Genomic DNA, 230686 nt, shown 5'->3' on the forward strand with positions numbered 1-230686 from the left:
TCTGAAAGTACGCCGCAATATCCTCGGGAAAGTCATAACGTTCTTCAGGAACGGGCGAACCCGCATCGATCAAGGCTTTCGCGCAAGCCAGCCAATCGCCGCCAGGCGTTGTTTCCGCGATCGAGGCGAAACTGAGAGTGCCGTAGACATTGTCGTTATAGCCGTGGCGCTCGTCATAGCTCGCGCCATGCGCGAGCAAGAATGCGGCCAATGCAGCATTGCCTCGAAACACGGCCTGATTGAGAGCGCTGCCGTCGATGTCACCACCGCGCGTCGTAATCGGCCACCCTGCCTCCACCATTACCCTCACGGCGTCATCGCAGCCGGCGGCAGCCAGGTCAGGGAGCATACGCAGGGCCCGGGATGAAAGTTTGCCGATCACATCGGGTTCGGCAGCCAATATGGCCTGCACCACCGCACGGTCAGCACGCGCACAGGCGTTGAGGAATGCGTCGCCCGGGCGATGATCCGCGACTGCCCCAGCTCGCAATAGACGCTCGGTTACCTCGGTGAGCCCCAAGCAATGGGCAAGGCGATAAGCACTGACGCCATGGTGCGTACTTGCCGAAGGGTTGGCGCCGGCGTCGAGCAGGATTCCGATGATGTCGGGCGAGCGTCGACGATGGATTGCATGCAGCAAAGGAAACCCATGGGCGCCGTCTTCATTGGGATCGCCACCGTGAGCAAGCAGCAGGCGCAGCGTCTCCGGTCGCTCCATATCCAACGCGCGAAACAGCGCGTTGCAGCCGGTGACATGAGCTCCAGCATCCAACAACAGCTTGGTCAACGTGCTATCAGCGGCTTCAGTGGCGTGGTACAGAGACTCGTTATCGTTGGGGTTGGCACCAGCTGCCAGCAATGCGCGTGTGATCACGACATCGTGGTTGCGACCGGCAGCGCCATATAAAGCGCTGAGTGGATCGCCGGGGAGCTGCGGGTCGATCCAGACCGCGTTGGGATCCGCTCCCGCATCGAGCAGCAGCTCGACACAAGTGCGGATGCCTGGTGCATATCCCGGTAGCGCAATCAGTCCGGAAAAAGTTGCACAAACCAATGGCGTCATTGCGTTGTCCGCATGGGCCGTTCTGGCCCAATCCGGATCGGCGGCGATGGCTGCCTTCACCGTGGCGACGTCGCCGACGGCGCAAGCGAGCACCGCATTGCCGGCCAGTACATCCGGATGATCGTGTAGCAGGCGTTCGGCGAGTCGTGGCTTGGCCACCTGATAGCCGTAGCCAAAGGTCCAGAGCTGCCATTGATGTCGTCGTGTCGCCGCATCGGCTGTCGCCGCGGCAAGCGCCACATACTCCTTCAACTGCATCCACGAGGCAAAGCCGTACTCGCGGGCGATGCACGATTGCGCGTCGTGCAGACGCAGGTCCATCTGGGCAATGGCTTCGTGATTGAAGTTGGCGGCAACAGGCAACGCGACACGGATGCGTTCGAGCGCGTCACGGTCCTTGAGACGAAAACCGTCAAGCAGGACCTTGGCCTGTTTCTTCAAATGGTCAAGATGCGGACGAGCGGGCAATACTTTCATGACAACCTCCATGCATGGTATGCCGAAGGTCCGCAAGCCCGGCTGCACAAAGGTTGGGTGATGGCAAGCAATGACAGGTGGGTTGAACCCTTTCCGCGGACCCGGTGGCGGCCATGCAACGCCGTGGCGGAGCGTAGCACAGGCCCCTGAGCCGGACAAAAGGACTTCAAAGCCCGCTGCCATGGGAGGGGCGATGTGCCTGTCCTTCCATTTTTCCATCGATTTCGTACACGGACGATCAATCGCGTACAAGCCGGAGGCACCGCGGCCACACTAACGTCAGTCGTTGTGCGTACGGCACTTTCTCTGAATCGCTTCACTACGTGAGAGACCCACGTGATCATCGCGAACGTTGACGACTATCGCAAACAATGCGAAGCGAGACTGCCCCCATTTCTGTACGACTACATCAGCGGAGGCTCCTATCAGGAGAACACGCTGCGCGCGAATATGGCCGAGCTGCAAGCTACGCTGTTGCGCCAACGCGTCATGGTAGACGGGTCGCATCTGAACCTGTCGATCGACTTGTGGGATCAAACCATGTCGATGCCCATCGTTCTCGGACATGTCGGCATGGCCGGTATGTATTCGAGCCGCGGCGAAGTCAAGGCCGCCAATGCGGCGAAGGCGGCCGGCGTTCCCTTTACGTTGTCGACCATGGGCGTGTGCGATGTGAACGAGGTCGCGCAAAAGACAGGCGTACCGCCCTGGTTTCAGCTCTATATGCTCAAAGATCGCGGCTTCGTCAAAAGCGTGATCGAACGATCCGTTTCTGCCGGCTCCAAGGTACTGGTATTCACTGTCGATCTTGCGACCCCTGGGCGACGTTACAGTGAAGTACACGACGGCATGGAGAAAGATCCGACGCTGCTGGGAATGTTGGGATTCGTCGCGCAAGGCGCAACGCATCCTCGCTGGGCTCTCGATATCGTCACGAAAGGTCGGCCGCTGAAGTTCGGCACGGTGGCCGAAGCCATGCCCAAGGGCGTACCGTACGGGAAATTCGTACACGACAATTTTGATGCGTCGGCGACCTGGAAAGACATCGAGTGGATACGCTCGATCTTTCCGGGAAAGATTATCTTGAAAGGTATTCTCGATCCCGAGGATGCCAGGCGCGCGATACAGACGAATATCGACGGGATCGTGGTATCAAACCACGGTGGCCGGCAGCTCGATAGCGTGACATCGACGATTCGTGCCTTGCCGAAAGTTGTTCATGCTGTTCAAGGCAGGATTCCGGTGTTCATGGACGGCGGCATCCGTTCGGGCCTGGATGTATTGAAGGCGCTGGCACTTGGCGCCAAGGCGTGCTTTTTGGGACGAGCGTGGGCCTACGCGCTGGGAGCCGCTGGCGAACCCGGAGTGCGCGATATGTTGGATATCCTCAAAGAGGAGCTCAGGGTCGGCATGATTCTGACCGGCTGTAGCGACGTCAACCGAGCTTCACCGGACTTGTTGCTCGAGGATTGACACGCGCCACGAACGTCAACCCTCGATGCGTCAGCGGCTCAGCCACCGACATCAGACTCGATCAAAGAAATCGACTCGCCCGGAATCAAGGTGGTAATAGGCGCCAATCACCTTGAGGCGCTTTTCTTGCTGCGGTCGTAACATGATCGGATCGCTCTCCTTGCGCAACACCTCGACGACACGACGCACATTCTGTTTTACGGCGTTCTCGAGCGGATCGCCCGGCTGCAAGCGGGCTTCAAGTACCGCCGGAATAATCGGTTCGATCATATTGTCGATAGCGCCTGGGAATCGCGCGTTCTTCTCGACAACCGACATGGCGGCCTTGACCGCGCCGCAGGCTTCGTGACCGAGAACGACAACGAGCGGCACGCCAAGCTCGGCCACCGCATATTCGATCGAGCCCATGGCAACCGTATCGACGGTATTGCCTGCATTGCGAATAATAAACAGCTCACCCAGGCCACGCCCGAAGAGTAGCTCCGGGGGTACCCGGCTGTCGGAACACGTAACGTAGGCACAGAAAGGCGCCTGTCCCGCGGCTAACGACAACCTCCGTGCGGCGCTCAGATCCGGTACGCGCAGTTCGTCGCGCAAGAAGGCATTGTTTCCTTCAATGAGCAAGGCCAGCGCCTCGTCCGGCGTCAAGGTCGATTTTCCGTCTTTGGTCGGTGCAGGTTTGACGACAGACGCTGGAGCTACTTTGGCAAGGCTCGATGAGGCGAACAGAGCACCGGCGCCCAGTGCGGCTCCGTTGATAAAGTTGCGGCGAGTGAATTTCAAGGCGAGGCTTCCCGTATTCAGATAAAGCGCGCAATGGCCTGCATTCACGCGCAAATATTATGCATGGCCTCGATGCCCCCGCCCTGTCACGAGCGTGCCATCCGCATGGCCTCCTCGCCCCTGGACAAGGCTATCGGTATGGACTAGCCCCGTACCGCAAGGAACACGACGGGGAGCGCGCGGAGCAGCTAGGATGCCTAGCCATAAGCACCCGCCCGAGTCTTTCCGAGCCAGGCCGGATTCCTGATCGGGAAAATCCGCAACATGACATGGCGCCATGGCGAAAACGAAGACGACCACCTATAGCTTCGGTGAGTTTGAACTCAAGCCGCTATCGCGCGAGCTGAAGCGCAAGGGCGAGTTGATCGAACTCACGGCAAGTGCGTTCGACTGCCTGGTCTACCTGGTGGAGCACAGGGAACGTCCGGTGGGCAGGGACGAGCTGATTGCCGCCGTCTGGGGAAGTGCCGACGTCAGTGAAAATCTGTTGGCGCAGACTATTGTCCGCTTACGCCGCACCTTTGACGACGATGCCAATGCACAGCGCTATATCAAGACGCTGCCGCGTGTCGGTTACCGCTGGGTGCCAGACACCTCAATCGCCTCCCCTGTCGCCGAGCTACATCCGAGCGCAACTTCGGAGATCGGCAACACCCCACCGCAGGTTTCGCGACGTGCCTGGTTAAAGCCTTCGCTGTGGGCGGCCTTTCTGGTTCTGCTTGTTGGTGCTGCAGGGTATTGGCATTGGCGAACCCGTAGTCGCCCCCTCCTTTCGGCGAACCAAGGCACCACCGTGGTACTCCCCGCCGAGGTAGACGCCTCCGGGGATTGGGCATGGCTTCGGCTGGGCCTCATGGATCTGATCGCGGGCGATTTGCGTGAAGCAAAGATCCCCGTCGAGAGCAGCCAAACGGTACTGAACCTGCTCGACCAGGCCGATAAGGACGATGGCACACGATTTGCCTCGTTCGCTGTGGTCATCCGGCCCCGCGTCACGCTGGTTGACAATATCTGGCACGTCCATCTACAAGCCGATGCCCCTGATGGCCGCGCATGGCGGGCAGATGCCTCGTCCGATAACGTATTGAAAGCCGTTCGTTCGGCAAACGCTTTTCTTCTTGCCCAGATGGGAGACGCACGCACCGGCACGCAAACCACAGGCGATACCGTGGAGCAGTACCTGTTACGGATGGACGCGGCGTCCTACGCCGGATCCGGCGACATCGAACGGGAACTCATAGACAAGGCACCCAAGGAAGTTCGAGAAACGCTCGAATTCGCCTATGCGAAGGCGTCGTTCTTTTGCGATCAGGGAGACTACGAGAATTGCAAGCGTGAGCTCGACGAACTGTTGAAGCGCGTGCCCGCCGATACACAACCCGTGCTTCGTGGCAGAGTGCTGACGCAGTATTGGTATGTTTATTCTCGCGAACACAAGTATGCCGAAGGCGATGCCGTCTTGAGCGAAGCCGTGCGCCTGCTGCAGAAGCAAAACAACACTGCCTATCTTGCGTACGCCTATGCCCAGCGTGCCGAGCTCCAAATGGTGGATAACAAGCTGGATCAGGCAGAGTCGGACTTTGGCCTTGCCCGCATCAACTACACGCTAGCCGGCAATACGGCTGGAGCGCTTGGCATAGACGAGTCGTTGGCCGAGCTGGCCATGCAACGCGGCCGCCTGACGCAAGCTCTCCCGACGATACAGCGCGCCTACGAGCAATACCAACGCATGGGCATGCGGCAGTTCTTGCCGGGCTTGCTGGTGGATCAGGCCGTATCGCAAAAGCTGTTGTTGCTGCATGCCGATCAACTCGCCACGACAGAGCGCTATTGGCCGCTCGATCAAAAGCACTGGAGTTTCACCGAAAAAGTGATGCTTCACATTCTTGTGTTCCAGCGCGCGGCCGCGTTGGCCGATAACGGTCGTACCACCGAGGCAAGCAAGCTGCTGGAACAGTTGCTGATACAGATCAAGCTGGATCCCGATGGTGAGCCCGGCTTGCAAGGCACCACTTATGTGCTATTGGCCAAGCTTGCCTTGCAACGCGGCGAAATTCCTGCGGCGCAGTCATGGATATCCAAAGCTCTTTCGGGGCGGTTGTTGGAGATGGATGGCGACAAACGTGATTACGCCGACGCCTGGCTCGTTAACGTGATGATTGCGCAGCGCGCCGGCCACCCCAAAGCGCTTGAGCAAGTTGCCACCGCCATGCAGGCTTGGGCAGCTGGCCTGCCGGCCCAGGATGAATGGATCAGCATTCAGCTCTTGCGCGGGCGGGCCATCGAAGCCCAGGCCAAAGGCCACCGTAGTGATGCATTGGACCAGCTGAAGCTCGCCATGAATCAGGCGAATCAACTGGGCATACCGGAACTGATTGTCGATGTTGGCCTGGCTTACACATTGGCCCTGCTGGAAGACGGCAAGGTCGATGAAGCGGTAGCTATCGGTGGGCAGCTCTCGGTATGGGATCAACAGGATTGGCGTGCAGCCTGGGCGCAAGCGTGCATCTATCGCGCCATGGGCCGGCTGGAGTCGTCGGAGCCATATCAGCGCAAAGCGCACGAGCTCGCCGGAGATCGTCTGCTGACAACGGACCCCGTCGCAATCGGCCACTGAAGTTCGCATCGAACAGACGATCTTGGCCTACCAGGCCGATCATATGGCCCATACGGAACTCGATACCGACCCACCCGTCGGCCAAACTGGCGTGGCCGATGGGCGGATGTTGCGATTGCCCCCCGCAACAATACGGACGCTGCCCCTTTGCCGCCGCCTCCCTCAGGGCGGCGTTTTTATTTGTAGCGACGTCGCCCAGAACGACGCGAATCCTCTTTTGCTTTACTGATGCTACGAAGCTTGTCTTCGTAAGCCTTCCAACTGGGGCTGTCGTTGTTCGAGCCTTCAAGCTTACCCCGCGCCTCCGATACAAAAAAACGCATCAGCGGTGTCGGTGGCCAAATGAACTCGTTTTCATCACCCTCACCTTCCGCCTCACTCATGCTGATTGTCGTCAATGATTACTTTGAGAAATTCTCTATCGCACAAATGAAACCAGGCAATCCATGTCATTTGGGGCCAATCGAATCGTTTGCATCACTTTTGTTTTCAGCACGCGAAACTGTGCGTTCATCACGCAAAGAAACTGTGACGCGATAACTTCCGCGACGCGTGCAACTGACCAGATAATGTTTCGACATGTTGGCGCGAACGCACATCAGGCGATTCATCGTTTGCCCAAACATCTGAAGCCTGCTGAGAACAATAAAACGGTTCGCGTTATGCGAGCCTGCCATCGATTGCGCGGAATACGACGTATCAACCGGGGACAACGTGACTGCAACGATCAAGCTGGCCAGCGTCGAACGCCGGCACCTCTACCAAGCATCGCCCGAGCTGTTTGAGCGACTTTCCGAAGCAAGGCGCGCCTCTATTGTCGAAAACCACGTCGCCGCCTTACAGGCAGAGCGACTTACTTCCGGACGTCGGTATCGGGTGCTCTGCGCTTCCATCTCTGCCGTGCTCGGCATGGCGTCGATGCCGAGGGTGTCCCTGGCTCACGACTACGACCAGATCATTACCGGCGTGCCGAGCGCGGACACTCAATACGCTCCACAGCTGGACACCCATGGAAATCTGACCTATCGATTTCAGAGCGGCGACCATGTTTCGACCTCGACAAACAAGGTCGAGAACATCACAGCAGTAAGTCTCGTTGGTGTCTCGACCCCAATCGTGTTTCAGGTCGATAACAATGGCCTGGGCAACCTGAGCGTATCCACGCAACGCGCCGCCGCCGGGTCCTGGGGCACGGCATTCGGCGTGGATGTCGAACAAAGCACGCTCACCGTCAATGGCAACGCGTCGGTGTATGCCCAATCCGATGATGCCGTTCCCAACAGTTCCTCCATTGGCCTGTGGGTCTATCAGGGCACGGCGACATTCAACGGCGACACGATCGTCACGACCTATACGCCCGGCTACTCGCAGGGCATCTGGGCTTACCAGGGCGCCGTGACGTTCAATGGCACAACCACGGTCAAAGCCCAGGCCCGAGGATCGAGCACATCGGGCATCTACAACTCCGGCGGCGGTAGCGGGAGCATGGTGTTCAATGGCGACCTGAACGTCTCGGCCGAAGGCATCTATCCCAGCGACAATGTCCACGGCATCTACAACGACAACGGCAACACCAGGCTAACAGTCAACGGCAACCTGAGCCTGTCCGCCGTGTCCAATGGCTCCACCGTCTTCGGCGTTCGAAATCAGGGGCGCATGACTGTCACAGGCGATTCGTCGATCACCGCGACCGGACCTCGCTCGGCTTTTGGCATTGCCAATACGTACCGCACGGCTTCGATGTACTTCGGTGGCGACGTGACCATCAAGGTGATCAATGGCACCGGTTACACGCCCTTTGGGCTACCCGCGGCGATCAGCAGCACTTACGGACTCGGATCGTCGATCACCTTCGCCAAGAGCGTTTCGGCCATCATCGACGCGACGACCGAAACCTACGGCATCAACAATACCGGTATCGTCAACTTCAACGATGCCCAGGCGCCGGTCATCATCCAGGCTCATTCGAGCTGTGCATCGTGCAACGTATTTGCGCTGAGCCAGGGAGGCGGGCAAATCAAGTTCGCCGGCGGCTTGCAGGCAAGCGCGACAACCGACGGCAGCGGCGGCAGCTTTGCGGTTGCCAACTGGGCGCAGAGCGGCGCTGATGCGCTGGTCGATGTGAACGCATCGGGGAGTGGCCGTGTGTCTTTGACCGGCGACATCGCCGACATCAATCTCAACGCCGGCAATACCGCCACTACCCGCGTGCTACTGAACACGCCGGACTCGTATTTCAAGGGCCGCGTTTTGTCTTTTGCCGATGCTGGCCTGAGTACCGACACGACCACCTATGGCACGGGCATCACCGCGCTGACGTTCTCGAATGGAGCAAGCTGGATCCCCACCGGAACCGGCACGATCAAGAACGATTTCGGTGCCGGGCAGCTGACCCTGGGGAGCGACGGCGGCATCGACATGGCCTCGAACTGGGGCACGTTCACCCATGGGTCGATTCCAACCTACGCGTTTCGTACGCTGGTAGTAGATAGCTCCGCAAGCGCTGGCGCCACGGTGAATCTGAGCGACGGCACAACGTTTACGTTGCTCAGCGACGTGCGCAAAGGCGTAGCCGATGATGTGGTGTTCGGCCCCGGCATTTCGGCTTTCCATGTGTCCGGCACACCCAGGGTGAAGATCGCCTATGACCCGGCGCTGGACGACACCAGCTGGGTCAATCCTTCGAATCTCAAGACGGGCGTGGTGATCCCTGCCTCCTCCCCCATCACGATCCTCGATGCGCGCCAGGTGCCGAACGCGAAAGCCCTCTTCAACACGGTTCAAGGTGTAGCCGGCCAGTGGTCGGGCACTTATGAGAATGCGCTGGTCCAGTTCTCCTACGTGCCGCAAGTCGCCTTGAGCACGGATCACGGCAGCGTGCTTCTGACAGGTATTCAGATTGTCGGCGATGGGCAAGCCGGTACAGGGACAAACAGCGGTGGCTCGGGTAACGCGCCAGGAAATGGTTCTGGAACTGGCGGCTCCGGAGGCGGCACGGCAGTTAACCAGGGGTCGGGTTCTCAGAACCCGACGGGCGACATCAAACTGCCTGTTCTTCGTCCAGCCAGCGGCATTCTTGCCGCAGGGGATGCGGCTACGGCATCGGCCAATCTCTGGTTCACCGATGACCAGGCGACCTCGCGTCGCGCTGAATCCTTTCGCGGGGAACCCGACGCGCAGACCTCCGGCGTGTGGGTGGATGGATCGGGCGGCGACTTCCAGGGCGATACCCCCTACGGGCGAAACTATCGGCAACACTGGACAACGGAGAATCTCGGCGCGGATACGCAGTCGGTCGTCGATGCAGGACGAAATCTCTTGGGCGTTATTTATGCTCATTCCGAATCGGACGATCGGATATCGCAGGGGCGCGCACGCCTGCGTAGCCAATCCTTGGGGCTTTACGACACATGGCTCTCTGCCAGGGGCTATTTTCTGGACGCGAAAATCCGCATCGGCCGCATCCATTCGACGTATCGATCACTCGATTCCAACCATGAAGCCACCGGTGGCGAAACCCGTTCGACAGCTGCCGACGTTGCCTTGACCACAGGATGGCATTTTGAAGGTTCTCGCGGTGGCTACGTCGAGCCTCAGTTGCAAGTGGCATACGGAACGCTGTCCGGTGCCGATTACACGGCCGTCGATGGTGTCCGTATCGACAGGGCTCGATTGAAGTCGCTCACGTCTCGTGCCGGGGTATGGTTCGGCAAGAGCGCCCGGCTGTCGCCAAAGCTGGCAGTGAACATCTACAGTCGTGTGTCTGTGCTGCATACCATCGGAAACGGCGCGCAGATCGAGGCTTCCTATGATGGCGGTACCGTGCCGCTCGCTTTGCCAGGCAGGCGTGCCACGGCATCGGAAATTGCACTCGGAAGTCGCGTGGACATATCCTCGCGAATGAGCCTCTTTGTAGAAGCGACACGCACTTCCGACAACACGCTTGGCGGCGGCTGGCGTGGAGCGGGCGGGATTCGCTTCGCGCTCTAGGTTGTGCCGCGAAACCTTCTTACCAGGTGACGGCAGCACCCACGCTGGCTGCCGCATCACCGCGGGTATTGCTGGCCAGGTTCAACTTGTAAACCCAGCGCCCGCTTTCGGAGATGGTCGACACGCCGATAGCCATGCCGGCCTGTCCATGGAAGGACCCAAACGCGACGGCGGCGGCATTCTGGTTGGGTTGATAGGCCTGGGGTAGACCCGCCATGGCAATGGCCGCAGCGGCGCCCGCGTTGGCGCGGGCACCTACGGTACTGATGTTCTGGTTGATGGCCTGGATCTGCCGATCCGTATAATTCTTTGCCCAGTTTTGAACCGTCTGGATATCTGCGTTCAATTGCCCGAGATTGACGGCATCCCCGGCCGATGTGCCATTGGCGACATGATGGATCTGTGCCCCGGCACCATCCACTCCCAGGGTAATGTTGCCGTAGTCCACGCTTCCGTCGCTTTGGCGATCGTATTGCACGCCACCGGCCTGAACAGCGTTGAGTTGCCCTACGTTGACGGCGTCACTGCTGTCCGTTCCCGCCGCGACATGGGTAATGCGACGTTGTTGCGTGGAAGATCCGACCGACACGACATTCGACTGGCCGTCGTCGCTGGACCCGGCCCCCAGGGCGACCGAATGGACACCACTCGCGCTCGTGTTCGCGCCGACGGCAACACTTCCCTTCCCTGCTGCCGTAGCGCCGCCGCCCTGTGCGAGGCTCTGGTCACCGCTGGCATCCGCACGCGGACCTGCCGCCATCGCGTCCACGCCGGTTGCGACGCTGGCCGCGCCCGTCGCATTCACCTGAAAATACTTGTTGGGCGCACCACCGTTGGTGATGTTTTGTACGGTGTTGCTTAGCTGATCCAGCACGCCCTGCACCGAGGTGTAGGACGCACCGCCATAGCTCAACGAGGTACTGAGTGTTCCGGTCACGCTGTTGTAGCTGCTTGCTCCGCCGAGCCCGACCGCTACACGATTGCCCAAACTGGACACCTGGCCTCCCAACGCATTGATGACTGCGTTGGACGCAGAGAGCTGGCTGCCATTGACCGCATCGGTGCTCGTCGCTGTGATACGGCCAGCTGCAACGTTGGTGATCGTGCGCTCATTACCCGCATTTCCCACGCTGATCGTGGATGTGGGCGTGATGCCAGCGAATCGAAACGTAGCACCGTCGATGCTGACGCCCGTGGTGGCAACGGCTACCGCTGTTACTGAGCCCGAGCCAAGCGCTACCGCGTTGGCTTGCGTTGCCGACGAGCCAGCGCCCATGGCAATACCGCTCTGCTGCGTGGCCATCGCGGAGGTTCCAAGGGCAATGGAGTCGCGACCTGACGCTTTCACGCCGCCGCGCCAGTTGTCGCCGATGGCGATGGCGCCGGCCGTTGCCTGCGCGCCGCCGCCGATCGCGACCGCCATGTTGACGCTCGATCCATCACCAGAAGCGAACGCATTCGGTCCGATTGCAACGTCGTAGGGATTCTTGGCCACCGCGCCATCGCCTAGCGCAATCTTGCTCTGGGCATGGGCAGACAACGCATGAGCGAGAAGGCACAGCGCCGCACCGGCCATAAGCAGGCGACCACGTTTACTCGCTACCAGAAACCTGTGCATCGTTTCGCCCCCATTTCCAATCCAACAACACTTCAGGGGCATCCTAGGATCGAGATGTCACCGCCGGTCAGAGGGAGACAGCACCCAATATCTGTCTCCTCAGGCCAATCTGGGTGATGAGCTTCACACTACACGCACTGATCCTACGTTCGTTGAAAATACGGCGCTCACCAAATGACGCGGCGGCTACGCGGTCCAGGGAATCCATTCGGAAAGTGAACCGTAAACAAGCTTCGTCAAAGTAAGCTTGGCCGGAGCCCTGGTCAGGGCTACCTTGAGGACAAGCGATTGACCTGTAGAAGCGATGCCAGCTAGCGTGCTGCTCACGAACAGCCGTAGACACCTCCAGGCTGATACCCAACAAGAGCCAAGGCTCCGTTGCGGTTATCAGATGAATCTGCAACGTTGGTAGTCAATATGGCGAACACGAAGATGACCGTTTACCGCTTCGGTGAGTTCGAACTCACCCCACGTGCGCGCGAACTCAAGCGCAACGGGGACGTGATCGACCTCACCGCCAGCGTGTTCGATTGCCTGGTCTATCTGGTCGAGCATCGCGAACGCCCCGTGGGCAGGGACGAGTTGATCGCAGCGGTCTGGGCCACCACGAGCGTCAGCGAAAATCTGGTCGCTCAGGCGATCGCCCGGCTCCGTCGCGCCCTTGGAGACGATGCAAACGAGCCGCGCTGCATCAAGACATTGCCGCGCATCGGCTATCGCTGGATGATGGAAACATCCGTCGTCTCTGCAGGCGACGATCCGGTGACTGCGCCCAATGACCGCACGCCGATCGCTACCAGCGACAGTTCACCGCCCGTTGTACCGTTCTGGTTACGCCGTTGGCGATGGATAGCAACACTGCTGATGCTTATTGCAACGGCCGGCGCTGGGTTGTGGTGGATAAGCAAGCCCGCTCCTGTCGCGTTCAACCCAGGCACAACCGCTGTTCTCCCTGCACGGATCAATGCGCCGGAAGAATGGTCGTGGTTACGCCTCGGTCTCATGGACCTGATCGCTGGCGACATGCGGGAAGCCAAGATTCCCGTCGAAAACAGCCAGACCGTGCTCAATCTGCTCGGTCAAGGCAACGAAGACACCGCCCGGTTTTCCTCTTACGCGCTGGTTATCCATCCGCAAGTCGCCCTGTCCGAGAACCGCTGGCACGTCGAGCTTGAAGTCACCGCAGCCAACGGACGCACGCTGCATGCGGAGTCGACGTCCGACAACGTGATGAAAGCGGCGCATTCAGCGAGCGCCTTTCTGCTTGCCCAGATGGGGACATCGGCGCTTGGCAGCGTCAAGTCCACCGACGAAAAGGCGCAATACCTGCTGCGTATGGATGCCGCCTCGGATGCAGGCTCCATGAACGTCCTGCGCGAACTGATCGACAAGGCGCCTCCCGACCTTCGCCAGACGCTCGAGTTTTCCTTCATCGAAGCGACGTTCTATTGCGATCAAGGTGAATACGATCCCTGCAAGAAGCAGCTAACGGATCTATTGCAGCGACTGCCCGCCGATAAGGAACCCATCCTTCGTGGCCAAGTGCTCAGCCACCTTTGGTACGTCTATTTTCGCGAGCACAAATATGCTGAAGGCATTGCAGCGCTCAGCGAGGCGATACAGCTGTTTCAGACCCACAACAGCAGAGGCCACCTGGCCTACGCCTATGCCGAACGCGCCGGACTGCTGGTCATGATAGGCAAATTCGACCAGGCCGAGTCGGACTATGGTCTTGCACGCATCAACTACGCATGGGTCGGCGACACTGCTGGGGCGCTGGGCATGGATGCGGCGTTAGCCGATCTGGACATGCGGCGCGGCCATTTTGCCCAAGCCCTGCCGACGATCGAACATGCTTACGAGCAATACCAGCGGATGGGCATGCGCCAATACTTGCCTGGGCTGCTCTACGATCTCGTCATCTCGCAGAAAATGCTCCTGCAACACCCCGATGCACTGGCCACGACGGAGCGCTATTGGCCCATCGATCAAAAACAATGGGAATTCATGGAGGAAATGACCCGCCACCTCCTCACGTTCCAGCGAGCTGCCGCATTGGCGGGGAGTGGCCGTAGCATGGAGGGCAGCAAGTTGCTGGAGCAACTGCTTGCGCAAATCAAACTCGACCCGCACGGCGAGCCGGGCCTGCAAGCGACGGTTTACGTGTTACTGGCCAAGCTCGCCTTGCAACGAGGCGAGACGAAGGTGGCTCAGGCCTGGATCTCTCAAGCCCTCTCAGGAGGGCTGCTGGAATGGGACAGCAACAAACACGATCATGCGGACGCGAGGCTCACTCAAGTACTGATCGCGCAGCAAGCCAACGATGCAACCCAGATCAGGCTAGTCGCCGCCGCCATGCAGACCTGGGCGAACCAGTTGCCCGCATCCGATCAGGATGAATGGGTCGCCATCCTGTTGCTTCGGGCGCAAGCCGTTCAGGCGAATGCCGAAGGGCATCGCGAGCAGGCGCTCGATCAATTGAAGCTCGCCATGAGCAAGGCCAGTCATCTTGGCGTGCCCGAGCTGATGGTCGACGTCGGCCTGGCTTATACGTTGAGCCTGCTTGAAGACGGCAAGATCAATGAGGCCACCGCCATCAGCGGTCGACTCTCGACCTGGGAGCAACTCGATTGGCGTGCCGCATGGGCGCAAGCATGTCTCTATCGAACGTTGGGAAGCATGGATGCCTGGAAGCAACACCAGCGCAAAGCGACCGAGCTGGCTGGAGACCGCGTGCTTCCAACCTGCACGTCGACAGCCGCTCAATGATGACTCGACATACCGGTTATCAAGAATGATCTAAAGCGACGTGCCGCTCAACGTCTTTGACATCCTCCGGGTCGTATGGCTCGAAGGATAGGCCGTCCGATCTCCACGATCGCCTCCCGTTTGACGTCGACCTCTCGCGCGTTGCTTCGGCCGGACGTCTCGTTTTTTCCGCTGTGGCCCATAAAGACTATCTACAGGCCCGTAGAGACAGCCTCCCCTTATCCGATTAACCATAGGATGTCCGGAACTGGCCGGACCGGGCACGACCGATATCCCTCAGCTCCATCGCAAGATCTTTCAAACTAACCAAATGGTAAGGATTTTCCAGCAGGTATCCAGCTCCGCCCACTGCGGGACTTAGCTAAAGTGCGGCCAAGGGGCTTCGCTGCTTTCTAAGCCCTGTGGAGCAAGGAACGCATCGACATATCGTTTCAGGCCCCGACAGATTCGGGTATCTCCGGAGCACGCCAGACCAAGCACGACCGATAGGCAAGCACAGGCCTGAACAGGCTGCGCCTTCTACAGAAAAGCAGGGGACATTATGAGTAAGCATCCATCGCTCCGTCGCGCGGCGGGCTTTACGCTGCTTGAGCTGATGATTGTGGTGGGAATCATTGCGATCCTTTCCGCGATCGCCATACCGGTCTATACCGAATACGTCATCCGCAGCAAGCTTACCGATGCTACCAATGCGCTTTCCGCGTACCGGGTGAGCATGGAGCAGTACTACCAGGACAACCGCACCTATACCAGCGGTGGTACCTGTGGCGTTGCCTCTCCGACACTCAACTATTTCACGCTGAACTGCGCGCCGGCAGCGAGCTCCACATCCGGGTACACCGCCAAGGCCGTAGGCATCGCGGGTACACAGGTCGCCGGCTTCACCTACAGCATCGATAACTTCAATAACCGACAAACGCTGAGCACAGCCACGGGCTGGGGCGGCACGAATACGGCGTGCTGGATCATGCGCAAAGGCGGAGGCTGCTAGTGAACCGCCAGACGCACAGCACCCCGGGGTTTTCCCTGGTCGAATTGCTGGTCTCCATAGCGGTGTTCGGAATATTGGCGCTGATTGGCATACCCAGCTACCAGACCTGGATTCGCAATTCGCGCATCCGTACCGCCGCGGAGTCGATTCAAAACGGTTTGCGCATTGCGCGCAGCGAGGCTTCCCAGCGCGGCGCCAATGTGCGTTTCGAATTCAGTTCCGCCAGCGGTACCGGTGCGGATTGGAAGGTGTGTGCATTGGGCACAGCAACGACATGCAGCGGTGCCGGCACCGCCGTGATCCAAAGCTATAGCAGCAACGAAGGCGCGGCCGATGTACGGGTGGGTGCCGACACCGCGATCGGCTCCTACACGACGGCGCTGACCAGTGGCGCCGGCGCAGGCACGGGCGTCACGTTCACCGCGCTTGGTCGCCCATCGGCGTATGGCACCAGTTCCATCATCCGTATCGATACGAGCAACACCCAGACCAACCAAAGGCGTCTGGTGATAACTCTGTCTTCCGGCGGTTTGACGCGCATGTGCGATCCGCAACTTGCTCTCACCGTCAGCCCGCAGGGGTGCCAGTAGCGCCATGCATAACATGTCCTTGAAACCCGGTCGACGCACGCCACGCTCACAACGGGGCGTTGTTCTCCTCGACGCCATCGTTGCGATCCTGCTTTTCTCGGTGGGTATTGTCGGCATGGTTGCGCTTCAAGGTGCGGCGACCAAGCTGGCGGGCGACGCCAAGCTGCGTACCGACGCGGCGATGGCGGCCGATCAGGTCATCGCGCAGATGTGGGTATCCGACCCCACTCAGCTGGCTGCGTATTTCCAGAGTCCGGGCGGTGCCGGCTACAAGGCGTGGGCCGCTACGGTAACCAACGTAACGGCACATCAGGGCTTGCCCGGTGCAGCCGGCCACCCGCCCACCATCAACGTCACGACCGATCCCAATGGCGGCAATGCCGTCACCGTTTCCGTGTTCTGGCAGGCCGCAAGCGACACCGGTACCCATCAATATGTCACCTCTACGCACATCGCTCACTGATGCCACGCGCATGATGCGTGTCAAGGCAAACGCCCCCTCATGGCGGCGGCAGCGAGGTTTCTCGTTGATCGAACTGATGGTCGGTCTGACCGTGAGCCTGATATGCACCATCGCCATGATGTCGGCCTTTGCATTGTTTGAACAGCAGAAGCGCACGACCACCAGCGGCGACGATGCCCAGCAAAATGGCAGCTATTCGCTGTACGAGCTCGAGCGACAGATACGTACGGCAGGCTCGGGACTTACCCAGGGCTTTAACTACGGTCTGTGGGGCTGCGCGATGACCGCGTATACCGGTAGCACGCAGCGCATCCCCAAGGCGGCGACAGCTCCGACGCCGTTCTCCACTTGGCCCGGCTTGTCGCCGGCCACGCCCGTGCCGATGCGCGCCATACCGGTACTCATTACCGATGGCGGCGTCGATGGCTCAGGCAATGCCCTCCCCGACACCATCGCAGTTGTGGGTGGCAACCCCGCAGGCACGGTGTTCAAAAGCAAGGTCACCAGCACACCCGCTTCTACCACGGTCGTGCTCGACAACTCGCTGGGTATCTACGCGGGGGACTACATGCTGGCCACGACCACCGTGGGCAACTGCGTGCTTGGCCAGGTCAGCACCAATACAGCCGCCACCAACACGCTTGGTTTGTCTGCGGCCTCCGTGCCTTCCACCGGCTTCAACGGTGCCGGCTACCTCTTCGATCTGGGCGCCCAGCCCAACTTCAGCCTGTACGGCGTCAATACCACCACCGCTCAGTTGACGACATTCGACATGCTGCAGCTCACCACGGGCCCGACAGCCGGCACAGTGCTGCCGGTCGCCGATGGCATCGTGCAGATCAAGGCACTCTACGGTGTGGACGACGGCGCCAGCAACGCCGCTATTCCAGGTAGCGGCACGCTCGGCGATGACATCATCGACGAATGGGTCAAGGCCGTCGGTGGCACCTGGTCCAGCGCATCGATTCTCGCCAGCCAGACAACCGCAGCCCAGGCCGTGCAGCAGATCAAGGCGATTCGCCTTGTCGTGGTGGCGCGCAGCCAGCTGCCAGAGAAATCGACCGATTACACCGGCCCAACGCAGATGACGCTTTTCTCCGATCTTCCAGCAGCGCTGCAATCGAAGATCAACCTGAATCCGCAATACCGCTACAAGGTCTACGACACCACGATTCCGATCCGCAATGCCGTTATCACCCGCCGGTACTGAGGATGTCACTATGACGCATCGAGTCCTTATGACACCCACCCGCTTCGTTCCACGTAGCCAGCGCGGTGTGATCTCCACGCTATTGGCCATCATTGTCTTGCTGGCCACGCTTCTGGCCGCACTTGCGCTCATGCGCTCGATCGACACCAGCAATACAGTGGCAGGCACGCTCGCTTTCCGGCAGAGCGTCTCGCAAGAAGCCGAACTCGCTTACCAAAAAGCTGTATCCGATCAATTTCTATACGCTAACGGCGTGGGCATAGGCGAAGCCGACAATACCGGCATCGGTTATTACGCATCTATCCAGCCGGTGGATTCGCGTGGCATCCCGGTAGGCCTGACCAATGGTTCGCAAGGGACGCAGCTGGCCAACAGCGCGGCCGTGGTCGACAAGGTCTACTACATGATCGAGCGCCTGTGTCCCACCAGTGGGCCGCCGCTGATCGTTGCTCCAAACCAATGCCTCGTTCCCGCAGCAACGGTGACCGGCGGATCATCCACGGGGAATCAAGGTGGGTTCACCGTCGCCGCGTCGGCCGGCTACCGGCTGACGGTGCGCGTCGATGGCCCGAGAAACGCACAAAGCTATATTCAAACTGTCCTGCGCTGACCGTACGCGCGAGCGGCTGCCATTGAAGCTCCATTGAAAACGGGTGGCTCCCGCTACCCCGGCAAAACATCGAATGCATGTACCACGCGGCAGCGCTTACCAGTGCATGCCTTGAGATCTTTTAACGTACCGAGAACTGCCATGCGCAAGACTCAACGCCCATTCTCCATCCAGCGTCGCGGAGCGATGCTGCTGGCCCTCGCACTGACACTGGTTCCCGGTCTCTCGTCGGCCGCAACTACCACGCTGTCGGACGTGCCGGTCGGTACAGCATCGAACGTTCCAGCCAATCTGATGCTCGCGTTGTCGGTGGAATACCCGACCGGTACCGTAGCGGCGTACAAGGACGCTTCCGGCTACAAGTACAGCACCACCAGCCCTTATCTGGGCTATTTTGATAATGGAAAGTGCTACGACTACATTACCGATGCCTCCAATAGCAACGCGCAGTACTTCAAGCCCGTAGGCTCGGTGTCCAGTAACGGCAGCTGCGTCGACTCCAAGAACAAAAGCCATTGGAGCGGCAGCATGTTGAATTGGGCCACCATGACGGCTCTGGACGAGTTTCGCCAAAGCCTGACCGGTGGCAACCGCTCGATCGACACCACCTCGACTACCGTACTGCTGCGTTCCAATCTGAACTCGCAAAGTTCGACCGGCAACATGCCCGATCGTCATGTCTATGCCAAAGGCAATGTTGCGCCCAGCACCGTGATCGGAGACACGACCTATAGTGGCCTGAGCGACGTCTACATCCGCTCGGCCGGGCAAGGCTCGAACTTCCTCATATCCGACAACAGCGGCTTTTCGACCGGCAATATCGGCAGCTCGAACAATCCGAAGAATGGCAACGTTACGACCTACAGCGTAGCCGTGCAGGCTTGCGTCACTGGCATGCTCGAGGCGAACTGCAACTCGGCACACGCTTCCACCGACTACACCAATGCGGGCGTTTACAACAAACCCGATGGCCTTATCCAGCAAAACTACACGCGCATTCGCGTGGGTGCGGCGGGCTACGTGTTTGCATCGGGCGACCGCGCTGCCAACGGCCTGGTGCGCGCCTTGCTCCGTGACAACGGACCGACGACCTACAACGGTAACGGCGCTCGACAAACCAACACCCAGTCCGAATGGGATGCGAAGACGGGTATTTTCGCCGCCAACCCGTATCCCACTGATACGGCCAAGACACCCGGCGCCACCACACCGACGCAAACGGGTGCTATCAACTATCTCAATAAATTTGGCTATGCGAACGGTTACGAGACGTATGACACGCTAGCCGATCTTTATTGGGCATCGCTGGCCTACCTGATGAAGGTACAGCTCGACGCGGGATACACCAGCGGCATGAGCGCCAGCGGCACCCTCGATACGAATTTTCCGGCTTTCTCCGGTACCGATCTGAATGACCCGGTGCAGTACACGTGCCAGGCCAACGCCATCGTTACCATCGGTGACTCGCACACGTGGTACGACACGCGCGTTCCAAGTTCCGGTGGTCCCACGCCCAATACATCGACCCGCGCGCCGTTGACGCCTGTCAACGGCGCCGATGCGGCCAAATACGTTACTGCGTTGGGCAATCTGCCCTTGATCGAAGGCGCCAGCTCGCCCAAGACGATGGCGTCGCTGTTCGGTTCGGGGACGTCGCTTGGCAGCAAGTTCGAACCCAATGGCACGAGCAACGCCACCTATAACATGGCCGGCCTCGCTTATTTTGCACACACGCAGGATATCCGCCCCGACCAGGCAGGCAAGCAAACGGTGGATACGTACACCGTCGATGTATTGGAACCGGGCCCTTACGACGGCACCTCAGGCAAGGAGATCTACAACCCTGCCGGCTTCAATACCGGTGGCGGCGCCGCCGGTCCAAACATGTATTGGCTGGCGGCGAAATACGGCGGCTTCAACGACGTCAACGGCGATGGCATTCCAGCCAACTTCCTGACCTGGCATACCAATACCAGCACCGAAGCCGGCAAGGATCTGCGCCCGGACAACTACTTTCCCGGCAACCGTCCCGATCTGATCCAATCGGGCCTGTCACAGATTTTCAAGAAGGTGTCCACGACAGCGCAAAGCGCCGCCGGTCCAGGCGTCACGCTCAGCCGTGTCCTGACCAATGTACCGGCGAGCGCCTCGTCGGCACCTTACTATTCACCTGTCGCAGGCTTCCCCATCTATACCGTGAGCTACACCCCAACGGTGTGGACAGGCGATGTCACCGGTTATGTGGCGAGCGCGTCCATCCCGGGCTCGGTCAATCCGGTGACCGGCAGCGCGTCCTGGAGTGCGCAGACCAAGCTCGATGCACTGGTAAAGGCCCAAAATACCGCCAAGACCACCTATGGCTGGGATTCCGGGCGGCGCATCATGACCTACAACGGTACGAAAGGCGTCGCCTTCCGCTATAGCAGCCTGTCGTCTTCGCAGCAGACCGCGGTGGGCAGCGCCAACATGGTCAACTATCTCCGTGGCGATTCGAGCAACGAGAGCACGACCTACCGCACGCGCACTCATGTGCTGGGGGACGTGGTGCACTCCGAGGCAGTGCTCGTGCAAAACGCGTTGTCGCCTAAATACAGCGAGACCACTAATCCGGGTTACACCGCTTTTGCGACCAGCGTCGCCAGCCGCGCACCGGTGATCTATGCCGGTGCCAACGACGGCATGCTTCACGCGTTCGCCGGCGACTTTTCCGTGCCTGGCTCAAGCAACAGCTATGCAGGCGGTGGCAGCGAACTTTTTGCCTATGTTCCCAGCCTGACCATCGGCGGCCCCAACGGCACGCCGCTGATCGACGGCCTGCCCGCCCTGGGCAACTTGAACGGCGTATCCACCAACAGCTACAGCCACCATTTCTACGTGGACGAAACACCGCAGGTCGCGGACGTCGATTTCAACTACACGGCGCTTGTTATCCCCGCGGTACAGAGCACGGCAGCGTCGGCCAATTGGCACACCCTGCTTGTCGGCGGCCTGGGCAAGGGTGGCAAGGGCATCTACGCGCTCGATATCACCAATGTCCCCTCCGCTATCGATGCGAGCAGCAGTACTGCCACGACCGAAGGAACGCTCGCGACACAGAAAGTGCTGTGGGAATTTACCGCTGCCGATATGGGCTACTCGTATGGCGCGCCCATCATCGCCAAGACGCGCAAGTACGGCTGGGTGGTATTGGTGACCTCCGGCTACAACAACGCCAGCGGGAACGGCCATCTTTATGTGCTCAACGCCCAGACCGGCGCACTGCTCGAAACGCTCAGTACACCAACGAACGTCGGTTCGGCCGGCAACCCGAGTGGCCTTACTCAGGCAACGGCCTACACCAGGGATGTGAGCGACAACACCATCGAACAGGTGTACGCGGGCGACCTGCTCGGCAATGTGTGGCGTTTCGATCTGTCGGGTGCAACCTCAGCCGCCTACCCGGCACCGACCTTGCTCGCCCAGCTGACGGATGCATCGAACCAGCCCCAACCGGTGACCACGGCACCGCGCGTGGAACTGGACCTGACCTCCACCGGTCTGGGTACGCGCCGCTGGGTGTTTGTCGGCACGGGTAAGGCATTGGACGGCAGCGACCTGACGACCACCCAGCAGCAGACCATGTACGGGCTACGCGACGGCGATAGTGTCAACCCGTCCACGACGGGCCTGCCGATTACGCGCAACACGCCGACGTTGAATCAGATTACCGATCTGACCAAGGGTGCACCCGTCGCCGATACGGATGCCGGCTGGTACTACGACCTCACTGGTACCGCCGGCCAGAATGGCGCAACCGAGCGCATCGTCGTCAATCCCGACTCCGCGGCAGGTACCTACGTGATCTCGTGGGCCACCATGACACCGACCTCCGACCCTTGCACGCTTGCCGGCAGCATCTATTCGGTTGCCTTCGGCTCGGGACAGTCGGTGCTTGTCGACGGAGCAGGCAATATCATGAGCTCGGTCACCGCACTGTCCGCGCCGACCAAACTGGAACAGGTGCAGCTACCGGGTACCAACCAGGTGTCGCTGCTCTATGGCCAGGCGGGCCAGCTGCCACAGGTGGTAGGCATGCGCCAAAGCAATCCAAACGGCACGTTGCAACGCGTTAACTGGCGAGAAATCATCAACTAGTGCATAAACAAAAACCCGGCGAATGCCGGGTTTTTCTTATCTCAGGCAACACACAGACGCCTGCACCCTCGCCCGCGTCGCCGGCCTCAAGTGACAGCTAAACGACCTCGCCAACCATGGCCGCTGGCGAAGCGACCAGCGATCATCAACATCGCGCTTTATCCCGAAAAGGCATGTCACTCCGGCGCTCTTTCAATTCGCTGGCAATCAAAGCTCCCTTCGCCAAGAGCCGCAACGGTACGCGCCATACCCAAACGATATGCATGATTACTTCGCCACTTCTGGCGCACAAACTTCGAGAGACCGATTGCCGCGAGCGATCTGCGAAAACTCGCTTACCCAACTGTGCGCCAACCATCCGGAAGTAAGCCTGGCACTTATCGCCACGACCGATGCGCATGTCGTCGGCCACCGGTCCCATGCGGGCCTCGACGCTGCCCGCATCGCGGCCATGACGTCATCCATCATTGCCATCTGCGAATCGCTCTCGAACGAACTCGATGGCGGCGGTTGCCAGTCGGCATCGATTTCCATGGGCGAATACACCTTTGTGATTGCGCACATTCCCACGCCACAACAATCGCTGGCACTGGCTATCGGCGTGACGCACGACATTCTGCTGGCCCGCGCGCGGCGTCTGACGCTGGATTTTTCCGCCCGTATCGCCCGGTCGCTCGAATCACTCGACCCGCCTCCATCACAACCCTAGCCCGATTCTGGATCCTTACAGTTCCTTTGGAAGAGCCATGACCCAGTTCACTCTCGACTCACTGAAAATCCTGGACGGCTATGTAGCCAGCGCGCTTGTCGATGCCGACAGCGGTATGTTGATGGCGGGGCATAGCCAGGGAGATATCGACCTCGACCTGGCCGCTGCCGGTAACGCCGAAGTAGTTCGTGCCAAACGCCGGGTTACCGAATCGCTGCGTATCGAGAGCGCGATCGAAGACATCCTGATCAGTCTGGAACACCAATATCACCTGATCCGGCCACTCGAATCGAACAAGTCCGTTTTTCTCTACGTGATCATCGACCGTGGCCGATCGAATCTTGCGATGGCCCGGCATCACCTGAAGGCCTTCGAGAAGACCCTGGATTTTTCCTGAGGCCGTACCACGGATCGAACCGAGGGCTGTGCCGTGCACATACAGATAGACGTTGCGGGCGTTCCCGATGAACTCAGGCCACGGCTCTCGCTGGCTTGCGGCCTGCTCGCCGCCGAGCAGCTGCAGGTCGACATGCAGACATGGCAAGGGCGCAATTGCGACGTGCTTGTCGTGGATATGCAAAACGGATACGGACGCCTGGCTTACGAGGTGGCCAAGCGCAGAGGCCTGCTCGTACTCGGTTTTGGATTCGAGGGACACGACATCGGCACCCCGGGGCTCTGTCGCCTGGATCGGCAGGCACCGGTGGCTGCCATCGCCCGAGCGCTCAAGGGGATGTTGCTTCCTTTCACAGCGGTCGAGAAAAACGCCGTCACCGGGCTGCTCGATATCTGCATGCGTGAAACAGGGTGCCCCACGGACCTGCTCGCCAGGCAAGGCAACGTAGCGGTCATCCTGCGTCCGGCAGCGGGAAGAATCCATGCGCGTTCGGTGAGCGATCTGCTTGCGGCCGAAGCACGGCTCTTGAACATCGGCTGGTTCTGGAGCCTCACGGCCGATACCACGCGCAACGAAGCGAATTGGCACATCACGCGCAGCCTCGACAGTTTTCTCGTCATCGCCTGTCGGCGGTACCACGCCCGCCTGCCGCTCTTGGCGGACCGGACGTTTCGCCTGAAGCGATGGCCCGATATCGTGGCACTCGCGGACGATGTCGATTCGCTTCGCCTGGCGGCGCTGCTTCATCAGTCGCCATGGAGCGTACGCGAACTCGCCCAGCGGACCGGCATGGGCATCACCCTGGTCAATGCCTTCTGCTGGGCGGCCCTGGCGGGCGGCTCGATGACCAGCGACGAATCGCAAGTCGTGGCCCTGTCCACCCGAAGGATGTCGCAACCGGCGCCCTCCATCCTTCAACGCGTCGCGCGCCACTTTGGACTGAAGTTCGGGCATGAACACTATCGCGTCTGACGGCAGCATCAAGCTGCTTTTTACCGGCCCTGTCGGTGCCGGAAAGACCACGGCGATCCACGCCATCTCCGACTCGCCTCCTGTTTCGACCGATGTTCCATGGACGGAAGCCGATGGCGGAAGCAAAACAACCACAACCGTCGCCTTCGATTACAGCTCCATACGGCTCGATGACAGCGAGACACTGCATGTCTACGGTCTGCCCGGGCAACCCAGATTCAACTTCATGAGCGCGATCATCGGGCGTGGCGCGCTGGGTGCGATATTGCTCCTGGACGGATCTTCTCCCGACATCGCTGGCGACTGTGTCGAGCACGTCCGCCGGCTGGGTCAACTCTTCCCGGGGCTGGGCTTTGTCATCGGCGTAGTGAAGACCGATCTGTCGCCACATTTCTGCATTGGCATGCTGTATCAGGTGGTGCAGGAGATGGAATTGAGCGCGCCGATTTTCACCATCGATCCGCGGCATCGAGCACAAGTCATCCAGCTCGTCCGCGCCCTCCTGCTGCTTGTGGACTGAAGCCGCGTCGATGAGTGCGCGAAGTGGATCGACTTCGCTCCAGACGGCACGACAGCTTGGATCGATACTGGCTGGGCGACTCGCCGGTCCAGCGCCGGAACGCCCGGGTCAGGTTTGCCGCATCGGAGTACCCGCGACGCATGGCAATTTCATCGATGGTCATGCTGGTATTGAGTACGTCCCGCAGCACTTCGTTCTTTCTCGCATCGTCGATGAGCTGGCGAAAATTCACCCCGAGTCCATGCAGCTTGCGCTTGAGGGTGCGGCTCGACATGCACAAGGCCCGTGCTACCTCTTCGATGCCTGGATAGGTTTCGTCGGCCACCGGCATGAGATTCATGACGCGTGCGACCAGGCACTCGCCCTGCCCCCATTTGAAACGCAAGCTTTCGTATTGTGCCTTGGCCTGCCGCAAGGCAACGGGATTGGCCGTGACGATGACCGACGCAAGGTAGCTCGACGGAATGCGCACCAGGCACATGCGGGTGGCGTATCGGATTCTTGCAAGCCGGTCGCGATAGGCAGGGAAATAATCCGGCTGATCGTCCTTGAACCAGATCTCGATATCGGGCATGGGCAGTTGAGTCAGTTGCGGACCGAGCCTTGCCGTCATGGTGGCCAGGCGCTCCAGCGCGCATTGGCGCATCGGCGCACCTGGCGACAGGTCCTGGATGTGCAACTCCAGATAATCGCCCCGCTGCTGCGCGACCAGGCGAAACCCGGAGGTACGCAAGTCCTGATACCTGACCCAAAGCTCGAGGGCTTCGCCCAAGGTCTCGCAACTCATAAGACCAAAGCCGAGCAGCCCATGCCAGGTCAGCGTGCAGCTCAGGCCCAGCTCGAAGCCAATGCCCGGGTCGTCGGTCAGTCGCACTGCGTTGGCCAGCAACGCCGCATCCTGCTGGGTCGTCAGTCGAAGATCCCCCTCGAGCTGGGCGGCGCCGACTCCGGTGCCCCGAAGCAATGCCTCCGGGGTCAGCCCCCTGCGCTCCATCAGCTGGAGCAGGCCTACGGCGTACTCGGCCGAGACGTCGGCCCGAAACCAGTCACTCATATCGATCTGCACCTTGCGCATGACCTGGCGGCGGCTCCACAAGGCGTTGTGGAATTCGCTGAACGTCAGGCGAGCCGATGCTTCACGTCGCAGCGAAGATGCGCATGCGTTTTCCCTATGCGGGAGTTGTGGGAAATATATTTCCCCACAAATACAATCAATTAGATGCGAGCACCCTGAGGCCGGCAGGTCTGTTCAATGCACTTGGGCCGAGTGGAAGGCGAGGTCCAACACCCATGCATGCAGACGACATTCTTTCAGGCGCGGAACTCTTTCGAGCAGTCCGCATAGCGGCAACCCATGGTCATTTGAGGCCATTTACCTCAGCCGGCCTGAGAACCCTGCCCGATGCACCCTGTATCTGGCTCGAAATGACATGTCGGGCGGAGACATGTCGCTTTAATCTCTATGACAGAAATCCGTTGCTCTCTTGCACGATTCTGGCGATACGATTGCTGTACCGAAAGGTCGACGAGCCCACGGCCCGCCGGCCTTTTTTTTTGCCCATCCAACCTGATGCAGCCGGGATAGATGATCCGGCCAGCGCTGTACTTATTGCCCCTCGGGCGGTTGCCAGAGCTCCACCTTGTTGCCTTCCGGGTCGATGACCCAGGCAAATTTGCCGTACTCGGATTCGTCGACCTTTTCGAGCACGTTGCAGCCCTCTTCCCGCAGGACCTTGACCAGGGCAAGAAGGTCTTCCACCCGGTAATTGATCATGAAGGACGCGGTGCCGGGCTCAAACTGATCGCTACCCGAGGACCCGACCGACCATACGGTCGTTCCGCCAACCGGGTTGCCGTCACCGTCGTCCCAGGTGAACGCCGTGCCGCCCCAAGCCTGGACGTCGATGCCCAGGTGCTGCTTGTACCAGGCCCGCAATGCCGGGGCGTCTTTGGCCTTGAAGAAGATGCCGCCTATTCCCGTAACGCGCTTCATGAGATCTCCGAGATGAGGTAGTGGTGAGACGCCGTATTTCTCTACGCCCGACTAAAATACACCTGGGCGCTTTGGCGATCGATGCATCGCTGCTGCAGCCAGTCCAACCCTTGCTCCCGGAACTCCGACGGCGCAATACCGTAAGTCCGGTGGAAGGCACGACTGAAGTCCGAAGAGCTGCCGAAGCCCAGGCTGTGGGCGACCTCAGCCACCGGCGTCGCCGGAGAGCGTACCAACTGGTCGCTCGCTTCCTGTAAACGGCAATGCCGGATGTAGGCAAAAAGGCCACCGTCGTGTTCGAACATCCGGTACAGCGTGGGGCGCGACAGCGGGAACGCGCCGAGGATGGCCTCGGGAGAAAGCTCCCTTCGACGCAGATTCGCCTCGATGTAGTGCTTGATCTGAACATGCATCGCGGCACGCGCTGCGGCGCGCGCCCTGCTACCCAGGCGGCGCTGTTTCCCAAAGGCCGCCATCAGTAGATGAGCTGCCGTTCGCAGGCTGCTATCCATCTCCTCGCAAGTCATCGTGGGCAATTCATGACGCAGTATCGCCAGATGGCGCGGAAGCAGGCGAGCCAGCGGTGTGTCATAGCCGATGACCCGACCATGCAGGGACTCCGGATCGGAAATGACCGATTCAACGACATGGCGCGGAAGGAAGAAGGCCATGATGCGCGATCGCATCGGCCGCACCATGTGCATGGGCTGGCCCATATCGAGCGCCAGGATCCCCGGCGTGAACTGAGATGCCTTCTCACGGCGGGAAGGACCTGTCGTCGTTTCGACAATGCCTTCGACGGCAACGTGAAAAACGAAATCCCGCACGTTGTCGGTAGAAATACGTGCCGCGGTGCGGGCCTGCAATAACGGATCCGTGCGCACATCCAGATACACCAGATCCTTAAGTACGTAGGTGTCGATGTGTCCATCGAATCCCTTCGCTATCTGTGCCCGCGACAGCGGCACGTCAAGCGTCCTCCCTACATACTCGCTCCACGCGCGCATCTGCAAGCCGACAGGTTCGTTGGCCACGGTGAACGACCGGCGCAGTACCTGCGAGTGCGGGCCAGAGGCATCCGCCATCGACTCGGGGTACGCATAGCGTTGCTGCTGGCGAACAATGGCCTGCCTGACCGCGTCGGAGTAACCCCGGGTGGTATCTGCAATCATGGCCATGCATGGCGCCTTATCCAAGGTGAGGCAGCATGCCAAGGCGATGGTGCTGCCGCAAGCACCCATGATGCGTGCCGGTGCCGATCCGAAACAGGCAGAAAAGCATGCCTTCGGAAACTGGCAAGCCATGGCAATCTATGCAACGCTATTTCTTTTCAAGCGCAAGAAAAAACATGAGCGAAGCATTGACCTGCGGTGTGCATCATGTCGGCCTGGCCGTTCCCGACCTCGATGCCGCGATGGCTTTCTTTTGCGACACCCTTGGCTGGAAGGAGGTCGGCAGGAACGACAACTACCCCTCGGGTTTTGTGACCGACGGCAGCACCACGCTCACGCTTTGGCGTGTCGCCGATCCCGCCACGGCCATTGCATTCGATCGCCGCGCGAATATCGGCCTTCATCACCTGGCGCTCGCCGTTCCCGACGAAGCAGCGTTGTTTGCGCTATTCGATAAGGTCTCCAGGCATCCCGGCGTGACGATCGAGTTCCCGCCGGGCCCTGTGCGCCCCGGCATGGACAGAAAGCATTTTATCTGTGCCATGCCTGGAGGATTGCGCCTGGAATTTACTCCTCGCACCTGATAGATCGCGTATGGAAAAAAATACTTCCCATGAAATCCGCCACATCGGCACCGAGTGCGTATGGGTGTACGCGGAAAACGCTCCCGTTATTGCGCATGAACACGACGCTAGCACGCTGATCAGCCAGGCGTACGAATATCAGGCCAGCTGGCTGGCCTTGTCGGTGAATTCGTTGACTGAGGATTTTTTTCGACTCAGCACCGGCTTGGCCGGAGCCATCGTGCAAAAACTGGTCAACTATCGTCTGAAGCTTGCCATTGTGGGCGACGTCACACCGTGGGTGGAACGCAGCAACCCTTTTCGCGATCTGGTGCTCGAGGCCAACGGCGGAAACACCTTCTGGTTTGTCCCCAACCTTGAGGTACTTGAGCAGCGGTTGATTGCTCTGCATTGACCTGGCGTCGCGATGAATGGAGCTTCGAGCTGACTTGCAGCCACCTCGAGCTCCGCACCGTTAAACCTTGAGCGCGGTATCGACGATCTGCTGCGCTTCTTCCAGGATCGATTGCAGATGCGCCTCGTCCTTGAAGCTCTCCGCATAAATCTTGTAGATGTTTTCGGTGCCCGACGGACGCGCGGCGAACCAGCCGCTGGCGGACTCGACCTTGATGCCGCCGATCTTGGCGCCATTGCCTGGAGCGCTATCAAGGATACGTTCGATTTTTTCACCGACCAGTTCGGCGCTCTGCACCTGCTGCGGCGAAAGTTTCGCCAGTACCGCTTTTTGTGCAGGATCGGCGGGCGCGTCGACCCTTGAGGCGTACGGCGTTCCCAGTTCAAGCGCAAGCTCGCGATAGAGTTCTCCCGGATCGCGGCCTCGACGCGCAGCGATTTCGCCGGACAACAGCGCTGCCGCGATGCCGTCCTTGTCGGTCGACCACGGGGAACCGTCACGACTGAGGAACGATGCGCCTGCGCTTTCTTCGCCGCCAAAACCCAACGAGCCATCGAGCAGGCCGTCGACGTACCACTTGAAGCCAACGGGCACTTCATAAAGCCTGCGCGACAGTCGTTTGGCGACACGATCGATCAGCGCGGTGCTGACCAGGGTCTTGCCGATGGCGGCGTCCCTGGACCACTGCGGTCGGTGCTGAAACAGGTAATCGATCAGCACGGACAGGTAGTGATTGGGCATGAGCAGCCCACTGCTGCGCGTGACGATGCCATGCCGGTCATGATCGGTATCGCAGGCAAAGGCAACGTCGTATTGCGTCTTCAAACCGATCAATCGTTCCATGGCATAGGGCGACGAAGGATCGAGCCGGATCTTGCCGTCCCAATCCACCGTCATGAATCCAAACTGGGGATCGACGACTTCACTGACGACGGTCAGGTCGATCTTGTAGTGCTCGGCTATCCGGCCCCAATAGTGCACGCCGGCACCGCCAAGCGGATCGACACCCATATGAAGGCCCGCGCCACGCATGACATCGAAATCGACCACGTTGGCCAGGTCGGCAACATAGGTACCGAGATAATCGAACTCATAGATGGTGGCCGCATGGCGCGCCTGAGCGAAAGGCATCCGGCGCACGCCCTTGATGCCGTCTTCCAACAGCGCGTTGGCGCGGTTCTGTATCCATCCGGTAATATCGGTATCGGCCGGCCCGCCATTGGGCGGGTTGTATTTGAACCCGCCGTTATCGGGTGGGTTATGCGAAGGCGTGATGACGATGCCATCGGCCAACCCCGACGTACGCCCACGGTTGTACATCAGGATCGCATGCGAAATGGCGGGCGTCGGCGTGAATTCGCCGTTCAACGAAAGCATGACCTGCACACCGTTTGCGGCCAGTACTTCCACCGCACTTTCCAGCGCAGGCTGTGAAAGAGCATGGGTATCGATACCGATATACAGCGGGCCGTCGATACCCTTGGACGTGCGGTATTCGCAGATCGCCTGGCTGATGGCCAACACATGCCACTCATTGAAACTGCGATCGAACGACGAACCGCGATGACCCGAGGTGCCGAAAGCCACGCGCTGCGCCGGCACGCTGGGGTCCGGGCGTAAATCGACGTAGGCGGCAAGCAGTTTGGGGATATCGACCAGCAGGCTGGGTGGAGCCAACTTCCTTGCAAGCGGACTGATCACTACTCCCATGCAAACCACCTCTTCGCCGATGACAAGTCGATAAAGTGGGTAGTTTGCCTTATGGCGCGTTAAGAGTGGGCATGCGGCCAACCCGGATTCAGCCCAAGGCGGAAAATTTACGCGACCGCGCGATTTCGGCGTAGCCCCTTTACGCCCTCCGGATGCAGCATTCCGCATCCGCTCCGCGGAGCGATAACAAGCACGATACCGTGAGTATATTGATCGTTCATGGGCCGCACGCGGCCGGCAGCTCTTTCACACAGGATTTGCTACTTCAACTTCAGCAACAAGCTCATACGGCGGGTCGCTCGCTGAAGCTGTGCACTTGTGGTGATCTGCGGGACTTTGTTGTTCAAGTGTGTTCCATCAAGTCCCATACCACCGAATTCGTTCTGCTCGACCCAGGTGACCTGGCAACGCAGGCACACGCGCACCCGGAAGCCGGCCTGGCCGGTGCTCTCGATAAATTGGCAGCCCCCTATATCGAGGTCCACGAGAAATTCGGCGCGGAGCTGGAACGCGGCAGTCCTCATCATGCCAGGGTCGCTACCGTGATTATCAACGGCAATATCGGCAGCAGTTACCGGATAGGCCTCAGCATCGCGCTTCGTCAATTGAATACCGAGCGCCGGCTTCAAGGTGACCATCAATCGCATATGTGAATGATATGGCCTGGTCGCGACTGAAGTCGCTCCTACAAGCTAGCTGTGCCTGCCTGAGTTTGTAGGAGCGACTTCAGTTGCGACCCCACCCCATTCCATCACAGCATCATATTGTGCTCGCGTTCGCATTTCCCGCATCGGTCCTTGCACCGATGGCAACAGCATTCGCCATACGCGTGCAATCAAGAACCCGATCAAATTCGCGCATTTAGATCCCTCCGTGCTGCTTCGCACCAATCGTTTGGATGGCTATACGTCCATCCATGCACATTCATGCCTCGCTAGACACGCTCCCGCTCATCGTGTAAACCTACGAACGCCTATTTGGATCGAGACAAGTAGGCACTTGTGCGATCGAGGCACGGGGAGGGTGTGACCCAGGCCTGTAGCGAACCCGGTACCCACTTAGTGGCGTACCGCGGGTGCCTGTTGCCGGATTTTCGGCTCTCACTCCCCGGGGAATGCATGAACAACACCTGCTTTATTCGTACCACTGCGCTCACTCTTGCCATTGTTGCAGGCATCGGCACCCTGACAGTCGCCCATGCACAGTCGACTACCGGCAGCATCAACGGCAGCGTACCGGCCGGCGACAACCAGTCCGTCGTTGTCGAGAGCGGGACGGGCATTCGACGTGAAGTACCTGTCGATGCGCGAGGGCGCTATGCGGTGTCGCAGTTGCCGCTTGGCAGCTATACGGTCACGCTGATGCGCGATGGCAAGCCCGTCGATACGCGCAAGGATGTCGGCCTGCGCGTAGGACAAGGCACCGATGTGTCGTTTGCGGCACCCACGACAGCAACCCAAGGGGACGTCACGGCACTATCCGGTGTCACTGTCACGGGCAATGCCCTGCCCAGCATCGACGTCACCAGCGTCGATTCGCGCACCGTGATCACCTCACAACAATTGGCCAAGCTCCCCCTGGGACGCAATGCCGAGGCGATCGCGCGTCTGGCGCCTGGCGTGGTCAACAATGGCGGCAATTTCAAGAGCGACACGGGTCACTCCATCGCCAGTTTCGGCGGCGCCGCGTCCAACGAGAATGCGTACTACGTCAATGGCTTCAACACCACCGATCCGCTGAATGCCGAGGGCGGCCTGCAGTTGCCCTACGGCGCCATCGATCAGCAGGAGGTCTATACCGGCGGCTACAGCGCGAAGTATGGTCGTTCCGATGGTGGCGTCATCAGCCAGGTCGGCAAGCGTGGCAGCAACGATTGGCATTTTGGTGCTCAGATTCTATGGGAGCCCGAGTGGGCACGCGCCGACCAGACTGATCTGCACTACGCGCGCATCCCCGCTTCCGCTCCGGCTGGCAGCCTTTATCAGCCACGTAGCCAGAACGAACAATGGACCACGACCGTCAGCGCCTACGCGAGCGGCCCATTGATCAAGGACAAGCTGTTTTTCTTCGTCGCCGGTGAGTTTGAAAAGGTCGGCCAGCACAATGTGAACGAGGTCGGCAACAATACGCCGGCATCGACCATCGATTACCGCAGTCCGCGCTGGTACGCCAAACTGGACTGGAACATCAACGACAACAATATCTTTGAACTGACCGGTGCCGCGGACAAGCGCGAAGGCAGCGGAACGCGCTATAGCTACGATTACGCCGATCTCCATCGCACGGGCACCATCGGCCCCGTCGACAACACCAAGACCGGCGGCGACCTCTGGGTGGCCAAATACACCAGCTATATCACCGAGAATCTCACGCTGAGCGCGATGTACGGTGAGATGAACAGCAAGAACTACGATCAGCCGGGCGCATACGACCCCACGCTGGTTCGCGTCGACAGCTCGCAGAATGAAAATCCCGCACTTAACGGCGGCACGGCGATTCACAACAATCAGGTAGACGATATCAGCGACCCGCGTCGCGGCAACAAGTCGACCAACTTCCGCCTCGATCTGGAGTACAAGCTAGGCGACCACACGCTTTCGGCCGGTATCGACAATGTGAAGTCCAAGGTGATCGCCTTCGGCACGTCGAGCCCGGGCCCCGGCTATGTCTGGAGCTACGGTCAGCAGGCCGACCCCACCCAGCCTATTTCCGATGCGCCGGGCGTCAACTTCGTGCCTGGCACGGCCGGCTTTGCCAATGGTGCGGAAGGCTACTACGTCAGCCGCAACGTCGTCGGCAACCTGGTCAATGTACGTTCCGACCAGCGTGCGCAATACATCGAAGACAACTGGCAGGTCAGCGACCGGTGGTTGCTGTCGATCGGTCTGCGCAATGACCAGTTCACCGACTACAACCAGTTCGGCGCACCTTTCATCAAGCAGACCAAGCCGCAATGGGCGCCGCGATTGGGCGTGTCGTGGGACGTGAACGGCGACAGCAGCTTCAAGGTCTTTGCCAATGCAGGACGCTATTACCTGGGCTTGCCGCTGAATCCCGCCACGGGCGCAGCGGCCGGCTATATATCGACCCAGCAGTACTACACCTATGGCGGCATCGATCCGACCACGGGCGCACCGACGGGTTTGACTCAGATCAGCGAGCCGGTCTCGGCCAACAACTCCTACGGCATCCCGCCCGATCCACGCACGGTCGCGGCCAAGAACCTCAAGGCCGAGCATCAGGATGAATACATCCTCGGCTTCGATAAGTCTTTCGGCGATCACTGGGTCTATGGCGCCAAGGCAACCTATCGCAAGCTGCTGAGTGCTATCGACGACTTCTGCGACGTGTCGCTGATCAATGCCAAGGCCGCTGCGCTCGGCTACACCGTGGGATCCACCAATAGCTGTTATCTGGTCAATGGTGGCGCGGGCAATACCTTCACCCTGCTCGACCCGAGCGGCCATCCGTTCGAGGTACCGCTCAGCCGTGAAGAGATCGGCTTTCCCGAGCTCAAGCGTAACTACTACTCGTTGGAAATGTTCCTCGAACACAGCTTCGATGGCACCTGGTACGGCAAGCTCGACTACGTCTTTTCGCGCAGCTACGGCAATACCGAAGGCCAACAGCGAACCGATACACGCCAAGGCGGCGCCGCCGGTAGCGTGGATTGGGACAATCGCTACGTCATGGAATATTCCAACGGCCCGCAGGGCAACGACCATACACATGCCATCAAGGCCTATGGCTACTGGCAGTTCACGCCGGAATGGCAGGTCTCCGGCAATCTGCAGGCAATTTCAGGCGCGCCGGAAGTCTGCACCGGCTACTACGGGCCCGACCATACCGATCCGGTGTCGTACGGCAGTTCGTATCGCTGGTGCAACGGCATGCCCTCGCCTCCCGGCAGCCATGGGCGTCTACCTTGGACATTCCAACTCGATCTGGGGCTGACCTATCGTCCCGCATGGGCCGACTCGAGGCTGGCGTTCTCGGCGAACGTCTTCAATGTGCTCAACCAGCAGCGAGCCATCTTCCGCTACCCCGCAAGCGAGGGCCCGGCCAATACGCTCAACACGATCTACCGCGTACCGCTGTATACGCAAGACCCGCGTTACGCCCGATTCTCAGTGACGTACGATTTCTGATCAGGGCATGCGTCACGCGCGGTCTCCCGAATTGAGACCGCGCGTGGTTGTCGATCAAGCGATATCCATTATTCCTTGCGAGCGTAAGACCATTTGAAGCCGAGGCCTTCGATCCTGTCGTTACTGGCCCAGCCAAAGACGGTTTCGAATTGCGTCTCGCTGCCGATCGGCGGTTCGCTGCCCCAGGGCTTGCCGATGTCGCGTCGGCCGCCGCCAACGATGTGCCCTTTGTTGGTCACGAAGTAGAGCGAATACAACGGATCGCCAGGGCCACCATGGGTGCCGTATGCGGCGGCGATGAACTCGTCCTTGCCCAGGTTATGCGTTCGCTTGTTGCCCGACGCTGTATAGGCACCCCAGGTGCTCATGCCTCCCGAGCCACGCTTGATGTGAAGCCCAAGAACCCGGTCACCTGCCGTGTTGAGATTGATCCCGATCTCGGTGATCGGAATGTTCGATGCAACGACCTTCTCGCCATCGAATTCGGTGCCTCTTTTGGCGCCGAAGAGCCCCGACTTTGACGTGACGCGCACGGTCTTGGGCAACTCCTTCAACGCGGGATTGATATATCGCCAGACGAGCGCGGGACCAAACAACGCATCCAGCTCCGCATTGAACTCCTCCGTGACCTGGCGTTTGCGCTCCTCATAGACCTCCTTGCCTTCGGTGCGGCTACGCTCGAAATAACCCGTGTCGGCGACATAGCGAAACCCGTCGTAACGATCCTCGACCACGAAGACGTCATGGTGCGCCTGCCCATTGACGTAGGTCATTTGCTGGGACAGTTCGATGTATTTGAGGCGCCACTCCAGGGTCTTGGCGCGCGCCTTCTTTGCGCCATCGACATAAAGCGTCACGCGATCCTGCAGATCCTTGAGCAATCCCTCGGGATCGTCGGATTTCTTGCCGTACAGCTCTTCAAATTTATCGTAGCGCTCGCGCAATGCGGACAGATGCATCGTGCCCAGCGTGAGCAGGTGCGGAAGCGTTTTCTCTGGCGCGCGCTCGTCGAAATAATAAGGTTGCGAGGATTCGAGCTTCTGCAATACCGCCGTCATCCACGTACCTTTGTCTGCACCTCTTGTAGCTTTCGCATACTGCCTGAGGTTGTTCTTGATACCTTCCATGTCCTTGGCCAGGTTCTTCAGGTACTCCTCGTCGATCATCTGTCGGGCGACATTGCGCACGTAGTCGCGAATCTGATCGACCAGGGCTCCGTCGGTTTCCGGCCAGAACAGGCCGAGAAGAAACTTCACGCCGCCACCGGCCGTAGGGATCAGGTTGACCAGCGAAAGCACGGAATCGCGAATGGGATCCACACCACGAAGCACCGCTTCGCGCAGGGCGCGAGGCTCGATGGTTGGCCCGCATGGCACGAGCGAAAACTGGAAGTGTTTGCCGCCGTTCCATATCTGCTGCACCAGCGGTACCCCATACGCTGTCCCGGCTTCTTTCATGCAGAGAAACTTCTGGCTTTGCCGCGCTCCGATGTAGTACGCGCCATCACCCGCCGGCAGCAGCTCGAATTGCTGATTGGCCGAATAGTCGTGTCTGTCCCACTGGATGATGCCCACACCATCGGCGGTCGACTCGCCAGGCACATCGAAACTTCGTCCGCTGAATCGGGCCACGATGTTGTAGTACCGCCCGGTCTTGTGAAACTGGAACTGTTGATACTCCCCACCGACCCAATCGCCCTGCTGGATCGGCATGCCTCGTTCGGGCTTGTTGTGATGGACTTCGACAACCTTCCCGCTGTGTTTGGCGACGAGGCGGTAGTACTGCCCTGGTACGGGTTCAAATGACATGTGTTCCCCCTGGTTTGTGTTTGCTACGGTGTTACGCTAAAACAATCTCGGCACGCTCCAGCGGCAACCAGAGCGTGAAACGTGTTCCTCCCGGGCTCGAATGCCATGTCGTCTTGCCGCCGATGGCTTCGGCCCTGCGCCGCTGGTTATGCAAACCACGTCCGGTGGCAGAACCAAGTGCCTTTTCCACATCGAAGCCTTGCCCGTTGTCTTCGATGGATACCTGCACGCCGTCCGCTTCCAACGCAGTGCCGACACGAATCCGCGCAGCTTGGGTGTGATGAAGAATGTTGGAAAAGCTTTCCTGGACGATGCGCAAGATGTGCAGCGCGCTGGAGCGATCGAGCCAGTGAAGCGCAGGCAGTTCCCGCACTTCCCATAGCAACGTAATTCCCGCCCCTTCCAAACGCGGCCCCAGACGGAACCGCAGTGTGGCGAGCAGTAGCAGCAAATCCGCTTCGATCGGCTCCATCGAGTCGATGGTCAGCTTCAGGTCGTCCAGGCAGGTCTTGAGGATCTGCGAGAATTTCTGATCGCTCAAGCCCCCATGCTCGACCAGGCGAATGGCACTGATCAGCGACGAACCGACGCCGTCGTGCATATCCTGCATCAGTCTTTGCCGCTCGTCGCTGATCGCCCGCTGCGTTTCGGCTTCGCGCAATCGATGATGGGTCAGCTCAAGTTCCGTTTCACGGCTTTGCAAGCGTTGCGCCAGGCTGGCGTTGATCCGTTCCACTTCTCCGATCGCAGCTACATACCGGCGATACATGAGAATGCCGAAGGTGGCGAAGGTGATCGCATTGGTATAAGCGCCCAGATACCAGCCTTCCGGACTGATGACGTTGTTCTGCACCGCCCAGTCGGATACGCCCAGCAAGGTGCACAGGAACAGGCCCGCCGATACCAGCCGAGCCTCCTTGGAGTGACGCCCTGCCAGCACCCAGCCGGCGATACTGACCATGGCGCTGGTCAGCCCGGCGGCGGCATAGATCAAAGGCGTGACCTTGGGCGTGTTGGGCCAGACCGCCAGCGGGGGCAAGGTCAACAGGCCGACCAGTATGGTTGCGATCGTCATGCCAAGCGACACAACGCGCAGCGGCCGCCCATTCAGCCGGCAAATAAACAGATGCACCACCGTCACCAGCCACAACAGCGAATTGACTGTGAACCAGGCAAACCAGTCGTTGCCGATGGGGACGGCAACATAGAAATGAAGCCCGCGCAGAAACGATACGGTCGCCAGCACGAAGAAGTACACATAGCCCGTTTCATGACGGCGCTTGAACCATACAAAAAGCGCGAATACGCCAACGGCCATGAACGCGGCATTCAACATGCCCGGCAACTCCTGCTGCAGCCATTGGCGTACGTGATAACGCGGACGCAAGGCAGTGGCCTGCCCCAGCCATACCGATGACAACGCAACCTGGGTGTCCTGCGAATGCTCGAGACGAATGAAGATCTCCATTCCCCGTACCGTCGGCGAACCGTCTACCGGTTTATCCAGGGCCACCCATAGCGGCGTGCGGGTGCTGTTCCATAGCGGCCCCTCCTGCTGCGCTCGATGTACCAGGCGGCCATTGACGTATATGGCGATGGTCCCATCGGTTTTTACCCTCGCGCCGTACAAGGCCAAGGGACCGGACCCATCGGGTGTTTTAGGCGTTGTGAGCCTGAGCCACGTCACCTGAGTGGTATGCGTAGCCGCCCCTGCCTTGGCCTGGCGCAACAGGTCGATCGGCAGGGCCAGTGGCAACGTCACCGGTTTCCATGCATCGGGTAGATCGGTGTCGCGCCATTCCGCCGGAGGTGCGGTAAAGCCGGAGGCGTCCTGAACCTGCCAGTCGGCGTGCGTCAGATGCTGGGCGATATCGGGGGATGGATTATGTCTCAGGCCCGCATATCCCGTGAGCACAAATGCCAGCAATATCAAGGAAAATATAGCCACCACAATGGAAAAGGGCGGCACGGGCAGGCTTCTCATTTCCTGAGCATATCGCGAGTTTTGGAGCCCGTGACAAATGAATTCGATAATGTCGCGTGGCTGAAAATAAAGTGAGACGGAGGGTATAGCGACCCGCCCTTGCCGACTCAAGAGCGCACAAACGCGCCCTTGAGTCTCCACAGTTACGCAATCAAGGGTTTTGCCAAAAACCGCCTGTTGAATTGCCAAGAATATTGATCGAGTCGTAGTCCGTTTTTGTCAGATACTGACCCGTCGTGGTCGACCAGAGATGCGGCTCCTTGGTCGGGTATTCGGCAAGCAGCTTGTATCGCGAACCGATGGCGTAAAAACCCGAAGTGAACTCATGGCTGCCGCCCTTGGGCACATTGCCATAGCCGATCTGCCTGCCGAACGGCTCGTAGATGGTGATCCAGACATCCTGGTCGGTCATGTTGAATACTTTGAATCCAGCCATGTTTTTTCTCCTGTTGGCTTGTACCTGCTGACGCGACGAACGGTGACATTCGCCGCGGAATAAGCACCTTGCAGCCTGCGGCCGCGATCAGGGCCGGATCGGGTTGAGCGCGGTAAGATGCGCTTCGCCCGAAAGCGGCTTGTACACATAGAGCAGCGCCGGAAAGCTCGGCGACGGCAAGGAAGTGCTGGTGCCGGTGCAAAGAAAGCAGTAGTTCGTCCCTGCCACCACCTGGGTGGCAACGGCCAGAGGCACGTACTTCACGCCGACCAGGCCACCCAGGGCCTCGGTGAGCACGGCCTTGGCTTCAGCCGATACGTCGTAATTAAACTCGCCCCAACCACCAATGATCTGCGACATGGTTTTTACCCCCTGATGACGGCCGCAAGAGAGATGCCTGTAGCCATGCGACCAATAGCTGCAAGCGGGAAAACCGGTTAACCCGTTTCCCTGACCGGCAGAAATTTGATTTATAACCGTGGCATTGTCTGTAGAACAAAGGCGCTACAATTGGCAATGGAAATCCGCCGTATATTTATTGACTAATGGAAGCCGCGAGCATTGATTCAAATCCGCCCCTGATTAATATCGCGATCGTCGAGGACGACCCTGATTTTTGTCTGGCCATAAGCCAGGCAATAGGCGCCGCGGCGGATATGCGTCTGGCCAGACAGGCCAATACCCGCGCGCAAGGTCTGGCGATAGTGCAAGGACCACCGGTAGACGTGCTGTTGGTCGACCTGGGATTGCCCGATGGTTCGGGGATCGATGTCATCCGCGCGGCGGCATCGCAATGGCCAAGCTGCAGCATCCTGGTCAGCACCCATTTTGGCGACGAAACGCACGTCATGCGCTCGATCGAAGCCGGTGCCGCCGGCTATCTGCTCAAGGACAGCTCACCGGTCAGGATAGTCGAAGAAATTCGTAGCGTAGCCAGTGGCGGCAGCCCGATCAGTCCGATCATCGCGCGGCAGATTCTCGCTCGTTTTCGACAAGGCATGGCCAGCACCGGCGTTACGCCCGAGCCCACAGCCCCGCCTCACTTGTTATCGGGGCGCGAGAAAGAAGTGCTCGACCTCATTACCAAAGGTTTCACGGCACAGGAAATCGCCCGGCTCATGCAACTGTCGCATTTCACCGTGCGGTCGTTCGTGCGGCGCATCTATAGCAAGCTCAAGGTTACTTCCAAGGCTGAGGCGATTTACGAAGCCAGGACGCTTGGGCTGTTGCCGGATTGACATGAGCGATAGAGATACTCCGACTTTCAGGACCTGGAAACCCCGCTTGGGAGGAAAAGAGTCATGAACATCCGTCGATTCTCCTGGCTGATCCTGATGTCGCTATGGATGGCTCTATGGGGTTGTACATCGCAACCCGTTTCGCACGTTCAGTCATCCAGCACTCTTGCCAGGCGGGTGCATGCCAGCTCATCCCCCTCGCCCCTGTCTTCCGCGGACCACCCGGTCAACTGGTGGTTTGTCTTCAAGTTCAACGCCAAGGCGTTCCCATTGTGCGGAGCCGCCCAGCAGGAAACCTGCCCCTTCGGCGGCACGCCATCCACGCGCGACGTCGGCCAACAGTTCGTATTCGCCACCGACGACGAAAGCAGCCTGACAAAGGGCGCCACCTGCCTGGGACAAAGTGCCGATGATCCACTCGGCGCCACTTTCGGGCAGATATACACGGGCAAGTATTACTACGTCGTCTGGAACGACCAGTTCTACAACGATCCGCAGATACCTGGCTGCAACCAGGAGTGTTCGGCGCCCTGGGCGCATTCGAAGGGCATGGTGGCCTGGGACGACGACGGCAACGGGATACTTCTGCAGGTCACCACGCCATCGTGGCCCGGCTCGGGCAGCGCGGCCCAACCTCGGGCGGCCGGCAATACGCTGGGCTGCGTATCCAACGACAACAATATCAAGTTCAGCCAACATTTCTTCGCCCTGCGCCTGACCCACGACGATCTGGCCAAAGTCCTCAAGGCGCTGGGCAATGCCAGCGTCGCGACCAATCCGACCGATGCGCAGATCGTCTCCAACGGTGGCCCGACGGATATCCAGTCACTGGTGGCCGCGCTGGGCAAGAAGTCCACCAGCACCACCGTATCCAACGACATGTTGTCGAGCGGCGTGGAGATGATTTCCAAGCCGTCTGCCCTGCACGTGCCGCCATGGCAGATGGTCTCCGCCGTCCTGGGCGGGACCTCGCTGAAGGTAGCCAACTGGTGGGCGAATCCCGGGCAGATTCCGGATACCACGGCGTCGACGCCGATCGGCTGCTGGGATGCGAGCCTGGGTAAACCCGGCGCGGTGGTCAATGCCACCAGCGGCCAATGGGATGGCGTTCCGTTCGGCCTGGAAGGTGGCGCCAGCGACGATCACAATCACGCCAAGGTGGGTATAAGCACCGACAGCGGCAGTGACGAGGTTATTTTCGGCGACATGAACCAGGACGGCGCGCTCAGCGGCAACTGCAAGGCGTCGCAGAACGGCCGTGGCGGCCTCTTCTTTGTTGTTCACGACCAGGCGCTCAATCAGGGCCTGTCGGCGATGATGACCAGCCCCTGAGGCAACCTTTCACGGCCTGCCCGGCACTCACGCGGACGAGACGCTTGAGGTAGTCGACCGCATGCATGTTGGCGAGCAGTACCACGAATTCATTCAGACCTCGCCCCGGGACCAGGCGGTACGCGACAGGTTTCTGAAGATGGCGTTGGATCTGTTGCCCGAGGGTGCGGATGTACTCGATTTTGGCGCCGGCACCGGTATCGACGCCAAGACCTATGCTGCCCATGGTCATCTGACCTTCGTGTATGAGCCTTCGGCAGCGATGGGCGAGTATCTGGCGCAGCACTGCCGTGACGAAATCGCCCGCGAGACGGTCATTGCAACGGCTCCGCCGCTGACCTGCAAGGTGCAAGGGGTCACGGCGAACTTCGCGGTCCTCAACCATTTCGAGGATCACACCTCGCTCTTTGAAGATCTGTCGCACGTAGTGCACCAGGGCGGCTTCGTCCTGGCCAGCATGCTCAACCCTTATTATCTTGGCGATGTGCGCTACGGCTGGTGGCGGGCGAATCTCTTGAATCTGGTGCGCCATGGTCGCTATGCCATTTCGAGCGAAAGTCGCATCCATCGTTTTGCCCCGCGCGTAGTGGCTCGCGCCGCGGCCCCCTACTTCCGGCTGGAACGACTCAGCCCGCGAGGCTTGGGACTGGCCACCGACCTCTATATGTTCCTGCTGTTTCGGCGCGTCTGAGATGTGGAAGGACTGGATAAGGCCACTGGTTCGCCCCCTGCCGCAATGGTCGACAATCTCCGTGGCCCCGCCGCAACAGGCGGTCATCGCCACCTTGCATTGGGCTGGTAAATCGGCGGATGTCACCGCAGACCATACTGTCGCTTCGCTCAAGCCGCTGACGATCGCGACTAGCCTCGATGCAGGCGAACGTCCTGTACTTGAATATCGCGATCGCTCGACGGGACAAACGCTTGGCGTACTACGACTGGTGCGGGCGGCGTCAATTGCCGCAGAAGATACGCCGCTCGCGTTGTATCACGTCGCCAGCGGCTCACAGCGCTGTCTCGGCTGGCCACGACGCCCGTGGAACGCGTGGCTTCAGAGTCGCGCCATGTCGAAAAGCCGCGCGCCGCATCACCTGGCCATGGACGCTGCTGCGGTACAGCAGCTGATGATTGCCTATCTGTGTCCGCGGCCGGTCGTTCTTGTTTCCGTCGACGCGCCGGGGCACCGGAATATCTTTCCGATGGATCTGATCGGGCCACTGGAGCACAGCGGACTGTTTTCACTCGGACTGCGTAGCACCAACGTTTCCATGCCCGTCATGCGCGAGGCGCGCCGGGTAGCGCTGTCGGACATCCCGGCGACAATGAAGAAGGTCGTTTACCAGTTCAGCGAGCACCATAAACAGCCGCCCGCAGACTGGAATGCACTTCCGATGTCCGCACGGCTGTCGCGAGAGTTTGCCATTCCCGCGGTCGCGACGGCGTTGCGTATTCGGGAACTGAGCATCGTGCACAGCCAGGAGATCGGCTCGCACATGTTTTTCCTCGGCCGCGTCGTTTCCGACGAAAAACTGGCAGAAGGCGATCAACTGCACCACACAGCGGGCTTTCATCAAGCCTATCGGCGCCGGCAAGGCACACCGTTTGCCGAAGCCTGATCCCGGCCTTACGTCCCCCAGCATGTGAGCATGCTGGCAGTCAGTGCCTGGCGGTTTCGGAGCAGGTAAAAATGATCGCCCGCGAACGCGTGGCAACTGAAGGCCTCCGTTGCCCAACGCTCCCAGGCCTGAATCCTGTCGAGACTGATGTGGTTGTCGTCGATGCCTGCGTACGCCGTGATGGGAAGGCGCATCGGGCAGTCGCCCGATACGCTGTATTCGTCGATCAGATTGAAATCGGCGCGCAGGGTCGATAGCACGATCTGGCGAAGCTCGGGATGTTCGAGAACCTCCATGGGCGTGCCGCCAAAGCGTTCCAACAGTTGCAACAGCTCCGTGTCGCCAAGTCGCGCGCGCGATATCTGTCTGCGGCAAAGATGCGGCGCAGGCGATGCCGATACAAACAGGCGTTCCGGAACGGGCTGTCCGCGCTCGTGCAGCTGACGGGCCAATTCGAAACCGATCACGGCGCCAAGGCTGTGGCCAAAGAACGCAAAAGGCAGATCCAGCGGCAAGACTTGCACCAGCATGTCCACCAGGACACGCATGTCGGTCACCGGCTTTTCCTTGAAACGAGTCTCCCTTCCTGGGGTGGCTACGGCCAGCACCTCCGTATGCGGAGGAAAATCCTTGTGCCATTCCCGAAACAATGAGGGGCCACCGCCCGCATGGTGGAAGCACACCAGGCGACGTTGCACAGCAGTGCTTGGGCCAAAACGCCTGAACCAGCGCTCCGGCGATATCGTAGGGCTTTGCAAGCGCGCCTCCTTTTCGAACGTCATGGGGTCGCCGGCTGTGCCAGCACGATGCCATTCTGGCGCTTCCTTACCGCCAACCAGATACGCCAGAAGTACATAGCACCAATGGACGCCTCGAAGATCGAGCCGACGACCCAGCAGGTGGGCAGGAAGCTGGCGTTGCCCAGGTGCGTCGCGGTGATCGCATAGGTCACCGGAATGCTCAGTACCCACAGCAACACGATGCGGGTGCTGAACAGAAACCTCGTCAGGCCGAAACTTTCCAGCACCGCGCCTCCGGTCATGGAGAATGCAAAGGCGACCGTGTAGAGCCACAGCACGCGCGCGGTCGCGACGGATACCTGCCGGATCTCTTCGGGCTTGTCGGGCAATCCGAACGGGGTCAACAACAGCGTCGGCGTCACTATCTGGAAAAAGGCGATGATGGCGACATAGGTCAACTCGATCGCCATCGTAACGAAAAGAATTCTGGGTATCTGCGGATAGTCTTCCTGGCCAAGCGCATTTCCACACAACACGCTGCAACCAATGCCTAAGCCGATAAGCGGAACGCCGCCGATATAGTTGACGGTCAAATTGACGTTGTTGGCTGCAAGCCCGATCGTGCCCAGGCCGGCCACAATCCAGACGAATGCCGCGCTTCCAAGATTGGTGATACCCGCCGAACCGCCGATGGTAAAGCCCTTTCGTATGCGCGAGAAAAACTCGCTCCCGACCGAATCGCCACGCTTGAGTATCAGCCCTTTCAGATGGCCCCACACGTCTCTGGGCATGTAGGCCAGATAGCAACCCAGCATGACCAGCGTGCCGGACAAGGTTCCCAGGGCCGAACCGCGCATGCCGAGTTCGGGTAAGCCGTACTTGCCAAATACCAGGCCAATGATCATGACGATGGATACCAGCTGGCCGATCAGCCCGACGATCAAGGTCACTCGTGTTTTACCGATCCCGCTGAAATAGGACGAAAGCGCCATGTTCAACGTCATGACGCTGCCGAAGTAGGCCGACCAATAAAGAAACTGCGATTCCAGATGGGTAATTGCTGCGGGTCGGTTGCTCAGGAAGGGAATCAACTCGATAAGCGGTGCCATCACTAACAGGATGGTGGCGAGCCCGGCGCCAACCAGGATGCCTACCGCGGCCTGATACGCAGCCTGCCCCTGTCCTGACCGCCCGAACGCCTGCGCAACGCAGGACCTCGAAAAGCCTGCAAACCCGGTAAAGAAGGTAACGATCGCCATCGCGGTATGGATGGCCGGACCGGAGGCGACCAGGGTGTCGCTCGAATACCGCGCCAGGCAGATGCGATCGACGAGCATCATGATCAGGTTCCCGAGCATCGCCCCCATCAAGGGAAACGAGACATTCAGGACTTTCCTGGCTACCCGGAAATAGAGGCCGGCATCATTCGAGTTCAAGGCGATGTTCCTCGCGCTGCGGCGCCAGTACTAAACACGGGATTTCAACCGCACAGGCACCGCGCTGGGTCCCATGAAGAAATTCATGACCTGCAGGACCGGTGGCGCGCCGGTATCGAACTCCAATTCGAAGTTACGCATGATCATCGATACCACGACCTTGATCTCGGTCAGGGCCAGGAAGCGACCGGGGCACAGGCGTGCACCGCCACCGAACGGGAAAACCTTGCGCGAGGGATCGTCGTCCCGGTGCGGCTTCTGCTCGAAGATCCAACGCTCGGGCTGGAAGAGTTCGTGCTGCGGGAAGTGCGCGTCGTCCAGCCCGTCACCGAAGTTCGTCGGCACGAAGATCACCATGCCTTTCGGGATAAAGGTATCGAGGATGACGCTGTCGTTTTTGCTGATGAAGCCAAGGAAGGGTGTCGCCGACCTTAGCCGCTGGGTTTCGTTATGCACCGCATCCAGATAAGGGAGCTGCTTCATCTGTTCCCATTCGCGCGACAGCGGTGCATCGCCCAGAACCGCGTCGACTTCGGCCGTCAGCTTGGCGGCGGCGTCGGGATTTTTCGCCAGCATGTTGATCATCCAGGCGATGGAGTTGGCCGTGGTGTCGATACCGCCCACCACGCTTGCGATCGCGTTGCTGATGAGTTCCTGGTCGGTAAAGTCCGAATCGGGGTCTTCGCTCGCAACAATCATGGCCTCCAGCATGTTGGCCGGCTTGTCGCGCAGATGCGGTTGCTGCTTGAGGCGCTCGCGTGTGCTCGTGATAAATCCGAGCACCGTCTGCTCGACATCGGTTGCGGACTTGTCGGCCGCATGGTCTACCGGCAGCTTGAAGTGATGCCAGTAGGGGTATAGCGCGGTGCCCCGGCTGGCAAGACGCTCCAGCAGGTTATCCAGATTGTGCTGCAACTGGTTGTCGTCGTCATTGACCACGCCAAGGTCGTAACCCATGGCGATACCGACGATGATGTCGAGTGCCAGCGCCTTCAGGTCGCGACGCAGGTCGACGGGCTTCCCGCTCGCCAGGGCGGCCTTCCAGCGCTGAAGCATGCGCTCGGTCATATCTCCCATGGTGGGAAAGAAGTTGTGGATGACGTCGAAGCTCAAGCCGCCCATGACCAGCTTGCGCTGCTTGCGCCAGTCATCGCCCTCGGCGGTGAATACGCCGCCCACCTTCAGCTCGTTCATCCGTGCCCGAAGGCCCCGGTTGCGCTCGAAGCCGTCAGGGCGCTCTTTCAGCAAGCTGCTGATGGCCGCGCGGTCCGAGACGACGACGATCGGGATGCCGAACGCATTCAGGCGATAGATCGGCCCGAACTCGCGGATGAACTTCGCGAGCTTCAAATGCCATTGCTGCCCGCGCATCTGCAGCTGGTTGCCGAAGAACGGCAACCCCTTCGGGCCAGGCAGATCGTCGACCGTACGCGAATACTTCAGTTCGCCCACGTCTTCCACATCCAATTCAGAGGCTTCAGCGTTCGTGTTCATGATGGCTTTCCTAAAGTGCAAGAGTGAACTTATACAAGCGACAATTCCGCGCTCTGGGAACGACGTTTGAGCCGGCCTGAAATCTCGCGCGCCAGTATCTCGATGAGCGGCGGCTTTACGATCGACAGATGGCTGCCACCGATACTCGTCACCTCAAGACGCCCTCCCAGCACATCGCGCCACCCGAACGTCACGTCTTCGCCCTCGTTACGGTCGGCGGCAAAGAATGTCACGGTAACTGCCGCCGGTGGCGCCGTGTATTGCTCGGCCGCTTTGCCGCCAGCTCGGTAGACAGCCAGGATTCGCCGTACCAGCGGCATATCCAGATGTTCGGGCAGCAGTGCTTCGCGCTGGCATAGGGAGATCATGGCGTCGATATCCTTGCTGTCCGCCAGTTCGGTTAATTCACCGTAAGCGGAATGCTGCCGCATATCGCGGCCCACCGGGTACAGGTCGACAACCCAGTGCATCAATGCACTGCATTCGTCGAACTCGGCGACATTTGCCGCACGTAGCTGAGCTCGCAAATAGGGGCTGCTGCCCGTATCGATCATGCCGACGAAGTTGACGGTCTCCCCCATCGCAAGCAGCTGATGGGCGATCTCATACGCAATCATGCCCCCCAGCGACCAGCCGGCGATGAGATACGGGCCCGAGGCCTGCACCTGCCGCATGGCATCCAGATAAGTGCGCGCCATGTCGACGATGCTTGCCTGAGGCGTTTCGCCCGCGGCGATACCACTCGCTGCCAGGGCATACACCGGCTGATCGGCATCCAGATACCGTGCCAGGTCGAACGCATACTGGACCTCACCACCAATGGGGTGAATCAGGAACAGCGGCGTCGCGTGGCCGTGAGGCCGAATGGGCACCAGGTTCGGATGCCGTGACGGCGGCTTGCTTGCATCGACAAACGCCGCCAGTGCACCCAGCGTCGGATGGGTGAACAGATGACGCAACTCCAAATCGATACCCGCTCGCTTGCGCAACTGAGACACCAGCTGCACCGCCAGCAAGGAGTGTCCGCCGAGCCGGAAGAAATCATCGGACACGCTGATGTGCTTCACCTTCAGCACATCGATCCAGATGTCGGCGATGATCTGCTCGGTCGGTGTCCGCGGGGCGAGGTGGACGGCATCGCTTTGCGTCAGGTCCGGCACGGGAAGCGCCTTGCGATCCACCTTGCCGTTTACCGTAAGCGGCAATGCTTCCAGGATCACATAGCTGCTGGGCAGCATGTAGTCCGGTAGCCGTTGTGCCAGGCCGGTGCGATAGGCCGCTACCTGTCCGCGGCCCTGCGACGGCACCACGTACGCCACCAGTCGCTTCTCGCCCGGGATGTCTTCACGCAGCATCACCGTCGCTGCCTGCACGTCGGCCAGGGCTGCCAGCTGCTGCTCGATCTCGCCCAGCTCGATTCGGAAGCCACGCAGCTTGACCTGATCGTCGCCACGACCCAGGAACTCCAGCTCGCCATCGGCCCGGTAACGCACCAGATCGCCTGTGCGATAGAGACGCGCTCCGGATCTGTCCGTGAACGGATCAGCGACAAAACGCTCTTCGGTGAGCGATGCACGACCGAGGTAACCCAGCGCCACGCCATCGCCACCGATATACAGCTCGCCCACGCTGCCCATCGGCTGCAACTGCATGCCCTCGCCCAGCACATACAACTGGGTATTGCCGATCGCCCGTCCGATCGGTGCCGCGACACCCCCAAGTGTCTCCAGCACCGCCGCGTCCGAGAGCGACCAGATGCTGCAACCCACCGTCGCCTCGGTCGGGCCGTACTCGTTCACGAAGGTTGCCGCCGGCAGCAGTTCGCCCTTCCAGCGACGTAGCGTCGCCAGGGTGAGCTGCTCGCCACCGATCACGATGCAGTGAGCTGCATCGCCTGCCGCTTCGGCACGATCCATATAGGACAGCGCTTCCAGATGGGCCGGGGTGATCTTGAACAACCAGGGCGCGCCTGAGGCAAACAAGCGTGCCGACAATTGCGGCAAGGTTCGTTCGTCATCGGCCAGCAGCACCATCGGCTTGCCCACCATCAGCGGGGGCAGCAAGGTCGTGACCGTCGCATCGAAGCCCAGCGGTGAACTTACCACCGAGCCGACGATGTCTTCGCCCAGGTACTCGCGTACCGCGTGCCACACGTAGTTCGACAACGAGCCGTGGGCCACCATCACACCCTTGGGCTTGCCGGTAGAGCCGGAGGTGTAGAGCACGTAGGCCATGCGGGTGGCTGAGGTCTGATTGTCCAGATTGTCGTCCGCATAGCTGCGCAACATGCCTGCATCACCGTCCAGGCAGAACACCGGCGAGTTCGGCAAGCGATCTCGTAGATGTTGCTGCGTCAGGACCACGGCCGGTTTGGCATCATCCAGGATCGTGGCCAGCCGCTCCGGCGGATAGGCCGGATCCAGCGGCACATAGGCACCGCCCGCTTTCCATACGGCCAGCATGCCGACGATCATCGCCACCGAACGTTCGACGCACAGTCCCACCAGCACGTCCGGTCCCACACCCTGCTCACGCAGATGACGTGCCAGACGATTAGCCTGGGCATTGAGCTCCGCGTAACTCACTGACGCGTCCTCGACTATCACTGCCAACTGGTTTGGCGTCCGTGCTACCTGTGCTTCGAACAACTCATGCAGCGCGTGGACATGCGGGTACGCCATGTCGGTGGCGTTGAAGGTAGCGACCAGTTGATGGCGTTCGGCCTCGCCCAACATGGCTAACTGACCGACGGCACGTTCCGGCTCGGCCACAATGGCCTGCAACAACTGCGTAAAGTGACCGGCCATGCGTTCGATCGTGCGCGCATCGAACAGCTCGGTGCTGTATTCGAAGCTGCCGTGCAAGCCATCACGTTCCTCGGTCAAGGTCAGCGTGATATCGAACTTGGCCAGGGCACTTTCATGAGCCAGCAGGTTCATCGACAGGCCAGGCAGCGCCAGTTCGTCCATCGGCACGTTCTGCAGCACCAGCATCACCTGAAACAGCGGCGAATAACTCGTGTGGCGTTCCGGCTGCAAAGCTTCGACCAGTTGCTCGAACGGCACATCCTGGTGGGCGTAGGCATCCAGCGTGTGCTGTCGTACCTGTTGCAGCAGGCTATGGAAATCGAGCGACAGATCGACCTGGGTGCGCAATACCAGCGTGTTGACGAAGAAGCCGATCAGGTCTTCGACCTCGGCGCGGTTGCGATTGGCGATCGGCGTGCCGATGCAGATATCGCTCTGGCCCGAATAACGGGCCAGCAACACATTGAAGGCCGCGCATAGCGTCATGAACAGCGTGCTCTGGGTTCGCCGGCTCAGCGCCTGCAGACCCGATACCAGCGTCGCTGGCAACTCGAACGGCAACGTCGCACCAATATGGCTCGACTGCGCCGGGCGCGGCCGGTCGGTCGGCAAGGCCAACAGGCTGGGACTATCGGCGAGCTGCCGCTTCCAATAGCTCAGCTGTCGCTCCAGCACATCGCCTTGCAACCATTCGCGCTGCCACTGGGCGAAATCGGCGTACTGGATCGACAGCTCCGACAACGGCGATGGCCGGCCCTCGGTGAACGCCTGATACAGCGCAGCCATCTCTCGAACGACCACACCCATCGACCAACCGTCCGAGACGATATGGTGCATGGTCAACAACAGGACATGTTCTTCCGTGTCCAGCCGCAACAAGGCGCCGCGAATCAGCAGATCCGCCTCCAGGTCGAATCGCGTTTGCGCCTCCTCCATCGACAATCGTTGGGCCTCGACTGCTCGCTCCTTTACCGGCAAGTCCGACAGGTCGCTGATAGCCAGCGGCAAGTCCACGCAGGACATGACCACTTGCACTGGCGATCCATCGTCGTCGGCAAAACAGGTACGCAGCGCTTCATGGCGACGCAGAATCTCGTTGAGCGTGCGGGCCAGGGCAACCACATCGAGATGCCCCTTCAGGCGCAGCGCCACCGGGATGTTGTAGAGCGCGCTCTGGCGATCCAGTTGATCCAGGAACCACAGGCGCTGTTGGGCGAACGACAAGGCCAGCGGCCTATCGCGATTTGCCCGCTGCAGCGATGGCGCGCCGCCTCCAGCCTCGGCGTCGACCATCTTGCGCATCAACATCACGATGGACGGCGCGTCGAACAAGGCACGCAAGGGCAATTCGACCTGCAGCGCGCGCCGTATCCGCGACATCAACTGCGTCGCCAATAGCGAATGGCCGCCCAGCGCGAAGAAGTCGTCGTGGATGCCCACCTTGTCCAGCTTCAGAACCTCCGCCCAGATACCTGCCATGATTTCTTCGGCTGGCGTGCGCGGCGCGACATAACCTTCATCGCTTCGCGTCATGTCCGGGGCCGGCAACGCGCCACGATTGACCTTGCCGTTGGGTGTCAGCGGCATACGATCGAGCGTGATGAAATAGCTCGGCACCATGTACTCGGGGAGCGTCTGCGACAGTATCGTGCGCAAATGCGTCTCGTCCGGCAGGGGTTGCCCGTCATGCGCAACCAGATAGGCGACAAGCCGCTTGTCACCCGCGTTGTCCTCGCGCGCCAGCACCACCACTTCGCTGGCAAGGGTCTGCAAGGCAGCCTCGATCTCGCCCAACTCGATACGGAAGCCGCGAATCTTGACCTGGTGATCGATGCGTCCCAGATACTCGATCTGGCCATCCGCCCGATACTGAACCAGATCACCGGTGCGATACATCCGCGCGCCTGGCATGGCACTGAAGGGGTTGGGGACGAACTTCTCCGCCGTCAGTTCGGGCCGTTTCAGATAGCCACGGGCCAGCCCGTCACCGGCAATGAACAACTCACCGGCGACGCCCATCGGAACGGGCTCTCCTTGGGCGTCGAGAATATACGTCTGTGTATTGGCAATCGGACGACCGATCGACACCGGCGTGCTCGAACCCTTCTCCACCAGCGTAAAGGTCGAATACGTCGTGTCTTCCGACGGGCCATACAGGTTGTAGATTTTCTCGACCGATGCCTGCCGATAGAGCGACTGCACCAGCGTGTTGGACAACGCCTCGCCGGCCAGGTTGACGACCTTCACCGACGCAGGGAGCGTCTTGTTCCGACGCACTTCGGCCATTGCCGAGGGCACCGTGTTGATCAGGGTGACCGGCAACGTGTCCGCGCGCTCCGCGAAATCGAGAATATTATCGACCAGCCAGGACGAACCGCCCCGGCTCAAGGGGCCGAAGATCTCGAAGATGGAAAGGTCGAAACAGATCGACGTCGATGCCAGCACCTTGTCGAGGCTGTCGCCGTCGAACGTAGCCAGTGCCCAATGAATAAACGTGACAGCATTGCGATGCTGGATCGCCACACCTTTGGGCTTGCCGGTCGACCCGGACGTGTAGATCACGTAAGCCAGATGGTCGCCGACAGCGACAGCCGCAGGATTATCGTCGCGGCAGCCGGCCAATAGCGCAGCGTCTGCATCGATGCAGAACACCGTCATGCCTTCCACCGGAGGCAAATCCGATAACAGATGCTGCTGCGTCAGCAACACTCGCGGCTCGGCGTCGACCAACATGGTCGCGATTCGCCCGGCCGGATAAGCAGGATCCAGCGGCACATAAGCACCACCGGCCTTCAGCACGCCAAGCAGGCAAGCAATCAGATCAGGCGTACGCGTCATGCATACCCCCACGAGCACATCCGGCCCGACGCCCAGGCTTCGCAGGTGATGAGCCAGCTGATTGGCTCGCCGATTGAGTTCGGCATAGCTGAGCGCGACGCCGTTGTGCATCAGCGCCATGCTGTCCGGTGTACGTGCTACCTGTGCCTCGAACAACGCCTGGAGGGTCTGCGTACGGTTGGTCTCCGTGGAGATCGTCGCCGTGTCGTTCCACGCATGCAACAGCCGATCCCGTTCCGCCGTCGGCATGACTTTCAGGCTTTCAATAGACGCCTCCGGGCTGGACTCCAGCGCATCGGCCAGGTGTTCCAGCACCGTGTGCATGTATTGGCACACCCGTCGTGCGCGCTCGCCATCCGATATCTGAACGGCCAGGCCAAATCCATCACCGGCGTCGTCTACCGACATCATGCAGGGATAATTGGTGCGCTCCTTGACGTTGAGCAGCTGCATGCCCGGCAGTTCTTCGGTCAGGACCGAGTCCGCGCCGACGTTATGGCGGTAGTTGAACAACGACGAGAACAGCGGCGTGGGCGCCACCACGCCGCTTGCGCGCTGAGCCAGCGCCAGCGATGCATGTTCATGGCGCAGCAGCTGGGTCAGCAGCACATGCGTATCGCGCACGCCATCGAGCACGGACTTCGTGCCCGTCTGTATGCATACCGGCAACGTGTTGATGAAGATGCCCAGTACCCGATCCGAACCTTCGCCGCTTTGCATGCGACCGAACAGCACCGTACCGAACACCACATCCTGCCGCCCCGAAAGCTGCGACAGCACTTGCGCCCATGCCAGATGCATCAGGCTGGCTGCGCTCACGCCCAACTTGCGCGCCAACTGGCGCAAGCGACGTGCCAGCGTGGGATCGACCTGTTGTTGTGCTTCGGCGATATCCGCGCCGTCGCCCTGTACGTTCAACAGGCCGAAGGGTGCGGTTGGTTCGTCGACCTGCGCCAGCATCGAACGGAAGAACGACTCGTGCTCCGCCTGGCTTACGCCGGACTGGGCCTGGGCCACGAAGTTGCGGAACGGCAGCGGCTCAGGCAACGTGACTTCATGGCCGTGCAGGATAGTTCTGAGTTCGTCCATCAACAGCTTGAGCGACGTATTGTCGTCGATCAGATGGTGCAACATGATCTGCATCAACCAACGGCCGTGCGCCCCATCCTCGGCGACAAAGCACCTGAGCAAGGGAGCCTGACGTACATCGAGGCGATAGTTCAGCGGGTTGTAGCGTGCCCGCAATTGCGCGGCTACATCGTCGTCCTGCACCAGTTCGACTTCTTCGAGGATCAGCGGAGCTCGCCGCCAGACCACCTGCATCGGTTCGGCCAGCCCCTCCCACGCGATGGCAGTGCGGAAGGCATCGTGGCGGGCAATAACCGTTTCCAGCGCCGAAGCGAACGCATCCAGATGGCCACGCGTTTCGAACGCCCAGAGCATCTCCATCACGTACGCATCGCGCTCCTCGGCCATCAGATGATGGAAGAAGATGCCTTCCTGCGCCGGCGACAGCGGATAGATGTCCTTGATATTGGCAGCACCTCCCGGCACGCCCGCTTCGATGGCAGCAATGTCCGCACCATCCAGCGTCGCCAGAGTCACCATGTCTGGCGTGATATGCGCGCACTCTTGCGGAATGCCATTGGCGGGCACCACGATGTCGGCACCACCTTTTTGCGTAGCCAGCGCCAGCGCCGCCACCGTCGGCTCGACAAAGAAGGTACGGATATCGACCGAAAGATCCACGCGACGCATCCGCTGAATCAGGGCAATGGCGAGCAGCGAATGGCCGCCCAAAGCGAAGAAGTCGTCATGGACACCCACCTTGTCCAGCTTGAGAACCTCCGCCCAGATACCGGCAATAATTTCTTCCGTCGACGTGCGCGGTGCGACGTATTTCTCGTCGTTACGCACCGTGCCCGGAGCCGGTAGCGCCTTGCGGTCGGTCTTGCCATTGGCTGTCAACGGCATCCGTTCGAGCATCACGAAGTGGTTCGGCACCATGTACTCGGGTAGTGTCCTGCCCACGGTTGCGCGTAGCTGCGCTTCATCCGGCAACGTTTGCCCCGTCCGTGCGACCACATAGGCGACAAGTCGCTTGTCGCCAGGCTGGTCTTCGCGCGCCAGCACCACTACCTCGCTTACCGCGGGATGATCGGCGATGCGCGCTTCGATCTCGCCCAGCTCGATGCGAAAACCGCGAATCTTGACCTGTTCGTCGTTGCGCCCCAGGTATTCGATACTGCCATCGGCCAGCCAACGGCCGACATCGCCAGTCTTGTAGAGGCGCGCCTGCGGATCATCGACGAACGGATTGGCCATGAAACGTTCGGCCGTCAGTTCCGCCCGGTTAAGGTAACCCCGCGCCACACCGGCACCACCCACATACAACTCGCCGGCCACACCGAGCGGTACCGGTTCGCGATGGGTGTCCAGCACATAGATCTGCAGATCGGGAATCTGACGGCCGATCGGACTGGGACCGGCACGATGGGCATCGGCTGGCTCGATCGGCAGATACGTCACGTGCACCGTGGTTTCGGTGATGCCGTACATGTTGACCAGGCGCGTCGCTGCATTGGCCGGTCGTTCGTACCATGGTTTGAGCGTGCTCAGTTCGAGCGCTTCGCCGCCGAAGATGACGTAGCGCAAGTGATGTGTCCTGGCGCTGTCGCCTTGTGCTGCGATCAGCTGACGGAATGCACTGGGTGTCTGGTTGAGCACCGTGACACCTTGCGTGCATAACAGTTCGTAGAAGTCGGAAGGCGAGCGCGTTACGCCCTGTGGAACGACGACCAGTTTCCCGCCATAGGCCAGAGCGCCCCAGATCTCCCACACCGAGAAATCGAACGCATAGGAATGGAACAAGGTCCACACATCGTCCCCGCCGAAACCGTACCAGTGGTCCGTAGCGGAGAGCAGCCGTACCACATTGCCGTGCGCGACCATGACACCCTTGGGTTTACCGGTCGAACCCGAGGTGTAGATGATGTAAGCCAGGTGATGTGGTTGCAGCCCGAGGGCGGCGTTATCGAGATTGTTCGCATCCGCATGCGCCCACGCGCCGGCATCGTTGCGCAGATCGATTACGGGTGCGGTCGAGGTCTGCAGGATATCTTGCACGGACTGCTGCAGGTTTTCCTTGCCGTCGACGATCACCGCGACCGGCGCGCTATCGGTCAAGGCGTAGCTCAGACGCTCGGCCGGATAGGTTGGATCCAGCGGCACATAGGCGCCGCCGGCCTTCAAAACCCCCAGTAACCCAACGATCATCGCTACCGAACGTTCCACGCACAGGCCTACCAGCACATCCGGCCCTACGCCCCGTTGGCGCAGGTGACGTGCCAGGCGGTTGGCTTGCGCATTGAGTTCCGCGTAACTCAACGAGACATCCTCGTACGTTACCGCGATCCGATCCGGTGTCCGCGCTGCTTGTGCCTCGAACAACTCGTGCAGCATCTGCATACCAGGCTGGACGCCCGCTGAAACCATGCCGGTGTCGTTGAAGATATGGAGCAGCTGATGGCGCTCGGCGTCATCCAGCATCGGCAAACGGCCGACGGCACAGCCAGGGTCTGCCACAATCGCCTGCAGCAATCGGGTGAAGTGACCGGCCATACGCTCGATCGTATGCGCCTCGAACAGCTCGGTGCTGTACTCGAAACAGCCGAACAAGCCCTCCTCGCCCTCGGTCAAGGTCAGCGTCAGGTCGAACTTGGCCGTGGCGCCCTTGCTCTCCAGCATGGTCATCGACAGGCCAGGCATGGCCATCTCGCCCATGGGCATGTTCTGCAGCACCAGCATCACCTGGAACAGCGGCGTGTAACTGGTGTGCCGCTCCGGCTGCAAGACCTCGACCAGTTGCTCGAACGGTACATCCTGGTGGGCATAAGCATCCAGGGTGTGCTGTCGCACCTGCTGCAACAGGCCGTTGAAATCGAGCGAGAGATCGACTTGGGTACGCAACACCAGCGTATTGACGAAGAAGCCGATCAGGTCCTCGATGTCGGCACGGTTGCGATTGGCGATCGGCGTGCCGATGCAGATGTCGCTCTGCCCCGAATAGCGGGCCAGCAGCACATTGAACGCAGCGCACAGCGTCATGAATAGCGTGCTCTGCGTCTGCCGACCGAGTGCCTGCAGACTGGACACCAACGCCGCCGGCAATGCGAACGGCAACGTTGCGCCGATGTGACTCGACTGCACCGGTCGCGGTCGGTCCGTGGGCAAGGCCAGCAAACTTGGGCTATCGGCCAGTTGACGCTTCCAGTAGCTCAGTTGTCGCTCGAGCACCTCGCCACGGAGCCAATCGCGCTGCCAGTGCGCAAAGTCCGCGTACTGGATCGGCAGCTCCGGCAGCGGCAACGGCCGGCCCTCCATAAAGGCTCGATACAGGGCGACCATCTCCCGCGCTACGACGCCCATCGACCAGCCGTCCGAAACGATGTGATGCATCGTCAACAGCAACGTGTGATCAACCTCTGTCAACCGGATGAGGCTGGCACGGATCAAGGGACCAGTGACGAGATCGAAGGGTTTGACGGTTTCCTCTTGCACGCGAAGCTGCAGCTGCGCCTCTCGCTCCGCAGGCGGCGAGCCGCTGAGGTCGATAACCTTCAGCGCTAGTGGCAAGTCCGGATGGAAGCGTTGCACCGGCTCATCGTCCACGATCGCAAACACGGTGCGTAGCGCTTCATGGCGGCGCACGATCTCGTTGAGCGTGTAAGACAGCGCATCTACATCGAGGCGGCCGGTCAGATGAGCCGTCACCGGGATGTTGTATATCTCGCGCCGGGCTTCGTATTGGTCGAGGAACCATAGCCGCTGCTGGGCAAACGACAGGGGGAGCGGCGCATCCCGTCCTATAGGCCGGATTGCCGAAGGCATTTCCTGTACGACCGCCAGAGCCGGAGCGGCCCCTTTTATCGTTGCGGCAAGAGCTTCTACGGTCGGTGCATCGAAGATCGCGCTGACCGGCAGTTCGACGCCGAACTCGGTGTATATCCTGGACATCAACTGCGTTGCCAGCAAGGAATGCCCGCCTAGCTCGAAGAAGTCATCGTCCATCTCGATGGAGGGGCGTCCGAACAACTCCTGCCAGATAGCGACCATCCGTTGTTCTTGGCTGGCTTCCAGCGCCGGGGCTTGCTCCTTGGGCAAGGTATGCGCGGGTGGCACGACGGAAGCCGAGGCATGAGGTCGAGTCGATGACAGACCCGCGGCGACAAGCGTGTCCGGGGCATCCGGATAGGGAACATCGGTCCAGTAGCGCTCTCGTGCGAACGGATACGTCGGCAAGCTGACGCGACGGGGTCGGGCCATGCCGCCTGCCCCATACAAAGCATTCCAGTCGACGTTAAAGCCTCTTACCCACAGATCGAGCAATTTGCCGAACTTGCCCTTGGCGGCCCAGGCGTGGACGGCGTCGTTTATATCCTCGTCGCCCGAGAACAGCGCCATGGCTTGGCGCTTGGCCTTGCCTCGGTACACGCCTTCGACGTCGGTCTTGCCCTCGGCATAGGCACGAAGTTTGAGTCGCAGGTCGTCAAGCGATTCAACCAGCAAGCCCAGCCGCTCCTCCATCACTTCACGACCCACCTGCAGCGTGTAGGCCACATCGGCAAGCGCCAGGTCGACGGGAGGCGCGATGACCGACAACAAGCGTTGCACCTGCTCCTGCAGTCGATCGGAGTCGCGAGCCGACAGTACGACCATGGCCGGACCATGTGCCACCCGGCCCGCTTCGGTCGGCACAACATACTCTTCGATCACCAGATGAGCATTCGCCCCACCGGCGCCGAATGAAGAGACGCCCGCTATCCTCGGGTACTCACGTGCTTGACCGTCAATATTCACCATCGGGCGCGGCCAATCGGCCAGGCTCCGCTGCACGACAAAAGGTGTGTCGGCGAATGGGATGTTCGGGTTGAGCGCATCGGCGTGCAGGCTCGGCACCAGCGCGCGGTGCTTCATCTGCATCACGACCTTGCTGATCCCCACGAAGCCGCTCGCGCTCTCGCTGTGACCGATGTTGGACTTGGCCGAACCGATGGCGCAGAACTGCTTGTCCTGGGTCCAGTTTCGGAATGCCCGGGTCAAGCCGGCGATCTCGATCGGGTCGCCCATATGGCTACCGGTGCCTTGCGCCTCCACATAGCTGACCGCACGCGCATCGACACCTGCACGCTCCAACGCGTCGCTCACCAGTTGTGCCTGCATGTTCGGGTTGGGCGTCATGTAGCCATGCGACTTGCCGCCCGAATTGATCGCGCTGCCCTTGATCACGCCATAGATATGATCGCCATCGGCAACCGCGCGCTGCAGCGGCTTGAGCACAAGCGCACCCACGGCCTCGCTATCCACAAAGCCATCGGCATCGGCGGCAAATGGCTTGCATTGGTTGTCGCTCGACAACATGGTCAATGCCGACAGACCGATCATGTGATCCGGCGTAACGAGCAGATTTACCCCGCCGGCAATAGCCACTTCGCTGTCGCCGCTGCGCAGGCTTTCGATCGCCAGATGCACCGCCGTCAGCGACGACGAGCAGGCGGTATCGACCGCCATGCTGGGACCCTGGAAGTTGAGCAGATAGGAAATGCGGTTGGCGATCGACCAGAAGCGTACGCCGGTGGCGTAGCTCTCATTCAGGACGCCGACGAATGTGCCGATCTTTCTGCTCTGGCACAGGCCCTCCGGCGTATAGCCGGCGTCTTCGATACTCGCGTAGACCTCCTGCATGAACAGCCGTTCTTGCGGGCTGATCAGTCGCGCTTCGCCAGGCGTGATGTTGAAGAACAGTCGATCGAAGCAATCGGCGTCATCGAGCAGGCCGGCCCATTTGCTATAGGTCTTGCCGGGCTGCTGCTTCTGTTCGTCGAAAACCAGGCTGTTGTCCCAGCGTTCCAGTGGTACTTCGGAGACGCTGCTACGTCCCGCGACAAGGTTGTCCCAGAACTGATTGACGTCGGCAGCACCGGGGTAACGCCCGGAAAGCCCGATGATCGCGACGTCGAACCGTGTGGCGGCCGCAGGAGCACCTGCCTGCACCGCACCGGACCGTTTCCAACCGCGTGTGCGGCGGAGCTTCTGCGCCGGCACCGGTGCCGATACCGGCACTGAGGTCGCCGCCACCGTAACGGTGGCGGGAGATGCACTACGCACCACTTCCAACTGCGGTGCCAGCAATATCGCGTGTTCGCGCAGCAAGTAATCGACCAGGCCAGCCAATGTCGGATACTCGAAGAAGATCGTGGGCTTCAGTTCGAGTCGATATTGGCGATTCAGGGCGTTGCCGAATTCGGTCAGCGTGATGGAGTCGAAACCGTATTCCATCAAGGGCGTCTCGCCATCGATGTCCTCCGGTTTGACCTTGATCAGCGAAGAGACCGTCCCGACAAGTGCACGCTTGAGTTTCTCCGGCAGCGTCTGATCGGCCTGGCTTGTCGTCGCATCGCGCTGATCGACCGCGGCAACCGGCAATGCCGGGGCAGCCTCCTGCGGCTTGCCCAGCAGTACGTGACGGATGCGCGTGGCTTCACCGGCAACGACCACAAGCTGGTTCAACCCACTGGCCATCGCCTGTTTCAAGGCCCGTACGCCACTGTCGCTCGCCAAGGCCTGCATGCCCAATTGCTGAGCCAGCATGTCACGCGTGGCGGCATCCACCTGCATGCCACCCTCATCCCATAGCGGCCAGTTCACCGACAGCGTGCGCCCGTGACGCAGACCCTGCGCGACCAGATCGCTGCGATGGTGCGCGAAGGCGTCCATAAAAGCATTTGCCGCCGCATAGTCGGCCTGCCCCACATTGCCCAGGGCGCCAGCTATCGACGAAAAACAGATAAAGCAATCCAGCGCCATGTCACGGCTGGCTTCGTCGAGATTGAGGGTGCCGGTCACCTTGGCGCTCAGCACCTCGCGCAGCTGTTGCTGCGTTTTCTTGACGATAAAACCATCCCGGACCACGCCGGCACTGTGGATGATACCGTCCAGGCTCTCGAACTCTTCCGGAATGCTGCGTACCAGCTGCGTCAAGGCAGCCGCGTCGGTGACATCGACGGCGTGATAGCGCACGACGGCGCCGAGCGTTTCCAGTTGGCGAACATTGGCCTGGATGCGATCGTTCAGCGCAGAACGACCGGTCAGGATCAGCACAGGATTCCGAACCTGGCTTGCTATGTCGCGCGCAAAGATCAAGCCCAGGCCACCGGCGCCGCCCGTGATCAGGTAAACGCCCTGAGACTTCCACGGTGAGCGCGCTTCGCCCGCTTCCGTGTATTCAGCCCAGCCAGCAACCTGGCGCTCTCCATGGACGTAACGCACGTATTGCGCATCGCTACCGCGGTTTTCCAGCACTGCCTGGACGATGTTCTGACCTGCCTCGACACAGACAAGCTGACCGGTAATATTCGGATTTTCCAGCTGCGCGGTGCGCAACATGCCCGCCAGACCCTGCAGCATGTCTCGATCACGCACCACGACCTGCAGCAGCCGCTTTCCGGACTGCCCATTCAACATCTGCAGCTGTTCCAGCAGGACATTCGCCGCTGCACCAAAACGTCTGGCAACATCATTTTCAGCCGTCAACCGCACGCAAACTACGCCCGGTAATTGACGTTCCACATCATCGGCGTCCACACCCAGCAGCACGACATGCCGCACATAGCCAGGATCGGCTACTTCAGCGGCCGAAAGCGGATTCCACGCAGGGCGGAACAACAGTGTCTGGCTCAATGTATCGGCCGCGACCCTCGGTTCGGCGGGCCGCTGCGCGACAGCAGCCGTCATCGGCCTCAGGCTGAAGCGCCCGAAGCGCACGCACACCTTCCCATGCTCGTCGCAAAGATCGATATCGAGCTGCTGCACCGCGTCGCCCGATTTGCTGCCGGCGCTATGGCGCACCACGGCCCACATTGACGACGTGCACGGATGCAGCACATCCAAGGTACCCAGGGCGAACGGCAACATCGGCGTCAACTCGATCGCCGGGCCTATTTGTAGACCCAGCGTCGCTTGCAGCGCCGCATCCAGCAAACTCGGGTGCAATCCATAACCCTGCGTCGGAGCCGATTCGGGCAACACAATGCGAGCCAAAGCTTGAACCGGCCCGACAAGCAGGTCACTCAGCCCCTGGAACGTCGGGCCATAGCGCAGACCCATCTGCTCGAACAGTGCATAACACTGGGGACCATCCAGACGAGAAACGACACACTTCTCCCGTAGCGCAGCAAGGTCGTGCAGCGTAGAAACCACAGGATTGCCGTTCGCGATCACACCCTGGCTATGGATCACCGGCTCGCCATCTTCGCCGTCGCTATAAATCTCGAACGGCAGTTCACCGCTGTCTTCGGGATAGAGCGCGATATGAAGATCCAACCCGCTGCTGCCAACGATGATTGGACGTATCCAGGCGATGTCTCGCAGTTGCAGTCCGTTATCTTCGCCGAGCGCTTCGCGCGCCGCGCAACGCGCCATTTCCAGTTGGGCCACACCGGGCAGGATGTGTGCACCGCGTACCACGTGATCGGCCAGGAAAAACTCCTCACCGGTCAGATGCGTGCTGAAACGAAGCCCGGCCACATCGGAAGTGTTCCGGTGCAGCAGCGGGTGCAATGCCATGCCGGCAGCGGATGGGACAACCGCGCGCTCGTCGCCCGTCTGTATCCAGTAGCGTTCACGCGCGAACGGATAGGTCGGCAGACTTATGCGGTGCGGCCTGGCACTACCGTAGAGCTTCGCCCAATCGATCGACAGGCCCTTGACCCAGACATCGAGCAGCTTGCCAAGCTTGCCTTTCGCGATCCAGGTGTCGACCGCGGTGGCGATTTCCTCGTCGTCTGCAAAGGCGGACAATACTTCCCTGGTCCGTTTCGCTTGTCCCCGATACAGCTCATCAATCCCAGTTTCGCCTGCTACATAGGCACCGAGCTTTTCGCGCAGCTCCTCCAGCGAGCTCACCATCAATGCCAGGCGCTCGTCCATCGCCTCGCGACCTACCTGCAACGTATAGGCCAGGTCGTGCAGCCGCAGCGTAGCGTCTTCCTGTCGCGTGGCCAGGAACGTGCGCAGCCGATCCACTTGCTTGCGCAGTCGCTCCTCGCTGCGGGCCGACAGCAATACCAGCGCGGGGCCAGTGCTGAACGCGGCAGCTTGCAGCTGCGGCTCGTATTCTTCGATCACCACGTGCGCGTTCGCACCGCCCGCGCCGAACGAAGAAATGCCCGCGGTTCGTGGATAGGCCCGCTTCACGGCGCCCTGCTCCAGTATCGGTCGTTCCCATGGCGACAGTGTCTGCTGCACGACGAACGGCGTGGCCGCGAAATCGATATTCGGATTCAACACACTCGAATGCAGGCTCGGCGCGAGTTGTCGATGCTTCAACTGCAGCAGCACCTTCGTCACGCCCGCGATGCCGGCCGCGCTTTCGCAATGCCCGATATTTGACTTGGCCGAACCGATCGCACAGAACTGACGGTCCTGCGTCCACTGGCCGAACGCCTTGCTCAAGCCCGCGATTTCGATCGGATCACCGAGGCTGGTGCCAGTACCGTGCGCCTCGATATAGCTGATCGAGCGCGCATCCACGCCACCTTCGCGCAGCGCACGCTCGATCACCTGCGCCTGTGTGTTCGGATTCGGCACGGTGTAACCGTTGGTCTTACCACCATGGTTGATGGCGGTTGCCTTGATTACCCCGTAGATATGGTCGCCATCGGCGATGGCCTGCGAAAACGGCTTGAGCAGGACCGCACCCACGCCTTCGCCCGGCACGTAACCTTCGCCACCTTCGCCGAAACTCTCGCAGCGTCCCTTGCCGGAGATGAACTTGCCCTGGGCCAGCATCAGGTACTTGTTCGGATGAATCGACACGTTCACACCGCCGGCGATAGCCACGGCGCAGTTCCCACGTTGCAGACTCTGGCAGGCCAGGTGGATTGCCGTCAGTGACGAAGAGCACATAGTGTCCAGCGCCAGGCTGGGGCCGTTGAAATTGCAGTAGTACGAAATGCGGTTGGCGATGGACGCGGCAGTGTTGGACACCGACACATTCTGTCCGCGCGCCTGTGCCTGCGCTCCGTACAGTTGGTATTCCTCATACATCACACCGACGAACACGCCAACGCCGCGCTCCTCGGCCACGTTGTCCCGGGTATAGCCTGCGTCCTCCAGGGTGGCGTGCACGCATTCCAGGAACAGCCGCTCCTGCGGATCCATCAACTCCGCTTCGCGCGGAGATATGTTGAAGAACAGCGGGTCGAACTTGTCCACCTCATCCAGGAACCCGCCCCACTTGCTGTACGTCGTCCCCAGCTTGCTGCGATCGGCGTCGTAGTAACGGTGCCAATCCCACCGCTCCGGCGGGATCTCCGTGATGCTGTCCTTGCCTTCGCTCAGGTTTCGCCAGAACGTCTCCACATCCCCAGCCTGTGGATAGCGCCCCGCCAATCCGATGATCGCGATCGCATCCTGCGCAGGTTGCACATGACGCGATGCAAAGCGCGATCGGTTTTGGAGGATCGAGGTACCCCTCCTCTGGTTAACGGGTTTCGCCGCGGCTACCGGTGCGGCAACGATCGCCTTCTCGCCAAGCAGGTCGAGCAATATGGCCTGATGCTGCTTCAAAAAGTAATCGGACAGCGCTGCAAGCGTCTGGTATTCGAAGAACAAGGTCTTCGGCAGCGAGCCAAAATCCTTTTCCAGCTTGGCAGTCAGATCCATGATCATCACGGAATCGATGCCGTAAGTATCCAGCTGCGCGCTCGTATCGATCTTGTGTGCCGGCAATTTGAGCGTTGCCGACAAGGTGCGTGCCAGATGGCGTATGGTCTTTTCGCGCAGGTCTTCCGATGTCCGTTCCGTGTTATCGGTCTCGACGACAACGGTAGCGGGTGCCACCGGTGCATCCGCCATCGAAAGCGTCGCCTTGAGACGATGCAGCAAGCCTTCGACCACCAGAACCTGGGAGGAATCGCTCCTCAATGCCTGTGCCAGCGCCGCGGTGCCAGTGGCCGTGGGCAATGGTGCCATACCGATGTCCCGCAACAGATACGAGCGCGTGGCGTCGTCGACCTGCATGCCACCTTCGGCCCATAGCGGCCAATTGATCGACAGCGTGCGCCCCCGGCGTCGGCCCCGACCAACGAGGCCACTGCGGTAATGAGCAAACGCATCCATGAATGCATTGGCTGCCGCGTAGTCTGCCTGCCCCACATTGCCGATCGCGGCGGTAATGGAGGAGAAGACGATAAAGCAATCCAGCGCGATATCTGCACTCGCCCCGTCCAGGTTCAGCGTGCCGGCTACCTTCGCACTGAATACCTCATGCAACTGCTGCCGGGTCTTCTTGATCAGGAAGCTGTCACGCAGGACTCCGGCGCTGTGGATGATCCCGTCAAGGCTTTCGTACTCTTCCGGAAGGCTGTGCACCAGCTGAGTGATAGCCGCCTTGTCGGCGACGTCGACTGCGTGATAACGCACGACGGCGCCCAGGGTTTCCAGCTCGCGTACCTTGACCTGGATACGTTCGTCCATGACCGATCGCCCGGTCAGGATCAGCGTAACTCCCTTCGCCTGTCGCGCGATGTCGCGCGCGAAGATCAACCCCAAACCGCCTGCGCCGCCCGTAATCAGGTAGACCCCATGTGCCTTCCACGGTGCAACCGTCTGCGTCGCCTCCGGCAGCTCCGCCCAACCGCTGACCTGACGCATCCCATCGGCATAACGTATATGCACCGCAAGACTGTCGCGATTCTGCGCCAGCGCTTGCGCCACATCCTGACCCGTTTCGACCTCGATAAGCTGACCGACCAGACGCGGGTTCTCCACCTGCGCCGTACGCAGCATGCCGCCGAGGCCGGCTAGCAGAGCGCCTTCGCCCTCGCGCGGCACAACCAGCTGGATCAGATGTTGTCCAGGCTGGCTGTTCAAGCCCTGGAGGAGTTCCAGCAGCGTGACGGCTGCCGCTTCGTAGCCTTGCGAAGGATCACCGCCAAAAGGTAGACAAATCGCTTCCGGCATCTGCGCCTGCAAGCGATCCGCGTCGTCTGGATTCACACCGCACAGCAAGACTCGGTGCTGAGCGAACATGCGAACGGCAGCATCATTTGTGATGGGTTGCGTAAACCAAGACGGACTCACCAACAACGTCTGCAAGGCCTTGTCCGACCCGGTGACACCCGTCGTCAAACGCAGTTCGAGGCGATTGAAGCGCACACATACTGCCCCCTTGTCATCGCAAAGGTCGATATCGAACATTCGCGACGTACCGCCCATGATGTCGCCAGCGCTATGTTGCACAACTGCCCATGCGGGAGTACCAGGCGTCAACACCTGCAGCGATCCCAGCGTGGCAGGCAGCCACAGCGCATTCGCCTCATCGGCCGCCAGCATCAGCCCCAGCGTGGCCTGCAGCGCCGCGTCCAGCAGGCTGGGATGCAGAACGTAATCTTCTTGCGTCGCTTGAACAGCCGCCGGCAGTACGATCTTTGCCAGCGCATGCTGCGGGCTCGCGTGCAGCTCGCTCAAACCCTGAAAGCCGGGGCCATAGTCCAGGCCAAGGGTATCGAATGCGGCATAGCACTGCGCAGCGGCCATGGACGAGGTGCATTGCTCGCGCAAGGCAACAAGATCGTGCATTGTCTCGGCGACAGGCTGCGCATCATCAATGGCAACCACCGACCCCTGGCTGTAGATCACGCTATCGCCGTCTTCGGCATCACGATAGATTTCGAAACGGATCGAGCCGCCTTCTTGCGGCATCAGGGCAATATGCAGGTCAAGCCCGTCCGTATCCACGACCACCGGACGAAGCCAGGCGATGTCCAATAACTGCAGCGTGCATTCGTCTTCGATCGCTTCGCTCACGGCGCAACGCGCCATCTCCAGTTGCGCCACGCCGGGCAGGATGCGTGCGCCACGTACCACGTGATCGGCCAGGACAAATTCGTCGCCGCTGAAATGCGTGCTGAAGCGCTGCACCGAGAAGCTCGATGTGTTCCGATGCAGCAGCGGATGCAGCGTCTTGTCGATGCCCGATGCGCTGAGTGGACGATCGTTGCCGACCTGTATCCAATAGCGTTCGCGCGCGAACGGGTATGTCGGCAGGCTGATCCGGCGCGGCTTCGTCTCGCCATAAAGCTTTGTCCAATCGATCGACAGTCCCTTCACCCATAGATCGAGCAGCTTGCCCAGTTTGCCCTTGGCCATCCATGCATCGACGGCGGCGGTCATGTCCTCGTCGCCGGCCAGCGCACCGAGCGCCCCCTTTGTCTGCTTTACCTGGCCCCGATACAGTTCCTCGATACCCGTCTCGCCGGCGCCATAAGCACTCAGTTTCGTACGTAGTTCGGCCAGCGAGCCGACGACCAGGCCCAGCCGCTCCTCCATGGCCTCACGTCCTAGCTGGAGCGTGTAGGCGAGGTCCAACAAGTCGATAGCTGCATCCGAAGTGATGGCTTCAAGCAGCCGCTGTACTTGTTCGCGCAGCCGGTCTTCATCGCGAGCCGACAGCACGATCAGGGCCGGCCCCGGTATCGCCCGCGGTACGGTAGCTGCAACGTACTCCTCGATAACGACATGCGCATTGGCACCGCCCGCACCGAACGAGGAGATGCCTGCGATGCGCGTGCCATCTCGCGCCGGCCTCGGCCAGGGCGCGAGCTCCTGCTGCACCACAAAGGGGGTACCGGTAAAGTCGATGTTCGGATTGAGCACGCTCGAATGCAGGCTCGGTGCCAACTGGCCGTGCTTGAGCTGCAGCAGCACCTTGGTCACACCGGCAATGCCGGCAGCACTTTCGCAGTGGCCGATATTCGACTTGGCCGAACCGATCGCGCAGAACTGCTTGTCCTGCGTCCAGCCTCGAAACGCCTTGGACAATCCGGCAATCTCGATCGGATCGCCCAGGCTGGTGCCGGTGCCATGCGCTTCGATATAGCTGATCGAACGCGCGTCGACGCCCCCTTCGCGCAAGGCTCGCTCGATCACCTTGGCCTGAGCATTGGGATTCGGCACCGTGTAACCGTTGGTCTTGCCGCCATGATTGATCGCAGTGGCCTTGATCACCCCGTAGATATGGTCGCCATCGGCAATCGCTTGCGACAGCGGCTTAAGCAGCACTGCGCCCACACCTTCGCCCGGCACATAGCCTTCGCCACCTTCACCGAAACTCTCGCAGCGGCCCTTGCCGGAAATGAACTTGCCCTGGGCCAGCATCAGGTACTTGTTCGGATGCACCGACACATTCACGCCACCAGCGACCGCTACCGAGCAATCGCCACGTTGCAGACTCCGGCACGCCAGATGGATCGCCGTCAGCGACGACGAGCACATGGTGTCCAGCGCCAGGCTGGGGCCATTGAAATTGCAGAAGTACGAAATGCGATTCGCTACGGATGCAGCACTATTGAGCATCGCAAGGTTGTTCCCCCTAGCCTGCTCCTGCGCTCCGTAAAGCTGGTACTCCTCGTACATCACGCCCACAAACACGCCGACGCTACTGTCCTCGGCCACGTTTTCACGGGTATAGCCGGCGTCCTCCAGCGTGGCGTGCACGCACTCCAGGAACAGTCGTTCCTGCGGATCCATCAGCTCCGCTTCGCGTGGCGAGATATTGAAGAACAGCGGATCGAACAGGTCGACGCCGTCGATAAAGCCGCCCCACTTGCTGTACGTCTTGCCGGTCTTGCTGCGATCCGCGTCGTAGTAGAGCCCATGATCCCAGCGCTCGACGGGAATCTCGGTAATGCTGTCCTTACCCTGGCTCAGGTTGGCCCAGAACTGTTCGAGATTGGCGGCCTGCGGATAACGTCCCGCCACACCGATGATGGCAATCTCGCCGACGTCCTTGCCTGCCATCGGGCTGAAACGTTCGATATCGCCGAACTGGGCGCTCGCCTGTTGAAAGCCACGCTCGTTAGTGCCAAAGCGCGGGCGGCGTGAGGCTGACGTGGTAACGACCGGCACGTCCTGCTCGGAGGGCGATGCAGGTTCGGGCGCATCGTAAGGAGTATCACCGAGTACTTCGCTCAGGCGCGCACGGTGGTTTTCCATGAAATGGCCAGCCAACGCTGCAATCGTCTGATATTCGAACAGCAACGTCTTGGATAGAGGACCGAAGACTTCTTCCAGGGTTCGGGTCAGGTCCATCACGAGGATGGAGTCGATGCCGTAGGCCTCCATTTGCGCGCGTGCATCGATGCTATGAGCCGGACGCTTCAGTGCGCTCGACAGCAACCGAACGAAGTAACGTATCGCCTTTTCCTGCAGTTCGTCCGTCGGCGCGCTCGATGTGAGCGCTGCCCGTACCACCTCATCGCGCTGCGGCGAAACCGCTTGTACCGGCTCAGCAGATTCCTTTTGCCCCGCGGTGCGCGCACAAAACTCGCTCAGTCGAGCACAGACCACACCCGTGTCGTCGCATAGATCGATATCGAATTTCTGCAGAACATCAGCCGAGGTTGAACCGGTACTACGACGTATCACTGCCCACATGCTATCGACGCAAGGACTCAGGATATCCAGCGAGCCCAGTGCGAACGGCAACATGGACGTTGCCTCGTTCCAGTGGCCGGCATCATGAGCCTGAAAACCAATCGTCGCCTGCAGTGCCGCGTCGACGACGCTGTGATGAAGAACATAGCCCTCGTGGATAGGCTTGATTGCGTCAGGCAACGTAATCCGGGCCAGTGCCTGTCCTTGCCCGATGAAAAGTTCGCCCAAGCCACGATGCGCTGGGCCATAGTTCAAACCCATACGGTCGAACGCGGCATAGCATTCGGTCGCATACAAATGCGCTTGCGCACATTGCTGACGCATGACGTCGAGGTCGTGCGTTTCCCTGGCACCGGATGTCGTATCGATCAGGCGGACGACTGAGCCTTGACTATAAACCTGGGCTTCATCGCCATCCGCGTTGTCGTAGAGCTCGAAACTGTATTCGCCGGCACGTTCGGGGAACAGCGCGATATTCACATCTAGCGGTTCGGAACTGCCCACCACTGGACGAAGCCACACGATGTCTTTCAGGCGAAGCTGGCCGTTGGCGGCAATCGCATGGGCCGCCACGACACGTAGCATCTCCAGTTGCGCAGCGCCCGGCAGCGTAGGCACACCTTGCACCACGTGATCGGCGAGAAAGCTTTCCTTGCCGGTAAAGCGGCTGCTAAAGCGCAAGCCCGCCATCGTCGAGGTATTGCGATGCACCAGCGGATGTATTGCAGCCGGTGCCGACGCTGACAACCAGGGCTTGGCCTCGACCCAGTGCTTTTCCCTGATAAACGGATAGGTTGGCAACGCCAGCCGGCGATGCTTGCCCACCTCGTGCAGACTCGCTCCATCGATCGCCTGCCCGTCGACCCACGCCTGCGCGATGGCGTGCAGATTTCCATCGATCAGTGTCACGGGTTCGGTTTGAGCGAGCTTCTCCGCCGACAGCTCGCCGACGAAGACACCTTGCGCCTGCCCCGTCAGCCAGTCTTCCAGCTGCGCCTGCAACGCCTCGAACGAATCGACCACCAGGGCGAGGCGCGCCGCCATCGCCTGCCGCCCCACCTGAAGCGTATAGGCGAGATCAGCCAAGCTGGCATCACGCATCTCCGGCGAGGCGATGGCCACAAGCAACTGCTGCACCCGTTCGCGCAACACTGCCATCGTCTTGGCGGACAACACCACCAGAACCGACTCGGGTGCCGCTTCGCTTGGGGTGGCCTCGACGGGCTCGACATACTCCTCGATCACCACGTGCGAGTTCACGCCACCGAAACCGAACGAACTGATACCGGCACGGCGCGGCAGGGCTACGCCGCGGTCGTCGACCTTGGCCGGCCACGGTTGCGCCTTGTCGACAATGAAGAACGGGCTGTCGTCCAGCGCGATACGCGGATTGAGTTTCTGATAATGCACCAGCGGCGGAAACGCCTGATGCTTCATGCACAGGATCGTCTTGATCATGCCGGCCAGGCCGGCCACCGATTCGAGATGCCCGATATTGGTCTTGACGCTGGCGATACCGCAGGCCTGTTCGTTCAAGACTTCGCCGCGATCGGCCGCGACGCGAGCGAAGGCCAGCTTCAACCCCTCCACTTCGATCGGGTCGCCCTTGGGCGTGCCGGTACCGTGCGCCTCGACGTAACCGATACTGCTCACGGGCACATCGGCCTCACGCAAGGCCGCGGCAATCACGTTCGACTGTGCCAGCGAACCGGGATAGGTCACCGTGCGGGCACGGCCACCGTGATTGACCGCGGTGCCGCGTAGCACCGCGACGATCCGATCCTTGTCGCGGATCGCCGTGGCGAGCGGCTTGATCAGCACCATCGCCGCGCCTTCGCCGCGCACATAGCCATTAGCGCGCTCGTCGAAGGTCTTGCAGCTGCCGTCCGGCGACAGCATGCCGGTCTTGGAGAATGAAATGAAATGCGTGGGACTGCACAGCACGCTCACGCCACCGACCAGCGCCTGGTCGCATTCGCCACGACGGATGGCGTGGGCTGCCTTGTGCAGCGCGACCAACGAACTGGAGCACGCGGTATCGATCGGCAGGCTCGGGCCGTGCAAATTAAAGAAGTACGAGATGCGGTTGGGAATGAGTGCGGTGTGCGTGCCTGTGGAAACATGGCCTTCGATGGCATCGAGGGCGTGCCTCAGGTGGTCTTCGTAGTCGAAGTTGAATACGCCGATATAGACGCCAGTATTCGTGCCGCTAAGTACCTTGGGATCGTAGCCCGCATCTTCCATGCACGCCCATGCCTGCTCCAACATGATCCGCTGTTGCGGATCCATCACCTGGGCTTCGCGCGCCGAGATGCCGAAGAAGTCCGCGTCGAAATACTCCACGCCGTCGACAAAGCCGCCCCACTTGCTGACCGACTTGTTCGTATCGCGCCCGTCGGCCGAATAGAACGCGTCCTTGTCCCAGCGGTTTTCCGGCACCTCGCTGATGCTGGACAGGCCGTTGCACAAGTTTTCCCAGAATGCCGCGTAGTTGTCCGCGCCCGGGAAACGGCAGGCCATACCGACGATGGCGATATCGCCTCGATCGACACGGGGATCGCCAACCTCCTCACCAACGGCCTGCGACGGGATTTCCTGAGGCGGAATCTGACGGTCGTTCATGATCGTACCTATCCTGTGGTGTGTTCTTCGGACACTGCTTGCATCGATCTTGCGGTAGCCGGCTTTGTTCATCGGCCAAGAGGGCGAATCGGAGCGGAGCTATCGATTTTTCGACTTTTTCTTATGTGTGAGATCGTCGGTCTAGACATCGCCGCCTATTGCGTACACAGCTCCGTATCGTCGCCAGATGGAGACATGAGTTGGGGCGATTGAACCGGCGTATAGCCCGCACTTCAGTGACGTCGCTATCGCCGCGGCAAAAGACCTACATGCCGCCTCGCCGTTGCGAGCCGATTGTCTGCTTACTACATGGCAGAGATGATTCGTACCGCGCTCTGAATGCCGCGACGGAGGGGCTTGTGCCTGATAAAGGTGCGCAATGAAGAGCCTGACGGCTGCTTTCACCTTGTGCAGAAAAGAGCTTGCTATCGCCGATGACGGCGTAGCTGCGACTGCTGCGGGGGACGGCGGCGTTACGGCGGCTCAGTCGGATACGACGCGACTGTTCGCACTGCCGTTGTATACAGCGCGGCCGCCTGAAAGCTGCGGACGCATCAATCCCAGTGTTCTCCATGTACCCCTCGCCCTGAGTTGCCACCCGGCATCGCTCATCGCCTCGAAAGCAATGATTTCGTTATCTATCTGCCGTTGTACGGACCGACAAAAATGGCTCCGGTCACGTATGGAACCCGCAGATAGTTCCATGCCACAGCGAGTCCCCTTTCTCGCCGTCCCTATACTTCGAATAATGCGGGTCTATTTGTCAATAAGCAAAAACTTGCGATACATCGCAATATTTTGCCAACCCCTACTCAGAGGTTATTCCCTGCCACGACAGGCACCCGTGGCCGCATGCTTCGCTTACCCTCAAGTCCTGGCTTGTGCCAGCACGATCGCGTTCTGACGATGCTTTACCGCGAACCATATTCGCCAGAAATACAGTGCGCCAATGATCGCCTCGAAGGCCGAACCGATAACCCAGCTGGTTGGAAGGAAATCCGCATTACCAACATGCCGCATCGTCGTCATGTAGATTGTCGGGATGCTGAGTACCCACATCAGGATCAACCGCGTAACGAACAGAAACCTGGTCAAGCCGAAGGCTTCCAATACCGCCGAGCCCGTCATCGAAAATGCAAACGCCAGCGAATACGTCCAAAGTATCTGCGATGTGGCGATAGATGCCCGCCTTATCTCTTCTGGCTTGTCACTCAAGCCGAAAGGATCGAGTAGCAGGCCCGGCGTGGCTATCTGGAAGAACGAAATCACCACGACATATGTGAGCTCGATCGCCAGCGTTGCGAAGATTATCTTCGGTATCTGCGGATAATCGTTTTCGCCGAGCGCATTTCCGCATAACACGCTGCATCCGATACTCAGACCAATCAGCGGAATGATACCGATGTAATTCACCGTCAAGTTGACGTTGTTGGCTGCGAGGGCAATCGCTCCGAGCCCCGCAATGATCCAGATGAAGGCCGCATTCCCAAGATTGGAAAGGCCGGTGGATATACCCAGGTTGAAGCCTTTGATGATACGCGGAAGCACGTCCGTCAACGTGAGGCCGTTGCGCTTGAGTACCACGCCTTTCAAATTGCTCCAGACATCGCGTGGCACGTAGGCCAGATAGCAGACCAGAATCGCCAGGGTGCCGAGCAGGGTTCCGATGGCCGAGCCGCGCATGCCCAGTTCAGGCAAACCGAATTTGCCAAACACCAGACCGATCGTCATGAAGATCACTACCGCCTGACCGATCAGACCGGCGATCAACGTGATGCGCGTTTTACCGATGCCATTGAAATAGGAAGAGAACGCCATGTTCAAGGTCATGGCGCTACCAAAGTAGGCCGACCAGTAAAGGAACTGCGACTCCAGCCGGGTGACGGATGGCGGCCGGTGACTCAGGAAGGGAATCTGCTCGAGAAGCGGCGCCAACAACAATAAGATGACCGCGAAGGCGACACCGACCACGATGCCGATCGCCGCCTGGTAAGCCGCCTCGCCCTGCCCGGATCGTCCATACGCCTGTGCCACGCATGACCGCGAGAACCCGACTACGGCAGTGAAAAAGCCGACGATCGCCATCGCGGTATAAATCGCCGGACCGGAGGCAGCCAACGAGTCGATCGAATATCTCGCCAGGCAGATTCGGTCGACAAGCAGCATGATCATGTTGCCTACCATTGAACCCATCAACGGCATGGACACGTTCAAGATTTTTTTGGCTATTCGAAAATCGAAGCCAACGCTAGTGGGGTTCAATGCGATGTCCCATGAGATGCCACGGTTGTCAGGTGCGAAGCTTGATGCGGACCGGGAGAGCGCTGGGCCCCATAAAGAAGTTCATGATCTGCTCGACCGGAGGCGCCTTGGGGTCCAACTCCAATTCAAAATTGCGCATGATCATCGACACCACGACCTTGATTTCGGTCAGGGCGAGGAAACGACCGGGACAAAGACGCGAGCCGCCACCGAATGGAAAGATCTTGCGTGCGGGATCATCGTCTCTGGCCGGTTTGTGCTCGAAGATCCAGCGCTCCGGCTTGAATGCCTCGTTTTGCGGGAACTGATCCTCATCCAGGCCCTCGCCGATGGTCGATACGATGATCGCCGAGTCCTTCGGAATAAACGTATCGGCGACCACGCAGTCGGCGTTGCTGCCAAGCCCAATGAACGGCGCAACCGACCTTAGCCGCTGGGTCTCGTTGTGCGCAGCCTCCAGATACGGGAACTGCTTCATGAGCTCCCATTCACGCGCCAGCGGGGCGTCGCCCAGCACGGCATCGGCTTCTGCCGCCAATGCGGCCGCGGCCGCGGGGTTCTGCGACAGTAGATTGATCATCCAGGCAATCGTGTTGGCCGTCGTGTCTTCACCGCCGATTACGCTAAGGATGGCGTTGCTGACCAGCTCCTGGTCGGTGAAATCCGAATCGGGATTGTCGCTCGCCGCAATCATCGCCTCCAACATATTGCTCGGCTTTTGTTGCAGATGTGGCTGCTGTTTCATGCGCTCGCGCGCGTTCCGGATGAACGCCGTCACCGACTGCTCGACTTCAGCCGCGGACCTGTCGGCCGCGTGATCGACCGGCAACTTGAAGTAGCGCCAGTAAGGTAGCAGTGCCCCGTTACGGCTGCCCAGGCGCCTGAACAGATTATCGATATTGCGTTGCAACTGGTTGTCATCATCGTTGACCGCATCGATGTCATGCCCCATCGCAATGCCTACGATAATGTCCAACGCCAGCGCTTTCAGGTCGCGACGCAGATTGACCGGCTTGCCGTCAGCCAGCGCGGCCTTCCAGCGCAGCAGCATACGCTCGGTCATGAACACCATCGTGGGGAAGAAATTCCTGATGACCTCGGCGTTGAGCCCGCCCATCACCAGCTTGCGCTGCTTGCGCCACTCCTCACCCTCGGCGGTAATGACGCCGCTGATGTTCAGTTCGTTCATGACTGTCTTAAGACCTCGGCTACGTCTGAAGCTGTCGGGTCGCTCTCGTAGCAGGTTGTTGACAGATTCACGGTCGGACACGACGACAATCGGATAGCCCAGGACTGTCATACGAAAGATCGGGCCGAATTCCCGAATCCATTTCGCCAGTGTCAGGTGCAGCTGATGCCCACGCGTTTGCAGCAGGTTCCCCAGGAACGGCTGCCCCTTGGGGCCGGGCAAGTCTGCAATCGTACGCGTGTACTTGAGTTCTTCCGTGTTCTCCAGATCCGATTCAGGGACTAATGTATTTGAATCCATGATGGCTTTCCCGAATGTAAGTGTCGATATCAACCGTTTTGATGCCGGCTATTTTCCGGCAACCGATAGCTCGTCGTTTGGCACGTGATGCTTGAGCCTGCTCGACAATTCGCGTGCAAGCTTTTCAATGTAAGGCGGCTTCACGATCGATAGGTGGTTACCGCCGACAGTCACCACTTCAACGTGCGCTCCTGGCTGATCTCGCCAGCCCAAGGCGGGGTCTTCTCCCACGGCGCGATCCGTGGCGAAGAAAGTCAGCGTCGCCGCGACGGATGGCGCCTGATAAGCACAGGCTGCGTTTGCACCGGCTCGGTAGACCGCCAGTATCCGCCTCATCAGTTCCATGTCGAGTTGCGTGGGAAGCAAGGCATGATGTTGAGCCGCCGAAAGCATGGCATCGATGTCGTTGCTCTGGGCGAATGCGATCAGTTCGTCATATGCAGGATGTTGGCGTGCATCGGCCACGCCTGGGCGCTGATCGACAATCCAGTTCAACAACGCAGTGCACTCATTAATTTCCGCGACGTTTTGTGTTCGCCAATGAGCCTGCAAGAACGGAGCACTACCTGTATCGATCATGCCGACGAAGTTGACGGTCTCCCCCATCGCAAGCAGTTGATGAGCGATCTCATACGCAATCATGCCGCCCAGCGACCAGCCAGCGATGAGATATGGGCCCGAGGCCTGCACCTGCCGCATGGCATCCAGATAAGTGCGCGCCATGTCGACGATGCTTGCCTGAGGCGTTTCGCCCGCGGCGATACCACTCGCTGCCAGGGCATACACCGGCTGATCGGCATCCAGATACCGTGCCAGGTCGAACGCATACTGGACCTCACCACCAATGGGGTGAATCAGGAACAGTGGCGTCGCGTGGCCGTGAGACCGAATGGGAACCAGGTTCGGATGTCGAGACGGCGGCTTGCTTGCATCGACAAACGCCGCCAGTGCACCCAGCGTCGGATGAGTAAACAGATGACGCAACTCCAAATCGATGCCCGCTCGCTTGCGCAACTGAGACACCAGCTGCACCGCCAGCAAGGAGTGTCCGCCGAGCCGGAAGAAATCATCGGACACGCTGATCTGCTTCACCTTCAGCACATCGATCCAGATGTCGGCGATGATCTGCTCGGTCGGTGTCCGCGGGGCGAGGTGGACGGCATCGCTTTGCGTCAGGTCCGGCACGGGAAGCGCCTTGCGATCCACCTTGCCGTTTACCGTAAGCGGCAGCGCCTCCAGGATCACATAGCTGCTGGGCAGCATGTAGTCCGGTAGCCGTTGTGCCAGGCCGGTGCGATAGGCCGCTACCTGCCCGCGGTCCTGCGACGGCACCACATACGCCACCAGCCGCTTCTCGCCCGGGATGTCTTCGCGCAGCATCACCGTCGCTGCCTGCACGTCGGGCAAATTCGCCAGCTGCTGCTCGATCTCGCCCAGCTCGATCCGGAAGCCGCGCAGCTTGACCTGATCGTCGCCACGACCCAGGAACTCCAGCTCGCCATCGGCCCGGTAACGGACCAGATCGCCCGTGCGATAGAGACGCGCTCCAGGCTTGTCCGTGAACGGATCGGCGACAAAACGCTCTTCGGTGAGCGATGCACGACCGAGGTAACCCAGCGCCACACCATCGCCACCGATATACAGCTCGCCCACGCTGCCCATCGGCTGCAACTGCATGCCCTCGCCCAGCACATACAACTGGGTATTGCCGATCGCCCGTCCGATCGGTGCCGCGACACCCTCCAGTGTCTCCAGCACTGCCGCGTCCGAGAGCGGCCAGATGCTGCAGCCCACGGTCGCCTCGGTCGGGCCGTACTCGTTCACAAAGGTGGCCGCCGGCAGCAGTTCGCCCTTCCAGCGACGTAACGTCGCCAGGGTCAGCTGCTCGCCGCCGATCACAATGCAGTGAGCTGCATCGCCTGCCGCTTCGGCACGATCCATATAGGACAGCGCTTCCAGGTGGGCCGGGGTGATCTTGAACAACCAGGGCGCGCCCGAAGCGAACAACCTCTCTGATAGTTGCGGCAAGGTCCGCTCGTCATCGGCCAGCAATACCATCGGCTTGCCCACCATCAGCGGGGGCAGCAAGGTCGTGACCGTCGCATCGAAGCCCAGCGGGGAACTTACCACCGAGCCGACGATGTCTTCGCCGAGGTACTCACGCACGGCATGCCACACGTAATTCGACAGCGAGCCGTGGGCCACCATCACACCCTTGGGCTTGCCGGTAGAGCCGGAGGTGTAGAGCACGTAGGCCATGCGGGTGGCTGAGCTCTGATTGTCCAGATTGTCATCCGCATAGCTGTGCAACGTATCTTCATCACCGTCCAGGCAGAGCACCGTCGAACCCGATACCGTCGGCACGCGATCCCGCAGATGTTGCTGGGTCAGGACCACCGCCGGCTTGGCGTCATCCAGGATCGTGGCCAGCCGCTCCGGCGGATACGCCGGATCCAGCGGCACATACGCGCCGCCCGCCTTCCACACGCCAAGCATGCCGACGATCATCGCTACCGAACGTTCGACGCACAGCCCCACCAGCACGTCCGGTCCCACGCCCCGTTGACGCAGATGACGTGCCACGCGGTTGGCCTGGGCATTGAGTTCCGCGTAGCTCAATGACACGTCCTCGGCTATGACGGCTATCTCGTCGGGAGTCCGTGCCACCTGTACTTCGAACAGCTCATGCAGCGCGTGGACATGCGGGTACACAGTGTCGGTCGCGTTGAAGGTGGCGACCAGTTGATGGCGTTCGGCCTCGCCCAACATGGCCAACTGACCGACGGCGCGTTCCGGCTCGACCACAATCGCCTGCAGCAGTTGGGTGAAATGTCCCGCCATGTGTTCGATCGTGCGCGCATCGAACAGCTCGGTGCTGTATTCAAAGCTGCCATGCAGGCCGTCACGCTCTTCGGTCAAGGTCAACGTGATATCGAACTTGGCCATGGCACTTTCATGAGCCAGCAGGTTCATCGACAGGCCTGGCAAGGCCAGCTCGTCCATCGGCACGTTCTGCAGCACCAGCATCACCTGGAACAGTGGCGAATAACTGGTATGGCGTTCCGGCTGCAAGGCTTCGACCAGTTGCTCGAACGGCACATCCTGGTGCGCATAGGCATCCAGCGTGTGCTGTCGCACCTGTTGCAACAGGCTGTGGAAATTGAGCGAGAGATCGACCTGGGTACGCAATACCAGGGTATTGACGAAGAAGCCGATCAGGTCTTCGACCTCGGCCCGATTGCGATTGGCGATCGGCGTGCCGATGCAGATATCGCTCTGGCCGGAATAACGCGCCAGCAACACATTGAAGGCCGCGCATAGCGTCATGAACAGCGTGCTCTGCGTTCGATGCCCGAGCATCTGTAATTCCGACACCAGCGCCGCCGGCACCGTGAACGAACGGGTCGCACCAGCGCGACCTGGCAGCGATGAGCGTGGCCGGTCCGTCGGCAGGGCCAACAAGGCCGGGCTATCGGCCAACTGTTGCTTCCAGTAGCTCAACTGCCGTTCCAGCACACCACCGCTCAACCATGCCCGTTGCCAGTGGGCAAAGTCCGCATATTGGACCGGCAACTCAGGCAGCGGCGATGGCAGATCTTGCGCATAGGCGGTATAGATTGCTGCGATCTCGCGTACCAGCACGGCAAACGACCAGCCATCGGAGATGATGTGGTGCATCGTCAGAAGCAATAGATGCTCCTGCTCGTCCAATCGCAGCAAGGCACCGCGAATCAATAGATCCGTTTCCAGGTCGAAGGGCGTCTGCGCCTCGTCCATCGACAACCATCTCGCCCGCGTCACTCGTTCGCCGGGTGGCAACTCCCGCAAGTCGTTGATGGCCAACGGCAGGATCGTCGAAGGCATGACCACCTGTACGGGCGAATCATCGTGGTCGGCGAAGCGCGTACGCAGTGCTTCGTGGCGACGCACGATTTCGTTGAGTGCACGGGACAAAGCATCCACCTTCAGTTGCCCTTTCAGGCGAATCACCATGGGGATGTTATAGAGTGCGTTCTGGCGTTCCAGCTGATCCAGGAACCACAACCGCGCCTGGGCAAACGACAGCGCCAGCGGCCCGTGCCTGTCAATGGGTAGCAACGACGGCACACTGAGATCGACATCGCCCCCACGCACACTTAGCAGACCAGCAATCGTCGGTGCGTCGAACAGGGCACGCAAAGGTAGCTCGACCTGTAACGCTTGCCGTATCCGCGACATAAGCTGCGTCGCCAGCAGCGAATGGCCGCCCGACTCAAAGAAGTTGTCATGGATGCCGACCTTGTCGAGCTTGAGGACATCCGCCCAGATATCGGCCATGCATTGCTCGGCCGGTGTGCGTGGCGCGACATAACCCTCATCGCTTCGCGCCATGTCGGGAGCAGGTAGCGCGCTTCGATTGACCTTGCCATTGGGCGTCAACGGCATCTGCTCGAGTACCACGAAATGACGTGGCACCATGTAGTCGGGCAATGTCTGCGACAAAACCGCACGCAGCTGCGCCTCATGCGGCAATGGCCGCCCCTGGTGTGCCACGAGATAGGCAACCAATCGCTTGTCACCCGCGTTGTCCTCGCGCGCCAGCACCACCACTTCGCTGGCCAGGGTCTGCAACGCGGCCTCGATCTCGCCCAACTCGACGCGGAAGCCGCGAATCTTGACCTGGTGATCGATGCGTCCCAGATACTCGATCTGGCCGTCCGCCCGATACTGAACCAGGTCGCCGGTGCGATACATCCGCGCGCCTGGCATGGCACTGAAGGGGTTGGGGACGAACTTCTCCGCCGTCAGTTCGGGCCGTTTCAGATAGCCACGGGCCAGCCCGTCACCGGCAATGAACAACTCACCGGCGACGCCCATTGGAACGGGCTCTCCTTGGGCGTCGAGAATATACGTCTGTGTATTGGCAATCGGACGACCGATCGACACCGGCGTGCTCGAACCCTTCTCCACCAGCGTAAAGGTCGAATACGTCGTGTCTTCCGACGGGCCATACAGGTTGTAGATTTTCTCGACCGATGCCTGCCGATAGAGCGACTGCACCAGCGTGTTGGACAACGCCTCGCCGGCCAGGTTGACGACCTTCACCGACGCAGGGAGCGTCTTGTTCCGATGCACCTCAGCCATCGCCGAGGGCACCGTGTTGATCAGGGTGACCGGCAACGTGTCCGCACGCTCCGCGAAATCGAGAATATTATCGACCAGCCAGGACGAACCGCCCCGGCTCAAGGGGCCGAAGATCTCGAAGATGGAAAGGTCGAAACAGATCGACGTCGATGCCAGCACCTTGTCGAGGCTGTCGCCATCGAACGTAGCCAAAGCCCAATGAATGAACGTGACAGCATTGCGATGCTGGATCGCCACACCTTTGGGTTTGCCGGTCGATCCGGACGTGTAGATCACGTAAGCGAGGTCGCCAGGCCGACTGACGCCAGTCGGATCATCGTCGCGATAGGCACTCAGCAACGCAGCGTCTGCATCCATACAGAAAGTGGTCATGCCAGACACAGTCGGAAGACCTGACAGCAGATGCCGTTGCGTCAACAACACGGCGGGCTGAGCATCGACCAGCATGGTCGTGATGCGATCCAGGGGATAACCGGGGTCAAGCGGCACATAGGCACCGCCGGCCTTCAATACCCCAAGCATGCTCACGATCATCTCGGGCGTGCGGGTCATGCATATGCCGACCAGCACATCCGGACTTATGCCCTGCCCTCTGAGGTAATGTGCCAGCCGATTGGCTCGTCGATTGAGTTCGGCATAACTGAGCGCGCACCCTTCGTGCATCACTGCCACGCTATCGGGCGTGCGCGCCGTTTGTGCCTCGAACAACCCCTGGATCGCCTGCACTGCGGATGGCCATGCCACCGCGGTGTCGTTCCATTCGGACAACATGCGATGACGCTCGCTATCGCTGAGCATGACAAGGCTGCCAAGCGGGTCGGTCGGGTTGGACACGATGGCTTGCAGCAGACGCGTGAAATGAGCTGCGAGGCGCTCAATGGTGCCAGCGTCGAACAGATCGGTGTTGTATTCGAAATGCCCGTACAGGCCGTCCTTTGCCTCGGTCAACTCCAGTGTCAGATCGAATTTCGCGGTAGCGCTTTCGCTGGGAACCAGCTCCAGTTGCAGGCCGGGCAATGACAACCGGGTCATCGGCGCGTTCTGCAGGATCAGCATGACCTGAAACAACGGTGTGTAGCTGGGATGCCGCTCGGGTTGCAAGGCCTCGACGAGCTGCTCGAACGGCACGTCCTGGTGCGTATAGGCATCGAGCGTATGCGTTCGCACCTGCTCCAACAGCTCGTTAAACCCGAGATGCAGATCCACCTGGGTGCGCAGAACAAGCGTATTGACGAAGAAGCCGATCAAGCCTTCGACGTCGGAGCGATTGCGATTGGCGATCGGCGTGCCGATGCAAATATCGTCCTGCCCCGAGTAGCGGGCGAGCAGAACGTTGAATGCAGCGCACAAGGTCATGAACAAGGTGCTTTGCGCTTTTCTGCTCAACGTCTGCAGCTTGAGCGCAAGTTCCGGCGCAATGACGTACGGCAAAATCGCACCCGATTGCGTCTGTGCGGCGGGACGTGGGCGATCCGTGGGCAAGGCCAGTAACTTGGGACTGCCGGCCAGCTGCCGCCGCCAATAATCAAGCTGCCCGTCCATGAGATCGCCGCCTGAGCGCTGTTGCTGCGCATGGGCAAAGTCGACATAGCGCAGGGGCAGCGCCGGTAGCGACGAAGGCATGCCGAGCGCATGGCTGGCGTATAACGACGCCACCTCGCGCACGAGGATACCCAGCGACCAGCCGTCGGACACGATGTGGTGCATGGTCAACAACAGCAGATGTTCCTGCTCGGCCATTTGCAACAGACCACCCCGGACCAAGGGTCCGGTTTCCAGATCGAAGGCGCCGCGTGCCTGATCGAGCTTCAGCGACTGCGCCTTCGCTTCACGCTCCTGCGCTGTCAAAGCGCGCAGGTCATGGTGCTCGAGCACCCATTGCGCGCGTGATCGGATACGTTGCACAGGCAAGCCATCCGAACTCTCGAAGTAAGCGCGCAAGGCGTCATGCCGGCTTACGACGCCATTCAGAGCCTCCTGCAATGCCTCGCGATTCAACTTTCCGCTCAACCGGACCGCCAGTGGCATGTTGTATGCCGAGCTGCCGGTTTCCAGTTGATCCAGGAACCACAATCGTTGTTGCGCAAAGGACAGGGGGAAAGCTTCTTCTGACTCCGGAGTCGACGGCGATACTTCCGGTGTCCCGGCATCGGCCGGCGCGATCAATGCCGCCATATCCGCCAGTACAGGGGTCTCGAAGATAGTGCGCAGCGGCAGCCTGACCTCGAACACAGTTTCGATACGCGACATCAGCTGCGTCGCCAATAACGAATGGCCGCCCAGGGCAAAGAAGCCGTCGTGGATACCGACTTGAGCCACTTGCAACAGATCGACCCAGATCGCTGCCAGGGCTTGCTCAGTCGCGGTACGCGGCGCGACATAGATAGCCTCGTTCTGCACCATGTTCGGTGCGGGCAACGACTTGCGGTCGACCTTGCCGTTGGACGTCAACGGCATCGCATCGAGCGCGACGATGTACTCCGGCACCATATAGTCCGGCAGCGTCTGCAACAGCGTCGTCCGCAAGGCGCCAGTCTCGGGCAGAACCTGCCCGTCGTGCGCCACCAGGTACGCCACCAGCCGCTGGATGTTTCGCTCGTCCGGACGGGCCAGCACCACCACATCGCGCACCGCATCGAGCGCGGCCAGGGTCGATTCGATCTCGCCCAGTTCGATACGCAGACCACGTATCTTCACCTGATGATCGCTACGGCCCAGGTACTCGATCTGGCCATCCGGCAGATAGCGCGCCAGGTCGCCCGAACGGTACATGCGGGCGCCGGGGGTGGCACTGAAGGGGTTCGGGATAAAGCTCTGCGCGGTCAGGTCCGGACGATTGATATAGCCACGTGCCAAGCCGATGCCTGCGATAAACAGATGGCCCACCACACCGACCGGCACCGGGTTGAACGCTTCGTCCAGGATATGAATCTGGATATTGGCGATCGGTCGACCGATCGGCACGCAGTGAAGCGGGCTGTCTTTCTCGCACGGGTAGTACGTCACGTCGACCGACGCCTCGGTCGGACCGTACAGGTTGTGCAGCGCTACATGATCCCAGGTGGCAAAGAAGCGTTGTTGCAGCTCCAGCGGCAACGCCTGGCCGCTGCACATCACCTGGCGCAGCGACGCGCCGCAACCGGCCTTCGCTTCGTTGAGGAACACCTCCAGCATCGGTGGCACGAAGTGCAAGGTCGTGATGTGCTGCGCATCGATCAGCTCGGCCAGATAGGCCACATCCTGGTGACCCCCAGGCTTGGCCACCACCAGGGTCGCGCCTTCGATCAACGGCCAGAAGAACTCCCACACCGATACATCGAAACTGAAGGGCGTCTTCTGCAAGACCCGGTCGGACGCCGTCAGCGGATAGGCCTCCTGCATCCACTGCAGGCGATTGACGATGCCTTGCTGGTCGATGCCCACGCCTTTGGGCTTGCCGGTCGAGCCGGAGGTGTAGATCACATAGGCCAGGTTGGCCGGCTGCGTGTCGTGATCCAGGTTGCCGTCGTCGTAACCGGCCAGCGTATCGGCATCGCTATCGAGGCAGAACACCGGCAAGCCCGGCATCGCCGGAACGGTATCGCGCACGTGCTGTTGGGTCAGGATCGCCACCGGTCGCGCATCGGCCACGATGGTGGCCAGGCGATCGGACGGATAGCTCGGGTCCAGCGGCACATATGCCGCACCGGCTTTCAGAATGCCGTACAGGCCGACGATCATCTCGATCGAGCGCTCGGTGCACAGCCCTACCAGCGTGTCCGGACCGACACCCAGATGACGCAGATGGCGGGCCAGGCGATTGGCACGCGCATTGAGCTCGGCGTAACTGAGCGACACGCCGTCATACGTTACCGCTTCACGTAACGGGCTACGTACCACCTGGGCTTCGAACAGCTGGTGCAGCGTCTGGGTCTCGGCCTGGACGTTCGGATAGACCTTGGCCGTGTCGTTGAACCCATGCAGCACGTAATGACGTTCTTCGATTGGCATCACTTCAAGGCTGTCCAGCGATGCCATCGGATCGTCGTCAAGTGCCGCTATCAACTGCTCGATCGCCGCGTGAACATAGCCAGCCATTCGCTGCGCCTGTTCCTCACCGGGAATCTGAACGATCAGACCCATGGCATCGCCTGCGTCATCTACCGACAGCACGCAGGGATAGTTGGTGCGCTCCTTCATGCCGATCAATTGCATGCCGACCAGGTCATCCGAGCTGACAGCATCCGCGCCGACATTGTGGCGATAATTGAGCAATGCCGAAAACAGCGGCGTAGGCGCTGCGATCCCGCTTGCGCGCTGCGCCAATGCCAACGGCGCGTGCTCGTGGCGCAACAGTTTCGTCAGCAGTACGTGGGTATTGCGCACGCCATCGATCACGCGCTTGGGTCCGGTCTGTATGCATACCGGCAGCGTATTGATGAAAATGCCCAGCACCCTGTCTGCGCCCTCGCCGCTTTGCATGCGGCCAAACAGTACCGTGCCGAACACGACCTCTTGTCGGCCGGAAACGCGCGACAGCACTTGCGCCCACGCCAGATGCATCAGGCTGGCGACGCTTACGCCAAGCTTTCTGGCTTGCTGCCGCAGTCGCTGCGCCAGCGCCGGTTCGACCTGACGGTGCGCTTCGGCGATATCGATGCCGTCGCCCTGCACATCCAGCAAGCCAAACGGCGCGGTGGGTTCATCGATGTGCGCCAGCATCGTGCGGAAAAACGTTTCGTGCTCGGCCCGGCTCACGCCCGATCGTGCCTGGGCTACAAAATTGCGGTAGGGCAGCGGCTCGGACAAGCTCTGCCCTTGCCCGTCGAGGATGGCCTTGAGCTCTGTCGCCAGCAGCTTGAGCGAGGTGTTGTCGTCGATCAGGTGATGCAACATCACCTGCATCAGCCAACGACCTTGCATCTTGTCCTCGGCAACAAAGCCCCTGATCAGAGGGGCATGCCGAACGTCCAGGCGATAGTTCTGCGGGTTGTAACGCGCGCTCAGTTGCGCGGCCACGTCATCGCCCTGCTCCAGAATCGCATCCTCGATCATGAGCAGCGCACGTCGCCACACCACCTGCACCGGCTCGGCAAGCCCCTCCCACAAGACGGAGGTACGTAGCACATCGTGCCTGGCGATAACCGTTTCGAGCGCCGCGACGAAATGATCGAGATGGGCACGCGTGTCGAAGGCCAGCAGCATTTCCATCACATAGGCATCGCGTTCTTCCGCCATCAGGTGATGAAACAGAATGCCCTCCTGTGCCGGCGACAACGGATAGATGTCCTTGATATTGGGGGCACCGCCCGGCACGTTGTCGACGATCCGGGCAATGTCGTCAGCGCTCAGTTTGGTCAGGGTGACCATCTCGGGCGTGATCTGCACACACCCCTCGGGAATGCCGTTGGCAGGTACGACGACGTCGTTCCAGCCGTTGTTCGCCGCCAGAGCCAAAGCTGCGACGGTCGGCTCGACAAAGAACGTCTTGATATCTACCGACAGCTCGACGCGCCGCATCCGCTCGATAAGTGCAATGGCCAGTAGCGAGTGACCGCCCAACCGGAAGAAATCGTCGAATACGCCCACCTTGTCCAACTTCAGGACGTCGGCCCATATCTCCGCGATAACCTGCTCGATCGCGGTACGCGGCGCGACATAGATGGCCTCGTTCTGCACCATGTCCGGTGCGGGCAACGACTTGCGATCGACCTTGCCGTTGGACGTCAGCGGCATCGCATCGAGCGCGACGATGTACTCCGGCACCATATAGTCCGGCAGCGTCTGCAATAGCGTCGTACGCAGGGCCGCCGTCTCGGGCAGAACCTGCCCGTCGTGTGCCACCAGGTACGCCACCAGCCGCGGGATGTTTCGCTCGTCCGGACGGGCCAGCACCACCACATCGCGCACCGCATCGAGCGCGGCCAGGGTCGATTCGATCTCGCCCAGTTCGATACGCAAGCCACGTATCTTCACCTGATGGTCGCTACGGCCCAGGTAGTCGATCTGGCCATCCGGCAGATAGCGCGCCAGGTCGCCCGAACGGTACATGCGGGCGCCCGGGGTGGCACTGAAGGGGTTGGGGATAAAGCTCTGCGCGGTCAGGTCCGGACGATTGATATAGCCACGTGCCAAGCCGATGCCTGCGATAAACAGATGGCCCACCACACCGACCGGCACCGGGTTGAACGCTTCGTCCAGGATATGAATCTGGATATTGGCGATCGGTCGACCGATCGGCACGCAGTGAAGCGGGCTGTCTTTCTCGCACGGGTAGTACGTCACGTCGACCGACGCCTCGGTCGGACCGTACAGGTTGTGCAGCGCTACATGATCCCAGGTGGCAAAGAAGCGTTGTTGCAGCTCCAGCGGCAACGCCTGGCCGCTGCACATCACCTGGCGCAGCGACGCGCCGCAACCGGCCTTCGCTTCGTTGAGGAACACCTCCAGCATCGGTGGCACGAAGTGCAAGGTCGTGATGTGCTGCGCATCGATCAGCTCGGCCAGATAGGCCACATCCTGGTGACCCCCAGGCTTGGCCACCACCAGGGTCGCGCCTTCGATCAACGGCCAGAAGAACTCCCACACCGATACATCGAAACTGAAGGGCGTCTTCTGCAAGACCCGGTCGGACGCCGTCAGCGGATAGGCCTCCTGCATCCACTGCAGGCGATTGACGATGCCTTGCTGGTCGATGCCCACGCCTTTGGGCTTGCCGGTCGAGCCGGAGGTGTAGATCACATAGGCCAGGTTGGCCGGCTGCGTGTCGTGATCCAGGTTGCCGTCGTCGTAACCGGCCAGCGTATCGGCATCGCTATCGAGGCAGAACACCGGCAAGCCCGGCATCGCCGGAACGGTATCGCGCACGTGCTGTTGGGTCAGGATCGCCACCGGTCGCGCATCGGCCACGATGGTGGCCAGGCGATCGGACGGATAGCTCGGGTCCAGCGGCACATATGCCGCACCGGCTTTCAGAATGCCGTACAGGCCGACGATCATCTCGATCGAGCGCTCGGTGCACAGCCCTACCAGCGTGTCCGGACCGACACCCAGATGACGCAGATGGCGGGCCAGGCGATTGGCACGCGCATTGAGCTCGGCGTAACTGAGCGAGACGCCATCGTAGGTTACCGCTTCACGCGACGGGCTGCGTACCACCTGGGCTTCGAACAGCTGGTGCAGCGTCGGCGTCGCGGGCTGGACGTTCGGATAGACCTTGGCCGTGTCGTTGAACCCATGCAGCAAATATTGACGCTCGTCGGTGGATAGCATGGACAATTCACCGACAGCTTGTTCCGGCTCAGTCACAATCGCCTGCAGCAAATGCGTGAAATGCTCTGCCATGCGAGCGATCGTGTTTGCCTCGAACAACTCGGTGCTGTATTCGAAGCTTCCCTGCAAACCATCCCTGCCTTCGGTCAGGGTCAGGGTGATATCGAACTTGGCCGTCGCACTTTCGCTCTCCAGCAGCTTCATCGACAGACCAGGCAAGCTCAACTCGTCCATCGGCATGTTCTGCAATACCAGCATTACCTGAAACAACGGCGTATAGCTGGTGTGCCGCTCGGGCTGCAGCGCCTCGACCAGCTGCTCGAACGGCACGTCCTGATGGGCATAGGCCGCGAGCGTGTCTCGACGCACCTGTTGCAACAAGCTGTGGAAATCGCGCGTCAGGTCGACATGGGTACGCAGCACCAGCGTGTTCACGAAGAAGCCGATCAGGTTTTCGATTTCGCTACGATTGCGATTCGCAATCGGCGTGCCAATGCAGATATCGTCCTGCCCGGTATAACGAGCCAGCAGCACGCTGAAGGCTGCGTTCAAGGTCATGAACAGCGTACTTTGGGTCCGATGCCCAAGCGTCTGCAGATCAGCCACCAATGCCGCCGGGACCATGAACGACAGCGTTGCGCCACTGCGACTGGGCAATGACGGTCGCGGCCGGTCGGTGGGCAGGGCCAGCAAGGTTGGGCTACCGGCAAGCTGCTGCTTCCAATAACCCAGTTGCCGTTCCAGTACACCGCTGCCCAGCCATTGCCGCTGCCAATGGGCAAAGTCTGCGTATTGAATGGGCAGCTCGGGCAATGGCGAGGAACGCCCTTGCATAAAGGCCGGATACAAGGCGGCCACTTCACGAACCACCAACCCCATGGACCAGCCATCCGACACGATGTGATGAATGGTCAGAAGAAGGACATGCTCGTTATCGGCAAGGCGAAGCAAGCCGCAACGAATCAACGGACCGTTCGCGAGGTTGAAAGGCGCACGCGCCTCGTTCCAGAGATGCAGGCGCGCCTGTACCTCACGCTCCTCGGCGGCAAGGCCGCTCAGGTCGACGACATCAAGTAACAACGAGGAATCGGCCGCGATCACCTGTACCGGCTCGTCGCCGAATGTGGCAAAGGAGGTACGCAATGCCTCGTGACGACGCACGATGTCGTTGAGCGTACGGGACAGCGCATCTACATCGAGCCGCCCGGTCAGTCGCACGGCGGCAGGGATGTTATAGACCCAGGGCTGCGCTTCGTAATGATCGAGGAACCATAGGCGTTGCTGCGCAAACGACAGCGGCAGCGGCGCATTGCGCAGGATGGGCTGTATCGCCGATGGCGCGTTCCGTTCGCTCGCCATGACGGGCAACGCGGCGAGAGACTGGACTTTCCCGGTGAGCAACGCCACCGTCGGCGCCTCAAAGATGACATCGACCGCTATCTCGACACCAAATTCGGTACGTACCCGGGAGGCTAGCTGCGTTGCCAGCAAGGAGTGGCCACCGATATCGAAGAAATTGTCGTCCGCATCTATGGATGGACGGCCAAACAGGTCTTGCCAGATCCTGGTCATCACCTGCTCGGGATTGCCAGTTTCTGACGAAGCCGCTACCGGCGTTGTCGATGTGACCGAGGGGAAAGGCTCCGTCGATCGCGCCGAGAACCCCGCCTCGCTGAGCGCACCCGGATTATCCGGATAACGAACGTCGGTCCAATAACGCTCCCGCGCAAAGGGATAGGTGGGCAGACTGACGCGATTGGGGCGCCGGCCTTCGGCGCCATAGAGCATGTTCCAATCGAAAGTGAAGCCCTTGACCCATAGGTCCAGCAGTTTGCCGAACTTGCCTTTCGCAACCCAGGCCTGGATGGTCAGGCTCATATCCTCGTCGTCCGACAAGATCGACAAGGCGCTGCGCCTGGCCTGTCCGCGATACATGCCCTCTACTTCGGTATCACCGGCGATGGCAGCCAACTTGTGCCGCAAGTCGTCGAGCGAATCGACCAGCAGCGCGAGTCGCTCCTCCATGGCTTCACGCCCGATCTGCAAGGTGTAGGCGACGTCGGCCAGCGCCAGATCGCCGACACGTGCCGGCGCAATGGCATCCAGTAAGCGCCGCACTTGCTCTTGCAGCCGTTCCTTGTCGCGGGCCGACAGAACGATCACGGCCTGACCCGGGCCCGCACGCTCCGCGGCCTCGTCCACGTCGATGAACGGGATATATTCCTCGATCACCACATGGGCATTCGCCCCGCCCGCTCCGAACGAGGACACCCCGGCGATTCTCGGGATTTCCTGCAATTGTCCATCGCGTTCCAGCATCGGGCGCGGCCAAGGTGCCAAGGTCTGCTGCACCACAAATGGCGTATCGGCGAACTTGATATTCGGGTTGAGCGAGCCAGCATGCAGGCTCGGCGCCAAGGTCCGATGCTTCATCTGCATCAATACCTTGCTGATCGCCACGAAGCCGCTGGCACTCTCGCTGTGACCCACATTCGACTTGGCCGACCCGATAGCGCAGAACTGCTTGTCCGATGTCCAGTGTCGAAATGCCTTGGACAAGCCGGCGATCTCGATTGGATCGCCAAGGTTGCTGCCCGTGCCCTGCGCTTCCACATAGCTGACGGTGCGCGCGTCGACGCCTGCGCGTCGCAAGGCATCGCTTATCAGCTGCGCCTGCATGTTGGGGTTGGGCACCATGTAGCTGTGCGTCTTGCCACCCGAATTGACGGCACTCCCCTTGATAACGCCATAGATATGGTCGCCGTCCGCAACGGCCTGGTGCAGCGGTTTGAGCACGAGCGCGCCGACGGCTTCGCTGTCCACGAAACCGTCGCCGTCGGCGGCAAACGACTTGCATTGGTCGCCACTGGACAACATCGTCATCAACGACAGGTCGATCAGATGGGCAGGCGCGACAATCAGGTTCACGCCACCGGCAATGGCAACCTCGCTATCGCCGCTACGCAAGCTTTCAATGGCCAGATGCACCGCAGTCAACGACGAGGAGCAGGCGGTATCGATCGCCATGCTCGGCCCCTGGAAATCGAACAGGTAGGAGACGCGATTGGCGATCGACCAGAAACGCACGCCTGTCGGGTAATGTTCGTTCATGACGCCAACGAACAAGCCGACCTTTCTGCTCCGGCTCACATTTGCCGCGGTGTAGCCGGCGTCCTCGATGCTCGCGTGCACCTCCTGCATGAACAGCCGCTCTTGCGGACCAATCAGCTGCGCTTCGCGTGGCGTGATATTGAAAAACAGGCGATCGAAGCTGTCGACGTCATCGAGCAGGCCGGCCCAACGGGTATAGGTCTTGCCGGGCTGATGCTTTTGCGCGTCGAAGAACCGGCTGTTGTCCCAGCGCTCCGGTGGAATCTCCGAAATGCAGTTCCGTCCGGCTGCTAGGTTTTCCCAGAACTGGTCGACATTGGCCGCCCCCGGGTAGCGCCCTGACAGGCCGACGATGGCCACGTCGAAGGGCGGCGTCGGCGCCGGGGCTGCCGTCACCGTGGGGGCGACCCTGGAGACGGCACAGATTCGGGTTGCTCCCGGCGCGAGCACTGTCGCCCGCGATTGCTCTGGTTGCGACACGACAGGGGCCGCAACAGCAGGAGCAGCTGCACGCACAGCGGCTATGCCCATACCCGTCCAGCGCATCAGGGCTTCGGCTTCGGTCTGCATGAAATGCTCAACCAGGCTCTCGATCGTCTGGTGTTCGAAGAACAGTGTCGAGCCGATGCTGTCGACGCCAAGCGCAGCGCGCAATGCGTTAGTCAGCTCCAGGACGAGGATCGAGTCGATACCGTATTTCTCGAAATTGGTCCTGGCATCGATACTATCCGCCGGAAGCTTGGCGCTCTTACCGATCAGTTTCCTGAGTTGTTCAATGCTCTTCTCGCGCAGCAACTGACTGCCCTCCACGGCAGACTGGACGATCGCCACTGTCTGCTCCACTTGCTGGTGACCGGTTGTGGGCGTGCCTTCCAGTTCGGCCATATCCGCGTTCGTACGATCCTTATGCGTTCCGCGTATCGGGCGAGGATTGAAGCTGCGTACACTGAATTGCTTCATGCGCACACAGACAGCGCCGGTTGAATCGCATAGATCGATATCGAGCTTCTGCACGGCATCGCTGAAAGCCGTGCGATCGCTATACCGTACGACGGCCCACATCTCGTTCGTGCAACGGCCCAAGACGTCCAGCGTATCGAGCGCGAAGGGCAATGCCAGAGAGACCTCGCCCGCTCCGGGTCGCATCTGAAAGCCCAGGGATGCCTGTAATGCCGCATCGAGCAGGCTCGGATGCATGACATAGTGATTCAGCGACGAAGCCATCGCAGCAGGCAACGCAATCCTGGCAAGGACCATCCCCTCGCCGACAAATATGTCCTTCAGGCTACGGAAGCTCGGCCCGTAGTGCAGACCACTTTGCTCGAATACGGCATAGCACCGCTCTGCACTGAGATAAGACACGGTGCACTGCTCGCGCAATGCGGCCAGATCGTGGCGATCTTCAGCGTTTGCGGCCTCCGCTTGGGCGATGACATTTCCCTGCCCGTACACGGTATGCCCATCTTCACCGGCACTGTAGATTTCATAGCGCACCGTCCCATCGTGTTCGGGATAAAGCGTCACATGCATGGCGAGCCCGCCCGCCCCCACTGTCGCAGGTCGCGCCCATGCGACTTTGCTCAGCGACAGGCGGCCATCTCCTTGGATAGCTTCGCGTGCGGCATAGAGTGCCATCTCAAGCTGAGCGACTCCCGGCAGTACCGACGCCCCTTGCACACGGTGATCGGCGAGGAAAAATTCCCCACCATGGAAGCGGCTGCTGAAACGCTGGACTGCCAGGTCTGACGTATTGCGATGCACCAGCGGGTGAAGCGGCTGCATGCCGCCTTCCATGGAGCTGACGCGTGCCGGGGGCTCGTTGCCCGACACCCAGTGGTGCTCACGCGCAAACGGATAACTCGGGAGACTGATACGGCGTGGCTTGTCCTTGCGATAGAGCGCAAGCCAATCGATGTCATGCCCCTCGGCCCATAGGCCCAGTAGCGCGTCAATCTCGTTTCTCTCGATCGCTTGGACAATGGCAGCAGCCGTATCGCTGCCGGTCTTGTCGCGTCCTGCCTGTCCGCGATAAAGCGTGGCTACGTTACCGGCGAGAAAGCCGGCCAGCTTGTCGCGTAACACGTCGATCGAGTCGGCGACGAAACCCAGACGCTCTTCCATGGCCTCACGGCCGATTTGCAACGTATAGGCCAGATCGGCCAATGCCATCTCCGACGCCGCTTGCGGGGCCGACACTACACTCAGCAGTTGCTGCACCTGTTCATGCAAGCGTTCTTCGTTGCGCGCCGACAGCACCACCGCGACCGGCCCGGTGGTCGCTGAGGGTGCCGCCGCCGACGGAACATATTCCTCCAGCACGACGTGCGCATTCACGCCACCAAAGCCGAATGAGCTCACGCCGGCACGACGTGGCAGGGGTTGCCCGTGGGCATCGCGCGCCGCCGCCCATTCGCGCGCCGACTGCACCACATAAAAGGGGCTGCCCTTCAGATCGATATACGGATTGAGCGTATCGCTGTGCAGGCTCTTTACCAGCGTCCGGTGCTTCATCTGCAGCAGCACCTTGATGACGCCCGCCACGCCCGCAGCCAGCTCCAGATGACCGATATTGGTCTTGACCGAACCCAGGCCGCAATGGGGCGCCACGACCTCATCCGGCCCCGTGGCCGCGTAGAGCTCCTTGAACGCCGCCTTCAGGCCGTTGATTTCCACCGGATCGCCCAATGGCGTACCGGTACCGTGGGCTTCGATATACGTGACGGTCCGCGGATCGATGCCGGCCTGCTGATAGGCATGCCGAATGACCGCGGCCTGCGCTTTCGGATTGGGTGCGGTCAACGAATTGGCGCGTCCGCCATGATTCTCTGCGGTACCGCGTATCAGGCCGTAGATATGATCGCCGTCGCGCTCGGCGTGGGAGAGTTTCTTCAACACCAGCATCGCGACGCCTTCGCCGCGCACGTAGCCGTTGGCTTCGCTGGAGAACGTCTTGCAGCGACCGTCTTCGCTCAGCATGCCTGCCTTGCTGAAGCTGATATGCGCCTCGGGTGTCACGATAGTGTTAACACCACCGACGACAGAGAGCGACGACTCGCCGTTGTGAATTGCGGCCACACCGCGCTTCAACGCAATCAGCGAGCTGGAGCACGCTGTCTCTACCGGCTCGCTCGGCCCATGCCAATTGAACAGATAGCTGATGCGATTGGGGCCGACCGAAGGCACGCCACCGGTCGAGGCATACGCCTCGCCACCGCGATGAGCGTGGTTGAGCAAGGTGCCGTAGCCGGTCGCACCGGTGCCGACATAGATCGCCGTGTCGCTGCCCGACAACGCCTTCCCGGCATAGCCGGCATCCTCTAGCGCCTTCCAGACATGAATCATCATCAGACGCTGTTGCGGGTCCATCAACTCCGCTTCCTTCGGCGAGATGCCGAAGAACATCGGATCGAACTCGCCCACGCCTTCGATAAAGCCGCCCCATTTGATGTTGGTCTTGTTGTCCTCCTGCGTCGGGTCGCCATACCACGCACGCCAATCCCAGCGATCAGCCGGAATGTCGCTGATGCAATCCTTGCCCTCGTGCAGGTTGCGCCAGAAAGCGTCGATATCCCGCGCCTGCGGGAACTGGCCGCTCATGCCGATGATCGCAATGGGCTCGCTGATCGCCTGGCTACGACTTGCCAGCGACATGCTGAGCCTGCTTCGCACGCGAGCGCGCTCGAGCGCAGGCGCCTGCGACGTCGGAGCAACGTCTTTTACAGCAACCAGTTGCGGCGCCAATACTGCCCGATGTTCCCGTTCCAGATACTCGATCAGACCGTCGAGCGTCGGATATTCGAAGAAGATGGTTGGAGCGAGTTCAAGCTTGTACTGCTGGTTTATGGCATTACCGAACTCGGTCAGCGTGATCGAATCGAAACCATATTCACTCAAGGTGGTATCGCCGTCGATGTCCTCCGGCTTCACCTTGATCAAGGACGAAACGATAGCCACCAGGGCTTGTTTCAATGACTCCGGCAGGCCGCGTTCTACCGAAGACGGCTCCGGATACGTGGCAACAGTCTGCGGGGATTTACCCAACACAACCTGCCGGATGCGATCGGCGTCACCGGCGATCACCATCCGCTGGCTCTGCCCGCTCGCCATCGCCTGCCGTAACGCCAGCACACCATTGTCGCTGGCCAACGCGTGCATCCCCAGCTGCTGTACCAGCATCGCGCGTGTGGCCGCATCCACCTGCATGCCGCCCTCATCCCACAACGGCCAGTTCACCGACAGCGTGCGCCCATGACGCTGGCCCTGGGCGACCCGTTCGCTACGGTAATGTGCGAAGGCGTCCATAAAGGCATTCGCTGCCGCATAGTCCGCCTGCCCCACATTGCCCACCGCACCGGCAATCGATGAGAAGCAGATAAAGCAGTCCAGTGCCATGTCGCGACTGGCTTCGTCCAGATTCAACGTGCCGGCCACCTTCGCGCTCAGCACCTCATGCAATTGCTGTGGCGTCTTTTTCGCGATAAAGCTGTCGCGCACCACGCCGGCGCTATGGATGATGCCGTCCAGGCTTTCGAACTCCTCCGGAATGCCCCGCACCAGCTGAGTGAGTGCCGTCGCATCGCTGACGTCGACGGTGTGATAGCGCACGACCGCCCCGAGCGTTTCGAGCTCACGGATATGCGCTTGAATGCCTTCGTTCAACGGCGAGCGACCGGTAAGAATCAGCACAGCGTTCCTGGCCTGGCGCGCTATCTCGCGCGCAAAGATCAGCCCCAGGCCACCGGCGCCGCCGGTGATCAGATAGACACCCTGAGCCTTCCAAGGTGAGCCTGCAGCACCTACCTCCGTCTGCTCGGCCCAACCGGCAACCTGGCGTTCACCATCGACGTAACGCAGGTGCAGCGAACCGGCATCGCGGTTTTCAAGCAACGCCTGCGCCACGTTCTGATCGGCCTGGACGCGGATCATCTGACCGACAATGCGCGGATTTTCCAGCTGTGCCGTACGCAACATCCCGCTCAGCCCGGCCATGAGCTGACCTTCGCCGTACCCGGGTACGACGACCTGGATCAGATGCTTGCCGGGCTGTCCGTTGAGCAACTGGATCTGTTCCAGCAACGTGCCGGCTGCAGCTTCGTAGCTCCGGGCCACATCCTGGTCCGCATCAAGGGCTACGCAAGTCGTGCCAGGGAAACTCGCTCGCACGAGCTCGGCGGCCGCCGCATCCAAGCCGCACAACATCACCTGCTGGCGAGTGAAATCACTCGTCGTAAAACCACTGGATGCAGCTGGCTGCGTGCTCCATTGCGGTTGCAGCAGCAAGGTCTGGATCGCCTCGTTCGAGATGGCCGAGCGAGTTCCGGTCTGCGGTTCTTCCTGCGTGAGCCCAGTCGTCAGCGGCCTCAGGCTGAACTGCTTGAAACGCACGCATACCTTGCCGTGCTCATCGCATAGATCGATATCGAGCCGCTGCACCGCATCGCCTGCCTTGCTGCCAACACTGCGCTGCACGAGCGCCCACATGCTAGACGCGCACGGCGCCAGTATCTCCAGGGATCCCAGTGCAAAAGGCAGCATCAGGGTCGGCGATGCACTGCCCATCTGAAAGCCCCATGTCGCCTGCAGCGCGGCGTCGAGCAAGCTCGGGTGCAGCGTGTAACCGGTCGTGGGTGCCGCAGCCGGCAGCGCGATGCGTGCCAGGACCTGATCCTGTCCCACGAACAACTCGTTCAAACCCCGGAAGGCCGGGCCATAATGCAGGCCCATCTGCTCGAACGCCGTGTAGCAAGCTGGGGCATCCGAATGCGCCCGAGTGCATTGCTCACGCAGCGCAATCAGATCGCGCGTCAAGGCGGTATCCGAACCATCCACGGCGTGGATCAAGATTGCACCCTGGCTGTAAACCCGGATTTCGCCGTTCTCGCCTTCGCTATAGATTTCGAAATGGGCGCCTCCGGTTTCGTCGGGATGCAGTGCGATATGCAGCAACAGGCCGTCGCCACCGACCATGACAGGGCGCACCCACACCACATCCGTCAGTTCGATCCGCGCTGTTTCTCCAGCCACTTCGCTAGCCGCGCAGCGCGCCATTTCCAGTTGCGCCACGCCCGGCAGCACACGATCCCCTTGCACTACGTGGTCGGTCAAAAAGAACTCGTTGCCGCTCAAGCGGGTGCTGAAACGCAAACCCGCCATGTCCGACGTGTTCCGCTGCACCAGTGGATGCAGCGCTACATCCGCGCCGAAGGATGGCCTGGATTGAGTCGTTCCGGCTTGAATCCAGTAGCGCTCACGCGCAAAGGGATAGGTAGGCAAGCTGATGCGCCGCGGTTGGCTTGCCCCATACAGCCGCCGCCAATCGAATGCGAGACCTTTGACCCACAGGTCGAGCAACTTGCCAAACTTGCCCTTGGTAACCCATGCCCCGACCGCGGCGCCAATATCATCGTCACCCGCCAAAGCGTCCAGGGTCTCCTTGTTGCGCTTGACCCGGCCACGATAGAGATCGTCGACGATCGGCTCGCCCGTGGCATAAGCGCTCAACTTCTCGCGCAGTTCGGCCAGCGAGCCAACCACCAGGGCGAGTCGTTCTTCCATCGCTTCGCGCCCGACCTGCAGTGTGTAGGCAAGGTCGGCCAGATCGATGGCATTATCCGATGCGATGGCATCCAGCAGCTGCAGCACCTGCTCGCGGAGCCGGTCTTCATGGCGTGCCGACAGCACGATCAGGGCCGGCCCTGTCGCCAGCTGCGGCGCCGCGGGGGCAACATACTCCTCGATAACAATATGCGCGTTGGCACCACCCGCACCGAACGAGGAAATCCCGGCAATGCGTGCGCCTTCTCGCGATGGCCTTGGCCACGGTGCGAGCTCCTGCTGCACCACAAAGGGAGTCGCGGCAAAGTCGATGTTCGGATTGAGCACACTCGAATGCAGGCTCGGCGCTAACTGGCCGTGCTTGAGCTGCAACAGCACCTTGGTCACGCCGGCAATACCAGCCGCGCTCTCGCAATGGCCGATATTCGACTTGGCCGAACCGATCGCGCAGAACTGCGTGTCCTGCGTCCAGCCCCGAAACGCCTTGGACAATCCGGCAATCTCGATCGGATCGCCCAGGCTGGTGCCAGTGCCATGCGCTTCGATGTAACTGATCGAACGCGCGTCCACGCCACCCTCGCGCAAGGCTCGCTCGATCACCTTGGCCTGAGCATGGGGGTTCGGCACCGTGTAGCCGTTGGTCTTGCCGCCGTGGTTGATGGCGGTGGCCTTGATCACCCCGTAGATATGATCGCCATCGGCAATCGCTTGCGACAGCGGCTTAAGCAGCACTGCGCCCACACCTTCGCCCGGCACATAGCCTTCGCCACCTTCACCGAAACTCTCGCAGCGGCCCTTGCCGGAAATGAACTTGCCCTGGGCCAGCATCAGGTACTTGTTCGGATGCACCGACACGTTCACGCCACCGGCGACCGCCACGGTGCAGTCGCCGCGCTGCAGGCTTCGGCACGCCAGATGGATCGCCGTCAGCGACGACGAGCACATGGTATCCAGCGCCAGGCTGGGTCCATGGAAGTTGCAGAAATAGGAAATGCGATTGGCAATCGACGCAGGACTGCCGGCAATGGCGAGCTGCCTTCCTTGCGCCTGCTCCTGCGCCCCGTAGAGCTGGTACTCCTCATACATCACACCGACAAATACGCCAACGCCACCTTCTTCGGCCACGTTATCGCGGGTGTAGCCGGCATCCTCCAGCGTGGCATGCACGCACTCCAGGAACAGCCGCTCCTGCGGGTCCATCAGCTCCGCTTCGCGCGGCGAGATATTAAAGAACAGCGGATCGAACAGATCGACGCCGTCGATAAAACCGCCCCACTTGCTGTACGTCTTGCCGGTCTTGCTGCGATCGGCGTCATAGTAGAGCTCGTGGTCCCAACGTTCTGACGGAACCTCGGTAATACTGTCCTTGCCCTGGCTCAGGTTGGCCCAGAACTGTTCGAGATTGGCAGCCTGCGGATAACGCCCCGCCAAGCCAATAATCGCAATCTCACTGGCTCCTGAAGAGGCACGACGCAGATCAAAGCCCGAGCGACGGCGCAGGATCGACGCCGACACCACATCGTTATGTGGCCTTTCCACGGCAGTGGGCGTGACGCCGATGGATTTGTCGCCAAGCAGACTCACCAGTTCGGCATGATGACTTTGCAGGAAATAGTCGGCCAGCGACGCGATGCTTTGATACTCGTAGAACAACGTCTTCGATAATGCGCCGAATGTCTTTTCCAGCTTGATCGTCAGGTCCAATACCATGACGGAATCGATGCCATAGACCTCCAGCGGCACATTCGCATCGATTCTTTGTGCCGGCAACTTGAGCGTGCCCGACAACAGACGCACCAGGTGACGGACCGTCTTATCGCGCATGTCCTCGACGACCGGCGCCACATGCTCCGACGCGACAACAACGTTCGGTGATGTCGTCGGCTGCTCTTTCAACAGCGAGGTCTTCAATTGCTCCAGCTTGCCTTCGGCGACCAGCACCTGCGGCAGTCCGCTCGACAAGGCCTGCACCAATGCCGCGCAACCACTGGCATTGCGCAACGGCACCATGCCGATCTCGTCCAGCAAATACTGGCGCGTACTGGCCGGGACTTGCATGCCGCCTTCTTCCCACAGCGGCCAATTGATCGACAGCGTGCGTCCGCGACGCAAACCCTGGGACACAAGCGCGTCCCGGTAGTGCGCGAAGGCATCCATGAACCCGTTCGCCGCGGCGTAATCGGCCTGCCCTACGTTGCCGAGTGCACTGGCAACCGACGAGAAGCAAACAAAGCAATCGAGCGCCAGATCCTGACTCGCCTCATCCAGATGAAGCGTGCCGGCGACCTTGGCGCGCAATACCGCGTGCAGCTCTTCCGGGGTCTTCCTGATGATAAAGCTGTCGCGCAGGACGCCGGCGCTATGGACGATGCCCTGCAATCCACCGAATGTCCGGACAATGCTGCCAATCAATTGCATCACGGCATCGCGGTCGCTCACGTCGAGCTGACGGTACTGGACCGTCGCGCCCAGTGATTCAAGCTCGCTCAGCTTGATCTGCGTTGCTTGCGTCAACGCCGAGCGTCCCGTCAGGATCAGCGTTGCGCCTGTGGCGCACTGCGCGATCTCGCGCGCAAAGATCAAGCCCAGGCCACCGGCTCCGCCGGTAATCAGATATACACCGCGCGCTTTCCAAGGCGAGCCTGCGTCGCTCGAAGCGGCCAGTTCGGCCCAACCGCTTACCTGGCGATGGCCCTCCACGTAACGCACGTCCGACGCGCCCGTGTTCCGGTTCTCAAGTAGCGCCTGTACTGCGTCCTGGCCAGGCTCGATACGAACGAGCTGTCCGACAATGAGCGGATTTTCCAGCTGCGCCGTACGCAGCATGCCGCTCAGGCCTGCCATAAGCTGTGCGGTGCCCTGGTTCGGCACAAGCAGCTGGATCAGATGGCGTCCCGGTTGAGAGTTCAGTGCCTGAACCTGCTGCAGCAACTGATTGGCTGCCGATTCGTAGCATTGCGCCAGGTCCTGGTCCACGGCGAGCGTCAGGCAGGCAGCTCCCGGCATACGTTCCGTATCTATCGCATCGACGCCACACGACAGCACCAGATGCCCCGCATAGTCCACGGCGCGACCGTTCGCGGCAGGCAGGGCTTCCCACACGGGACTTGCCAGCAGGGTTTGCCAGGCGGTGGCGGGATCGACGATTGCCGTTGATGCTCTCAGTCCAAGCCGGGTAAAGCGCACACATACTGTGCCGGCTTCATCGCAAAGATCGATATCGAGCGATTGCAACGGATCGTCCGTTGCCTGGCTGGAGCCAGGGCGAACTATCGCCCACATGTTGGCGGCGCAAGGCGCGAGCACTTCCAGCGACGCCAGCGACACAGGTAGTAACAACGCAGGTTTGGCATCGTCAACCGTGCGCACCAAGCCAATGGAAGCCTGCAATGCGGCGTCCAGCAAGCTTGGATGCAATGCGTAACCTTCCATACGCATTGCAGCCGGCAGCGTGATTCGTGCGAGGACCTGATCCTGCCCCACGAATAGCTCGCTCAGGCCCTGGAAAGCCGGGCCATAATGCAAGCCGGACTGCTCGAACAACGCATAGCATTCCTCGGCACCCAGATGGGATTGGTTGCATTGCTGACGCAGGACGACAAGATCGTGTACCGCCGTCGTGTGCGGCTCACTATCTGCAAACGCCAGCAACGAGCCTTGACTGTAGATCAGATTCTCGTCTTCCGATGCCTCGCGATAGAGCTCGAAATGAATGTCGCCATCTTGTCCTGGTGCCAGCGCGATGTGCAGATCGAGCCCATCGGCACCGATCGTCACGGGCCGGACCCAGGCGATATCTTTGAACCGTAGTTCGCAATGCCCATCGATCGCCTCGCTGGCCGCGCGGTGCACCATCTCCAGTTGCGCGACGCCCGGCAGCAGGCGAACACCCCGCACGACGTGATCGGCGAAAAAGAACTCGTCGCCGCTGAAGCGGGAGCTGAAACGCTGCAACGAAAAGCTCGATGTATTGCGATGCAAAAGCGGATGAAGCGTGCCGCCAGATGCTGGGCCTGCCGCATGCGAAACGGATGCTTCTATCCAATAGCGCTCACGAGCAAACGGATACGTCGGCAGGCTGATGCGGCGGGGCCGATTGCCGCCATACAGTCGATGCCAATCGAACGTCAGACCCTTGACCCAAAGATCGATCAGCTTGCCGAGCTTGCCCTTGGTCACCCATGCCTCGGCCATCGCGGCCGTGTCTTCATCGCCGGCCAGGGCCGCGAGGGTCTCCTTGTTGCGCCGAACCTGTCCGCGATACACGTCCTCGATGCTTGTCTCGCCAGCGGCGTACGCATCCAGTTTCTCGCTCAACTCGGCCAGCGAGCCGACCATCAGGCCCAACCGCTCCTCCATGGCTTCGCGCCCGACCTGCAAGGTATAGGCCAGGTCGACCAGTGCGATCCCCGACTCGGCATGCGACGCAAGGAATGAGCGCAACGCATGCACCTGCTCACGCAAGCGATCCTCGTCACGGGCCGACAACACGACGGCAACGGGGTTGTTCGAGGCAACTGGCCTTGCTGTCGGCGCAATATATTCCTCGATCACGATATGTGCGTTGGCGCCGCCCGCACCAAACGAGGAGATGCCGGCAATGCGTGTGCTTTCTGGGGTCGGCTTCGGCCAGGGAGCAAGCTCCTGCTGCACCACAAAGGGGGTACCGGCAAAGTCGATGTTCGGATTGAGCACGCTCGAATGCAGGCTCGGCGCCAACTGGCCGTGCTTCATCTGCAGCAATACCTTGGTCACGCCGGCAATACCCGCTGCGCTTTCGCAGTGCCCGATATTCGACTTGGCCGAACCGATCGCGCAGAACTGCTTGTCTTGCGTCCACTGTCCAAATGCTTTGCTTAGCCCGGCAATCTCGATCGGGTCGCCCAGGCTGGTGCCGGTGCCATGGGCTTCGATATAGCTCACCGCCCGGGCGTCGATACCACCTTCGCGCAATGCGCGCTCGATCACCTTGGCCTGTGCGTTCGGGTTTGGCACCGTGTAGCCGTTGGTCTTGCCGCCATGATTGATCGCAGTGGCTTTGATCACCCCGTAGATATGGTCGCCATCGGCGATCGCCTGCGACAGCGGCTTGAGCAAGACCGCACCCACGCCCTCGCCGGGCACATAGCCCTCGCCGCCTTCGCCAAAACTCTCGCAGCGGCCCTTGCCGGAAATGAACTTGCCCTGGGCCAGCATCAGGTACTTGTTCGGATGCACCGACACATTCACGCCACCGGCGACCGCTACGGCGCAGCCGCCGCGTTGCAGGCTCTGGCACGCCAGGTGGATCGCCGTCAGCGACGACGAACACATGGTGTCCAAGGCCATGCTTGGGCCATTGAAATTGCAGAAGTACGACACGCGATTGGCGATCGATGCCGGATGGCCCGGTACGGCTAGCGCATGCCCTCTGGCCTGCTCCTGGGCGCCGTAAAGCTGGTATTCCTCATACATCACACCGACGAACACGCCGACGCTGCCCTCTTCGGCTACGTTATCGCGGGTGTAGCCGGCGTCCTCCAGCGTGGCGTGCACGCACTCCAGGAACAGTCGTTCCTGCGGATCCATCAGCTCCGCTTCGCGTGGCGAGATATTGAAGAACAGCGGATCGAACAGGTCGACGCCGTCGATAAAGCCGCCCCATTTGCCGTACGTCTTGCCCGGCCTGGTGCGGTCCTGATCGTAGTACAGCGTGTGATCCCAGCGCTCGGCGGGAATCTCGGTGATACTGTCCTTGCCCTCGCTCAGGTTGACCCAGAACTGTTCAAGATTGGCCGCCTGCGGGTATCGGCCTGCGACACCAATGATGGCGATCTCGCCGATGGCAGAGCCCGCATCTCCCTTGCGTTGATTGCGCGCCTCGTAACCCGAGCGACGGCTGTTCCCCGGGGTAACGGACTTGTCGATCCTAGTGACGGAAGGCACCGACACAGCCGCGGCGACAGCACGCTTCTCTCCCAGCACGGTCAACATGGCAGCGCGGTGATGCTGGAGAAAGTAGCCGCTCAGCGCAGCAATCGTCTGATACTCGAAGAACAATGTCTTAGGCAGCGGGCCGAACTGCTTTTCCAGCGTACGCGTGAGATCCAGCACCAGCAGGGAGTCGATACCGAAACTTTCCATTTGCGCCAGCGGATCGATCCGATGCGCAGGCAGCTTCAGCGTCGCCGACAACAGACGCACGAAATAACGAGTGGCCCTTTCTTCAATACCGTCCGAATCACGGCTCGCCACCGTCGCTTGCTCATCCGCCTGCGATAGCGACACACGCTGATGCATCGAATCAACCCGGCCAGCCGATTCCTCGGAATCCGCGTCATGGGCCACACCACCATTCGGCGGCGCGGCGGGAGACTTCAGGCCAAGGCCCTTGAATCGCAGGCACACCATGCCGTTGTCATCGCACAGGTCGATATCGGCCGTGCGCACCGCATCACTGCTTGCGCGGCCATGGCTGGGGCGAACAACCGCCCACATGTGGCTCGCGCAGGGCGCGAGCACATCCAGCGCATTCAGTGTGAAGGGCAACATCAACTTCACGTCGCCCGCAGACACGCCCATTTGTAAACCGATCGATGCTTGCAGCGCGGCATCGAGCAGGCTCGGATGCAGCACATAGCGATCTTTCGTCGCCTGCAACGAGAGCGGCAAGATGATGCGCGCCAATGCCAGCCGCTCGCCGACGAACAGCTCGCTCAAACCCTGGAATCCACTCCCATAACGCAATCCGAGCGCATTGAACGCTGCGTAGCACTGCTCGGCACTCCATGTCGCCTGCGTGCATTGTTCACGGAGTTCCGCCAGATCGTGCGTCGCCGGAGTGTCGTCGTCGATGGTTTCCGTCACTACGCCGTGACCGTGAACGATCTCACCATCCTCGGCTCTTGTATGGATTTGATAGCCGACATCGCCGTTCTCTTCCGGGAATAGCGAGACATGCAACTCCACGCCATCGCCGTCGACGACGACCGGACGTGTCCATACAATGTCCTTCAGATGCAGCTTACCGGCATCGTCGATTACTTCATTTACCGCGGCACGAGCCATTTCCAGCTGAGCGACGCCCGGCAACACACGGTTATCCAGCACCACATGATCGGCAAGGAAAAACTCGCCTCCATCAAAACGCGTACTGAAGCGTGGCCCGGACAGATTCGATGAATTGCGCTGAAGCAATGGGTGTAACGCCGTGGCACGCGATGGACTGTCCACGTCCGGTACCCAATAGCGTTCCCTGGCAAACGGATAGGTCGGCAAACTGATTCGGCGCAGCGTCTGGTTGGCATAAAGGCGGCGCCAATCGAACGTGTGCCCCTTTACCCACGCGTCGAGCAGCTTGTCCAGCGCGCCCTTCTCGAGCCAACTCTGGATGGTATGGGCCATCTCGTCATCGTCCGCGAATGCAGCCGTTGCGTCCCTGCGGCGCTTGACCTGACCACGATAGATATCGGGCGCATCACTATTTGCGAGACAACGCGTCAGCTTGTCGCGTAACACATCGATCGAGTCGGCGACGAAACCCAGACGCTCTTCCATGGCCTCACGGCCGATTTGCAACGTATAGGCCAGATCGGCCAATGCCATCTCCGACGCCGCTTGCGGGGCCGACACTACACTCAGCAGTTGCCGCACCTGTTCATGCAAGCGTTCTTCGTTGCGCGCCGACAGCACCACCGCGACCGGCCCGGTGGTCGCTGAGGGTGCCGCCGCCGACGGAACATATTCCTCCAGCACGACGTGCGCATTCACGCCACCAAAGCCGAATGAGCTCACGCCGGCACGACGTGGCAGGGGTTGCCCGTGGGCATCGCGCGCCGCCGCCCATTCGCGCGCCGACTGCACCACATAAAAGGGGCTGCCCTTCAGATCGATATACGGATTGAGCGTATCGCTGTGCAGGCTCTTTACCAGCGTCCGGTGCTTCATCTGCAACAGCACCTTGATGACGCCCGCCACGCCCGCAGCCAGCTCCAGATGACCGATATTGGTTTTGACCGAACCCAGGCCGCAATGGGGCGCCACGACCTCATCCGGCCCCGTGGCCGCGTAGAGCTCCTTGAACGCCGCCTTCAGGCCGTTGATTTCCACCGGATCGCCCAATGGCGTACCGGTACCGTGGGCTTCGATATACGTGACGGTCCGCGGATCGATGCCGGCCTGCTGATAGGCATGCCGAATGACTGCGGCCTGCGCTTTCGGATTGGGTGCGGTCAACGAATTGGCGCGTCCGCCATGATTCTCTGCGGTACCGCGTATCAGGCCGTAGATATGATCGCCGTCGCGCTCGGCGTGGGAGAGTTTCTTCAACACCAGCATCGCGACGCCTTCGCCGCGCACGTAACCGTTGGCTTCGCTGGAGAAGGTCTTGCAGCGTCCATCTTCGCTCAGCATGCCCGCCTTGTTGAAGCTGACATGCAGATCCGGGTTGACGATGGTGTTCACGCCGCCGGCAATGGCCATGCCGCAATCGCCTCGTTCGATGGCGAGTATGGCTCGCCGCAATGCGATCAAGGAACTCGAGCAGGCTGTTTCTACAGGCTCGCTGGGGCCGTGGAAATCGAGAAAATAACTCATCCGGTTGGGGCCTACCGAGGCCACGGCACCGGTCGAGGAATACCCTTCGATGGCCATCTGAGCACGACTGATCAAATGGCTATAACCGGTCGGCATCGTGCCGACGTAGATCGCCGTATCGCTACCCGATAGCGTCGACCCGGCGTAGCCGGCGTCTTCCAGCGCCTTCCAGATATGGATCATCATCAGGCGCTGTTGCGGGTCCATCAACTCCGCTTCCTTCGGTGAAATGCCGAAGAACATCGGGTCGAAGTCGCCCACGCCGTCGATGAAGCCGCCTTGTGTGATATTGGTCTTGTTGTCCTCCTGGGCGGGATCGCCGTACCAAGTACGCCAATCCCAGCGATCGTTCGGGATGTCGCTGATGCAATCCCTACCTTCGAGCAGGTTGCGCCAGAAGGCATCGATATCCCGTGCCTGCGGGAACTGCCCGCTCATGCCGATAATCGCGACCGGCTCACTGGTCACCGGCTCACGATGTGCCACCGCGGCGCTGAAACGTCCGCGTGCACGTTGCCGGATACGATCGAATGCCGGCGGCGTCACGGCGGGCGCCGCTTCAACAACCTTGACTGCGTCACTCTGCGTGGCAAATCGCGGAACGAGCACCGCCCGATGCTCGCTGGCCAGATAGCCCGTCAGACCATCCAGCGTCGGAAATTCGAAGAAGATGGTTGGAGCGAGTTCAAGCTTGTACTGATGGTTTATGGCATTACCGAACTCGGTCAACGTGATCGAATCGAAACCGTATTCGCTCAAGGCGGTATCGCCGTCGATGTCTTCCGGTTTCACCTTGATCAGGGCCGATACCATCCCTATCAATTCGCGCCTTAGCTGCTGTTGCAACGAGCGATCGCTCTGACCTGTTGTCGTTGCTTCTTCGTCGAAAGCTCTCCTCGGCGCGGCGGCGGCTGGCTTTGACTTGCCCAACATCGTTTGCCGGATACGCGCCGCGTCGCCGGCAATCACTACCCGCTGGCTCTGCCCGCTTGCCATCGCCTGCCGTAACGCCAGCACACCATTGTCGCTGGCCAACGCGTGCATCCCCAACTGCTGCACCAGCATCGCGCGTGTGGCCGCATCCACCTGCATGCCGCCCTCATCCCACAACGGCCAGTTCACCGACAGCGTGCGCCCATGACGCTGGCCCTGGGCGACCCGTTCGCTACGGTAATGTGCGAAGGCGTCCATAAAGGCATTCGCTGCCGCATAGTCCGCCTGCCCCACATTGCCCACCGCACCGGCAATCGATGAGAAGCAGATAAAGCAGTCCAGTGCCATGTCGCGACTGGCTTCGTCCAGATTCAACGTGCCGGCCACCTTCGCGCTCAGCACCTCATGCAATTGCTGTGGCGTCTTTTTCGCGATAAAGCTGTCGCGCACCACGCCGGCGCTATGGATGATGCCGTCCAGGCTTTCGAACTCCTCCGGAATGCCCCGCACCAGCTGAGTGAGTGCCGTCGCATCGCTGACGTCGACGGTGTGATAGCGCACGACCGCCCCGAGCGTTTCCAGTTCACGGATATGCGTCTGAATGCCTTCGTTCAACGGCGAGCGGCCGGTAAGAATCAGCACCGCGTTCCTGGCCTGGCGCGCTATCTCGCGCGCAAAGATCAGTCCCAGGCCACCGGCGCCGCCGGTGATCAGATAGACACCCTGAGCCTTCCAAGGTGAGCCCGCAGCACTCACCTCCGCCTGCTCGGCCCAGCCGGCGACCTGGCGTTCGCCACCGACGTAACGCAGGTGCAGCGAACCGGCATCGCGATTTTCAAGCAACGCCTGCGCCACGTTCTGATCGGCCTGAACGCGGATCACCTGACCGATGATGCGCGGATTTTCCAGTTGCGCCGTACGCAACATCCCGCTCAGTCCGGCCATAAGCTGACCTTCGCCATACCCGGGCACGACGACCTGGATCAGATGCTTGCCGGGCTGTCCGTTGAGCGACTGGATCTGTTCCAGCAACATCCTCGCGGCCGATTCAAAGCGCCGGGCAACAGCCTCACCGCCTCCAGGCGTCAGGTGGATGGCGTCCGGTAAATAGAGATCCAGGCCAAGCAGATCTACACCGCAAGTCAGCACGACATGCTGCTCGTAGCGGGTACCACCTGTATGCTCGACGACCGCAGGCGTCCATGTCGGGGACAGCTGCAACGTCTGAATCGGTGCAGCGCTTACTGCTGACTCTGCCGTTATTGCCCTCAGACTGAATTGCCTGAGCCGGATGCATGCCACACCACGCTCATCGCATAAATCGATATCGAGTCGTTGCACTGCATCGCCGGGTTTGCTGCCGGCACTGTGCCTCACCACCGCCCACATGGTGTTCGTATATGGCGCCAGCACCTCCAACTCGCCCAGGGCAAAGGGCAACATCGGCGCGATCTTGTTCAGATCGAACGGTGTGCTCATCTGTAAGCCCAACGTTGCCTGCAAGGCCGCATCCAGCAAACTGGGATGCAGCACGTAGTCACTTGTGGACACTGTGGCGGGCAGAGTGATACGTGCGAGTACCTGTTCGGTCCCAATAAACAGCTCGTTCAAGCCCTGGAACGCTGGGCCATAGTGCAGGCCCATCTGTTCGAACAAGGCATAACATTGCGCTGAGTCCAGATGGTCCGCCGTGTGCTGTTGGCGCAAGCTGGCGAGATCGTGCAGGGGCGCAGCAGGCACATGATCGGCAACAGCCGTCACCTTGCCCTGGCTATAGACCGCGATCTGGCTGTCTTCGGATTCGCGGTATATCTCGAAGTCGATCTCACCGTCGTCTTGTGGATTCAGAGCGATATGCAAATCGACCCCGTCGGCCCCAACAGTTACGGGCCGAATCCAGGCAATGTTCTTCAATTGAAGATGATGGCCTTCGCCGATCGCCTGGCCAACTGCATAGCGCGCCATTTCCAGTTGCGCTACGCCCGGGAGCACGCGAGCGCCTTGCACCACATGATCGGTTAAAAAGAACTCATCGCCGCTCAGGCTGGTGCTGAAGCGTAGACCTGCCACATCGGACGTGTTCCGATGCACCAACGGGTGCAAAAGAATAAGGGCACCAGGCGAACCCGCCGACTTTACCGGGCTCGCCGGTATCCAGTAGCGCTCACGTGCAAAGGGATAGGTCGGCAAACTGATCCTGCGTGGCCTGTTTGCCCCATAGAGGTGCTGCCAGTCGAACGTCAGGCCCTTGACCCACAGGTCGAGCAGTTTGCCGAACTTGCCCTTGGCCATCCATGTCTCGACGATGGTTTCCATATCGTCGTCGCCGGCCAGGGCAGCCAGGGTCTCTTTGTTGCGCTTGACCTGGCCACGATAGAGATCGTCGATGGTCGTCTCACCCGCGACATAGGCACTCAGTTTCGCGCGCAGTTCGGGCAAAGAACCAACCACCAGGCCTAGCCGCTCCTCCATGGCCTCGCGTCCAACCTGCAATGTGTAGGCAAGGTCACCCAGGTCGATGGTCGCGTCCGAGGCGATCGCGTCCAGTAGCTGCTGCGCCTGTTCGCGCAGTCGATCTTCATGACGTGCCGACAGCACGACCAAGACCGGTCCGCTTACCTCACGCGACACGGCGGGAGCGGCATACTCTTCGATAACGACATGCGCATTGGCGCCGCCTGCACCGAACGAGGAGATGCCAGCGATGCGTGCACTTTTTGGTGTCGCCCTCGGCCAGGGCGCGAGCTCCTGCTGCACCACAAAGGGGGTACCGGTAAAGTCGATGTTCGGATTGAGCACGCTCGAATGCAGGCTCGGCGCCAATTGGCCGTGCTTGAGCTGCAACAGCACCTTGGTAACGCCGGCAATACCGGCCGCGCTCTCGCAATGGCCGATATTCGACTTGGCCGAACCAATCGCGCAAAACTGCTTGTCCTGCGTCCAGCCTCGAAACGCCTTGGACAATCCGGCGATCTCGATCGGATCGCCCAGGCTGGTGCCGGTGCCATGCGCTTCGATGTAGCTGATCGAGCGCGCATCCACGCCACCCTCACGCAACGCACGCTCGATCACCTTGGCCTGTGCATTGGGGTTTGGGACCGTGTAACCGTTGGTCTTGCCGCCATGATTGATCGCGGTGGCCTTGATCACCCCGTAAATATGGTCGCCATCGTCTATCGCCTGCGACAGCGGCTTGAGCAAGACCGCACCCACGCCTTCGCCGGGCACATAGCCTTCGCCACCTTCGCCGAAACTCTCGCAGCGCCCCTTACCCGAAATGAACTTGCCCTGGGCCAGCATCAGGTACTTGTTCGGATGCACCGACACATTCACGCCACCGGCGACCGCTACGGAGCAATCGCCACGTTGCAGACTCCGGCACGCCAGATGGATCGCCGTCAGCGACGACGAGCACATGGTGTCCAGCGCCAGGCTGGGGCCATTGAAATTGCAGAAGTACGAAATGCGATTCGCTACGGATGCAGCACTATTGAGCATGGCAAGGTTGTTCCCCCTGGCCTGCTCCTGCGCTCCGTAAAGCTGGTATTCCTCGTACATCACGCCCACAAACACGCCGACGCTGCTGTCTTCGGCCACGTTTTCACGGGTGTAGCCGGCATCCTCCAGCGTGGCATGCACGCATTCCAGGAACAGCCGTTCCTGCGGATCCATCAGCTCCGCTTCGCGCGGCGAGATATTGAAGAACAGTGGATCGAACAGATCGACGCCGTCGATAAAACCACCCCACTTGCTGTACGTCTTGCCGGTCTTGCTGCGGTCCGCGTCGTAGTAGAGCCCATGATCCCAACGCTCGACGGGAATCTCGGTAATGCTGTCCCTGCCCTGGCTCAGGTTGGCCCAGAACTGTTCGAGATTGGCAGCTTGCGGATAACGCCCCGCCACACCGATGATGGCGATTTCGCCGACGTCCCTGCTCGCAACGGCTGCCCCATCGTCGAGCTGTCTCCCCGCTGCCGGAAAACTCGGTCGCCCCACGCCAAAGCGCGGGCGGCGCTCAGTAGCTGCGCCCGGAGCATCCGGTTCGCGCAATGGCTCCGCATCCGACGCATCGCTCAGTGTTTCGCCCAGCACCTCGCCCAAGCGCGTGCGATGGTTGTCCACGAAATGACCGGCCAGCGCCGCAATGGTCTGATATTCGAACAGCAGCGTCTTGGAAAGCGGTCCGAATATTTGTTCCAGGGTTCGGGTCAAGTCCATCACGAGAATGGAGTCGATGCCGTAGGCCTCCATTTGGGCACGTGCATCGATACTGTGCACCGGGCGCTTGAGCGTGCCAGCCAGTAGTCGGACGAAATAGCGTATGGCCTTTTCCTGCAGCTCGTCCGTCGCCGCACTCGATGGCGAATTGCCCTGGTCAGCCACAGTTCGGGCGGCTCTCGGCATCGCAGACAAGCTGGACTTGAATCGACTTATCGCGCCCTCGGCGATCAGCACTTGTGGCAGACCGCTCGACAAGGCTTGGGCCAGCGCTGTACACCCACTGGCGCTGCGCAGCGGAATCAATCCGGTCTGCTGCGTCATACTCAGGCGCGTCGCAGCATCGACCTGCATGCCGCCTTCTTCCCATAGCGGCCAGTTCACCGACAAGCTATGCCCGCTACGCTGTCCCTGCTTTGCCAGTTCCGCGCGATGGTGTGCAAACGCGTCCATGAACGCATTGGCCGCCGCATAGTCGGCCTGCCCTACATTGCCCAACGCCCCCGATGTGGACGAGAAGCAAACAAACCAATCCAGTGCCAGTTCCCGGCTGGCTTCATCGAGGTAAAGCGTGCCAGGCACCTTGGCATGCAGAACCTCGTGCAACTCTTCTGCACTCTTCTTAATGATGAAACTGTCGCGCAAGATACCCGCGCCATGGATGATGCCGTTCAGACCGCCGAAAGTTTGAGCGACATCGCGCACCAACTGCGCCACGGCATCACGATCGCCCACGTCGAGCTGGCGATACTGTGCGATTACTCCCAACGTCTCGAGTTCGCCGAGCCGGGTTTGCACGGCCGCCGTCAGCGGAGAGCGCCCCGTCAGAATCAGTGTTGCGCCCTTGGCCTGGCGCGCAACGTCGTGCGCGAAGATCAAGCCCAAGCCACCGGCACCACCGGTGATCAGGTAAATCCCACGATCCTTCCAGGCCAACGTGATATCGGGCGATGGCTGATGTTCGACCCAGCCGGCTACTTCGCGCCGACCATCGACGTAACGCACCTGGGCCGATGGGTCGTTGCGATTATCTCGCAGCGCCTTCACCACATCCTGGCCCGCTTCGACATGGATTACCTGGCCAATGACGCGAGGATTTTCCAGCCGCGCCGTACGCAGCATACCGCCAAGCCCCGCCATGACCTGTGCTTGGCCCAGGCTTGGAACGACGACCTGGATCAGGTGCTGCCCAGGCAGCTTGCTCAATAACTGAATCTGCTCAAGCAACGTAGCAGCGGCCGATGCGTAGCACCGCGCGAGCTCAACGCCCGTATCGATGGCAATGCACGTGGTCTCCGGCAAGCCGGACTGCAGGGCGAGTGAACCTTCGCGGATAGCCTCCGAGTCGCCGCACAGCAGCACGACGTGTTTCTCATAGCGTAGCGTTTCCGATGCAGTCACCGACTGACTCGTCCAATCAAGTCGCAGCAAGGCTGTTCGTATGGCTTCTTCAGACTCCTGATGCGCGGCTGTGCGCGCACAGAAATCACCTATGCGCGCGCGAACCACGCCTGCGTCAGTGCACAGGTAGATATCGAACTTCTGCAACGCATCGTCAGCGGTAGTGCCGCCGCTACGACGTATCACCACGCACATGCTCTCGGCGCAGGGGCCCATGATGTCAAGCGTGCCCAATGCAAACGGCAGCATCGACGACGCTTCGCCCCAACGGCCAGCGTCATACGCCTGAAAGGCGATCGTTGCCTGCAACGCCGCATCGATCATGCTGGGGTGAAGGACGTAGCCCTCCTGCATCGGCTTGACCACGTCAGGTAGCGTAATGCGCGCCAGTGCCTGACCTTGCCCGATGAAAAGTTCGCTCAGGCCACGATGCGCAGGCCCATAGTTCAAACCCATATGGTCGAACGCCGCATAACATGCCGGCGCGTCCAGCGATTGCGTGCATTGCGAACGTATCTCGACGAGATCGAGCGTCGATGCGGTCGTATCAGGCAGAAAAGCCGCCGAGCCCTCACTGTAGACGTGGCTCTCGTCGTAGAGCTCGAAGCTGTACGCGTTGTTTGCTTCCGGAAACAGGGCGAGGTGCAGATCGAGCGGCTCGGAGCCAACGACGACCGGTCGAAGCCACACGATGTCTTTCAGGCGAAGCTGGCCGTTGGCGGCAATCGCATGGGCTGCCACGACACGTAGCATCTCCAGTTGCGCAGCGCCCGGCAGCGTAGGCACACCTTGCACCACGTGATCGGCGAGAAAGCTTTCCTTGCCGGTAAAGCGGCTGCTAAAGCGCAAGCCCGCCATCGTCGAGGTATTGCGATGCACCAGCGGATGTATTGCAGCCGGTGCCGACGCTGACAACCAGGGCTTGGCCTCGACCCAGTGCTTTTCCCTGATAAACGGATAGGTTGGCAACGCCAGCCGGCGATGCTTGCCCACCTCGTGCAGACTCGCTCCATCGATCGCCTGCCCGTCGACCCACGCCTGCGCGATGGCGTGCAGATTTCCATCGATCAGTGTCACGGGTTCGGTTTGAGCGAGCTTCTCCGCCGACAGCTCGCCGACGAAGACACCTTGCGCCTGCCCCGTCAGCCAGTCTTCCAGCTGCGCCTGCAACGCCTCGAACGAATCGACCACCAGGGCGAGGCGCGCCGCCATCGCCTGCCGCCCCACCTGAAGCGTATAGGCGAGATCAGCCAAGCTGGCATCACGCATCTCCGGCGAGGCGATGGCCACAAGCAACTGCTGCACCCGTTCGCGCAACACTGCCATCGTCTTGGCGGACAACACCACCAGAACCGACTCGGGTGCCGCTTCGCTTGGGGTGGCCTCGACGGGCTCGACATACTCCTCGATCACCACGTGCGAGTTCACGCCACCGAAACCGAACGAACTGATACCGGCACGGCGCGGCAGGGCTACGCCGCGGTCGTCGACCTTGGCCGGCCACGGTTGCGCCTTGTCGACAATGAAGAACGGGCTGTCGTCCAGCGCGATACGCGGATTGAGTTTCTGATAATGCACCAGCGGCGGAAACGCCTGATGCTTCATGCACAGGATCGTCTTGATCATGCCGGCCAGGCCGGCCACCGATTCGAGATGCCCGATATTGGTCTTGACGCTGGCGATACCGCAGGCCTGTTCGTTCAAGACTTCGCCGCGATCGGCCGCGACGCGAGCGAAGGCCAGCTTCAACCCCTCCACTTCGATCGGGTCGCCCTTGGGCGTGCCGGTACCGTGCGCCTCGACGTAACCGATACTGCTCACGGGCACATCGGCCTCACGCAAGGCCGCGGCAATCACGTTCGACTGTGCCAGCGAACCGGGATAGGTCACCGTGCGGGCACGGCCACCGTGATTGACCGCGGTGCCGCGTAGCACCGCGACGATCCGATCCTTGTCGCGGATCGCCGTGGCGAGCGGCTTGATCAGCACCATCGCCGCGCCTTCGCCGCGCACATAGCCATTAGCGCGCTCGTCGAAGGTCTTGCAGCTGCCGTCCGGCGACAGCATGCCGGTCTTGGAGAATGAAATGAAATGCGTGGGACTGCACAGCACGCTCACGCCACCGACCAGCGCCTGGTCGCATTCGCCACGACGGATGGCGTGGGCTGCCTTGTGCAGCGCGACCAACGAACTGGAGCACGCGGTATCGATCGGCAGGCTCGGGCCGTGCAAATTAAAGAAGTACGAGATGCGGTTGGGAATGAGTGCGGTGTGCGTGCCTGTGGAAACATGGCCTTCGATGGCATCGAGGGCGTGCCTCAGGTGGTCTTCGTAGTCGAAGTTGAATACGCCGATATAGACGCCAGTATTCGTGCCGCTAAGTACCTTGGGATCGTAGCCCGCATCTTCCATGCACGCCCATGCCTGCTCCAACATGATCCGCTGTTGCGGATCCATCACCTGGGCTTCGCGCGCCGAGATGCCGAAGAAGTCCGCGTCGAAATACTCCACGCCGTCGACAAAGCCGCCCCACTTGCTGACCGACTTGTTCGTATCGCGCCCGTCGGCCGAATAGAACGCGTCCTTGTCCCAGCGGTTTTCCGGCACCTCGCTGATGCTGGACAGGCCGTTGCACAAGTTTTCCCAGAATGCCGCGTAATTGTCCGCACCCGGAAAACGGCAGGCCATGCCAACGATGGCGATATCGCCTCGATCGACGCGGGGATCGCCGCCCTCCTCACCAACGGCCTGCGACGGGATTTCCTGAGGCGGAGTCTGACGGTCGTTCATGATCGTGCCTATCCTGTGATGTGTTCTTCGGACATTGCTTGTATCGATCTTGCGGAAGCCAAACTTTTTCGCTCCGAGCCGTCGCCCGCTCGCACCTGTGAGCTCTTCAGGAAACCTTGAAAAATCGCCCTGTTCTTGTAAGAGCGGCTTTAACCGCGGCCCGCGTGTGCGTAACGGCCGGTAGCGGCTGAAGCCGCTCCTACAAAGATTGCAGCGTTGAAGTGGTTCGAGACGATCTTCAGTTACTGAAAAAACGAGCAAATGACCGCGTCAGGTGTTCCGCGGTCGCTTCCATGATCTTCACGGCGATATGGTCTACATGCCGTTGGGTCCACGGCTCCAACTCCGTGCCTTTCACCCACCGGTTGAACGAGCCCAGCGCCGGCCCGGTCTGAATCTGATAATTCACGCGATCATCCCCTTTACCTTCCATGGCGATACGCGTGCAGTAAGCGAAGTACCAGCGAAATACCAACGCCATCTTGTGCTTCGCATTAGCTTCCGCCTTGGCAACTTCATGCTCCAGGCTTACCGACCTGAAATAGTTCGCGGTCTCGTGCCAGATCTCTTCAAAGGTTTTCTTGAAGAACGTGCTTTCCAGCTGCTTTCGGGTACGGGCGGGAATGTCGTCCAGGCTGTCGTAATGGCGATACAGCGACAGCAGCTTGTTCGCGCGTGCCGGAAAGAACACGGACTTCTTCATGACCTGCACCTGGGCGCCGATTTCAAACATGTCGCCTGCCGGTGCATATTCGGTGTCCTGGATATCCATTTCCTGCAGCATGGATTTTCCATCCGCGCTCATGCCCGCTTCCACGGTGCATTGGTTGATCGAACCGGTGGCGACGAAATCGGCGCCCAGCAACAACGCCGCCGCAGCCGCCTCCGGTCCGCCGATGCCGCCCGCCAACCCCATGCATATCGGCTCCAGATAAGCGTGAGTCCGCTGCATGTCGTCACGAAGCTGCAGCATGGGCGGCAGCATCACCGCCGCTATGCCACCGTCCGTATGGCCACCAGAGTCGGCCTCCACGCATATGTCGTGGCTGACCGGGATCTTTTGCGACAGTTCGGCCTGCAGCGGCGTGATCAGCTGCCGCTCCAGCAACTTCTCCACGATCGCGATTGGCGGCGGACTCATGAACGCCTTGGCCACCTCCGGCCGCGACACTTTCGCCACGATACGATGGTCGCAAACGACATCGCCGTGTGCATCGGTACGCAGTCCCTGCAACCGAAACTTGATCAAGGCCGGCGTCATTTGCATGAAGGCGGCCGCTTCGATGTTCCGAATCCCATACTTGAGGTAGAGGTCGACTACAGCCTCTTCGTGCGCCGGATACTCGTAGTTCGCCAGCAAGTTCATGCCATACGGTTGACCCGCACTCAACTCGCCTTGAATACGGACGATGTTCGTCTCGATCTTGCTCGGTGAAAGCCCGCCCGCCCCGAAGAAACTCAGCAGGCCTGCCTTCGCCATCTTGATGACCAGTTCGGCGGAAGCCACGCCGCGATACATGGCACCGGCCATGTATGCGTACTTCAGGCCAAAGCGGCGGCGAAACACTTCACTACCAAGTGACGTCGCCTCGATCCGAAGCGGCACGCCATGGCCGGTGACCCGGCCTATGTCGCGAACCGCTTCGGCCACGCTCGCTTCGCGCTGGCCCACGTTCGTCACCGGTATGGATTCGTCGGATATCGCCTCATCCGTTTCCGAATCGCTCCAACGCCCGTCCACCGGAGCATCGTCGACGATCGCCGTCTCCTTGGCCTTTATCTCCAGCACCATTTTCGAAAGTACGCTTGCACCTATCTCCTGGAACTCGACCTCGCCGCGACCCATCACATAGCGAATCGAATCCACCCATTGGACCGGCGCCGCGATCTGGCTGGCCAAGGTCTCGGCGATTCGGGCGCGGTCGTACGGGCGAGCGGTAGCATTGGCGATCACCGTGATAGCCGGCGCGGCAAAGGTGAACTGCTTCAGGAACTGGGCAAACTCACGCTGCGCCGATTGCATATGACGGGAGTGAAAAGCCGCGCTGACGTTCAGCATCACGCAGCGCAGGTTTCTCTGCGCAAACAAGTCGGCCGCCACGGCGAGCACGTCTTTCTCACCGGCAATGACCGTTTGTGTTGGCGTGTTGAAGTTGGCAACGTCGATCTGGCCGAGTTTGTGCTCGTCGAGGATTGCCTTTATCTCGCTGGCCGATATCCCGAGTACCGCCGCCATGCCGCCGCCAGTGGCGGCACCCATCAGTTCACCCCGCTTTTTTACCAGGCGCAGTCCCGTCTCGAAGGAGAACACGCCGGCCGCGAGCAATGCGTTGTACTCGCCCAGGCTGTGGCCCGCGAGGAAATCAGGCTGCCAACGGGTTTCGGTCGCAGTATGCAGATCGCGCTGGTGGAGATAGTGCAACGCATTGACGGCGAACAGTGCCGGCTGAGTGTATTGGGTCTGCGAGAGCCGCCCCTGACTGTCTGCCAGGCAGAGTTCCTCGAGCGAATAACCGAGAATGTCGGAGGCCTCCTTGACCAGCTCGGGGAAGAGTGGGAAGAGATCCTTGCCCATTCCTTTGAACTGGGAGCCCTGGCCGGGAAAGATAATTGCCTTCATTGTGCGTGACTCCACGTTGCGCTCACTGCTTGCATGGTTGCCCTGCTGTCCTGGTGCTACCGGTGTTTCGGTTTGCTTTATTCCTGGCGTTGTCGTTCGGTGCAGCGTCGTCAACTCAAGCAACCGATCCATGTCGCCACCCAACGGCGACATGAGCTGATAGGTCTGGGAGGGCGAGTCGGCCGATAGCCCATACTTCAGAAAGGTCGCCATCGTTCCGCTTGGACCGACATCGATATAGCGGCAGCTTCCGCTCGACTCGATCAAGCCAATGGTTTGCTGAAAGAGGATCGGATCGCGCACGACCGACCAGAAATGCTCGCCCGGCATCGAGTGCAACAGCTTGCCGCTGGCACAACAAGCGATGGGAATATCGCCCTGCCGCGGTCGAAGCGTTTGAAGAAAGGTCTGGTACGGCTGCCTGCCCGCGTCGATCCAGCGCGAATGGAAGGCAAAGTCGATCGGCAGACGCTGAAACGCCATGCCTTGCCGGCGAAGATGAGCTTCGACTGCGGCGACGTTCGGCTGGGGTAACGAGAGCACCGTATGGGTGGCGAAATGGCTTGCTCCGAGTTCACATAGCGCGAGCAGCTCGGGGGTTAGGTAGCGTGTCGGCTCGCCCACTACTGCGATCATGCAACCCGGCTCGCAGTGGTTTTCCAGCGCGAGTGCCTGCTCGACCGCGGCCAGCAGCGCAGCGTCAGGATCCAGGCAACCGGCCACGGCCGCGGCGGCAAACGTCCCCAGGCTCGCGCCCACCACTATGTCAGGCCGGATGCCGCGATCGATCAGCGAAGTTGCCAGTGCATGTTCGACCATGAATATGGCGGCATGGCTGTGCAAAAGACGGTCGAAAGGAATGTCTCGAGTGCTCTTTTCCGCAAACAGCACGGCTAGTACGGATTCACCGCAGCGCTTTCGCACCACTCGGTCCGAATGCTCGATCGCGGCGCGAAAGCAATCGTCAAGCTCAAACAATTCCCGGCCCATCTGGAAATGCTGTGAACCCTGTCCCGAAAAAAGAAATACGTTTTTCACATTACGTGCACATATTGCCGAGCGTGACTCGACCTCAAACTCACGCAGCCCGTTAAAGCCGGGGCGAGTGAGGGAATGAGGGATATGGGGCAGACCGTACAAACAGCCTCCTGGAACGTACGCAATAGGACGGGTGATCTCGAAAATCGCGCACAAATGAGCCGGCCATGCTTATCTGGCAGGTCACCGCCCAGAAAGGATGACGTTGTTTTATTTCAGTTCGGCGCTTGCGAAGCTGGCTAATCGGCCTGCATCTGTTTGCGTAGCGAGAGCGGTCGCATATCCGTCCAGACCTCGCTGATAAATGCCAGGCAGCTCTCTTTTGAGCCTTGCTTGCCTACCTTCGTCCACCCGCTGGGCACGGCCTTGTTCAAAGGCCAGATGGAATACTGTTCCTCTTGATTGACAACCACTTCATACATCTCCTCCGACTGGCTCAAACTGCTGGACATGCATGCTCCTATGCAAAGACAAAGAGGGACATCGGCGCCGCTACCGATCGGCTGCCCGGTTATTCATCTTGAAGGGTGATTTGTATCGCGCCTCGCAAGGCTCGTCCCTGGAAAGAGACGGCGGCACCGTGCCACGGGCGTTGTAAAAGCGCCCGCTATCAAGATGGCGCAATCGGGAACGGCGCAGCTGCTCGCGCAGCCACCCACCCGGCGCGGCTGCCCGAAAGCCGCCAACGCATCGATACCTGTGTTCTCCATGTACCCTCGCCCTGAGTTCCCGACCCGGCCCCGCTCATTGCCTCGAAACGCAATGATCCAGCTATTTACCTTGCGCGTTGCATCGATCGACGGAACCAGCTGCGCAAGCCTGGGTATGACCCTGGCACACATAAATTCAATCGCTTCGAATCACTTACCGAACGCACACGGAATTCATTCCATGCCACGGCGAATCCCCGTTCTCGCCGTTCGCATACTTCGAATAATACGAGCCTGTTTGTCAATAAGTATGATCTTGCGTTAAGACGCAAGATCTTGCTTATTAGGCCAATCCTTAAATCTGTCACGGACTCGGCTGGCGTAATGAGCAGTGCTTCACTTTTTCCAATGACACTTTGTTTCGCGAAACTTGCGAAAATCCCACGTGCCGAATAGACGGGGGATCTTCGAACCCGTTTACCAAGCAAAATATGTGAGCACGACATCAGGCTCGATAAAACAAAAGCCGATCTCACAAACCTGTCCACAAACGAAAGCGTCGCATAGAGTCTCTGTCAGGCGCAGCCGAATAACTCCCTGCCGCAGATCGACCAGAAATACGGACGCGGCACTGAAATCGAAATATCGCCCCACCGCGTTGAATGCCGCTTTGAACAGACTTTCCTTTGCGGAAAATACAGCGGTAAGCAGGGCGCTAGTGGGCAATAAGTGGGTAAGCGTTTCCAGGTATCGACGCTCGATGGCGTCAACCGTCGTTGCCGATAGCGCAGCGGAAGCATCGGGGCCGGCGATATGCTCAAGGTCGATACCCACCCCCGAGCATTCGCCATGGCGTAAGGCCACGGCTGCCGCGTAGGCGTGCGTGTGCGAAATGCTGCCTATGACATCGACTGGCCACATCGGCTGGCGTGACGCACCGATACCAACCTCGAAGGCTGAAATGCCCAATGCATCGAGGGCCTGGCGCGCCGCCCATCGGCCGAAATAGAACTCCGCTTGACGCTTGTGAACGCTGCGCGCCACACCCGGTGGACAAGCAATGCCAGCGGCGGCGAAGGCTGTCGTCGAAAACTTCTCTATATCGAAGCCGCCTAGATAAACGTTCAGTTGAACACCCGCAGGCGTACTTACCGAGACACGGCGCATGTCATGCAAGGCGGCCGAATGGCCGTCAATCACCGGAGTACTGCCTGGAGGGGCTACGAGCTTCATTGAGTGGTCGAAACGAGGATGGAGGCCACGGGTCGACCTGAATGGATAGCGCGCCGAGCACGCAATATGGGCCATCCATGCATGCGAATCAATGCAGTGAATCCGATAATTCCGTCACATATTTCGCTGTTTTAGCTGAACGTCCGCGCCAAATCTGCTGCGCCGCAGGATGACAGCAAGATTTCGCTCCCCCATTCTCGCGCCGCAAGTTTGTGGGGACTTGCTGGTCCTTTAACCGCCCTGGGGAAAAATTGATGAGCCGTCGCCATTCGGCGCTGTCTACGCTTGCGCCTGCTTTCCGTTTACGTCCGTTGGCTGCCGCATGCGCCACGATGTCCATGTTCTTCTGGGGTGCCGGCGCGGTCTATGCGCAGGACCAACCCCAGGACAATTCGAAGCCTGCATCGACAGCACCGCCAGCGACCTCTACCAAGGACAAACGCCCGACCAATCCGGATTCGGTCAGCAACCTGGACACAATCACCGTGACCGGTATCCAGGCATCCATACAAAATGCACTGAAAGCGAAACAGAACTCCGACAATATCATCGAGGCGATATCTGCCGAAGACATCGGCAAGTTGCCCGACAGCAGCATCGCCGAGAGCCTGGCAAGGCTTTCCGGACTTGCGACCCAGCGTGTGGATGGACGAGCCAACCAGATTTCGATTCGCGGCCTGTCGCCGGATTTCACCGGCACCACCTTGAACGGGCGTGAGCAGGCGACCATCGGCGAAAACCGCGGCGTCGACTTCGATCAGTATCCGTCCGAACTGATCAGCGGTGCTGCCGTGTACAAGACGCCCGACGCGAGCCTGATCGGCCAGGGCCTTTCCGGCACCGTCGACCTGCACACGATCCGTCCGCTCGACCTGCCGCAACGCACGCTGGCAGCCAACCTGCGTGGCGAGAATGCGTCCAACGGGAGTCTCAATCACGGCTCGAATGTTGGCGACACCGGACACCGCGCCAGCTTTTCGTACATCGACCAGTTCTTCAATCACACCTTGGGTATTGCGGTAGGTTTCGCACAGCTCGATTCGCCGGTGCAGGAGAAACAGTACCAGGCATGGTGGTGGAGTCTGAATAACGGGCCGCAAGGTGCCGAGGGCAATTGGGGTGCGGCGCATACGCCAGGCCTGCCGGACAACGTGCTTTCTCAGGAGGGCGCACAGCTGCGCGCCAAGTCTGAGAACCAATTGCGCAACGGCCTGATGACGGTGATCGAATGGGCACCGAACGAGCACTATCACTCGACGCTGGATCTGTACTACTCCACGTTCAATCAGAAAACGTACTTGAACGGTGCGCAGTGGTCGAGCAGTCCCTATGACAACGTTTCTTATTCGAACGTGGGCGCCATGCCGGCGCAGCCCTATCCGATCGTCACTACCGGGCATATCGACGGACTGAAAGCGGTCCTGCAGAACGAGTACACCAAGGAAAAGGACAAGCTGTTTTCCGCCGGCTGGAATAACCAGTACGACTTCGGCAATGGCTGGGTGACCACCTCGGACCTCTCGTATTCAAGCGCCAAGCGGCGCCTGCACGATGCGTATCTGTTTGCCGGCCTGCCCGGTCAGGCGACCAGTTCCACCGATTTCGCCACGCCGCTCGATCAGGGCTTTCCCAACTTTCAGCCAGGCGTGAATTTCGGTGATCCGGCGACGGTCTTTCTCACCGACCCGAACGACTATGGCTACGACGGTCGCGAAGAATTCGATCGGCAGAAGGACACGATCAAGGCGATTCGATTGGAAGTGAGCCATCCGGCGGGATGGATTTTCAGCGACTTCAATCTCGGCCTGAACTACTCCGATCGACAGAAGACCAAGCAGGCCGATGTCTACTTTGCATGGTTGAACGGCAACGGCTCCACCGATAGCGCCTACCAGCCCGGCTTTGCCCTGCCGATCGATCCGTCGTTCCTTAGCGGCCATACCGACCTGAGCTATGGCGGCATTCCCGGTATCGTCAATTACGACGTGCTCGGCGCACTGTCCCACCAGTACTACCTTACCCAGCGCAATGGTCAGTCCGACTGGAGTCGCAACTATACGGTCGAAGAGAAGGTCCCCGTGGCCTACTTCAAGCTCAATATCGACACCAACATGGATGGCATACCGCTGCGCGGCAATATGGGCGTACAGGTAGTCCATACCGATCAGTCGTCCGATGCCTTGCAGACCAACGGCGACGCGCTCGTGGGCCGCATTTCCGGCGGGACTAGCTATACCAAGGTATTGCCCAGCCTCAACCTGGTCGCGGAAATCGCCGATAAGCAATATCTGCGCTTCGGCCTGGCCAAGACCATGGCGCGTGGCCGCATTGACGACGAGAAAGTCGCCACGTCGGCCAGCGTCGCCGTCATCACCGACGGCCCGGGTGCGGGACAAGCGCTGTGGTCCGGCTCGGGCGGCAATCCCAAGCTCAAGCCCTATATCGCCGTGGGCGCGGATCTGTCCTGGGAAAAATATTTCGGCACATCCAGCTACGTGGCTGCGGCCGTGTTCAACAAGAATCTGTTGAACTACATCTATAACCTGACCACACTCGATTACGACTTCTCGAACTACATCAACGACAACCCGACGTTGAAGCCATCGAGCAATATCGGCTCGTTCACGCGGCCGGAGAACAGCTCCGGCGGCAAGATGCAGGGACTGGAGTTATCGGGCGCGCTCGAAGGCGCCCTCATCACGCATGCGCTGGATGGCTTTGGCGTGCAGGCGAATTTCTCGCTGACCAATACAACGCTCCCGGTCAGCGCGGTATCGACCATTCCCGGAAGCCCGTCCACCCTGCCCGGCCTGTCGCGCAAGGTCGCCAACCTCGCCTTGTACTACGAAAAGTACGGCTGGTCGGTGCGCATTGCCGAACGTTATCGCTCGTCGTTTACCGGCGAGGCGGTCGCGCTGTTCGATCAGCTTGGCTATACCAAGATACTGGCCGACAAGCAGACCGACTTTCAGCTCGGATACGCCTTCGACCAAGGGCGCTGGAGCGGGCTGTCGATTCTGTTGCAGGTCAACAACCTGACCAATTCGCCGATGAAGACGGTGCAGATATCGGCGTTGCCGAACGGGGTGAGTATTACCCGCCCGCTCGAATACGACACCTATGGCCGTACGGTGATGTTCGGCGTCAACTACAAGCTCTGATGGTGTCGCACGTGTAAAACGAAGCCTTAAAACGTACCGGTTTGCGTCACGCCTATGGCCACGGCGCAAGCCACCGCTGCGACGGATGCCAGGTGCGACAGCCAGCTGGCTCGGGAGGTGTTGAAACCCGCCATATCGATTCTCCTCATAAAGTGGAGAAATTTTCCGGGAGTGCGGCCGCCAAATCCAATCGCTTGTTTGGATGCCGGGGATAGGCTTTCCCTATGCTCAGCCGGCGGCAAGCGCGGCCCGGACCTCTTTCTTGAAACGCAGTATCTCGTCACCCGAGATAAGGTTCTTGCCGATCAATTCGAGAATCTCCTCGACATCGCTGGATGCCTCGAACGCTTCCTCGCAGATGATGCCGGCGATCGGCCCCAGGTAGTTCAGTGCCACCCGTTCAATGATCTTTGCGGTGTGACCGCCCGAGGCCGCGCTGGCCGGTGGGCCGGCGGGCGCGCTGACGGCGGGGGGCGGCGCGGAACGCGGCTCTTGCGTACCGCCACCGCCAAGCCCTCTGGGCGGGCCCGACTCGAACCCGCCCAGCAGCCAGCTCTGGGCGGCCTGGCTCAGCGTGCTGCGGCCAGCGGCGTTGCTGCCCGGATCGGGCTGGAAACGACCACGCCCGCCTTGGGTGTTGGAGAGCAACTGCACGGCGTCATCGCCGCGCAGGCGGCTGTAGATGACGTCCTCGATCATGCCGCCGCGCATGCGGATCGTGCAGGAGTGGTTGTCCGTGGTGGCGATAAAGAAGAACCCGGAGGACTTCTTTATCGCCAACGCGTGCAACTCGCGCAAGATGTCGATCAGGCTTCGAGACTCATTGGCCATGCGGGTTCCTGCCTGCGACTGTCGTGTAGTGTCCTTTCACGGGCGGCTCAACGTTTACTCAAACGCTCCATCGCCAATCTTACGCTGTTGGAAAGGCGTGCGATGGCGCGGGCGAGCGTACCAATTTCATCCTTGAGGTTGACCTCGTCGATCGTGTTATCCCATTTGCCCAGGCTCAGTTCGTCGGCAACAGCGGTCAGGCGCTGCACCGGCTTGAGCACGCGGCTCCAGATCAATGCCGATTGCAGGCCCAGCAACAGCGCGCAGATAACCAGGCCAAAACCCGCGATCCACATCGACTGGCGATGAATCTGACCGTTGACGTCGCTCTTGGGATAGGCAGCGATCAGGGTGAAGCCCCACCCCGGCACGTCCTGCTTGCTGATCACCCAGTCGCGCGGATTCTGTTTGACGATGGTGTCCATCGCTTCAGGAGTCTGGGTGGCTCCCGTCTTGGAGTGGAAACGCAGTTTGCCCTTGCTGTCGAACAAGGCTACGAAGCCCGAATTGAGCACGCTGGACTGGCTGATGACGCGGTCGAGCGAATCCAGATCGGTCTTGTAACCCACGTACCAGATGCCGATCACGCTGCTGTTGCCCGCGTTGTAGATGGGCTCGTAACCGGTCACATAGGGGCTGCCAAGAATGTCCACCACACCGTAGAAATTGGTGTCCTTGCGAATATTGGCGATCACCGGACCGTTCGGGTCCAGCTGGGTACCCACGGCGCGGCTGCCATCGTCCTTCTTCACGTTCGTAGCGATACGCACGTAATCGTTGCCCGAACGCGAAAAGATCGTGGCCGTGCCTCCGGCGATCTGGGTCACTTGATCGACCAGCTCGAAATGATTGGCCTGGCGAGTCGATCCGAACTGCAGGTCGCTGGCCTGATGCCCGGCCACATCCACGTCAGGACCAGCACTCGGATTGCCCAGCCGGTCGCTCTCGGTGCGCAGCAGGCGCATGGAGCTTTTTACCTGGTCCAGCATGATCGATCGGGTCACCGCCAGCAGGCTCTGCAGCGCGGTGGTCTGGCGGCCGATCGATGCGTCGGCGTCGTCCCGGATCCGGCTTGCCTCGGTCGTAGCGAGAACGAAGGTAGAGGCGATGACGGCAATCAGCACCAAGGCCAATACCGGCAGCAGCAGGCGCACCCGCAGCGAGCGTTGAAACATGACTTTCCCCTGATTAAAAAAGCACCCACTTGAGTCTTGGCTCCCGCGACCTCTCATGCCAGGGCAAGTGGCCAGTCATCGGGAACGGCATGACGCGTCAGTTGCGCGTCTACTTGCAAGCATAACCGGCACTTGCACGGCTTCGACATGGTCTGCGGTCTTCAGCGCGACATGATGCCACTCATACGTATGAAATTGTGATGCGGCTCGCAAGGGATGCGCCATGCGCCTTTGGTCTTAAAACGTTTACATGGTCGCGTGCAAACGCAGTCGTCGAGTAGACACCCCTCCTCATTCGTCATCCCGGCGCAGGCCGGGACCCAGTGGCTTTGTGCTGGGTTATCGCGAGAACCATCAAGCACTCGCTCTATCGCAAAACCAGAAATCGAAGTCACTGGGTCCCGGCCTGCGCCGGGATGACGGCTAGGGAGGTCTTTCGAGGTTTCCGACGTTGCCCCGCAAGCAGATCATAGTGATAATTTACATCACATTATTATCATAATTCACTGTTTTTATTTATATTTAAATCAACCAGCCTCTGCTTCACCAAGACATCACCAAACCGAGAGAAGTATTGAAGCGGTGTCTTGCGTCAACGCGAGGGGTCCCATGGATAAGCCAGTTCCCGGTCGGCGTCATTTCCTGATCAGCACCGCCGTTGCGGCCGGTGCCGGCGTAGCAGGTTCACTCGGCGCGAAAGTCCATGATGGCGAACTCGGCGCGCCGCCGCGCACCTACAAAGGTGGCGTGCCCTGGACCGAGGGGCTGGCGGATCAACCGCCGGGGATCTCCGGCACCGACTTCAAGTTCTTCACGCCTGCCGAGCGCGTGTTTATCGAAGCGGCAGTCAGCCGTCTGATTCCCAACGACGAGGTTGGGCCGGGTGCCGTCGAAGCGAATGTACCGTTCTTTCTGGATCGGCAGCTGGCCGGGCCGTTTGGCCGCGGCGATCATTACTACCTGGGCGGACCGTGGCCCAAAGGCGCGCCGGAACAGGGCTATCAAAGCCGTTTCTCGCCGGCGCAGATGTATCGGGCGGCCATCGCGGCGATCGACAAATATGCGCACGCGAATTTCAACGGCGCGGACTTCGCGAAATTGTCCGACGACGATCGCGACAAGCTGCTGAAGGGCATGGAAAGCGGCTCCATCCAGCTGGAGGACGGCGTCGACGCCAAGACCTTTTTCGCCATGCTGCTGCAGAACACCAAGGAAGGTTATTTCTCCGACCCGATCTACGGCGGCAACAAGGATATGGCCGCCTGGAAAATGATCGGCTTCCCCGGCGCGCACTACGACTATCGCGAATGGGTGACGCGCCACGGCGAGCCGGTGCCCTTCCCGCCCGTGGGTTTCAAGGGCCGTCCTGGCTGGAATGGGGAGAGCTGAGCATGGCGACGACCTTGAAACCCGTCGATGCGGTGATCGTCGGCTTTGGCTGGACCGGCGCGATCATGGCGCAGCAACTGGCCGACGCGGGGCTTGAAGTGCTTGCGTTGGAACGCGGCCCCTGGCGCGACACGTCCACCGACTTCGCCACCGGTTTTGCGCAGGACGAACTGCGCTACATGTGGCGGCATCATCTGTTTCAGAACGTCTCCGACGACACCCTGACGGTCCGCAACAACACCAGCCAGACAGCCTTGCCGATGCGGCACCTGGGTTCGTTCCTGCTCGGCACGGGCGTCGGCAGCGGCGGCGTGCACTGGAACGGCCAGATCTGGCGTTTCCTGCCTTCGGACTTCCTGACCAAGAGTCACAACGAACAGCGCTACGGCAAGCAAGCGGTCACCGATTACGACCTGACCGTGCAGGACTGGGGCGTCACCTACGAAGAGCTCGAGCCCTTCTACAACCAGTTCGACGTACTGTGCGGAACCAGCGGCAAGGCCGGCAACCTCAACGGCACGATTCAACCCGGCGGCAATCCGTTCGAGGGCGCGCGTTCGGCCGAATATCCCACGCCGCCGATGCCGCAAACCTATGGGCCCACGCTGTTCGGCAAGGCCGCGACCGAGCTCGGACGGCATCCGTTTCCTCATCCCACCGGCAATCTTTCGCAGCCCTACGTCAATAACTTCGGCGCACAACTGGGCGCGTGTACCTACTGCGGCTTCTGCGAAAAGTTCGGTTGCGGCAACTACTCCAAGGCCAGCCCGCAGACGACTCTCCTGCCCTATGTGATGGCCAAGCCCAATTTCACCCTGCGCACCGAAACTGAAGTGCTGAAGGTGGAGCTGTCGCCCGATCGCAAGCACGCCACCGGCGTCACTTACGTCAACAGCGCGGGCGAAGAGTTCTTTCAGCCTGCGTCGATCGTGATCCTGTCGTCTTACATCCTGCAGAACGTGCGCCTGCTGTTGCTCTCGGGCATCGGCACACCGTACGACCCGCAGACGGGCCAGGGCGTGGTGGGTAAAAACTATGCCTACCAGACCATGTCGTCGGTGAACGTGTTCTTCGACGACAAGCTGATCAATCCTTTTATCGGCGCGGGTGCGCTCGCCACCGTGGTCGACGATTTCAATGGCGACAACTTCGATCACTCGGGGCTTGGCTTTATCGGCGGCGCCTATATCGCCGGCATGATCACCGGCGGGCGCCCGATCGAGATGATCTACACCCCGCAAGGCACGCCGGCCTGGGGCATGGCCTGGAAACATGCCGCGGCGAAAAATTACCTACGCTCCTTCAGCCTGAGCGTGCACGGCTCATGCATGAGCCATCGCGGCAACTATCTGGATCTGGACCCCACCTACCGCGACATTCATGGCCGGCCGATGTTGCGCATGACGTTCGACTTTACCGACAACGAACACAAGATGTCCGACTACCTCACGGATCGCGCCGCGGAAATCGCCAAAGCGATGAATCCGCGTGAGATCAAGCTCAATCGGCGTGTTGGCTCGTGGAGCGTCGTGCCCTACCAGACCACCCACAATACCGGCGGCGCCATCATGGGCGACAGTCCGGCCAGCAGTGTCGTCAATAAATACCTGCAGAGCTGGGACGTCTCGAATGTGTTCTCGATGGGTGCCGGTGCCTTTCCGCAAAACGCCGGCTACAACCCCACCGGTACCGTCGCCGCGCTGGCGTATTACTCGGCGCAGGCGATCGTGCAGCAATACCTGAAGAATCCCGGTCCACTGGTACAGGCGTAGTGCCATGCGCATACTGTTTCGTATCGTCGGAGTGTTGCTGGTGCTCGGCCTGATCGCCGGCGCGTTTGTCTCCTGGAGCATGAGCCGTGCTTCGAGCCTGCCGGCGACGCCGGTCACGTCGGTGGCCGCCGCCAGGATGCTGCTGGATCCGATCACCGATGGGCCCAACGCGGAACAACTACGACATGGACAGTATCTGGTGCGCATGGGCGATTGCCTTTCGTGCCACCTGCGCGCCGACGGCGAACCGTTTGCCGGCGGGCTGGGACTGAACACGCCCTTCGGCGTGATCTACTCCTCGAATATTTCATCCGATCCGAGTCACGGCATCGGCAACTGGACGCCCGATCAGTTCTACCGTGCCATGCACGATGGCATCGGCGGTCACGGCCAGCACCTGTATCCGGCCTTCCCTTATCCGTGGTTTCGCCATCTCAGTCGCGATGACGACGACGCCTTGCTCGCCTACCTGAAAACCACGCCGCCGGCGGCCTACGATCCGCCCGGCAATCAGTTGATCTTTCCGATGAATATCCGCGCGTCGGTATCCGTGTGGAATCTGCTGTCGCTTGGGCAAGCGCCCGCGGCGCAGCCGCCACAAGGCGCACCGCCCGAATGGAGTCATGGCGAAGCACTGGTACGCGGCCCGGGACATTGCAGTGCCTGCCATACGCCACGAAACCTGTTGGGCGCGGACAAGAAAAGCCACGACTTCCAGGGTGGTCTGCTGGACAACTTCGTGGCACCGGACCTTACCGGCAACATGCGCACGGGCCTGGGCCGATGGAGTATCGACGACATCACCGAATACCTGCGTACCGGACGCAATGCTCGCGCCGCGGCTGGCGGCCCGATGGGCGACGTCGTCACCTATTCGACTTCGTTGATCACGGATGAGGATCGACACGCCATTGCGGTGTATCTGAAGAGCCTGCCGGCCAGCGCGGATGTCGACGTGGCTGCACCCGATGCGGCGTCGATGAAGCGCGGTGCGGCGATCTTCTCCGACGCCTGCACGGCCTGCCATCTCGAAAATGCCGTCGGCCAGCCGGCGATCTTTCCCCCGCTGGGCAATAACGCGGTGGCGCAGCAGAACGATCCCACCAGCGTACTGCATATCATCCTGGCCGGAGTACGCGTCGGCCCATCGCCAACACGGCCATCGCCGCTGACCATGCCGAGCTTTGCGTGGAAGCTCACTGATCAGCAAGTAGCCGACGTGAGCACCTATTTGCGTAACAGTTGGGGCAATCGGGCGGCCGCGGTAAGCGCTTCGCAGGTGGCGAAGATGCGCGGCAAATTGCAGTTGGACAAGGAGCGGTTGACGGATAATTCGGGGGATCGTTAGTGCTTGCAATCTTTGTAGGAGCGACTTCAGGGAAGTTTTAAAAAAACCTCCCTATTCGTCATTCCGGCGAAGGCCGGAATCTACTCCTCAGCTCAGAGGCTTGCCACACAACGCCTGAAAAGCGACAACTGAGGAATGGATCCCGGCCTTCGCCGGGATGACGGTAAAAGCTGAGGTTATCCGCGGTTACCTTCTGTCGCGACAAGCCGTGATGTAACTGTGGAGTCGCGGCTAAAGCCGCTCCTACAAAACCAAGGAAGCCGCAGGGACTTCTGGGACAGGTACCGGCTTCGACACAAGCGCAAGCTGCAGCGCATCGACCCGACTGCAAGAGGCAACACCTTGACCCGGTTATTCGTGGCACTTGCCCTGATCGCATCCTGTCTTATCGCCATCAACACATCCGCGCAGGACGCCGCGCTCCGCAATGGTTTCGACATAGGCATCCCGGTACCTCCCACTCCCGTCCGCGTCGGCGACCATTGGCAGGTGAGCTATGAAATCCATCTCACCAATTTCTCCGCCGAACGGCTTACTGTCACAGGTTTCACCGTAAGCGATGCGCGTGATGGCCACACGATCACCGCGCTCTCGGGTCAACGCTTGATGGGCCATGCCACCCTTGTCGGCTCCACCACTCCCTTGAAGGGAAACCAGCTCGAGGTCGCACCCGGCCAACAAGCGGTGTTGTTCATGGATTTCACCGTGCCGATAAACGCAGCAGTCGCCACGATCCGACAACGTGTCGACTACACGGCGGCCGATGGCAGCGCCAACACGACGCAGATCGGCGACACGCCGCTGATGAGCAACGCCAAGCCTTCGCTGATTGCCCCTCCGCTTCGCGGCGGTCCATGGGTGGCGATCCACAATGCGGCATGGCCGCGCGGGCATCGCCGCGTGTTCTACACGGTCGCCGGCCACGCAAGACTGCCGGGACGGTTCGCGGTCGATTGGGTCAAGCTTGACGGCAACGGCCGCATGACCAAGGGCGATCCCGACGTCATCGCGCAAGCCTACGGTTACGGCGATGACGTACTGGCAGTGGCCGATGCAACGGTTGCCGCGGTGCGCGATGGTATGGACGAGCCCGCGCGCATCTCGCAACGCACGACGCATCAACCTGCCGACGATGCCGGCAACTATGTCGCGCTAAAGCTACCCGACGGCCGTTTCGCCTTTTACGAACACCTGAAAAAAGGCAGCGTCAAAGTCGCGGTTGGCGACAAGGTCGCCACCGGCGATGTCATCGGATCATTGGGGTTTTCCGGGGAATCCACCGGGCCGCATCTGCACTTTCACGTGGCAAACGGCAACTCGCCTCTCGATGCAGAAGGCCTGCCCTTCGAGATCCGTCGATTCCACGTGTTGGGCAGCTATCCGGATATCGCCAAGCTTGGAACGCCCTGGGTGCCATTAGCAGCGAGCGAGACCGCGAGCCGGCTTGCCGAATGGCCGGATGCCAGCGCGGTGCTGACCTTTGACCCGTAGTCGACAACGAGCGGTCGACAACGAGCGCCGGGGGCGCATATAGACTAAATTCCTCGACAGGCATCAAGGGACTATCTATGCGCGGTCTGGATTTCAGTTCCTGGCAGGCTCTGTTCTCGACCTTGTTCGGTCTGGCCCTGATTACCTTGATCATGGTTGGCGTACGTCTGGTCGTGATGCAGACGGTGCAGCAACGACGCGAACGCGAAAATCGTCAGATCAACGAGCGCCTGCGCACCCTGATCGCCGCCTACAAGACGCTCGGCGGCTCGTTCACCGGCGACTTGGCGGTCGACCCATCGCATCTGCGCGATCTGCGGCGTAAGGCCGAGATAGAGGCAGTGCACGCAAACGAAGCGATGGAGGCGGCGGCGCTCGACGATGGCAGACATAACTCCGATCGCGCACGCCGGATTCGCGATGCCGTAGAGGCCGCACTCTCCGACATCATTCTGCTAGGCACCGAGGAACAAGTGCAGTTGGCCGCCAAGGCGGCTACCGAGCTTGCCGCCGGGCGCCCTGCGCATACCGACAGACTCGTTATCTCGCTACGTGACTTTATTCGCCAGGTGCTGGACCTGGAACCGGTGCCGAGCCACCTTTCCATTCCTGCGCAAGGCCCAGCCCGACCCTCAGCGTCACGTGGAGCCGGCAAAGGCGAAGGCGGCGGCAATCAGGGCGGTGGCAAAGGTATGGGCGGTGGCGCGGCCGGCGGCGGTGGCATGGGCATGGGTGGCCTGTCCACCGATGAGGATTCGAGCCACCACCGTTAGGCCATGGCCGTCGCGTCATCGTAGGGCCACTCGGTTTGTCACATTCGCCACCCAAAGTCGCTCGGTAAAGCGACTGCAAGGGGATGTATGTGCAACGCCGGGGGCGCCATCTCAGGCGGGCCACTTATGGGCTGTTGAGCCTCGCGCTTGGCGTGATCGGCCAGCCTTCCTTTGCCGCTGGCGGCAGCTACCTGGTCGACGATGCCTCGATCACCACGCCAGGGCGATGCCAGCTGGAAAGCTGGCTACAGACGTTTTCGTCTGGCGCGAGCTTGCTCGAAGCAGCGCCCGCCTGCAGTACCGGGCCTGTCGAATGGTCTGCCGCGCTGGGAGTTCAACGGAACCCTCATGCAAGCCTGGTCAGCCCGGCGATCAAATGGCAGCTGCGCAATGGCGATGCGGGCGATCGTTGGGGTATCGCGGTCGACGTCGGTGCGACCCATGCGCAAGGGCATTGGGATAACGAGATCGCATACGCTTCGTTCTCGCGCATCCTCGAAAGTGATCAGCGCTGGGCCGTGAATTTCAATACCGGCATGATGCGTACGCCAGGACATGCGTCGCATCTTTTGATCGGTCAGGAAGCCGAATACACCCTGTCGCCGCGCATCACGCTATTGGCCGAACATTTGTGGCCCATCAACGGCCGCAACGAAGAGCAGTTCGGCGGCCGTTACATTTTCGGCAACGACAGCGTCGACCTGATCGCCGGCATGTCGGGGCCCGACCATTGGCTAACGGTCGGGCTCAATCTCGCGTTCTAGGACCTGTTAACGCTATTTACGTGGCCCGCGCCGGGATCTGTTTGCCCGTCAGCCAAGGAAGAGCGAGCGAGTGTACGTCCGTACACGACCGAGGGATGACGCCGGCTGGCGGGCAAACAGACCGGGCCCTTCGGATTGCTGCCGAGTGGCCGCCAGCCGGCAGCCCACGGCTTGACCTGGCAATGAGCCAGGCGCGGCGCCGCACGCTACCACCTGACGACCACTCGACAGCAACGCGGGCTACGTAAATAGCGTTAACAGGCCCTAGAGCTTTTGCGCGGGCAGCTCCAGCGCGACGGGCTGACCAAGCTCTTCGGCGGAGCGTCCATCGACAAACGCGTAAGACCCGCCGCGCACGACCCAGCGATGTTGCGCCGGATCGAAGTCCGCCAGCAAACGGGACTCCAGCGGGATGCTTACATTGCGTTGCTCACCCGGTTGCAGGAAGACCTTGGCGTAACCGCACAAGCGACGCACTTTGCCACCTGGGACCTGCACGTAAATCTGGGCGACATCCGCGCCGGCATGCTTGCCGGTGTTTTTTATCTGCACAGTGGCCTGGACACGGCCGTCGCGCGTGACGACTTTCAGATCGCCGTGCTGAAAGCGCGTATAGGACAGCCCATAGCCAAAGGCGAACAGTGGCTGGATACCGCGCGCCTGATACCAGCGGTAACCGATGTTGGCCCCTTCGATGTTGTAGTCGACCGATGCGGGAGGCGTGCCGCCGGTGGCGCCGGGTAGATCGGCGCGCGGAAGCTGCGATAGGTCGCGCGGCCAACTGAAAGGCAGGCGCCCTGACGGATTGACCTTGCCGAACAGCAAGTGGGCGATAGCTTCGCCACCATCACCACCGGGATACCAGGTTTCCAACACTGCCGCCGTTTGATTCAACCAGGGCATCGCCACCGGGCCGCCATTCTCCAGCACGACGATGGTATGCGGGTTGGCTTTCGCCACGGCCGCCACCAGCGCGTCCTGCCCGTCGGGCAAACTCAGATCGGGCGCATCGACCGATTCGGTCGCCCACTTCTGCACAAAAACGACAGCAACCTGCGCATGGCTGGCAAGCTCCGCCGCTGCGGCTACATCCTTGCCTTCAGCAAACTGCACGTCGGCTGATGGTGCCGCAGTGCGGATGGCTTTCAACGGCGCGAACGGGTGATACATCACGGGACCGGGCCAATCGGTGGGCGCCAATCCGGGCACGGCGTTGCCGCCCTTGCCCGTCACTACCGACGAACCACCACCGGCCAATACGCCCTTGTCGGCATGAGCCCCGATGACCGCCACCGACTTGAGGCTTGTCGCATTCAGCGGTAACAGCTCGCCTTCGTTACGCAGCAGGACGGCACCGGCCTCCAACGTCGAACGCGATACCGCCAGGTCGGCCTTCTCGTCGATCGCTTTTTTCTGCTGAGGCTGATCGAACAAACCCGCCGCAAACATGCTGCGCAAAATGCGTTGAACCATATCGTCCAAGCGCTGCTGCTTTACTTCGCCCTTGGCCAAGGCCTGCCGCAACGAAGCGTCGAAATAAACTTCCTGGTCGAATGTCTCGCCTGCCGATTCCTGGTCCAGGCCTGCGTTGACGGCCTTGGCAGCGCTATGTACACCGCCCCAGTCGGACATCACGAACCCCGGATAATGCCAGTCGCGCTTGAGCACCTGGTTCATCAGATAGTCGTTTTCGCAAGCCCAGTCGCCATTGATCTTGTTGTATGAGCACATCACCGAACCAGGCTTGCCGCGCTCGATGGCCAGCTCGAACGCCAGCAGATCGGATTCGCGCATGGCCTGTTCGTTCAACTGCGCATTGATGGTGTTGCGCCCGGTTTCCTGATCGTTGACCGCGTAGTGCTTGATGGTCGAGATGATCCGTTGGCTCTGTATGCCCTTGATGGCCTCGCCGACGATCGTGCCGGCCAGCAATGGATCTTCGCCGGCATATTCGAAGTTGCGCCCATTGCGCGGCTCGCGCATCAGATTGACGCCGCCAGCAAGCAGAATATTGAAGCCCTTGCTATGCGCTTCCGCGCCGATCATCGCGCCGCCACGGTAAGCAACTTGCGGATCCCAGCTGGCTGCAGTCACCGGGCCGGCAGGAAGCGGCGTTGCGGTATCGCCGGGACGAAACTTGTCGGAATTGGCAACGCCTAATCCGGCGTCGCTCTCCTGCAGCGCAGGAATGCCCAGTCGCGCAATGGCTGGAACATAGCCGGCCGAACCGATAGCGCCCGGTGGCACTGGCTTGTCGCCAGGTTTGGGCCGTGCAGCGTAATAGCTGCGGATCAAATGAAATTTTTCGTCCTGGGTCAGCTGGGCTGCGAGCCGCGTGGCACGCACGTCAGGGGATAGTCGTGCATCTTTCCAGGGCTGGCCCGTTGTGGCTTGCGCATGCGCCATGACCGCGCACGCGCCAAGGCTTATCGCCAATGCATATCGCAACATCGTCATACCTGCCTGGCCTTTCATTGGATCTCCGGGGCGTTTGCTTCTTGGCGAAACACGATAGCCGACATGTAGCGCAACGGGGAAATCGTGTACCGCAACGGCCGCGATCTTCAAAAACTTGACAGCCTCAAGGCAATCTCATGTCGTCCTGTTGACGCAGTGCAACATATGTCATAGCCTGAATTTGCAGCCCGTTTTTAGGGAAGTTGTTGCGCTGCATGAACAGGTTAAGGACATGCCATCCATGAGAGGAATTTCTATAGCTCTAACTGTCTGATCTGGGGAGACACAATGAAAGACCGACTTTTGCGACGCCCGCTCGCAGCCGCGTTGCTGCCTTTGCTCGGCCTGAATTTAGCCCTGGCCACCTCGGTGGCATGGGCCGAAGACACTGCCGATCCCGCTACGCCCGAAAAAGCCAAACAGTTACAACAAGTCGTCGTTACCGGCACCCGTGCTACCGATCGCACCGCTGCCGAGTCTCTCTCTCCCATCGACGTGCTCACTCCCGCGGATCTCACCGCAAGCGGTAGCACCGATCTGGCCAGCGCATTGAACACTCTGCTGCCTTCGCTGGATTTCCCCCGACCTGCCATCAACGACGGAAACGATGCGATCCGTCCGGCGACCTTGCGTGGCCTGTCGCCCGACCAGGTGCTGGTTCTGGTCGATGGCAAGCGTTATCACACGACCAGCCTGGTCAATTACAACTCCTCCGTGGGACGCGGATCGGCACCGGTCGATCTGAATTCGATCCCGATCTCCGCCATCGATCACATCGAAGTGCTGCGCGACGGTGCGGCCGCACAGTACGGCTCCGATGCCATTGCCGGCGTCATCAACGTGGTGCTCAAGCACGGCAGCGTGGAGGGCGGCAACAGTATCACCGTCAACGGCGGCATCATGGACAAAGGGGACGGTGCGCAAAATGGCGTGCAGGGATCGGTCGGCATTCCGCTGGGTGGCACCGGCGACAACGCACCGGGCTGGGCCCGACTGGCCTGGAACTACCAGAATGCGATGAACACCAATCGTGCCGAGAACAAGGACATCTCGACCACGATTGCCGGTGCGCCCAACCCCAGCGGCATTCCCTATGAACGTTATGGCGACCCGGCCGTAAAGACCTATCAGACCTTGCTCAATTTCGGTTATCAGATCACGCCGAATATCGAGCTGTATGGCTATCTCAATGGCAGCAAGCGCGATGTCACATCGAATGGCTACTACCGCGCATTCGACTCGGCTCGCAATGTAGTGCAGATCTATCCCAACGGCTTCCTGCCGCAGATCGTCAATCACAGCAACGATATCGCCACGGTACTGGGCATCAAGGGCAATACCGATGGCGGCTGGCATTGGGACCTGTCGGCGGACTATGGCGAGAACAACCTAGATTTCGATATCCAGAACACCGTCAACGTCAATCTGTACAACACGCTGGGCTACTCGCCGACCTATTTCAATGCCGGCACGTTTCGAAACAAGCAAGGCGTGGTCAATCTCGACCTCAGCAAGGATTTCCATTGGGGCTTTCTGCCCAATCCGGTCACGGTCGCCTTCGGCGGGGAATATCGTAAAGAGACCTACGTCATTGATTCGGGAGACCCCGACTCGTATTTTTTCTCTCCCACCACGCTCATTCCCGGCACCACCACGCCGTATGCAGGTGGCTCGCAGGTATATCCGGGACTGACACCGAGCGTAGCCGGCAGCTTTGGCAGGCATAGCGAAGCGGCCTATCTTGACCTGGAAACGGATCTCACCAGCAAGCTGTCGGCCGGCGTGGCCGCACGTTACGAGGACTATAGCGACGCGGGCGCAACACGATCGGGCAAGATCTCGCTGCGCTATCAGTTCACCGATAGTTTCGCGCTACGTGGCACGGTGTCGAACGGTTTTCGCGCACCATCATTAGCGCAACAGAATTACGAATCGGTCGTAACGCTGATCCAGAATGGTCAGCTTGCGCAGATCGGTACCTTCCGCACCTCGGACCCGGCCGCCATCGCGCTCGGTGCCAAACCGCTCAAACCGGAGAAATCGACCAACTACGGCCTGGGCGCCGTCTGGCAACCGCTCGACAACTTCAATGCGACGCTCGACCTTTATCAGATACGCATCGGCAATCAGATTCTCTATTCCGATCAGATCGCCGTGACGCCCACGCTGACCAGCCAGGTCACCGGTGCGCAGTTCTTCGTCAACGGTGCCAGCACGCGCACTCGCGGCGCCGACCTGATTACCAGCTATCGCCTGGACTTCAACGACTACGGCAAAGTCAATCTGACCTTCAGCGGCAACTACAACAATACCAAGGTGCTCAGCGTATCCACGCCGGCGTTCGGCCGGGCCAGCGAAGGCCTGCTTACCGACGCCACGCCACATACGAAATACGTATTCGGCGGTGACTGGCTGATTCACGATTTCGACCTGCACGCGAATCTTACCCGCTACGGTTCGGTGACCCGCCGCGGCGACTTGAGCGATGGCAGCGAGGATCAAACTTTCGCCGCACGTTGGCTACTGGATATGGCGGCGAGCTACAACTTCCGCGACTGGTCGTTCACCGTGGGCGGCGACAACCTCACCAATCAATACCCGACCAAGGCCGCACTCAATAACGTCTATGAAGACCGCGCGGATGGCTTGCAGTACTCCGCGTTGTCGCCGTTCGGATTCAACGGGCGCTATTGGTACGGCAAGGTGACGTATCACTTCTGATGGGCCGAACTGTCTCGTTTCGGCTCAGGCCGAAACGAGGCTTGGCTCGCGTATTCGCCTTGACTCGGCTGGGGTATTCGATGGAAGACGATGGCTGTAAATTTTCAATGAAACGGCGCGATCTATTGCGCATGATCGGCCTCACCGCGGGCACGGCGGCGATGTATCAGGCGATGAGCAGCCTGGGGTTCGCCGCCGAATCCACGTTCAAGCAATCGCCGCCCTTGCAAGGCGCTCCAAAGGGAGCATCGGTGCTGATTCTTGGCGCAGGCATTGCCGGCATGGTGGCGGCCTATGAGCTGCGCCAGGCCGGTTACAAAGTACAGGTACTGGAATACAACCATCGCCCCGGCGGGCGTAACTGGTCGCTACGCGGCGGCGATACGTTTACCGAGCTGGGCGGATTCACCCAGCAATGCCAATTCGATCCCGGCCTGTACATCAACCCGGGGCCCTGGCGCCTGCCCTATCACCACCACGGCATCCTCAGCTACTGCAAGAAACTCGGCGTGCCGCTGGAAGCCTATGTGCAGGTCAATCACAACGCCTACCTGCACAGCGCCAAGGCTTTTGGAGGAAAGCCGCAGCGCTATCGCACCATCAATGCCGATTATCGCGGGCATGTAGCCGAGTTGCTGGCCAAGACCACGCAGCAAGGCAAGCTGGATGCGCAGGTCAGCAAGGAGGACCAGGAACTGCTGCTCGAATCCCTGCGTGAGTGGGGCGCGCTCGATAAGAATCTCGGCTACGTGCGTGGAACGACCAGCAGCGATCGGCGCGGCTATGAGCAAGATCCCGGTGGCGGCTTGGCGGCTAAACCGGTTCCTTCCGAACCGTTAAGCGCAAAGGATGTCCTCGGTTCACGCTTATGGGCCAACCTGGCGGCGGGTGAAATCTATGAATTTCAGACCACCTTGTTTCAGCCCGTCGGCGGCATGGGCCGCATCGGCGAGGCGTTTGGGCGCGAGCTGAAGGGGCTTATTCGCTACAACGCCAAAGTGACCTCGATTCAACAGGACAACCACGGCGTCAACGTCACCTATGAAGACACGACAGCGCCAGGCCATACGCATGTTGCGCGCGGCGACTGGTGCCTGTGCACGATCCCGTTATCCATACTCAGCCAGTTACCGATCAACGTCAGCCAGGCCATGTCCGATGCCATCGCCGCCGTACCTTACGCTGCCGCGGTAAAGATCGGCCTGCAGTTCAAGCGCCGGTTCTGGGAAGAAGACGAGCATATCTATGGCGGCATCAGCTACACCGATCTGCCGATCAGCAACATCAGCTATCCCAGTACAGGCTTTCATAGCAGCGGCAAGGGCGTGCTGCTGGGCGCCTACATCTGGGGTCTCAATGCCTTCGAATTTACCGCGATGACACCCGAGCAACGGATACGCAAAGCGGTGGAATACGGCAACCAGATTCATCCGCAATATTCCAGGGAATTCGAGTCCGGCGTGGCGGTTGGCTGGCACCGCTCCCCTTTCACGATGGGGTGTTTCGGTGTGTGGTCGGAAGAGGCGCGCAGCCAGCACTACGACAATCTCTGCCAGATCGATGGACGTATTGCGCTTGCCGGAGAGCATGCGTCTTATCTGCCCGCGTGGCAGGAAGGTGCAGTCACGTCGGCGATCGACGCGATCGGCCGCATTCATCAGCGTGCTATCGCGGGGGCCAGGGCATGAGCAGCAAGACAACCAAAACATTGCCACGGATATTTTGCGGCGCTTTCCTGTGGTGTTGTCTGCTGCCGGCACACGCTCAGTCATCCGACAACGCGTCCTATTTGCGCACCACATTCAGTTCGGCCAACGGCGAAGTCGTCTTTCGCAGCATCTGCCAGGGTTGCCACATGCCCGATGCCAAGGGGGCAAAGGGCGCCGGCACGTATCCCGCCCTGACCGACAACCCGAGACTCGCCTCGCCTAACTATATGGCAGCCGTGATCTTGAATGGCCGCCGCGATATGCCATCGTTTGCCCCCAAACCGGGCCCAAAGGATCGCTTCTTTGACGATGCGACGCTTACCGATGAACAGATTGCGGGGGTGATCAACTACATTCGAACGCACTTCGGCAATCGATACGATGATCGCATCAGTGCGCAAGAAGTCTCAGCCATGCATCCTTAGATATCTCCCATTCGTTACCTTCCCCTGGAGAAAACCTTTCATGTTTACGATCGGACGTGTTGTTCTGCTTGCTGCTTTTGCTACGGCCTCTTTGAACGCTCTCGCCGACGATGTCGTGCGTTACAAGATCCCCGATAGCACCTTCCCCATTTCCGCCGCCGTCGAAGTCCCAGCCGGCAAAGCGACGATCTACGTCAGTGGCAACGTGCCACCGGTCGTCGACCCGAAAGCCCCCAAGGACTCGGTGGCTGCCTATGGCGACACCAAGACGCAGACCATCGGCGTACTGACAGCCATCGACAAACAGCTCAAGAGCATGCATTTGAGCCTAAGCAATGTCGTGAAGATGCAGGTCTTTCTGGTCGGCAACGAAAGCCATGGTGGCCACATGGATTTCGCCGGCTTCATGGCCGGCTATACGCAGTTCTTCGGTACCAAGGAGCAACCCAATCTACCGGCACGTTCGGCCTTCCAGGTAGCCGCATTGGGCAACCCCGGCTATCGCGTGGAAATCGAGGTGATCGCGGTTCGCCCTTGAATCCAGATCGGAACACGCCTGCCATAGCAAAAACACTTACCATCCTACGCAGATCGGCCCCGGCAGTGCCGGGGCCGATCTATTGAACAAACTCAGGCGAGTCATACCTCGATCAGGTAGAAACGCTCAAGTCACCCAGCCTCAATCAAGCTTGTAATCGAACGTCAGGAACATCTCGCGACCGTTGTATTCGCTGGCGGTCTGGCCCGTCGTGACGAACTCGAAGCCACCGGCGTAATACGGGATCGTTGAGACCTTGTCGAAGATGTTGGACACGGTGAACTTCAGCGTGGTTTCCTTGTTGATCTGCCAGCCGACCGCAGTATTCCAGGTGATCCACACCGGCGTCCTGCCCTTGTACATGGTGTCGGCAACGTTGACCTGGTTGCCATCCTGAGTCACCTGGCAAATACCGGTACTGACCGATTCGCCGCCATTGGGCACCGTCACCATGCCCGGCTGGATGCCATTGGGTAGCACATCGCAACCACCGTAGTTCGGAGCGCGCATGCTGCCGTCGCGTACGCCGGAGACGGACACGTTCCAGTCGCCCTTGTTCCAGTCGGCGATCCACGTAACCCTGCTCGCCACGTTGTTATAACGGGTGTTCTGCAACGGATCAGACGCCAGCACGCGCTGCTTGTACGAGAGGTTGTTGGTGTAGTTGATGTTGGCGCGGAAATCACCGGCATTGTCGGTGTGGAACTTGTAGTCCAGCGACGCATCCACACCGCTCACATACAACGATGCCTCGTTGATCGGGCCGGACTGTACCGAAACGATCTGGCCAGACGCGTTGCGCTGAACCATCTGGGTCACCATCGCGCAATACGCCGAACCCGGTACGTGTGCCGTATAGGGCGACAGACCGGAGGTGCCATTCGGCTTCACGCCGGTAAGACAGCCGGCTTCGTCGTTCAGCACGGTGTTCTGGTCGAGGTACTGGATGGCGTTGTCCACGCCCATGTGCCAGTAGTCGGCCGAGAACGACAGACCCTGCACGCCCGGAACCTGCCACACGAAACCGTAGGTCCAGGAGTGACCGGTCTGCGGCAACAGCAGGCGGCTACCGTTGGTGTACAAGGTGTAGTACTGCGAGGGTGGGCGCTGTACCTGGCTGCACCAGGTGTTGTTGTTCTGGCCTTGCTTGATGGCGTTGATACATTGCAGGGGATCGATGAAATCACCGATCGGCGAGGTAGAGCCGGTCAGGTAGATGGCCTGCATGTCCGGCGCCTTGAAGTTGGTGCCGTAGCTGCCGCGCAGCAATAGACCGTCATACGGACGGTATTCGAGGCCGGTACCCCAGGTGCGGGCAATGTCAGCCTTGCTGGCGTCGTTGTACTTATCCAGGCGACCGGAGATGGTCCAGGTCAGCGAGTCGATCACCGGCACGCGGAACTCGGTGCCCAGCGAATAACGCTGGCGAGTGCCGCCACCGGTGAGATTCGCCCCGAACGGGTTCTGGAACGTGTTCGGGTCGGTACCGCGCGAGTCGGGCGAGAGCAGGAACCCGTTGTGCGCAGCTTCCAGTACCGCTGCCCAACCTACCGATTCGTCCACCCACGGGAACTTGAACAGGTCGCCGTTGATGCGGAACTGCGCCTGGTCCAGCCACGACGACGACGTGTTCTCGCCGTTGACGGCGAACTGGCTGTACTGCTGTGGCGTGATCGGGTTCCACCACTGCTGCCAGTTCATGTTGTAAATAGGCAAGCCATCGGCGGTGGTACCCAGCTGCTTGCCGAGGAAAAAGTTCTGCATGCCCTGGCTGTTGTACGCGGTGTAATCCTCGCGGACGATGTACTTCTGGGTGTTGAGGTTCAAATCCCAGTTGAACTTGCCGTCGAATATCGTGCCACGCACGCCCGCCTGCAGGTTCCAGTTCACCTCGCGATCATGGGTATTGGCCGACGTGCCCATTTCCTGCGCGGTCAACTGGCGGATCGCCTGGTTGATCACCTGCCCCGTCGCCTGGTCGTAGAACTGCCCGGTACCGAAGACGTTCAACTGGGTATTGGAGATACCCACGGTCTGATACAGGGCCGCCGAACCATAAAGCTGCAAGCCGTTCTTGAGGTCATACTCGCCGGCTATGAAACCGTTGTTGCTGCGGCTACCGGGAGTCAGCACCCAGTTCTGGAACAGCGCGGGCTGCGAACAGTAGAAGCCGTTGTCGGTCACGCTGGCGATCTGCGTGCCGTTGGCGGTAACGCTATGCGACTGGCTCAACTGCGAGTTGGTGAACTTGCCGCAGGTGCCCGTCGGCGGCGTGATGTACTGGCCGTTGCCGTTCATCGCGGAGAGGGCGACGGCGCCGGCCGCGTCATACTGGTAACCGAACATGCGGGAAGCCGGGCCCCAGGAGCCGTAGCCTGCATCGGACACCGAGTCCTGATACGGGCGATCCATACCCCACAACGCCGTGCGGTTGGACTTCTCCAGGTTGTAGATGACGTGCCAGTTGTCGCCGGACTTGCCACCAAAGAAGTTGATGTCGCCATAGGCGCGGCCACCGCGCGTAGCACCGCCGCCAGTGACCTGCAGTTCGTCACCCTGATAGTTCTTCTTCAGGATGACGTTGACCACACCCGCCACCGCATCCGAACCGTAAATCGACGAAGCGCCGGAGGCCAGGATTTCGACATGGTCGATCATGCCGGTGGGGATATTGTTGTAATTCTGGAAGTTGCTCTGCTTGTTCAACGGCTGCGGATAATCGACCACGCGATGCCCGTCGATCATCAGCAGGCTGAAGCCAGGGCCCAGGCTACGCAGGTTGACCGAGCGCGCATTGACCGAGCTCGAACCCCAAGCGGCCGGATCCGATGACTGCTGCCCCACCTGCGGCAGCGAATCGAGGAATTCCCACAGCGTGGTGAAGCCCTGCTGCTTGATCTGCTCGCCGGTGAGGCTAATCACGGGCGCCGGTCCCTCCACTTGCACGCGCGGGATCATCGAACCGGTGACCGTGACCTCCTTCAGCTCGACCGCCTTGTCCGGCTTGCTCGACGACTGCGCGTCCTGCTGCGTGGATGATTGATCGCTACCGGACGACGCCGACTGCGCGAACGCGTGTGGCGTGAAAAGCGCCAGCGCCAGAGAACTGGCCAGTACGCTATGTCGCAAAAAGATTTTGTTCATGGTTACCTCTCCCCGTGAAACTTTCAATGTTGTGATTGCTTTTAAAATCGCGTTCGTTCACCTGCACCGATCCGTTGTTGCTCTCCCCTGCACGGAACAGACGCTTCAAGCTTTCCTACTCGTGACAAAGCGGCGTAACGGCTTTATCGGTTTTTCTCCATGCCATCCGCTAGCGATGTCATCCCTGTTGTATTCGCTTCCTTCCCACGCGCATCCAGACCGATGCGATAGGCGTAGGCATGCACACCCGCCGGCTGTGCCGGCAGATCAAGATGAAGGCCATCGGGTTGCTGCTTGTAAGGCACCGGTTTGCCGGTTGCCAGCAAGGTCACCGCCGTCACTTTCAGCGTCGGCCCGATCGAACGAATCAGCGCATGTCCGGTCGCAGGCCAGCCCAGCTCGATCGCGTAGAGCTGATCGCCCTTGCGCGTGAAGCGGAAATCTTCCGCGGTATACGGCTTGGTCTTGGTGTCCGCCATGGTACCGGCAACGACCTGGGTCGGACCTTCGCCGAAACGTTGCCACGGTCGCGTTCCATAGATCGCTTCACCGTTGGCATGCAGCCATTGGCCGATCGCCTGCAGGATGTTTCGCGCCGGCTCGGGAATGCTGCCGTCGGCCTTGGGCCCGATGTTCAACAGCAGATCGCCGTTCTTGCTGACGACATCGGCAAGCAGTTGCACGATTTCGTCCGGCGTCTTGTAGGTGTCGCCTTCGGCGTAGCCCCACGAGTCCGGACTGATCGAGGTTTCGGTCTGCCAGGGTTGTTCGCGGATCTCCGCCGCCTGCCCACGCTCGATGTTCAAAGTGCCGGTGCCGGGACGCATATCGTCCAGCTTGTAGTCGAGCACCACGCCCTGCTGGCGGGCCGCGGCCTGGTTGTAATAGAACGCGGCGAAATCGGCCAACGCGCCACGGAAGCGCGGCTGCCCGATCCACCAGTCGAAATACATCAGGTCGGGGTGATAGTCCTGCACGATCTCGGCCGAGCGCGCCAGCCAATCGTCGAGGTAGGCATCGGACACGAGCGTCCAGTCGACCTCCCGGCCGTCTTCACCTTTGGTCGATTGCAGCGGGTGCGCCGGACCGTACAGCGCGGCATATCGCGGATCGTTGACGTCCGAGTCGAAGCGACGACCGTATTCGTAGAACCAGTCGTGTTCGGCACGATGCGACGACAAGCCAAGCTTCATGCCCTGCGCACGAATGGCCTTGGCCAGTTCGCCGATCACGTCGCGCTTGGGCCCCATCTTCACCGCGGTCCAGTCCGACAGTTTCGAGTCGTACATGGCAAACCCATCGTGGTGCTCGGCGACCGGCACCACGAAGCGCGCGCCCGCTTCGCGGAACAGGCTGGCCCACGCTTGCGGATCGAAGTGTTCGGCCTTGAAGCGAGGAATCAGATCCTTGTAGCCGACCTGCGGCATCGGGCCATACGTGTCCACCTGGTGCTGGTGATAGTTGGCGTACTCGCCGTCGCGCTCATACATGTGGCGCGGATACCACTCGCCCTTGTAGGCCGCTACCGAATACACGCCCCAGTGGATGAAGATGCCGAACTTGGCATCCCGATACCATTCGGGCGTGCTGTAGGCGGTCAGACTCTGCCAATCCGGCTGCATCGGCCCTTGCCAGGCCGTCGTCTGTACCTGCGCAAGAATGCTCTTGCGCGCTTCGTCGTACGGGCGGTTCGCGGCGACCCATTGCCGTTCGATCGTGGCCGCATCGGGTGGAGTAATCGTCTGTTGAGCAGCGGCCGCAGTCGCCGCGAGTCCGAGCGTGACGCCGACAATCAACGCAGTCCGGGCACAGGCCTTGCCGACTTCGCCCAAGCCACAGTCCACGTCTTTCATGCGCACAACCGTCGCGCAGGCCAGGTTGGCTGCACCGCTGTACCGCTACTTAGCTGTATCGAGCTCATGCTCTGCATACCCCGTCTTTCCCGGCCGCCGTGGTGCGCCCTTAGTTCGCTCGCCCCCGCGAGAGATCATTCATATACGAACTTAAAGTTCATATTTATCTTGAAAGGCACCTTATAGCCCGAATTTAAATCGATGCAAGTCGCATTGCAACAGGAATTCTGGAGAGGTCGCGCATAATGTCGCGTTCATTTGTAAACTCATACTTTATATATAAACATAAGGTAGGCCGAGCGCCCGGCTCTGAAGGGTCGGGTAATGTCCCCACTGAAGGTTTCGCCGTAGTAGGCCCATCAGGCCAGCGTGCGCGGTCCGCTGCCACGTCGATCCAAAAGCTTAGAATTCCGGTTTAGATCGAGGCAAGTCGCGTCGCAGCAGACAGCTTCACGAAAGCTTGAATTCACGAAAGCGCCGGTAGGGCTTACCTGGCGGCATGATCGCCGCGCGCCCCGCACCCAAAGCACCCATCTCACATCCGTCGATGCATTGATCAGCCGCGGCTATTGCCCGGCGCCACCGGCGGCAATATCCGCGCGTCGCTGAGCGCACGTTGCCGACGACCGGTTTGCTGGGTCTTTGTCGCCATCTGGTGCAGCGATTTGCCGTCAAGGTTTCGCGTATCCGAAGACACCGACGTGTTGACTGGTGGGGCAAACATCTGCCAGCCATGCACATCGCGACGAAAGCTTTCCATGGCCTTGTGTGGATCATTGCCATGCGTGCCCAGGTAGCTTCGAATCACCGGCGGCACCAATGGACTCAGCCGATCGTCCCCGTGCATGACCGCGCCGACTTCCCATTTCTTGCGCTCACGCTCCTCTTGGACGTGCGCTACCAGGCTATCGAAATGATGCGGTTGGCGCAGGTCGCCGGTGCCGGTCAGTGCGGCGTAGCGCGGGGTCGGCATAGCTGCCATATCGGCCTTGGCCAGATTCAGTTCGGTCGATGGGCTGGCCATATGCTTGATCGTGGCCAGCGAGCTCATCACCGCGATATCCCCGAAGCGATTGGGCGAGGCGACATCGGCCACGGTCGTATTAATGGCATGTTCGCGCGCATGGTCTCTTGTGTTGTGTTCGGACGTGCGCGCACCCTTGGTGCCACCGACAAGCTGGTCTTTGATCGCCGGTGTATGACCGGCAATAGGCTCCCAGCTTCCGGGTGCGGGAGCGCCGCCAGGGTGGGCGGTTCGCCACACCAGATCGGCGGTACGAGAGCGCGAACCAAAGATATCCTCCGCCTGTGGCGCCGTGATACCGGCCAAGTTCGCACGTTGCTTCAGAAGACGGGTGGCGACGTTTTCATCCAAACCTGTTCCGACAAACGTCGGCAAGGCTCCCGGGCGGCTGGTCAGCAGCGGCTTTGCCGTCACCCGGATAGCTGCGTTATAGGCGGCCGCCCCTGGATGTGTTATCCAATGAACCCACGGCGTCTGAAGCTGCTTGAGTTGTTGCTTGACCACCGGATTCAAACCCTTGCGAGCGAGACGCGCCATGCGCCGGTGCTGCTTGGGCGGCATTTTCCCCATCACGTAGCGCACGCTGTTGCGCGCGCTCATGAAGGCGCTTCTGACTGAAAGCTGATCTTTCGTCGACTTTGGCATGATGCATCGCTCGCCGGGGACTACTACAAGTGCTTGACGGTGAATTTGTCGAACCGTTCGGCCACGCCGTTACCGGCGTCGGTGTGAACGTGATAGTCGCGCTGTGTGGGTACGCCGGTTGCCGGGTGGAACGAATCGACGATCACAATGCTGCCTCGGCGCTTCAACGGTTTCTTTTCGCCGGTCGGCGTAGCATCCGCGATGAACCGGCCAATCCGATTTTCGACCGGCTTATGCGCACTGAGGTTGATGGTGCGGTGCTCGTTGATCAGATTCTGCTGGATGCTTGGCCCACCAAGAATGTCCGGCAATAAATGCGACTTGTTGTTGATCGCCGGCACAAACAGCGGATTGAGCACGCCGACGTTCGTCAGCACATCGCGTTTGGCGCCGGGGTTCCGACGACGCAGCGTACCGGAGACAAGCGCTCGCTTGATATTGCCCGCAAGGTTCTCCTGTCGATGACCAAAGCCCTGGGTACGCACCACGTTTGCCGCCGCCTTGAACGCCTGGTACTTGGCGCTGTCGCTGGTCGAGTGAGTAACACGCGCTCTCTTTACGCCATTATCCTTGACGTCGAAACGACTCCAATCGCTTTTTCGCGTTTTTTGCTTAGGCATGGTTCACCCCCAATTGGTTGATTCATGATGGATCGGCATCATGGGCAAGTAGATCGAAGACATCGATCCGGCCGCCGGATTTTAGAAATACCTCCTGATACAACTCGGCCGCATTGAGTTGGCCCCACGCCACGGCGCGTCGAATCAGATAAGGCACCGGACTGTGTGGCTCTACTTGCATGAGGTAGTCGCCGATCTCGGCCAGGACGCGATAGGCGTGCTCGCGATCGCCAAGCAGCCGGGCCAGCGGATTCGTCGCTTCGCCGGTGTCATCGACCTCATCAACATCTTCATGCATCGATTCGTCGATATCCTCCGCATACGTGGCCGCCACGGCAGGCACACGCTCCATGCCCTCGCCTCGCCGGGCCATTTCGCCACGCAGCGGCGCCTGGACCTTGGCGAGCATGTCGTCCAGCTTGTTCAGCGAGGGTGCGTCGTGACCGAGCCGTTCGCGCAGAAAACGTTCGAACGCAGCGATTGCCTCACGCCCCTGCTGAAGTTCCGCATATCGTTCGCGCAATGCCTGCGCGTTGCTCGCCGCCAGCAACTCGTGCAGATCGTCCAGCGTCGCCGCGTCCCGCGCTTCGTCCGGCAGATCGCCATGCACGGCGCGCAGGCGTTCGTAGTAATGCGCCAGCTCCCAGTGCGACCAGCTGGCCGCCCGGTCGCCGTCGTCGACCAGCGGCAGCAGCGACAAGGTGGTCAGCAGCTTTTCGTTGAGCCAACGCACGATATTGCAACGCGCGTCGAAGTCGCCGTTGTCGCCCTGTGGATGCAGCTCGTTCCACCATGTCTCGCACAGGCCGCGCAACAAGATGAAGCAAGGAGCGATGGCGGCGAAGCCACGCTGGTTCAACTCGGCCTCGAACAGCCATGAGGCAAATTGCAGATCCTTGCCGACCCCATCGAGCGCATTGACGATCAGCGATGATGTTTTCGGCCAGTTGGCGCGCTTGAGCTCGACTGCCCAGGAGCCCATCGGCAAGGTGGCGTCGTCGCTATGGCGCGCCTGCTCCACCATGCGGTAACTCATCGTTCCGCGCATCGGCAGGCCGGTCGGAAACGTGCCTTCCAATGGCGCCAACAAACGCGCCAACGGGATGCCGTGGTAACGCTGGAAATACCCGTCGTCGTCCGGCAAGACCGTCGTATCGTCGGGTGCCGTCGGCATCGCGAGGGCATGCAGGCTCATGGTTTCGATTCCTTCTCTGGCAGCGAGAGTCACCACAGGACGGGCGCCTCCCGCGGAAATGTGGGCGGTTCGAGCGATACGGGTGCCCTGGTGGCCGGGTCGACACCGGAAAACTTCACCGTGAGGTAGAAGTCGGCATTGCTGGTCGATGCCGCTCCCTTGCCTGTACCCGCTGGCGCGGTGTTGTCCAGTACCGGCACCTGGAATCGCAGCAGGCGCTGATTCGGATCCAGCGGGCTGATCGACGCCGGCGCGGCATGGGTATCGAGCCAACGCAGTACGGCCCATGCGCCACCGGCCTGGAACACTGCGTGATAGCCGCTCACGCTCAAGTCGCCTTGCGTACCATCGGGCAACGGCGTGTAGTGCGAGCGGTCGGCCCATTGCAGATCCAGGGTGGCCGGATCACCGAAGCTCCAACTGAGTGTCGTACTCGACCCTGGCCAGGTAACGGTCTGGTTGTCACCGGCTCGTACCGTCCAGCCGATCAGCTGGTTGCTTACCGGCGAATCGCCAGGCAACGCGCGGAAGCCGATATCCAGGTTGATCGGCGCGCTCTGCGGCGTCGCCGAAAGATTGCCAGCGAAAAACGCCTGCACGCCATCGAGCTGGGTGATGAACGCCTTCATCTGTGCGGCCTTGCTGCCTTTGGCGTTCGTCAGCCAGGTTTCGAGTTCCGGTTTTTCCTTGGCGTAATAGGCAAAGAACGCTTTGACGACCGCCGGCGAAACCTCGCGCGAATCGGCAGGCCCGAACGGATATCGCCCCGCGACCTGGCTGTTGAACAGCATGCCGATCCGCATGTAATGCAGATCCGAACCGGATTGGCCGTGCCCGACGCACGCGGCATGCGCGATTTTTTCCATCGCGGTACGGCGCATCGAAAACAGATCGTTTCCGGTCGCGGCCGATGCATAGCCGTTGAGCGTGGCATCGCAATTAGCGTAGCTCAGCGCGCCCAGCTGCTTGAGGAAAAAGTCGTTCAAGTGCGCCGTCTGCCCGGCCGGGTCGGCAAACTGCACCGCGCGATTGAGCTCGCTGATCGTATTGCCCCAGTACGTATCCGTCTGGGCGTTGACGCGCTGGCTGTTATTGACGCCCTGGGTCTGCTTGAGCAGGGTGACGAACGGCGCCGCGTAACGCGACAGCACCTGCACCCGCTGCAATTGCCGGTCGAGATACCCTTGCAGTACCGGCGTCGCGCCCAGATCGAACAAGAGAGCAGCGTCGTCCTCTCCGGGCTGTATCGCCGGATCGTAGAGATGGCTGGACGATGCCAGCGCCGACACGTCGAGCAACATGCTCGATCCATAGTTTTGCGCGCACTGCCCCACCTCGTCGGCCACCGTGCCCAGTCCCAGCTGACGCATGCGCTGCTGCGATTGCAGCAGCGGATCGAGCGCGGCAGCCAGGTTGGCGCTTTCGTCGGAAAGTTCGCGATCGAGCTGCGAACTCGCGTCCAGGCCGGTATCGATCGGTTCTACTTGCGCACGCTGGTTGCGCGCCAGACTGTCCTGCAGGGCAAGCTGCAGTTGAATGCGCGCGAGCCGGTCGTACAAGGGCTGCTTGGCCGCCGGGGTCAGCTGGCTGATCTTTTCCTGGCTCGCGAAAACCTGGTACTCGCGAAGCTGCGCCAACAGCTGATCGAACGTGCTGGGATTCCAGCCACCGGCAGCACCGTTGCAACTGTACGACTCGGGCGACTTGAGCTGCATGAAACCCACCTGGGCCAGCGCGCGCAGGCCACTGGCCTCGCCACTGAGTCCCGGGCTGATGCCCTCCAGCTCGTGATTAGTCGGATTGACCAGGAACAGCGCGCCGTACGGCGGCAGCGTTGCGCTGCGCAGTTCGTCGACCGCCGGTTGATAGCATGAGGTGCTGTCAAAGCGCGCCAGCGTATTGCGCAGACTGGGATCGTAGTGATGGTCGCGAATCAGATCCTCGATGCCCGGTGCAATCTCCGCGCCCATGCGGGTGCACGGATTGTCGGTGGGCGTGCTGTGCAGCCAGGCGATATGGACCCAATCGAGCCAGCCGTTGAAACTGCGCAAGGTATCGAGCAGCGGCGGCTTGCCCTCCTGCAACGAGGAGAGCAGCGGCACGCCCGCACCGGTACGCCGTAGCAGATCGCCCTGCGCCTGTGCCGCCATGCTGTCGAACTGCTTCACCATGTGCTCGCGTATTTCAGGCGTGACCGCGGGCGCGTTGGCATAGGTGGCCTCGAGCAGCGCATCGGCCAGGGGGCTGTCGTGCTTGAGCGTCTCCTCGGGCAACGGCTTGCCATACACGTAATCGGTCAGCGTGCCGAAATCCAGCAGCAGACGGCGCTCATCGATCATGCCCGGCTGCGCGATATTGGAAAAGCGCTGCAGGTTCTCCTCCAATACAGCCAGTTCACTGAGCTGATGCTTCAGCTGCTTCTGGTCGTTGGCGTAAGCCGCATCCGGTGTCGACAAGGATTCGGATATCTGCAGTGATGCTGCCGAAAGCGCATCGATTTTCTGCTGCAGCTTGCAAGCAAGCGACGGCATCACGACTTGCTGCAAGGCGTTGCCCGACAGCACGTCGGTAACCCCGTGATTGATGCGCCGGTCGACCCACGACAGCGGGATGGCGGTGTACCGCGTGCGCTCGTTCAGCGACGAAATCTGCCCGACCAGCTTGTAGATGCGTTCCTGATCCAGGCAACTGTGCTGGCTCAACGATTTGCTGTTGACGGAAATATTGAGCAAGGTATCGCGCAAGGTCTGCGCATGGTGATTGACCTGGGCCGCGCTCCACGGCAACGCAATCGCCAGTGCGATCGCGATGCCGATCAGGCTCAATTGCAGTCGGCGGATCAGACGATTGCGCGCAAGCAAGCCTTTCTGCGTACGTTGGGCCAGGCGCTGTTCGGCCAGCGCCTTGTCCTCGATCAGCCCGGCAGCGAAGGCGATGTCCTTGCGCGGCACGGCGCTCTTGGCGGCTGCGCTCGCACCGATGGCGCCAGTGAAGTAGACGCCACGGCAGAACGAACGGGTTTCGTAGACGTTAGGCTTGAACAATGCCTCGAGAAAGCTCAGAAGCGGCTTTTCCAGACTGCGCATATGCTGCGGGAACAGGAAAAAGTCGTCGACGTCCTTGATCTCGTCCTTGCTGGTCGCCGTGGCCAGCACCAGCGCGCGCATGCTCTCGATCAGCTTGTTGAATACCTTGGGCACCCATTCGGCCGGCAGGCCGTTGTCGTCGATGCTGGGACTGGACCAGCCGACGATTTCATTGCGCAGCCTTGCATCCTGCGCCTGCCAGAACGCATCGAATCCGACCAGGCTGTCGCACTGGCTGACGACCACATACACCGGCAAGGCATAGGCGAATGCGTCCTGCAGCTCATGCACGCGCGCATAGGCATAGCGTCCCAACGCCTGGCGTTCGGCTTCGGTCGCCGCCTGAAGACGTGCCGCGGAAATCACCCAGACGATGCCGTCGATCGCACGGTCCGGACGCAGGCTGTCGAGATCGGCAATGATCGCCGGCCAGCGCGGATCGGTCGCGGAGGTGGCGGGCGGTTCGCCCATCACGCGATCGGGATCGATCAGAATGCCTTTTTCGAGAAAGCGCCACTGCGTGTTCGGCGCGGCGGCATTGAGATAGGCCTCTTGCCGGGCATCTCGGCGCTGCGAGGCACGCAACATGTTGTCGGGCATCGACGCGGCGATGCTGCTCTTGCCGTCACCGGGGAATCCCATCAGCAACAGCCATGAGCTGCTGTACCGCCAGTCGCGGCGCGCGGTGACATATCGGAATGCGCGATCGATCACGGCATAACGCCGGCGCAGGTTGTCGCGCAGCAGGACCCAGCGACTCTGGCCGGCGCGATTCTGCGGCGGTCGCGCAGCGACCGGTTTCGAACGGGCGCGCCACATCAGCCACGCAATCAGCACGAAGGCGATCGCAGCCAGCACTACCGCAGCGGTAAACAGTGACGTCATCGCCCCCCCCGTCGAACGGGCGGCGCGTTAGCGCAGAACATGGCAACACCGCTCATTTCGCACCGCCGATCGCGTCGAGCAGCGACCAGGTCAGCAGCAGCCAGACGAGAGAGGACAACACCAGGTATCCGATCGCGCCATACGCAGCGCCACGCAACCAGGGCGCCAACGCGATGCGCGTATTGTCGCGATCGGACACGACGGTGTACTCATAAGCTTGCGGAAACGCGTGTGCCACGGCCGCGCCGAGTTTCTTGCCGCTCGCCAGTGGATAGAGCCGCGCACGACATTCGCGCAGCTTCGGGTTCTGGCGTCCTTCGTGGCTGCGATACATGCCCTGAAAGCCGAGCTGCAGGGCGAGCAGCAACACGGCGGCCAGATCGGCGTCCAGCGCGGTGCGTTCGCTAACGCCCATCAGGTCCTGGACGTAATCGAAAAAACGACGCCCGGCGATACGGGTCCGCTCGACGGCGTATTCCAGCAGGTACTCGGGCCAATGATCGGCACCCGGCCAGGACAGGTCCAGGATAAAGATCTCGTCGGCAAGCGCGACCATCACGTAGCGCGCGCGCCGATAGGCCTGCAGTTCGGCCTCGGTCGCCGCGGCGACGACATCGCGCGATTGACGGTCGAGCACCGCCAGCAGACGGCGCGATACGCGCTCGGCCAGCTGGTGCGGCTCGATCTGCTCATGCGGCTCGGCCGGTTGCAGCATCCGCGCGAGTTCTCCTTTTTGCGCGGCAAGCTTGATCCGCGCGACTTCCTCGTAGAAGGCGGAGAAGCGTGCCAGCAGGAAACTCGGGGCGGCATCGTTGGTGCTCATGGCTCAGCGCGTGGCCTCGCGCGGCAGATACAAGGTGATGGCCGCCGGCACGTTCTCGTCGGGTTCGCCCAAAATGACCAGCGTGTGGCCATCGGCAATCAACGGCCGCGTCACGCCGGTATCCACCTCGATGCTGCCGTTGCTTACCTCGTAGACGAAGGCGCCCGGGCGCAGGTTGAGCGCGGAGACCTGGGCCGGCGTCGCCGCACGCACCGTCGCACCGGGATAGCGACGGCGCACCAGCAGATAGATAAGCTCCTCCGCGGCGGTGCGTGCGCTGTCCAGCCATTGCGTGAGGCCTTGCACGTTCTGCCCTGCCCTCGGCCGCAGCTCGATCAGCAAGCTTGTCGTAGCGATGCCTTGCGGCAACGCGCAGCGGAAACCCGAGGCGCCGACGCGCTGGAATTCGAGTACGCGATAGTCCGCATTGAGGCGGGCCAACTGGTCGCGCACGTAACCGATCGCCAGCTGGAACTGCGGCAGGCAGTCGCTGTGGTCATAGGCTTTCATGGCCGGCGGCTGCGGTGCGCCCGAGGTCGCCGCCACACACCCCACCAGTTGTGCCAACGCCTGATACATCTGGCTGGGGTGATTCGTGCCCGCCTGCAGCATGACATCGAACGCCGGCAGCGCCATCACCAGATACCGCGCCGCATGCACCTGAGCACCGGTTTCGGCGTCATAGCGCGCCTGCCCCTGGTCGTCCAGGCGCACGCCCAGAAGCTCACGGTATTTTTGCCAGAGCGCCTCCGACAGCGTCGCCAACTGCCGCTGCAGCCCCGCATCGCCCTGGAAGGCCGAGGCGTCGGTACGCAACATCGGCGGGTGATAGCTGGTCAGATGCACGCCGCGCGCGTCGCCGAACAACTCCAGCAAGGGAAACGAACAGTAGCTCTTGGCCACCGAGGCGCCCGCCGCCAGGGTCATCTTAGGGCGCATGCGATCGACGACGATATCGTCCTTGCCGGTGTTTTCGTCCGCCTCCATGCTGCCGCGCTCGATCGTATAGCGCTGCATGTCGCCGATGTCGCTCGCTGCCCCCTTGCCGCGCACGGGAACACGCAGGTGCACCATGACGCGTGGCTGAGTGGTCCAGTCGTTCTTGGACAGATCGATCGACAGATCGAGCGGGGCGAAGTGCCCCGGATACTCGATCAGCAGGCCATCGGGCATGACGCAGCGCAGGCGTTGCAGCACCACCCTCCCCTTGACCAGTTCGGTCGGGTCGAGCGCCATGTCCAGCACACCCCAGCCAAACGGCTGGAGTATGGCCAGGCGCTGCTGCAGCAATTGATTCCAGTAGATATCGTTCTGCTGAAAGTGCTGCGGCGAAAGCAACATGCCTTCGGACCAGGAAACGGCCTCGGGCAGCGGCGGCAAGGTATCGACGACGGCGTTCATGGCTTGCCCTATTGCTCGGTCACTGTGATTTGAGTTGCGGCCAGCCACACCACGGCGTGCCGATACGCGGTGATGTCGCTGCGCGCCTGCCCGTCCTTGGCCTGGTAATTGGCGAAGCCGTAGACGGCGATCGCCTTGCCGGCCTTGCTGGGCAACGCCACCGGGTCGATCACCGTGGCCGGTGGAATCTGCAGCGATACGACATCGATGTTCTTACCCAGGCCGCTCAGCAAGGCCGTCTTCTGCGCAAACCAGTCCGGACCGCTCTTGGGCAGCATGGCGACACTGGTCGTGTCATAGACAAAGACGATATCGAGCATCGTCGCCGAATTGAGATTGGCGCCCGGTGGCGCCGCCACACGCACGCTGCTCAGACTCGTCGTCTTCTGGTGCCCGGGCAGCAGACTGGCAATCGTGCTGCAGCCAGAAAGCGCGACCAGCGCCAGCACGATGAATGCGATGCGGGCAAGGCCACGCATCAGCTGAGCACCACCACGGTGACCTGCGCCGGCGTCAGCGACACGCCGACCATATTCGGCAACAGGCCGTTCTGCCCCACGACGCCCAGCATGTGGGTGCACGGGATGCAGCCCATGAACACCTTGAAGCTGCCGAGCAACGAACGGAACGGCCCCATGAACAGATGCGACACCACACCGCCTTCCGCACCGGGCTGGTCGCCGTTGCTGATCGCACCGACCGTGACGAGATTCTCGGCCAGGCCACCGCCGACGATCACTTCGAACTGCGCGGGAATATCGGCGAACGACAAGGCGATATTCGGGAACGGCATCGGCGTGGGAATGCCCAACACCGGCACGAAGCACACGTCCGGAAAAGCGAGGTTCAGCACGCCAAGGTTGGTGTTGACGAACATGGCTCAACCCAGGCTGATGCGTTCGGCATCGATCTTGGCATCCTGCCGCGCAGTGATCATCGTCTGCTCGCCATGCAGGCGCAGCAGTTGCCGGGCGTTGAGCAGAAACTGCTCGACCTGACCAATGTAGCTGCGCGCGGTTTGTACCAGCGACTCCGACGCATTGGTAAAGATCTGCCGGGCATTGAGCGACAACGGCCCCTGCACCGCAGTCAGCTCGATCTCGTTACTGGCGCGCAAGGCAATGGTCTGGCTGGAGATATCCACGTTGGCCTGACGAATCGACACGCTGTCGGCACCGGGCACCGCCAGGGTGGCGCGACCGCCGTCTTCGCGCGAAAGCACGTGCAGCACAAAATGCTCGCCGCCAGCAGCACTGATCAGCAGCACGCGATCGCCGGCCTGCGGTGTCACCAGGCAGGACACCGCCTGACGAGCCGGCCGGCCGTCGTCCAGACGCCAGGAGTCGCCGCCAAGCGCTTCATGGATGACGGCTTCGAACCAATACGGTGCATGACGTGAAGGTTTGGCGCGATGGGCAGCGAACATCAGTGCATCTCCAGAGAAAGTGAGCGCGCCTCGGCAACCAGGCGTGCAGGTGACGTGCTGCGCAGGCGTCGACTTTGGGCGCCGTGCAGATCGACATCGACAAAACGGGTGTTGTGATGACTGCTATGGGCGAGGTTGGCGTGTTGCAGGCCGATGCCCTCGCCTTGGGCATGGTCGAAGCGCGCGTAGCGCAGATCGGCGCCGCCAAGCTCGACCTGTTGCAGGTGACTGTGATCCCAGACACTGCCGCCCGCATGCGCCTTGCGTAGCGAAACACGCTGCATCGATGCGGACTGAAACAGACTGCCCTCGCACAGAGCGGCATCGGCGTCGACATCGATCCATGTCGATTCCAGCAGCAAGGCGTTCCCCAGGTTTGCACCACGCAGGTTGCAGCGCTCGAATCGGGCCTGGCGGCAGTTGGCTTCGCGCAGATCGGCTCCGTGCAGGTCGACATCGACAAAGCTTGCCGTTTCGAGCATGCAACGCTGCAGACATAGTCCGCTCAAGTCCATGCCATCAAACCGTCCCGCGCGCAGCACCGATGCCTGCGCGACCAGCCCCCTCAGCCGGAGGCTGCGAAAGTCCACATCGGGCATCACCGTTTGCGACAGGACGGCATGCTCGAACACTGCACCGTCCAGCTGGCTTTGCGCGATGACGGCGCGATGCAGGTTGGCCTTGTTGAAGTCGATCCGGCGCATGTCCACTTGGGTGAACGCGCTCAAGGCGATACCACTCGCACCCCAGGCGGTATCGCATAGTGTTCCCTGAGTAATCGCCGTCTGATTCAGCGTGGCGCCTTCCCAGCGTGATTGGCCGAGTTGGCAACGAGTGAAGCTGCAGCTGTCGAGTGCGGCACCGCGAAAATCCGCTCCGCTCAAGTCGCAATCCACAAAAGCCACACCACTCAGGCGGCTCTGGCGCAGGCCGGCGCCGATCCAGGTGACCCGACTGGCAACAAGGTTGTCGATCTGCCGACCGCTACCGTCCAGCGCCCCCAGATCCACCGCATGTAGCGGCCGCCCCAGGCGTTGCAGATGCTCGATGTCGCTCCACTGGATCATCCGCGCAGACTCCGGCCCGGCTCGATGCGTACGCCATCGAGGCAGGCATGCTCGAACAGGGCTTCGGTGCATTCGGCTTGCACGAAGTTGGCGTCGCGCAGGTTGGCCAGGCGAAAATCCGCGCGCCGGCACATGGCCTGGAAGAAATCCGCCGATTCGGCGTGACACGAGGTGAGCACGCCGCCCATGAACAACGAGCGGTAGAACAGCGTGTGTTCGAGCATGGCGTGATTGAGCCGCGTACCGCTGAAATCGCATTCGCGGAACTCGCCTTCGCTCAGGTTGGCATCGACCAGCGTCGCATCGCGCCAGCTGCTATGACCGGCGTGCACACGCCGCAGATCGGCACGTGACCAGTCTGCGCCACCGCCGCCTTGGACACGGCTCAGCTCGGCGCCCGTCCACACGCTGTCGTTCAAACGGCATTCCATCAGTACGCTGCGGCTGAGTGCCGCTTCCTGCCAGTCGCTATTGAGGAAACTCGACCCGAGCGCGACCGTGCGCTGCCAGACCGAATGCGCCCAGCGGCTGCCGTCACCCTTGGCATGCAACAGGACGCAATCGCTCAAGGTGGCATGCTCCAGGTTGGCGTCGTCGAGCACGATGTTCGGCGCCACCCATTGTTCGAAGCGGGCGCCGGCCAGATCCGCGCCGCGCCAATCGGCTTCGGTGGCTTGCGTGCCGGTGAAGCGAGCGCCACGAAAAATCGCGCGGTGCGCCCGTGTGCGCGCCAGATTGGCGCCGTCGAAACACGCGGCCGCACAGTTGGCTTGATCCATGGTGGCGCCGGTCAAGGCGACGTCGCTGAGATCGGCACCGTCCAGCTGCGCACCACTCAGATCGGATGCCTCGAGTAAGGCCCCGCGCAAGTCCGCCCCCGAGAGCATGGCGCCGCGCAGGTTGGCGCCAGCCAGATCGCAGCCATGCAGCGAGCCGCCCTCACGCAGCCGCAACAAGATCCACTGCCCGATCGCCGCAGCGGCTTCCGGTGTCAGCGGCAAACCCGACGCGCTGGGCTGTGGTGCCGCCAGCCGGCCTCGTCGTTGCAGGTCCTGGACCTGCTCGATCGATATGCTCGGGACGCCGAACATCGCACCGAATTCGGCCAATGAAAGCCCTGGCTCGCCTTTGCCGTTCGCTCGTGCCAATGCCTGCTCGATCGTGGTTGCAGCCTGCGGTGCTACAGCCGGCAGCTCGGCTAACTGCTCAGCCGCTTCCTTGCGACGCGCCTGCGCTTGTTCGCTGGCCTGTGCACCCACCTGCTCGGCCGCATCGAGCAAGGCACCCAGGTCAAAATCCCCGCGCTTTATCGCCGCATTGCTAGGCACGGGTAACGGCGGCACCAGGCTTGCGACGGCCGGCGGTGCGGGCATGCCGCTGCTTGCCTCGAACTCGGCGGCAAGCCCGGCATCGCGCTCGGCCTGTGCAGCTTGTCGCTGCGTGACTTCTTCAAGCTCCTCCGCCTGGCGCGTAGCGCGCACACCGGCATCGGGCTCCGGCGTCAGCTGGGCCTCGTTGAAGACATGCCGTGCGGCAGTATCGCGATTGAGGCGCAGGGCAAGCACCTGGCCGTAGTGCGAGAGCGAACGCGGCGAATCGCCGGCGTGCTCGTACGCCACCATCAACGCTTCCACGTCCAGGGCGAGACTGTCTTCGACGTCGATCTCGCCACGATGAATCGCTATCCCGAGCTCCGCATCCGGGAAGAACCACACCGTATCGAATGCGAGCGCCACTTCTTCGACCGCATCGGCGGGATGGCCGGCACGATGCGTGAAGGCGCGCGGACGGAACTCCGGTAGCTGCCCTTCGATGACCGGCAATGTCGGATGCATGCCTTCGAGACGATAGCTTTCGCCACCTTCGAAAAAGCCGAGGATGCGCTGATCCAGCGGTGCCGCATTGAAGAACTCGCGATGCGTATCGTCGGCCAGCCCGGGATAAGGCTCGCTCTGCCAGCGTCGCCCATAGGTACCAATCCATTGACGGCGCGGCAGCCAGCCGACGTCGAGCTGCCCGAAACCGGCCGGCGCATAGCGGCGTCGATGCCCCCGTACCGGGCGATCGGGGTTCTCGATATTCGGCATGCGCCCTTGATTGCGGCCGAACAGTGCGGCAAACGGATTGGGATCGTAGCCGCAACCCTCGGGATTGCCCGGATGCCGTTGCCCGCCATACGCACGGCTCCAGCTCAACGGCATCTGCGTGAACGGCGACGGCTCGGTGATCCGGAAGAACGGCAGCATGCCGTACATCCATTCGCGATCGCCCAGCACACGCAATGACTTGTCGATCTTGCCCAGCTTCAATCGCACCAGTTGCTCGGTCGTTGCCAGGCCGTGCGCGGCGTATGCGCTCCCGGCAAGCAGCACCTCGCCACGCGCCTTGGGCATCAACTCATCGAGCGGCCGGCCTGACGGCAGGGCCGCCATCACCTTGCGCCATTGCAGGTTGTCGCGCAGCAGGCTGTCGACACGACCGCCCAGCGTGAAGAAACTCAAGGTCGCGACCAGTAGCCGGTGCCTGCCCTGCCAGCGGTAGGGGCGATGCATCAGACCCAGCGTCATTGGTTTGACGATCTTCATGCGCGCCTCATACGTAGATATAGATGGTCGGAATCGAGATACTCAGGCCGACGATTTCCATCGACAGGCGTGCGCCCGCGATCGTCAGCGACGCACCCGTTCCGGTAATGTCCACCGCGGTCGATGAGCCATGAATACCTACGCGCGTCTCGCTGCCGGTCACGCTGACATCGGTGGTATCGCCGGTGACCGAAATACTGCTGTTGCTGCCGGTCACGCTCAGCCGGGCGCTGCTGCCGACGACACTCAGGTCGTTGCTGCTGCCGGTCATGTTCATCTGCGACGACACGCCGGTGATCGACATGCCGGTGCTCAGGCCCGTGAGATTGGTCTGGATGCTGCTACCGGTCGCCGAGGTCATCTCGCTGCTGCCGGTGGCGGAGATCGACTGTGCGATACCGGTGACCGAGGTGCTGTCGCTCATGCCGGTGATCGATGCATCGGTGCGCACACCGGTCAGGCCGACTTGCGCGGCCAGCCCTGTCGTGGAGGTACCCATGCTCAAGCCGGTCGACGACACCGACGTCGTCATGCCGATCGTGTCGATCGAGCTGTTCATGCCGATCGTGTTGATATTGCTTTGCTGATTGGTAGTCGAATGGCCAACTACGATGTTCTGCGTCGACAGACGCGTGGCCGTGCCGGTGACGACGTCTTCGCCATAGGTGTCGCCATTGACCGTGGAATAACTGGTCGTTCCGCCCAGCGTGCTCTTGCTCCACACCTCCTTGGCTTCCTGTGTGCTGTAGGTGCTGCCGAACGAATCGGAGCGACTGAGCAGGCCGTTGGCACCGTTTTCGGAGGTGGAATAGCTGTAGCTGGCCCCTTGCGAGTAACTGGTATCGCGGTACTGGCCGCTTTCGTAGGTCGAGTTGACGATACCGACGGCGCGGTCCAGATCGTAGGCGGAGGTACGTCCAAAGCGGATGCTCTGCCCGTCGCCGTAGCTGGTCGAGTAATTGCTGCCCACATGCGTATTGGCGGTCCAGCCCGACGGCGTCACGACCAGGCTGCCGTTCGCCTGCACGATGTTCTGCACCTCAGGCAGCTCGGACTCGTCATTGGCGCGCGCCACCAGCACGGTCACGCCGATCTCGGGCACCGTCTGCATGCTTGCCGACAGCTTGATCCAGACCGGCGCGCTGGTGGCGCCCGGACTGGAAAACTGCACATACACGCCCTTGGCCATCAGGTTGGGCGGCGCCGCCTGGGTATCGCGCAGGCGACTCAGCTCCGGGTCGAAATTGCTTGGTTCGTAAAAGCGCCAGTCCGTTGGGCCCTGCCCTGCGACGTCGACGACTTTGGCGAGAATCGCGCCCTGCTGGGTATCGGCCACCGAGAACGGCGTAAGCATGGCGGCCGCATCGGTGGACTCGAAACTGTTGGTATAGCCACCGTCGGCGCTGGCCTTGTGCTGCACCTTGTTCAACACAAAAGCCTTGCCTTCGAGCGACGGCCGCACCGGCGAAGGATGCATGCCCTGCGCCACCTCGCCATTGAGCGTGAACTGGTAACCGATGCGAAATCCCGAGCAGGTGCTGCCGCCGGAGAGCTGCCGCGCGGAACCGGCCATGCTCGACGCCGTCGTGCGCACATACTCGCGCACGGTCGAACTGCTCATGCCGTACTGGTAGCTGCGATATTGATTGAACGGCAGTTCACCCGTATCGGCGGGGGTATACGAAGCGAAGGTCTGAAAGGTCGGCACCGGATCCTGGTCGGCGGCATTTTCCTGATGCGCGAACCGCCCGTTGACGCCGCTGCTGGTCAATGACTGCTGATAGCTGTACTGGAACACCACATCGTTCTGCTGCATGCCCAACTCGTCAAGCGAGGTGTGCGTGTAGCGCAAAGGTCGGTCGCCGAACGCCTTGGGATAGGCGGGTCGATTGGCGAACACCACGGTATGGCTGTTGCCTGTGTGCCTGAAGTAGTAATAGATGTGCGCCTTGGACATCATGCGGCGCAGGAATTCGAAATCGCTCTCGCCGGCCTGCAGCCAGTCCTGCACGCGCGCAATGGCGATGTTGTCTTCGCCGGATACCGCGTCCAGCGAGTAATCCAGATAATGCAGGCGCATCAGTTTGGCGATGACGTCGTGCACATTCATCTGCGCATGCACGCAGTACCGGTTGGTAAGCGTCATCTTCCACAATGCGGGCTTCATGCCGATGCGATAGACACCGGGCTCATCCATCGCGAATGAGGTCACCAGCCCGTTGTACAAGGTCATGTCCGGCGCCGAACCGCTGCGCAGTGCCTGCACGAACCGCGCCGAAGCATCCGGAGCGCCACCGTCATTGGGCAGATTCAAGCCCACGGTGACCGGCCGCCCGATGATGGCGTCGAAGTTGAGCGACCGCCCTTGCCGTGGCGAGGTGTTGCCGCGTAGCTGCAACTGGTAGTCGAACGGTTCGGAGATTGTCTCCTGCCCTTCGAACGACACCAGCCGAAACGTTTCATCGCCCAGCCACTGATTGCCGGCAAGCGCCACGGCGCAGTGCAGGTAGAGCAACGGCGAGTCGGCATTGCCCGCCTGCCCGATCGGCCTGATCGCGGTACGACCAACACTATCGGTCGGCAAGGCGCTCATGCGACCTCCTGCATGGCGTCGGCGCGGATGGTGAAACGCACATGGCGCGCCTGCGCCTGTTTTCCATCGAGCCAGGCGGTCTGCCCCAAACGCAGGCCATGGCTGCCGCCAAAACCGGCCAGACGACGCGGACGACCCAACCATGACGCCGGAACGTCATCGTCCTGCACCGCGATGTCGACGACGACGTCTACATGCCGGTCGAACAGGTAGTGCACCATCGCCGCGAGTCCGCGATAGCCATGACCGAAGCCGTTCTCGCGGGCGCCATTGTCAAGGTGTGCGCGATCGTCCAGCAGCACGCACAGGCGGGCATACGATACCGGCCCGATATGCAGCCCCACCGCGGCATGATTGACCCATACGCGCTGACCCAGCGGCGCGGTGTCCTTGAGGGTACGCTGACCCAACCGTGTTTGATCCCGCGGCTCGATATCGCGCCACGCGCCCAGCCACTCTTCGACCCGTACCTCTGCCTGCAGATAAATGCCGAGCACGATCTGCGCCTGCACCGCGCTCTTGCGACCATTGCCGACCAGGCCGGCCAGCGCCAGCAACGCACGCTTCGGAATCGGTATGCGACGCGCGAGGATCGCCGCGCCTTCCCCTTCGAAGGCGGTCAATCCCATCAGCGCCCCTACCGCATCGGCATAACCCGTGTACTCGGGGCGCGACGCGTCAAAGGCCGGCACACTGGCGGCCTTCAACTCATAACGCAGCGTGCTCAGGCGATGGTTGAAGATATCCAGGAACTCGGCCATCGCCGGATCGCGCTCGGCCAGGCGCTGCCTTATCCATTCGGCAAAGCTGTCCGGTAGCGGTCCCAGCACGCCTGACAACACGAAGTTCGACACGAACAGTTCGGTGCGATGGTCGGTGGCCGCACGGCGCCGCTCCATCCGTAGCCGTCCACCGGAGATCTCGCTGCCTGGAAATACCGACGACATCTCGCTGCGGAAACGCAGCTGCGCCGACACTTGGCGCGCGCCGCGCCGACGCCCCGCCACATCCGTGAGCGCCGGCCACGATTGCAGGCGCACCCACTGGAAGAAGTCGAAACTGGCCGGACGCGTACGCAGCCGGTTGTCTAGAGGTTCACCTGTGCGCCAGTCAGGGGTTGCCATGACTTGAGCTCTCCTCGGCGGTCGGAAGATTCGAGTATCAGTTCGACGACGGTATTGACCTCCGCATAAAGCGCCAGGAAGTGATGCAGCACGCTGCCGAACAACACCGCGCTGCCACCTTCGAAATGCCCAAGATCCACTTGCGCCCGCACTTGCAGGCAATCGACAAACCCACGCCACACTTCACGTCGCGGCATGCGCTTCTGAATGCGCCGGCTGCTGAGCGCACGCAGCCCGTCGATCTGCCGGTAACCGGTGAGACTGGCCGGCCCCACATGCAGACGCAGCATGTTCTTGAGCACCGGCGGACCACGATGCCCGTCAACCAGCGACAGATGATTCAGGCAAAGTTGCGACGCCAACGCCCAGGGCCGTTCGCCGACCATCTGGGGTGGCTGATTGGGCGTGGGCTTGCTGGCCACCTTGAGCGAGGTGACCGGGCCGGCACCCTCCAGGTACAGCACGCTGCCGACCAGCAGTTGCGACGGCAGGCGGCGATTGGTGCACAACGCGGTGCCGCCGATCATTTCCTCGGCCGGCTGTTGCACATTGAATTCCGGATCGAGGAAGGACACATAGGTTTCCGTGCCGTGCACCGCACCGGTCTGATTGACCTCGCGCCGGGTGGCATAGAAGTAATCCAGCTTGTCCATCTGCTGCAGATCGTCCAGCGAAAAATACGGCGCGATCGGACGGGGGCTGCGATCCGGGCGAATCGACACCAACTGTTCGAGGCTGTAGATCTCGCAATAACGATGGTTCTGCTCGTCGCCGATCAGGCGATATTCGTAGTGGCGCTGATCCAGCGCGAACGGCTCGATGCGCTGCGGAAACAGATTGATCAAGGGCAGACAATTGAGCCGCAGCAAGTGATGATCGTAGGCATTTTCCTTAGACGGCGGCACATCCAGCAGGAACAGCAGTTCGAACTGCGTGTCCAGGCCGGTCAGGTCGAGCCCGGCCACCTCGAAGAACAGAAACTTCTGCGGAAACGCAAAATACTCCTGCAGCAAACGATAGCCAGGGTGCGTCAAGGGATTGGTGCCCAGCACCGCCTCGTCCTGACCGAAACCGCACCATTGCAGCTGATCCGCGTCCAGGTAGCGCAGCTCGCCCGTATCGGGGATGCGCACCGCCATGCGCACCAGGTGCAGCGCAAGCGCGTCGTAGAGCGAATACGCCTGCTTGTTTTCCGCGTTGATGCAGAACCGCAACATCGGCATCTTCATCGCATGGATCGGCTCCTTGCCCAGCCGGGTCACGGTGGCGCGCACGATGGATGCGGTACGGGTGTCGGACGGATCCAGCGGATAGGCATTCGCCGCCATCACATCCAGATGCGTCACTTTCAGCGGCCACAGGGGTGTGGCATAGCAGGTACGGAACCTGCATCGCACCTGCTGGCCCAGGTCGTTGCTGGCGAGCGCATACACGTAACGGCCGCGCTCCAGGGTTGCTCCATGCGCGAAGTTGGCGCCATCCGGGCGCACCTCGACTTCGCCAATCATCATCGACGGCAGCGGCGCTTCAAGATGCGGATACAGCAGACCCAGCAGCGCATTGGGCAGCACCGCCTGATCGGTCTCCAACTGGTAGCGCAAGCGCCCGGCCAGCCAGGCGAATGACTGCATCAGCATTTCCACGTGCGGATCGCTGCTGCGCCCGCCGCTCAGTTCCAGCGCCTTGGCGATCGCCGGGTACGACGCGCCGAAGTCGACGGCCTCGTTTCGCAGCGACGTCAGCTCCTGTTCGAACCAGATTTTCAGGCGCGGCGAGTCGGCGTTCATGCCAGGTCGTCCGGACAAGGCAGCTCGAAGCGGAACACGATCGGCTCCTCGTCTTGCACCAGACCGCCATGAACGACCAGCGCATAGGGGCGCAATGCCTTGCCGGTCGACAGCCATTCCAATCGCGGCGTGTGCAGGCGCGGTTCGTAGCGTGCGATGGCGTCAAGCAGGCGTGCGCCGTAGCGCTCGTGATCGGACATGCCGATGCTGGTGTCGACAATGGGCGGCATGCCGAAATCGCAGATACGCGCACCACGTGTGCCGACATAGGGCCGGCACTCCACGATGCGCTGTATCTGCGCTGCCACTGCCGAGGCGAGATCGAACGGCGGCGCCAGTCCCATGCTGGTTTCCGTTCGATTGACCAGCCGCTCCATCAAGAACTGCACGTCACGCCCTCCCCATCGGAGCCGCCTTTGCTTGTTGCGATCAGCTGGTGAACTGTCCGATCGGACGATTGCGCGCGATACTCCAGCCGGACGCCAGGTTGCCGGAGGTGTTCATATCGGCTTCCTGCACGGTGTAGGTCCACAGCACTTCAGTGAAGTTGAGCTTGAACTGCTCGGTGGGCATATCGTCCGGATTGGACTGGAACTGGATTTCGCTGATGATCGCGTCGCGCAGTTCGATGGTGAGAATATTGGCGGTCTTTTCGCCGGAGTTTCGCGCGATATAGATCTTGGTCGGATTCTTGTCGCCCTTGCCCAGCGGCTGTGCGCGCAGGCAATACTCGTAGAATTTCACCGAGGTCTTGTCCACGTATTTCACGCAGGTGAATTCGGTGATGATCGGGCGGCCAGACGTACGCGCCGAGTTGCTGACATCGGTCGTGATCTGCTGCTTCATGCCCTGATGTACGGACACCAGCTCAAGACACTGGCCGAGCTTGAGCACTTCGTCGCGCCATACGTCGTCGATCAGGCTGCCACCGCCTTTCCAGCCGTTGGGTCCGCCGAAAATCGATGAATCGCCGGGTTGCAAGAGAATCAGGTCCATGTTCGCTCCTGGGTGTGATCTATGGGCTGTGCGTCGAGCGCATCAGCCCGCAGGCAGATCCGCCACCAGGCGAATCGAAGTGGTCAGTTCTTCCAGCTGGAAGTGCGGCTTGATGAACACGGTCGCTTTATACGAACCGGGCGACCCGGGCACGTCGGTCACGTTGATCTGCGCGGCGCGCAACGGATAGCTGGCCTTTACCTCTTGTGAGGCGTTGTCGTCCAGCAGGACGTATTGCGCGATCCAGGTATTGAGGTAGGCCTCGATATTGCCGCGGGTGAGGAAGGCGCCGATCTTCTTGCGCATGATCACCTTGATGTAATGCGCAAAGCGCGAGGCGGCCAGGATGTACGGCAGCATCGCCGACAGCTTGGCGTTCGCATTGGCCTCGTCGCTGATGTACTGGCGCGGCAGGTTGGTGGTCTGGCCGCCGAAGAACGCCGCCTGACCGGTGCCCTTGCAATTGCATAGTGCGATAAAGCCAAGATCGTTCAGTTCTTTTTCGCGGCGATCGGTGATCGACACTTCGGTCGGGCAGATCATGTTCACCAGATCGGCATCGTCGCGGTACGTGAATACCGGCAGGCCATCGACCAGGCCACCGCCTTCCACGCCGCGAATCGCCGCTGTCCAGTGATACAGGGCAAACGAATGCGTGATGCGCTCGGCCAGCGCATACGCCGCATTACCCCACAGGAACGCATTGTGATCGGGCCCCTGCTCGCCGTTGACGGTTTCTTCGTAACGCAGGCCTTCGGCCGGTCGCGAGTCCTTGCCGTACGGCAGGCGCAGCAGGATATGCGGCAGCGCCAAGGCGACGTAACGCGAATCTTCGCTATTGCGAAACTCCACCCACTGCGCCATTTCCGGCGACTCGAACAACTGCCCCAGATCGCGCGGTTTGGCCAGCTTGTCGAAACTGTCCAGACCGAACAGGCCCGGCGCCGCCGCCGCGATAAACGGTGCATGCGCGGACGCGGCGACCTTGGTCAGGTTGTTGAGCAGGGACATATGGTTGGGCGAATGATCGAACTCATAACCACCCAGCAGCAGGCTGTACGGCGAGCCGCCATAGGTGCCGAATTCGGCCTCGTAGATCATCTTGAAGATGCAGCTCTGATCGAAATCCGCCGCCTTCTCCAGTTCCTTGCGCAGCTCGTCCATGCCGGCATTGAACACACGCAGTTTCAACAGCCGGCCGCTTTCGGTGCGCGACACCACATAGAACAGGCCGCGCCAGGTCGCCTCGAGCTCCTGGAACGCGCGGGCGTGCAAAATCGCATCCAGCTGAAAGCCGATCTGAGTATCGATAGCGAGCGCACGTTCGTCGATCAGGCCACTGGAGCCCAATGCCACCTGGGTCAGTTCCTTGTTGCCCATCGGCACGATGATCTCGTTGGCAAAGCGGCCGCTCAGCCGGCGCGCCTTGGACAGCGGATCGATCGACAGGAAGGCCTGCTGGCGATCGGCGGCAAGCTGCGCCTGACGGGTATTGAGCTCGTCGGCCGCCGAAGCCTGTGCCTGCGTGGTGAGCGCGGTGGCATCGGCATCGTCCTTGGCTTTTTGCGCGGCAACCAGGGCGGTATTGGCCGCGGCAATATCCTGGTCGGTTTTCGCCTTGGCGGCAGCGTCCTTGGCTTTAGCCAGCGCCGCTGCGGCATCCGTCGCGGCTTTCTGCGCGTTGTCCCTGGCCGTGGCGGCTGTTGCCGCGGCTGTCTTGGCGTTGTCTGCCGCGGCAGCCGCAGCATCCGCCGCCTGCTTGGCCGCGGTGGCGGCCTGTGCGTTGCCTGCCATCTGTGCAGCGAGCAGGGTTACCAGGATGGTGGGCACATCGGCGCCTGTGGGCGATGCCGGCAGCGGATCGACCGGGCTGATGGCGACATTGACCCAGTCGCCAGGTGCCGTCGTCGAAAACTTGGTCTTCAGTGCCCCCATCGCATCCGCGTCGAGCGTGGAACGATCCAGCGCCGCGGCCAATGCGTCATTGCATTCGGCCATCGACTGCAGGGCACGCAAGTCTGCCCGCGCGTCATAGCGCTGCTTCAAGCTGGGCACAGCATTGACTACCGCCAGAGGCTCGAAGTCGGCCAGGCAGGAGAAGCCCAACGTACCGGCAAGGTTTCTGCCGCCGGTAATCGTATCGGGGATGCCGTTCAAGTTGATCATCGGCGTGCTGTCCGCCAGGATCTTGTCGAACGATTCCGCGTCGATATCGCGCATGCGCCGGTCTTTCAGCGCGGGTAACTCGCTCGCACTGAGCTCGCCGGACAGGTTGGCGAACATGCCGACGATAAATGCCAGCTCCACCTTTTCGCTCGAACCGCCGGTCTCGACGTCGTAGGTAATGCGTACGCGCGGCGGCCGCACACGCAATAGCTTTTGTTGAATGCTCTCGACAGTCATGAACGGGCCTCGTTGAGTAGGCGGCTGCAAGATTCTTCATTCGAACGCTGCCGCTCGCGTTACGAAGCAGCAGAATCAAGAGTCGTGCCAACTGGCAAAAACGTGGCAGTTGCAACGTTTGCCTTGGTTTTCGTTGCACCGGCGCATGGCGCGCCGTGTATTTTTTCTCACGGCGATAACCGTGGCATGGCATCGAGATGTATCGCATAAATGATTGACGATGCATCGGATGATCGCGACATCGCCTGCTTCAATCGCACCGTGTGGAATTTTTCACGCCGTGTAGAAAACAACGCAGCACACGCAAAAGACGCACGCATACTTCCAGCCATGCCGGAACGATGATTGAAAAAAAAAGCAGGCCGGACTATCGGCTAAGGGTTGCGGCGCAGGCGCCAGATTTCGCGCGTACCTATCCGGCGGCTTTCGATGTGTTGCTCCATTTCCAGCAGCTCGAGCGCGCTGGCAATGACATCGCGAGGCGCGTCGATACCCGATGGCCGCAGCCACCATTGCTGTATGCCTTCGATCGTATCGGCGCAGGCAGGTTGCGCAGCCAGGACGCGCGCAATGGCGTCGGCGACGTCACGCACGGAGTAGCCGTTCACGGCAATGGCTCGCTTCGATGCTTCATTCCGCCGAATCTTGCTCCTGCTCGGCGGTAGAAGCGACCCTGTATTTACTTACCAGTTTGCTGAAAGCGCTGCGGTCCTGCCCCGCGATGCGGGCGGCATGGGAAATATTGCCCCGCGCACGGGCCATGGCCGAGGTGACATAGCTGCGCTCGAAATCGGCGATCACCCGGGCTTTTGCCTGTTTGAAGGCTGCGTTGTACCGATCGATCGAGGGATTGGGCATCTGGCCGTCCTGCGGCAGTGCCGCATGAATCACCTCGCCTTCGCACATCAGGTATTCGCGCTGGATGAAATGCTCCAGCTCGCGGATATTGCCGGGCCAGCTATAGCGCGTAAGGGCCGCGGACAGCTCGGGATGGAAGCGCTTGGGTGCGGTCTGGCCCTGATACTCGCGGTTGAGGCGATCGAGAAATATCCTGGCCAGTTCGACCACATCGCTGCCGCGCTCACGCAACGGCGGCATGATCAGCGGCATCACCTTGAGCCGGTACAGCAGGTCGCGACGAAACTGCCGCGCCTTGACCAGTTCGTCCAGGTTGGCATTGCTTGCCGCAATCAACCGCACATTGGTCTGCCGGGTCTGGGTGCCACCGACGCGGCGATAGGTGCGGTCCTGCAGAAAGCGCAAAAGCGCCGCCTGGGCCTTGGCCGACAAGGTGTCGATTTCATCCAGGAATAGCGTTCCGCCTTCGGCTTCGCTGATTAAACCCGGCGCCGCCTGGCGCGCATCGGTAAATGCCCCACGCTCATGCCCGAATAACTCGCTTTCCACCAGCGATTCGGCCAGGGCGCCGCAATTGACCGGAATAAACGGTTGTGCCGCCCGAGCACTGAGATAATGGACCGCTCTTGCGCCCAGCTCTTTGCCGGTACCGGTTTCTCCGCCGATAAGCACCGTGACGTCGAATTTTGCAATTCGGCGAATCTGCGCTACTACATGAGCAAATTGTGGGGAGGAGCCAAGCAAGTTGGACTCCAACATATCGACCATGACGACCCCCTGAAAATGGGGGTGTTCGCCTCGACCGGACAACGGCATCCATTTGCCGCATATCCGAATCTATGGCATTGGCTTCCCCCAGGAGGGCGAATGTAGCGTTCACCGCATCGTTATCGCAATATGCCAGGACCAAGTAAATTCATGCGAAGCAGATAAGCATTTGAAAATGTGCGCAAGAGCTATTCGGTGTCATGATTATGACGCCGACACTCGTTTTCTTTGCGGGACGTCAAATTATGTTCGCCAAGTTCGGATTTACCCTGCTGGTTTTGCTGTTCGGAGCGCTGGCATTTACCGGCGGCATGATGGCGCCCGATAATTGGCGAGCACCGGTAACTGCCTTCGGCAACAAGCTGTTATCGATTAAAGCCCCAACCGCCCCACCCGGTCCCGCCGCCAAGGCACCACCGGCAAGCCATGCCTCCATTGCTGCAACCGCAGCAGCGCCACTGAAGATCGATTCCCTGTTGGTCACTACCGAGGTGGGCGCTGCAGCACCGGCCGCCGGACAACCGGCCTACGCGCTGCAATTGGGACAATTCGTTACCGATGATGAAGCCACCGAAGCCGAGCAACATGCTCAGGCCATCGGCTTGCCACTGACCCACCTGCAAGTCGTCGACGCCGACAAGGCGCCCTGGACGGTACTGGCCGCCGGGCGGTTTGCCACACAGGCGGAAGCAGAGAATGCCGCCGTACGCGTACAGGCCATGCTCAAGCTACCAAGCACCCCGGTGATCCGCCTGCCGCCACCCGCCAAGTCAGCGACCTGAAAACAGGCCTCGGCGTGCAACCGCTGGATCGCGCCAGCCGGCTTCGCCGCGCGTCTCGACAAAGCACACCTTGATCTGGGCGAAACCGATGCTGGTGAAAAATACCGTAGCGGTCGCATCGCCACGATCGGGCACCATGAACCAGAGTGCGTCACCCGATGCCAGGCCCCAACTGCTTACACGGTTCACCCACAGATCGGCCTGCCCGCGGTCGGTGACGATGGCCACCTTGACTCGGGCCTCTCCCATGGTCTGTGTCTGATAGATTCTTGCCATCGCGTCACTCGGGCTCAATGAATGCTTCGAAAAGCCTGCCAGTTTTTTGTAGGAGTGACTTCAGGGCACCTCTAAAAACCCTTCCTACTCGTCATCCCGGCGCAGGCCGGGATGACGATATGAAAAACTGCAGTTATTTTGAGGTGCCCTGAAGTCGCTCCTACAAAAACCAGGGCGTTATTCGTGTCAAGGCGACTCAGGATCTAGTGACTTGTGCACCGCCTGGATCACCGCAGCACCTTCACCCACGCCCGCCGCAACACGCTTGACCGATCCTGCACGTACATCACCGACCGCGAAAATACCTGCCTTGGATGTCGCGTATAGCGATGTCGCGGTCGGGCCACTGGCATCGACGCCGGTGCAAATGAAACCCTTGGCATCCAATTGCAGGCATCCGCCGAGCCAGTCTGTGTTCGGCTCCGCACCAACCATCACAAAAACATTCGCGACGGGCCGAGTGACCAGCTTCCCGCTGGGGCGATGTTTCCAGCTGACGCCACGCAGCCGGTCGTTGCCGTCGAAGGCGACGATGTCCGTTTCGGTATGCAGGCTGATCCGTGTCGATTGACGGATACGCTGTACGAGATAGTCGGACATGGTTGCGGCCAGCCCGGTACTGCGCACGAGGATATGCACATGGGCTGCGATGCGGGAGAGAAACATCGCGGCCTGGCCGGCCGAGTTGCCGCCGCCGACCACGACAACCTCCTCGTCGGTGCACAGCTGCCCTTCCATGGGTGTGGCGGCATAATGAATGCCCTGCCCTTCGTATCGATCGTAATCGGGCACATCGAGCTTGCGATAACGCGCGCCGGTGGCAACGATGATGGCGCGCGCCTGAATCGCCTGGCCGTCTTCCAGGTGCAGCCGATAAGGCCGCGCCGAGCAATCGATACCGACGACGTGGCGCGATATGGCCAGACGGGCACCAAATTTCTGCGCTTGTACTTGCGCTCGACCGGCTAATGCCTGGCCTGAAATGCCGGTGGGAAAACCCAGATAGTTTTCGATCTTCGATGAGGTGCCGGCCTGGCCGCCGGGTGCCATGCCTTCGATCACGATCGTATTGAGACCTTCCGAAGCCGCGTAGACCGCGGCAGCCAGACCCGATGGGCCGGCACCGACGACGGCGACGTCATGTACATGATCGGGTTCGATGGTTTCGGTCAGACCCAGGTTGTCGGCCAGCTCCGCAGTCGATGGATTCCTCAGCAGTTTATGATCCGGCGTAATGACCACCGGAAGCACGTCCGGCGTCAACTCGAAGCTGCGCATCCATTCGGTGGCGCCGCTCTCCGACTCGGTGTCGAGCAATCGGTGCGGATAACCGTTTCGAATCAGGAAGCGCTGCAGCCGCAGCGTATCGGCGCCATGCACTGGCCCGACGACGACCACACCACCGCTGCCCATGCGGATGAGACCGACGCGCCGCAGGATAAACGCGCGCATGATGATTTCGCCGATATCGGTCTCGGCGGCGATCAGGCGCGCGAAGTTTTGCCGCTTGATACGAATAAGCCGTGTCGGGACCACCGCCAGGCCGGAGACCAGAATGCGCCGCTGGTTGAGGTGATCCAGCTCGCCGCTGAACTGGTGCGCCGAATGCATCGCCACTGTGCGTGGCTGGCCATCGCTGCCCAGGTCGAAGATCTGGATGCTGCCTTCGAGCACGAAGAAAAAATCGACGACGCGCTGGCCTTGCTCGAACAGCAGCGTGCCGGCAGGCACGTTTTCCTCGCTGCCATACGTTGCGATGCGCTGCGCCATGTCGTCGTTGAGCCGGGGAAACCGCTGAGCGTCGCGTTCGTGCAGATCGCTGCCGTCTATCTCGGGTAACTCAGGCATGGGATAGGCGATCGGATCCGGCATGGAGAAACCCTGGAAATCGCGTCGGTGTTGACGCTGGTCTGGATAGCATATGTCAGTGCAACGCTCCAAGCACAATCCTCGTACCAACCAGCATCCAGTCGACAGCAGAAAGCCTGTAACAACCCCAGTTTTTCCTATCGTCATCCCGGCGCAGGCCGGGACCCAGTGGCTTCGATTTTCGGCTTTCGCGATAGAGCAGATGTTTGTTGGCTCTCGCGATAACCGGTCACAAAGTCACTGGGTCCCGGCCTGCGCCGGGATGACGAAGTAGGAAAGGTCTCTAGAGGTTTCCAAAGTCGATCGGCCGTTCGACCTACAGTCGTCCGTGATAGGGGAAACGCGAGCGCACCCTGTTAACGTCGCCCTGGCCGAACACGGGGGAAATACGATGGCCTGCTTGCTTGCCCCGCCCTCAGGTGCCACGGGCGACCGATGCCTTGCGTTTGCCGCCGCGGCGCCTGCGTTGTGCCTTGTATCCGAAACCCAACGACAAGGATGATCGTATGCGGCGCCTGGAAGACACCAAGCTTGCCATTGTCGGCCTCGGCTACGTCGGCCTGCCGCTCGCGGTGGAATTCGGCAAGCGTTACCAAACGGTCGGTTTCGATATCAACAAGAAGCGCATCGAGCAATTGCGCGCCGGCCATGACAGCACGCTGGAAGTCGATGCCGAGGAACTCGCCGATATCCCCCATTTGCGCTTCAGCGCCGAGCTGGACGATATCCGCGATTGCAACGTCTACATCGTCACTGTCCCTACCCCGATCGATCTCGCCAAGCGCCCCGACCTGACTCCCTTGGTCAGGGCCAGCGAAACGCTGGGCAAGGTGCTCAAGCCGGGTGACATCGTGGTGTACGAATCCACCGTGTATCCGGGCTGCACCGAAGAGGTCTGCGTGCCGATCCTCGAACGGGTATCGGGCCTGGTGTACAACCGCGACTTCTTTGCCGGCTATAGCCCCGAACGTATCAACCCCGGCGACAAACAACACCGGGTGACGACCATCCTCAAGGTCACGTCAGGCTCGACGCCGGAGACGGCTGATTTCGTCGACCGCCTCTATGGCTCGGTCATCGTCGCCGGAACGCACAAGGCCAGTTGCCTGAAAGTGGCCGAGGCGGCCAAGGTGATCGAAAACACCCAGCGCGATCTCAATATCGCCCTGGTCAACGACCTGGCCATCCTGTTCAACAAGCTCGGCATCGACACGCTCGACGTATTGCAGGCGGCGGGAACGAAATGGAATTTCCTGCCGTTCCGACCCGGGCTGGTCGGCGGCCATTGCATCGGCGTGGACCCGTACTACCTCACGCACAAGGCGCAGGAGGTCGGGCACCACCCGGACGTAATCCTGGCCGGCCGTCGCACCAATGACGGCATGGGCCCGTACATCGCCAGCGAAGTGATACGCCTGATGGTACGCAAGGGCATCAACCCGGTGCAGGCACGCATCCTGATACTGGGCCTGGCGTTCAAGGAGAACTGCCCGGACCTGCGCAATACCCGCGTGGTCGATATCGTGCATGCACTGCGCGCCTATAACGCCGCGGTCGATATCCACGATCCCTGGGTGAGTGCCGCCGAGGCCGAACACGAATATGCCATCACGCCAGTCGCCGAACCGGCCTCGGGCGGCTATGACGCCGTCATCGTCGCGGTCGGTCACCGGCAATTCGTCGCGATGGGTGCCGAGGGTGTGCGCCGCTTCGGCAAACCGTCGTCGATCGTCTACGACGTGAAATACGTACTGCCGCGCGACGCTGTCGACGGTCGTCTATGAACCGGCTCACCTTACGAGATCGCATGCCATGAAAGTGCTGGTTACCGGAACCGCGGGCTTTATCGGTTCGCACGTCGCCTTGCAATTGCTCAAGCGAGGCGACGAAGTGATCGGCCTGGACAATCTCAACGACTATTACGACGTCCGACTGAAAAAAGCCCGCCTGAGCCGCCTGATGCGACACGGCGGCTATACGCATGTGCATGCCGACCTGTCCAACCGGGCCGCAATGGAACAGGCCTTTTCCCGGCACCGGCCGCAGCGGGTGGTTCATCTGGCCGCTCAGGCCGGCGTACGTTACGCGGCGGAGAATCCACATGTCTATGTATCGAGCAACGTCACCGGCTTTCTGCATGTACTGGAAGGTTGTCGCCGCCACGGCGTAGAGCATCTGGTCTTTGCCTCGACCAGCTCGGTCTATGGTGCCAACGGTACGCTGCCGTTTTCCGAACACCAGTCCACCGAGCATCCGCTGACACTGTACGCCGCCTCGAAAAAAGCCAACGAGCAGATGGCGCACAGCTACGCCCATCTCTACGACATCCCATGCACGGGACTGCGCTTCTTCACGGTCTACGGCCCCTGGGGCCGCCCGGATATGGCGCTGTTTCTTTTCACCAAGGCGATTCTCGCCGGCGAACCCATCCGGGTTTTCAACTACGGCAAGCACCAGCGCAGCTTCACCTACGTCGACGATATCGCCGAAGGCGTGATTCGCGTACTCGATACCGTGCCAGTCAAGGACGCCGCGTGGAATGCCTATTTGCCCGACCCGCAAAGCAGCAGCGTCGCGCCCTATCGCATCTACAACATCGGCAACGAGCAGCCGGTGGCGTTGTTGCGTTACATCGAGGTGCTGGAAGCGTGCCTGGGACGCAAGGCGGAGATGGAATTGTTGCCGATGCAGGCCGGCGATGTGCCCGACACCGCCGCGAACATGACCTTGCTCAGGGATGCGGTCGGCTATGTCCCCAAGGTGCCGGTCGAAACCGGTGTGGCTCAATTCGTCCGCTGGTATCGGACCTATTACGAGACTCTGCAAGATGAACGCGTTGCATAACGTTCGTAGCGGCTGGAATGGCCAGCGTCATGGTTTGGAGGCGACATGATCATCGACTACCTGGATGGATCGTCGCCCGCCGACGTCGAAGCGGATCTCTGCATCATCGGCGCGGGGGCGGCTGGCATCGCGATTGCCCGCTCGTTTATCGGCACGTCGCTATCGGTCTGCCTGATCGAAGGCGGCGGCCTGGCGGGCGAGGAAAAAAGCCAGGCGCTGTATGAAGGAACGTCGATCGGCAACCCGCCGTTTGATCCGAGCGTGTCACGCATGCGCGTGTTTGGCGGCAGCTGCAATCTGTGGGGCGGCGGCTGCATCACGCTGAGCAAACACGATCTGGGGGAGCGCAACTGGGTGCCACACAGCGGCTGGCCGCTCTCTTACGACGAACTCGAACCCTACTACGCACGTGCACGAACGTATTGCCAGATCGATGCGCATGACTTCGCCGATGGGTCCTTCATCGGCCCCTTGCCGCGCCAACCCATTCCGTTCAGCGCGGACAAACTGGTCAACCAGATCTTCGCGCGCAGCCCGATTTTATTTGGTGCCGCTTACCGCGCCGAACTCGAGCAGGCCGAGAACATCAAGGTGCTGCTGCATGCCAACCTGATGGAGCTGGAAGCCGCGCCCGACGGTACGTCCGTGCGTCGCGCACGCATCGCCGCCCTGAGCGGGCGCACCGGCTTTGTCACGGCACGACACTATGTGCTTGCCTCCGGCGGCATCGAGAACGCTCGCCTGCTCCTGCTGTCGGACTCGGTGGTTCCCCAGGGGCTGGGCAACACGCGCGATCTGGTGGGCCGTTATTTTATGGATCATCCCAGCGGCAGCATCGGCCGGGTGGTGACCGATACGCCGGACCATCTCACGCGTCCGTACGATCGCAACCTGGGCAAGGGCCCCGCGCCGGTGTTTCCCGAAATCGGCCTGTCCGATCAGGCACAACGAGCCCATCGCCTGCTTAGCGGACGCGTGCATCCCTTCCCTGTCGAAGCGGACGTACCCAAGGGTATTCGTGCGTTGCGGGAGTTCAGGGCAGCCCTGCGGCCCTCGTCGCGCGATGAGAGCGCCGAGCTGGAGGCGCGGCTATGCGCGGCGATGAAAAATGGTCCTTCGCCAGGTGACGATGTCATCCCGGCCAAAGAGGGCGTCGGCAAGCTCGCATTGCGAGTCGGCCTGGGCGCCGGCGATATCGCCAAGGCGTTCGTGCGGAAGCTGGCCGACAAATCGGCGGTGAAAAGCAATCATGTGGAGCTGATCGGTTATTTCGAACAGGCGCCGAACCCGGACAGCCGGATTACCCTCAGCTCCGACGTCGATGCGCTCGGGCTGCGCAAGATCTGCGTCGACTGGCAGCTGACGCCGCTGGACAAGCACACCTACCGGACCGCGGCGGTCCTGTTCGGCAACGAACTGGCACAGGCATGCGGCGGACGTTATGAACCGGCGGCATGGGTAGGCGGTACCGGGGACGACATGCCCCAGGTTCACGGCACCGCGCATCACCTCGGCACGACACGAATGTCCGCCGATCCGAACCAAGGCGTGGTCGATCGCCATTGCCGTGTGCACGGCGTCGACAATCTTCATATCGCCGGCAGCTCGGTGTTTCCTACCGGCGGCTGGGCTTTCCCGACCTTCACCATCATTGCCCTGAGCCTGCGGCTGGCCGAAGACCTGCGCGACCTGCTGCTGGCCTATGGCACCTCCGGGATGCTTTGAGATACCCATGCCGAACGGACGCGCCAATTTCATCGCAGACGACTTCCTTCATACGGTGAAATGCGCCCTGGCGCGCGCGCAATTTTCCATGTTGTCGCCCGGTGCGGCGAGCGTGCTGCTGTTCGATAGCGCGCTGTGGGGGCTGCATACCGAATCGGCCGAAAGCCTGCTCGATGCGGGCGAACGTGCCAGGGCCGCACGGTTTCGATTCGAGCGCGATCGTGAGCCCTATGTCGTCGCCCATGCCCTATGGCGCGCCGCGCTTGGCATCTGCCTGGGCGTCGACGCCTGCGACGTTCCCCTCGGCAACACATCGGGCGGACAGCCTTATGTCTCGGGAACGCAGCTTGCCACCAGTCTCAGTCATAGCGGCAGCTGGGTAGCGATTGCCGTATGCGCGGCCGAAACCGTCGGTGTCGACATCGAGCGCTCGCCCTCGCACATGACGTTGACCGAGTTGATGCCGCGCTTCTGCACGACCGAGGAAATAGCCGAAGTATTGCCACTGCATCCGCTCTTGCGCGAATCGGCGCTGCTGTCGTTGTGGACACGCAAGGAGGCCTTGCTCAAGGCGTTCGGTACCGGGCTGAGCGAGGAGCCGTCGCGCATGAAGGCCACCACGACGGCACTGGTCCCGCCGCCCGCATCGGCCACCACTCGCATACCTTGCCGCGTACGCGATATCGGCCTGCCCGCCGGGCTTATCGGGGCATTGGCTGCGCCTTCGACCATTACTGCCTGCCGGCTGCATTGGCTTGATGAGATGCGGCTTCACTAAACAGCAAGAGCGGTGCTCGGTAATCTCTGAAAACATCTCCTATCCGTCATCCCGGCGCAGGCCGGGACCCAGTGGCTTTGTGGTCGGTCGTCGCGAGCGTGATCACGCATTCTGCTCTGACGCGAAAACGGAAAACCGAAGCCACTGGGTCCCGGCCTGCGCCGGGATGACGAGTAGGAGGTGATTCGAATTGATTTGAAGACACCCCTGTTACATCCCTGTAACGCCCATTCGGACTACGCAAAACCCACCGTCTGTCGTATCGCGGGCTGCGATACACCAGCGTAGCCTCAAGTTCTGCCCACGGAGTGGCAGTCAACTTGGGGGAATCCGAATGCTTCGTTTTCTACGAAGGCAGGCCGTACGCTGGCTCCTGCTGCTCGGATTTTGCGAGTCGCTCTTGCTGGCCGGCTCGTTGAGCCTGGCGATGTACCTGCGCTACTTCAATGCACCGGACGAGCTGGCCGAGTTCTCGCGCCATTTGCTGGAAAGGTCGCTGCTGTTTGCGCTGGTCATCATGTTGGGCATGGCGGCGCTGGGGCAGTATCAAACGCATATGCGCAGCAGCTGGTTTGGCCTCCTGGCCAGACAGGTGGTGGCGTTTGCGCTCGGCGGCGTGGGCCTGATCGTGGCGTACTACGTCGTGCCGCAAGCCTATGTCGGCCGTGGTGTGATGGGTATTGCGCTGTTGCTGGGCCTGGTCCTGGTCATGGCCTTCCGTTCGGTATTCATGCGGCTGGTGGAGATCGAGGCGCTCAAACGGCAGGTGCTGATCCTGGGCGCGGGGCAACGTGCCGCGCAGATCCACAATCGCATGCGTCGCCGTTCCGATCGACGCGGCTTTCGCATCGTCGGTTATGTGCCGTGCCCGAACGAAATAACCGTCGTACCCTCCGATCAGCTGCTGAACTTGAACGTTCCGCTGCCATCGCTGGTGCTGCGCCGGCAGGTCGACGAGATCGTCGTCGGTGTCGACGATCGTCGCGGCAGCCTGCCGATGGACGATCTGCTCGAATGTCGGCAACTGGGCGTGACCATTACCGAGCTCACCACGTTCTGCGAACGCGAATCGGGCCGCGTCCAGCTATCGTTGCTCGACCCCTCCTGGCTGGTCTTCTCCGGTGGCTTCAATGCCACGCCGCTGCGTCGGTTGAGCAAGCGTTGCTTCGATCTGGCCGCCGCCGTGGTGCTGATGGTGCTGACCTGGCCGTTGATGCTGGGGATGGTGCTTGCCATCCGCATGGAGTCGGGTGCCGGCCAACCCATTCTCTATCGCCAGGAACGCGTCGGCGAACGCGGCAGGACGTTCTGGCTGCTCAAGTTTCGCAGCATGCGCACCGATGCAGAGCTTGATGGCATAGCGCGCTGGGCCAGCAAGCATGACGACCGCGTCACGCGCGTGGGCCGCATCGCACGCAAACTGCGTTTCGATGAGTTGCCGCAATTGTGGAATGTACTCAAGGGCGAGATGAGCATCGTCGGACCGCGTCCCGAGCGCCCGCAGTTTGTCGCCGATCTCGAGCCGAAGATTCGCTATTACAACTTGCGCCATTGCCTGAAGCCCGGGCTGGCCGGCTGGGCGCAACTGAGTTACCCGTATGGCGCCTCCGAAGAAGACGCCGCCGAGAAACTCAAGTACGACCTGTTCTACGTCAAGAATCACAACCTGATGCTCGATCTGCTGATTCTCGTGCAGACGGTAGAAGTGGTGCTGTTTGGCCGCGGTGCGCGCTGAAACGTCGCCCTGGCCCGCTATGGCCGCCGGGTGGCGGCGCAAGGCCCGGTGCTCGGTGGAATACACACCGGGTCGAGGTCAAACGCGCCGCCTGGCGACCATAGCGGGCCCCGATGTCCGCCAAACACATGTAAGGCTTCAATGGTGGCTGGGGCGACCCGCAGGCGTCTTGAGCGATTGCAACGGCGAGCTATACCAGTCCACCACTTCGCCATTCTCGAAGCGGATCCAGGACGGACCGTATTCCCAGCGATCGTCCCGAATCAGGGTCGGCTCGCCCTCGATGGCACGCACGTTTTCCGATGACATGCCCAATGCAAGCGTTGATACGACGGGCTTTTCCGGCATCTCCGCCGTGCTTGGGGCGATGTATGGCGCGTGGCTCACTTCCGGCAAGAACGGCAGCGGGTCGGTGCACCAGAACAATGCCGCGGTCACGGACAGGGCGAACAAGATGGTGACCTTGGACGGTCCGCGTCTCGGTTCGCGCGTCGGTGTAAGCGTGGGAAGCGTCGATCGGAAGCTGGGCTCGGGCGTATTGGCCCGGATGTCCTCCGCCTGGGCGCCAGGCAGGCGTCCATGACGGCGCTGAAACTCCATCGCGGCACTGTATTGGGCGGTCAGCTGCTGCAGCTGATCGCCAACACGTGGCTGCCCATCGCCCGGGCGGTCCGGATGCAGTCGCGCCACATGGCGCCGGTACGCCCGCTTGAAATCCAGCAGGCAGCAACCCGGGCTCACGCCCAGCTCCCGATAGAGCTCAAGGAAATCGGTCTCGTTAGCCAAGCCATCCCCCTTGGTGCGCCATGCCATCGCCAGTCACGGCCCCGTCGGCTGCCGGGTGCGGCCACCCCCTGTGGGTGGTCGGTCCGGTCTTGCGGGAGGTCAAGATTGGCGCAACACGCGGCGGACCGCAAGCACATTTTTCGCTTGACTTGGTGTGACGCAGTTCTCACTATCAAACCATCAAAGGGGAGCGCTTCCATGGCCTGCTGTCGACGCCTTCGGGCTGACCGCCGCCTCGTCGAGATGGCGCTGGTGCTGCTTTTTGCGCCCCTGCTCCTGCTAGCCCGCCCCCTATCGGCACAGCCGACGGAGTCTCCATCCATGGGTTCGCCGATCATGGTCACCCCGGCCCTTGGCGGGCATACATTGCTGGCCCAGTCCGAGGGCCTTGGGGTCTCTCCCGCTACCACCGAACCGGTCGATACCCAGCGCAGCGGCAGCACGCTGATCGTCTTCAACGGCGGGTATTCGTCCAATGATGCCCGCCCGGTAGATAGCTATGCGAACCGCTGGAAACAGCTGGGCTCTACGGTTCCCTACGGCAATGGTTACGGTGACCGCTTCGACGTCAAGGCCTATATCGCGCTTGCGGCCAAAGGCGGCGCCAACCACACCGTCAGCTTCGCCAAGCCGGGCAATGCCGTCGGTGAGATGTCGGTTCCGTTTATCGAGATCAAGCAGGCCGGCGTTCTGAAAGATGTTGCCCAGAACTACGCACCTGCCGCCCTGACGCTGCGTAGCGGCACCGTCACAACCACCGGCCCGGCCACGCTTATAGCCATATGGTGGGGCGATGGCGGTGTCAAACGCATGACAGCCGTACCCAACAACGGTTTTACCGTGATCGACAGCTTTCTCAAGCTCCCCGACAACAGTGGCGTGCAGTGTGCCGTGGCATTCAAACAGGTGGATGCCGCCGGCACCTATGACGTGAGCTGGATAGGCGCGCCTATTCAGGGCGCCATCCTGTGGTTGTTCGCATTTCAGTCCGCGGATTGATTCGACGCAAGGCCTGCATTTGAAGGAGAACGACCATGCTGGGCACTTTTCTCTCGACAAAACGCTATGCCGATATCCTGGCGCGAGGGCGCTCGGAAACCGAGCCCTTGCTCACCCTGGAGCCGTCGATCCTGCGTGCCTATTACAACCGCCAACCGTTTCTGGTCGGCCACCGGCTGGTCGCGCACCCGTCCTTCTCTCTGCCCTCGCTGTTCGCGCTATGCCGTCGCATGCCCACGGAAAAGATTCTTTACCGGATCGGCAAGATTCCCGGCGATGCCGAACTCGACTCGTCCTATGACCGCTACAAGCGCGACCTGACGCTCGATGATGTGTTGAATCATTTCGAAGAGCGGCAGGCGTATATCTGCATCAACAACCCCGAACTCGACGCTTGGTACCGACCGGTCATCGAAGGTCTGCTTGGCGAAATCGCGGCAAAGACCGACCCGATCGACTCGGAAATCAGCTGGTACTCGACCTACGTCTTTATTTCTTCGCGCGATTCGGTCACGCCGTACCACATGGATCGCGAGATGAATTTTCTGTTGCAGATCCAGGGCACGAAAACCGTGCACCTCTGGGACCCGGCCGACCGCGAAATCATGTCCGACGAAGAGAAAGACCTGCTGTTGTCGCGAACCGGCGATCGCCCGACGTACAAGCCGTCGTTCGAGGCGAAAGCCATGACCTATCAGCTCAAGCCGGGGCTGGGCGTACACCATCCGTTTATCGCACCGCACCGCGTGCACACCGGTTCGGAACTGTCGATCTCGCTGGCGGTGACGTTTCGCACACGCCACTCGGATATCTGGACCGACGCCCATCGTTTCAACGCGCGTATGCGCCGGCTCGGGATGGAACCCGGTGCGGTGGGCCACAACTTTTTCGTGGACCGTGCTAAATCTGAGTTGGCGCGCATCGGCCAGCGCGTGCGGCGCAAACCGATAAAAACAGACTGAGCGAAAGCCAGCCAACGGCCACTGTTTCGCCAGCTTTGCCAAGTATGGCGACGGGGATAGGCCAAATGCCCTAGTCGACTATCGGCAAAACACGCCGATGGCTTCGACCTGTGCGAAATACCTGAAAAACAGCGGTCAAGTCATGCATTCGTCGCAAAGGTCTCGACCATAGAGTCTATGGAAGCGAGGTGGCATCGCACCCGACACTACACGTGTCCGCGTGATGCCAGAGAACCGAAGTCATGAATGCCAATGCGCGCCCACTTATCGATATCGATTGGGAAAATTTCGATCCGTGGCGCATCCAGTCGGTGACGCATGAGCTGTCCGATCACCCGCTGCTGCAGCCCGACCAGCTGGTCGCGCTGGGCAAGCGTCTGCAGGGCAGCACGCGCGTGTTTACGTTCAACAGCGATGCCAGTGCAGGCACCAACTTCGATGCGGTAAGCCGGCTTTATCCCAACCGCAAGCCGGTCGCCGAGACCCTGCAGCGCATCAGCGACGCCAAGGCATGGATGCTGCTGCGCCACGTGCAGGCCGACGAGACCTATCGCGAACTGATCGATCTGGCCTTCGATCCGATCCAGCCGTATATCGAGCGCAAGGATCCGGGCGTGTATTACCGCGCGGGGTGGATCTTCGTCGCCTCGCCGCACACGATCACGCCGTTTCATATCGACAGAAACCACGGGATCCTTCTGCAAGTCCGCGGGCACAAGAAAGTGTACGTATGGGACGCGGCCGATACCGACGTGGTCAGCGACCGTGCACGCGATTGCTTCCACGCACGCCATGAGCTGGACCTAGTGCAATGGAACGAGGCGTTTCGCGCTCGCGCGAAGGTGTTCGACCTGGGGCCGGGCATGGGGGTCTATATGCCACTCACCAGCCCGCATATGGTCGAAACCGACGACGAACCGTCGATCACCATCAGCCTGACCTACAGCACCCGGGCCACGCGCAAGAACGCGATGCAGCACGTGGTCAACGACCTGCTGCATCGCATCGGCCTGCAGACGCCGCCCGTGGGGAAACGGCGCCTGTTCGATCGCCTTACCTATACCGCGGCCTCGGCTCTGGTCGCGGCACACGGCACGGGAAGCCGTCCGCCGGCATGTCCGTCGCTTGCTCGTCGCAGCGCTTACGCGATAGCGGATTGATAACCCAATACCTCGAAAGAAAACCGAACAAGACAAACATCGCTGCCATCGTCTGTGGGGAGACTGCGAAAGCCTGATGAACGCGTGCATGGATACCAGCAAGGACGATGCCGGCCCGAGCCTGCGCTTGTTCGATGTGTTGCCGTCGCGAACCGGCACAGCTACCGAATGCATGCATCGCGAATACGTGCTCGGCACGGCAGACTTTTCGGGCCGGACGAATATCTCGACACTGCTGTGTGCCGTATTGGCCGCGGCCGAATCGCAGTTGACCGGCACCGATGCCGTTCTGGCCAGCCGTTTCGTAGCCGACCAGTTGCAACAGATTGTTGCCGATATGCCCCGAACAGGCGATCGCGCCACCTGGCTTCAGGCATTCGGGCAGCAGATCAATGATGCACCGGCCATCCCGCAGCCCGCCGCATGGGGCGCCGCGGATCATGGCGATGGCGACTTCTGTGCCTCGATCGCCAGCCGCTGGTATCTGGATATATCCGGACCGGCCCGGCTATGCGTCGATTTTCGAGCGCCGTTCAACGAGATCTCGATCGAACTCTTCGCCAGGAGCGTGCTACGCCTGCTGGACGCCGCGTGCGCCTCAGACGATGCAGCCATGGGGTCGCTGGACGTCATCGATCCCATCGAACGCGAACGCATGCTGCAATGGAACGCTACCGCCAAGCCACGGCGCGATAGCGACACCGTGCATGGCCTGTTTGCGGAGTGTGCCAAGCAATACCCGACGCGCACTGCCATCGAGGCTGGCGATGTCGTGCTGTCCTATGCCGAACTCGATGCACGTGCCGAGCGCGTTGCCGCGGGGCTGCTTGCCGCGGGCGTAACGCACGGGTCGCCGGTGGCGCTGCTGCTGGAGCGTTCGGCCGAGGCCATCGTCGCCCTGCTCGGCATCCTGAAGGCTGGCGGCGCCTATCTGCCGCTCGATCCCAGCTACCCGGCCGAGCGCCTCGCCTTCGTGATCGGCGATGCAGGCGCCACGCTGGTCATCGCCGGCGCGGATACCCAGGCGCTTGCGGGTGTCACCGTTCCGATCATGCCGCTCGAGCAGCTCGAACGGCAGGCTGCACCATCGGCGCAACCGACCCTGGGTAGCGATGCGCTGGCCTATGTCATGTACACCTCGGGATCCACCGGCACCCCCAAGGGTGCGGAAATCCTGCATCGGGCGATCATCCGATTGGTGCGCGATGTGGACTATGTGGACTTCGGCACACAGCCGCGCCTGTTGCATGCCGCGCCACTGGGATTCGATGCTTCGACACTGGAAATCTGGGGCGCGTTGCTCAATGGCGGATGCTGCGTCGTTCACGGCGAACGCATTCCCACCGGCTGCGGCCTGGCAAAAACCATCGACCGTCACCACGCACAGATCGCCTGGCTGACCGCAGCCTTGTTCAACGCCATTGTCGACGACGACGCCAGCAAGCTGCGCGGACTTTCCCAGTTGTTGATCGGTGGCGAAGCGCTTTCGCCTGCGCATGTGCGCAAGGCCTATGCGGCGCTGCCGGACACCCGCATCATCAACGGCTACGGTCCGACCGAATGCACCACGTTCGCCACGACCTATCCCATCCCACGCGACCTGGATGCCGATACGCATTCGATCCCGATCGGCCGACCGATCGCCGATACCACGCTGCATGTGCTCAATGCCCGCGGTGAGCCGGTACCGGTCGGTGTCATCGGTGAGTTGCATATCGGCGGCGCCGGCCTTGCGCGCGGTTATCTGGCGCGCCCGGAGCTGACCGCCGAGCGCTTCATCGCGCATCCCTCCGACGCAAGCGGCGAGCGGCTTTATCGCACCGGCGACCTGGTTCGCTGGCTCTCCGAAGGCGTGATCGAATTCATCGGCCGTGCCGATGGCCAGGTGAAAATTCGCGGCTACCGGATCGAGATCGGCGAAATCGAAGCCGCCTTGCAGCGCATCGACGGCGTACGCGCTGGCGCGGTGATGGTGCGCGAAGATCAACCCGGGCAGAAGCGCCTGGTCGCCTATTACGTGCTGGACGATACGACGCTCACCGCGAAGATCCTGCGTGAGCAACTGTCGAAGGCGCTGCCCGAGTTCATGGTGCCGGCGATCTATATGGGACTCGCGTCGTTGCCGATTACCACCAACGGCAAGCTCGATCGCCGCGCCTTGCCCGCGCCGGACAATCGCCGCCCCGAGCTGGTCGACGCCTACGTGACGCCCCAGGGTGTCGCGGAACAACGGCTGTGCGCCTTGTTTGCCGATGTGCTTGGCCTGGACCAGGTGGGGCGCAACGACCATTTCTTCGATCTTGGCGGCAATTCGCTGCTGGCCGTCAAAACCGTCGCTCGCATCCACCAGGAGCTGTCGACGCAGCCGACCATCGTCGACTTTTTTGGCACACCGACACCGGCGGACCTGGCGGCATTGATCGAAAGCGGCACCCACCGCAGCGCTCTGGCCGGGCGACTCGCTCGTGCCCAAACGCGCGAAGCGGCCGAACCCATCGCCATCATCGCCATGGCCGGGCGCTTCCCCGGCGCTTCGAGTGTCGAAGCGTTCTGGGACAACCTCTGTGCCGGCCGCGACTCGATCACGTTCTTTGCTGCCGATGAGATCGATCCGGGCGTTCCCGCCGAAGAACGCGCCGATCCGTCCTATGTCGCCGCACGTGGCGTGATCGACGGCGTAGAAGATTTCGACGCGGCGTTTTTTGGCATCTCGCCGCGCGAAGCCGAGCTTACCGATCCGCAGCAACGTATTTTTCTCGAACTGTGCTGGGAATGCCTGGAGCGTGGCGGTTATGTGCCGGATGCGCACGACGTGCCTGTCGGCGTATTCGGCGGCATGCACAACGCGACCTATTTCCAGCGGCACATCAGCACACGTCCCGACCTGGTCGAAAAGCTCGGCGCGTTTCCGGTGATGCTGGCCAATGAAAAAGATTATCTCGCCACGCGCGTCGCGCATCGGCTCAATCTGACCGGTCCGGCGATCAGCATGAATACCGCGTGCTCGACCTCGCTGGTGGCGATCAGCCAGGCCTTCGACGCCTTGCGCGCCGGCCGGTGCGATATGGCGCTGGCCGGCGGCGTAGCCATTACCTGCCCACCACGCAGCGGTTATCTGTATCAAGAGGGCTCGATGCTCTCGCCCGATGGCCATACGCGCAGTTTCGACGCGGACGCACAAGGCACGGTGTTCAGCGACGGCGCGGCGGTACTCCTGCTGAAACGATTGTCGGATGCGCAACGCGACGGCGATCCGATCTATGCGGTCATTCGCGGCGTGGCCGTCAACAACGACGGTGGAATCAAAGCGAGTTTCACCGCACCGAGCAGCGCCGGCCAGGCGGCAGTCGTCACCATGGCGCTCGACAACGCCGGTGTCGATGCGCGCTCGATCTCCTATATCGAGACGCACGGTACCGCCACGCCACTGGGCGATCCCATTGAAATCGAGGGTCTGACCCAGGCGTTCCGCCAAAGCACCGACGAGCTTGGCTTCTGCGCGCTAGGCTCGGTCAAGAGCAATGTCGGTCATCTGGTCATGGCGGCCGGCGCGGCCGGCGTGATCAAGACCGCGCTGTCGTTGCACGAGCGCACGCTGCCACCGTCGCTGCATCTGCGCGCGACCAATCCAAAGATCGATTTTGCGCATTCGCCCTTTACGGTGAATGCGAGCCTGCAACCCTGGCATGCCGAAACGGGTCCGCTTCGCGCCGGCGTCAGTTCGTTTGGCGTGGGTGGTACGAACGCCCATGTCGTGCTCGAAGAAGCACCCGCCGCCGAACCCTCCGATCCGGCCAACGGCGCACAGTTGCTGGTGCTTTCCGCACGCTACGCATCCGCGCTGGCAAACGCCGGGAAACAGCTTGCCGAGCATCTGACGGCCCATCCCGAGATCAATCTCGCCGATGTCGCCTGGACCTTGAGCAAGGGCCGCAAGGCCTTTACCCATCGCACCTGCGTGGTGGCCCAAAGCGTCGAGGACGCTGCCAACGGGCTTCGTGACGGGGCACTGGCCACCTGGACGGCGCAACAGCCCGCGCCTGCCATCGTCTTCATGTTTCCCGGCCAGGGTTCGCAATATGCCGGCATGGGCCGCGAGCTGTACGCCGCCGAACCGGCATTCCGCGATGCGTTCGACGCATGCGCGGCGATTCTGCGCGATGAACTCGGCTTCGACCTGCGCGAAAAGATGTTCGACGACGATGCCGACGCCTTGCGCGCGACCGCGCTGACGCAGCCGGCGACCTTTACGATCGAGTACGCGCTGGCCCGGCTATGGATGAGCGCCGGTATCCAGCCCGTTGCGATGATCGGCCATAGCATCGGCGAATTCGTCGCGGCGGTGCTCGCCGGCGTGATGAGCCTGGCCGATGGCGCCCGGCTGGTGGCACGGCGCGGGCGCATGATGCAGGCGTTGCCGAGTGGCTCGATGCTGTCGGTGCGACTGGACGGGGCGCAGCTTGCCGCGCGACTGCCGGCATCGCTGTCGCTGGCCGCGGAAAACTCGCCCAATGCCTGCGTGGTGTCTGGCGAGACTGATGCCGTCGATGCTTTCCGTGTCGAGCTGGAGCAGGCCGGCATCGCCTGCCGGCTGCTACAGACCTCGCACGCATTTCATTCGGCCATGATGGACCCGGTATTGAGTTCGTTCCGCCGGGAGGTCGAACAGATCGCCTTGTCACCGGCTGACATTCCCATCGTTTCGACCTTGACCGGCGAAGCCTTGAGCGATGCCGATGCGATATCGCCGGATTATTGGACCCGGCATCTGCGCGGCACCGTACGTTTCTCCACCGCGTTGCGCGCGCTGCTTGCCGATCCACAGCATGCCTTTGTCGAAGTGGGGCCGCGCGCGACGTTGAGCCTGCTCGCGCGGCAGCATCCGGAAGGCCGGGGCCGCATCGTGCTTACCTCGCTGACCGATACGCCTGCCAACGAGCGCACCGCGTGGCTGGGCGCCCTGGGCCAGCTCTGGTGCAACGGTGCCGCGGTCGCCGTCGACGCGCTGGACCAACGCTCACGCAAGCATCGCGTTCGTCTGCCGACGTATCCGTTCGAGCGTAAACGCCACTGGATCGAAGCCCGCCCGCTCGCCGTCGCGGCAGCCGCGGCACCCGCGGCAGTTGTATCCAACATCACCGTGCTGCCCTTGCCTGTCCACAGCGCACCGATCGAATCGCCACTTGCCCCCATGCCGGAGCCTGTATCCATGCCCGTACAAACCGCCGCTGCGAATACCGCATCCGCACGATCCGCGCGCCTGGTCGCGCAACTGACGGCATTGTTCGAGGACGTCGCCGGCAACGAGTTCGATGACGCGGATACCGATGCGAACTTTGTCGAGCTGGGCCTGGATTCGCTGGCGCTGACCCAGGTCGCGCTGCAGCTGCAGAAAACTTTCGCGCTGAAGATCACCTTCCGCGAGCTGATGGAATCGTGTTCATCCTTTGAGCGTCTCGCCATGCACATCGACCGCCTCTTGCCGCCCGACAGCCAGCCTGCCGCAGCCACACCAGCCGTACCGGCCCCCACAGCCACCGCGCCTACGAGCACGCAGCCGAGCATGATGCCTGCTGCAAGCGGCGGCCTGGTCCAGGATGTCATCCAGCAGCAGATGCTGATCATGCAGCAGCAACTGGCCTTGCTCGCCGCCGCTGGTGGCGCTGGTGTTCCTCCTGCGGCACCGGTTGCGGCAGCGCCTGTTGCTGCGCCCGCACCCCAGGCGGCTCCTTCGGTCACACCGACCATCGCGAAAGCGGCCACCGCCGAGCCGACCGGTTCCGACGAAGAGGCCGCGCTGGCACACACGACGTATGACGTCAAAAAGGCCTTCGGCGCGATCGCCCGCATTCACTCGACCTCGACCGAGCTGAGCACCCGCCAGCGCGCACGGCTGGACGTCTTCATGCGCCGCTATATCGAGCGTACCCGTCGGTCGAAGGAATATACCCAGCAACACCGCGATCACCTTGCCGACCCGCGCGTCGTCAACGGCTTCCGGCCGCTGCTGAAAGAAATGATCTACCAGATCGTGGTCGACCGGTCGAAGGGTTCCAAGGTATGGGATCTGGACGGCAACGAGTATGTCGATGCGCTCAACGGCTTTGGCATGAACCTGTTCGGCTGGCAGCCGGATTTTATCGTCGACGCCATTCGCCAGCAGATCGACGCCGGCTACGAAATCGGCCCGCAACACCCGCTGGCTGGCCACGTCGCCAAGCAGATCTGCGAGCTCACCGGGTTCGATCGTGCTGCACTGTGCAACACGGGTTCGGAGGCGGTGATGGGTACCGTGCGCATCGCGCGCACCATCACCGGTCGCGACACCCTGGTGATCTTCACCGGCTCTTATCACGGCATCTTCGACGAAGTGATCGTGCGCGGCACCAAGAAGCTGCGCTCGGTACCGGCCGCACCGGGGATCCTGCGCAATACCTCCGAGAACGTTCTGGTATTGGATTACGGCACGCCCGAATCCCTGGCGATCATCCGTGAGCGCGCCTCGTCGATCGCCGCCGTGCTGGTCGAACCGGTGCAGAGTCGCCGGCCCGACTTCCAGCCGCGCGAATTCCTTCAGGAGCTGCGCGCCATCACCAGCGACGCAGGCGCCTTGCTGATCTTCGACGAAGTCGTCACCGGCTTCCGTTCGCACCCTCGCGGCGCGCAAGCCGTGCTCGGCATCGATGCGGACCTCGCATCGTATGGCAAGGTCGTTGGCGGCGGTTTCCCCATCGGGGTGATCGCCGGCAAGCGCAAATACATGGATGCGCTGGACGGCGGCGGCTGGCAGTTCGGCGACGCCTCGATCCCCACCGTCGGCGTGACCTACTTTGCCGGCACTTTCGTTCGTCACCCGCTGGCATTGGCGGCAGCACATGCCGTGCTCAAGCATCTCAAGGCATCCGGCAGCGCATTGCAGGAGCGGCTGAATGCACGTACCTCTCTGCATGCCGACGATCTGAATGCGTTCTGCGCCGAACTGGGCGCACCGATCAAGATCACCAACTTCGCGTCCGTATGGAAGATCAACTTCCTCGAGGAGCACCCGCTGCAGGATCTGCTGTTCGCGATGATGCGTAGCCGCGGCATCCACATCCTCGATAACTTCCCCTGTTTCTTCACTACGGCGCATAGTGAGGCGGACTTCGTTGCGATCGGCAAGGCATTCAAGGACTCGGTGCTCGAGCTGCAGGAAGCGGAATTCCTGCCGCGGCGTCGCCAGGCGGAGGTACGCACGCTGGATGCCGACAAGCCGCCGGTGACCGGTGCGCGCCTGGGCAAGGATGCGGAGGGTAATCCGGCCTGGTTCGTGCCCAATCCGGATGCGCCCGGCAAGTTCATGAGGGTCAGCGCATGAATTCGGATCAGGTCATGGGAATCTCCACGGCTGTCGATTACGACCCGTTCGCCGATGCGCCTCTGGCCCGCGTGGTCGCTACCACCGAGCCGCAGCGCGAAATCTGGCTGGCCGCAAAACTGGAGCCTGAAGCATCGCTCGCCTATAACGAATCGGTGTCGCTGCATTTGTCCGGTGCGCTCGATGTCGCCGCCTTGCAGACCAGTCTGCAAGCGCTGGTCGATCGTCATGAAATACTGCGGGCGACGCTGAGCAAGGATGGCGAAGAGCTGCATATCGCCACCCAGCTCGAACTGCCCTGCCCGCTGCGCGACTTGTCCGCACTCGGCGAGGCGGCACGCGAAGCCGACATCGACGCAGCGCTCAACGAGGTCGTAACCGAGCCGTTCGATCTCGAGCATGGTCCGCTGGTACGCGCTCAACTGCTTCGCCTGGCGCCGGATCGGCATCTGCTGATCTTCACCGCGCACCACATCGTCTGCGATGGCTGGTCGTTCGGCGTCATCGTGCAGGACCTGGCCGCGCTGTACACCGAACAGTTGGGCCAGGGTCCCGGTCCGGCGGCGGCGGATTCCTATGTCGATTTCGCCCAGGAGCAGGTCTTGCTCGCCCAGACCGATGCGGGGCGCGAAGCGGAACACTACTGGCTGTCCCGTTTCGCCACTATTCCATCGGCGCTCGACTTGCCGACCGATCATCCGCGCCAGCGCCGCCGCACGTTCGCGTCGCAGCGTGAAGATCGCACGCTCGACGCTACCCTGGTCGCCGACATCAAGAAATTGGGCGCACGGCGCGGGGCGAGTTTCTACGCCACGTTGCTTGCCGCCTTCGGCGTGCTGCTGCAGCGACTGAGCGGTCAGGACGATGTCGTCATCGGCATCCCTTCCGCGGGACAGGCGGCCGGCGGTCATGATGCCCTGGTTGGCCATTGCGTCAACGTGCTGCCGTTGCATGCATCCATCGATACGCAGGCCAGCTTCGCCGCTGTATTGAACAGCGTTCGTGGCGATCTGCTCGACGCGTTCGAACACCAGCAATACACGCTCGGCAGTCTGCTGGCACGCCTGGCACTGCCGCGCGATCCCAGCCGCCTGCCCCTGGTCAGCGTGCTGTTCAATCTCGACCAGGCGCTGGATGAGCAAAGCGTGACGTTCCCCGGCCTGCAATTCCAGTTTGCGGCCAATGCACGCGTCTTCGAAAACTTCGAGCTGTTCGTCAATGCAGTGCAGGTCGACGGCGGCCTGCGTCTGGAATGCCAATACAACAGCGATCTGTTTCGCGGCGAAACGGTACAAGGCTGGCTCGATGCATACGAAACGCTGCTGCGCAGTGCGATTGCCGACCCCGATAAAGCCACGCAGGCGCTGGAGCTCTTGTCCGACACCGCACGGCAAGGACTGGAGGCGTTGCAGCCGCCGGTCACGCCCTATCCGGAGCAGCAGCTCGCCCACGAATATTTCGAACATCAGGTTGACAGGTCGCCGGCGCGCGCGGCTGTACGACATGGCGCCGTACAGCTGAGCTACGTCGATCTCGAGGCACGCGCGAATCGGCTCGCGCGCTGCCTGCGCGCGCGCGGCGTGGGTCATGGCGACCTGGTAGGCCTGTCACTCGCACGCGGCACGGATATGGTCGCCGCGGTCCTGGCCGTGCTCAAGGCCGGTGCAGGCTATGTGCCACTGGATCCGTGCTTCCCCTCCGACCGTCTTGCCTTCATGGCCGAGGATGCATCATTGGCCGCACTGATCGTCGACGACGCGGTGCCGGCAGCGTTTGCGTTCGATCCGTCGCACGTGCTTTCGCTCACCCGCGATGCCGATGACATCCAGGCCGCGGACGCAAGCCGGCTGTCGCGTAGCGAGACGGCAGCGACGCCCGATTCGCCCGCCTATGTGATCTTCACTTCGGGCTCGACCGGTCGCCCCAAGGGTGTGCGGGTTCCGCATCGCACGACGTCGAACTTCCTCACCAGCATGCAGCGGGTGCCCGGCATTGGCGCGGATGACCGCTTGCTCGCCGTGACCACGCTGTCCTTCGACATCGCCTTCATGGAGCTGATGCTGCCCTTGAGCGTCGGCGCCGAAGTGGTCATCGCCGATCGCGACGACGTTCGCGATGGCGCGGCGCTGCGCAAACTCGTGGAAAGCAGCCAGGCGACGATGATGCAGGCAACCCCTGCCGGCTGGCGCATCCTGGTCGAGTCCGGCTGGAACGGCCACGCAACGTTCCGTGCCGTCTCCGGCGGCGAACCGTTGCCGGTGGATCTGGCCGAAGCCCTGCTGCAACGCTGCGGCGAAGTCTGGAATGGCTACGGGCCGACCGAGACGACGGTGTATTCGACGTATTGGCGCGTAGCCGACCCGCGCGCCGGCATCTGCATCGGCACGCCGATCGCCAACACGCGCGTATACATTCTCAATGAGCAGCAGATGCCCTGCCCTCTGGGCGTACCCGGCGAAATCTATATCGGCGGCGCTGGTGTCACGCTGGGTTATCTCAATCGTCCCGAGCTGAACGCGGAACGCTTCCTGCCCGATGCATTCGCTACGGCAGGCGATGCGCGCATGTATCGCACCGGCGACCGCGGCCGCTGGCTCTATAACGGCATGCTGGAGCATCTGGGCCGTCTGGATTTTCAGGTCAAGGTGCGCGGCTATCGTATCGAGCTGGGCGAAATCGAATCCGTGCTTGCCGATGCGCCGACCGTGGCACGCGCCGTCGTGATGGCGCGCGAGGATCGTCCCGGCGACGTACGGCTGGTGGCCTATGTCGTACCGCGCGAAGGCGCTCGCTACGACGAGCAGGGCCTGCGCGCGCTGTTGCAGCAACGACTGCCCGACTACATGCTGCCGCAGCACCTGATCGAATTGGCGGCGATTCCGCTGCTGCCCAACGGGAAAATCGATCGCAAGGCCTTGCCCGCACCGTCGATCCAGTCCGTCGCCAGCTACGAGACCCGGTTGGCGCCGCGCAACGACGACGAGCGACGGGTCGCAGCAGCGATGGAAACCGTGCTCGCCCTCCCCGACCTGGACGTGCGCGACAACTTCTTTGCCCTGGGTGGCCATTCGCTGTTGGCAGCGCAGCTTACCGCGCGTCTCAATCGGGAATTCGGCATCACCTTGTCGTTCCGCACGCTGTTCGACGCACCGACCATCGCCGACCTGGCGGCGGCCATCGCGCAGCAGGTAGCCAGCGGCACGGCACCGGCGACGCAACCGATCGAACGACGCGCCCAGCAGGACCGGGCGCCGCTGTCGTTGATGCAACAACGTCTGTGGGCATTGGAGGAACTGCAACCGGGCCGGGTGACCTATAACGCGCCTTCGGCCCATCGCCTGCGCGGACATCTGGACGAAGCCGCATTTCAGCTTGCCATGCAAGCACTGATGCAGCGCCAGGCGATCATGCGCACGGCCTTTCGTCGCAACGGTGAACAGGTCGAGCAGATCGTGGAGCCGCACATCGAACTGCCGCTGTTCCCGGCCGAAGATCTTTCCGCGCTGCCCGACGCCGAGCGCGAAGCGGCCTTGATGCAACGGCTGCAAGTCTTGACCGACACGCCGTTCGACCTGACTCGCGCTCCGCTGTTCCGTGCGCGTATGTTCAAGCTGGCCGACGACGATCATGCGTTCTTTTTCATGCCGCACCACATCATCTGGGACGGCTGGTCGTTCGACATTCTTTATGCCGAACTGTCGCAGCTGTATCGCGCGTTCGTCGAAGGTGCCCCCTCGCCGCTATCGCCCTTGCCCGTCAGCTACGGCGACTTCGCCGCCTGGCATACCCAGTGGCTCGAAAGCCCGCAGTTCCAGACCCAGTTGGCGTTCTGGCGCGAGCGGCTGGCACAGATGGGCGATATCAAGGCCTTGCCGACCGACCAGCCACGGCGACCCGGCATGTCGGGCGTGGGTCGTACCGAGTGGATCCGCGTTTCCAAGGACGCCACCGAGGCGATGCACGACGTCGCCCGCCGCGCCGATGCCACGCTCAATATGACCCTGCTCTCGCTGTACTACGTACTGTTGAGCGGCATGGCCAGCCAGCGCGACCTGGTCGTCGGCACGCCGGTGCGTGGCCGCAACCAGACCGAAGTCGAATCGGTGATGGGTTATTTCAATAACCTGCTGCCGCTGCATATCAACGTGGACCCGGCACTGTCGTTCATCGATTTCGTGCAGCACGTCAAGCGCACCGCGATCGAGAGCTTCGGCCATCCGGACGTCCCGCTGGAATATCTCCAGCGCGAGCTGCGCATCGGTCACGGCAATGGCGCCGTGCTTTATCAAGCCTTGTTCTCCTTCCAGGATGCACGCCAGCGCATCGTGAACTGGGGTGGCCTGGCGCACGAGCAAATCCTGCTGTTCCAGAGCGGCGCTACCGAAGACCTGGGGCTGTGGTTCCTGGAAAGCACCAAGGGGATGGTCGGCGGTGTGACCTACAACGCCGATATTCTGCAAGGCGATACGGCAAGACTGCTGCGCGATCGCTATATCGCGATGATGGCGCGCGTCAGCGGCGATCCAACGCTGCCCATTACCGCGCTCCATGCGATCGGCGACGCCGAGCTGGAACAACTGCGCACCTGGAATGCCGGCACGGCCGAACTGCGCCTGCCCGCGTCGATTTCCGCCATGTTCGAACGGCAGGTCGACAGTGCACCGAACAGGACTGCGCTGACCTTCGGCAGTTGGGGCACAAGCTACGCCGAGATCGAGCATCGTGCCAACCGCATCGCGGCCTGCCTGCGTCGACGGAATGTCGTTGCCGGGAGCGTCGTCGGGCTGGGCGTAGAACCGGGAATCAACGGACTCGCCAGCATGCTGGGCGTCTGGAAAGCCGGCGGCGCCTGCGTCCTGCTGGACCCGTCCGATCCACCCGCGCGCTTGAAAGACATCGCACAGGACGCCGGTATCGAGGCACTCGTCGGTGAATCCACGCTGGCCACCACCATGAGCTGGTCGATGGTGCGGGGCCTCTGGCTGGACACCGACAACAACGAGATCATCGCCGCATCGGCCGAGCGACAGGTGGCTCCCGCTGACTTTACGGCAGACAGTGCCGCCTGGATTGTCTATGCGCTCGACGCAAAAGGTCTGCTGCGCGGTAGCGCAGTGACGCACCGGACCGTCGCGAACACCTTGCAAGGGATGCAGGACGTGCTCGTCCTGGCTGCCGCCGATCGCCTGTTCACTACCGCCTCGCCAGCCAGTGGCATCGCGGCGATGACATGTCTCCTGCCGCTTGCAGCAGGTGCCGAGCTCGTCCTGGCCAGCGAACGTGAAGCCAGGGACGGAACGGTACTCGCCCAGCTCGCGCAGGCAACGCAACCGGCCGCGATACTGCTGCCGCCGGAGCGTTGGCAAAGCATGTTGGCCGCGCAGTGGCCAGGGCAGACCGATACGAAGGCCGTATGCATCGGCGGCGCGCCATCACCGCAACTGGCGGTGCAATTGGCCGCCTGCTGCGCCGGCTTCTGGAATACCTTCGGCTCGGCCGATAGCGCCATCCTGGCCACCTGCGGTCGCGTCGAGCAACCAGCCGAAAGCCTGCATGGCGGTCGACCGCTTGCCAATACCGGCGCCTGGATCATGGACGAGCAGCAGCAGGCCTGTCCCATCGGCGCCATCGGCGAAATCGCATTGCGCGGCGAAGGACTGAGCCGCCCGTTTGGAACAAGAGCAACATCGTCGGCCGAACCGTCCGCTTCTACGTGGCTGCGGACCGGGTATCGCGGTCGCTGGCTGGTCAGTGGGCATCTGCAAGCGATGGGCCGCCTCGATCGACGCGTGAACATACAAGGGCAGGACATCGATCTGGCCGGCATCGAGGCGAAGCTGCTGGCACTCCCCGGCGTCGCCCAAGCCATCGCCGTGGTTCGCGCGCACCGCACGGATGGTCTGCATATCGACGCGTATGTGGTGCCACACGCCAACGCACTGCTGCATGCACAAACGCTTGGCGAACAACTTGCCGATGCATTGCCGGCCCGGGAGATGCCACGGCATCTTGTGGTGTTGCAGGAGCTGCCGCGACTGGCTGACGGCAACACGGACTCGGACGCACTGCCCGCTCCGCAGGAGGGTGCAAGCGATGAGCCCGTGGCATTGGCCATGCAGCCGAAGACGCCTAATGAAAAGCTGCTTGCGGGCATCTGGTGTCAACTGCTGGGTGTTGCCCAGGTGCGTACCAGCGACAACTTCTTCGATATCGGCGGCCATTCGCTGTTGGCGGTCGACATGGTGGCGCGCGTGCAACGTGAGCTTGGCGCAAGCCTGAACCTGCTCGATGTCGCCAACAGCACGCTGGGCACGCTGGCAGCGGAGCTTGCTCATGCACCGGCAAAAACCGAGCCGCCGGCCAAACACGGGCTGCGTCTGCGCAACCTGTTCGGGCGACGCTGATATGAACCTTTCGGTCCGGGGGGAGCCGATATGATGTCGCTGGCCGTCCTTGCCTGCTGGAGTTGCGCGGGTCTGCTCGCCCACGTTTTCGTCGGTTATCCCTTGTGGATGTGGCTGCTCGCGCACGTGCATCCACGCCCGGTGCACAAGCGCGGCATAACACCGACCGTGACGGTGATCATCGCCGTCCATGAAGGCAGCCGCTACATCAAGGCGAAGCTGAAAAGCCTGCACAACATGGACTATCCGCAGGACCTGATCGACATCATCGTTGCCTGCGACGGCTGCAACGATGCGACACCCGCATTGGCGCGCCATTTCGGCGGCAGCAATACCCGAGTGCTGCGATTCCCGATACGTCGCGGCAAGGCGGCCTGCCTGAACGACGCGGTGGCGCTCGCACGCGGCGACGTGCTGTTGATGACCGATGTTCGGCAGCGGCTGTCGCCGATGGCGCTGCGCGAACTGACGGCGAATCTGGCCGACCCGACAGTCGGTGCCGTGGGCGGTGAATTGCAGATGGAAAACGTCCGTTCCGGCTTCGCGCAGGGCGTGGACGCCTACTGGCGCTACGAAAAGCTGATCCGGCAATCGGAAAGCCGCTCAGGCTCCACCGTTGGCGTCAGCGGCGCGCTGTACGCCATCCGGCGCGAACTGTTCGAACCGCTGCCGCCGGGCACGGTGCTCGACGACGTGCTCGTTCCGATGCGTGTTGCCGCGACGGGACGTCGGGTGGTGTTCGAGCCGCGCGCCATTGCCTGGGACCAGCCTTCGCAACTTCCCGAGCAGGAGCGCAAGCGCAAGATCCGTACGCTCGCCGGCAACTATCAGTTGATCCAGCTCGCGCCGTGGCTGATCGATCCCTGGCGCAACCCGCTGTGGTTCCGCTTCGTGAGCCACAAGCTGCTGCGCCTGATGGCGCCATGGATGCTGCTGCTGTTCGCATTCAGCACCGCCGCGCTGGCGACGCGTCACCTGCCCTATCTATGGCTGCTGCTGTTGCTGCTTGCCGGCGCCTCGCTGGTCGTGGTCGGGCGCGTGCTGCCCAGGCTGTCGCGCTGGTTGCCGGTGCGCCTGGCCGTGGCCTTTTACTACCTCAATCTGTTCGCTGCACAGGCGTTGATCGCCTTTACCCGCAACCGAGGGCTTCATTTATGGTGAATGACATGGAAGGCGATGGCCGCGCATCCGGCATCCGCGGTCGACTGGGCGACCTTTGCTACAGCAGCGGTCTGTTGCATTCGCTGCAGCGCGTGCGCTCCTGGTGGCAGAAAGACCTGCGCATCCTGGCCTATCACCGGATCATGCCGATACCAGATCCGGCAACCTACGATTTCGACCTCGAGTTGATCAGCACCTCGCCCGAACGGTTCCGCGAGCAGATGCGTCTGTTGAAGCAGCGCTTTCAACCGGTACGCCTCACCGATGTCGCCGCTGCCCTGGAAGCCGGCGACCCGTTGCCACCCGATGCGGTGGCGGTGACCTTCGACGATGGCTACGACGACAACTACCGCATCGCCGCCCCCATCCTGACTGAGCTGGGCATTCCCGCCACGTTTTTTGTTTCCACCGGACATATCGACAGCGGCCGTCCCTTTTCCTACGACTGGCTCGTGCACATGTTGTTGCGCACGGGCTCGCCCAGCCTGCAGTTACCCGAGCTGGGCATCGACATGGCCATGCCGGCCGATCGCCAGGCTCGTCGGGATCTGGCCGGGCGCATCCTGCTTGAAATGAAAGATCTGAGCGCACTCGCGCAGTCGGCTCTGATCCAGCGTCTCGAAAACGATTGGCGCATGCCCAGCGACGTGACACCCGACGAGTGCCGACCGATGACCTGGCAGCAGCTGCGCGAGATGCGCGCCGCCGGGCTGGAAGTGGGCTCGCACGGCGTGCACCACCGCATGCTGGCCAAGCTGCCGGACGATGAGATGGAACGCGAAGTACGCGAATCGAAGGCCACGCTCGACCGCGAACTCGGAAGGATGCCTGGCTTGATGTCCTACCCGGTCGGCGGCGATCGCGCCTTCAACGATCGTGTCGTGCGCGCAACGCGCGACGCGGGCTTCGATCTGGCGTGCTGCTACATCTGCGGCACCAATCCCAGCCCGGCTTCGAATCGGTTCTCGCTTTACCGCTTGCCGGTGGAACGCATGATGGGCCTGGGCTGGTTCGCCACCATGCTGACCCTGCCCAGCCTGATGAGCTACCAGACGGTAAGCCGCGAACCGGCTGTGCAGAGCGAGGACGCATGTACCCCCTGATCCTGCTCTATCTGATATTGACCATCGTCCGCCCGCAGGACTACCTGCCGGGCCTGGAGAACGTGCCGCTGCTGCCGGTGGTGCTGGTGCTGTCGTTCCTGGCGTGGCTGGCATCGTCCGCCAAGACCTTCGCCGCACCGCAGTTCGTGCTGCTGCCGGCATTCCTCGTCGTCCTGATGATTTCCCAGCTGACCAACGGCTGGGCCGGCGGCATGAAGGACGAACTGATCAAGTTCGGGCCGACGGTCATCGCGTTCTATATCTTTGCCGCGGGCTGCACCACGCAGCGACGCGTCACCATCGGCATGGCTGTGTTTGTCCTTTGCTCGATGATCCTGGCATTGCACGGCGTCGAGCAGGCCAAGACCGGCATGGGCTGGACCGGCATACCGTTGAGTGAAGAAGGCCGCATTCAATACGTCGGCATCTTCAACGATCCGAACGACCTGGGCCTGCTGTTCGCCGCGACCTTGCCGATGGCGGTGTTTCTGAGCCGGCGCAGCGGCTTGCTCGGCCGATGGTTCTGGCTGGCCGGTGCGTTGCTCCTGCTGTACGGCACCTACCTGACCAATTCGCGCGGCGCCCTGCTCGCCGTCCTGGTCGTTGCCGGATGTTATGTCTGGTATCGCCGCGGCCTGTTCACCGCCAGCGTGTTGGGCGTGATCGGTCTGGCCTGCATGAAGATACTGTCCTCGCGCATGCAGGAACTGGATGCCGAAGAGGAGTCCGCCGCCGGACGTGTCGATGCATGGTATTCGGGCATCCACATGTTCATGTCTCACCCGACCTTTGGCGTCGGCGCCGGCAACTTCACCGAATACAACGAGCTCACCGCGCACAACTCGTTCGTGCTGGTACTGGCCGAGACGGGTTTCATCGGCTTTCTGCTGTGGCTGGCGTTCGTTGGCTACAGCTTCTGGATGGTGCTTGCCGTGGTGCGTCACAAGCCGGACCTGACCGATCCCGCGCTGGCAACGTCATGGCGGGCCGAACGCGCGATGGCGTTGACGCTGCTGCTCTCGCTCTGCGGTCTGTTCTGCGCGGCGTTCTTCCTGAGCCGCAGCTACATGATCGTGCTGTATCTGTTTGCCGCGATGGTCACCGGCTACTACATCGGCGCAAGACAGCGACATCCAGGCCTGCCTGATCTACGGCTGTCCGATAGCGGATGGCGCTGGGTACCGGCGGCGGCAGGTGGCGTCGCGGCCTTGTTTGTTCTGGTTGCCGTGCTGTTGCGCACGACATGACGATCATCGAATTTCCAGGGAGACCGATGCCATGAGTGGCTGGTACGAAACGACGTTCCGCAAAGCGCTTTACCCGGCCTACGAAAGTGGCTTGCGCGGGCGACGTACGCTGGCCTATCTCGACGACTATCAGCACGATCAATGGCTGAGCCCGGAACGGATCGCGGCCCTGCAATGGCAACGTCTCAAGCGCCTGCTCGAACATTGCTACAACGAGGTGCCGTATTACCGCAAGCGCTGGAGGGCACTGGACATCGCACCGGCCGATATCCACAACCTTGCCGACTATGCGCGTCTGCCGGTGCTGACCAAGGCCGATATTCGCGACCATTTCGACGACCTGAAAGCCGAGTCCCTGCGCGACAAGCTTCTCTACAAGGCCACGGGCGGCTCGACCGGCGAACCGCTGCGATTCGGCTATACGCGCGAAAGCAACGACCGGCGCGTTGCGGTGATGTGGCGCGGCTACGACTGGGCCGGCTCGCGCATGGGCCGCCGTACGTTGTATCTGTGGGGCGGATCCGTGGGGGAGCCCACTCGCGCGCATCAGCTGAAGGACCGCATGTACAACGCGCTGTTCGCGCGGCGTGTGCTGAATACCTTCCACATGACCGATGCCAATATGGCGCAGTACGCGGACGCGATCGATCAGTATCGACCCGAAATCATCGTTGCCTACGTCGGCCCCTTGCTGCGTCTCTCGCAATGGCTGATCGCCAACGGGCGCAAACCCTGGCAACCCCAGGCCATCATCGGCGGTGCCGAAGCGCTGCACGATTTTCAACGCACGATCATCGAGCAGGCCTTCGGCTGCCCCGCGTACAACACGTATGGCTGCCGCGAATTCATGCTTGTCGCCGCCGAGTGCGAGCAACACCGCGGGCTCCACATCAATGCCGATCATCTGGTGGTCGAGTTGCGCAAGTCCGGCGACACCCACGCGGAGTCGCAGGCCGGCGAAGTGATCATTACCGATCTCTTCAACTACGGCATGCCGTTCGTGCGCTACCTCAATGGCGACATGGCCACCGCGTCGGACGAACAATGCGCCTGCGGCCGCGGCTTGCCGATGCTGGCGCGCGTCGACGGCCGCGTACTCGACACTATTCGCACACCGGCCGGCCATGCCTTGCCGGGTGAATTCTTCCCGCACATGCTCAAGGACGTGCCTGGACTGGCTCGCTTTCAACTGGTGCAGCGCGAGCTGGACCGGCTCGACCTTACCATCGTGCGCGGCGATGGCTTCGACGAGAACTCGCTTGCCTATATCCGACGCGAAGTCGGCAAGGTTCTGGGCGATAGCGTCCAGCTGCAATGCCACTTTACCGACGACATTCCGTTGACGCGTAGCGGCAAGTTGCGCGTGACCGTGTCCGAGCTGGCGCCATGAACATCACACACTTCGTCGAGAATCTCGACCGTGGCGGCCTGGAGCGCATGGTGCTCGAACTGGTCAAGCTGCAACATCGGCAAGGCCATCGCTGCCAGGTCGTCTGCCTCTACGAACGCGGCTCACAGGCCCATGAGCTTCATGACCTGGGCATTCCAGTCACGGCTTGCGATAAACGACAAGGACTGGATCTGCGCGCGTTGGCGCGTGCGCGGCAGCTGATACGTAACCACGCTACCGAAGTGCTTCACACGCACAACGCGGTAGCGCATTACCAGGCGGTATGGGCGGCCTATGGGCTGGGCACGCGGCAGGTCATCAATACCCGGCACGGCATGGGCAGCAACCAACGCGCGGCCCGACGCGAATGGCTCTATCGCCGCGCCTTGGCGAGTACCGACACAGTCGTGGCAGTCTGCGAAGCGGCACGTGACGATGCGATCCGGCGCGGCATCGTACCGATGGCCAAGACGCGCGTCGTCCCGAACGGAATCCAGGTCGGCAGCTTCCAGGCGGCATCGAACACCATGCGCCGACGCCTGCAGGACCGACTCGGCCTGCCCGAGCAGACACAGCTGATCGGTAACGTGGGGCGCCTCAACTGGGCCAAGGACCAGGCCGGCCTTATCCGCTCCTTCCGCCGCGTCAATGACCAGCTCCCGGACACCGCGTTGTTGCTGGTCGGCGAAGGCGAACTTCGCAAGGACCTTGAAGTCAGGGCCGCCGAAGAAGGCGTCACCGATCGCGTGCATTTCCTCGGCGATCGCAATGACGTGCACGAGCTGCTGCAGGGCCTGGATCTGTTCGTGCTCTCGTCCGTGAGCGAAGGCTATTCGCTGGCCCTGCTCGAAGCAGGCGCCGCCGCGTTGCCGATCGTCGCCACCGACGTCGGCGGCAATAGAGAAATCATTCGCGACGGCAAGACCGGACGACTGGTACCCGCGGGCGACCCGATCGTGCTGGCCGACACCATGCTTTCGCTGTTGCGCAATCCATTCGAAGCACGTGCCCTGGGCAAGTCGGCGCGCAGTTGGGTCGAACAACACGGTTCATTGGACGCCATGGCCGGCAGCTATGCCCGGCTCTATCTAGGCTCGCCCGCATGAGCGACGCGATGAAGATCCTGGTACTCACCAACCTGTTCCCGACGCCGTGGGATCCCTTGCGCGGCGCATTCAATCGCCAGCAATTCGAGCGACTCGGGCAGCGCCATGAGGTCGACGTACTGGTCGCGGTGGATTTCCGTGAACGACTGCGGCGCGCGCCGGCTGCGGTGCACGTGCCGAATGTCCGCACCGATTACTTCACCTTCGTCTATCCGCCGGGCATCGGACGCTTCCTGCATGCCTTGTTCTGGCTGCTTTGCCTGCTCTGGCAACGCGGCCGCCGGCTGCGCGCAGCACACTACGATTGCATGCTGGTGAGCTGGGCCTATCCCGACGGCGCGGCGGTGAGCTGGCTGGCCCGTCGTCTGGGCATTCCGTGCGTGCTGAAAGTGCATGGCAGCGACCTGAATGTGCAGGCCCAATACGCGTTACGCCGTCCGCAGATTCGCTACGCACTGCATCACGCCGATGCGGTCGTGTCGGTCAGCCAGGCGCTGGCGGACAAGGCCATTGCGCTTGGCGCGGATCCATCCCGGGTGCATGTGCTCTACAACGGCGTCAACCAGGCATTGTTTGCACCGGGCTTGCGCAGTGAAGCGCGAGCCCGGCTGGGGCTCGCCACAACGACACCGCTATTGCTCTATGTCGGCAATCTCAAGGCAAGCAAGGGCTGCCTCGATCTGCTCGAAGCCTTTCCGGCGGTGCTTGCCCTGCATCCGGCAGCCCGGCTGATCTATGTGGGCAATGGCCCCGACCGTGATGCACTACGCGCACGCATCGTTGCGCTGGGCTGCCAGGCGCAGGTCGAACTTGCCGGCGCGGCGGCCCACGACGCATTGGGCGACTGGTTTCGCGCGGCGGATCTGTTGTGTCTGCCCAGCCACAACGAAGGTGTACCGAACGTCGTGCTCGAGGCCATGGCCTGCGGTACGCCGGTGGTGGCGACACGCGTGGGGGGCATTCCCGAGGTCGTTCCCGACTACGCCGGCATTCTTGTCCCGCCACACGATCCTGCAGCGCTGTCCGCAGCATTGATCGAAGCGAGCGGACGGCACTGGGATCCACGCAAGATTGCGCTGCACGCGGGCGGCTTTCGCTGGGAAGACAATGTAGACCGGCTGGAACGTGTGCTGCAGGAAGTCGTCGTACATGGCACCGCGGCATGGGAGGCCCGGGTATGAATATGCGGCCGAGAAAACAACAACTGCTCGGGTTGCTGCCCGATTCGCTGGTCATGACGCACGGCGCTCGCCAGGGAAGCACCCGCTATCTGACCTTCGATGACGGCCCCGATCCGGATTACACCCCGCCGTTGCTGGATCTGCTTGCCAAGCATGGCGTGCGTGCCAGCTTCTTTCTCGTTGGCGAAAAGATCGAGCGTCATCCGCGCCTGGTTCGGCGCATCGTCGATGAGGGTCATCTGGTCGGCAATCACTCTTACAGCCATTGGTCGTTCAAGAACATGACGACCGCCAAGAAGCTTCGTGAGATCCACAGCACCGATGCCTTGCTTCAGGCGTTCGATAGGCGCAAGCATCATCTTATGCGCCCACCGCACGGCTACGTCGGAGCCGACCTGCTGTGGCATTTCGCCAGGGAGCGTCGCAGCTTTGCCTATTGGTCGTACGACAGCCTCGACTATCAGGAACGCCCGACCGACGCCCTGATTGCGCAGTTGCGCAACTCGCCGCCGCGCGCCGGCGATATCGTCCTGATGCATGACGACAGCGATCGAGCCCGAGCGGCGTTGAGTGTCATGCTGCCCGAGTGGCTGATCGATGGCTATCTGTTCGACGTACTGCCGGGGGAGGCAGGATGAATATCATTTATCACCACCGCACGCGCGGCAGGCATGTCGAGGGAGTGCATATCCGTGGCGTGGTGCACGCGCTGCGTGAACTGAAACACGACGTAACGGTGATCTCGTTCCCGGGCGCCGACCCCGAGCACGAGCCAGCCATCGCCACAAGCGCGACCCGTCGCGGGCTGCTTGCCGCGATGGTCGCCGGCCTGCCGGGCGTCCTGTTCGAATTCCTGGAGATCGGTTACAACCTGGTTACCTTGCTGCGAATGAGTGCAGCAATCCGTCGCCTGCGTCCGCAGCTTATTTACGAGCGTTACTCGCTATTCCTGTTTGCGACGGTATGGCTCGCGCGGTGGCGGCGCATTCCCATCATCCTGGAAATCAACGACTCGGCCCTGGTCGAGCGCGTGCGCCCGTTACGACTGAAAGCGCTGGCACGCCGCATCGAAGGTTGGTGCATGCGTCAATGCACGGGCCTTGTGTTCATTTCCAGCTACTTCCGCGAACAGGCCGAAACGGCGTATGGCGACATAGCCCCTGCGGTGATTTCGCCCAATGCGGTCGACCTGGCCCGCTTCGATCCGTCGCGTTTCGACCATGCCGGCCTGCGTGCCGAACGCGGGCTGACCGGACGCATCGTCTGTGGCCATATCGGTGTGTTCGCACACTGGCATGGCGTCGATGCGTTTGTGGAAGCGATCGCCGCGCGTCTTGCCGAAGTACCGCAACTGGCCCTGGTCTTCGTCGGCGACGGGCGCACCCTGCCCGCCGTACGCACGCTGGTCGCCGAACGCGGGCTAGCCGATCGCGTGCTGTTGCCCGGCCGCGTCGCCCATGACGAGATCGCCAGTTGGATCGCCTGCATGGATTACGCTGTGCTGCCCAATTCGAACCGCTACGGCTCACCCATGAAACTGTTCGAGTTCATGGGCATGGGTGTGGCCGTCGTGGCACCCGATTACGCGCCGGTGGCCGAGGTCATCGGCGACGGCCATACCGGCTGGCTGTTCCCGCAAGGCGAAACGGCCACCTGCGTGCAGCGCGTACTCGACCTGGCCACGCAGGAAGAAGAACGCCGTCGCGTCGGCGCCGCGGCACGCGACTACATTGTGCGCGAACGCCAATGGCGCAACAACGCCGAGCAGCTGCTTGGGCTGCTGCCGGCCACGGAGTCACGCTGATGTGGACGATACTGATCGCGCTGGTTATCGCGTTTGTCGTACTCGTGATCGGCCTGTTGGCCTGGGCGATTCGTGCGCGAAACATGCAGATCTGGCTAGGCAGCTATCTGCGCCGACGCCGGCCGGCTCCGGCCAAAGGGCCGGTCCATGTGATGTTCTGCTTCGTCGACCACTTCGAACCGGCCTGGGGCAAGGTCGACCTGGAAACCCAGCGCGCACGCGTCGACCGCTGGTGCCGGGACTACCGGTCGCTGGCCTCCGCTCATCGCGATGCCGACGGCCGCCATCCTCAACACACGTTCTTCTATCCGGAAGAGGAATATCTCGAGGAACATCTGGACAAGGTAGCCGCGCTCTGCGCCGACGGTTATGGCGAGCTTGAGATCCACCTGCACCACGACAACGATACGGCGGAAAACTTTCGCGAAACCATTTCGCGTTTCAACGAGCTGCTGCACGAGCGTCACGGTGCCCTGCCGCGCGACCCGGTAACCGGACAGCTGCGCTTCGGCTTTATCCACGGCAACTGGTGCCTGGACAACTCACGCGCAGACGGGCGCTGGTGCGGCATCAACAATGAGCTGATCCTGCTGCGCGAGCTGGGCTGCTATGCCGACTTCACCCTGCCCTCGGCGCCCAGCGACACGCAGACGCGTACCATCAATTCGATCTACTACGCCACCGACGACCCGCTGCGACCGAAATCGCACAATACCGGCGTGCCGGTTCGCGTCGGCGGCAAACCATCGGGCGACCTGATGATCGTGCAGGGCCCGCTCGGACTGAACTGGCGCGAACGCCGGTTCGGCTTGATTCCCCGTATCGAGAATGCCGATGTGCGGCGGGCCTGCCCGCCCACGCCGGCTCGCGTGGATGCGTGGGTGCGCACAGGCATCCATGTCGAAGGACGGCCGGAGTGGATCTTTATCAAGGTGCACACGCATGGCACGCAGGAGCGGGATATGGACACCCTGCTCGGCGCCGCGGCGCACACCATGCACGATCACCTGGAGCGGGCGTACAACGACGGTTTAAATCACGTCCTGCATTACGTCACTTCGCGCGAGATGTACAACATCATCAAGGCCGCCGAAGCCGGTAAAGACGGCAACCCCAACGCCTGGCGGGATTTCGAGCTGCCGGTACCGTCAAAGGGGATGGCCTATGCGTAGCGTGCTGATCTGCCATGCCGGCGACGATTTCGACCGCGAAGGCCTTGCCGCATGGCTGGCGTCGTTTTCTCAGCTGGCCGGCGTCGTCGTACTGCAGGAAACCTCGGCGCAGAAACGCGCCCGCGTGCGCCGCGAAATCCGGCGGGTCGGCTGGATGCGGTTCCTTGACGTCGTGGCCATGCGGCTCTATCAGCGCTTGGCGCTTGCTACCCGCGACCGCCACTGGATGCAGTGGGCCTTGACGGCCATGCACAATCGCTACGGCTCGCCACCGCAGGTTCCCGTCATCGTTGCCAGCGACGTCAACGATGCCGACGTGATGGCCTTCCTGCGCAAGGCCAAGCCCGACTTCGTCCTTGCCCGCTGCAAGCAACTGATCAAGAAGAAGCTGATCAAACTGCCACGACTGGGCTGCTTTGTGCTGCACCCAGGGATATGCCCCGAATATCGCAACGCGCATGGTTGCTTCTGGGCGCTGGCGCAACGCGATCTCGACCGGGTCGGCATGACCCTGCTCAAGGTCGATGCCGGCGTCGATACCGGGCCCGTCTATGGCTATTACCGCTACTCGTTCGACGAGCGCCAGGAATCGCATGTGGTGATCCAGTACCGCGTCGTGATGGAAAACCTCGACGCCATCGCCACGCGACTCAAGGACATCGAGGCCGGCACCGCGAAACCGCTGGATACCAGCAACCGCGCCAGCGCCGCGTGGGGGCAACCCTGGCTGACGCGTTATCTACGCTGGCAACGCGACGCCATGCGAGTCCAGACCTCATGAGCTGCGCCACGCTGATGTATCACGATGTCGTCGTCCCTGGGGCGAGCGATGCGAGCGGGTTTCCCGGCCCGGCTGCCGCACACTACAAGCTCGATGTCACCGCGTTCGCCCGCCACCTCGCCGCGCTTGCACAATCGGGCCTGTCGTTCGACTCGGTCCTGACCGAGCCGATACCCGGCGCCGTTCGCTGTCTGCTCACTTTCGACGACGGCGGCGCCAGTGCCGCCGCGGTAGCTACCGTGCTGGCCGAGCACGGCATGATCGGGCATTTTTTCATCACCACGGCGCACATCGGCACACCCGGCTTTGTCACCTACAGCGACATACTCGCGCTACGCGCGGCCGGTCATGTCGTAGGCACCCATTCGCATACGCATCCGGCAGAGATGTCCAGGCTGTCGCCCACCGTTCTTGCCTCGGAGTGGCGCTTGAGTACTGATCGCCTGAGCCACTTGCTGGGCGAACCGGTCACCGTCGGTTCGGTACCGGGCGGATTTTATTCGACCGATGTGGCAAGAGCGGCAGCCGCCGCTGGCATCCGTTACCTGTTTACCTCCGAACCCTCCACAAGCACATGGCAAGTGGATGGCTGCACCGTATTGGGCCGATACGCGCTTTGGCAGGACTCACCGGCATCGCTGGCAGTCGCGCTTGCCCTGGGCAAGCAAGGCGCCCGGCAACTGCAATGGTTGGCGTGGAATGCGAAGAAGCCGCTGAAGCGCTGGGCTCGGCCGGTTTATCGTGTAGTGCGTGGGAGTTTGTTGAGGGCGCGTTGATGTGGGGATGGCTCGCTGCGCATCGCTGCCCCCTCACCCCAACCCTCTCCCCCGGCATAGCCAGGGGAGAGGGAGCAAGTAGCGCAAGTGCGAAACACTGAGGTCACCTCGGTCAAGCTCCCTCTCCCCTGGCTATGCCGGGGGAGAGGGTTGGGGTGAGGGGGGCTTTGCACTACGCATTGCCCTATGTACACGCCGATACAACCACCGCACAGGCCCAATCAACCCAAAACAAAGCCGCGGCAACACCCCACGAACCACATACAGCGACCCACATGCGGTTTGCCGATCAGCAAGCACCCGCTTGTACTGATTATCGCCATACCCAAAATCGATAACTTCCCCAGGATAACGATCAAGCAAATCCTGCACCGCCTGAAACACCAGCGCCGCCCCCACCCCCAGCGATGCGAACTCTTCGTCATATCCCGTATCGTCGAGCAAATAGCGCCCACCCAACCGATAACCATGCACATAAGCGATCGGACGCTCACCCAACATCAACATATGACCGATAACCTGCTCTCCTGTGGACAAATGCTGAAACAGGTTGCGTCGCGCGGGCAGCTCCCAATCGATCGCCTGCGCGGATGCATGCCAGCTACGTGCATAGACCTGGTTCATCAGCGCCGCGTATTCGTCGATCTGCTCCGGACGATCAAACAGGCGCAACTCAGCCTGATCGCCCAGCTTCTTGTACACATTGCGCAGCCGCCGCGTCAGATCATTGCGCCGTTTCGAACCGAGCGTAGCCAGGTACGCCGCCGATGAGCCTTGCGGTTGGATCACCCAGTTCAGTTGATCGAGCAGATTGGCTTGGACAGTGGCGAACGTCCGTTTACCTTGCGACAACGCGGCAGCAAATCGATTAGGCAGTTCCGTTTCCTGGATCCGCATGACACGCACCGAACGATCCCGCTGCAACACGTCGGCAATCATCCGCTCGACCAGTGAACGATCGTCGGGCAATGCCACGACGCCGGCACCCAGCAAACGCCATGTCCGGCCGCGGTAGATCGAAACCCGATACTTGCCCAGCGCCAGTTGGGCGCGGTGCTGCTCCACCAGGAAGGGCGCGTAACCAATCACCTGCCCCAGCCCGTTGCTGGCAACCACCAGATGCAGGGTCGCCTCCGAACCACGCCACGCCAACTCGAACGCCAGCCAATCGGGGTGCTGGACGATGCCCGAGGCAGCGCCCGTGGTTTCGGCCAGTCGCGCCAATTCGTCGCGCGATGCATGCAACGCCACGGTGGTGCCGATCACCGTACAGGACAAGCGCGCTTCCTGAGGCGTGGTCATGGCAGAGAGTTCGCAGGAGGCCGCTGCAGGTTGTTCAAGCCCCGCATCACCATTCGTCCTGGCGGACCGAGCCGGGCGGCGATCGAGGCCATCAAGCGGAAGTCGTCACTGCTCCAGTACCCTACCCACACGCTGCCCGGCGTGAAGATGGCGACGAACACGACGCTACCGAGCAGGAATCCGTAGTGCCCCGGTGTCCATGCCGTCACCAGCCAGGCAGCCCCCGTGGCCGCCGCTCCGACCACAAACAACTTTGCCATGGCCGCCACCGGCAGACCGTGGCTGGTGGCACGGCGCAGGTAATAAATCGCCAGGCCCAGCTCGGTCAGTCGCGTTGCCGCATAAGCGAGTACGGCACCCGGCAGGCCAAGCGGAGGCACCAGCAACAGCCCGAATACGGCATTGGCGACAAGCGAAACGACCGTCACGCGCACGCGATCGGCTTGCCGGTCCACCACGGTCTGGAAGGCGCCGATCCCGTTTCCTATAAGCAGCAAGCCAGCCAGGACCAGGAAGGACTCGATCGCCGGGATGGCATCGACATAGCGGTTGCCGTACATCAAGGTGACGATCTCAGGTGTCGTCACAAAGCCAAGCCCCGCGATGATCAAGCCGACAGCCCAATAGAAACGCGTGGCCTCGGCCAGGAAATACGCCGTACGGTCGTGGCCGTGCTCGCCGAACGATTTGGCCATGTAAGGCAGCAAGGTGCTGGTCAGTCCCACCGAGAAAAGCTGCACGGCGCCGCGCGTCAGTGTCACCGCGATAGCAAAGAAACCTACCGCCGTGGAACCGCTGAACGTATTGAGCAGGAACACCTCAAAAGTACCGGCCTTGAAGGAGCCCAGCAGTACCAGCATCGCCGTCAGTCGCAGATGCCGCGACAACCGCGCACGCATCTCCACGGGGATCGGACCGGCTTCATAAGGCTGACAGTAACGACGATAGGCAAATCGGTTGATCAGATTGAGCAGCAGCGACGCAATCGCAAACAGTGCGATGAATGCCAACAGCCCTGCATGTGCCAGCGTCGCCCCGATCACCAGCACGATACCGATGGCTCCCGCACCCACCACGGCTATCGCTTCGGGCTCAAAATGTTCCTGGCCTTTCTCGATGGCCACCAGCATGCCGTAGTTGGCCTTGGCCACCGTCGCGATGACGACCAGGCCGGTCACTGGCAAGAGGAAGCCCTCCCACTCGTCCGGCCTGACGATAAAGACGACCAGCAGAAAGATCGCCATCACGATCAGCGAGCTCAGATGCTGCACCTGACTCAGGCGATAGGCGATATGCGATGCAATAGAGGTTGCGCCGGAGCCGTCGGCTTCGGCGATAAACTTGGTCGACGATGTCGTCAGGGCGTGGTTGCTGCAGGTAATCAGCCAGCCGCACAACCATACGGTAAACGCGTAACGGCCGAAGTCGGCCGGTCCCAACGCTCGTGCAATCCAGATGCTGACGACCAGGCCGAGCGCGTATTCGATATAACTCGACACCGAAACGATGGTCACGCTACGCAGTACGGCCAGACGACGATTCATGGCGTAGCCCGCCGGGCTATCGTGAGCGCAGCGCCACTACCTGGCGGCTGGCGGATCAGCCATTGCGCGACACCGCTGCCGCGGTTGTTCCAGTTGAAGCGCCGCAAGGTATCGTCGGCAGCGGCGCAGGTCTTGTCGTAGGAGGCGGCCAGGGCATCGAAACGATGCTTCAGAGCGGCGCGTTGCGTCGGGTCGCGCTCGAAGTAATAGGCCGCGGCAATCGGCAATCCCAGCTCGACGTTATGCGCGTCGCTGTACCAGCCTTCCGATTCCTGGATACCGGTGATGGCCTTGTCGGTCGCATGCGCGGACGACCAGTACCAGGCGATCTGTCCTCCGGCACCGGAACAGGGATTGCGCCAATCATGCGGATGGACCAACCGTTCCTGCGCGATCCAACCATAACGTTCGAGATACCGGCCGAAGCCGGTAATCATTTCAGGGATGCGCGGATCGTCGGTCACCAACCATGCATGCCACAGTCCGTCGATAATATTCTCCGTCATCCACGGCGAGCTGCCACGCACGTCAGTGTCGGGATTCCAGCTATCGTTCTCGTGCAGGTTCCAACTGTTGCGCCACGAGCCGTCGTTGCCCAGCTGGTCCGGATTGTTGTGCTGATGATCGTAAAGCCAGCCGACGCGCTCGTTGATGCGTTCCAGATAGCGCTTGTCGCCGGTCAGCTCGTAGCCACTGACCGTTTCCAGCAAGCCAAGCCCGGCCAGCCGTTCGGTGAAATAGTCCGAAGCATGCCGATAAGGGCCGGCACGATTGTTCCAACCGCCGTTCTGCCAAAGCGTCATCATGTGGTCGACCGTGGCCGCATCGTGCTCACTGTCGTCGCCGGTCAGGGCCAGCGAAAGCAGGATCGGTTCCAGGTAGACATATTTCACGTCGCAAGGCTTGTCGCCATAGGTCCAGCCGCCGGCGCATTGCGGGCTGATAGGCAAGCCATCGCGACGGATGTATTTCATGTAGAAGCGATAGCTGAGATCGGCCGCCTGCAGATAGTCGAAACGACCGGTGCGTATATAAGCCTTGTAAAGCGTCGAGGGACGGTCGAACAGCCAGGCCGTCGGGTCGCTCGCCGGTAGCTTCTTCGCCCATTGGAACTGCGCGGCAACGTAGCCGGCATACGCTTCGTCGGACGCGGCCGGCAGTTGCGGGCCAGCCAGCAACGAGGCGCATAGCCAGCTCGGTGTCAACGTTGCCAGTACCGCCGGGGCGCGCAACCCTTGCCCGCTGTCGACCAGCCCATCTGCATAAGGCCAAGCGGCAAGATCACGCTGTCGCGGCTGACCGAGTGCAAAATAATAAGTAGGCGGCTTGGCGTCCAAGTGCGCACGAAACTGGGCGCGCACCGCACGGACGCTACCGTCCTTGGCATACCACAACAGTGTCGCCTGGACTGCCGCGGGCACTTCCATGCCCTTGTCGTCGAGGATGCGTACAAGGCGCGCATCGCGCAGCATGCCTGGCGGAAACGGAATGCCCACCGTCACCTGGACATCGGCATCCGTCCCAGCGTTTCTGTGCAACACCATGCTTTGCTCAAGCACCACGCCTGGCGGCAAGGACGCCGGCTTCGGTGCGCTTCCCTTGGCAAAGGCACCCGCAGCCATCGTCATGGCGACGATGCCGGCTAGCAGAATCAGTATCCTTGGCATACGACAACCATCGGCTAGGCCACCGACGTCAATGGCGATTTACGGGCGAGCTGCCACTCCCACATCAGCGCCGTGCGCACGATGAAGTCCAGATCGTCGTATTGCGGTTGCCAACCCAGCACCTGCTTGAGGCGCATGCTGCTGGCAATCAGTTTGGGCAAGTCCCCCGGACGGCGCGGCAGCTCGAGCACGTTCAACGGCTGCCCGCCGACGCGCTCCACGGCATCGATCACCTCGCGCACGCTGTAGCCGTGTCCATAACCGCAATTGAGCGTCAGCGAGTCGCCGCCGTCGCGCAGATGATCGAGGGCGCGCAGATGCGCCGAGGCCAGGTCGTCGACATGGATATAGTCGCGGATCCCCGTCCCATCGGGCGTGTCGTAGTCGGTACCGAACACCGATAGGCTTGCGCGCTTGCCGACCGCGTGCTCGCAGGCCACCTTGATAAGCAAGGTCGCCTGCGGCGTGGAATGCCCGATGCGCCCCTGCGGGTCGCAGCCAGCCACATTGAAGTAGCGCAGAATGACATGCCGCATGGCGCCGGTTGCGCAGTGATCGCGCAACATGGTTTCGGACATCAGCTTGGAGGTGCCGTATGGATTGATCGGCTGGGTCGGCGTGTCTTCGTCGGCAACGCCATCGGAGGTAAAGCCGTACACCGCGGCCGTGGACGAAAAAATGAACTTGCCCACGCCGGCCTCGGCGCAGCAGGCCAACAGATTACGGGTATTGCAGGTGTTGTTGCCATAGTACTTGAGCGGATCGCTTACCGATTCGGGCACCACGGTGTGCGCCGCGAAATGCAGGACGGCGTCGACCTGATGCTCGGCAATCACCCGGGAAACCAGCGAGGTATCGCCAACGTTGCCGACGACGAGCTCGGCACCGCGTACCGCTTCGCGAAAACCGGTGCTCAGGTTGTCGATCACGACGACACGGTCGCCACGCGCAACCAGCTGCTGCACCACATGGCTGCCTATATAGCCGGCGCCTCCGGTAACAAGAACCTTGTTCATGCTCGTGTACCCGCTTTAACGATAGGGAAGTTCTCTGCTATCCAGTGCTCGATGTTGTCGAGCAAGCGGTGGCGATCGCCGGTCAAGATATAGGTGTGGTCGCTTTCCCGCAGAAAACTGGTACTGACGTAGGGATGGCTCATGACGCTGCCAAAGCATTCGCGAAACTGGCGCGCGTGATTGAAGTAGTTGCTGATGCCACCGCTATAGATCAGACACAGCCGCATGCCGCGCTCGATCATGCCGGCCAGATCCGTGCGTACGACCGCCTGCGGCGAAGGTGCTACCGCGAAGACCGGCTCCGGACTGCGCGGTGCAGCAACCTGCTGGTTGCGGCTACGCGTAAGCGCATGACGCCAACGTTCCATATCGAACAGGCGCGGGACGTAGTGCCGCACGCGATAGCCAAAGGTGCGATACGCATAACCGTCGAGAAACACCACGCCGGCCACCTTGTTGTCGTTGCAGGCCACGCTGTGGGCGTTCTGCGCGCCGGAACAAAGACCAATCAAAACGAAACGATTGCAACCGGCCTGCTGCCCGAGCAGCGTCATGGCATCGTCAACATCGGCGCAAACCTGCTGCACTTTCGTCTGCGACTCGCCGCTGGAGCCGCTGTCGCCCAATGTGGATAAATCAAAACGCAGGGTTGGATAGCCCTGGGCATTGAGACGCCGGGTCATTTCCACGTGCAGGCGGAACGGACCGATGCGATGAACCAGGCCGGCATTGAGCACGATCACGCCGACGGCAGCTGACGCTTCGTCAGGCACCCCGGCGATACCGACCAGGTGCCTGGCGCGCCCAAAACGAAAGGCCTGCTCGCGTGTCATGCCGAGGCCCTCACATGGCTGGTCACGGTCTGAATGAGCGGATGCGACAAGATCGCCACCTCCAGACGATTCAGATCGTCCCAGGGCGCGGCCGGCTCCAGCCTCTTGACCGAGATATTGGTTACGCCGTTGTCAGGCAGCTCGCCGAGCGAGTCCAGTACCAGCGTGGGCACCGACGAGGTATCCAGCTGCAATTCGGTAATCTGGCCGCGCAAGCGCTCACTGGTCGCAAATCCCAACCATTGCTCGGCGACATCCGATGCCGAACGCGGACGTGTGAATCGTTGTCGGTCCTGCCGCAACGCCGACTGCATGGCATCAAGGCGCGACACGTAGCTTCCGCCATCGAACACCGGATCCCAGGCCACCAGGCCGGCGAAGCGAGCGGCGGGGGCCGCGGCGATGGCCATGCTGCCGCCCAGGCGCGCACCAAAGGCAATCACCCGGTCGGCGCCGCTACGCCTGCGCAATTCGTCGGCAGCGGTGGCGATATCCGCAACACAGCGATCCCAGTCGACATCCGCGCTCCCGCCAGCGGAATCGCCCGTACCGTAGTAGTCGAAACGTAGCGCGGCAATACCCTCGCCCGCCAAGGCATTGGCCAGCTGGCGATACAGCCGATGGCAGCGGATATGATCCTGACCCAACGGCGGACACAGCAGCACTGCGCGACGCGCGGGCCCACCGGTGGCATGAAAGAGTCCGAACAGCGCCGCGTCGTCGCCGAAGTAAAAGGGCAGCTCGACTTCTGGACTGGTAATCATCATCGCCGGTACACCACGCCAAAAAAAAGCTCGGTTTCGCGATAGCTCTGATCCACCGCGTTACTGTTTCGCCGCTGGCGGATCACCGATGCGTGCCAGCTCCAATGCGGTGTCCACTGGCTGTTCAAGTCGAGACCGAAACGCAGGGTTCGATCGGTGCGATTGAGCGTCTGGTATTCGAGCTTCTCGCCGGCGGCGAACGCCGAAAGCAGCAAGGTGGGCCGCAACCGATAGGTTGCATTGAGGCTACCGCCACGCCCCACCTGATCGAACGTCGGGTCGTTGAGGTAATGCAGCTTCCGATAGACAGGTGCGACCGAGAACGTCCAGCGCTCGGTGTTGAACGTATACGTCGCCTCCAGCAATCGCTGCAGATACACCTGCGAATCGATGACGGCGCTACCCGTGCTGATGCCGCTCCCAGTCACGGTGCCGCCACCGAGGTCGGTAATCGTGGTCTGCCCCGGCGTGAGCATCATGTCCTGTGCTGCATCCGCGTATTCGTAGGATCCGGACACCGTGAATCCCGTGCGCAAGGTCGGCTGCCAGCCCAGCGTCACGCGCGCCATCGGACTGGAATCGCTGGGCGCGTGATCGAAGCTCAGTTGCGACCAACCAATCAATATATCGGCGTTGAATTTCGCCAACTTGCTGGTGTAACGCAGAAAGCCTTCATTGCGCGTGTAATTCGGGCCGGCATCGGCACCGTTCTCAAAACTCACCCGCTGCGTTTCAACGTTGGCCGACAACTGGTCGGTGGGGCTGATATCGCGGAACAAACGAAACGCGGCAACACCACGCGATGAATTGAACTCGCTGACTTTCGACGCATAGCTATTGATGTAGCGAAGCTCGGCCTGGCCGCGCATGGCGTCGCCGAACTGCAGATGCAGTGTCGGACCCACCGAAAGCACGTTGGTCTGCTGCTGGTTGTCGGGCGCATTGCTCGCCAGCGAATCCACCGGCTGCACGGCCGCATAGTCTTCAACGGACAAGTCCAGCCGCTGCGGCAAGACCGTCCAGTTAGCCTGCCCCGCGAGCTGGGTCTGGGTCTGGTTGTCGAAGCGACTCCCCGGATAATCGCGATACTCGAGCGTACCGAGCACATTCGCCTGAAACGTGGAGCCTTGCTGCTGATAGGTAAAATTGAGCCCAGGAATGAGTACGTTCTGGCTGACCGGGTCGGTCGTGCTCAGCGCGATGTTGTCGCTATGTTCGATGCCCATATACAGCGAATAGTCGAACTTGCCCGCCCATACCGCGCCAGGGGCGGCGGCAAACACGAGCAAAAGAGCACGAGCAAGCGTAGTGGAAGCCGGCATCATCCTTTCCCGGTAGCTTTAGCGACGTGAAGTTGTGCATCGACAGCGTTGAAAACCGCTCTAGGGCGGCTGATTGAAAACCACTCCGGCGAGCTTGTCCGGCTCGAAATTGGCCACGGCCTGGCTGATCGATGCCGGTGTATCGCGGCCGTAACCGGCGACCACCACCACGAAATCGGCCAGGTCCGACAGAATGCGTGCATCGGGCGAGCCCTTGATGGCCGGCCCGTCGAGAAACAGATAGCGATCGGCGTAGCGACTGCGCAGCGAATCGATGGCTGTGCGCATCCGCGACGAAGAAAAATATTCGCCACCGTTTTCCCGTGCCCTGCCCGACGGAATCAGGCGCAGGCGCGGAATGCCGGTGGGATAGATGATCGATTCGATGCCGCGCGCCTGATGCTCCAGCAGATCGATCAGGCCGCCATTGACCGGCAGGACGCCCAGCTCCTTGTGCTGATTGGGATAGCGAAGATTGCAATCCACCAGCAGGCTGGTCTTGGTTTCGTCAAACGCAAAGGCCGCGGCGAGATTGCGCGCAACGAAGCTGCCACCGCAATGCGGACTGACCGAAACCACCAGCGTGACGAAGTTTTGCCGACCCGCCAGTTCAAGCAGACGCGTGCGAATGCCGCGAAACGCATCGGAGTGCCGGCGAGCCGACTCTTCGCGATGGATCATGCGACGCTCTTCAAGCTGCAGCGGAGCGAGCGCACCGGCCTGCTCGCTCATCAGCGCGATCGAGTGACTATGCGACGAGCGCGTCTCGATGCTGCTGGCCGCGGCCTCCAGCACATCGCTGATGTGATGGGAGAACATTTTCTCGCTGTCTTCGTTCTTCATATCTACCCCTTCATCCGGAGCCAGAACAGGGCCAGATAGATGGCGGCTACCCCGACGACTATCAGCAGCAGCATCGAATTGTTCAGCTGCTCGCGCCGGCGATCACGCGGTGTCGGATAGAATGGAATCGACGCCAGCACAGGCAAGCCCGTGGTGTGTTCGAGCTGCCAGGCCGAACGCACACGCGGATCGAAGCGAACCAGCGCAAACAGCAGGCCGAAAGGCACCGCCAGCGACATGGCAAGGCCTGCCACGCTGAAGTGCATGAAGCGCAGACCCGAGGGGGTCAGCGGCATCACCGCCGGGTTCTGGATCAGGAAGGTGAGACCACGCTGCTCGGCGTCCAGATTCATCGACACGCGAGCGTTTTCGCGGCGCTTGAGCAAGTCCTGGTAGACATCGCGATTGACGTTGTAATCACGTGTCAGTTCGGCAGTCACGTTTTCCGAATTGGCGATGCGCTTGCTGCGTTCCAGCTCGGCCTGCAACATCGACTCGCTGGCGCCGATCCGCGCTGCCGCACCGGCGGCGTCGCCGCGCGCGCCAGCGAGCTGAATCTTCAGCTGCTGATACAGCGGATTCATCTGCACGGCGTTGTCCAACGGCATCGGCGTGCCGGAGCGCTCGGCGCTCTGCTTGAGCTGTTCGGACTGCGCCAGCTGCTGGCGCAGATCCTGTATCTGATGCCGGAGGCGGATCACGTCCGGGTATTCGTCGGTATATGTCAGTAGCAAGGTGTCGAGCTGACTCTGCAGGCCGGCCAGCTGGGTCTGATAAAGACCACCGGTGGTCTGCACCGCATTGACTTCGGATTCGCCGTTCAATTGCGCAGCTAGTGCTGCTTGCTGCGATTGCTTCTCCATCATGTACATGCGCGTGCTTTCGATCTGCGTGCGCAACTGGCTGATCCGGGTATTGGTATCCGCCTCGCTGCCAGGCCGCGCGTCTGCATTGGCGTCGCGATAGATCTTCAGCTTGTCTTCGGCGTCGGTAAGCTTTTTACGATAGGTTTCCACCTGGCTGTTGATGAACTCATAAGCGTCGCGACTCTCGCGCTGCTTGGATGCCAGACTTTCGCTGATGAACAACTGGGCCAACTGCCGGGTGACGTCAAAGGCCCGCTTGGGATCGGAGTCGGAATAACTGATGGTGATCAGGTTGTCGCGCGAGGTCTGCACGATGGTGCGCGACTTGATGCCTTCGATAAGGCGGTCCTGCTCGACCGGCGTAGGGTTCGTCGCCATCCAGCCGCCGATGGCCAGTATTTCGCCCATCACCTTGCGACTGAAAATCACGTCACGCGCGATGCCCGCGCGGTTCTTGTTGGCGGTGGGCGATGCAGCCCCCTCCATCAACGGCGTGATGATGCTGCTTTCCTGCGCCAGAATGGTGGTGGACGCCTCGTATTTCTTCGGCCACAACAGGCCGGCGGCCAGCGCGACCAGAGCGATAACGGCAAACAGCAGCGCCAGTCCGACACGGCGCCTTCGCGCTTCGCTGATCAAGGCGGGCAACGCCCCGCCGAAAGGTACTAATTCCGCGCTCATGACATCCCCCTTGAATCCCTTTGAAACCGCTTCCGTGACATCAGAAAGCTCGCTGCGGCACCGTGATCACGTCACCGGGCTGCACCGGATAGTTATTGGCCAGGTCACCCTGTTGCAGAATCTTTTCCAGGCGCACCGCATATGACGTGGTGTTGTCGCCATCACTGCTCCTGCGATACAGCTCGGTGCGGTCGGGTGCGGCAAATTCCGTCGTACCGCCGGCCGCCAATACGGCATCGAGTACCGTCATGCCCTGGCGGTACGGAATCGAAATCGGGCTGCGCACGGCGCCGGTCACACGCACGCGCGATAGATATTCGTGGCTGCGTAGCGCAGTAAGAATCACGGCAACCTGCGGGTCACGTATGAACGATTGCAGCTTGTCCTTGATCTGACCGGAGACTTCTTCGGTGGTCTTGCCGCCGGCAACGACGTCGCCGATCAGCGGCACCGTAATCTTGCCGTCCGGGCGAACCGGCACGCTGACGCTCAGATCCGGGTTGTGCCACACGGTGATCTGCAACTGATCGTCGACACCGATCAAATAGGTATTGACCGCCTGCGCATCGCCTGCCGGTTTCGGTGGCGCACTGGTGCTTCCGCCCGTGGCACATGCGGTCAACACGGCGGCCAGACCTACGATCAAAAGGCTGCGCAAATTCTTCATTTGGGCTCACACCAATGTCTGAAACTGTGAACCACACTACACTAGTTGCTCTTGACGAAAACGATCGCAAACGATCTAGAAAGCTCAGCTAGCCGGCCTATGCCGTTGGTCGGATAGGGCAATGGCATGCTCCTTGCGAAACTCCGCAACGCCTTTTCGGCGACACGGATCCCATGGGTTTAGTCCAACAGCTCGGCCGCCTGACCCACCCCGCGCTACACACGGCGCTCCTGTTGGTCATCGGTATCTTTTTTATCTATCGGCGACGTTATGGCGCAGGCGCATCGGCGCTCGCATTGGGCGTGCTGTGGCTTGCGCTGTGCTCCGCACCGACATTCGCCACCTGGCTGCAACGCGGACTGGAGCGGCCGTATGCACAACGCGACGCATCGGGCTATCCGAAGGCCGATGCCATCGTCGTGCTGGGCGGCGGAAAGTTGTCCAACGATCCGGACTGGAACAGTGACGATCCCGACATGCAAGCGACCCGGCTTGGTTTTGGTTTGCAGCTTTTTCAGGATGGGCGTGCGGGAACCTTGCTTTTGTCAGGTTCCGACCAGGCATTGAAGATGGCGCACCGATTGCAACAGGCGGGCGTGCCGGACGCGGCGCTGATCGTCGAGGGTGCCAGCCGCAATACACATCAGAATGCGCTTTATTCGATCGCCATTCTGAAGCAACGGAAATTGCGGAATGTTCTGCTGGTGACGTCGGGTATTCATATGCCGCGTGCTGAAGCGAGCTTCGCGCGACAAGGTGTGGCGGTGATTCCTGCGCCTGCGCCGGACGAATATCAGGGGCCATCCAGTTCGTGGTGGCCACGGCGGGCTGCGCTGACGCTGAGTGCGCGATGTCTGCGGGAGTATCTTGGGATGTGGGTTTATAGGATGCGTGGGTGGGTTTGAGTTGATTCTGGCGCCGAGGGCTTAAAGCTTCCCCCCTCACCCCAACCCTCTCCCCCGGCAAAGCCAGGGGAGAGGGAGCTAACTGAGGAGAATCTCAGTGTTTCGCACTTGCGTAACCTGCCCCCTCTCCCCTGGCTTTGCTGGGGGAGAGGGTTGGGGTGAGGGGGCCGGGTACTCGCGGGAACCTCTCCTATCGCACAGGCTAAGGCTCCACGCTGATCCCCTGCGTCAATCGCTTGGCCAATCGTGGATTGCGCAGTTGCTCCAGCCACCATGCCAACGCCCTGCCCTCATGATCGCTATGCCACGCCACATAAAGCGTATTGGGTTCACGCTCCTCGGCAACACGCTTTTCGACAAGATCACCGCTACGGAGCAACGCAGATACGCGATGACGCGGCAGCCAGCCCACGCCCAAAGCCTCGCGTTGCGACAGGATCTTCGCGCGCATGCTCGGCACGGCCAAGGTAGCCTGACCGCCGAGTACGCCATAACCGCGGCCGTCGACACCGCGCGACGAATCGGCAACAACGACCGCCCGGTACGGCGTGAGCTGCTCCTGCTGCAGCGGCTCATTGACCTTGGCCAGCGGATGACGAGGCGATATGGCAAACACCCATTCGACGACACCCAACTCGAACCAACGCAGTCTGGGCATCGATGGGGGCTCGTTGGTGGCACCCACTACCAGATCGGCGCGTCCGTCGCGCAGCGCCTCCCACGTACCGCTAAGTACTTCGTGCGTCAGGCGCAAGGCAACGCCCGATTCCAGCGCATCGAAAGCACGCACCACCGGCAACAGGGTTTCGTACTCGAGAAGCTCGTCCGTCACGATCCACAGGCGGTCTTCCCAACCATGCGCCACCTGTTTCACGCGCCGGGTCAGGCGGGATACGTCCAACGACAAGCGTGCCGCCTCTTGCGCCAGCAATTGGCCGGCCGGGGTCAGTTGCAAGCGATAGCGCCGCCGATCGAACAGCAACGCGTCGAAGCGCGCCTCCAGCTGCCGCGCCGCATGCGAAACGGTCGAGGGCGCTTTTCCCAGTCGCGCGGCCGCACGGGTCAGGCTTCCACTGGCCTGAATGGCTTCCAGCAAGGCTAATTCGTCGTCGGACAACATATTCGAACCTTTCGAACGAGTACGTCGAAAGCATGGTACGGCAAACCAGCCACCATGGATCAACATGAGCACCAGTTCCAGACACATCCACCACGACGGAGTCCATCACCATGAATCGTTTCGAAGGCAAGACCGTACTCGTCACCGGCGGCAACAGCGGCATCGGCCTGGCTGCCGCAAAGGCGTATGCCGCCGAAGGCGCGCGCGTTGTCATTACCGGACGCGACGCTACATCCCTCGCACAAGCCCAGGCTGAACTGGGAGCCGCCTCGGTAGCCATCGGCAACGATGCCGCCTCCCTGCCCGCCGCCAGACAGCTGGCAAAAGAACTCACCGCGAAAGGCCTAACCCTCGATGCGGTGTTCATCAACGCCGGCGTAGCCAAGTTTGCGGCCTTTGCCGATGTCGACGAATCGCTGTGGGACCAATCGTTCGATGTGAACGTCAAGGGCGCGTATTTCCAGATCCAGGCGCTGCTGCCACTCCTCAACCAGGGCGCGTCGATCGTCATCAACGGCTCCATCAACGCGCATATCGGCATGCCGGCTTCTTCCGTGTATGCCGCAAGCAAGGCGGCGGTGATTTCGCTGGCCAAGACCTTGTCGGCCGAGCTGCTTCCTCGCGGCATACGCGTCAATGTGGTCAGCCCAGGGCCGATCCGCACGCCACTGCACAGCAAGCTGGGCATGGATGAAGCCACTGCTGCGCAGCTTCAGGCGCAAATCCCGGTCGGCCGCTTTGGCACCGCTGAAGAACTCGCCAGCACGATCCTGCATCTATCGGCCAGCGAGTCCGCCTTTATTGTCGGTACTGAAATTATTGTTGATGGCGGCATGAGCCAGCTATAGGGAACTTCGAATAACTACCTGGTCGTCATTCCGGCGTAGGCCGGAACCCAGTGGCGCATCACGGGGTTCCCGCGAAAAGCTCCGAACACGCTCGCGAAAACAGAGAACCGAAGCCACTGGGTCCCGGCCTACGCCGGGATGACGATAGGGAAAACTGAGGTTATTCGAGCTCCCTTATATGGCGTATCGATAGCGCAGAAAGAACTTGCGTGAAGCGTTCGTCAATATCTCGAGAGTCGCAAGCTTGCATAGAGCTTGCGACTTCTTTTTTTGAATATCGCAATCGATGATTCAAACGCCGAATATGATCGCCTCGTCACAATTTATCGGGTGACAAAAAAAACATGAGCATTAGATGGTGGGCATTTTCTATCGCGACTCGTCTATATCAAACGATGCCATTCAACTTCAGGCATCACGATTTTCGCAAGGATGCACGATGAGTTTTCCATAAGAGGTCAGATAGATAATCCCACCTACTGGAGAAACACGCTTATGAAGTTCGTCCCCTTTCGCAAGCCGAACGGCAAATCCAGCGTCGGCGCAATCGTTCCCGCCTTTATTTTCGCCAGCGCATTTATTTGCGGCTTCAACGCGCAGGCGGCCGATGCCGGCATTTACCGCGTCATGCGGACGCAGGTACCCGATGCCGTCAGTACCGGTCTGGCAGCACGCGTAAGCGATGCGCCAAGCACGCAGTCATTGAAACTCGCGCTGAATTTACCGCTGCGCAATGAAGCCGAACTCGACAGCCTGATTCAGTCGATCTACGATCCGAGCAGCCCGAATTATCATCATTATCTGACCTCGGAAGAATTCACCGCGCGTTTCGCACCCACTCAAGCCGATTATGACGCCGTCGTCGGCTGGGCCAAGGTGAATGGTTTCAATGTCACCAGCACGGTATCGAATCGCCGCCTGGTCGATGTTGAAGCGCCGGTCGATACGATCAACCGCGCATTGCACATCAAGCTCAGCAATTATCGGCATCCGACCGAGAACCGGAACTTCTTTGCACCCGATCGCGAACCAACCGTGGATCTGGGCGTGCCACTTCTGAAGATCACCGGCCTGACCAATGTCAGCCTGCCGCACAACCATATGCGTCGCGGTACGATCAGCCAGCAGATCAAGGCGCTGGCACATGCTGAAGGCTCTGGCCCGTCCGGCAACTACACGCCTACCGATATTCGTAAGGCCTATTACGGCTCCGGCTCGTTGAACGGCGCCGGCCAGGTCGTTGCGGTGTTCTCCTTCGAAGGTTACAAGGCCGCGGACCTGACGCTGTTCTACAGCCAGACCGGAACCCCCTCGACCGTACCGGTCAAGAATGTTCTGGTGAACGGCTTCAGCGGCACCTGCAATTCGCGCTGCGACGACGGCGAGCAGGTGCTGGATATCGGCAACGTCGTCGGCATGGCGCCGGGCCTCAAGCAGGTGCTGTTCTATGAAGGCGATAGCGCGACCGACGTGCTCAACCAGATGGCGACCGACAATACCGCCAAGGTGATCACCAGTTCCTGGGGCGGCGGTGACTTTGGCAGCGCGGACGATCCGATCTACAAGCAGTTCGCCACCCAGGGCCAGACCTATCTCAATGCCAGCGGTGACGACGGTGCCTACAACGCACAGACGTTCGACCCACCGTCACTGGACCCGAACATCCTGGATGTCGGCGGCACCTCGCTGACCACCAGCGGCGCGGGCGGCGCATGGGTCTCGGAGACCGGCTGGGGCGACACCTTCGAAGGGCTCTACGGTGCCAGCGGCGGCGGCTTCTACAAGCCGGCCGGCTATTCGATTCCGTCGTACCAGAGCACGGCCGGCGTGATCACCTCGACCAACAAGGGCTCGACCACGCTGCGCAACGATCCGGATATCTCGCTGGAAGCGGACTTCGACAACGTTACCGTCAGCCAGGGTTCGGTGGAAACCGGTGTGGCCGGAACCAGCTACGCCGCCCCGCGTTGGGCCGGCCTGCTTGCGCTGGCCAATCAGCAGTCGGTGGCCGCAGGCAATGGCACGGTCGGCTTCGTCAATCCGAAGCTTTACCAGCTGGCGCTGAGCTCCAGCTATCACAGCCTGTTCCATGACATCACCAGTGGCAGCAACAAGCCAGCCGCTGGTAGCGGCACGGGCTTCAAGGCCGTCGCCGGGTTCGATCTGGTGACCGGTTGGGGCAGCCCGATCGGACCGGCATTCATCAATGCCCTGGTCACGCCCTGAAACATCCGTAACACCTGCCGTGGAGGGCCGCCCCTGGGCGGCCCTTTCTTTTTCCCGCGTTGAAGTTCCCCAGCACCCTGCCGATAACCCATCTTGAGCCGGCACGAAGTCCCCATCCCCGGGGCTCCATACCGCACGGTGGAACCACCCAAGCGAGACAGGCATGCTGAATTCCGCACCGAATCTGGATTACCTCAAAGCCGCCTGGTCGGCTCTGGCCTGCATCAGCGGGCGCAACGCGGGGCAAAGCTATGAAGCCTCCGGGCTGACGCTTCAGCGCATCAATCACTCGACCATCGTGCACAAGGGCCAAGTGCAGGTGGCGACCATGCCCTTGCATTACACACGCAGCGAATTGCGGGTGGGCTTTCTTGGCCGCATCGAAAACGAGGTGCGCAAGGCGGTCTCGGAGCTCGACAGCGTGCTGTTCCACAGCCTCGATGTGCCGGACGGTCACCATCTGGTGATCGAGCTGGAAGAAAGCATGCGCTCATTGCGCCGTACGGGCGGCCGGATGCTGTCGATCTTCGTGCAGCCGGATCCCGACGTGGAGCACGAAACATTTTTCGTCGTGGAAATGCGCATTTTTCTGGATGCGCCGCGCGCCTGCCTGTTCGCCTATCGAGTGACGGCGCAAGGCGATGAAAAAATCGATCTGTTGGCCCAGGCACCCAAGCGCGCGCGCGTTCCCCGCGCGGCCAGCTACGCCGCGCTCGCACAACAGATGGCGGAAACTATCAATGCTGCGCTTTATCCCGAGACTGTCGCAGCAGGTTGAGATCGACCGCACTGGCCATCGCCTGCATACCCTGTGCATTGGGATGCAGATGATCACCGGAATCGTAGCTCGCGTTTAAAACCGCAGGATTCGACGGATCGCGCAACGCGCGATCGAAGTCCACTACCCCATCGAACTCGCCGCTCTCGCGGATCCAGCGATTGCCCGCTTGGCGAATCGCCTCACCGGCCTCGGTGTAATACCCGGCGCCTCGGTAAGGCAGCATGGTGCCACCGATAATGCGAATACCGGCCGCGTGTGCCTGCTTGATGAGTTCGCGGTAACCACCGATCAACTGTTCCGCCGTGAGTATGCTGCCACCGACACCGGCGTGGTTGCCGATATCGTTGATGCCCTCCATCAGGATCACGGTTCGTACCTGCGGCAAGGCAAGCGCGTCATGGCCAAACCGTTGGATTGCGCTGATGCCCTGACTGACAGGTGCATCGGTCAGGACGCGATTGCCGCCAATGCCGGCATCGACCACACCCACGTGGCGATGAGCCTTGGCCAGCCTGCGCGCGAGAAAATCAGGCCAGCGGGCGTAAGCGCTTTTCGGCGTGTCGTAGCCATCGGTAATCGAATCGCCAAACGCGACCACCGTACCCTCGCCATCCGAAGCGACATCGACGCCGGACAATACGTACCAGGATGTCTTCGAGGTTGTGTATGCGGATGCATCAACCTCGCCGGCGTGATTCTGCGAAGCGATATAGGTCGTATCGAAGGCATCGGAATGCCAGGACGTCGCACCGGTTTGCCCTGGCAGGTAGAGGCTGACCAACACGTTCTGCTCTGCCGCGACCTGCATCGGAATCGGATCGCTCCACAGCTCCTGGCCGGCAGGAATGGTGAAGCTGTCCGCGTGCGATACCGTCACCTTATGCATCGACCCGGTAACCGCCACGGCATCGCGCGCCTGCAGGGCGACCGTTACTTCGCCGATATTCAGCGGAGTGGCACCGCGCAGGTTCGACAAACGGATGCGCACTTGCGACCCGCCCACACTGGGATGCGCGACCATTCGCACGGTGTTGTCGTTGAAGGCGGCGCCACCGGCCGTCATGCTGGGGGCCCAGACCGCTATCCGTTGATCGGCCTGCGGCGCCGCAGACGCAACATCGACAGCGGCTACCAACAACACCGTTAGTGCAGTCCGAGTTATCGCTTTGATCGTAAGCATCATGTTTTTGGCTCAATAGTGATCGACGTACCAGGGCGAAGCGCAATCGTCTTCGTCCAGTCGCCGCATTTCAAGCGCGTCTGTTCGCCACCGACGCTTCGTACCGTAACCGATGCGATCTTGCCATGCCTCCAGGACAGGTCGACGTGAAAGCCGCCGCGCGCGCCCACCCCCGTCACGCTACCCGACTCCGCCCATGCCTTGGGCAGCGCCGGCAACAGCTCGATCAGGCCGGGGCGCGAATTCATCAGCATTTCCAGCATGGCGGTGGGCGTGCCGAAGTTGGCGTCGATCTGGAACGCATCGCTGCCATCGGTCAGCTTGTACATGTCGAAGAAGTTCTGCGCCGTGCCGTTGCTATGGTTCGTCGATGGCGACAGGTTGGTAAGCAACAATTGATAG

General features: G+C 61.2%; 121 protein-coding genes (2 of these 121 only partly in view). 59 read left to right on the forward strand and 62 right to left on the reverse strand.

All coding sequences use genetic code 11. From position 1 onward, the window contains the following. A protein-coding gene (locus QMG46_RS16200; RefSeq protein WP_281848879.1) for an ankyrin repeat domain-containing protein crosses the window boundary here: on the reverse strand, positions 1–1540 show its 5' portion. 17 nt of this gene lie to the left of the window's left edge; the window shows 1540 of its 1557 coding nt (coding positions 1–1540); its start codon is at positions 1538–1540; its stop codon lies off the left edge, out of view. Positions 1541–1876: 336 nt separating this feature from the next. Between QMG46_RS16200 and QMG46_RS16205 the strand changes: the two genes are divergently transcribed. Then, a complete protein-coding gene (locus QMG46_RS16205) occupies positions 1877–3013 on the forward strand; it encodes an L-lactate dehydrogenase (protein WP_281848880.1) in 1137 nt (378 codons plus the stop codon). Between the two features lie 51 nt (positions 3014–3064). Here the strand turns inward: QMG46_RS16205 and QMG46_RS16210 are convergent, their stop codons facing one another. Beyond that, positions 3065–3661: a carbonic anhydrase gene (locus QMG46_RS16210; protein WP_281852909.1), complete on the reverse strand. Its 597-nt coding sequence runs from the start codon at positions 3659–3661 to the stop codon at positions 3065–3067. Between the two features lie 496 nt (positions 3662–4157). On the opposite strand from QMG46_RS16210, the gene QMG46_RS16215 reads away from it, so the two are divergent. After that, complete coding sequence (locus tag QMG46_RS16215; RefSeq protein WP_281848881.1) at positions 4158–6413, forward strand: winged helix-turn-helix domain-containing protein; 2256 nt, start codon at positions 4158–4160, stop codon at positions 6411–6413. Positions 6414–6589: 176 nt separating this feature from the next. On the opposite strand, the gene QMG46_RS16220 is transcribed toward QMG46_RS16215, so the two are convergent. Further along, positions 6590–6796, reverse strand: coding sequence for a hypothetical protein (locus tag QMG46_RS16220; protein WP_281848882.1), 207 nt, complete (start codon positions 6794–6796; stop codon positions 6590–6592). Between the two features lie 331 nt (positions 6797–7127). Between QMG46_RS16220 and QMG46_RS16225 the strand changes: the two genes are divergently transcribed. Continuing rightward, complete coding sequence (locus QMG46_RS16225) at positions 7128–10403, forward strand: autotransporter outer membrane beta-barrel domain-containing protein (protein WP_281848883.1); 3276 nt, start codon at positions 7128–7130, stop codon at positions 10401–10403. 19 nt (positions 10404–10422) lie between these two features. Here QMG46_RS16225 and QMG46_RS16230 read toward each other — a convergent pair whose 3' ends face one another. Beyond that, positions 10423–12021, reverse strand: coding sequence for a YadA family autotransporter adhesin (locus tag QMG46_RS16230; RefSeq protein WP_281848884.1), 1599 nt, complete (start codon positions 12019–12021; stop codon positions 10423–10425). 417 nt (positions 12022–12438) lie between these two features. On the opposite strand from QMG46_RS16230, the gene QMG46_RS16235 reads away from it, so the two are divergent. The 11 genes from QMG46_RS16235 (at position 12439) to QMG46_RS16285 (ending at position 25386) form a co-directional block, all read left to right on the forward strand. After that, the gene (locus tag QMG46_RS16235; protein WP_281848885.1) at positions 12439–14790 is read left to right on the forward strand and encodes a winged helix-turn-helix domain-containing protein; all 2352 of its coding nucleotides are present in this window, start codon (positions 12439–12441) and stop codon (positions 14788–14790) included. Positions 14791–15331: 541 nt separating this feature from the next. Continuing rightward, a complete protein-coding gene (locus QMG46_RS16240) occupies positions 15332–15781 on the forward strand; it encodes a type IV pilin protein (RefSeq protein WP_281848886.1) in 450 nt (149 codons plus the stop codon). Further along, positions 15781–16371: a GspH/FimT family pseudopilin gene (locus QMG46_RS16245; RefSeq protein WP_281848887.1), complete on the forward strand. Its 591-nt coding sequence runs from the start codon at positions 15781–15783 to the stop codon at positions 16369–16371. Before QMG46_RS16240 ends, QMG46_RS16245 begins: the two co-directional genes overlap by 1 nt. Before the next feature lie 13 nt (positions 16372–16384). Continuing rightward, positions 16385–16834 carry a type IV pilus modification PilV family protein gene (locus tag QMG46_RS16250; RefSeq protein ID WP_281848888.1) on the forward strand — a complete coding sequence of 150 codons (450 nt, stop codon included), beginning with the start codon at positions 16385–16387 and terminating at the stop codon, positions 16832–16834. Continuing rightward, positions 16806–18044, forward strand: a complete 1239-nt coding sequence (locus QMG46_RS16255) for a PilW family protein (RefSeq protein WP_281848889.1) — start codon at positions 16806–16808, stop codon at positions 18042–18044. The genes QMG46_RS16250 and QMG46_RS16255 overlap by 29 nt, the downstream gene beginning before the upstream one ends. 28 nt (positions 18045–18072) lie before the next feature. Then, positions 18073–18654 (forward strand): hypothetical protein, encoded by a 582-nt coding sequence (locus QMG46_RS16260; protein ID WP_281848890.1) that lies wholly within the window; start codon positions 18073–18075, stop codon positions 18652–18654. Between the two features lie 141 nt (positions 18655–18795). Next, entirely contained in the window at positions 18796–22788 is a 3993-nt protein-coding gene (locus QMG46_RS16265) for a pilus assembly protein (protein ID WP_281848891.1), read from the forward strand. Between the two features lie 307 nt (positions 22789–23095). Further along, a complete protein-coding gene (locus QMG46_RS16270) occupies positions 23096–23497 on the forward strand; it encodes a roadblock/LC7 domain-containing protein (RefSeq protein WP_281848892.1) in 402 nt (133 codons plus the stop codon). Between the two features lie 37 nt (positions 23498–23534). After that, positions 23535–23894, forward strand: a complete 360-nt coding sequence (locus QMG46_RS16275) for a roadblock/LC7 domain-containing protein (RefSeq protein WP_281848893.1) — start codon at positions 23535–23537, stop codon at positions 23892–23894. A gap of 33 nt (positions 23895–23927) precedes the next feature. Then, positions 23928–24866 (forward strand): hypothetical protein, encoded by a 939-nt coding sequence (locus QMG46_RS16280; protein WP_281848894.1) that lies wholly within the window; start codon positions 23928–23930, stop codon positions 24864–24866. After that, complete coding sequence (locus QMG46_RS16285) at positions 24847–25386, forward strand: GTP-binding protein (RefSeq protein WP_281848895.1); 540 nt, start codon at positions 24847–24849, stop codon at positions 25384–25386. Before QMG46_RS16280 ends, QMG46_RS16285 begins: the two co-directional genes overlap by 20 nt. Here the strand turns inward: QMG46_RS16285 and QMG46_RS16290 are convergent. From QMG46_RS16290 to QMG46_RS16300, 3 genes are all read right to left on the reverse strand, one after another. Then, complete coding sequence (locus QMG46_RS16290) at positions 25346–26461, reverse strand: AraC family transcriptional regulator (protein ID WP_281848896.1); 1116 nt, start codon at positions 26459–26461, stop codon at positions 25346–25348. The two genes, QMG46_RS16285 and QMG46_RS16290, sit on opposite strands and share 41 nt — an antisense overlap. A 531-nt stretch (positions 26462–26992) precedes the next feature. Further along, the gene (locus QMG46_RS16295) at positions 26993–27379 is read right to left on the reverse strand and encodes a VOC family protein (protein ID WP_281848897.1); all 387 of its coding nucleotides are present in this window, start codon (positions 27377–27379) and stop codon (positions 26993–26995) included. Positions 27380–27420: 41 nt separating this feature from the next. Then, positions 27421–28557: a helix-turn-helix domain-containing protein gene (locus tag QMG46_RS16300; protein WP_281848898.1), complete on the reverse strand. Its 1137-nt coding sequence runs from the start codon at positions 28555–28557 to the stop codon at positions 27421–27423. A 68-nt stretch (positions 28558–28625) separates the two neighbouring features. Between QMG46_RS16300 and QMG46_RS16305 the strand changes: the two genes are divergently transcribed. Both QMG46_RS16305 and QMG46_RS16310 read left to right on the forward strand, forming a co-directional pair. After that, positions 28626–29135: a VOC family protein gene (locus tag QMG46_RS16305; RefSeq protein ID WP_281848899.1), complete on the forward strand. Its 510-nt coding sequence runs from the start codon at positions 28626–28628 to the stop codon at positions 29133–29135. A 10-nt stretch (positions 29136–29145) separates the two neighbouring features. Beyond that, positions 29146–29529: a DUF4180 domain-containing protein gene (locus QMG46_RS16310; protein WP_281848900.1), complete on the forward strand. Its 384-nt coding sequence runs from the start codon at positions 29146–29148 to the stop codon at positions 29527–29529. Between the two features lie 60 nt (positions 29530–29589). Here QMG46_RS16310 and pgm read toward each other — a convergent pair whose 3' ends face one another. Next, the gene (gene pgm, locus QMG46_RS16315) at positions 29590–31239 is read right to left on the reverse strand and encodes a phosphoglucomutase (alpha-D-glucose-1,6-bisphosphate-dependent) (RefSeq protein ID WP_281848901.1); all 1650 of its coding nucleotides are present in this window, start codon (positions 31237–31239) and stop codon (positions 29590–29592) included. A 200-nt stretch (positions 31240–31439) separates the two neighbouring features. On the opposite strand from pgm, the gene QMG46_RS16320 reads away from it, so the two are divergent. Then, positions 31440–31892 (forward strand): hypothetical protein, encoded by a 453-nt coding sequence (locus QMG46_RS16320; RefSeq protein ID WP_281848902.1) that lies wholly within the window; start codon positions 31440–31442, stop codon positions 31890–31892. A gap of 465 nt (positions 31893–32357) precedes the next feature. Further along, entirely contained in the window at positions 32358–35387 is a 3030-nt protein-coding gene (locus QMG46_RS16325) for a TonB-dependent receptor (protein ID WP_281848903.1), read from the forward strand. Positions 35388–35455: 68 nt separating this feature from the next. Here QMG46_RS16325 and QMG46_RS16330 read toward each other — a convergent pair whose 3' ends face one another. The 4 genes from QMG46_RS16330 to QMG46_RS16345 all read right to left on the reverse strand — a co-directional run bounded on the left by QMG46_RS16330 (position 35456) and on the right by QMG46_RS16345 (position 39975). Then, entirely contained in the window at positions 35456–37195 is a 1740-nt protein-coding gene (locus tag QMG46_RS16330) for an RICIN domain-containing protein (RefSeq protein ID WP_281848904.1), read from the reverse strand. A gap of 31 nt (positions 37196–37226) precedes the next feature. Next, positions 37227–39164, reverse strand: coding sequence for a sensor histidine kinase (locus QMG46_RS16335; RefSeq protein WP_281848905.1), 1938 nt, complete (start codon positions 39162–39164; stop codon positions 37227–37229). 166 nt (positions 39165–39330) lie between these two features. Further along, positions 39331–39615, reverse strand: coding sequence for a hypothetical protein (locus QMG46_RS16340; RefSeq protein WP_281848906.1), 285 nt, complete (start codon positions 39613–39615; stop codon positions 39331–39333). 87 nt (positions 39616–39702) lie between these two features. Then, a complete protein-coding gene (locus QMG46_RS16345; protein ID WP_281848907.1) occupies positions 39703–39975 on the reverse strand; it encodes a hypothetical protein in 273 nt (90 codons plus the stop codon). Between the two features lie 185 nt (positions 39976–40160). Between QMG46_RS16345 and QMG46_RS16350 the strand changes: the two genes are divergently transcribed. The 4 genes from QMG46_RS16350 (at position 40161) to QMG46_RS16365 (ending at position 43801) form a co-directional block, all read left to right on the forward strand. Further along, on the forward strand, positions 40161–40853 hold the full coding sequence (locus QMG46_RS16350; RefSeq protein WP_281848908.1) for a response regulator transcription factor: 693 nt from the start codon (positions 40161–40163) through the stop codon (positions 40851–40853). 63 nt (positions 40854–40916) lie between these two features. After that, the gene (locus tag QMG46_RS16355) at positions 40917–42185 is read left to right on the forward strand and encodes a deoxyribonuclease II family protein (protein WP_281848909.1); all 1269 of its coding nucleotides are present in this window, start codon (positions 40917–40919) and stop codon (positions 42183–42185) included. 61 nt (positions 42186–42246) lie between these two features. Then, positions 42247–42876 (forward strand): class I SAM-dependent methyltransferase, encoded by a 630-nt coding sequence (locus tag QMG46_RS16360; protein WP_281848910.1) that lies wholly within the window; start codon positions 42247–42249, stop codon positions 42874–42876. A 1-nt stretch (position 42877) separates the two neighbouring features. After that, positions 42878–43801: a flavin reductase gene (locus QMG46_RS16365; RefSeq protein WP_281848911.1), complete on the forward strand. Its 924-nt coding sequence runs from the start codon at positions 42878–42880 to the stop codon at positions 43799–43801. An 8-nt stretch (positions 43802–43809) separates the two neighbouring features. Here QMG46_RS16365 and QMG46_RS16370 read toward each other — a convergent pair whose 3' ends face one another. From QMG46_RS16370 to QMG46_RS16415, 10 genes are all read right to left on the reverse strand, one after another. Then, positions 43810–44583 (reverse strand): thioesterase II family protein, encoded by a 774-nt coding sequence (locus QMG46_RS16370; protein WP_281848912.1) that lies wholly within the window; start codon positions 44581–44583, stop codon positions 43810–43812. Beyond that, on the reverse strand, positions 44580–45977 hold the full coding sequence (locus QMG46_RS16375) for an MATE family efflux transporter (protein WP_281848913.1): 1398 nt from the start codon (positions 45975–45977) through the stop codon (positions 44580–44582). Before QMG46_RS16375 ends, QMG46_RS16370 begins: the two co-directional genes overlap by 4 nt. Before the next feature lie 30 nt (positions 45978–46007). Next, the gene (locus QMG46_RS16380) at positions 46008–47471 is read right to left on the reverse strand and encodes a cytochrome P450 (RefSeq protein WP_281848914.1); all 1464 of its coding nucleotides are present in this window, start codon (positions 47469–47471) and stop codon (positions 46008–46010) included. A gap of 29 nt (positions 47472–47500) precedes the next feature. Then, a complete protein-coding gene (locus tag QMG46_RS16385) occupies positions 47501–72235 on the reverse strand; it encodes a non-ribosomal peptide synthetase (RefSeq protein ID WP_281848915.1) in 24735 nt (8244 codons plus the stop codon). Between the two features lie 867 nt (positions 72236–73102). Continuing rightward, complete coding sequence (locus QMG46_RS16390) at positions 73103–74437, reverse strand: MATE family efflux transporter (RefSeq protein WP_345781803.1); 1335 nt, start codon at positions 74435–74437, stop codon at positions 73103–73105. Positions 74438–74525: 88 nt separating this feature from the next. Further along, on the reverse strand, positions 74526–75986 hold the full coding sequence (locus tag QMG46_RS16395; RefSeq protein ID WP_281848916.1) for a cytochrome P450: 1461 nt from the start codon (positions 75984–75986) through the stop codon (positions 74526–74528). 48 nt (positions 75987–76034) lie between these two features. Then, positions 76035–115943 (reverse strand): non-ribosomal peptide synthase/polyketide synthase, encoded by a 39909-nt coding sequence (locus QMG46_RS16400; protein ID WP_281848917.1) that lies wholly within the window; start codon positions 115941–115943, stop codon positions 76035–76037. A 238-nt stretch (positions 115944–116181) separates the two neighbouring features. Continuing rightward, entirely contained in the window at positions 116182–119757 is a 3576-nt protein-coding gene (fabD, locus tag QMG46_RS16405; RefSeq protein WP_281848919.1) for an ACP S-malonyltransferase, read from the reverse strand. Between the two features lie 83 nt (positions 119758–119840). Continuing rightward, positions 119841–120053 (reverse strand): MbtH family protein, encoded by a 213-nt coding sequence (locus QMG46_RS16410; protein WP_281848920.1) that lies wholly within the window; start codon positions 120051–120053, stop codon positions 119841–119843. Between the two features lie 675 nt (positions 120054–120728). Next, positions 120729–121484, reverse strand: coding sequence for a 4'-phosphopantetheinyl transferase family protein (locus QMG46_RS16415; protein ID WP_281848921.1), 756 nt, complete (start codon positions 121482–121484; stop codon positions 120729–120731). A 254-nt stretch (positions 121485–121738) separates the two neighbouring features. Between QMG46_RS16415 and QMG46_RS16420 the strand changes: the two genes are divergently transcribed. Further along, positions 121739–124645 (forward strand): TonB-dependent receptor, encoded by a 2907-nt coding sequence (locus QMG46_RS16420; protein ID WP_281848922.1) that lies wholly within the window; start codon positions 121739–121741, stop codon positions 124643–124645. A 228-nt stretch (positions 124646–124873) separates the two neighbouring features. Here the strand turns inward: QMG46_RS16420 and QMG46_RS16425 are convergent, their stop codons facing one another. Beyond that, a complete protein-coding gene (locus QMG46_RS16425; protein WP_281848923.1) occupies positions 124874–125476 on the reverse strand; it encodes a DUF8082 domain-containing protein in 603 nt (200 codons plus the stop codon). Between the two features lie 47 nt (positions 125477–125523). Beyond that, on the reverse strand, positions 125524–126651 hold the full coding sequence (locus QMG46_RS16430; protein WP_281848924.1) for a Cache 3/Cache 2 fusion domain-containing protein: 1128 nt from the start codon (positions 126649–126651) through the stop codon (positions 125524–125526). Positions 126652–127260: 609 nt separating this feature from the next. On the opposite strand from QMG46_RS16430, the gene QMG46_RS16435 reads away from it, so the two are divergent. The 6 genes from QMG46_RS16435 to QMG46_RS16460 all read left to right on the forward strand — a co-directional run bounded on the left by QMG46_RS16435 (position 127261) and on the right by QMG46_RS16460 (position 134188). Continuing rightward, a complete protein-coding gene (locus tag QMG46_RS16435; protein ID WP_281848925.1) occupies positions 127261–128040 on the forward strand; it encodes a gluconate 2-dehydrogenase subunit 3 family protein in 780 nt (259 codons plus the stop codon). A 2-nt stretch (positions 128041–128042) separates the two neighbouring features. Next, positions 128043–129812, forward strand: a complete 1770-nt coding sequence (locus tag QMG46_RS16440; RefSeq protein WP_281848926.1) for a GMC family oxidoreductase — start codon at positions 128043–128045, stop codon at positions 129810–129812. Positions 129813–129816: 4 nt separating this feature from the next. Next, positions 129817–131160 (forward strand): c-type cytochrome, encoded by a 1344-nt coding sequence (locus QMG46_RS16445; RefSeq protein ID WP_281848927.1) that lies wholly within the window; start codon positions 129817–129819, stop codon positions 131158–131160. A 342-nt stretch (positions 131161–131502) separates the two neighbouring features. Beyond that, on the forward strand, positions 131503–132651 hold the full coding sequence (locus QMG46_RS16450) for a M23 family metallopeptidase (RefSeq protein WP_281848928.1): 1149 nt from the start codon (positions 131503–131505) through the stop codon (positions 132649–132651). A 77-nt stretch (positions 132652–132728) separates the two neighbouring features. After that, entirely contained in the window at positions 132729–133424 is a 696-nt protein-coding gene (locus QMG46_RS16455; protein WP_281848929.1) for a hypothetical protein, read from the forward strand. 89 nt (positions 133425–133513) lie between these two features. Next, positions 133514–134188, forward strand: coding sequence for a PA4824 family protein (locus QMG46_RS16460; RefSeq protein WP_281848930.1), 675 nt, complete (start codon positions 133514–133516; stop codon positions 134186–134188). A gap of 264 nt (positions 134189–134452) precedes the next feature. Here the strand turns inward: QMG46_RS16460 and QMG46_RS16465 are convergent, their stop codons facing one another. Continuing rightward, positions 134453–136663, reverse strand: coding sequence for a beta-glucosidase (locus tag QMG46_RS16465; protein WP_281848931.1), 2211 nt, complete (start codon positions 136661–136663; stop codon positions 134453–134455). A 270-nt stretch (positions 136664–136933) separates the two neighbouring features. Between QMG46_RS16465 and QMG46_RS16470 the strand changes: the two genes are divergently transcribed. From QMG46_RS16470 to QMG46_RS16485, 4 genes are all read left to right on the forward strand, one after another. Continuing rightward, positions 136934–139366, forward strand: a complete 2433-nt coding sequence (locus QMG46_RS16470; protein WP_281848932.1) for a TonB-dependent receptor plug domain-containing protein — start codon at positions 136934–136936, stop codon at positions 139364–139366. An 80-nt stretch (positions 139367–139446) separates the two neighbouring features. Next, a complete protein-coding gene (locus QMG46_RS16475; protein WP_281852911.1) occupies positions 139447–141054 on the forward strand; it encodes a flavin monoamine oxidase family protein in 1608 nt (535 codons plus the stop codon). Next, positions 141051–141500: a c-type cytochrome gene (locus tag QMG46_RS16480; RefSeq protein WP_281848933.1), complete on the forward strand. Its 450-nt coding sequence runs from the start codon at positions 141051–141053 to the stop codon at positions 141498–141500. Before QMG46_RS16475 ends, QMG46_RS16480 begins: the two co-directional genes overlap by 4 nt. Before the next feature lie 40 nt (positions 141501–141540). After that, positions 141541–142038: a RidA family protein gene (locus QMG46_RS16485; protein WP_281848934.1), complete on the forward strand. Its 498-nt coding sequence runs from the start codon at positions 141541–141543 to the stop codon at positions 142036–142038. Between the two features lie 141 nt (positions 142039–142179). Here the strand turns inward: QMG46_RS16485 and QMG46_RS16490 are convergent, their stop codons facing one another. The 21 genes from QMG46_RS16490 to QMG46_RS16590 all read right to left on the reverse strand — a co-directional run bounded on the left by QMG46_RS16490 (position 142180) and on the right by QMG46_RS16590 (position 172321). After that, complete coding sequence (locus QMG46_RS16490) at positions 142180–145182, reverse strand: TonB-dependent receptor plug domain-containing protein (RefSeq protein WP_281848935.1); 3003 nt, start codon at positions 145180–145182, stop codon at positions 142180–142182. A gap of 143 nt (positions 145183–145325) precedes the next feature. Then, the gene (locus tag QMG46_RS16495) at positions 145326–147035 is read right to left on the reverse strand and encodes an alpha-L-fucosidase (protein WP_281848936.1); all 1710 of its coding nucleotides are present in this window, start codon (positions 147033–147035) and stop codon (positions 145326–145328) included. Between the two features lie 556 nt (positions 147036–147591). Continuing rightward, positions 147592–148659, reverse strand: a complete 1068-nt coding sequence (locus QMG46_RS16500) for a hypothetical protein (RefSeq protein ID WP_281848937.1) — start codon at positions 148657–148659, stop codon at positions 147592–147594. A 68-nt stretch (positions 148660–148727) separates the two neighbouring features. Continuing rightward, positions 148728–149324 carry a hypothetical protein gene (locus tag QMG46_RS16505; RefSeq protein WP_281848938.1) on the reverse strand — a complete coding sequence of 199 codons (597 nt, stop codon included), beginning with the start codon at positions 149322–149324 and terminating at the stop codon, positions 148728–148730. Positions 149325–149346: 22 nt separating this feature from the next. Further along, a complete protein-coding gene (gene tssA, locus QMG46_RS16510; RefSeq protein ID WP_281848939.1) occupies positions 149347–150519 on the reverse strand; it encodes a type VI secretion system protein TssA in 1173 nt (390 codons plus the stop codon). Between the two features lie 29 nt (positions 150520–150548). Continuing rightward, positions 150549–154490 carry a type VI secretion system protein gene (locus tag QMG46_RS16515; RefSeq protein WP_281848941.1) on the reverse strand — a complete coding sequence of 1314 codons (3942 nt, stop codon included), beginning with the start codon at positions 154488–154490 and terminating at the stop codon, positions 150549–150551. Positions 154491–154542: 52 nt separating this feature from the next. Further along, entirely contained in the window at positions 154543–155313 is a 771-nt protein-coding gene (locus tag QMG46_RS16520; RefSeq protein WP_281848942.1) for a DotU family type IV/VI secretion system protein, read from the reverse strand. Between the two features lie 3 nt (positions 155314–155316). Continuing rightward, positions 155317–156714 carry a type VI secretion system baseplate subunit TssK gene (gene tssK, locus QMG46_RS16525; protein ID WP_281848943.1) on the reverse strand — a complete coding sequence of 466 codons (1398 nt, stop codon included), beginning with the start codon at positions 156712–156714 and terminating at the stop codon, positions 155317–155319. Positions 156715–156722: 8 nt separating this feature from the next. Then, positions 156723–157193: a hypothetical protein gene (locus tag QMG46_RS16530; protein ID WP_281848944.1), complete on the reverse strand. Its 471-nt coding sequence runs from the start codon at positions 157191–157193 to the stop codon at positions 156723–156725. After that, entirely contained in the window at positions 157193–157591 is a 399-nt protein-coding gene (locus QMG46_RS16535) for a DUF4150 domain-containing protein (RefSeq protein WP_281848945.1), read from the reverse strand. The genes QMG46_RS16530 and QMG46_RS16535 overlap by 1 nt, the downstream gene beginning before the upstream one ends. A gap of 3 nt (positions 157592–157594) precedes the next feature. Then, positions 157595–158140: a DUF3540 domain-containing protein gene (locus QMG46_RS16540; RefSeq protein ID WP_281848946.1), complete on the reverse strand. Its 546-nt coding sequence runs from the start codon at positions 158138–158140 to the stop codon at positions 157595–157597. Then, positions 158140–159207 (reverse strand): pentapeptide repeat-containing protein, encoded by a 1068-nt coding sequence (locus tag QMG46_RS16545; RefSeq protein WP_281848947.1) that lies wholly within the window; start codon positions 159205–159207, stop codon positions 158140–158142. Before QMG46_RS16545 ends, QMG46_RS16540 begins: the two co-directional genes overlap by 1 nt. Then, positions 159204–161792 (reverse strand): DUF2169 domain-containing protein, encoded by a 2589-nt coding sequence (locus tag QMG46_RS16550; RefSeq protein ID WP_281848948.1) that lies wholly within the window; start codon positions 161790–161792, stop codon positions 159204–159206. The genes QMG46_RS16545 and QMG46_RS16550 overlap by 4 nt, the downstream gene beginning before the upstream one ends. Before the next feature lie 7 nt (positions 161793–161799). Then, positions 161800–164385, reverse strand: a complete 2586-nt coding sequence (locus QMG46_RS16555) for a contractile injection system protein, VgrG/Pvc8 family (RefSeq protein WP_281848949.1) — start codon at positions 164383–164385, stop codon at positions 161800–161802. After that, positions 164382–165509 carry a type VI secretion system baseplate subunit TssG gene (gene tssG, locus QMG46_RS16560; protein ID WP_281848950.1) on the reverse strand — a complete coding sequence of 376 codons (1128 nt, stop codon included), beginning with the start codon at positions 165507–165509 and terminating at the stop codon, positions 164382–164384. The genes QMG46_RS16555 and tssG overlap by 4 nt, the downstream gene beginning before the upstream one ends. After that, positions 165473–167296 carry a type VI secretion system baseplate subunit TssF gene (gene tssF, locus QMG46_RS16565; protein ID WP_281848951.1) on the reverse strand — a complete coding sequence of 608 codons (1824 nt, stop codon included), beginning with the start codon at positions 167294–167296 and terminating at the stop codon, positions 165473–165475. Before tssF ends, tssG begins: the two co-directional genes overlap by 37 nt. Next, entirely contained in the window at positions 167293–167685 is a 393-nt protein-coding gene (locus QMG46_RS16570) for a GPW/gp25 family protein (protein ID WP_281848952.1), read from the reverse strand. Before QMG46_RS16570 ends, tssF begins: the two co-directional genes overlap by 4 nt. A 40-nt stretch (positions 167686–167725) precedes the next feature. Then, on the reverse strand, positions 167726–168292 hold the full coding sequence (locus QMG46_RS16575) for an Hcp family type VI secretion system effector (RefSeq protein ID WP_281848953.1): 567 nt from the start codon (positions 168290–168292) through the stop codon (positions 167726–167728). 42 nt (positions 168293–168334) lie between these two features. Then, a complete protein-coding gene (gene tssC, locus QMG46_RS16580; protein ID WP_281848954.1) occupies positions 168335–170695 on the reverse strand; it encodes a type VI secretion system contractile sheath large subunit in 2361 nt (786 codons plus the stop codon). 374 nt (positions 170696–171069) lie between these two features. Then, positions 171070–171303 carry a hypothetical protein gene (locus QMG46_RS16585; protein WP_281848955.1) on the reverse strand — a complete coding sequence of 78 codons (234 nt, stop codon included), beginning with the start codon at positions 171301–171303 and terminating at the stop codon, positions 171070–171072. Positions 171304–171325: 22 nt separating this feature from the next. After that, on the reverse strand, positions 171326–172321 hold the full coding sequence (locus tag QMG46_RS16590; RefSeq protein ID WP_281848956.1) for a sigma-54 interaction domain-containing protein: 996 nt from the start codon (positions 172319–172321) through the stop codon (positions 171326–171328). A 245-nt stretch (positions 172322–172566) separates the two neighbouring features. Here QMG46_RS16590 and QMG46_RS16595 point away from each other — a divergent pair, with 245 nt between their 5' ends. After that, positions 172567–173103: an SPOR domain-containing protein gene (locus tag QMG46_RS16595; RefSeq protein WP_281848957.1), complete on the forward strand. Its 537-nt coding sequence runs from the start codon at positions 172567–172569 to the stop codon at positions 173101–173103. On the opposite strand, the gene QMG46_RS16600 is transcribed toward QMG46_RS16595, so the two are convergent. Then, positions 173092–173379: a 7(1) septoil knot domain-containing protein gene (locus tag QMG46_RS16600; RefSeq protein WP_281848959.1), complete on the reverse strand. Its 288-nt coding sequence runs from the start codon at positions 173377–173379 to the stop codon at positions 173092–173094. The two genes, QMG46_RS16595 and QMG46_RS16600, sit on opposite strands and share 12 nt — an antisense overlap. A 186-nt stretch (positions 173380–173565) precedes the next feature. Further along, on the reverse strand, positions 173566–175251 hold the full coding sequence (locus tag QMG46_RS16605) for an FAD-dependent oxidoreductase (protein WP_281848960.1): 1686 nt from the start codon (positions 175249–175251) through the stop codon (positions 173566–173568). Between the two features lie 503 nt (positions 175252–175754). On the opposite strand from QMG46_RS16605, the gene tviB reads away from it, so the two are divergent. The 5 genes from tviB to QMG46_RS16630 all read left to right on the forward strand — a co-directional run bounded on the left by tviB (position 175755) and on the right by QMG46_RS16630 (position 182330). Beyond that, positions 175755–177032, forward strand: coding sequence for a Vi polysaccharide biosynthesis UDP-N-acetylglucosamine C-6 dehydrogenase TviB (tviB, locus tag QMG46_RS16610; protein ID WP_281852912.1), 1278 nt, complete (start codon positions 175755–175757; stop codon positions 177030–177032). A 28-nt stretch (positions 177033–177060) separates the two neighbouring features. Further along, on the forward strand, positions 177061–178092 hold the full coding sequence (locus tag QMG46_RS16615) for an NAD-dependent epimerase (protein ID WP_281848961.1): 1032 nt from the start codon (positions 177061–177063) through the stop codon (positions 178090–178092). Between the two features lie 45 nt (positions 178093–178137). Continuing rightward, positions 178138–179817 (forward strand): GMC oxidoreductase, encoded by a 1680-nt coding sequence (locus tag QMG46_RS16620; protein WP_281848962.1) that lies wholly within the window; start codon positions 178138–178140, stop codon positions 179815–179817. Between the two features lie 7 nt (positions 179818–179824). Continuing rightward, complete coding sequence (locus tag QMG46_RS16625; protein WP_281848963.1) at positions 179825–180595, forward strand: 4'-phosphopantetheinyl transferase family protein; 771 nt, start codon at positions 179825–179827, stop codon at positions 180593–180595. Between the two features lie 334 nt (positions 180596–180929). Beyond that, complete coding sequence (locus tag QMG46_RS16630) at positions 180930–182330, forward strand: TIGR03013 family XrtA/PEP-CTERM system glycosyltransferase (protein ID WP_281848964.1); 1401 nt, start codon at positions 180930–180932, stop codon at positions 182328–182330. A 138-nt stretch (positions 182331–182468) separates the two neighbouring features. Here the strand turns inward: QMG46_RS16630 and QMG46_RS16635 are convergent, their stop codons facing one another. Next, positions 182469–183116 carry a hypothetical protein gene (locus QMG46_RS16635; protein ID WP_281848965.1) on the reverse strand — a complete coding sequence of 216 codons (648 nt, stop codon included), beginning with the start codon at positions 183114–183116 and terminating at the stop codon, positions 182469–182471. Between the two features lie 321 nt (positions 183117–183437). Between QMG46_RS16635 and QMG46_RS16640 the strand changes: the two genes are divergently transcribed. The 16 genes from QMG46_RS16640 to QMG46_RS16715 all read left to right on the forward strand — a co-directional run bounded on the left by QMG46_RS16640 (position 183438) and on the right by QMG46_RS16715 (position 211719). Continuing rightward, on the forward strand, positions 183438–184115 hold the full coding sequence (locus tag QMG46_RS16640; RefSeq protein ID WP_281848966.1) for a hypothetical protein: 678 nt from the start codon (positions 183438–183440) through the stop codon (positions 184113–184115). Positions 184116–184150: 35 nt separating this feature from the next. Then, on the forward strand, positions 184151–185077 hold the full coding sequence (locus QMG46_RS16645) for a cupin-like domain-containing protein (protein WP_281848967.1): 927 nt from the start codon (positions 184151–184153) through the stop codon (positions 185075–185077). Between the two features lie 242 nt (positions 185078–185319). After that, the gene (locus tag QMG46_RS16650; RefSeq protein WP_281848968.1) at positions 185320–186237 is read left to right on the forward strand and encodes a cupin-like domain-containing protein; all 918 of its coding nucleotides are present in this window, start codon (positions 185320–185322) and stop codon (positions 186235–186237) included. 88 nt (positions 186238–186325) lie between these two features. Beyond that, entirely contained in the window at positions 186326–193594 is a 7269-nt protein-coding gene (locus QMG46_RS16655; RefSeq protein WP_281848969.1) for a polyketide synthase, read from the forward strand. After that, positions 193591–199998, forward strand: a complete 6408-nt coding sequence (locus QMG46_RS16660; protein WP_281848970.1) for a non-ribosomal peptide synthetase — start codon at positions 193591–193593, stop codon at positions 199996–199998. The genes QMG46_RS16655 and QMG46_RS16660 overlap by 4 nt, the downstream gene beginning before the upstream one ends. Before the next feature lie 30 nt (positions 199999–200028). Further along, positions 200029–201159, forward strand: a complete 1131-nt coding sequence (locus QMG46_RS16665; protein ID WP_281848971.1) for a glycosyltransferase family 2 protein — start codon at positions 200029–200031, stop codon at positions 201157–201159. A gap of 5 nt (positions 201160–201164) precedes the next feature. Further along, the gene (locus QMG46_RS16670; RefSeq protein WP_281848972.1) at positions 201165–202262 is read left to right on the forward strand and encodes a polysaccharide deacetylase family protein; all 1098 of its coding nucleotides are present in this window, start codon (positions 201165–201167) and stop codon (positions 202260–202262) included. Beyond that, entirely contained in the window at positions 202250–203509 is a 1260-nt protein-coding gene (locus QMG46_RS16675; RefSeq protein WP_281848973.1) for an O-antigen ligase family protein, read from the forward strand. Before QMG46_RS16670 ends, QMG46_RS16675 begins: the two co-directional genes overlap by 13 nt. Positions 203510–203540: 31 nt before the next feature. Then, the gene (locus tag QMG46_RS16680) at positions 203541–204899 is read left to right on the forward strand and encodes a phenylacetate--CoA ligase family protein (protein ID WP_281848974.1); all 1359 of its coding nucleotides are present in this window, start codon (positions 203541–203543) and stop codon (positions 204897–204899) included. Further along, on the forward strand, positions 204896–206005 hold the full coding sequence (gene pelF, locus QMG46_RS16685; RefSeq protein WP_281848975.1) for a GT4 family glycosyltransferase PelF: 1110 nt from the start codon (positions 204896–204898) through the stop codon (positions 206003–206005). The genes QMG46_RS16680 and pelF overlap by 4 nt, the downstream gene beginning before the upstream one ends. Next, positions 206002–207186, forward strand: coding sequence for a glycosyltransferase family 4 protein (locus QMG46_RS16690; RefSeq protein ID WP_281848976.1), 1185 nt, complete (start codon positions 206002–206004; stop codon positions 207184–207186). Before pelF ends, QMG46_RS16690 begins: the two co-directional genes overlap by 4 nt. Further along, complete coding sequence (locus tag QMG46_RS16695) at positions 207183–207824, forward strand: polysaccharide deacetylase family protein (protein WP_281848977.1); 642 nt, start codon at positions 207183–207185, stop codon at positions 207822–207824. The genes QMG46_RS16690 and QMG46_RS16695 overlap by 4 nt, the downstream gene beginning before the upstream one ends. Beyond that, entirely contained in the window at positions 207821–208990 is a 1170-nt protein-coding gene (locus QMG46_RS16700) for a glycosyltransferase family 4 protein (protein WP_281848978.1), read from the forward strand. Before QMG46_RS16695 ends, QMG46_RS16700 begins: the two co-directional genes overlap by 4 nt. Then, on the forward strand, positions 208990–210162 hold the full coding sequence (locus tag QMG46_RS16705) for a hypothetical protein (RefSeq protein WP_281848979.1): 1173 nt from the start codon (positions 208990–208992) through the stop codon (positions 210160–210162). The genes QMG46_RS16700 and QMG46_RS16705 overlap by 1 nt, the downstream gene beginning before the upstream one ends. Beyond that, positions 210155–210943, forward strand: a complete 789-nt coding sequence (locus QMG46_RS16710) for a formyltransferase family protein (protein WP_281848980.1) — start codon at positions 210155–210157, stop codon at positions 210941–210943. The genes QMG46_RS16705 and QMG46_RS16710 overlap by 8 nt, the downstream gene beginning before the upstream one ends. Beyond that, entirely contained in the window at positions 210940–211719 is a 780-nt protein-coding gene (locus tag QMG46_RS16715) for a polysaccharide deacetylase family protein (protein ID WP_281848981.1), read from the forward strand. Before QMG46_RS16710 ends, QMG46_RS16715 begins: the two co-directional genes overlap by 4 nt. A 132-nt stretch (positions 211720–211851) precedes the next feature. Here the strand turns inward: QMG46_RS16715 and QMG46_RS16720 are convergent, their stop codons facing one another. The 10 genes from QMG46_RS16720 to QMG46_RS16765 are packed head-to-tail and all read right to left on the reverse strand — an operon-like array spanning position 211852 to position 223224. Then, a complete protein-coding gene (locus QMG46_RS16720; protein ID WP_281848982.1) occupies positions 211852–213021 on the reverse strand; it encodes a GNAT family N-acetyltransferase in 1170 nt (389 codons plus the stop codon). Then, on the reverse strand, positions 213018–214565 hold the full coding sequence (locus QMG46_RS16725) for an oligosaccharide flippase family protein (RefSeq protein WP_281848983.1): 1548 nt from the start codon (positions 214563–214565) through the stop codon (positions 213018–213020). Before QMG46_RS16725 ends, QMG46_RS16720 begins: the two co-directional genes overlap by 4 nt. Then, on the reverse strand, positions 214562–216232 hold the full coding sequence (locus QMG46_RS16730; RefSeq protein ID WP_281848984.1) for a hypothetical protein: 1671 nt from the start codon (positions 216230–216232) through the stop codon (positions 214562–214564). The genes QMG46_RS16725 and QMG46_RS16730 overlap by 4 nt, the downstream gene beginning before the upstream one ends. Before the next feature lie 14 nt (positions 216233–216246). Further along, positions 216247–217248, reverse strand: coding sequence for a UDP-glucose 4-epimerase GalE (gene galE, locus QMG46_RS16735; RefSeq protein WP_281848985.1), 1002 nt, complete (start codon positions 217246–217248; stop codon positions 216247–216249). Further along, positions 217245–218081, reverse strand: coding sequence for an alpha/beta fold hydrolase (locus QMG46_RS16740; protein WP_281848986.1), 837 nt, complete (start codon positions 218079–218081; stop codon positions 217245–217247). Before QMG46_RS16740 ends, galE begins: the two co-directional genes overlap by 4 nt. Further along, positions 218078–218848 (reverse strand): alpha/beta fold hydrolase, encoded by a 771-nt coding sequence (locus QMG46_RS16745; RefSeq protein ID WP_281848987.1) that lies wholly within the window; start codon positions 218846–218848, stop codon positions 218078–218080. The genes QMG46_RS16740 and QMG46_RS16745 overlap by 4 nt, the downstream gene beginning before the upstream one ends. Beyond that, positions 218845–220167 carry a porin family protein gene (locus QMG46_RS16750; RefSeq protein WP_281848988.1) on the reverse strand — a complete coding sequence of 441 codons (1323 nt, stop codon included), beginning with the start codon at positions 220165–220167 and terminating at the stop codon, positions 218845–218847. The genes QMG46_RS16745 and QMG46_RS16750 overlap by 4 nt, the downstream gene beginning before the upstream one ends. Positions 220168–220227: 60 nt before the next feature. Next, positions 220228–221010 (reverse strand): CpsD/CapB family tyrosine-protein kinase, encoded by a 783-nt coding sequence (locus QMG46_RS16755; protein ID WP_281848989.1) that lies wholly within the window; start codon positions 221008–221010, stop codon positions 220228–220230. 2 nt (positions 221011–221012) lie between these two features. Then, positions 221013–222557, reverse strand: coding sequence for an XrtA system polysaccharide chain length determinant (locus tag QMG46_RS16760; RefSeq protein WP_281848990.1), 1545 nt, complete (start codon positions 222555–222557; stop codon positions 221013–221015). A gap of 40 nt (positions 222558–222597) precedes the next feature. Further along, positions 222598–223224 carry an XrtA/PEP-CTERM system exopolysaccharide export protein gene (locus QMG46_RS16765; protein WP_281848991.1) on the reverse strand — a complete coding sequence of 209 codons (627 nt, stop codon included), beginning with the start codon at positions 223222–223224 and terminating at the stop codon, positions 222598–222600. A 173-nt stretch (positions 223225–223397) separates the two neighbouring features. Here QMG46_RS16765 and QMG46_RS16770 point away from each other — a divergent pair, with 173 nt between their 5' ends. After that, positions 223398–224129, forward strand: a complete 732-nt coding sequence (locus QMG46_RS16770; RefSeq protein ID WP_281848992.1) for a YdcF family protein — start codon at positions 223398–223400, stop codon at positions 224127–224129. A 202-nt stretch (positions 224130–224331) separates the two neighbouring features. Here QMG46_RS16770 and QMG46_RS16775 read toward each other — a convergent pair whose 3' ends face one another. Beyond that, the gene (locus QMG46_RS16775; protein ID WP_281848993.1) at positions 224332–225249 is read right to left on the reverse strand and encodes a LysR family transcriptional regulator; all 918 of its coding nucleotides are present in this window, start codon (positions 225247–225249) and stop codon (positions 224332–224334) included. 110 nt (positions 225250–225359) lie between these two features. On the opposite strand from QMG46_RS16775, the gene QMG46_RS16780 reads away from it, so the two are divergent. From QMG46_RS16780 to QMG46_RS16790, 3 genes are all read left to right on the forward strand, one after another. Further along, positions 225360–226097, forward strand: a complete 738-nt coding sequence (locus QMG46_RS16780; protein WP_281848994.1) for an SDR family oxidoreductase — start codon at positions 225360–225362, stop codon at positions 226095–226097. Between the two features lie 495 nt (positions 226098–226592). Next, positions 226593–228323: a S53 family peptidase gene (locus QMG46_RS16785; RefSeq protein WP_281848995.1), complete on the forward strand. Its 1731-nt coding sequence runs from the start codon at positions 226593–226595 to the stop codon at positions 228321–228323. A gap of 163 nt (positions 228324–228486) precedes the next feature. Continuing rightward, positions 228487–229101, forward strand: a complete 615-nt coding sequence (locus QMG46_RS16790) for a hypothetical protein (RefSeq protein ID WP_281848996.1) — start codon at positions 228487–228489, stop codon at positions 229099–229101. On the opposite strand, the gene QMG46_RS16795 is transcribed toward QMG46_RS16790, so the two are convergent. Further along, complete coding sequence (locus QMG46_RS16795; protein WP_281848997.1) at positions 229061–230287, reverse strand: SGNH/GDSL hydrolase family protein; 1227 nt, start codon at positions 230285–230287, stop codon at positions 229061–229063. The two genes, QMG46_RS16790 and QMG46_RS16795, sit on opposite strands and share 41 nt — an antisense overlap. Continuing rightward, a protein-coding gene (locus QMG46_RS16800) for a glycosyl hydrolase family 95 catalytic domain-containing protein (protein ID WP_281848998.1) crosses the window boundary here: on the reverse strand, positions 230284–230686 show its 3' portion. Its footprint extends 2024 nt past the window's final position; 403 of the gene's 2427 nt are visible here — the last part of the coding sequence; the start codon falls outside the window, past its right edge; it ends in the stop codon at positions 230284–230286. Before QMG46_RS16800 ends, QMG46_RS16795 begins: the two co-directional genes overlap by 4 nt.

Source organism: Dyella sp. GSA-30 (genome assembly GCF_027924605.1).
In the GTDB taxonomy this organism is placed as follows: Bacteria; Pseudomonadota; Gammaproteobacteria; order Xanthomonadales; family Rhodanobacteraceae; genus GSA-30.

Coding starts and splice junctions, on each gene's coding strand:
- QMG46_RS16240 (WP_281848886.1), top strand. CDS start 15,332: ATGAGTAAGCATCCATCGCTCCGTCGCGCGGCGGGCTTTACGCTGCTT.
- QMG46_RS16790 (WP_281848996.1), top strand. CDS start 228,487: ATGCTGAATTCCGCACCGAATCTGGATTACCTCAAAGCCGCCTGGTCG.
- QMG46_RS16395 (WP_281848916.1), bottom strand. CDS start 75,986: ATGGATTCAAATACATTAGTCCCTGAATCGGATCTGGAGAACACGGAA.
- QMG46_RS16435 (WP_281848925.1), top strand. CDS start 127,261: ATGGATAAGCCAGTTCCCGGTCGGCGTCATTTCCTGATCAGCACCGCC.
- QMG46_RS16695 (WP_281848977.1), top strand. CDS start 207,183: ATGAATATGCGGCCGAGAAAACAACAACTGCTCGGGTTGCTGCCCGAT.
- QMG46_RS16715 (WP_281848981.1), top strand. CDS start 210,940: ATGAGCTGCGCCACGCTGATGTATCACGATGTCGTCGTCCCTGGGGCG.
- QMG46_RS16515 (WP_281848941.1), bottom strand. CDS start 154,490: ATGACGTCACTGTTTACCGCTGCGGTAGTGCTGGCTGCGATCGCCTTC.
- QMG46_RS16765 (WP_281848991.1), bottom strand. CDS start 223,224: ATGAAGAATTTGCGCAGCCTTTTGATCGTAGGTCTGGCCGCCGTGTTG.
- QMG46_RS16690 (WP_281848976.1), top strand. CDS start 206,002: ATGAGCGACGCGATGAAGATCCTGGTACTCACCAACCTGTTCCCGACG.
- QMG46_RS16380 (WP_281848914.1), bottom strand. CDS start 47,471: ATGAACACGAACGCTGAAGCCTCTGAATTGGATGTGGAAGACGTGGGC.
- QMG46_RS16365 (WP_281848911.1), top strand. CDS start 42,878: ATGTGGAAGGACTGGATAAGGCCACTGGTTCGCCCCCTGCCGCAATGG.
- QMG46_RS16760 (WP_281848990.1), bottom strand. CDS start 222,557: ATGAGCGCGGAATTAGTACCTTTCGGCGGGGCGTTGCCCGCCTTGATC.
- QMG46_RS16275 (WP_281848893.1), top strand. CDS start 23,535: ATGACCCAGTTCACTCTCGACTCACTGAAAATCCTGGACGGCTATGTA.
- QMG46_RS16230 (WP_281848884.1), bottom strand. CDS start 12,021: ATGCACAGGTTTCTGGTAGCGAGTAAACGTGGTCGCCTGCTTATGGCC.
- QMG46_RS16530 (WP_281848944.1), bottom strand. CDS start 157,193: ATGCGTGGCCTTGCCCGCATCGCATTCATCGTGCTGGCGCTGGTCGCG.
- QMG46_RS16425 (WP_281848923.1), bottom strand. CDS start 125,476: ATGGCCAATGAGTCTCGAAGCCTGATCGACATCTTGCGCGAGTTGCAC.
- QMG46_RS16575 (WP_281848953.1), bottom strand. CDS start 168,292: ATGGACCTGATTCTCTTGCAACCCGGCGATTCATCGATTTTCGGCGGA.
- QMG46_RS16680 (WP_281848974.1), top strand. CDS start 203,541: ATGAGTGGCTGGTACGAAACGACGTTCCGCAAAGCGCTTTACCCGGCC.
- QMG46_RS16710 (WP_281848980.1), top strand. CDS start 210,155: ATGCGTAGCGTGCTGATCTGCCATGCCGGCGACGATTTCGACCGCGAA.
- QMG46_RS16550 (WP_281848948.1), bottom strand. CDS start 161,792: ATGAAGATCGTCAAACCAATGACGCTGGGTCTGATGCATCGCCCCTAC.
- QMG46_RS16505 (WP_281848938.1), bottom strand. CDS start 149,324: ATGCCTAAGCAAAAAACGCGAAAAAGCGATTGGAGTCGTTTCGACGTC.
- QMG46_RS16310 (WP_281848900.1), top strand. CDS start 29,146: ATGGAAAAAAATACTTCCCATGAAATCCGCCACATCGGCACCGAGTGC.
- QMG46_RS16555 (WP_281848949.1), bottom strand. CDS start 164,385: ATGAGCGCCTTGCCGACCGATAGTGTTGGTCGTACCGCGATCAGGCCG.
- QMG46_RS16220 (WP_281848882.1), bottom strand. CDS start 6,796: ATGAGTGAGGCGGAAGGTGAGGGTGATGAAAACGAGTTCATTTGGCCA.
- QMG46_RS16260 (WP_281848890.1), top strand. CDS start 18,073: ATGACACCCACCCGCTTCGTTCCACGTAGCCAGCGCGGTGTGATCTCC.
- QMG46_RS16745 (WP_281848987.1), bottom strand. CDS start 218,848: ATGATGATTACCAGTCCAGAAGTCGAGCTGCCCTTTTACTTCGGCGAC.
- QMG46_RS16705 (WP_281848979.1), top strand. CDS start 208,990: ATGTGGACGATACTGATCGCGCTGGTTATCGCGTTTGTCGTACTCGTG.
- QMG46_RS16730 (WP_281848984.1), bottom strand. CDS start 216,232: ATGCCAAGGATACTGATTCTGCTAGCCGGCATCGTCGCCATGACGATG.
- QMG46_RS16440 (WP_281848926.1), top strand. CDS start 128,043: ATGGCGACGACCTTGAAACCCGTCGATGCGGTGATCGTCGGCTTTGGC.
- QMG46_RS16600 (WP_281848959.1), bottom strand. CDS start 173,379: ATGGCAAGAATCTATCAGACACAGACCATGGGAGAGGCCCGAGTCAAG.
- QMG46_RS16470 (WP_281848932.1), top strand. CDS start 136,934: ATGAAAGACCGACTTTTGCGACGCCCGCTCGCAGCCGCGTTGCTGCCT.
- QMG46_RS16355 (WP_281848909.1), top strand. CDS start 40,917: ATGAACATCCGTCGATTCTCCTGGCTGATCCTGATGTCGCTATGGATG.
- QMG46_RS16740 (WP_281848986.1), bottom strand. CDS start 218,081: ATGACACGCGAGCAGGCCTTTCGTTTTGGGCGCGCCAGGCACCTGGTC.
- pgm (WP_281848901.1), bottom strand. CDS start 31,239: ATGGGAGTAGTGATCAGTCCGCTTGCAAGGAAGTTGGCTCCACCCAGC.
- tssG (WP_281848950.1), bottom strand. CDS start 165,509: ATGGCAACCCCTGACTGGCGCACAGGTGAACCTCTAGACAACCGGCTG.
- QMG46_RS16265 (WP_281848891.1), top strand. CDS start 18,796: ATGCGCAAGACTCAACGCCCATTCTCCATCCAGCGTCGCGGAGCGATG.
- QMG46_RS16785 (WP_281848995.1), top strand. CDS start 226,593: ATGAAGTTCGTCCCCTTTCGCAAGCCGAACGGCAAATCCAGCGTCGGC.
- QMG46_RS16605 (WP_281848960.1), bottom strand. CDS start 175,251: ATGCCGGATCCGATCGCCTATCCCATGCCTGAGTTACCCGAGATAGAC.
- QMG46_RS16770 (WP_281848992.1), top strand. CDS start 223,398: ATGGGTTTAGTCCAACAGCTCGGCCGCCTGACCCACCCCGCGCTACAC.
- tssF (WP_281848951.1), bottom strand. CDS start 167,296: ATGAACGCCGACTCGCCGCGCCTGAAAATCTGGTTCGAACAGGAGCTG.
- QMG46_RS16675 (WP_281848973.1), top strand. CDS start 202,250: ATGTACCCCCTGATCCTGCTCTATCTGATATTGACCATCGTCCGCCCG.
- QMG46_RS16650 (WP_281848968.1), top strand. CDS start 185,320: ATGAATGCCAATGCGCGCCCACTTATCGATATCGATTGGGAAAATTTC.
- galE (WP_281848985.1), bottom strand. CDS start 217,248: ATGAACAAGGTTCTTGTTACCGGAGGCGCCGGCTATATAGGCAGCCAT.
- QMG46_RS16400 (WP_281848917.1), bottom strand. CDS start 115,943: ATGAACGACCGTCAGACTCCGCCTCAGGAAATCCCGTCGCAGGCCGTT.
- tssK (WP_281848943.1), bottom strand. CDS start 156,714: ATGAACGCCGTCGTCGATACCTTGCCGCCGCTGCCCGAGGCCGTTTCC.
- QMG46_RS16445 (WP_281848927.1), top strand. CDS start 129,817: ATGCGCATACTGTTTCGTATCGTCGGAGTGTTGCTGGTGCTCGGCCTG.
- QMG46_RS16290 (WP_281848896.1), bottom strand. CDS start 26,461: ATGCGCAAGGTGCAGATCGATATGAGTGACTGGTTTCGGGCCGACGTC.
- QMG46_RS16340 (WP_281848906.1), bottom strand. CDS start 39,615: ATGGCTGGATTCAAAGTATTCAACATGACCGACCAGGATGTCTGGATC.
- QMG46_RS16520 (WP_281848942.1), bottom strand. CDS start 155,313: ATGAGCACCAACGATGCCGCCCCGAGTTTCCTGCTGGCACGCTTCTCC.
- tssA (WP_281848939.1), bottom strand. CDS start 150,519: ATGAGCCTGCATGCCCTCGCGATGCCGACGGCACCCGACGATACGACG.
- QMG46_RS16285 (WP_281848895.1), top strand. CDS start 24,847: ATGAACACTATCGCGTCTGACGGCAGCATCAAGCTGCTTTTTACCGGC.
- QMG46_RS16755 (WP_281848989.1), bottom strand. CDS start 221,010: ATGAAGAACGAAGACAGCGAGAAAATGTTCTCCCATCACATCAGCGAT.
- QMG46_RS16700 (WP_281848978.1), top strand. CDS start 207,821: ATGAATATCATTTATCACCACCGCACGCGCGGCAGGCATGTCGAGGGA.
- QMG46_RS16360 (WP_281848910.1), top strand. CDS start 42,247: ATGCATGTTGGCGAGCAGTACCACGAATTCATTCAGACCTCGCCCCGG.
- QMG46_RS16795 (WP_281848997.1), bottom strand. CDS start 230,287: ATGATGCTTACGATCAAAGCGATAACTCGGACTGCACTAACGGTGTTG.
- QMG46_RS16545 (WP_281848947.1), bottom strand. CDS start 159,207: ATGATCCAGTGGAGCGACATCGAGCATCTGCAACGCCTGGGGCGGCCG.
- QMG46_RS16655 (WP_281848969.1), top strand. CDS start 186,326: ATGGATACCAGCAAGGACGATGCCGGCCCGAGCCTGCGCTTGTTCGAT.
- QMG46_RS16640 (WP_281848966.1), top strand. CDS start 183,438: ATGGGTTCGCCGATCATGGTCACCCCGGCCCTTGGCGGGCATACATTG.
- QMG46_RS16535 (WP_281848945.1), bottom strand. CDS start 157,591: ATGTTCGTCAACACCAACCTTGGCGTGCTGAACCTCGCTTTTCCGGAC.
- QMG46_RS16250 (WP_281848888.1), top strand. CDS start 16,385: ATGTCCTTGAAACCCGGTCGACGCACGCCACGCTCACAACGGGGCGTT.
- QMG46_RS16725 (WP_281848983.1), bottom strand. CDS start 214,565: ATGAATCGTCGTCTGGCCGTACTGCGTAGCGTGACCATCGTTTCGGTG.
- QMG46_RS16660 (WP_281848970.1), top strand. CDS start 193,591: ATGAATTCGGATCAGGTCATGGGAATCTCCACGGCTGTCGATTACGAC.
- QMG46_RS16630 (WP_281848964.1), top strand. CDS start 180,930: ATGCTTCGTTTTCTACGAAGGCAGGCCGTACGCTGGCTCCTGCTGCTC.
- QMG46_RS16300 (WP_281848898.1), bottom strand. CDS start 28,557: ATGGCCATGATTGCAGATACCACCCGGGGTTACTCCGACGCGGTCAGG.
- QMG46_RS16625 (WP_281848963.1), top strand. CDS start 179,825: ATGCCGAACGGACGCGCCAATTTCATCGCAGACGACTTCCTTCATACG.
- QMG46_RS16495 (WP_281848936.1), bottom strand. CDS start 147,035: ATGAAAGACGTGGACTGTGGCTTGGGCGAAGTCGGCAAGGCCTGTGCC.
- QMG46_RS16670 (WP_281848972.1), top strand. CDS start 201,165: ATGGAAGGCGATGGCCGCGCATCCGGCATCCGCGGTCGACTGGGCGAC.
- QMG46_RS16350 (WP_281848908.1), top strand. CDS start 40,161: ATGGAAGCCGCGAGCATTGATTCAAATCCGCCCCTGATTAATATCGCG.
- QMG46_RS16665 (WP_281848971.1), top strand. CDS start 200,029: ATGATGTCGCTGGCCGTCCTTGCCTGCTGGAGTTGCGCGGGTCTGCTC.
- QMG46_RS16345 (WP_281848907.1), bottom strand. CDS start 39,975: ATGTCGCAGATCATTGGTGGTTGGGGCGAGTTTAATTACGACGTATCG.
- QMG46_RS16415 (WP_281848921.1), bottom strand. CDS start 121,484: ATGAAGCTCGTAGCCCCTCCAGGCAGTACTCCGGTGATTGACGGCCAT.
- QMG46_RS16490 (WP_281848935.1), bottom strand. CDS start 145,182: ATGAACAAAATCTTTTTGCGACATAGCGTACTGGCCAGTTCTCTGGCG.
- QMG46_RS16595 (WP_281848957.1), top strand. CDS start 172,567: ATGTTCGCCAAGTTCGGATTTACCCTGCTGGTTTTGCTGTTCGGAGCG.
- QMG46_RS16775 (WP_281848993.1), bottom strand. CDS start 225,249: ATGTTGTCCGACGACGAATTAGCCTTGCTGGAAGCCATTCAGGCCAGT.
- QMG46_RS16780 (WP_281848994.1), top strand. CDS start 225,360: ATGAATCGTTTCGAAGGCAAGACCGTACTCGTCACCGGCGGCAACAGC.
- QMG46_RS16720 (WP_281848982.1), bottom strand. CDS start 213,021: ATGACCACGCCTCAGGAAGCGCGCTTGTCCTGTACGGTGATCGGCACC.
- QMG46_RS16615 (WP_281848961.1), top strand. CDS start 177,061: ATGAAAGTGCTGGTTACCGGAACCGCGGGCTTTATCGGTTCGCACGTC.
- QMG46_RS16455 (WP_281848929.1), top strand. CDS start 132,729: ATGCGCGGTCTGGATTTCAGTTCCTGGCAGGCTCTGTTCTCGACCTTG.
- QMG46_RS16750 (WP_281848988.1), bottom strand. CDS start 220,167: ATGCCGGCTTCCACTACGCTTGCTCGTGCTCTTTTGCTCGTGTTTGCC.
- QMG46_RS16420 (WP_281848922.1), top strand. CDS start 121,739: ATGAGCCGTCGCCATTCGGCGCTGTCTACGCTTGCGCCTGCTTTCCGT.
- QMG46_RS16500 (WP_281848937.1), bottom strand. CDS start 148,659: ATGAGCGCGCGCAACAGCGTGCGCTACGTGATGGGGAAAATGCCGCCC.
- QMG46_RS16620 (WP_281848962.1), top strand. CDS start 178,138: ATGATCATCGACTACCTGGATGGATCGTCGCCCGCCGACGTCGAAGCG.
- QMG46_RS16540 (WP_281848946.1), bottom strand. CDS start 158,140: ATGTTCGCTGCCCATCGCGCCAAACCTTCACGTCATGCACCGTATTGG.
- tssC (WP_281848954.1), bottom strand. CDS start 170,695: ATGACTGTCGAGAGCATTCAACAAAAGCTATTGCGTGTGCGGCCGCCG.
- QMG46_RS16590 (WP_281848956.1), bottom strand. CDS start 172,321: ATGGTCGATATGTTGGAGTCCAACTTGCTTGGCTCCTCCCCACAATTT.
- QMG46_RS16295 (WP_281848897.1), bottom strand. CDS start 27,379: ATGAAGCGCGTTACGGGAATAGGCGGCATCTTCTTCAAGGCCAAAGAC.
- QMG46_RS16385 (WP_281848915.1), bottom strand. CDS start 72,235: ATGAACGACCGTCAGATTCCGCCTCAGGAAATCCCGTCGCAGGCCGTT.
- QMG46_RS16410 (WP_281848920.1), bottom strand. CDS start 120,053: ATGTCCAGCAGTTTGAGCCAGTCGGAGGAGATGTATGAAGTGGTTGTC.
- QMG46_RS16235 (WP_281848885.1), top strand. CDS start 12,439: ATGGCGAACACGAAGATGACCGTTTACCGCTTCGGTGAGTTCGAACTC.
- QMG46_RS16390 (WP_345781803.1), bottom strand. CDS start 74,437: ATGCCGTTGATGGGTTCAATGGTAGGCAACATGATCATGCTGCTTGTC.
- QMG46_RS16255 (WP_281848889.1), top strand. CDS start 16,806: ATGTCACCTCTACGCACATCGCTCACTGATGCCACGCGCATGATGCGT.
- QMG46_RS16475 (WP_281852911.1), top strand. CDS start 139,447: ATGGAAGACGATGGCTGTAAATTTTCAATGAAACGGCGCGATCTATTG.
- tviB (WP_281852912.1), top strand. CDS start 175,755: ATGCGGCGCCTGGAAGACACCAAGCTTGCCATTGTCGGCCTCGGCTAC.
- QMG46_RS16645 (WP_281848967.1), top strand. CDS start 184,151: ATGCTGGGCACTTTTCTCTCGACAAAACGCTATGCCGATATCCTGGCG.
- pelF (WP_281848975.1), top strand. CDS start 204,896: ATGAACATCACACACTTCGTCGAGAATCTCGACCGTGGCGGCCTGGAG.
- QMG46_RS16325 (WP_281848903.1), top strand. CDS start 32,358: ATGAACAACACCTGCTTTATTCGTACCACTGCGCTCACTCTTGCCATT.
- QMG46_RS16330 (WP_281848904.1), bottom strand. CDS start 37,195: ATGTCATTTGAACCCGTACCAGGGCAGTACTACCGCCTCGTCGCCAAA.
- QMG46_RS16465 (WP_281848931.1), bottom strand. CDS start 136,663: ATGAAAGGCCAGGCAGGTATGACGATGTTGCGATATGCATTGGCGATA.
- QMG46_RS16370 (WP_281848912.1), bottom strand. CDS start 44,583: ATGACGTTCGAAAAGGAGGCGCGCTTGCAAAGCCCTACGATATCGCCG.
- QMG46_RS16480 (WP_281848933.1), top strand. CDS start 141,051: ATGAGCAGCAAGACAACCAAAACATTGCCACGGATATTTTGCGGCGCT.
- QMG46_RS16485 (WP_281848934.1), top strand. CDS start 141,541: ATGTTTACGATCGGACGTGTTGTTCTGCTTGCTGCTTTTGCTACGGCC.
- QMG46_RS16430 (WP_281848924.1), bottom strand. CDS start 126,651: ATGTTTCAACGCTCGCTGCGGGTGCGCCTGCTGCTGCCGGTATTGGCC.